177 protein-coding genes, 1 tRNA gene and 15 pseudogenes are annotated in these 217,380 nt (G+C 43.8%); 108 read left to right on the top strand and 85 right to left on the bottom strand.

Annotated features, from left to right (window positions below):
- Positions 1-380: 380 nt before the first annotated feature.
- A complete protein-coding gene (locus tag BWX39_RS12700) occupies positions 381-617 on the bottom strand; it encodes a hypothetical protein (RefSeq protein ID WP_244271522.1) in 237 nt (78 codons plus the stop codon).
- A gap of 16 nt (positions 618-633) precedes the next feature.
- Positions 634-783 carry a hypothetical protein gene (locus tag BWX39_RS12695; RefSeq protein ID WP_244271521.1) on the bottom strand — a complete coding sequence of 50 codons (150 nt, stop codon included), beginning with the start codon at positions 781-783 and terminating at the stop codon, positions 634-636.
- Here BWX39_RS12695 and BWX39_RS12880 point away from each other — a divergent pair.
- Entirely contained in the window at positions 739-1,005 is a 267-nt protein-coding gene (locus tag BWX39_RS12880; protein ID WP_458692837.1) for a hypothetical protein, read from the top strand. The two genes, BWX39_RS12695 and BWX39_RS12880, sit on opposite strands and share 45 nt — an antisense overlap.
- Here the strand turns inward: BWX39_RS12880 and BWX39_RS12875 are convergent.
- The 5 genes and pseudogenes from BWX39_RS12875 to dnaN form a co-directional block, all read right to left on the bottom strand.
- Complete coding sequence (locus BWX39_RS12875) at positions 964-1,074, bottom strand: hypothetical protein (protein ID WP_458692838.1); 111 nt, start codon at positions 1,072-1,074, stop codon at positions 964-966. The genes BWX39_RS12880 and BWX39_RS12875 overlap by 42 nt on opposite strands.
- Positions 1,075-1,135: 61 nt before the next feature.
- Positions 1,136-2,048 (bottom strand): annotated as a pseudogene (porD, locus tag BWX39_RS12870) (type IX secretion system protein PorD).
- Positions 1,984-3,179, bottom strand: a pseudogene (coaBC, locus tag BWX39_RS11745) (bifunctional phosphopantothenoylcysteine decarboxylase/phosphopantothenate--cysteine ligase CoaBC). The pseudogenes porD and coaBC overlap by 65 nt, the downstream one beginning before the upstream one ends.
- Before the next feature lie 2 nt (positions 3,180-3,181).
- Positions 3,182-4,032, bottom strand: a pseudogene (locus tag BWX39_RS11740) (3'-5' exonuclease).
- Between the two features lie 71 nt (positions 4,033-4,103).
- A pseudogene (gene dnaN, locus BWX39_RS11735) lies at positions 4,104-5,225 on the bottom strand (DNA polymerase III subunit beta).
- Between the two features lie 284 nt (positions 5,226-5,509).
- On the opposite strand from dnaN, the gene BWX39_RS11730 reads away from it, so the two are divergent.
- Together BWX39_RS11730 and BWX39_RS11725 are read left to right on the top strand one after the other, a co-directional pair.
- Entirely contained in the window at positions 5,510-5,899 is a 390-nt protein-coding gene (locus BWX39_RS11730; protein ID WP_014708650.1) for a DUF3127 domain-containing protein, read from the top strand.
- A 200-nt stretch (positions 5,900-6,099) separates the two neighbouring features.
- The gene (locus tag BWX39_RS11725; protein WP_028906000.1) at positions 6,100-6,828 is read left to right on the top strand and encodes an SDR family NAD(P)-dependent oxidoreductase; all 729 of its coding nucleotides are present in this window, start codon (positions 6,100-6,102) and stop codon (positions 6,826-6,828) included.
- 453 nt (positions 6,829-7,281) lie between these two features.
- On the opposite strand, the gene BWX39_RS11720 is transcribed toward BWX39_RS11725, so the two are convergent.
- Positions 7,282-8,349: a DNA/RNA non-specific endonuclease gene (locus BWX39_RS11720; protein WP_028905999.1), complete on the bottom strand. Its 1,068-nt coding sequence runs from the start codon at positions 8,347-8,349 to the stop codon at positions 7,282-7,284.
- 746 nt (positions 8,350-9,095) lie between these two features.
- Between BWX39_RS11720 and BWX39_RS11715 the strand changes: the two genes are divergently transcribed.
- Genes BWX39_RS11715 through BWX39_RS11705 form a run of 3 tightly spaced genes read left to right on the top strand, consistent with a single transcriptional unit; the run spans position 9,096 to position 12,027 of the window.
- Entirely contained in the window at positions 9,096-10,325 is a 1,230-nt protein-coding gene (locus BWX39_RS11715) for a site-specific integrase (protein WP_028905998.1), read from the top strand.
- A gap of 56 nt (positions 10,326-10,381) precedes the next feature.
- Positions 10,382-11,626 carry a site-specific integrase gene (locus BWX39_RS11710; protein WP_028905997.1) on the top strand — a complete coding sequence of 415 codons (1,245 nt, stop codon included), beginning with the start codon at positions 10,382-10,384 and terminating at the stop codon, positions 11,624-11,626.
- Positions 11,623-12,027 (top strand): hypothetical protein, encoded by a 405-nt coding sequence (locus BWX39_RS11705; RefSeq protein ID WP_028905996.1) that lies wholly within the window; start codon positions 11,623-11,625, stop codon positions 12,025-12,027. Before BWX39_RS11710 ends, BWX39_RS11705 begins: the two co-directional genes overlap by 4 nt.
- A 196-nt stretch (positions 12,028-12,223) precedes the next feature.
- Here BWX39_RS11705 and BWX39_RS11700 read toward each other — a convergent pair whose 3' ends face one another.
- From BWX39_RS11700 to BWX39_RS11645, 10 genes are all read right to left on the bottom strand, one after another.
- Entirely contained in the window at positions 12,224-13,531 is a 1,308-nt protein-coding gene (locus BWX39_RS11700) for a DUF1302 family protein (protein WP_028905995.1), read from the bottom strand.
- Between the two features lies 1 nt (position 13,532).
- On the bottom strand, positions 13,533-14,312 hold the full coding sequence (locus tag BWX39_RS11695) for an outer membrane lipoprotein-sorting protein (RefSeq protein ID WP_004367589.1): 780 nt from the start codon (positions 14,310-14,312) through the stop codon (positions 13,533-13,535).
- Positions 14,313-14,323: 11 nt separating this feature from the next.
- On the bottom strand, positions 14,324-16,741 hold the full coding sequence (locus tag BWX39_RS11690; protein ID WP_028905994.1) for an efflux RND transporter permease subunit: 2,418 nt from the start codon (positions 16,739-16,741) through the stop codon (positions 14,324-14,326).
- Positions 16,742-16,997: 256 nt separating this feature from the next.
- A complete protein-coding gene (locus BWX39_RS11685) occupies positions 16,998-18,725 on the bottom strand; it encodes an ABC transporter ATP-binding protein (RefSeq protein ID WP_028905993.1) in 1,728 nt (575 codons plus the stop codon).
- Positions 18,726-18,750: 25 nt separating this feature from the next.
- On the bottom strand, positions 18,751-20,505 hold the full coding sequence (locus tag BWX39_RS11680) for an ABC transporter ATP-binding protein (protein ID WP_028905992.1): 1,755 nt from the start codon (positions 20,503-20,505) through the stop codon (positions 18,751-18,753).
- Positions 20,506-20,537: 32 nt separating this feature from the next.
- A complete protein-coding gene (locus BWX39_RS11675) occupies positions 20,538-21,152 on the bottom strand; it encodes a TetR/AcrR family transcriptional regulator (protein ID WP_028910947.1) in 615 nt (204 codons plus the stop codon).
- Positions 21,153-21,909: 757 nt separating this feature from the next.
- Positions 21,910-22,740, bottom strand: coding sequence for a peptidase (locus BWX39_RS11665; protein ID WP_028905878.1), 831 nt, complete (start codon positions 22,738-22,740; stop codon positions 21,910-21,912).
- 969 nt (positions 22,741-23,709) lie between these two features.
- Positions 23,710-26,529, bottom strand: coding sequence for a M16 family metallopeptidase (locus BWX39_RS11655; protein ID WP_028905877.1), 2,820 nt, complete (start codon positions 26,527-26,529; stop codon positions 23,710-23,712).
- A gap of 239 nt (positions 26,530-26,768) precedes the next feature.
- Complete coding sequence (locus BWX39_RS11650) at positions 26,769-26,981, bottom strand: helix-turn-helix domain-containing protein (RefSeq protein ID WP_028905876.1); 213 nt, start codon at positions 26,979-26,981, stop codon at positions 26,769-26,771.
- A 14-nt stretch (positions 26,982-26,995) separates the two neighbouring features.
- Positions 26,996-27,709 carry a DUF2975 domain-containing protein gene (locus BWX39_RS11645; RefSeq protein WP_028905875.1) on the bottom strand — a complete coding sequence of 238 codons (714 nt, stop codon included), beginning with the start codon at positions 27,707-27,709 and terminating at the stop codon, positions 26,996-26,998.
- A 319-nt stretch (positions 27,710-28,028) separates the two neighbouring features.
- Between BWX39_RS11645 and BWX39_RS11640 the strand changes: the two genes are divergently transcribed.
- The 8 genes from BWX39_RS11640 to BWX39_RS12220 all read left to right on the top strand — a co-directional run bounded on the left by BWX39_RS11640 (position 28,029) and on the right by BWX39_RS12220 (position 32,925).
- Positions 28,029-28,436, top strand: a complete 408-nt coding sequence (locus tag BWX39_RS11640) for an OsmC family protein (protein ID WP_028905874.1) — start codon at positions 28,029-28,031, stop codon at positions 28,434-28,436.
- 595 nt (positions 28,437-29,031) lie between these two features.
- Positions 29,032-29,256 carry a helix-turn-helix transcriptional regulator gene (locus BWX39_RS11630; RefSeq protein WP_028905873.1) on the top strand — a complete coding sequence of 75 codons (225 nt, stop codon included), beginning with the start codon at positions 29,032-29,034 and terminating at the stop codon, positions 29,254-29,256.
- 5 nt (positions 29,257-29,261) lie between these two features.
- Positions 29,262-29,597: a HipA N-terminal domain-containing protein gene (locus BWX39_RS11625; protein ID WP_028905872.1), complete on the top strand. Its 336-nt coding sequence runs from the start codon at positions 29,262-29,264 to the stop codon at positions 29,595-29,597.
- Positions 29,594-30,541: a HipA domain-containing protein gene (locus tag BWX39_RS11620; RefSeq protein ID WP_028905871.1), complete on the top strand. Its 948-nt coding sequence runs from the start codon at positions 29,594-29,596 to the stop codon at positions 30,539-30,541. Before BWX39_RS11625 ends, BWX39_RS11620 begins: the two co-directional genes overlap by 4 nt.
- A gap of 266 nt (positions 30,542-30,807) precedes the next feature.
- Positions 30,808-31,293 (top strand): thioredoxin, encoded by a 486-nt coding sequence (trxA, locus tag BWX39_RS11615; RefSeq protein WP_028905870.1) that lies wholly within the window; start codon positions 30,808-30,810, stop codon positions 31,291-31,293.
- A gap of 19 nt (positions 31,294-31,312) precedes the next feature.
- Positions 31,313-31,672, top strand: a complete 360-nt coding sequence (locus BWX39_RS11610) for a MarR family winged helix-turn-helix transcriptional regulator (RefSeq protein WP_014708726.1) — start codon at positions 31,313-31,315, stop codon at positions 31,670-31,672.
- 290 nt (positions 31,673-31,962) lie between these two features.
- A complete protein-coding gene (locus BWX39_RS11605) occupies positions 31,963-32,394 on the top strand; it encodes a Fur family transcriptional regulator (protein ID WP_036860690.1) in 432 nt (143 codons plus the stop codon).
- 192 nt (positions 32,395-32,586) lie between these two features.
- On the top strand, positions 32,587-32,925 hold the full coding sequence (locus BWX39_RS12220; protein WP_028905868.1) for a hypothetical protein: 339 nt from the start codon (positions 32,587-32,589) through the stop codon (positions 32,923-32,925).
- A gap of 98 nt (positions 32,926-33,023) precedes the next feature.
- Here BWX39_RS12220 and BWX39_RS12215 read toward each other — a convergent pair whose 3' ends face one another.
- The 3 genes from BWX39_RS12215 to BWX39_RS11590 all read right to left on the bottom strand — a co-directional run bounded on the left by BWX39_RS12215 (position 33,024) and on the right by BWX39_RS11590 (position 34,303).
- Positions 33,024-33,116 (bottom strand): smalltalk protein, encoded by a 93-nt coding sequence (locus tag BWX39_RS12215; RefSeq protein ID WP_154650391.1) that lies wholly within the window; start codon positions 33,114-33,116, stop codon positions 33,024-33,026.
- Positions 33,117-33,220: 104 nt separating this feature from the next.
- A complete protein-coding gene (locus BWX39_RS11595) occupies positions 33,221-33,691 on the bottom strand; it encodes an HU family DNA-binding protein (RefSeq protein ID WP_028905867.1) in 471 nt (156 codons plus the stop codon).
- A gap of 177 nt (positions 33,692-33,868) precedes the next feature.
- Positions 33,869-34,303, bottom strand: coding sequence for a D-Ala-D-Ala carboxypeptidase family metallohydrolase (locus BWX39_RS11590; RefSeq protein WP_028905866.1), 435 nt, complete (start codon positions 34,301-34,303; stop codon positions 33,869-33,871).
- Between the two features lie 861 nt (positions 34,304-35,164).
- Here BWX39_RS11590 and BWX39_RS11580 point away from each other — a divergent pair.
- Positions 35,165-35,752, top strand: a complete 588-nt coding sequence (locus BWX39_RS11580; RefSeq protein WP_028905865.1) for a hypothetical protein — start codon at positions 35,165-35,167, stop codon at positions 35,750-35,752.
- Position 35,753: 1 nt separating this feature from the next.
- The gene (locus BWX39_RS11575) at positions 35,754-36,089 is read left to right on the top strand and encodes a hypothetical protein (RefSeq protein WP_028905864.1); all 336 of its coding nucleotides are present in this window, start codon (positions 35,754-35,756) and stop codon (positions 36,087-36,089) included.
- Between the two features lie 2,126 nt (positions 36,090-38,215).
- Here the strand turns inward: BWX39_RS11575 and BWX39_RS11555 are convergent.
- From BWX39_RS11555 to BWX39_RS11530, 5 genes are all read right to left on the bottom strand, one after another.
- Complete coding sequence (locus BWX39_RS11555) at positions 38,216-39,394, bottom strand: helix-turn-helix domain-containing protein (RefSeq protein WP_028905862.1); 1,179 nt, start codon at positions 39,392-39,394, stop codon at positions 38,216-38,218.
- Positions 39,395-39,466: 72 nt separating this feature from the next.
- Positions 39,467-40,405: a HipA domain-containing protein gene (locus BWX39_RS11550; RefSeq protein ID WP_028905861.1), complete on the bottom strand. Its 939-nt coding sequence runs from the start codon at positions 40,403-40,405 to the stop codon at positions 39,467-39,469.
- A complete protein-coding gene (locus BWX39_RS11545; protein WP_028905860.1) occupies positions 40,398-40,739 on the bottom strand; it encodes a HipA N-terminal domain-containing protein in 342 nt (113 codons plus the stop codon). Before BWX39_RS11545 ends, BWX39_RS11550 begins: the two co-directional genes overlap by 8 nt.
- Positions 40,736-40,939: a helix-turn-helix transcriptional regulator gene (locus BWX39_RS11540; protein ID WP_014708734.1), complete on the bottom strand. Its 204-nt coding sequence runs from the start codon at positions 40,937-40,939 to the stop codon at positions 40,736-40,738. Before BWX39_RS11540 ends, BWX39_RS11545 begins: the two co-directional genes overlap by 4 nt.
- Positions 40,940-41,440: 501 nt before the next feature.
- Complete coding sequence (locus BWX39_RS11530; RefSeq protein WP_028905859.1) at positions 41,441-41,887, bottom strand: hypothetical protein; 447 nt, start codon at positions 41,885-41,887, stop codon at positions 41,441-41,443.
- Positions 41,888-42,284: 397 nt separating this feature from the next.
- Between BWX39_RS11530 and BWX39_RS11525 the strand changes: the two genes are divergently transcribed.
- Together BWX39_RS11525 and BWX39_RS11520 are read left to right on the top strand one after the other, a co-directional pair.
- Positions 42,285-42,659, top strand: a complete 375-nt coding sequence (locus tag BWX39_RS11525; protein ID WP_028905858.1) for a RidA family protein — start codon at positions 42,285-42,287, stop codon at positions 42,657-42,659.
- Between the two features lie 121 nt (positions 42,660-42,780).
- A complete protein-coding gene (locus BWX39_RS11520) occupies positions 42,781-43,197 on the top strand; it encodes a hypothetical protein (RefSeq protein WP_028905857.1) in 417 nt (138 codons plus the stop codon).
- Positions 43,198-45,038: 1,841 nt separating this feature from the next.
- Here the strand turns inward: BWX39_RS11520 and BWX39_RS12210 are convergent.
- From BWX39_RS12210 to BWX39_RS12205, 3 genes are all read right to left on the bottom strand, one after another.
- On the bottom strand, positions 45,039-45,200 hold the full coding sequence (locus BWX39_RS12210) for a hypothetical protein (RefSeq protein ID WP_154650390.1): 162 nt from the start codon (positions 45,198-45,200) through the stop codon (positions 45,039-45,041).
- 226 nt (positions 45,201-45,426) lie between these two features.
- The gene (locus BWX39_RS11505) at positions 45,427-45,612 is read right to left on the bottom strand and encodes a hypothetical protein (protein ID WP_144011004.1); all 186 of its coding nucleotides are present in this window, start codon (positions 45,610-45,612) and stop codon (positions 45,427-45,429) included.
- Positions 45,613-45,993: 381 nt separating this feature from the next.
- Positions 45,994-46,137 (bottom strand): hypothetical protein, encoded by a 144-nt coding sequence (locus BWX39_RS12205; RefSeq protein ID WP_154650389.1) that lies wholly within the window; start codon positions 46,135-46,137, stop codon positions 45,994-45,996.
- A 1,670-nt stretch (positions 46,138-47,807) separates the two neighbouring features.
- On the opposite strand from BWX39_RS12205, the gene BWX39_RS11500 reads away from it, so the two are divergent.
- The 4 genes from BWX39_RS11500 (at position 47,808) to BWX39_RS11485 (ending at position 51,107) form a co-directional block, all read left to right on the top strand.
- Complete coding sequence (locus BWX39_RS11500) at positions 47,808-48,518, top strand: hypothetical protein (protein ID WP_028905853.1); 711 nt, start codon at positions 47,808-47,810, stop codon at positions 48,516-48,518.
- Between the two features lie 445 nt (positions 48,519-48,963).
- Positions 48,964-49,623 carry a hypothetical protein gene (locus BWX39_RS11495; protein WP_028905852.1) on the top strand — a complete coding sequence of 220 codons (660 nt, stop codon included), beginning with the start codon at positions 48,964-48,966 and terminating at the stop codon, positions 49,621-49,623.
- A gap of 146 nt (positions 49,624-49,769) precedes the next feature.
- On the top strand, positions 49,770-50,429 hold the full coding sequence (locus BWX39_RS11490; RefSeq protein ID WP_014708743.1) for a ParA family protein: 660 nt from the start codon (positions 49,770-49,772) through the stop codon (positions 50,427-50,429).
- A 153-nt stretch (positions 50,430-50,582) separates the two neighbouring features.
- A complete protein-coding gene (locus BWX39_RS11485; RefSeq protein WP_028905851.1) occupies positions 50,583-51,107 on the top strand; it encodes a hypothetical protein in 525 nt (174 codons plus the stop codon).
- A gap of 133 nt (positions 51,108-51,240) precedes the next feature.
- On the opposite strand, the gene BWX39_RS12745 is transcribed toward BWX39_RS11485, so the two are convergent.
- Positions 51,241-51,366: a hypothetical protein gene (locus BWX39_RS12745; protein WP_256595195.1), complete on the bottom strand. Its 126-nt coding sequence runs from the start codon at positions 51,364-51,366 to the stop codon at positions 51,241-51,243.
- A gap of 67 nt (positions 51,367-51,433) precedes the next feature.
- Here BWX39_RS12745 and BWX39_RS11480 point away from each other — a divergent pair, with 67 nt between their 5' ends.
- The gene (locus tag BWX39_RS11480; protein WP_028905850.1) at positions 51,434-51,646 is read left to right on the top strand and encodes a BTB/POZ domain-containing protein; all 213 of its coding nucleotides are present in this window, start codon (positions 51,434-51,436) and stop codon (positions 51,644-51,646) included.
- An 11-nt stretch (positions 51,647-51,657) separates the two neighbouring features.
- Positions 51,658-51,930 carry a type II toxin-antitoxin system RelE/ParE family toxin gene (locus tag BWX39_RS11475; protein ID WP_028905849.1) on the top strand — a complete coding sequence of 91 codons (273 nt, stop codon included), beginning with the start codon at positions 51,658-51,660 and terminating at the stop codon, positions 51,928-51,930.
- 582 nt (positions 51,931-52,512) lie between these two features.
- Here the strand turns inward: BWX39_RS11475 and BWX39_RS11470 are convergent.
- Positions 52,513-53,334, bottom strand: coding sequence for a hypothetical protein (locus BWX39_RS11470; protein ID WP_028905848.1), 822 nt, complete (start codon positions 53,332-53,334; stop codon positions 52,513-52,515).
- Positions 53,335-54,290: 956 nt separating this feature from the next.
- On the opposite strand from BWX39_RS11470, the gene BWX39_RS11460 reads away from it, so the two are divergent.
- The 8 genes from BWX39_RS11460 to BWX39_RS11420 all read left to right on the top strand — a co-directional run bounded on the left by BWX39_RS11460 (position 54,291) and on the right by BWX39_RS11420 (position 68,607).
- On the top strand, positions 54,291-56,297 hold the full coding sequence (locus BWX39_RS11460; RefSeq protein ID WP_174893721.1) for a hypothetical protein: 2,007 nt from the start codon (positions 54,291-54,293) through the stop codon (positions 56,295-56,297).
- A gap of 734 nt (positions 56,298-57,031) precedes the next feature.
- Positions 57,032-58,882, top strand: a complete 1,851-nt coding sequence (locus BWX39_RS11450) for a DUF2436 domain-containing protein (RefSeq protein WP_036860682.1) — start codon at positions 57,032-57,034, stop codon at positions 58,880-58,882.
- A gap of 477 nt (positions 58,883-59,359) precedes the next feature.
- Positions 59,360-60,037 (top strand): HmuY family protein, encoded by a 678-nt coding sequence (locus tag BWX39_RS11445; protein ID WP_028905844.1) that lies wholly within the window; start codon positions 59,360-59,362, stop codon positions 60,035-60,037.
- Between the two features lie 219 nt (positions 60,038-60,256).
- Positions 60,257-62,479: a TonB-dependent receptor gene (locus tag BWX39_RS11440; protein ID WP_028905843.1), complete on the top strand. Its 2,223-nt coding sequence runs from the start codon at positions 60,257-60,259 to the stop codon at positions 62,477-62,479.
- 138 nt (positions 62,480-62,617) lie between these two features.
- The gene (locus BWX39_RS11435) at positions 62,618-66,916 is read left to right on the top strand and encodes a cobaltochelatase subunit CobN (protein ID WP_028905842.1); all 4,299 of its coding nucleotides are present in this window, start codon (positions 62,618-62,620) and stop codon (positions 66,914-66,916) included.
- 7 nt (positions 66,917-66,923) lie between these two features.
- Positions 66,924-67,622, top strand: a complete 699-nt coding sequence (locus BWX39_RS11430) for a hypothetical protein (protein WP_028905841.1) — start codon at positions 66,924-66,926, stop codon at positions 67,620-67,622.
- Between the two features lie 49 nt (positions 67,623-67,671).
- Positions 67,672-68,268 carry a MotA/TolQ/ExbB proton channel family protein gene (locus BWX39_RS11425; RefSeq protein ID WP_028905840.1) on the top strand — a complete coding sequence of 199 codons (597 nt, stop codon included), beginning with the start codon at positions 67,672-67,674 and terminating at the stop codon, positions 68,266-68,268.
- 3 nt (positions 68,269-68,271) lie between these two features.
- Positions 68,272-68,607, top strand: coding sequence for a DUF2149 domain-containing protein (locus BWX39_RS11420; protein ID WP_014708297.1), 336 nt, complete (start codon positions 68,272-68,274; stop codon positions 68,605-68,607).
- On the opposite strand, the gene BWX39_RS11415 is transcribed toward BWX39_RS11420, so the two are convergent.
- A complete protein-coding gene (locus BWX39_RS11415) occupies positions 68,589-68,978 on the bottom strand; it encodes a hypothetical protein (RefSeq protein WP_154650388.1) in 390 nt (129 codons plus the stop codon). The genes BWX39_RS11420 and BWX39_RS11415 overlap by 19 nt on opposite strands.
- A gap of 171 nt (positions 68,979-69,149) precedes the next feature.
- Positions 69,150-70,400 carry a hypothetical protein gene (locus BWX39_RS11410; protein ID WP_028905839.1) on the bottom strand — a complete coding sequence of 417 codons (1,251 nt, stop codon included), beginning with the start codon at positions 70,398-70,400 and terminating at the stop codon, positions 69,150-69,152.
- 244 nt (positions 70,401-70,644) lie between these two features.
- Between BWX39_RS11410 and BWX39_RS12200 the strand changes: the two genes are divergently transcribed.
- From BWX39_RS12200 to BWX39_RS11350, 12 genes and pseudogenes are all read left to right on the top strand, one after another.
- Positions 70,645-70,893: a hypothetical protein gene (locus tag BWX39_RS12200; protein WP_028905838.1), complete on the top strand. Its 249-nt coding sequence runs from the start codon at positions 70,645-70,647 to the stop codon at positions 70,891-70,893.
- A gap of 442 nt (positions 70,894-71,335) precedes the next feature.
- The gene (locus tag BWX39_RS11405; protein WP_028905837.1) at positions 71,336-72,991 is read left to right on the top strand and encodes a S8 family peptidase; all 1,656 of its coding nucleotides are present in this window, start codon (positions 71,336-71,338) and stop codon (positions 72,989-72,991) included.
- A 93-nt stretch (positions 72,992-73,084) separates the two neighbouring features.
- Positions 73,085-73,321: a protease inhibitor I9 family protein gene (locus tag BWX39_RS11400; protein ID WP_028905836.1), complete on the top strand. Its 237-nt coding sequence runs from the start codon at positions 73,085-73,087 to the stop codon at positions 73,319-73,321.
- Between the two features lie 335 nt (positions 73,322-73,656).
- Complete coding sequence (locus tag BWX39_RS11395; RefSeq protein ID WP_244271516.1) at positions 73,657-75,210, top strand: S8 family peptidase; 1,554 nt, start codon at positions 73,657-73,659, stop codon at positions 75,208-75,210.
- Positions 75,211-75,763: 553 nt separating this feature from the next.
- The gene (trmB, locus tag BWX39_RS11385; protein WP_028905834.1) at positions 75,764-76,555 is read left to right on the top strand and encodes a tRNA (guanosine(46)-N7)-methyltransferase TrmB; all 792 of its coding nucleotides are present in this window, start codon (positions 75,764-75,766) and stop codon (positions 76,553-76,555) included.
- 405 nt (positions 76,556-76,960) lie between these two features.
- Positions 76,961-77,045: transfer RNA gene (locus BWX39_RS11380), tRNA-Ser, on the top strand.
- A gap of 312 nt (positions 77,046-77,357) precedes the next feature.
- Complete coding sequence (locus BWX39_RS11375; protein ID WP_028905833.1) at positions 77,358-78,584, top strand: site-specific integrase; 1,227 nt, start codon at positions 77,358-77,360, stop codon at positions 78,582-78,584.
- Positions 78,585-78,617: 33 nt separating this feature from the next.
- Positions 78,618-79,082, top strand: a complete 465-nt coding sequence (locus tag BWX39_RS11370; RefSeq protein ID WP_028905832.1) for a DUF1896 domain-containing protein — start codon at positions 78,618-78,620, stop codon at positions 79,080-79,082.
- A gap of 167 nt (positions 79,083-79,249) precedes the next feature.
- A complete protein-coding gene (locus BWX39_RS11365) occupies positions 79,250-79,597 on the top strand; it encodes a hypothetical protein (RefSeq protein ID WP_007367138.1) in 348 nt (115 codons plus the stop codon).
- A gap of 361 nt (positions 79,598-79,958) precedes the next feature.
- Entirely contained in the window at positions 79,959-80,390 is a 432-nt protein-coding gene (locus BWX39_RS11360) for a hypothetical protein (protein WP_027952916.1), read from the top strand.
- A gap of 22 nt (positions 80,391-80,412) precedes the next feature.
- A pseudogene (locus tag BWX39_RS11355) lies at positions 80,413-80,622 on the top strand (PcfK-like family protein); the annotation flags it as partial.
- Between the two features lie 288 nt (positions 80,623-80,910).
- The gene (locus BWX39_RS11350; protein WP_244271515.1) at positions 80,911-81,303 is read left to right on the top strand and encodes a tyrosine-type recombinase/integrase; all 393 of its coding nucleotides are present in this window, start codon (positions 80,911-80,913) and stop codon (positions 81,301-81,303) included.
- Positions 81,304-81,565: 262 nt separating this feature from the next.
- Here the strand turns inward: BWX39_RS11350 and BWX39_RS11345 are convergent, their stop codons facing one another.
- Complete coding sequence (locus tag BWX39_RS11345; RefSeq protein ID WP_028905831.1) at positions 81,566-84,673, bottom strand: DEAD/DEAH box helicase; 3,108 nt, start codon at positions 84,671-84,673, stop codon at positions 81,566-81,568.
- Positions 84,670-85,494, bottom strand: coding sequence for a DUF1837 domain-containing protein (locus BWX39_RS11340; protein ID WP_028905830.1), 825 nt, complete (start codon positions 85,492-85,494; stop codon positions 84,670-84,672). Before BWX39_RS11340 ends, BWX39_RS11345 begins: the two co-directional genes overlap by 4 nt.
- Positions 85,495-86,112: 618 nt before the next feature.
- On the opposite strand from BWX39_RS11340, the gene BWX39_RS12660 reads away from it, so the two are divergent.
- From BWX39_RS12660 to BWX39_RS11315, 3 genes are read left to right on the top strand one after another with little or no spacing between them, the layout of a single operon-like run.
- Positions 86,113-87,345 (top strand): site-specific integrase, encoded by a 1,233-nt coding sequence (locus BWX39_RS12660; RefSeq protein WP_244271514.1) that lies wholly within the window; start codon positions 86,113-86,115, stop codon positions 87,343-87,345.
- Entirely contained in the window at positions 87,338-88,321 is a 984-nt protein-coding gene (locus BWX39_RS11320; protein ID WP_244271513.1) for a tyrosine-type recombinase/integrase, read from the top strand. The genes BWX39_RS12660 and BWX39_RS11320 overlap by 8 nt, the downstream gene beginning before the upstream one ends.
- Before the next feature lie 8 nt (positions 88,322-88,329).
- Positions 88,330-89,367 carry a tyrosine-type recombinase/integrase gene (locus tag BWX39_RS11315; RefSeq protein WP_036860672.1) on the top strand — a complete coding sequence of 346 codons (1,038 nt, stop codon included), beginning with the start codon at positions 88,330-88,332 and terminating at the stop codon, positions 89,365-89,367.
- 88 nt (positions 89,368-89,455) lie between these two features.
- On the opposite strand, the pseudogene BWX39_RS11310 reads toward BWX39_RS11315, so the two are convergent.
- The 5 genes and pseudogenes from BWX39_RS11310 to BWX39_RS11290 form a co-directional block, all read right to left on the bottom strand.
- Positions 89,456-89,659: pseudogene (locus tag BWX39_RS11310) on the bottom strand (PcfK-like family protein); the annotation flags it as partial.
- Between the two features lie 5 nt (positions 89,660-89,664).
- Positions 89,665-90,096: a hypothetical protein gene (locus tag BWX39_RS11305; protein WP_006256422.1), complete on the bottom strand. Its 432-nt coding sequence runs from the start codon at positions 90,094-90,096 to the stop codon at positions 89,665-89,667.
- Positions 90,097-90,448: 352 nt separating this feature from the next.
- Positions 90,449-90,796, bottom strand: coding sequence for a hypothetical protein (locus BWX39_RS11300; protein WP_028905825.1), 348 nt, complete (start codon positions 90,794-90,796; stop codon positions 90,449-90,451).
- A 139-nt stretch (positions 90,797-90,935) separates the two neighbouring features.
- Positions 90,936-91,403 carry a DUF1896 domain-containing protein gene (locus BWX39_RS11295; RefSeq protein WP_028905824.1) on the bottom strand — a complete coding sequence of 156 codons (468 nt, stop codon included), beginning with the start codon at positions 91,401-91,403 and terminating at the stop codon, positions 90,936-90,938.
- 25 nt (positions 91,404-91,428) lie between these two features.
- Positions 91,429-92,661 (bottom strand): site-specific integrase, encoded by a 1,233-nt coding sequence (locus tag BWX39_RS11290; protein WP_028905823.1) that lies wholly within the window; start codon positions 92,659-92,661, stop codon positions 91,429-91,431.
- A 483-nt stretch (positions 92,662-93,144) separates the two neighbouring features.
- Here BWX39_RS11290 and BWX39_RS11285 point away from each other — a divergent pair, with 483 nt between their 5' ends.
- From BWX39_RS11285 to BWX39_RS11265, 5 genes are read left to right on the top strand one after another with little or no spacing between them, the layout of a single operon-like run.
- Complete coding sequence (locus BWX39_RS11285) at positions 93,145-94,437, top strand: site-specific integrase (RefSeq protein WP_028905822.1); 1,293 nt, start codon at positions 93,145-93,147, stop codon at positions 94,435-94,437.
- A 12-nt stretch (positions 94,438-94,449) separates the two neighbouring features.
- On the top strand, positions 94,450-95,733 hold the full coding sequence (locus BWX39_RS11280) for a PDDEXK nuclease domain-containing protein (protein ID WP_028905821.1): 1,284 nt from the start codon (positions 94,450-94,452) through the stop codon (positions 95,731-95,733).
- A gap of 12 nt (positions 95,734-95,745) precedes the next feature.
- Entirely contained in the window at positions 95,746-96,870 is a 1,125-nt protein-coding gene (locus BWX39_RS11275; protein WP_028905820.1) for a PDDEXK-like family protein, read from the top strand.
- A gap of 18 nt (positions 96,871-96,888) precedes the next feature.
- Positions 96,889-97,617, top strand: a complete 729-nt coding sequence (locus tag BWX39_RS11270) for a hypothetical protein (protein WP_028905819.1) — start codon at positions 96,889-96,891, stop codon at positions 97,615-97,617.
- Between the two features lie 9 nt (positions 97,618-97,626).
- Positions 97,627-98,193: a metallophosphatase domain-containing protein gene (locus tag BWX39_RS11265; protein ID WP_028905818.1), complete on the top strand. Its 567-nt coding sequence runs from the start codon at positions 97,627-97,629 to the stop codon at positions 98,191-98,193.
- A 52-nt stretch (positions 98,194-98,245) separates the two neighbouring features.
- On the opposite strand, the gene BWX39_RS11260 is transcribed toward BWX39_RS11265, so the two are convergent.
- From BWX39_RS11260 to BWX39_RS11235, 6 genes are all read right to left on the bottom strand, one after another.
- Positions 98,246-98,905: a hypothetical protein gene (locus tag BWX39_RS11260; protein ID WP_028905817.1), complete on the bottom strand. Its 660-nt coding sequence runs from the start codon at positions 98,903-98,905 to the stop codon at positions 98,246-98,248.
- Between the two features lie 21 nt (positions 98,906-98,926).
- Positions 98,927-99,853 carry a relaxase/mobilization nuclease domain-containing protein gene (locus BWX39_RS11255; RefSeq protein ID WP_028905816.1) on the bottom strand — a complete coding sequence of 309 codons (927 nt, stop codon included), beginning with the start codon at positions 99,851-99,853 and terminating at the stop codon, positions 98,927-98,929.
- Positions 99,850-100,197 carry a plasmid mobilization protein gene (locus BWX39_RS11250; RefSeq protein ID WP_028905815.1) on the bottom strand — a complete coding sequence of 116 codons (348 nt, stop codon included), beginning with the start codon at positions 100,195-100,197 and terminating at the stop codon, positions 99,850-99,852. The genes BWX39_RS11255 and BWX39_RS11250 overlap by 4 nt, the downstream gene beginning before the upstream one ends.
- A gap of 101 nt (positions 100,198-100,298) precedes the next feature.
- On the bottom strand, positions 100,299-101,189 hold the full coding sequence (locus BWX39_RS11245) for a CHC2 zinc finger domain-containing protein (RefSeq protein ID WP_028905814.1): 891 nt from the start codon (positions 101,187-101,189) through the stop codon (positions 100,299-100,301).
- A gap of 182 nt (positions 101,190-101,371) precedes the next feature.
- Complete coding sequence (locus BWX39_RS11240) at positions 101,372-102,424, bottom strand: AAA family ATPase (protein WP_028905813.1); 1,053 nt, start codon at positions 102,422-102,424, stop codon at positions 101,372-101,374.
- Entirely contained in the window at positions 102,421-102,729 is a 309-nt protein-coding gene (locus BWX39_RS11235) for a DUF3853 family protein (protein WP_004352487.1), read from the bottom strand. Before BWX39_RS11235 ends, BWX39_RS11240 begins: the two co-directional genes overlap by 4 nt.
- A gap of 789 nt (positions 102,730-103,518) precedes the next feature.
- Here BWX39_RS11235 and BWX39_RS11230 point away from each other — a divergent pair.
- The 14 genes from BWX39_RS11230 to BWX39_RS11160 all read left to right on the top strand — a co-directional run bounded on the left by BWX39_RS11230 (position 103,519) and on the right by BWX39_RS11160 (position 126,938).
- On the top strand, positions 103,519-103,749 hold the full coding sequence (locus BWX39_RS11230) for a helix-turn-helix transcriptional regulator (protein ID WP_019968994.1): 231 nt from the start codon (positions 103,519-103,521) through the stop codon (positions 103,747-103,749).
- A gap of 14 nt (positions 103,750-103,763) precedes the next feature.
- The gene (mads2, locus tag BWX39_RS11225) at positions 103,764-105,791 is read left to right on the top strand and encodes a methylation-associated defense system DNA methyltransferase MAD2 (RefSeq protein WP_028905812.1); all 2,028 of its coding nucleotides are present in this window, start codon (positions 103,764-103,766) and stop codon (positions 105,789-105,791) included.
- Entirely contained in the window at positions 105,788-107,191 is a 1,404-nt protein-coding gene (gene mads5 / locus BWX39_RS11220; RefSeq protein ID WP_028905811.1) for a methylation-associated defense system restriction endonuclease subunit S MAD5, read from the top strand. The genes mads2 and mads5 overlap by 4 nt, the downstream gene beginning before the upstream one ends.
- Before the next feature lie 14 nt (positions 107,192-107,205).
- Positions 107,206-107,868, top strand: a complete 663-nt coding sequence (locus BWX39_RS11215; RefSeq protein WP_028905810.1) for a CpXC domain-containing protein — start codon at positions 107,206-107,208, stop codon at positions 107,866-107,868.
- A 2-nt stretch (positions 107,869-107,870) separates the two neighbouring features.
- Positions 107,871-110,030 (top strand): hypothetical protein, encoded by a 2,160-nt coding sequence (locus BWX39_RS11210; RefSeq protein WP_036860667.1) that lies wholly within the window; start codon positions 107,871-107,873, stop codon positions 110,028-110,030.
- A 13-nt stretch (positions 110,031-110,043) separates the two neighbouring features.
- A complete protein-coding gene (gene mads6 / locus BWX39_RS11205; RefSeq protein ID WP_028905808.1) occupies positions 110,044-114,168 on the top strand; it encodes a methylation-associated defense system protein kinase MAD6 in 4,125 nt (1,374 codons plus the stop codon).
- A gap of 11 nt (positions 114,169-114,179) precedes the next feature.
- Positions 114,180-115,736 carry a methylation-associated defense system protein MAD7 gene (gene mads7, locus BWX39_RS11200; RefSeq protein WP_028905807.1) on the top strand — a complete coding sequence of 519 codons (1,557 nt, stop codon included), beginning with the start codon at positions 114,180-114,182 and terminating at the stop codon, positions 115,734-115,736.
- Positions 115,736-121,243: a methylation-associated defense system ATP-binding protein MAD8 gene (gene mads8, locus BWX39_RS11195; protein ID WP_028905806.1), complete on the top strand. Its 5,508-nt coding sequence runs from the start codon at positions 115,736-115,738 to the stop codon at positions 121,241-121,243. Before mads7 ends, mads8 begins: the two co-directional genes overlap by 1 nt.
- Positions 121,244-121,930, top strand: coding sequence for a PP2C family protein-serine/threonine phosphatase (locus BWX39_RS11190; protein WP_019968986.1), 687 nt, complete (start codon positions 121,244-121,246; stop codon positions 121,928-121,930).
- Between the two features lie 606 nt (positions 121,931-122,536).
- Complete coding sequence (locus tag BWX39_RS11180) at positions 122,537-122,884, top strand: helix-turn-helix domain-containing protein (RefSeq protein ID WP_036860692.1); 348 nt, start codon at positions 122,537-122,539, stop codon at positions 122,882-122,884.
- Positions 122,875-123,249, top strand: coding sequence for a hypothetical protein (locus tag BWX39_RS11175; RefSeq protein ID WP_028905804.1), 375 nt, complete (start codon positions 122,875-122,877; stop codon positions 123,247-123,249). The genes BWX39_RS11180 and BWX39_RS11175 overlap by 10 nt, the downstream gene beginning before the upstream one ends.
- 3 nt (positions 123,250-123,252) lie before the next feature.
- Positions 123,253-125,313, top strand: coding sequence for a bifunctional DNA primase/helicase (locus BWX39_RS11170; protein ID WP_028905803.1), 2,061 nt, complete (start codon positions 123,253-123,255; stop codon positions 125,311-125,313).
- Positions 125,301-125,609: a helix-turn-helix domain-containing protein gene (locus tag BWX39_RS11165; protein ID WP_028905802.1), complete on the top strand. Its 309-nt coding sequence runs from the start codon at positions 125,301-125,303 to the stop codon at positions 125,607-125,609. The genes BWX39_RS11170 and BWX39_RS11165 overlap by 13 nt, the downstream gene beginning before the upstream one ends.
- 375 nt (positions 125,610-125,984) lie before the next feature.
- Complete coding sequence (locus tag BWX39_RS11160; protein WP_028905801.1) at positions 125,985-126,938, top strand: Abi family protein; 954 nt, start codon at positions 125,985-125,987, stop codon at positions 126,936-126,938.
- A 41-nt stretch (positions 126,939-126,979) separates the two neighbouring features.
- Here the strand turns inward: BWX39_RS11160 and BWX39_RS11155 are convergent.
- Positions 126,980-128,524: pseudogene (locus BWX39_RS11155) on the bottom strand (helicase C-terminal domain-containing protein); the annotation flags it as partial.
- A 287-nt stretch (positions 128,525-128,811) separates the two neighbouring features.
- On the opposite strand from BWX39_RS11155, the pseudogene BWX39_RS11150 reads away from it, so the two are divergent.
- The 8 genes and pseudogenes from BWX39_RS11150 (at position 128,812) to BWX39_RS11110 (ending at position 135,482) form a co-directional block, all read left to right on the top strand.
- Positions 128,812-130,032, top strand: a pseudogene (locus BWX39_RS11150) (tyrosine-type recombinase/integrase).
- A 4-nt stretch (positions 130,033-130,036) separates the two neighbouring features.
- Positions 130,037-131,305 carry a site-specific integrase gene (locus BWX39_RS11145; protein WP_023925217.1) on the top strand — a complete coding sequence of 423 codons (1,269 nt, stop codon included), beginning with the start codon at positions 130,037-130,039 and terminating at the stop codon, positions 131,303-131,305.
- Between the two features lie 52 nt (positions 131,306-131,357).
- Positions 131,358-131,843: a DUF1896 domain-containing protein gene (locus BWX39_RS11140; RefSeq protein ID WP_028905472.1), complete on the top strand. Its 486-nt coding sequence runs from the start codon at positions 131,358-131,360 to the stop codon at positions 131,841-131,843.
- Between the two features lie 881 nt (positions 131,844-132,724).
- Positions 132,725-132,967, top strand: a complete 243-nt coding sequence (locus BWX39_RS11135; protein WP_076123440.1) for a helix-turn-helix domain-containing protein — start codon at positions 132,725-132,727, stop codon at positions 132,965-132,967.
- Between the two features lie 88 nt (positions 132,968-133,055).
- Positions 133,056-133,955: an IS982 family transposase gene (locus tag BWX39_RS11130; protein ID WP_076123438.1), complete on the top strand. Its 900-nt coding sequence runs from the start codon at positions 133,056-133,058 to the stop codon at positions 133,953-133,955.
- 91 nt (positions 133,956-134,046) lie between these two features.
- Positions 134,047-134,352 carry a helix-turn-helix domain-containing protein gene (locus BWX39_RS11125; RefSeq protein WP_028905799.1) on the top strand — a complete coding sequence of 102 codons (306 nt, stop codon included), beginning with the start codon at positions 134,047-134,049 and terminating at the stop codon, positions 134,350-134,352.
- Positions 134,349-134,855 carry a DUF3408 domain-containing protein gene (locus BWX39_RS11120; protein ID WP_028905798.1) on the top strand — a complete coding sequence of 169 codons (507 nt, stop codon included), beginning with the start codon at positions 134,349-134,351 and terminating at the stop codon, positions 134,853-134,855. Before BWX39_RS11125 ends, BWX39_RS11120 begins: the two co-directional genes overlap by 4 nt.
- A 207-nt stretch (positions 134,856-135,062) precedes the next feature.
- Complete coding sequence (locus tag BWX39_RS11110; RefSeq protein WP_028905797.1) at positions 135,063-135,482, top strand: plasmid mobilization protein; 420 nt, start codon at positions 135,063-135,065, stop codon at positions 135,480-135,482.
- A 16-nt stretch (positions 135,483-135,498) separates the two neighbouring features.
- Here BWX39_RS11110 and BWX39_RS11105 read toward each other — a convergent pair whose 3' ends face one another.
- From BWX39_RS11105 to BWX39_RS11075, 7 genes and pseudogenes are all read right to left on the bottom strand, one after another.
- Entirely contained in the window at positions 135,499-135,981 is a 483-nt protein-coding gene (locus BWX39_RS11105) for a hypothetical protein (protein WP_028905796.1), read from the bottom strand.
- A gap of 1 nt (position 135,982) precedes the next feature.
- Positions 135,983-138,180 (bottom strand): annotated as a pseudogene (locus BWX39_RS11100) (peptidase domain-containing ABC transporter).
- A gap of 2 nt (positions 138,181-138,182) precedes the next feature.
- Entirely contained in the window at positions 138,183-140,777 is a 2,595-nt protein-coding gene (locus BWX39_RS11095; protein WP_028905794.1) for a carboxypeptidase-like regulatory domain-containing protein, read from the bottom strand.
- Positions 140,777-141,595, bottom strand: a complete 819-nt coding sequence (locus tag BWX39_RS11090; RefSeq protein WP_076123486.1) for a GLPGLI family protein — start codon at positions 141,593-141,595, stop codon at positions 140,777-140,779. The genes BWX39_RS11095 and BWX39_RS11090 overlap by 1 nt, the downstream gene beginning before the upstream one ends.
- Positions 141,596-141,597: 2 nt before the next feature.
- A complete protein-coding gene (locus BWX39_RS11085) occupies positions 141,598-143,091 on the bottom strand; it encodes a cysteine peptidase family C39 domain-containing protein (protein ID WP_028905792.1) in 1,494 nt (497 codons plus the stop codon).
- A complete protein-coding gene (locus BWX39_RS11080; protein ID WP_028905791.1) occupies positions 143,088-143,879 on the bottom strand; it encodes a leucine-rich repeat domain-containing protein in 792 nt (263 codons plus the stop codon). The genes BWX39_RS11085 and BWX39_RS11080 overlap by 4 nt, the downstream gene beginning before the upstream one ends.
- Positions 143,880-143,951: 72 nt before the next feature.
- On the bottom strand, positions 143,952-144,161 hold the full coding sequence (locus BWX39_RS11075; protein WP_036860635.1) for a hypothetical protein: 210 nt from the start codon (positions 144,159-144,161) through the stop codon (positions 143,952-143,954).
- Between the two features lie 266 nt (positions 144,162-144,427).
- Here BWX39_RS11075 and BWX39_RS11070 point away from each other — a divergent pair, with 266 nt between their 5' ends.
- Both BWX39_RS11070 and BWX39_RS11065 read left to right on the top strand, forming a co-directional pair.
- Positions 144,428-145,660, top strand: a complete 1,233-nt coding sequence (locus BWX39_RS11070; RefSeq protein WP_028905789.1) for an aminotransferase class I/II-fold pyridoxal phosphate-dependent enzyme — start codon at positions 144,428-144,430, stop codon at positions 145,658-145,660.
- Complete coding sequence (locus tag BWX39_RS11065; protein ID WP_028905788.1) at positions 145,661-146,365, top strand: TetR/AcrR family transcriptional regulator; 705 nt, start codon at positions 145,661-145,663, stop codon at positions 146,363-146,365.
- Positions 146,366-146,898: 533 nt separating this feature from the next.
- On the opposite strand, the gene BWX39_RS11060 is transcribed toward BWX39_RS11065, so the two are convergent.
- The 4 genes from BWX39_RS11060 to BWX39_RS11045 all read right to left on the bottom strand — a co-directional run bounded on the left by BWX39_RS11060 (position 146,899) and on the right by BWX39_RS11045 (position 156,475).
- The gene (locus tag BWX39_RS11060) at positions 146,899-151,677 is read right to left on the bottom strand and encodes a DUF2958 domain-containing protein (RefSeq protein WP_028905787.1); all 4,779 of its coding nucleotides are present in this window, start codon (positions 151,675-151,677) and stop codon (positions 146,899-146,901) included.
- A 93-nt stretch (positions 151,678-151,770) separates the two neighbouring features.
- The gene (locus BWX39_RS11055; RefSeq protein WP_028905786.1) at positions 151,771-153,837 is read right to left on the bottom strand and encodes a type IA DNA topoisomerase; all 2,067 of its coding nucleotides are present in this window, start codon (positions 153,835-153,837) and stop codon (positions 151,771-151,773) included.
- Positions 153,838-153,858: 21 nt separating this feature from the next.
- Complete coding sequence (locus BWX39_RS11050; protein ID WP_028905785.1) at positions 153,859-155,262, bottom strand: DUF4099 domain-containing protein; 1,404 nt, start codon at positions 155,260-155,262, stop codon at positions 153,859-153,861.
- Between the two features lie 184 nt (positions 155,263-155,446).
- The gene (locus tag BWX39_RS11045; protein ID WP_028905784.1) at positions 155,447-156,475 is read right to left on the bottom strand and encodes a helix-turn-helix transcriptional regulator; all 1,029 of its coding nucleotides are present in this window, start codon (positions 156,473-156,475) and stop codon (positions 155,447-155,449) included.
- Positions 156,476-156,805: 330 nt separating this feature from the next.
- Between BWX39_RS11045 and BWX39_RS11040 the strand changes: the two genes are divergently transcribed.
- The 3 genes and pseudogenes from BWX39_RS11040 to BWX39_RS11030 all read left to right on the top strand — a co-directional run bounded on the left by BWX39_RS11040 (position 156,806) and on the right by BWX39_RS11030 (position 161,147).
- Positions 156,806-157,084, top strand: a complete 279-nt coding sequence (locus BWX39_RS11040; RefSeq protein ID WP_244271512.1) for a hypothetical protein — start codon at positions 156,806-156,808, stop codon at positions 157,082-157,084.
- 60 nt (positions 157,085-157,144) lie between these two features.
- A pseudogene (locus BWX39_RS11035) lies at positions 157,145-160,812 on the top strand (peptidase M26).
- Between the two features lie 128 nt (positions 160,813-160,940).
- Positions 160,941-161,147 carry a hypothetical protein gene (locus BWX39_RS11030; RefSeq protein ID WP_013671958.1) on the top strand — a complete coding sequence of 69 codons (207 nt, stop codon included), beginning with the start codon at positions 160,941-160,943 and terminating at the stop codon, positions 161,145-161,147.
- 108 nt (positions 161,148-161,255) lie between these two features.
- On the opposite strand, the gene mobC is transcribed toward BWX39_RS11030, so the two are convergent.
- From mobC to BWX39_RS11015, 3 genes are all read right to left on the bottom strand, one after another.
- Positions 161,256-163,259, bottom strand: coding sequence for a conjugal transfer protein MobC (gene mobC, locus BWX39_RS11025; protein WP_028905782.1), 2,004 nt, complete (start codon positions 163,257-163,259; stop codon positions 161,256-161,258).
- A 69-nt stretch (positions 163,260-163,328) separates the two neighbouring features.
- Positions 163,329-164,609, bottom strand: coding sequence for a conjugal transfer protein MobB (mobB, locus tag BWX39_RS11020; protein ID WP_028905781.1), 1,281 nt, complete (start codon positions 164,607-164,609; stop codon positions 163,329-163,331).
- Complete coding sequence (locus BWX39_RS11015) at positions 164,606-165,019, bottom strand: plasmid mobilization protein (protein WP_028905780.1); 414 nt, start codon at positions 165,017-165,019, stop codon at positions 164,606-164,608. Before BWX39_RS11015 ends, mobB begins: the two co-directional genes overlap by 4 nt.
- A gap of 580 nt (positions 165,020-165,599) precedes the next feature.
- Here BWX39_RS11015 and BWX39_RS11010 point away from each other — a divergent pair.
- The 18 genes and pseudogenes from BWX39_RS11010 to BWX39_RS10925 all read left to right on the top strand — a co-directional run bounded on the left by BWX39_RS11010 (position 165,600) and on the right by BWX39_RS10925 (position 180,708).
- Positions 165,600-166,403: a nucleotide-binding protein gene (locus BWX39_RS11010; protein ID WP_028905779.1), complete on the top strand. Its 804-nt coding sequence runs from the start codon at positions 165,600-165,602 to the stop codon at positions 166,401-166,403.
- The gene (locus tag BWX39_RS11005; RefSeq protein WP_028905778.1) at positions 166,390-166,863 is read left to right on the top strand and encodes a DUF3408 domain-containing protein; all 474 of its coding nucleotides are present in this window, start codon (positions 166,390-166,392) and stop codon (positions 166,861-166,863) included. The genes BWX39_RS11010 and BWX39_RS11005 overlap by 14 nt, the downstream gene beginning before the upstream one ends.
- Before the next feature lie 6 nt (positions 166,864-166,869).
- On the top strand, positions 166,870-167,346 hold the full coding sequence (locus BWX39_RS11000) for a DUF3408 domain-containing protein (RefSeq protein ID WP_028905777.1): 477 nt from the start codon (positions 166,870-166,872) through the stop codon (positions 167,344-167,346).
- Positions 167,347-167,348: 2 nt separating this feature from the next.
- Entirely contained in the window at positions 167,349-168,167 is an 819-nt protein-coding gene (locus tag BWX39_RS10995) for a hypothetical protein (protein ID WP_028905776.1), read from the top strand.
- Positions 168,168-168,320: 153 nt separating this feature from the next.
- Positions 168,321-168,623 (top strand): DUF4134 domain-containing protein, encoded by a 303-nt coding sequence (locus BWX39_RS10990; protein WP_028905775.1) that lies wholly within the window; start codon positions 168,321-168,323, stop codon positions 168,621-168,623.
- 4 nt (positions 168,624-168,627) lie between these two features.
- Positions 168,628-168,963: a DUF4133 domain-containing protein gene (locus BWX39_RS10985; RefSeq protein WP_008566149.1), complete on the top strand. Its 336-nt coding sequence runs from the start codon at positions 168,628-168,630 to the stop codon at positions 168,961-168,963.
- Positions 168,960-171,033, top strand: a pseudogene (locus BWX39_RS10980) (TraG family conjugative transposon ATPase); the annotation flags it as partial. The gene BWX39_RS10985 and the pseudogene BWX39_RS10980, both read left to right, overlap by 4 nt.
- 558 nt (positions 171,034-171,591) lie before the next feature.
- On the top strand, positions 171,592-173,403 hold the full coding sequence (locus BWX39_RS10975; RefSeq protein ID WP_028905774.1) for a reverse transcriptase/maturase family protein: 1,812 nt from the start codon (positions 171,592-171,594) through the stop codon (positions 173,401-173,403).
- Between the two features lie 101 nt (positions 173,404-173,504).
- Positions 173,505-173,945 (top strand): annotated as a pseudogene (locus BWX39_RS10970) (TraG/VirB4 family ATPase); the annotation flags it as partial.
- Between the two features lie 222 nt (positions 173,946-174,167).
- Positions 174,168-174,800 (top strand): DUF4141 domain-containing protein, encoded by a 633-nt coding sequence (locus BWX39_RS10965; RefSeq protein ID WP_028905772.1) that lies wholly within the window; start codon positions 174,168-174,170, stop codon positions 174,798-174,800.
- 47 nt (positions 174,801-174,847) lie between these two features.
- Complete coding sequence (gene traJ / locus BWX39_RS10960) at positions 174,848-175,885, top strand: conjugative transposon protein TraJ (protein ID WP_028905771.1); 1,038 nt, start codon at positions 174,848-174,850, stop codon at positions 175,883-175,885.
- Positions 175,886-175,935: 50 nt separating this feature from the next.
- Positions 175,936-176,559: a conjugative transposon protein TraK gene (traK, locus tag BWX39_RS10955; RefSeq protein WP_028905770.1), complete on the top strand. Its 624-nt coding sequence runs from the start codon at positions 175,936-175,938 to the stop codon at positions 176,557-176,559.
- Positions 176,560-176,563: 4 nt separating this feature from the next.
- Entirely contained in the window at positions 176,564-176,866 is a 303-nt protein-coding gene (locus BWX39_RS10950) for a hypothetical protein (protein WP_028905769.1), read from the top strand.
- Positions 176,859-178,130 (top strand): conjugative transposon protein TraM, encoded by a 1,272-nt coding sequence (traM, locus tag BWX39_RS10945; protein WP_028905768.1) that lies wholly within the window; start codon positions 176,859-176,861, stop codon positions 178,128-178,130. The genes BWX39_RS10950 and traM overlap by 8 nt, the downstream gene beginning before the upstream one ends.
- A gap of 49 nt (positions 178,131-178,179) precedes the next feature.
- A complete protein-coding gene (gene traN, locus BWX39_RS10940) occupies positions 178,180-179,130 on the top strand; it encodes a conjugative transposon protein TraN (protein ID WP_028905767.1) in 951 nt (316 codons plus the stop codon).
- On the top strand, positions 179,124-179,717 hold the full coding sequence (locus BWX39_RS10935; RefSeq protein WP_028905766.1) for a conjugal transfer protein TraO: 594 nt from the start codon (positions 179,124-179,126) through the stop codon (positions 179,715-179,717). The genes traN and BWX39_RS10935 overlap by 7 nt, the downstream gene beginning before the upstream one ends.
- A gap of 12 nt (positions 179,718-179,729) precedes the next feature.
- A complete protein-coding gene (locus BWX39_RS10930) occupies positions 179,730-180,212 on the top strand; it encodes a DUF3872 domain-containing protein (RefSeq protein WP_028905765.1) in 483 nt (160 codons plus the stop codon).
- Positions 180,199-180,708 (top strand): glycoside hydrolase family protein, encoded by a 510-nt coding sequence (locus tag BWX39_RS10925; RefSeq protein ID WP_028905764.1) that lies wholly within the window; start codon positions 180,199-180,201, stop codon positions 180,706-180,708. The genes BWX39_RS10930 and BWX39_RS10925 overlap by 14 nt, the downstream gene beginning before the upstream one ends.
- Positions 180,709-180,969: 261 nt before the next feature.
- On the opposite strand, the gene BWX39_RS10920 is transcribed toward BWX39_RS10925, so the two are convergent.
- Positions 180,970-181,683 carry a class I SAM-dependent methyltransferase gene (locus BWX39_RS10920; RefSeq protein WP_080651558.1) on the bottom strand — a complete coding sequence of 238 codons (714 nt, stop codon included), beginning with the start codon at positions 181,681-181,683 and terminating at the stop codon, positions 180,970-180,972.
- Positions 181,684-181,848: 165 nt separating this feature from the next.
- Between BWX39_RS10920 and BWX39_RS12655 the strand changes: the two are divergent.
- Positions 181,849-182,051 (top strand): annotated as a pseudogene (locus BWX39_RS12655) (glycoside hydrolase family protein); the annotation flags it as partial.
- Positions 182,052-182,186: 135 nt separating this feature from the next.
- On the opposite strand, the gene BWX39_RS10910 reads toward BWX39_RS12655, so the two are convergent.
- From BWX39_RS10910 to BWX39_RS10850, 13 genes and pseudogenes are all read right to left on the bottom strand, one after another.
- Positions 182,187-182,405 (bottom strand): hypothetical protein, encoded by a 219-nt coding sequence (locus BWX39_RS10910; RefSeq protein WP_036860629.1) that lies wholly within the window; start codon positions 182,403-182,405, stop codon positions 182,187-182,189.
- An 8-nt stretch (positions 182,406-182,413) separates the two neighbouring features.
- Entirely contained in the window at positions 182,414-182,668 is a 255-nt protein-coding gene (locus BWX39_RS10905; protein ID WP_021672826.1) for a hypothetical protein, read from the bottom strand.
- Positions 182,669-182,695: 27 nt separating this feature from the next.
- Positions 182,696-182,917, bottom strand: a pseudogene (locus BWX39_RS10900) (PcfJ domain-containing protein); the annotation flags it as partial.
- 121 nt (positions 182,918-183,038) lie between these two features.
- Positions 183,039-184,073: a tyrosine-type recombinase/integrase gene (locus tag BWX39_RS10895; RefSeq protein ID WP_244271511.1), complete on the bottom strand. Its 1,035-nt coding sequence runs from the start codon at positions 184,071-184,073 to the stop codon at positions 183,039-183,041.
- Positions 184,051-185,016, bottom strand: coding sequence for a tyrosine-type recombinase/integrase (locus BWX39_RS10890; RefSeq protein ID WP_244271510.1), 966 nt, complete (start codon positions 185,014-185,016; stop codon positions 184,051-184,053). The genes BWX39_RS10895 and BWX39_RS10890 overlap by 23 nt, the downstream gene beginning before the upstream one ends.
- Positions 185,017-185,050: 34 nt before the next feature.
- Complete coding sequence (locus BWX39_RS10885) at positions 185,051-186,292, bottom strand: site-specific integrase (RefSeq protein ID WP_036860625.1); 1,242 nt, start codon at positions 186,290-186,292, stop codon at positions 185,051-185,053.
- Positions 186,293-186,425: 133 nt separating this feature from the next.
- Positions 186,426-187,532: pseudogene (locus BWX39_RS10880) on the bottom strand (PcfJ domain-containing protein); the annotation flags it as partial.
- A 16-nt stretch (positions 187,533-187,548) separates the two neighbouring features.
- A complete protein-coding gene (locus BWX39_RS10875; protein WP_028905759.1) occupies positions 187,549-188,079 on the bottom strand; it encodes an antirestriction protein ArdA in 531 nt (176 codons plus the stop codon).
- 21 nt (positions 188,080-188,100) lie between these two features.
- Entirely contained in the window at positions 188,101-188,517 is a 417-nt protein-coding gene (locus BWX39_RS10870; RefSeq protein ID WP_004365304.1) for a PcfK-like family protein, read from the bottom strand.
- A gap of 17 nt (positions 188,518-188,534) precedes the next feature.
- On the bottom strand, positions 188,535-189,125 hold the full coding sequence (locus tag BWX39_RS10865) for a hypothetical protein (RefSeq protein ID WP_028905758.1): 591 nt from the start codon (positions 189,123-189,125) through the stop codon (positions 188,535-188,537).
- Positions 189,126-189,137: 12 nt separating this feature from the next.
- Positions 189,138-189,419 carry a hypothetical protein gene (locus BWX39_RS10860; protein WP_028905757.1) on the bottom strand — a complete coding sequence of 94 codons (282 nt, stop codon included), beginning with the start codon at positions 189,417-189,419 and terminating at the stop codon, positions 189,138-189,140.
- Positions 189,420-189,430: 11 nt separating this feature from the next.
- On the bottom strand, positions 189,431-189,649 hold the full coding sequence (locus BWX39_RS10855; RefSeq protein ID WP_028905756.1) for a hypothetical protein: 219 nt from the start codon (positions 189,647-189,649) through the stop codon (positions 189,431-189,433).
- A 12-nt stretch (positions 189,650-189,661) separates the two neighbouring features.
- Entirely contained in the window at positions 189,662-189,871 is a 210-nt protein-coding gene (locus BWX39_RS10850; RefSeq protein WP_025879496.1) for a hypothetical protein, read from the bottom strand.
- A 904-nt stretch (positions 189,872-190,775) separates the two neighbouring features.
- Here BWX39_RS10850 and BWX39_RS10840 point away from each other — a divergent pair.
- The 3 genes from BWX39_RS10840 (at position 190,776) to BWX39_RS10830 (ending at position 196,831) form a co-directional block, all read left to right on the top strand.
- Positions 190,776-192,710, top strand: coding sequence for a peptidase U32 family protein (locus BWX39_RS10840; RefSeq protein WP_028905755.1), 1,935 nt, complete (start codon positions 190,776-190,778; stop codon positions 192,708-192,710).
- A 7-nt stretch (positions 192,711-192,717) separates the two neighbouring features.
- A complete protein-coding gene (locus BWX39_RS10835) occupies positions 192,718-193,854 on the top strand; it encodes a hypothetical protein (RefSeq protein WP_028905754.1) in 1,137 nt (378 codons plus the stop codon).
- Positions 193,855-194,341: 487 nt separating this feature from the next.
- Positions 194,342-196,831, top strand: coding sequence for a TonB-dependent receptor (locus tag BWX39_RS10830; RefSeq protein WP_099046255.1), 2,490 nt, complete (start codon positions 194,342-194,344; stop codon positions 196,829-196,831).
- Positions 196,832-197,180: 349 nt separating this feature from the next.
- Here the strand turns inward: BWX39_RS10830 and BWX39_RS10825 are convergent, their stop codons facing one another.
- Positions 197,181-198,752, bottom strand: a complete 1,572-nt coding sequence (locus tag BWX39_RS10825; protein WP_028905752.1) for an Rne/Rng family ribonuclease — start codon at positions 198,750-198,752, stop codon at positions 197,181-197,183.
- Positions 198,753-199,023: 271 nt separating this feature from the next.
- Positions 199,024-199,302 carry an HU family DNA-binding protein gene (locus BWX39_RS10820; protein ID WP_024998011.1) on the bottom strand — a complete coding sequence of 93 codons (279 nt, stop codon included), beginning with the start codon at positions 199,300-199,302 and terminating at the stop codon, positions 199,024-199,026.
- 181 nt (positions 199,303-199,483) lie between these two features.
- On the opposite strand from BWX39_RS10820, the gene coaW reads away from it, so the two are divergent.
- Both coaW and BWX39_RS10810 read left to right on the top strand, forming a co-directional pair.
- A complete protein-coding gene (coaW, locus tag BWX39_RS10815; RefSeq protein ID WP_028905751.1) occupies positions 199,484-200,317 on the top strand; it encodes a type II pantothenate kinase in 834 nt (277 codons plus the stop codon).
- Between the two features lie 214 nt (positions 200,318-200,531).
- Complete coding sequence (locus BWX39_RS10810; RefSeq protein ID WP_028905750.1) at positions 200,532-201,950, top strand: sodium:solute symporter; 1,419 nt, start codon at positions 200,532-200,534, stop codon at positions 201,948-201,950.
- Positions 201,951-202,372: 422 nt separating this feature from the next.
- On the opposite strand, the gene BWX39_RS10795 is transcribed toward BWX39_RS10810, so the two are convergent.
- Both BWX39_RS10795 and BWX39_RS10790 read right to left on the bottom strand, forming a co-directional pair.
- Complete coding sequence (locus tag BWX39_RS10795) at positions 202,373-202,927, bottom strand: glutathione peroxidase (RefSeq protein ID WP_028905749.1); 555 nt, start codon at positions 202,925-202,927, stop codon at positions 202,373-202,375.
- Positions 202,928-203,175: 248 nt separating this feature from the next.
- Positions 203,176-205,140: a hemin-binding protein gene (locus BWX39_RS10790; protein ID WP_028905748.1), complete on the bottom strand. Its 1,965-nt coding sequence runs from the start codon at positions 205,138-205,140 to the stop codon at positions 203,176-203,178.
- A gap of 344 nt (positions 205,141-205,484) precedes the next feature.
- On the opposite strand from BWX39_RS10790, the gene BWX39_RS10785 reads away from it, so the two are divergent.
- Complete coding sequence (locus BWX39_RS10785) at positions 205,485-206,306, top strand: hypothetical protein (protein ID WP_028905747.1); 822 nt, start codon at positions 205,485-205,487, stop codon at positions 206,304-206,306.
- Between the two features lie 359 nt (positions 206,307-206,665).
- On the opposite strand, the gene BWX39_RS10780 is transcribed toward BWX39_RS10785, so the two are convergent.
- The 5 genes from BWX39_RS10780 to BWX39_RS10760 form a co-directional block, all read right to left on the bottom strand.
- The gene (locus BWX39_RS10780; protein WP_028905746.1) at positions 206,666-207,604 is read right to left on the bottom strand and encodes a DNA/RNA non-specific endonuclease; all 939 of its coding nucleotides are present in this window, start codon (positions 207,602-207,604) and stop codon (positions 206,666-206,668) included.
- A gap of 124 nt (positions 207,605-207,728) precedes the next feature.
- Positions 207,729-207,980, bottom strand: coding sequence for a type B 50S ribosomal protein L31 (locus BWX39_RS10775; RefSeq protein WP_004364223.1), 252 nt, complete (start codon positions 207,978-207,980; stop codon positions 207,729-207,731).
- Positions 207,981-208,119: 139 nt separating this feature from the next.
- Positions 208,120-209,100, bottom strand: coding sequence for a choice-of-anchor J domain-containing protein (locus BWX39_RS10770; protein ID WP_028905745.1), 981 nt, complete (start codon positions 209,098-209,100; stop codon positions 208,120-208,122).
- Between the two features lie 37 nt (positions 209,101-209,137).
- The gene (locus BWX39_RS10765; protein WP_028905744.1) at positions 209,138-210,466 is read right to left on the bottom strand and encodes a DUF5689 domain-containing protein; all 1,329 of its coding nucleotides are present in this window, start codon (positions 210,464-210,466) and stop codon (positions 209,138-209,140) included.
- A 12-nt stretch (positions 210,467-210,478) separates the two neighbouring features.
- A complete protein-coding gene (locus BWX39_RS10760) occupies positions 210,479-213,061 on the bottom strand; it encodes a TonB-dependent receptor (protein WP_028905743.1) in 2,583 nt (860 codons plus the stop codon).
- 207 nt (positions 213,062-213,268) lie between these two features.
- On the opposite strand from BWX39_RS10760, the gene BWX39_RS10755 reads away from it, so the two are divergent.
- From BWX39_RS10755 to udk, 3 genes are read left to right on the top strand one after another with little or no spacing between them, the layout of a single operon-like run.
- Complete coding sequence (locus BWX39_RS10755; protein ID WP_028905742.1) at positions 213,269-214,315, top strand: endonuclease/exonuclease/phosphatase family protein; 1,047 nt, start codon at positions 213,269-213,271, stop codon at positions 214,313-214,315.
- Positions 214,316-214,897, top strand: coding sequence for a uracil-DNA glycosylase family protein (locus tag BWX39_RS10750; protein WP_028905741.1), 582 nt, complete (start codon positions 214,316-214,318; stop codon positions 214,895-214,897).
- Between the two features lie 2 nt (positions 214,898-214,899).
- A complete protein-coding gene (gene udk, locus BWX39_RS10745; protein WP_028905740.1) occupies positions 214,900-215,532 on the top strand; it encodes a uridine kinase in 633 nt (210 codons plus the stop codon).
- Positions 215,533-215,712: 180 nt separating this feature from the next.
- Here the strand turns inward: udk and BWX39_RS10740 are convergent, their stop codons facing one another.
- Positions 215,713-216,369, bottom strand: a complete 657-nt coding sequence (locus tag BWX39_RS10740; protein WP_028905739.1) for an HdeD family acid-resistance protein — start codon at positions 216,367-216,369, stop codon at positions 215,713-215,715.
- Between the two features lie 137 nt (positions 216,370-216,506).
- On the opposite strand from BWX39_RS10740, the gene BWX39_RS10735 reads away from it, so the two are divergent.
- On the top strand, positions 216,507-217,028 hold the full coding sequence (locus BWX39_RS10735) for a histidine phosphatase family protein (RefSeq protein WP_028905738.1): 522 nt from the start codon (positions 216,507-216,509) through the stop codon (positions 217,026-217,028).
- Positions 217,029-217,380 lie beyond the last annotated feature (352 nt).

The raw sequence follows: 217,380 nt of genomic DNA, 5'->3' as shown, positions 1-217,380 counted from the left end.
GCACGAGTTTTTCTTTCATCTCCTTCTGAATAGCCTTTGCAGCTTCTCTCTGCCTTGGTCAGTAGGCAAGCCTCGTGTGCAGTCGGCTGTTCGCAGCAAGTTCCTGCTCCGGCTTCTCAGAATTCGTCGCTGTTGTCTATTCCGTCTAACTTTTGCTTCAGTTCGGCTTGTATGGCGAGCAGCTCTGCGATGGTTTCTACGTGGAATTTCTTTCAAATGATAGATTTATCAACTGCTCGTTGATGTAATCTAATTGTTGGGTCGAAATCAATGTCGCCTGTCGCCCTGCTCACCTCCTCGGCAATATCCTTCACTCTATATAAGCGGTGTCGAGGCGGTTGCAAAGTTCTTCGGCTTTAGGAAAAACGTTGGCTATGCCGCTATGGTTCGGCGGCAGACTTTAGTTGTTTCACCGCTCCAGTCTCGTCTTCGTTCAGTGCATTGTCGGCATTGTAGAGCGATGCCTTGATGTCTTCTGCGTGCGAGAGAGTCTTGCTTTCGGTCTCGAGTTCCTCTTGCTCCTTCTTGCAGGTTCGCACTTGATAGTTCTTCGTGCTGAAAAGCATAAACTCTTCGTTTTCAGCGTTCTCTTTCAGTTGCTTTCTTATCTGTTCCAACCTTTTTTCAGCATCTTTATACGCCTTGAAGTGGCTTTGTAGGCTGCCATATCCTTGTCGTTGGCAGCAATATGTCGATAACGTTGAGCTGGAAGTCTTCTTTCTGCAAAAGCAAATTCTGGTGTTGCGAATGTATATCCACCAATTGGTCGCCCACTTCGCGCATCAGGTCAGTGCAACAGGCGTGTCGTTGATGAATGCACGTGATTTTCCGTTGCTGCCAACTTCGCGTCGGAGAATGGTTTCATCGGCATCGAAGTCGATGTTGTTATCGGTAAAGAACGTGTCGAATGCACCTTTTGGCAGACTGAACGTAGCTTCGATGACGCATTTTTCTCGCCTTGCTTTATCTGTTTGCTATCGGCTTGTTGCTAAGAGCAGCCGATAGCCCAAGAATAATGCTCTTTCCTGCACCCGTTTCGCCACTGATAACGGAGAAACCGTTGCGAAAGTCGATGTCTAATTGGTCGATGAGCGTGAAGTTCTTATATAAAGATGCTTGAGCATAGCTGTTTGTCTTATTGTTTAATCTTGTCCCACGATGCGTTTGGCTTGCATTGATGCCGAAAGAATTTCGTAGACAGCCTCTTTTTCCTTTTGCGTGCCCTTTTGTAGTATATATTGGCAAGTCGTCCTTCTTATAGTCTGTCCAAATCTTGGCAACATACTCATAGGCTTGTCTTCGTGTGCCTTTTTCAAGTCGTTTTGCAACGCCGTTGTTATGTTTGTTCTGCCTCGTTCGGGACTGTTTGCCATTTCGTCCAAGCCCGTTCGTGTAGTCGTATTGCAATTGGCGGAAGGGTTTCATACCTCCGTCGAGTATCGTTGATGATGCGAAGCGGTTTTTCGAGTTTCAAATGCTTCCAACCTGTAAAGCTAAGGTTCTGTGCGTTGTTGGTAAGGTTCATGCAGCGTTGCAGAATGTCTTCGCCGCCCATAGCGCAAACGAATCGAGGTTTAAGCCGATGATGAGGTAAGCGTAGTAGCCGAAGAGGGCAGTGAGTTGGTTGTCGATGTTCTCTTCGTTGAATTCTATTTGGTCGAACTGTGCAAACTCGAAGTTGAAGTCGCCGTCCTTAATGTTGAACAATGTAGAGGTGTATGCCGAGTTGTAAATAGGTCGGTTCGCCTGTATGAGTGCCGTACAGGTGAAGGCGTTGCTGCTTTGGTCGTATTTTGTAACGGTGATGTTGAAGTTGCAAACAATGCGTTCGTTCTTTTGGAACTTGAGGTTAGTCCACTGTCGTTCGTTCACAAACTGTTCGAGGGTTTGCTGCAAGTTCTCGAACACCGATTGTCGGTACCCTGTATCTGGTTGTGGTTGATGGTTATCTTTGCTTGCAACTCCTGCGCTGTGGCGTGGTTGTTAAAGAATAGAAACCAGCTCGTCAATAATGTCGCGAGCCACCAAGTGTTTACGCTTCTTTTCATATTCTTTCTTCCTCCTTTTGAAATAATAGTATTTGGTTGTCGTCCGTCTGGAAGGTCGTGCCGGCATTGCGTGTGGATTCAGCACGATAAAATCGGCATTCTTTTTCACCAACTTTGCCGAAGCATTTGTTTCCTCGTTGTTTGTTTCCAATGCGAAAGCGACGATGCGTTGTTGGCTTGTCTTCTGTTGTCCCAAAGCGGCTGCAATGTCGTGAGTGGGCTGCAGGTCGATGTGCAGGTTGTCCTTTTCTCGCTTAATCTTCGTATCGGAGAAGCTCAGAGGCTTGAAATCAGCCACGGCAGCGCACAATATGGCGACGGTGGCAGCAGGAAAGGCTTGCTGACAGGCTTCGTACATCTGCTCGCAGCTTTCTACATCGATGCGGTTGATGCCTTCCGAGCACGCTATGTGTACAGGTCCAGCACGAGTGTAACGTTGGCACCACGCTTGAAACACTCTTCGGCAAGGGCAAAGCCCATCTTTCCCGACGAGTAGTTACCTATAAAACGTACAGGTCTATCTTTTCGTATGTAGGCCCTGCTGTTATCAGCACGTTTTTTCCCTCCAAATCTTGTGGCAACGGTGTTGTTGTCGAAGTATTGGTCTAAAAAAGCCACAATGGCTTCGGGTTCTTCCATGCGTCCCTTGCCTTCCAAGCCGCTTGCCAAGAAACCACTACCTGCTTCTATAATGTGGTTTCCTCTGCGTTTCAGCGTGTCGATGTTCTCTTGCGTAGAGGTATGTTTGTACATATCGAGGTCCATTGCGGGGGCGATGAACACAGGAGCCTTCATGGAAAGGTAGGTCGTAACGAGCATATTGTCGGCTATTCCGTGGCACATCTTGCCCAATGTTGCGGCTGTGCAGGGCGCAATGAGCATAGCATCAGCCCATAAGCCGAGGTCTACGTGCGAGTGCCACGTGCCGTCGCGTTGAGAAAAGAAATCGCTGATGACTGGTTTCTGTGTCAGTGCCGACAGTGTGATAGGGGTGATGAACTCTTTTCCACTGGGCGTTATGACCACTTGAACTTCTGCACCCTGCCTTACGAGTTGACGAATGATAAGACAACTTTTATATGCGGCAATAGAACCTGTGATGCCGAGAACGATTTTCTTTCCTTTGAGCATAGCTATCGATTGTTAAATTCGCGAAGGCGAATGCGTGTAAGCACTTGTTTGGTGTTGTAGGTGAAGTCGTTTGCCAATATCCAACTGTAGAAACCAGGGTCTCTGCGCAGCACTTCTGCCACGTCCCAACCACGGTATTTGCCGAAGTTGAACACTTCGTGGCGACGTGGCTGTCCGTGTTCGTCGAGCAAGGTGTTGCCGTCTTGTCGGTAACATCTTTCCAAACGATACGCCCTGCAAAGTCTACATTGTCGTTCATACGCGAGAACTCTGCCAGTTCGCCCATGTCGTGTTCAGTATGCGTTCTGGTTCGTCTTGGTTTTCAGCAGAATACATCTTAATCTGTCCTTGCAGTACACGCCACGTTGCTTCGGTGTCTTCGTCGGCTTTGTGGGCTGTGAAGTCGTCTTCCATCTTTCTGCCACAGTAAATTCGTAGGCAGCGGCAAGGTTGCGGCGTTCCATTTTGTGGTAAATGTTTTGTGCATCGATGAGTCGGCACTTCGAGAAATCGAAGTCTACGCCTGCCCGCAGAAATTCTTCTGCCAACAACGGAATGTCGAAACGGTTGGAATTGAAACCTGCAAAGTCGCAGCCCGTGAACTTGTTTGCCAGTTCGGCTGCCTTTTCTTTGAACGTTGGTGCGGCAGCCACGTCGTCGTTGGTGATGCTGTAAGTTCTTCTACTTCTTGCGGAATTTCTTTCTCAGGGTTGATGAAAAGGTTTTCTCTTTCTTCTTTCCCATCGGGGAATACCTTTATATACGATAATTGTATGATGCGGTCTTTTACAAGGTCGAGCCCTGTCGTTTCCAAATCGAAAACTATCAAGGGTTTTGTTAAGTTCAGTAACATTCTGCTATTATTTATAATGTGTGTGGGCAGACTTCTGTTGAAAATCTGCCCACACATTTAATTATATCTTATTAATCGTTGAGCAATACAGGCATAACGAGCATAAGCACGTTTTCGCCTTCTGGCTGCTCTGCAGGAACAACGAGCCCTGCACGTGATGGGTCTGCCAGCTGTATATTTACTTCGTCGCTTTGCAGGTTGCCCAGTATTTCCAAGATGCTGCTGCCCTTGAAGCCAATGTTCATTGGGTTGCCTTCGTACGTGCAAGTCATACTTTCCTTTGCGCTTGTTGCGAAGTCGATGTCTTCTGCGCTGAGGTCTAACTGTCCGTTTGCAATGTGGAAGCGAATGAGCTGTGAAGAATCGCTTGCGAATGGCAGCACACGGCGAATAGCACCAATGAGCGACTTGCGGTCGATGGTGATTTGGTAAGGGTTGTTTTCTGGAATCACGCTGTTGTAGTTCGGATACTTTCCATCAATGAGTCGGCAAATCAAAATGCCCTCTCCGAACGAAATTCAGCCGAACGAGCGTCGAAGCGAACCACCACGTCGCCACCGTCTTTTGCTATGAAGCCTTCAGCAATGCTGCAGGTTTCTTTGGCAAGATGAAAGCTGCGGGAACATCGCTCTTCACAGAGAACACACGGTTGCGCACCAACTTGTGTCCGTCGGTAGCCACAACAGCCAGACTGTCAGCCGTGAGGTCGAAGTAACGCCGTTCATCACAGGGTGAAGCTCGTCTTGCGCAGTAGCGAAAAGCGAGCGTGTAATGTTTTCTACCAACACTTCTGCACTCAGCGTAATGTTTGTTGCGTCAGCAGAAATGGGTTGTGGAATAGGAAACTCGTCTGCCTCCAAGATAGGGAAATTGTATGAACCATTCTGATAGCTGATGTAAATGGTGTGTTCGTCCATATTCACATCTACTGTGAGTGGCTGCTCGGGAAGTTCCTTTACGGCATCGAGAATATTGTGGTTGTTTACTGCAAATTTGCCCTCGCCCTCGAGTGCGTCAAGATTCATCGACATACGTACAACGTTCTCGCTATCCGAAGCAGTGATTGCGAGCTGACCATTTTGCGCGTCAAATATGAAACAATTTAGTATTGGCAAAGAATTTTTGCTGTTGATAACACGTGAAAGCGACAGCAATCTACTGCTCAAGGCAGTGCTTGAAATAGTAAATCTCATTAGTTCCTATATATTTTTAGTTATAACTCATTTTATGCAAGATGTTCCGATAAGCCCATAGGCTCAAAACCGAAATATTCTTCTTCATCGTACAAAAATACGAAAAAGTCGTGTGAAAAACAAAATTTACAGGTAAAAGTTTTTGTTTTTAGAACTATTTTAGTAATTTCGCCAAAGTAATGCCAGCGAGTGGTACGAGTGCCTGCGCTCAAACACCCAGCCACAGCTTGCTAATGCAAGGTATTTAAAGAAACAAATTTATTAATAACACCGCAAAATATAACATGGAATTACAAGGAAGAGTCATTGCAGTATTAGAGCCACGCGAAGGAACATCGGCACGTGGTCCGTGGAAATCACAAGAGTATGTAATCGAAACACACGACCAATATCCAAGAAAAATGGTCTTCAACATCTTTGGTGCCGACCGTATCGACCAGTTTGCCATCAAGGCTGGCGAAGAAATCATCGTAAGTTTCGACATCGATGCCCACGAATACAACGGCAGATGGTTCAACAACATACGTGCGTGGAACATTCAGAGAGTTGATGCCGCAGCTGCACAGGCTGCCAGTGTGCCACCCGCTGCTGCGCCACAAGCACCAGCAGGCGGAAGTCAGGAACCATTCCCACCCGCTGCATCAGACAGCGCAGCCGACGACCTACCGTTCTAAAACTCGGTAAAGGCAGCGTCAGTTACGCCTTTCAATAAACAAACAAAGGGGCTGAAACCACATTTTGCTGGTTTCAGCCCCTTTTTGATGAACGAAAGATGGGCGATTTTTTGGCTGTTTGATACTTTTTTCTTATCTTTGTAAAACAACAACTTACAGACTGAAAGCTAACAAACAGGTAACAAATCAATTTTTGAACTATGAAAAGAGCTATTGTAATAGGTGCCAGCAGCGGCATCGGGCATGAGGTGGCAAGGCTCCTCATCATGCAAGGGTGGACAGTTGGCGTGGCAGCACGCCGCACGGAGAAGTTGGAAGACTTGAAGAACTGTGCGCCAGAACGCGTATTCACAGCGCAGATTGATGTAACCAACGAGAAGGCAGACGGGGCTCTTTACCAGCTCATAGAGCAGATGGGAGGGCTGAACCTCTATTTCCATTCAGCAGGAATCGGGTGGAAAAATCCGACTTTAGAACCCGAAAAAGAAATGAAGACAATGCAAACCAATGGTCTTGGTTTTGTACGTATGGTGGGCGAAGCCTATCGCTATTTTGCCACACACGGTGGCGGACACATTGTCTGCATCACTTCCGTGGCAGGCACAAAAGGCTTGGGAGCCATTCCTGCCTACAGTGCCACGAAAGCTATGCAGAACACTTATCTGCAAGCCTTGGAGCAGTTGGCTAATAATCATCGTTATAACATACGCTTCACGGACATTCGCCCTGGTTTCGTAGATACTCCGTTACTGTCCGAATCCTCTCACTTCCCTATGCTGATGAAGACCGAGGATGTGGCAAAAAGCATTATGAAAGCCATAGAAAAGAAGCGGCACGTCAGTGTAATCGATGGTCGCTGGCGAATCTTCACAGCTGTGTGGCGACGTATTCCGAACTGGATTTGGAGGCGAATGAAGCTGAACAACTAACTGCATACCTCGCATATAGGTTCATAGAAAGCCGATGCAAATATGAGGAACAGAATAAATTCTGCCCTGTAATTTGTTCGCATTGTTGGTATTGTACATAGGAGTGGTTTAACAAAAAACCGCCCTCATTTTGTAAAGATTATTTCGCCGAAAAACGATAATTTCGATTTGGCATTGCGAAAGCGGCTGTTTTGCATCGCAAAACAGCCGCTTTTACCGTGCAAAACCTACGCTTTTGCATTGCAAAACAATAGGTTTTGCAATGCGCTGATAGTTAGGTGGTTATGTGATAGTTTATCTTGTGAAAAATGTTTACACCCTTATTGCCCTTTTTTCGTTCAAAAGACAAGTGGTTGTTTTTGGTTTTCTATTGTTTCAATGCTTTGGTTGTAAAGCAAAAAGCAGTACCAACACGGTGGTTTGGTACTGCTTTCTGTTAAGCTAAAGCGGGCATTATTTTTTTGATTTCTTTGTGGGTGAGACCTCCCAATAATCGCTGTCAAGCGTACTTTCCACTTGGGTCTCAATATCATCTGGAAGGTTACAGAAAAAATCTATGCCGGTACGCTTTTCCAATTCATCGATAGTGATGTATTCGGTAACCGACTTTGTTGCTACGTGTGGCGACCAAATGCCCATAGCTCTATACTTGTTGGTTGCACAGTCGTACGAAAGCAAAGCCATATAGAAATACTTTGGAATTATCAGATGGTTTACATTCGGCACATTTTGTTTTGTATATCCAATGATATCTGCCTTCTTATCTATAGTCGCAGCTTTTACAATGTAAAGCGTATCGCATTTCTTCTCGCTTGTTCCTTTCTTATAGAACCACCCGTCTTTAATGCGTTGCTCCAGTCCTGCCCACACTCCTCCATTATGACCTTGTAGCTGTGGCTGCATATTAGTAAGGTAGAAAGTCTGCTCATTGGCAACAGCAGAACATAGGCGGTCATAGGAAGGGCATAGGTGTCCACGCGAATGGCCCGAACTGGCATAATCTTTCAGCTCAGAGCGGTATTTTGCAGGTATGTCAGTATCTGGCTTAAATGCATCTTTGCGTTTCCCTTTCTTTTCGGCTACGCTTTCATACATCTGATAGCAAGTCCAACGGTTGGCCCTCTTGGTACCGTCCCACTCAATGGAAAAGTTAACTGGGTTTCCTTTCATGTCGGTTATATAATATGACTTTTCAAAGGTTACATTACTTCCTTGGTAGAAGCGTGGAAACTCCAATCTCCATCCTTCTTTGTTCTTAGCAAGGTCTTCCTTGGTATTCTTATTGGCATTGTTTTTAACAGGGAGGGGAGCAATCTTTGATATAGGGTAGTCGACCGACACCGTAGAATTCTTTGGATAGACCTTGACAACAACGCCTTCTATGACACGTATGCTGTCTGCATCTCTATTAATGGTATAGGTGTAGGTTCCTTCTTTTTTCGTTTCGATAGTAAGTACAGTCTGTGCCTGCGCGATAATAGTTATCAGCAATGCAGGGATTGTCAACAAAATTTTCTTCATAATTTATATTTTTTGGTTATTAAAATTGAATCTCCATCGTCTTTTATTGTCTTTTCGTGTATATAGTGGCATTGTTCCGTTGTATTATATCGGAGTAAACTCGTGCTTTCGATGCAGAGCCAGCATACCTTTCCACAGAAAGCGTCCCACGCTTCCTCCGAGTTGGCTGCGAACTATTATGCTGTAAAGTTACAAAAAAAATTGCAAAGGAAGAAATAAAACAAGGAAAAAAGACAATCGCCTATCCGTTTTTCGGTTTTCTACGTGTATTTACAAATAATGTAACTGTTATAACAGCGAATGGTTGAAACATATTAAAGATACGAGCAGGGTGTCCACGAAAAACAAAAGCGACTGTTTTGCAGCGTAAAACAGCACTTTTACCATGCAAAACCTACGCTTTTGGAACGTAAAACAATAGGTTTTGCAATGCATTGATAGCGAGGTGGTTATGTAACTAATCAATGAAAATGAAAAAATGTCGAAGTTGACATAAACTAACTGATAATGAGATGGAAACGAAATGATTTGCATAAGACTGCTCTATTTGTAAAGGGCAGGAATATGCAGATTTAGGCAGAAGTTCAGTTACCAGAGTGTTACCTTGTTTTGATGTTGGTAACGATGGAGAAGAAATAGGTAACCAAATTATTTTCGCTCGTGTGGCTGTTGCTTTGGTCAGCAGTTTTCTGCGTAAGTGAGGAACACTTTAATTCGGGTAATTTTGCCCACAAATATTAAAGCGTATGAAAACAGAAAAGATGAAGGTGTTGCTCTACCTTAAAAAGAGCGGTTTGGACAAGTCGGGCAAGGCTCCGATTATGGGACGTATTACCATTGAGCGTTCCATTGTTCAGTTTAGTTGTAAACTCTCCTGCAATCCCGATTTATGGAATCCACGTGAGAGCAGGATGGATGGTAAGAGCCATGAGGCGGTGGAGATTAATGGGAGATTGGAGAACCTGTTGCTTTCCATTCAATCTGCCTATCAGTCGTCGGTTGCCAAAGGACAGCCATTTGACGCAATCAATGTAAAGGAACTGTTTCAAGGCAGCGTTCAAACTCGCTGTATGCTCATCGAAAGACTGGATATGCTCATCAAGGAGAAAGAAAGCCATATCGGTATAGACATCAAGGAAGAGTCTGTGTCTGCCTATCATTCCACTCGGAAACGGTTGCAAGAGTTCATTCAGAAGAAATACCATGTTTCGGATTTAGCATTCTCGCATCTCACAGAAAGCTTTATCTATGAATTGCAGACATTCTGTCTTGGCGAACTCGGTCATCAGCAAAGCACATTTTTCAGAGTTGCAGCAGATTTGAAGACCATCTGTAGGCTGGCTTATCGTGAGGGGCTGGCTGATACGCTTCTGTTTGACAAAGTCCATATAGAACGCGGAAACAAGAAAGCACTCAAGGCACTTGACAAGGAAGCATTGAACAAACTGAAAGCAATCTGCTTTGGTGAATTGGAAAAAGAAATGGAAACCGCTCGTGATGTATTTCTCTTCGCTTGCTATACCGGTGCAGCCTATTATGATTTGATGGAACTAAGCAAGAAGCATCTTGTTCGTGATGATGCAGGTAGTTTGTGGTTGAAGTTCAACCGACAGAAGACGGGTGTGCTTTGTCGTATCAAGTTGTTGCCGGAAGCAGTTCGCTTAATTGAGAAAATGCACAGCGATGAAAGGGAAACGCTGCTGCCTTTCATCAAATATCCCACTTATCAGTCCTGTCTTAAAGCCTTGCGACTACGGGCAGGTATTTCTTTTCCCTTTACCTCGCACATGGCAAGACATACCTTTGCCACACTTATCACCTTAGAGCAGGGCGTTCCAATCGAAACGGTGAGTAAGATGCTCGGACATACGAACGTAAGTATGACCGAACGTTATGCAAAGGTTACACCACAGAAACTCTTTGAGGAGTTTAACCGTTTCATTTCTTTCACCGAAGATATGCAGTTGGCTATCTAATCTTTATACTTTGTATATTCTTATGCATTCATTCCAGAAATTAAAACAACAAGACAATGAGAAGTACATTCAAGACACTATTCTATATCAACAGACAGAAGACAAAGGCAGACGGCAAGACCACCATTCTCTGCCGTATCACCATAGACGGAAAGAGTACCGCCATTACCACAGGCGAGGAATGCAAATCCTCCGAGTGGAACAGCAGGAAAGGACTGACAACCGACAAGAAAACCAATCAAAGAATCGACGAGTTCAAAGAACTTGTAGAAAAGACCTATCAGGAGATATTGATAAAGGACGGAGTGGTAAGCGTGGAACTGCTCAAGAACCGTTTGCAGGGGATAGCCACCATGCCGACAACACTTCTTGCCATGAGCAAGGCAGAACTGCAATCCGTTAAAGAGTGCGTGGGCAAATCAAGAGCTGAGGGAACCTATCAGAATCTTCTCTATTCAGATAAGTTACTTACGGAGTTTGTAAAGGATAAGGGAATGACGGATATAGTCATAGCCACTATACCGGAAGACTTGTTTGAAGAATACCGTTTCTATCTGAAAAAACGAGGCTTGGCAACAGCAACCATGAATCGCTATCTTTGTTGGCTGAGTAGGCTGATGTATCGTGCGGTCAGTCAAAGGCTCATTCGCTGTAATCCTTTTGAGAATGCCAAGTATGAGAAAGTGAAACAGAAGATACGCTTTCTGCAAAAGAGCGATGTTGCCAAACTCATGGCATTGAGAGTAATTGATAAGGAAGCAGAACAAGCAAGACGGATGTTTATCTTTGCCTGCTTTACGGGCTTGGCTATTGCTGATATGGAACATTTGCAATTTGGACACATTCAAACGGCAGCCGACGGACAGAAATATATCCGTAAAGAAAGGCAGAAGACAAAGGTGGAGTTTATTGTGCCCCTGCACCCGATAGCGGAGGCCATCATCAATCAATGCAAGAAAGAACAACTGAGCATGAAAGAAATGCAGACAGTGAAAGGAAAAGGCGACGACTTTATTTTTCACTGTGCTTGTAGCCGTAGCGTGATGAGTGCAAAGCTGAGCATCGTGGGTAAGGCGTGTGGCATCAGAGAACGGTTGTCCTACCACATGGCGAGGCACACATTCGGCACGATGAGTTTAAGTGCAGGGATACCTATCGAAAGCATTGCCAAGATGATGGGGCACGCCTCTATATCCAGTACTCAAATCTACGCACAGGTTACCGATAATAAGATTTCGGAGGATATGGACAGATTGATTAGGAAACATCAAAAAGAAGAAATAAGGGAGGAAGCCGTATGAATGTCAATCACCATCAAACAAAAAGAGAGCGCAGCTATTTCGAGTGGGGCGACAAGATGCAAATCATTCGTAAAGGCAAAGGTGATATAGCCATGACCGAGAGTGAGCTCGTTGACTTCTTCGGTGTAACATGGAAGAAACTCAACTATCGTCTGCAGCAACTACTAAAAGTATCTTCCCTACGTCCCGATGAAAGGGATACAGGGGAGTTGGAAGTATTCGTAAATAGGCTGTTAAAAGGTTATGCCCCACTTTATCCGCTTTCAATCATCATCGCTTTATCTTATCAATTGGACAGCACGGAAGTACACTTGTTCAGGAAATACATCTGTCGAGAACTGCAACGCCCTGTACCTGTGAGGGAGCAGATATACCTACACTGCAATGGCAGTATCAATTGATACACTTTTCTTTTTCATCGATATCAATCTACGACATAACTACAAAAGATATAAAATTGTGATAGAAAGAAAATTAGAATGTAGTTAGAGAAAGACAAGCATTACTACCCTATGACTACATTCTATTTTTCTTCTTTACGCACTTTCACAAGTTATTTTTATTTTGAGTATAATCATTTCATGTATTAAAATGGAATCAGAAACTATACTTCATCTTCACCCACGCTTCGGAGTTCTTACCATACATGGCAAACTTGCCTTTGTTGGCATGGAAATAGTCGTAGCCGGCGGTGAGTTCTATATCGTCGTTGAGAGAATAGGAGGCGGAAAGGCGGTTGAAGATGCCGCCGCTTGCCACGTCGATGTAGGCAAAGGTGGAGAGTTTCAGCGTGTTGTGCAGCAGTTCCTTCGAGAGTCTTGCTGTGGCAAGTCCGGCATTGCGATAGACGGAGAGCGCTGCGAGATTGCCCGATGTGTATTTATGGCAATACTGCACACTGATGTTCCAGTCGTTACCCGGATACCAGTCTACCCCTGCAAGGGCGTTGAGGGTGTTGCGCCGCATGGCATTCTGCCCCAAGCCGCTTCCTTGTGCCTCGCCTATGTACTCGGCGACTTCGGCGCGGAGGACAAACTGACCGACGGGCAATGAGCAGTCGGCACCCAACATCGTCATACGGCGGTACTGTCCGTTGATGTGGAGCGTCCTTCCATCGCCCGACAGGGCAGGGCAAAGGGCGGGCAACTTGTTCCACGTCCGCAAGGCACTCACGGAGAAGTCTATTCCGCTGAGATTGACGCTTGCCCGTCCGCCAAACTCCATATTCTTGATTTTCTTCTCCGGCTTGCCGCTTTCCAAGTCGGTGGTGTAAGGCTGTGGTGCAGACGGCAGGCGTATCGCCCACGGATTGCGCTCGTCTGTCGGCAACACGAAGAAGTCTGCCACAGGATTGCACACGGCTTCAAGGGTGACCGAACCTCTTGTGTATTTTGCACGCAGCCCGTTGACGGGCATGCGAATGTCGTCGTAGTCTTGTGCGAGAAACTCTGTATAGTCAAACGGCGACACGCAATCGGTAACGCGCAGTGCATCCGCCACGCCCCATACGACAATCTGCCGCCCCACGCGCAGGTCGAAGTTGCCCTTTGCATAAGAGAGATAAGCCTCGCGCAATTCCAGTCCTGTGCGTTCTTTCAATATTCCGTTGTAGGTGGCGTTCAGAGATAGGAAGAGCGAAGCCGCCCCTTTCTCGAGTTTGAGTTCTCCCCGCGCCCGAGTTCGCGAAGCCATCCAGTCGGCACGTCCCTCCGTCCTGACGGCATGGTAGGTGTCAAGAAAACCTTTCACCTGCACCTGCAAGGCATTATCGTCCGATGCTTCGACCGTTTCCTGTGGAGTGCATTCCGAACCGATGGTGTCGCTATCGGCCGGCAATGTATTATCGATTTGGGCCGCTGCCTGCACCGAGAGTATCGGCACAAGCAAGAGCATAAATAGTTTCATATCAGAGTCCTTTCTCCAGTTGGGAAACAGTGAAAAGGTTAGGCGATAGCTTTATGTTGAACTTCTGATTGTCCATACGGATAATGGTTTTGTGTCCCGTCTGTACATTCTCCATCTGCATAAGGTGCATCGTCCAGAAGCCCTGCACTTTATTTATGTTGGAAATCGTGAGCCTACGGTGCAGCTTGTTCAGCTTATCGTAGTATTCCGCCTTTACCGCCATCAGGCAGTCCTGCCGAACCCAGGTGACGCGGCGTGTGTAAATCTCATCCTTGTCGTTGGGTACCGACTCTACCACCCAACATTTTTGACCGCCCAACATTTCTTCGCGCAGAAGCGTATGCTTCTCTTCGTCCACGCTGCGGGCGCTCATATCGTTGTAGGTAAAGTCGCTGCCCATGAAGTAATCGGTTTTCGACGATTTCCCGCTGATGCGCCTCGTCTTTTTCATTGCCGGAAGATAGAGCCACTTATCGTCCGTCTTGGCGGTATTGTCGTAGTCCCAAGTGAGGAATCCCGTACCCTTCACGTCGCCGGGATAGGTGAAGAACATGATTTTCTTCGTATCATTGCCTATGTCCATTGCCCACGATTCGAGTTTCCTCACACGCTTATGCCCGCTCTTCTGAATGAGCGTCATTTCGATGGTGGCATAACGTGTGTCGCCGTCTGCGCGGTTTCTTACTTTCTGCATGATGTCTCTGCCCGACAGCCCTGCTGCCTGCGCGCCGCACACCGCCAGTATGGAGATGAGCAGCAATGTGAAATGTTTTGTTTTCATATCGTTATATTTTATGGTGTTTTGTTATTACTAAGGAAGTTCGTTTGTCGTTCCTTGGGAAGTTCATTTACCGCTTCCGAGGAAGTCCGCTTATCATTCCCGAATACACGGAGATACTTGAAAAGAATTGGCGCGAGAAAGAGGTCTGCCAGCAGTGCCGACATCATACCGGCCACAGCCAGAATGCCCCAATTGCGCATCTGTGTGCCGTCGGAGAAGACGAAGCCCGTAAACGTGGCCGAGATGACGACTGTGGACATGACGATGGCGAGTCCTTCGGTGCGGAAAGTTCGGTTGATGGCTTCTGCATAATTGCCGCACCTATCATATGCCACATGGCTGTGGTTGATGAAATGAATGGTGTCGTCGACGGCAATACCCAAGACCATCGGAATGAGCGAGGCTGTCATCATATCGAGCGGATAGCCCAACCAACCCATCATACCGCCCACGATGATGGCGGGGGCAATATTCGGTATCATCCCAACGAGCCCCACTTTCCAGTTGCCGAAGACAAGCACGAGGATAACGCCTATGACCAATACCGACAACAGCATCGACCACATCTGCCCGCGCTCCACATACTGCTGCATCACGGTGAACTGCGGTATGCTGCCTACCACCGAGACGTGTGCGCCGGGAAAGAGCTTGCGCGCCTCCGCCTGCAAGTCGTTCATTTCCTTTTCCGCCTCGTTGGAGTTGTAGTCTTTCATCTCCAACTGCAACCGCAGCCGCTTGTAGTCGTAATCCATCCAGTATTCCGATTCCGTACCGCCCGCATTCTCATAGAGCAACAGCAACTGCGCCACCATATCGGCATTGTCGGGAATACGGTAGAACTGCTGCTTGTTGCCGTTGAGCGTACAGTTCATATCTTTCACGATGTCGGTGATGGAATTGTGGCGTTTCGTCAGCTTGTAGCCACCCGCAATCTCTGCCAGTCGGTCGAGTTTCTGCAAATTCTCCGGCTTCTTGGCGTCGTTGTCGTGCGGCAAGGTAATCATAAGATCGTAGGAATAAATCGAACCGAGGTCGGTTTCGCAGAGGTCGAGGAATTTCTTTACGTAGGGAATCTTCCGCCCCATCGTCTTTTCGATGTCGAACGCCGGCTCGATGGAGAAGAGTCCGATACCGCAGAAGATAGTCAGCACAACCGACGAAACGACAATGGAACGATGGTTGCGTATCACGAAACTGCCGAACTGTTCGAATCGTTTGCCGATATATCCTTCAAAACTCTTCGACATATCGGCGGCAGGCTCGCGGTCCTTGCCGAACGACAATAGGATGGGTGTGAGCAGCAGGCAGGTGAGCAGCACGGCAAGCAGACAGAGCGAGGTGTTGATGCCGATGGCTCGCATCGGTACTATCTTCATTGACAGGAACGTCATCATGGCAGCCACGGTGGTAAGTCCCGACAGCAACACGCCCCAACCGGTTTCGCCTACGGCTTCCTTGATTGATTCCCTGCGCTTGCCTGTTTCAACAAACTGCGTCTTGAAGAAATTGTACAGGTGAATGTTATAGGCGATGGAGCAGGCAAAAGTCAGTATCACGGCTATCATTGTCGTGGTCATGTCAATGTAAATGCCCGTCCAGCCGATGATGCCGAAACTGATGAGCAGTCCGAACACGGACGTGAGCAGTGGTGCAACAACGCCGCGCAGCGAACGGGTTACGATGAACATCACAACGATGGAGATGATGAAGGCAAAGAGGAACAGCCGCCCCAGTTCGCTTTTGAGATAAACGAATTTCTCGTAGCCCAGATAGGGCATTCCCGCGGCGTTGGGCGACAGTTCGGCGTATTTCGCCTTGCCGATGATGTGTCCCGCTTCTTTGCCCGTAATCATATCGGGCGCAATGTCGCTCGTCTTCTTCCACACGCTGTCTTCGGGGAACGGCCGCAGTTTCACCATAATCCACGTCATCGTGCCGTCGTTTGACACCATCTTCTTTGCCAAATACGGTTTGCTGTACGCTTTCTGCCGGATTACATTCAGCGAAGCGGCATCAGACGGAATCTCGTCGGGGACAATCTGTTCGATGGTCATACCCTCCTCCGTACCTACGGCAAACTCAATATCGGTGAGCGACGTTACCTTGTCGGCATACGACAGGCTGTCTTTCAGTTCGTTGCTCAGTTCGCGAATGAGCGTCAGGCTGCGTTGGGAGAAGATGTCCTTGTTTTTCACCAGCACCGCCACATAGTAGTCGTTGCCGAAGATAGACTTGAACTCGTTGGTCTTGAGCAGCATCGGGTCGTCGCTCACGAAATAGTCGTCGAACGAAGTTTTCATCACGATGCGCTTCGCTCCCACAAACGAGAAGGCGACGATGACTGCGAACAACGCACCGACCACAAGACGGTGGCAGAGTATCCAGTCTGCCAACTGCTTGAATTTACTGTTGATTTTTACGATTTTCATTGTTGTTTTATCTTTGTTGTTATTACTATTTCTGACCGGTTGTTATTACTACCTCAGAACGGTCGCCAGAAACCTTTAATACTTATGTCATTGGATCAATTTGTCCAACTAATTAGACTAATTTGTCCAGCTCATTGGACTTGTCTGTCCAACTTATTGGATAAACGCGTCCAATTTGCACGGTCGCCATACGCGTCGTAAGCCATAGGCTGTTGCTGTTTGCCATAATCCTTTGCGAGCGATTGGTGTAGAGGTATTATTGCCGTTTTTCCTGTTGCAGACGAACCATGTGTGCGAACTCGCCGTTGCGAGCCAACAGCTCGTCGGGCGTGCCCTGTTCGCTCACCGTACCGCCGCTAAGCACCACGATGTGGTCGGCATTGCGGACGGTGCGCATACGGTGGGCGATGATGATGACGGTTTTGTTGCGCACCAGTTCGGAGATGCCCGCTTGTATTTTCGTCTCGTTCTCGGCGTCAAGGCTTGCGGTGGCTTCGTCGAGAAGTATGATTGGGGCATTCTTCAGCAGGGCGCGGGCAATGGAAATGCGCTGCCGCTCGCCACCCGAAAGGGTTTCGCCGTTTTCGCCGATAACGGTATCGTAACCTTGCGGCATTCGACTGATGAAGTCGTCGCACTGCGCCAGTCGGGCAACGTGGCGCACTTCCTCGTCGGTAGCGTTGCGCTTGCCGATTCGGATATTGTCGGCAATAGAGGCATTGAACAGCAATACGTCTTGAAAAACAATGGAATAATGTTTCAGCAGAGTTTCGGGGTCAATCTTCGAGATGTTGTTTCCACCCACAAGAATTTGTCCTTCGGCAATGTCCCAAAAGCGTGCGGCGAGCTTGGCAGTAGTACTTTTGCCCCCACCCGACGGTCCCACGAGGGCGGTAACGGTGCCTTGGCGTGCCGTGAACGAGACATTGTGCAGCACTTGCTTCTCGGTTTCGTAGGCAAAACTTACGTTGCGGAACTCGATGTCGTAGTTTTCGAGTTGTACGGCTGCACTTCCCTCCTGCGTGGGCATACCTTCTATTTCCTTCATACGGTTGATGCGCACATCGAGAAAGGAGAGAAGGGCAAGGTAGTTGCACACTTCGATAATGGGATTGTAGACCATTGCCGATGCCAAGAGGTAAGCCAAGTAGGTGAATACCGACACTTCGCCCTGCTGCAACAGCCACGCTCCCACCAATATAACGGTGGGCATGCCGAGTTTGAGCAGCATTCCGGCGAGGTTGAGGAAGACTCCTGCCACGAGTTCGCCACGCACCAGCTCGTGTTCGTAGCCCTTCAGCCGCTTGTCGAAGCTGCGGCAGTATGCCTGTTCGCCACTGTACGACCTTATTTCCTGCATACATTCCAGCCCTTCCTGTATCTGTTCGGTTACGCCACGCTTCACTTTATAGTGCTGAACGAAGGCTTTGTGGAGCTGACGGCGCGACAGCAACAGTACGGTTACGGCGAGCGGAACAACCCAAAAGAGGGCTAAAGCCAGGTGCCAGTTGTAGGAGAACATGCCCACGCCGATGATGACGACGCTCAGAGCCGACGCAAACAGCTGGGGAACAGCGTGCGAGAAGGTTTGCTCGAGCATCGTGCAGTCTTCCATCACGGTAGAGGTGAGGTCGGAAAGGTTGCGTTCGCCGAAGAAAGCGAGGGGCAGTCGGCGCAGTTTTTCCGCCACTCCGATGCGGCGTTGCGCACTCTCGTTGTAGACGGTGGTGTAGGTGCTGTCGTACTGTCGGAGGGCTATGAAGAACATAAACACTGCCAAGAGCACTGCCACAAGCACATAGAACCACAGCGTGTGCGGCTCGGTGGAGGTCTTGGCGTCGATGTGTTCCATGAGGAAGAAGAACAAATAGGTGGGCGGCAGCATCAATGCGAGGTTCATCAATGTAGAGAAGGCGATGCCTTTCCGCAAGTCTTTCGCTCCTTTTTCGGTGAGGGCGAACCGTTGTTGAAGATATTTTATCATTGTCTTGTGTCCTTTCTGTTTAGGTTTATAGTTTCCATGCCACCGACTTTTGGTATTCGTTCCACATCTTATAATATAATGTGGCTTGCTCCATGAGCTGTTGGTGCGTGCCCTGTTCGGCTATTCTGCCCTTGTCCACCACGACAATGTTGTCGGCATCTTGCACGGTGGTCAGTCGGTGGGCTATCATGAGCACGGTTTTTCCGCAAGTCAGGTGGGCAAATGCCTGCCTGATAAGGTGCTCGTTTTCGGGGTCGGCAAAGGCAGTAGCCTCGTCGAGCACCACGATGGGCGCATCTTTCAGAATGGCACGGGCAAGCACTATGCGCTGTTGTTCGCCGCCAGAGAGGTATGTTCCCTCCGCTCCTATCACGGTGTTCAGTCCCTGTGGCAGCCGCTTGATGATTTCCCGACTCTGCGAGAGGTCTACGGCACGGTTCACCTGCTCGATGGTTGCATCGGGATTGCCGTAGCGTATGTTCTCCAAAATGGAGGTCTTGAACAGTCGGGTATTCTGAAACACGAACGACACGTTGCGCATCAGCATTGCCTTATCCATGTGCCGAACGTCCACACCGCCTATTCTCAAACTGCCTTCGCGCACGTCCCAGAAGCGTGGAATGAGCCTTGCGATGGTTGTCTTGCCGCTTCCAGACGCTCCAACCAACGCAACGGTCTTGCCTTGCGGTATGTCGAGGTCGATGTGGCTTACGGCATCGCGCTCCGCCGCTTCGTATCGGAACGACACATTGCGCAGACTGACGTTGAAGACTGTCGCTTTCTCGGGCTTGGAACTCTCTGGAAGCGGTGGCGTGGCGGTGAGTTTCTCCAATCGGTCTACTGCTTCGTTTGCCAGAAAGAGGTTCTGACTGAGGTGCATGGCTTTCATTACGTTGGCTGCAATGATGGGTGCGATGAGCACATACAGCACCATATCGGAAACGATGATGGCAGTTTCGCCGCCGTGCCCTATCAGTATGATGCCCGTAGGCACAAGCAGAAAGGCGAAAGCATTGATGGCTATGGTGTAGGCAGACATGGGCGTGCGCCACAGAAGGGTGTACCTGATGACGAGGTCGCGGTAGTTGATGATGCTGTCGTGAAAGCGTTTGAACGAGAACACCGTCTGTTGGAAGACCTTCACGACGGGTATTCCGCGCACGTATTCCACGGCTTCGGCACTCATTTTCTCCTGTGCGTCGAGGTACATACGCTGGAAATCGTTGTTCTTAGGGTTCATCATGTAGCCCATGATGCCGAAGGCGCACACTATCGGTACCATTGCGGCAATGCCCAACTGCCAGTCTACGGCAAGCAGAAGCACTATAATGCCTATCGGAGCCACCACGCTGCCTGCCACATCGGGCAGTATGTGTGCCACGAAAGTGTGGGTCTGGCTCGAATCTTCGTCTATTATCTTGCGCATGCGCCCCGTGTTCTGCGTGTCGAAAAAGCCCAACGGAACCCGCATCAGCCGTTCCATGGCAGTGCGCCGCATATTGGTTTCGATGCGGAAAGCGGAAAGATGCGAGAGCATGAGGGCGGCGAAATAGAGCAAAACATTCGCCACCGACACCACGAACGCCGCAATGGCATAGTCCCATACGGGCGTATCGGCAAGGTTTCCGTCGGCAGTGAGCAGCGTGCGCACCACCAACCACAGGAAAATAAAGGGTACGAGCGACAGCAGTCCGTTCACTGCCGACAGCACAACCGAGCAGGGCAGCAACGGCTTGCGCCCTCCCATGTAACGTCCTAAGCGTTTCAGTATTCTTATCATCTTCTTCTATATATGTTAAAAGGTTGTTATTTCTACGGTTTCATCAGCTCTCTCCACCCTGCCATACTGTAAGCGGCATACTGCTCGAGCGCACGGTTCACCTCGCTTTCGTCGTACTCCTCGTGCTCCACAAGCTCGCAGAAGATGTTCACCCACATAGAACTCGCAATGTGCAGGAAGAAGGGCGATATGTCGATGTTGATGTGCGGATAGCGCGCTTTCATCAGTCGCAGGTATTCAGTGCCTGCTTTCAGTTGGTGTTCAGCTATTCTCTCCTTGTACCCCGCAAGCGATGTGCCTTCGGCATTGAACAGCAACAGGCGCAGCTCGGGGCGGTAAAGCCTCACCATTCGCTTCATTGCGCCGATGTATTCGTTCTGGAAATCGAGTGCGTCGAACACCTCGATGCAGAGGTGCCGCTCCTCGTTGTGCGACAGAATGTAGCGGTTCAGCTCGTTGAGCAGTGGCCGCAGCACCTCACAGAACAGCTCGTCCTTGCTGCGGAAGTAGTTGTACACGTTGCCAGCAGCAATGCCTGCACGCCGCGCCACCGTGCGGATAGACGTGCTGCGTGCGCCGTGAGCGATGAATTCCTCGCGCGCCACGGCAACGATACGCTGCCGAATGTCGTCTTTCAGTTTCTGCATACGCCCATGAAAACTTTAAATAATGAACCAAGTTCTGTTTTGTTCATAAAAAAATCGCACCGTTTCGTAATCGAACGGTGCGATTGATTGAACGAGCCTATTTGCGCTCTTACTATATAAATATTGTGTATTCGCATAGCTGCAATGTTTATTTTGCAAAAGTAGCAAAGATATAAAAACGCCGCAATACCCAAAAATAAGTATTTTATAAAAACGTTATCGTTTTGTTGGGGGCGTGGTTTGCAACACTTCTTGGTATTGCAAAATATCTTTACAAACATTATTTTGCTTTACCTTTTATAACTCATTGATTATCAACAACTACGCTTTGGCATTCCAAAACCTATTGTTTGGCATTGCAAAAGCGTAGGTTTTGCAAGGTAAAAGCGGCTGTTTCGCATCGCAAAACCTACGCTTTTGGAAAACGGAAGAAAAACACCCGATTTTCTGTAAATATATTTCGTAGTCGTGGCAAGATAAAATGAGGTGTGTAAATAGTTATTTTGAGGTTCCAGACAAAGTAATGTAAGGGGAACATAGGGCGTGATTCAGCACGTTTCCACACCGAAGCTACCACCTTTTTCAGTGGATACCAGCTTGCAACATTGAGCATTAGCTCGTAAGAATCAGACCTTTATGCTCTCTTGCGGAGCTGTTGGGAGTGTGAGAACTCACGCCACTACTATCGTGTTAAATATTTAATGTGCAATACAAAGGGTAGCAGGCATACGATGTTTCGTACACCTGCGAACCTATTTTATTGCTTTACAACCTTCTTTCCGTTCACGATATAGATGCCCTTTGACAGGTTTTGCAGTTCGTCAGACAGGCGGACACCGCTGATTGTATAGTTGCCTTGTGCAGCGGTTGCCGTGGTTTGGGCAGTCGGTGTGGCAATGGCGGTTGCGTCTTTCGTAATCTCCACCTCGGTCTTTACAATCTCTCCGTTCAGGACAACGCCGTGCAATGAAGTGTCGAACGCTGCTCCTGCAGGCTTGGTGATGTTGCAACCTATCAGCGTGAGTGTTGCCAGGTCGCGGATAGAGCCTCCTTCTTTTCCCTCTGCTTCAACCTCAGCATTCTTGACGGTGAGGTTTTCCGTCGTGCCGTCGACTCCTGCAATGCCATAGGCTTCGCTATCAGCCTCCACGGTACAGTTTTCGATGGTGAGGTCGGTTGAAAAAACAAAGATGGCACAGTCTTTTTCGCTTTCTACTTTGAGCGTTCCTCCGCCATTAATGGTCATCGGATTTCTAAGCGTAATGGCTGCTTTATGTGCTTTCAGCTTGTTGATGCCGATGACTTTCAGCGTCATACCGTCTATTTTCGAATAGATTGCGTTGATGTTTCCTTCTGTAATTATCTCGGCATTCTGCAATGTAAGAACGTTGGCAGTGGGGTCGTAGCTCACTGTTCCACGTACACCTTCGATTACGGAGAGGTCGTTGCAGTTGGCAGAGGTTACCTTCCTGCCTGCAATTGCAAGGTCGTAAGCTACTTGTGCCTTCGTCGTTGTGGGCAGTGCAAACATTGCGACGAACAGTGCAACTGTGGCTGCATACACGTTCTTAAGTAAGTTTGGTTTCATTGTCAGTAGTGCCTCCCTGTTGAAACTCCTTTCGGAAGCAACGCCGTTTCGGAGACGTGGGCGTTTGATAAGTTAATGATAATGTGATTTAATATTGTTAGTTAATGTCTGATATTTTCGCAAAAATAACGCTTTTATTTCTTAATTCCAAGTATTTCGTAATATTTTTTTATTCTTTTGTTGCGCATCTGGGGTGTTTTGGGGCGTGGGTTGCAGTGTTTTTTAATTCTACAAATATCTTTGCAAATATTGTTTTGACTCGCCGTTTGTAACCCATTGATAATCAAGAAGTACGTTTTGGCGTACCAAAATCTATTGTTTTGCAAGGTAAAAGCGTAGGCTTTGCAAGGTAAAAGCAGCTCTGTTACACTGCAAAAGAGCCGCTTTCGCAACGCCAAAGTGCAGCTGCCGCTTTTTAAAGATTTTATTTTTACAAAGTTGGAGGGGGTTTGGGGTGTTTGCTTAAGGGGGTTCTAGATTTTCTAGGAGAACTAGAATCTCTAGAGAAAAACTAGATTTTCTAGATAAAAACAAGCACAAAAAAAGAGAATGCTCCGCTTTGCGGTGCATTCTCTATTTTTTCCGGGGGGCTGATACCGTCCAACGAGAGAACTTACAAAGTAAATGTGGACGGAAAACCGACCCAGAGACCACTTCAGGCTTCACAGTTTTCGGTGGCTCGTGCGCCCGTTGCTTCACAGTAAGGAGTACACTACTATCTAATCAAAACTATTAAAATACGTAATTCAAACTTATTAAAGCCCTCGAAAACAGCTTTGCTGTAACGAGGAAATATCTGTTAGACATATTCCTGCAAAAACTATGCCACGGCAGATTTGTGTAAATCTGTCATACATCTTGTGGCTTCTTGCTGTCGGAATCTGTCTTGATCGTTCTTTTTATGAAGCGAGGCGACTCCTCGAAGACAGCTTTGCTGTGGCGAGGAGTTGCCTTTTTGTTGTTGGTTTCTTACTTCTCGAGCTTCTCTGCGTTCATTATTACCTGAACGTGGTTGCCTGATTTCAGTACGGTCTTGGCGATGTTGCCGAGTGTCTTAGGCGACATTGCCTTCATTACAGCGTCGAAGCCGTTTGCCTTGTCGATGCCGTAGGTAGCGTAATCTGAAAGTACGTCGAGCCAGTAGCTGTTCAGTTTCACAGCGTCAGTGTGGTTCTTGTAGATTGCTTCCTTCGCACGTGCAACGTCGTCGTCGGTTACCTTTGTCTGTGCATCGAAGATAATCTCCTTTGCAAGCTTCTCGGCAATGGCTGTCTTCTCTGGGTTGGTAGCCAGTTCGCAACCGATTGTGATGTAGCTGCCAGTCAGGTCGTTCTCAAGACTTACTCTTGGCATTGGTGTGTAAACAGCACTTTCCTTCTCGCGGATAATCTCGAACATCTTGTTCCACAAGTACTGGCTCAATGCTTTTGAGTTGAGCAGGTTGTCGAGCGTGTATGGCACCTTCTCTGAACGGTAGGTGTCGATAATCTTACTCTGTGGGTTCGACATCTTGAAGCTGAAGCTCTTCTGTACCTTACCCTTTGTATAGTTGCGCATATCGACAAGTTCTGCCTTCTTCTTGCTTGATGGAAGCGAAGCGATATACTTCTCGATGAGTGGGCGAATGGTTGCTTCGTCGAAGCTACCAACGAAGGTGAAGGTAAATTCGCCTGCGTTGTTGAAGAGTTGGCGATAGAGTTCGAGTGCGCGGTCGTAGTCGAGGTTGTCAAAATCCTTAACGTCTGGAGAGAGCGCATCGAGCTGCTTGTTGTGGTTGTAGTAAGCCACAGAGTCCTGCATCACCACTTCTGGCTTGGTTGCCTTGCTCTCAAACTGACCCTTCATGTACTGCATGATGAGCTTGTAGTAAGCCTCGTCCTTCTTCACATCGGTGAAGCTGAGGTTTATCATCTGCATCAATGTTTCAATATTCTCGTTCACGGTAGAACCGCTGAGGTAGTGAAGGTCGTTGCTGATGCCTGCTTCTACAGCGGTCATCTTTGTCTGTGCCATATTGGCAAGGTCGTTAATGCCCTTTGTTCCGAGTCCGTGTATGCCTGCAGCATCGTCCCAGAGTCTGCGCATAGCGAGGTTTTCTTTCTTGCCGATGCTCTTTCCGCCCGCTGCGGTAGCCATCATGAGTATTTCGTTTGCCTTGAGGTCGGTCTTCTTCAAGATAACCTTTGCACCGTTAGAGAGTGTCAGCTCTTTCGCGCCGAACTGCTTCAATGGCTTTTCGCTTACTATCTTGCCTGCCTTAGGCTCCTTCAGCATCATTGGTTCTTCCTTCGTATTGTCTACGTAAGCTTCTACCTTCTCGGCACGTGCAGCATTAACAATAGCTGGGAGTTCAGCCTTTGTGAAGCCTGTCTTGCCGTCTTTCTCCTGAAGAATTACGCTGATGGCGAAGTTCTTCTCGTCTGTGTTGATGATGCTCTTAGCCAATTCGTTGATGTTTGCGAGTGGCAACATTGGTAGAATCTGGCTATACATCTCGTATGTCTGCTCGATGGTGCTGTAAGGTTCGCCTTCGAGGAAGTTCTTGATGAGCTTCTGTGCGTATGCATCGTTGGTTATGGTAGCACGGTTGTTGTAGACGTTGTCGAGCGAAGCCTTGTAAGCCTCTTTTGCGTGCTTGAATTCAGACTCGGTGAAGCCGAACTGTCCGATGCGGTTCATTTCGCGGATAATCTGCGCCATTGCTTCCTTTTCCTTGCCAGGCTTTGGCACTGCTATGACGGTTTCAGCATCGCGGGTGAGCGTATGGCCTGCATAGCCTTCCATAGAAGCCTGTGCGAACGTGATGTTTGATTCGGGAGCCTGTGCTATTTTCTGCATGCGGTTGTTGAACATGAGGTTCACGAGGCTGTACATTGGCGAGAGATAAAGGTATGGGAGAGCCACTTTCTCTTCTGGAGCGATGTAGTCTGTCTTGCGATAGAGCTGGAAAAGCTCCTGCGAAACTTCCTGATGACTGCCGAAAGCATAGAGCGTCTTCTCGTTGTCGTCCACCATTACAGGTGTAGCCTTGGTAGCTTCCTTCGCTGGTTTCAGTCCGCTGAACAAACGCTTGATGCTTGCTTCTATCTTTGCAGGGTCGATGTCGCCCACCACAACAATTGCCTGGTTGCCTGGGAAGTACCACTTGCGGTAGTAAGCACGCAGTGTTTCGGGGTTGCACTTGTCGATAACGTCCATGCTGCCGATAACTGTGCGGCGGCCGTAGATGCTGTTAGGGAACAGGTCGGCATTGGCAGCGCGGAGCAAGCGTTGTATGGCGTTGTGGCCACGATACTCGTTGTGCACTACGTCGCGCTCAGTTTCAATCTGGTCGGCTGTGAGTGTAAGACCCTGAGACCAGTCGCTCAGCACGAGCAAACAAGAGTCTACCTGTGCCGTACGGTTGGCAGCGATGCCTGTAAGGAAGTAAACAGTGTGGTCGGCTGTGGTGTAAGCATTCCAGCCACCGCCTGTCTTGTCCATGAACTTAACGACAGAGTCGTCTGGGAAGTTCTTTGAACCGTTGAAAGCCATGTGCTCCAACAAGTGTGCGAGTCCGTCTTGGTCGTCGCGTTCCTGAACTGCACCAACCTTGTGGGCAATGTAGAAGTTCACCTTGCCTTCAGGATAGTTGTTCTTACGAATGTAGTAGGTCAGTCCGTTGTCGAGATGTCCTACCTTGACAGCTTCGTCCACAGGAGCCTTAGGCATATCTGCCATTTCGTTCTGTGCTGTTGCGCTGGTGGCAAATAGCACGAGCGCAGCCATAAAGATGTTTCTGATTCTCATTTGATTTTAGTTTATTGTTAAATTGTTTGTTGTCTTTTCTTTCTCGTCTGCTATGTTTTGTTTGCTTCGTAGCGTTTGTCGAATGTCGTCCGTAGCGTGCAGTCGTGCAAAAGGAATAAGCCTTGACGAGAGCGGAAGTGTTCCGCTCTCGCTGCGGCAACCTCAGATTTGCTTAACTACATAATTTAATCTACAAACTATTATTTACTTTTTTACATTTATCTTTCTTGTTTCCTGCGCTATTCCTGCTCGCCTTCGCTGTATTCGAGAATGTCGCCTGGCTGGCAGTTCAATGCCTCGCAGATGGCGTTGAGCGTGGTGAAGCGTATGGCTTTGGCTTTCCCCGTCTTCAGAACAGAGAGGTTGGCAAGGGTGATATTCACCTTTTCGGAAAGTTCGTTGAGCGACATTTTCCGCTTCGCCATCATGACGTCAAGGTTTACTACTATCATCTTTGTTCCTTTCCTTACACTGTTAATTGGTTTTCTTCTCGCATTCTTACACCGATGGCGAATATTTCATAGATTATGAAAATGAAGGGGATTTCAAACAATCCGTTAGGGAAGTCGAGCGAACCGGCAATGTCTATGGTCTGCCCGGCAAGGCTGAACGATTGCTGTATGAAGTACACTTCAACCAAGGTGATGCCCCACCATATTATATAATAGGCGAGTATGGAGAACGCCATTATGCGTATCAGCTTTAAATTGCGCATCAGGAAGATGTTCTCTGAATTGCGGAAGCGGGCTATCAGCTTGAACGACAGAACCAATACCGTTATCAAGAGTACCACCATAACGAAGTAGCACAAGGACTTTACCGCAATGAAATAGCGTGGCGACTGGTAGTTCACGTCTGCTGTGCGTATCCATACCTTCGCTGGCTTGCCTGTTTTCTGATTGACAAAGGTAGCAGGTTCGGCGTTTAAATCCGCCTTGAACGAGATAGTAGCGGCTCTTGCCCATGCCTCGCTCTCGTCCCTTTCCTGCATCAATTTCTTGTATTCCTCCGAATTTGCATAGTTCTTATCGTTCCGTATCTTCGCTTCTATGTCCGCACTTCGCACACCAGCAGTGAAACCGCTGACCATATCCTTGCTCACAGCATAGAACGAATAGAGTATAACGGCAGACATAATACACAGCAAGATGGTGCAATAGAGATTCAGTCGCTTGTTCATAGCTCTCTTTTTTATTTTCTATATATAATAGGTGTAACTGCAATGTGGCAACAACACCTTCCTTTCACGTTGCAAATATAGATAGAATATTTTTAAGTTCCAAATAAAAAACGACAATTATTTATTGTTTAACAATAATTTTATATTAAGTAAGGGAAAAGGTTATCTATATTTCAACATCATCGAGCATCGGCATTGAGCATTCTTCTGCTCCACGAAAAACTTAAAAAGCGTTTAATTGTAATAATTACAGTATATTTGTTTGCAGTATGAAATAAAAGTATTATCTTTGCCAATGGAAAATAAAAAAAGATTAAACATGGAAAAATCAATTGTAAAATACTTAGGTAACTTCAGAGTAGAAGCTACTTACGAGACATCAGGACAGACCCTTACAACCGACGCAGGCAAAGTATCAGGCGGTTTGGGTGAGTACGCAACACCAGCAGACATCTTGGCGCAGTCGCTCGCAGCGTGTGCCTTGACCACCATCGCTATGCGTGCATTCCGCGAACACATCGACCTCACAGGCACATACGCCGTAGTGGGCGAGATTGCGGAGAACCCTGAAACGATGAAAATAGAAAGAATCGACATCGAATTCCACGTAAAGGGCAACCTCGACGAGAAGATGCGCAAGAAGGTTGAGCAATTTGCACACAAAGGTTGCTACGTAGGCAACTCGCTCACGACAGAGAAAAACTTCACTTTCGTGTACGAAGACTAAATCGAAAAAGACTGAAACAAAAAAGGTTGCAAATACTAAGACTAAAAATAAATTGAACTAAGATAAACAAAACATAATAAAGAGGAATTAAAAAAGAAGGGAGTTAAGGCAACTTAGCTCCCTTCTCCGTTTCCACCCTATCGTGCTGAAAACAACCCGTAGAAGTGTAATTATTTTTTACAAGCGTAACTGTCGCATAATCACCTCGCTATCAACGCATTGCAAAACCTATTGTTTTGCATTCCCAAAGCGACTCTTTTGCACGGTAAAAGCGTAGGTTTTGCATCGCAAAACAGCCGCTTTCGCAATGCCAAACCGAAATTCTCGTTTTTCTTACGAACTATCTTTACAAAATCAAGATTATGTTTAAGTTCTGCGTTAGAATTTATGGGAACCTTTTAAGGAATTAGATTCCTAAATTAAATCCGCTTCCCCTCGTGCGTTAGAAATACAATAAGCCACGCCTTTACGCATAGAATTGACCCCTTTAGGGTATAATTTAGTTAAACAATTATAAAATTATACCCGATGAGGACTTTTTATTTTGACACACTCAGATATTTCGTATATTTGTACCCGAAAGGGTGTAATAAGTATGGAACAGAATAAACTATCGCTCACCATCAAGCAACTGAGAAAGGAATATCGGCTGACACAGGAAGATTTGGCTTTCAAATCGGGAGTTGGTCTTCGATTTGTTCGCGAGATGGAACAAGGCAAACCCACATTGCGAATGGATAAGGTGAACCAAGTTCTCGAATTGTTTAATATGGAATTAGGTGCAATTCCCATTTCCAAAGAACAACCAATGAAGAAATAATAACGATGAGACAAGGACAAGTATATGTCAATGACAAGCTGGCAGGCATCATCACGGAAGATGAAACTGGCTATAGCTTCATTTATACGCAGGAGTATTTGGCAAGCAACCGCCCAACTCCTGTCAGCCTTACATTGCCTTTGCGCACCGAAGAGTATCGCAGCAATGTGCTGTTTTCCTTCTTCGACGGGCTCATTCCCGAGGGGTGGATGCTCAACATAGCAGAGCGCAATTGGAAAATCAACAGAAGAGACCGTATGGGACTGCTTCTCTCTTGCTGTCGGGACTGTATCGGCGACGTGAGTATCGTACCCATAGAACGGAAGGAGGAAGCAAGATGAGGAAATGTTTGTGCTGCTACAAGCCATTACACGCAGGAGAAGTGGACTACCATGCTCGCTGCGCTAAAAAGATGTTCGGCAGTTCTGTTGCTCCTGTGTTGCCATATACCCGTAAAGATATTAATGGTTTGGCGCAGATAGCGGTGAATCAGCGAACCACGATAACAGGTGTTCAGGCTAAACTGTCCATGGATATTGAACACGATGGAGCGGGCAACCCACAGCGTCTGACAATTGTCGGCGTTATGGGAAGATATATACTGAAACCTCAAACCAAAAGATTCGAGCGGTTACCCGAGATAGAAGACCTTTCCATGCACTTGGCCGAAATAGCCAAAATACCGACCGTTCCACACGTACTCATTCGCTTTGCAGACGGGGAACTGAACTACATCACCCGTAGAATAGACAGAACCGCCGATGGAAGAAAACTTCCTATGGAGGATATGTGCCAACTTGCCGGTAAACTCACGGAACAGAAATATCAAGGAAGCTACGAAATGATAACACGCATCATTGACCAATATTCTAATGCATCGCAATTAGATAAGGTGAATTACTGGCAACAGGTTGTGTTCTCGTGGATTATCGGCAATGCCGACATGCACCTTAAAAACTTCTCTTTATATAGCCCTGACGAAGGAAAATACGTTCTATCGCCAACCTACGACCAAGTGTCTACAAAGATAATAATGCCAGAAAACACGGACGAAATGGCATTGGTGCTCAATGGATTTCAAAAGAAACTCCTCGTTTACGACTTCCGTGAAGCTATGTTGGCTACGGGTATATCTGAAGTTGTTACCAACAGAATCCTGTCAGGCTTTGCCAAACACAGAAACAAATGGACAGAATGTATAGACGCTTCATTTATCAGCGATGCACAGAAACAACAATATAAGGAACTAATAGACTGCCGATTGGAAACCTTAAGTAAAGAATAAGACTCCAAAACCTTCTCCCTGCTGGTATTTAAACGAATTTCTGTCATCATAAGTTAAATATAGTTACAGAATAATACTATTTCCATTGGAAATTTGTTTATACGAAACAGACGCCTTATCTTTGCATTAGTTTCCAACGGAAATATAAAAATGAGAGTTAGAAAACATACTGATGACAATTAATAATAGTAACAAAGACAAAAGGAAAGAAAGGAAGACAAAACAGGAAAGAGAAACAAAAGTGAAACCAAAACATTGATAGATAAATGAAAACAAGAATATTCATAGCCGTGGCAGCCGTGGCATTCACACTCAGCAGCTGCAACACATCGGCAAAAAACAAAACAGAAAACAACAAGCAGGAAGCTGCACAAACTAAAAAAGGAAACAAGATGAAGACAATAGAAATGAACGAAACAATGTTCAAGGAAAAGGTTATGGACTACGCAACCGCAGGCGACGCATGGAACTTCAAGGGCGACAAGCCTGCCATCATCGACTTCTATGCTACGTGGTGCGGCCCATGCAAAGCCACAGCCCCTATTCTCGAAGAGATTGCACAGGAGTACGACGGCAAGATTGACGTGTACAAGGTAGACGTAGACAAGAATCAGGAACTATCGGCACTGTTCAACATACGTTCCATACCATCGCTGCTGTTCGTACCAAAGGAAGGCAAGCCAACCATGTCGGTAGGTGCGCACCCAAAAGCCGAACTCGAACGAATGATAAAAGAAACTCTTTTGAAGTAAGGCAACACACGAAAAACGTATGGACAACAACTGCATACATAAGATGCACAACATCTTTCGCGCAGTAGTGGAATTTGAAAGAGCATTGGAAACCACATTCGGCATGAACATCAACGAACTCATGCTGCTGTGTATGCTCGCAAACAAGGAAAGCCTCCTCGCTGGCGAAATAGCCAACGAGATGGGGCTTACTCGTTCGAATGCCTCGAAAGTAATCGCTTCGCTCGAACGGAAAGGATACTTGGAACGCCGAACCTGCAAGCACGACAGCCGCTGCCAACGATGCAGCATCACGGCGCAAGGAAGGGAACAGATGGAGCACGTGAACTGCGAATCGTTTCCCGCACCGCCCAACCTCGCTGCCTTCATCAACCCATAAGTACAGGAACGCCGTGGCAAGGCTGCTCCAAAGGCTGAAGAAAGGGACATTCTCCCCCACTCTCGGCTATGCGGAAACATAGCAATACTGCCTCTCCAAAATTCCGAAACAAGAGGTTTCGCCCCCTGCCTGTAACAAGAATAAACGGTGTAAACCTTTCAAAAAACTCCTCTACAACCCTTATAGCCTACCTATTTTTAGGTAAGCAAGATACGTTTTTTCCCATTTTTATTTGGCGTTTTCGGCTTTTCTATGTATTTTTGCAGGCAAATTATTAAATACAAACCAGTATGTATATAGACCCAGCCTACCAAAAACTACTCGATTGTGGCATACGCCCATCATTGCAACGCATAGAAATTATGCGCTATTTGCAGACACACAAAACGCACCCCACTATCGACGACATATATGTAGAACTGAAAAAGCGTATCCCATCGGTAAGCCGCACCACCATATATAATACCCTCAGAATGTTCTCTGAAAAGGGTGGAGCACTTATGATTACCATCGACGAGCATCGTGTTTGCTACGATGGCTGCACCACACCGCACGCACACTTCTGCTGTAAAGAGTGCGGACACGTGTTCGACTTGCCCGATATGCAGCCCCCCGCACCGCAAAGCCCATCTATCGACGGCTTCCGCATAGACGATGCGCAGCTCTACTACAAAGGCATCTGCCCAGAATGTCTGGGTAAGAAAGCCGAAAACCTTTCCTAAAAGACGGAAAGACAGACAAAAAGATTTAACTATATAAATATATAAACTGCGACAAAAAAGTGAAAATATTTGTTAATTAGAGGCTTACGCCCACGTTTACGCCTCGATTAACAAGTAAAGTTACTTTTTTGTCGCAGTTGTTTTATAGTCTGTTTCCAAACAACTTCCCTATTTGTTGCCGCAATATGAAAAGTGCTTCAAACACAGCTTGTTACGCCTTACTTAAAAGAAAACGATACAATACAAAAGCAAGCCGCACAGCTATGTTTGAAGCTGAACCTGCCAGAACGCAGGCACCACAAAACCACTGAAAGGCAGAGAAAACGCCACCGCCACGCAGCCATCTTCCCTTTCCGTCGCCACCGACCTCCCAATGTGTCGCAACTCGCTGATATTCATTCCCTTTCTGTCGCACCAAACCTACTCGCTTGTCGGCTGCTTCTTCCACAAATGTCGGCTGCAACCTACTATCTTGTCGGCAGTTGTGCGCAGAACGCAGTCAATATCAAGCTGTTGCACACGCTTAAATAATCGGTACAATAGATTTAAAAATGATTCTCTAAAGCCTCCGACGGTAGTTTCGTCGTGCTTTTAAGCATTTTCTTCTTCGCCACGTTCGCCTCGCCTTCCTACATACACGAGCCCATTCCCAGCGTAGTGGCAATAGCCGAAAGCACCGAAAGGAAAAGCTGAACGATGAATTTCCATTTTTCTTTCTTCATAATTCCGTCATTCTAAAAGATTAATAAACTAATTCTCAACACATAAACGCTCGGCGGATAGAAGGAACGGATTCCGTTCCGCCCCCTCCGTTCGCCGCCGCTGCTTATGGGTGTGCCTGCTCGCCGCCAGTAGAGTCCTCGCCCTTCTTAGGCTTTGGCGCACCTGCATACTTGTCGAGCTCTTCCACCTTCAAACCCGTAACAAACTTCTTCACGCGCACCTTGTCGGCACCCACACGTGTTTCGGGCTGGAAAATAACGTGCGGACGCTTGATGTTCTTCGCCACCGAGAAGTCTTTCACCTCCTTCGCACCCGTAGAGCGAATGGCAATCTTGAATGCGCCGAACCCTTCGAGCTTCACACGCATACCATTCTTCAGGTTGTACGACATCTCGTTCACCAGCGCACTAATCACAGCCAAGATGTCTGCCTCGGTTACGGTACAGCGGTCGCTGATGCGTGCTGCAAGTTGCTTGGTTTCAATGGTGCCCGTATGTGCCGCACGTGCATACCAATAGCCGTTACGAGAGCTTGAACTGTTTTTCAACTGATACATTTTGTACTTGATAGACATAATACTTAAAAATTAAAAGGTTAATAAAAAAATGAATTTATAATGTAATTAAGGTTCTCTTCTTGTTTCCCGAACGATGCGTTTCCGTGCTACGACAATGCCCAAACAGCTATGCCACAGGTTGTTAAGCTTAACGAAAACGCCAAAAACAATCTTCCTAATATGTCGCCCGTAACACTACTTCTTCCGCCTGAAGGTTACGTGCAACCACCGTTTGCGCTTCGTTCCAAGCGGTTCCAGCAACACCTGCTGCACAGCAGAATGTTCCTCGAGAATGCGTCCGTAGCGCATCGCCATCGCCGTGTCCGACACATATATGTCGGCAGCCTCGCCCCGCAGGTGTTGCGAGTTCCACACTCCGCCCACCGCCTTGTTCAGCTTCTGGCAGCGGTAGCCACTCGTTATAATCACCCGCCCCACCCTTCGGCGCAGCGGTTCCAGCACCTCCGTGCACAGTGCCCGCAGATTTTCCACCACCTCCTCGTTCGTCAGTCCGTCTTCGGGGTGTGCGTCAGGCTCGTTCTCTATGCCCAATCGGATAGCCGTGCCCGACCGAAAGAACTCGCCCACCGTGAAATGTGGCGATAGATGTTCGTCAAAAGTTAATTTCATATTTTTGTCGTATTATATGTTTTTATAATTTTGTTTTTACATTCTCAAAGGTTTACGTATCTATATATATAAATAAGGTATGGCAGCCTCGCCGCCCTCAACGCTTCCCGCACCCCTTGTTCGTTTACGTTTGCAAAGGTACAACATCGAGAAACCCATATCAAGTATTCTGTGGGTAGTAAGCTGGGGAGTATTGGCATAGCGGTTTCGCACCCTCGCCGATGCGTCAAACCGCCCCCACCCTCTTGCCCCTACACCTTATTATATATAAGCAGAACACGCCACGAAGCTGTAAACATTTTTCGCACCCGCAACAATCGCATAACCACCTATGTACCAACACTTTACAAAACCTATTGTTTCGCATTGCAAAAGCGTAGGTTTTGCACGGTAAAAGCGGCTGTTTTGCAGCGCAAAACCTACGCTTTCGCATTGCCAAAATAAAGTTGTTATTTTCTTAATAAACTACCTTTACAAAATAAAAAGTGTTTCTTAACGTTAAATATACATATAAATAGATGATTTGCTAAAAGAAAACATGTCTTTTATAAATTAAAATATTATCTTTGTGTTCAGTTTCTAAATTACTATAATAATAACAACGCAAATTTAACGAAAAAGTTAGGGAAGTAAAACAACAAGTTTGGTTACCAAACAAGCGGTTAAATTAATAACTATAACTAGTTAATCCGTTGTACCAAACAGGACAAACATACACTATATATAAAAGAGTATCATACCATAATAGTACTGGATTTACGGTTATAGAAATATATTTAATTTCAACGAGGACATTTTATGACTTCATTGGAATTTAAAAGTCGTAATTGATTGGCACGCTTGTTGTAAAACTATTATTTTATGGAAAATAGTTGCAAGAATAACGAGTTAGAGAAGTACAGAGAAGCCATTGAACAGTATGCAAAGGAGAGAAAAAACAGTCTGATTCTCAATGGGGGAAACGAGCATGCACTGATTATCCTTGAAAATATATTCAAGAATGCAAAAAAAAAGATACGCATAGCTGCTGAGCAACTCTACAATGATGAAGTGGTGAATACACCTTGCTACATAGATAGTATGCGAAAGTTCCTAAATCGTGATAATACCGAGCTCTGCATTATTATTGCCCAAAAGCCACCACGATATGTTTGTAAAGAAGAAAATAGTTTTTATAATATGTTGTACAAACATTCTGCATACAAAGAGAATCGTATCAAGATAAAGGCAGAAATAAGATTTAAAGATAAGAAATCGCAAAACTTTGTCAATTTTTGTACAGGAGATGATAGTATGTACCGCTTTGAATACTCTGTGGAGAAGCGTAAAGCTTTAGCAAATTTCAATGATAAAACGAGGACAGAGCAGTTGAATAATTTATTCGACAAAAACTTTAATGAATTTCTTAATGACGACAAAGTATTAGACTTGGATCGGTTCTGCGAATAAGATGGATTGGATTGATAATTTCACTGCAATTATTCAATTGATGTGTGCTGTTAACTTCGGATTTATCGCAACATCTTATAATGAAAAGGTCTACAATATGTTCTTTAGACATCCACAATTAGTGGATCGCCCCTATAGAAAAATAGTGGATATAAATAGACTGGTCGTAAACTCTGAGACCTCTAAAGAAATGGTTCCAAAAGATTCGTCGTATGGGATTACTAATGAAGAGATTGAAGAAGTCAAGAAAGCATTAGAAGAGCTAAATGAAGCAAGAGAGAAATGGAACAAGGAAAGTTGCAATCTAAAAGATAAAATTAATAAGGAAAAAATATAAACAATGAATGGAATTTTTTCTTATTCATTAGCATATATGGAGTGATAGAAATGATTTTAATAGCACTAATACAAAGTTCTAAATATTCTTTCTTTCTTATATTCCTAGCAATTCTAAATACGGCAGTTTTTATCTATTCATTGGGTATAGCTTGGTTAATACGGAGTCACAAAATGGACGAGAGAAGTACTTACAGTTGCTTTATTGGAATGATATCCGTTTATGTGTGTTTTATTATGGCTACTATTATCTTCACATTGATTTATTTAATTTTTTTTGAACATACTAGCTATTTCTCATTACCGCCTATGTTTATTAACATCTGTCTATCAGAAGGTGTTATACTGCCATTTTTTCCTCTCTTCTTTCTCACCCTACACTTTTGGCTTTTCAGCCAGAAGATAAGTAAAAAAGTATCTGAGATTATTTCAGAAGTAAAATTAAACGAAAAAGAAGAGAAACTAGATGAGATAAAAAAGGGACTTGAGAAGAAGTTAACCTTTACTAACGTGAGTTCGATATAAGAATTTCCTCCAATATATTATCTATAAGGCACTTAGAGATTTAATAAACTCCAAAATAAAGAAATAATCTTGTAATTCGAGTATTTATTACCACTTAAAAGGGTTATAGTGAGCTATTTTATCTAATCAAGTCCGTTTTAAGAAGAATTAACAACAGCCTAATATGCTTATAATCAATAAGAAACGGAATATTTTTATTTGATTCTTATATCGAACTCACGTTTTACTAATGAACTTGAAATAGAAAATAATTGAATATAAGAAACTATGCTAATATATTATTTATACCCACATAGATATTTCCAAGTCAAAAGATTAAAAATACTATCTTGTCTTTCAAGTTTTCAATACCCTCTAGAAGGTCTATAGCAAACCATTTTTTATTAAGTTCGTATTAAGAAAAACTATTTATGACTTAATATGTTTATAACTAATAAAAAGTTAAATATATCCGTCTAATTCTTACACTAAACTCACATATAAATAAGCTTCTGCAACCTCTCCGATACGCCCCAACCAACCGCTTCCCTGCCGTCAGTGCACCAATCATCGCTTTCCTTTCACCCACAAGTACAAAACAGACTATGCGGAACGCGCCAAACCGCCCCTACCCTCTCGCCCCTATACCTTATTATATATAGGCAGAACACGCCACGAAGCTGTAAACATTTTCCGCAACCGCAACAATCGCATAACCACCTATGTACCAACACTTTACAAAACCTATTGTTTTGCATTCCAAAAGCGTAGGTTTTGCACGGTAAAAGCGGCTCTTTTGCATCGCAAAACAGCCGCTTTCGCACTGCCAAACCGAAATTACCGTTTTTCGTTGGAAGTATCTTTACAAAAATGGGGGACTTATTTGAAACCGCAAGAAAGAAACATTGGGAACTGCAATGGAGAATTTTGGAACTGCGATACAAGAATTTTAAAACTGCGATGCAAGAGATTTGAAACTGCGATGCAAGAATTTTAAAACTGCAATGCAAGGATTTTTGAGGTTGCCATAAAAAAATAAGGCTCGTATGCTTCACAGCTTACGAGTCTCATAGAACCAAAATATAATCTGAATTTATACCTATGAAAACCTTATTTACTAAGTATTTTACTTTATCCTTAAACTATTCTTTCTTATTCTCCTTACACTAATATAACCTGTTAATAATTACCTTGAAAAGCAATCTTTTACCTTTAAACTTCTACCTATATTTCTTGTATCTGATGCAAAGGTACACACTATTGCAGAATGTGCCTATAATTTTTCTGTTTTTCCGTACACTTTTTAGCGCAAACGTTTGCATTATACGGAAGAAAAGACCACTTTTTGACGTTTCGCAGGGCGATTACAACGCCTGAATTAGACGGCTATCTGTTTGATATTCTTTGCGTTAGAAAGGTACACGCCACGCTTTCAGCTCCTTTTCTTCGTTGTATTGTATTTTTACTCTCGATATTAGGAAATTTATAACCGCCACTTCCGCACACCCACTGAAAAACTCTCGCCCTCTCGTGAATACGCCTTGCAAACGTCAAATAACAAGGCGAGGCACGGAAAACCAACGAAAAAGCGCAGAAAACCGTGTGGTGTTCTGCGCTTTTGCATTATTCTTCGGCTGCTGCCAGCCACGCTTCTTTCCTCCATTTGCTCGGCGATTCGCCTTCCGACTTGGTGAACGACGCCGTGAAATGCGACAACGACTGATAGCCTGCACGCCTTGCCACCTTGCCCACCGACAGGTGCGGCTCGGTAAGCAGCAGGTTCTTGGCATACTCAAGGCGCAGACTCGACACCCATTCGCGGAACGAGAGGTGGAAGTGTCCGTTGATGTAGGTAGACAGATAGGTGCGGTTGGTGCACAGTTCGCGCGACAAATCCATGAGCGTCAGTCCGCTCTGCGTGAACCCATTGCGCTGAATCCACTGTTCAACGCCTTCGGCAATGCGCTCGGTGTTGTACGCCAGCGTCAGCGATTCGCCCCTTCCGTCCTGTCTTTCGTCGGGGTTGGCATCGTCGTCAGCGGCAAAATCGGCTTCGTCGGCATCAAATTCGTCTTGCTCCTCATCGTTTTCTATCGCCACATTTACCTTTGCATAGAACAGCAGATAGTTCTTGTAGGAAACGTAAATATATATATAAAAAGGTATGGCGGAGAGCATCCACAACACCACATAGCGGGCAGGAATGAACGTGAGCAGCCCCTGCGTAACGCCGAAGCCCACCGCCCAGTAGGTGAGCACCGACATCCAGCGGATATAAACGGCTATCTCGTCGGAGTAATACTCGTCCAACGTGCGCACGGCACGGCGATAAGCGCGCAGCAGCACCCACCCCAAGCGGGCGCAATAGAGCGTGAACGCCACTGCCATACCGATGAGCAGCCAATTGCGCGGCTGCCCTTCAGGCAAGACGAAATAGAGCGTGGTGGAGCAACCCACGTATGCCAGCCAACCGACAATGTGCCAAAGGAACCGCCGATGGGTAACATACTTCTTGACGAGCAGCAGCATCAGTGCCGAGCCGAAGAGCCACGCCGTGAACCAATAGGTGCACAGATTGATGAAGATGGCGCACGTAGGGTGTGTGAAACGTGGAGCGAAAAGAAGGTGAACCGTGTAGTTTGCCGACAGCAACAGCAGGGCACAGCCCATAATGGTGCGCGAACGGCGGTACTTTTTATAGATGTCGAGGTCGGGCAACCGTCCGACAATGAACCTGACGCCGAAGAACAGCATCAGCGAGAGCGACATACACAAAGGGTAACTGTATTCGATAGGCAGCATAACAGAGTTTTTCGTAATCGACTGTAAAATTAGGAAATAAGTGGCGAAGTACCAAGAAATGGGACGAAAACGTTATCGCTTCTGCAAGCGTTCCAACCTTTTTACGATGGTGTCTTCGTACGCCTTCTTCATGTCCTCGCTAAGAAAAGAACTGTGTATCAGCGTTTTCCATTTCGGAAGTGCCTTGTTCATACTTGCAATAAGGCGCAATACAATCTTTTCTTCCAAGCCCATTGTTGTGGCAGCCTGCAGAAAATCAGCTAACTTCAGCTTGTTTTTCCGACCCGAAAGCGTAAGTGCCAGTTCCTCTTTATCGTTCGGATTGGCGATTGAAACGTTCACAAGGTCGTAGGCTGGAGCCAGCTGATAGCTGTCGGCAGGACGATACAGCGAGAAGTTTTTAAGGTGCATGTCGTTGTTTCCCGTTACAAAACAGAAGAGTAACAGCTGCATATAGTTTACCAGAGCGAGCTTTGGCGTGTCGCAATGCTGCACGATGGCCTTTGCAATCTTTTCGTACGAGCTTTTGTATTTGTACTCGGTAGGGCGCAGTGTCAGCTGGCACATATCCTCCATATCTATCTTTTGTCCGTCGGTTGTGCGGTCGATGCGCTTGGTTATGTAGCCGAGCCTGCCGTCAGCCAGTCGGATAAGACTGTGGGGCACGACGTTTATCTTCGCAGCTTCGGCAAGATGCATCGTCAAATCCTCGTTTTCGGGCAACTGCGGATAGTTGTCTGTCTGTGGTTTGAATATGTAGTCGCCCCACAAACCAACTATCGTCAGACGGCTGGAATCTTCGTGCTTGTCGAGATTCAAGGACAGTTTGGGCTGCACACCCGTCAGTGCCGTCTGCGCACGAATCACCTGCTCCGCCAGTTCGTCGAGGTCTTCGTGTCGGTATTCGAACGTTGGCATTTCCTGTACGCCAAAGAATTTCTTGGCACACTGTGGGTGAAAGTCTTCCAGCCCCTTTTCCAACGGTTTATAACAATACAAACATTTACACATCGTCGGTGTCCTCCTCTGAATTTATGGCTACTACACTAACCGCCCCTATGCAGTCTTTGCAGCAAAGCAACAAGAGCGACATACGGTCTAAAACGCTGACATCGGCATTGCGAAGCGCAACATTGAGCAGCCAGCCTTCGGGTATCAGACCGTCGAAGAACGGAAACAGAACGGGACTGACGAAGGGTTCGGCTTGCAAGGGCAACGTCAGACTTATGGGCAGGGCGTCTTCCTGCGCAAGGTACGTGCCGTCGTAGCAGAAGCGATATTCGCCATCGTCTTCCGTCAGTATGCCTGCGAGCACGTCTTTTCGGTATATCTGTGCCTCTCTCATAACTTCTTGGTCGCCGTTAATTCGTAATTAAACAAATCGAGAAGCTGGTTCACCTTATCCATTCTAAGCGATGCCTTGCCTTGTTCCAAGCTGCGCACGAAGCACAAGCCCACGCCCGACTTCATGGCAAGGTCTTCTTGCGTAAGTCCGTATTCCTTTCGCAAAGCCTTTACTGTTATCGACAACTTCGTCTTCTCCATATCAACATTATATTATATCGAATACAAAGTTATAAATAAAAACCGATTTTATATTACTTTGAATATAAATTATACAGATATTTAACTATTTATATCCGTTCTAATGTAGTTCCGTTGGTTGTTCGGAAGCCTTTGTTGGAAATTTCGTGGTTGCATCTGTCGGTTTCTGGCAATTGCCTTTGCAGGGTTGGCTCTCCGTTTTAGGAAAGTGATGAATTGCGCCCCAACACCTTTTGCCGCATCGGTTTCAGTGCCGAATCTGTTGTAAGAAATGTTTACAGAAACCGTTTTAGTTTACCGCTCGCAACTATCTGATTATCAATAACTACGCTTTAACTCGCCAAAACCTATTGTTTCGCATTGCAAAAGCGTAGGTTTTGCAAGGTAAAAGCGGCTGTTTTGCATCGCAAAACAGCCGCTTTTGGAAAACAGAAGAAAAACCCTTGATTTTCTGTAAAGATAATTCGTAGTCGTGGATAGGCGTCAGAAACAGGGGGAAATTCACGCTCCAACGTTCTCGCTCAGCGGATTTCGGCGCACACGGGCACGCTTTATGTCCAACCGCATAGGGTGCAGAATGTGCTGCTGATGGTGCAACAGCAGGTACCGCTCGGCTACGGGGCGCACCCGAATGTTCTTTCGGGCACGTATCTTCTCCAACGTTCCCGACGGATTGTGTGGCGGAACAACATTCAGCACCGCACAAACCCGATTCACAATGCTGCGGAAACTGAGCGGCATGCCACGCTCGTCGAGCAGCAAACCCGATTCCCACACAAGGTGCGAAAGCTCTACGAGGTCGGTTTTCGTGCTCGCCCACTGCAGTCCCTCGGCGGGTTGGCGGTTCAACAGCTCGGAAAAATCGGCTACAATCATTGCCTTAATCCTGTCTACATCTTCGCGCGACCAACGGCGGTCGCCAACTTGCGTCTTTTTAAATAGCGTCATAATGTTTAATAAATAGTTTAGTGGAAGCGGAGCAAACGCACCAAGCGTTCCTCCGCTCGCCTGAAAAATAATTAAGGTTAATAAGCAAATCGCACACGAAACATTCGTCAAGTAAACCGAAACGCAACGGCACGACCGCAACAAAAAACTGAAAAAACAAGTCTGACGACATACGTTCTGCTTGTTTCGAGGGCAAAGATACTACCCCAATGTGCAGTATATGTGCAATCACAGAAAAATATTCGTTAAAGATAACTAACACCGTTGCATCGCCACCGCAGAAAATCGACTCCACAGACGACGAAAAAACGAAAAGCGAACGGCACATTTCCTGTTTTCAAAAAAAGTTCGTACATTTGCAGATATATAAGTCTAACAATTTAATCAAACTAAAATTATGAAAGTAATAAACACAAGCAAGGCTCCAAAAGCCATTGGCCCATACAGCCAAGCCATCGAAGCAAACGGACTCGTGATAACATCTGGACAGCTGCCCATAGACCCTGCAACAGGCGAATTTGCACCTGGCGGCATCAAGGAACAGACACGCCAGTCGCTAACCAACGCGAAAGCAATTCTCGAAGAAGCAGGCATCAGTCTTGCCAACGTAATGAAAACCACCGTTTTCCTTTCGGATATGAACGACTTCGCAGCCATGAACGAGGTGTACGCAGAGTTCTTCAACGAACCATTCCCAGCACGCTCGGCTATCGCAGTGAAGACTTTGCCAAAGAATGCGCTCGTAGAAGTGGAGTGCGTCGCAGCAAAATAAGCTGACGGACAGCAAACTGTACAAGATAAAACCCCTGAAGGCAGGTTCTAAAAACTTCACGTCGGAGCAGACTTATCTGCAAAAACGGTTTTTAGAATCTGCCATTTAATCATGACAAAGAATGAAAGATAACCTCTCTCGCAACTCGAATACTCGGCTTTCAGCTGCCGATGAACTTCAACAAAAAGCAAAAGACAAAAGTTTTTGGATAAACGCAGGCTGCCTGTTCTTCCTTTTATTATACGCCCTCAAGCCCATCATCGGTTCGTCCGATACGTACTGGTGGGTCGTGTCGGCTTTAGAAGTAATGGGCTTTGCAGTATTGCTGGTTTCCATAATAGCAGGATTTAAACGTAAACTACGAGTACATAGCAATTCTAAAAGCTTTGGAAAAACGATATATGCCTACCTTTTTATCTGTCTTTTAGGCATAACCGTGAACTACATATACCTATCAACGGTATCTCTGTTTTGGATTTCTATGACGCTTTTAGCTTTCGCCTTGATGTTTCTTGAAAAGCCCAGAAAACGCAGATAGAACATTTCAATAAAAGAATAAACCCCGAAGGCTGGTTCTAAAAATTCCACGTCAGAGCAGCCTTATCTGCAAAAACGGTTTTTAGAATCTGCCTTCTAACTACTATTAAGAATGAAAAACACTTCTCGCAAGCAATGCGCAAATTAATTTTATCCAACCCTCTCACTACAATTAAGAGTGAAAAATAAACTCTTTTGGATAAACGTAGGATATATACTGTTCCTTTTGTTATTCGCCTTTGAACCCATCATACCTTCTTCCGATGTATATTTCTGGATTATGCTGGCTTTAGCAACAATGGCTTTCATAGCATTGGTAGGATTTATAATAGGTGTATTTAAAAAGAAAATATCAATACAGAATGGTCTTATAAAGGAAGGAAACATTTTATTTGTCCACCTCTTTGTTTCCATTTTAGGTATAATTATAAGCTACATATACCAACCATTGCTATTGAATTTCTGGATATTTATACTCGTTTTAAGCTTGCTTCGCATATTTCTTAAAAAGCCCCTAAAACGCAGATAGCCACCACAGCCCTCCTTCCACCCCAACCCTAAACCACCTAGAAAATCTAGAACACCTATCTATCCCGCCACCAAAATCCCTTCCAATCCCAACTCTAGAATCCCTAGAAAATCTATGGCACCTATCTACCCCGCCACCAAAATCCCTTCCACCACCAACCCTAGAGTACCTAGAGCCTCTAGGGCACCTATCTCCACCGCCACCAACCCTCCTTCCCCCACCAATTCTCGAGTACCTAGAAACTCTAGAACACCTACCCACCACCCTCTCACCCCCTCCCCAAACCCCAACTGCGACAAAAAGGGAGGGTCGCAACGACCTTTTGTTAAAATCATCATTGCCCCCAAAGAAAATATCCCTTACACTGAAAGCGCAAAACTATCGGTTCAATTAGAATATCATTTTCTTAATCATTATAATAGATTATATAGGAACCGCTAACTATCTGACACTCAAAACACCCCGCCATCGACCGCCGACAAATAAGTAAGTTACCGCCGACAAATAAGGAAACGACTGCCGACAAATAAGTAATCTTGCTGCGACAAATATGTAACTCTGCGCCACCGTCGCACGACAGAAAGGGAGAATAGCTGCGACAGAAAGGGAATTTTTCACTTTTTTGACGCCGAAAGTCGCCCCTTTTGCCACCGAGAACTGCCCTTTTCGTTTCTAAACTACCACTCCCCCACCCTTTATATATGTAGCCTTGCTCAATAAAACCGCCCCGAATGCTTTACATTTACAACCTTGCAACACGCTGAAAACGTGGTATATACACATTCATAAACACAAGTAGCGACAAAAGGGGAGCAACATTTAGAACCATAAAAAACAACCTTTGCCGACAAAAAGGGAAGAAAGTGCGCCCACGTTCCGAATCTCCTGCCAGCATTAAGCCACACTTCCTCGCATTCCCCGTACTTCCTTCGCTGCGCACAGTCAGGCACGTAAAGTCGCAACCCTTTCCCTTCCTCACACCCCATACAGCCTATATCTGTGCGCTTTCTTCAATGTTTATAACATACCCCCTTCCATTCCTCGCACCCCACGATACATATATGCATAGCTATTCTTCAGTATTTATAACGTGCTTCCTTCTGTTCCTCACACCCCACGATACATATATGCATGGCTATTCTTTAGTGTTTATAGCGTAAATCCTTCCATTCCCCATACTTACACCGCATATATCTGTGGGCATTCTTCATAATCTGTGGCGTTATTTCCGCCCATACCCCATTCTATTTGCGTAGTTCTACTTTCGCATTGCAAGCGCGTTAAATACCCTCTTGCGCTGCGCCCCTCTCGTATTAGAAGCGCAATGCTCCCACCCCTACGCTGCTGTTGCCTTGCTCGAGGCTCGTGTACAGCGTGTATTCAGGGTAGATAAAGGCGTTCTGCCTTCTGTTTCTCCCACTCACGCTGCCCACTTCTGCATGTTCATCAATGTGCTTCTGCGTGTTCATCAGCATACTGCTGCGTATTCGTCAACGTGCGGAATACATTGATTTACACCTCAATACCGCCTGCACACCTCTAAAACTGTTCTGTTAAAACCATCGCTTTTCACTCTCAAATTTCTTCCATTTCGCCTTCAGATTCTTTCCACTTCACGCTCAAGTTCTATTCATTATGCCCTCAACTTCTCTCCATTTCATTCCCCAACTTCCGTTCTTTTATCCTCACACCCCCTTCCTTTTATTTTCTTGCTTCTTCCCTTTTCGCCTCTCTGCAACCGTCCAACTCACCCGCCCTGCAACCCTCTATATGCGTTTCGGTTTTCTCTCCCAATTTGTCGCACATATATCGAAAAAGCATTCTTCCCTTTTTGTCGCACCATACCAACGTCCCCATTTCCTGCAATCTTACTAATTTGTCGCCCATAAAAGCTTGCCACCCCACCTAAACCGCTCTTCAACCCTGCAAAAACACCTTTCCGCCACCCCAAAACCCTACTTTTTGCTGCGACATATTAGTAACAAATATAAGCGAAAAATGCACTAATGAGCAATATTCAACGCATTATAAAACAGACAAATAAGTGAAAATGCTACATTAAAACTTAAAGAATTTACAAAACTTTTCACTTTTTTGTCGCCGTTCGCCTTTAACACACCCCTTATCTACTATGTATATCAGTTACTTACGTTGTCTTTTACACATCTAAAAGATATATTCCCATTTTGTCGAACCTATACTTTCGCCCATATTTCTTCCCCTTTTGTCGCACGGAAGCTGCACTATTGCCGTGCAACGACAAATTTCCTACATTTCTTTTTCGCCATTCTTACCATTTTTTACATTCTCTCCCACCCTGCTCTGGCAATCGCTTAAAATGTTTTTCCATTTTTTGTTGCTCACCGAAACCACTTCCATCACACCAAAATATCTTCCGTATTTGTCGCTCATAATTTTGAGTTTTCTATTTTGCTCCTATTCTTCAAGCGACGAAAATCAGAATTTTCCTCTCAGAAATCTTTAATACTTCCTGCCCGCCCCCTTCTATTTTATATTTTGAAATTTTACATTTAGCAGTATGGAGTTTTCTATTTTTCTCTCCGATTTTTCTATTTTACAAACCGAAACTTCAAACTATGCTTACTGCCACCAACACCGTGCAACGACCAAAGCAATATTTCCGAGTTTCTATTATCGGCCATTGAGAATTTGAAACTGTAGAAAGAAACTTGCTTTATCACATTCCAAGTACCCCGAACTTGTTTTTTAAGCTGCTGCCTCTTTCCATTATAGATATAAGGAACGCAAAAAATCAATTTCCTCGCATCGTATTGTGGGCAATCTACATTGTGCTTCGTACTATCTATATAATGTAAGGGCGTGATTCATCACATTTCTAAAACAGAATAAAAATGCAATTTTACGGAACTGGCGACAATATTCTGAAAAGCTAATAAATATGTGTTTTATACATTTTCTGCACTGTTTGCTTATCCGTTGGGTTTTCCTTGCAAAAATAATGATGGCGTATTGCAGTAATATTAATAATGTGTCGTGAAAACAACAGCAATGTTTGGTAAAAATCGTAGCTATGGTTGGCGAAACCAATATCAGTAGTTACTAAAAATAATAGTAACATTTGGCGAAAGTGGCAATGATGCGTTACAGAAATAATAATGGTGTATGCAAAAGTTTGTAGCGTGCGGAAAACAGCCCCTTTCATACCCTTTCTATTTTCTCGATTGGTTTTTCTTTTCCCTTAAAACTGCCTACCGTTTTCGCTTGAGCAAATCTTTAGTGAAACAATTTCTGTTTTGTAATGAAAATGTTGTGGCTTTATACCGTGCGTATAGAACCGTTATACTGCGCGTGCAGTTCTTTTCAGTCCCAGCAGTGTTGGTTGAAACACCTCGCATTCTTTTATTTTCTTCCTTATAAAAGTAAAGATAAAGTAATATAAATATATAAAAACAAAGAAACAAAAAGATAGAAATAGAGATTTTAATAAAAATATATCGCCGAGTAATAATTAATAACTTGTAAATATAAATATATAAAAACAAAGAAATAAAATAATAAAGAAACAAAAGAAAGTTATTATTTTAATATTCCTGTTTATAAAGACTTAAAAATATTTTGCCATTTAAATGTTTTGTCATACATTTGTATTTGTAGACGAATGTTGAAGATTATGTTTTTATATAAATATATCTTTAGTTGTCTATAAAGTTGCGTTTGCAGCGAAGCGATGATTGAGATGCAAAGGGTAAAGCGTTGTAAAGTGTTGCTATGTAGAATATAATGTAAATATATAAAAATATAAACGCTTTTTACTTGTCGTTCCTTCCAGCCTTTCTGCATTACGTTGAGTGTTCTTTGAATAACTGTTTTAAAATATTCTTGCTTACTTCTGTAAATATATAAAAATAGATTTAAGTTTTTATTTCAATAGGCGAAATGGATTTATAAAGACTTCTTTAAATATGTTTCTATGAAATAATATAGATAAAAATATATTGTAAAACATAAACACGGAAAAGGTTATATATTTATAAAAGTAAAGAAAGAGTAATATTTAAAAGCAGTAATATAAAGAAGTAAAACTATAAATATATAAAAATATGAAGATAAAAATATTTGAAATAACGGGGCGTCGGGTTGCAATACTGGGTTGGTCGGTGGGCTTAGGCATCGCTTTGATGTTGCTGAAGTTTTTCGAGAACTTCGGCGAAAAGGTTGATGTGTCTGCCGTAGATGTGTTTAAAGTGGTAGACAGTGCAACAAATGTGTCGCCGATAGTAGGTGCGATAGGATTGGGAATAGCACTTTGCCAGGTGGCGGCGTGGGAACAGCTTCGCTATGCTTTGTTGAAAGCCGATAAGTTTTGGTTGCAATTGGCGCAAATAGTGGCGATGGTGCTGACGCTTTTGGGCGCGGTGGTGGCTGTAATGCCTTCCGGAACCACGCTGACGGCTTCGGGTGCGATGATGCAGACGAGTTTTGGTGCGTTTCAAGCTGCACTGCCATTTTATAATAATTTGGCGATTGGCATTGCGAATTTGCTCTTGGGTGCAGGTTTGGCAATGAAATTTGCGGGCAAAGTGCGCCTTTACGGTGTGGCACTCTTGGTTTTGCCTGTACTTTCGTTGTTGGCAGGCGAATTTTACACCTATTTATATACGAGCGTTGGGGGACTTACGCTGCAGACGTTGGAAACCTATCGCACAATGATGCTTATATTCCAGTTTGCCGTTCAGGCAGGATTAATGGTGTTGTTGCGCCGCACGATGAGTGGAGTAGGGGAGAGTAATGCCGAAATAAACGAAGCGTAAAGGGTGTAGCTGAACCGATTTTGTGAAGTTAAACTCGAGCGAAATAAGGCTGAAACGCATTCGAAACGCATTAAAGAGTTAAATAAAGGTGCTGCAAGATGCGTTTGAAAGTTTCAAAAGAGTTAAGAAACGATGTTTCTATACACATTCAAAGCTCATTAAAGAGTTAAACAAAGGTGGTGCAAGGTGCATTTGAAAGCAATATAGAAAGCTAAGTAAAATGGTGATAATACACATTTATAAGTGCGTAAAAAGCAAAATAAAAATGTGGTCATACGCACCTGATTGCAAGCAAAAAGGTAAATACAATATTACCAATATACGTTTAAAGGTAAATAAAAAGATAGAAAAATAAATTTAAACATAAATATATAGAATATTGATAATTATGATTTTACAGCGCATTTATTTATAAATAGATTTTAAAAGATAAATATATAAAAATATGATTAAGTCGTTAATTGCCCATTTTGACGTTCGCCCTGCAGAGCAAAAGTTGCTTACGGTGCTGGAGCTTATTTTTGGTTTCAGCCTTGTGGGCTTGTTCCTTGCCGTGTTGAATCAGAGTGGCGATATGCTCACAGAGGGCAGCGTGCAGGTTTCCGACAATGTTTCCATTGTGTGCGAGTCGCTCATTTACCTATCTATCATAGGACTGTTGGCAATTTGGAACCGTTGTTTGCGCAGGTTAAAGTACGAAGACAGCAGCTTGAATATTTTGCGTTTGTCAAAGTTAGCCATAGTTGCAGGCATTGTTTACGTGGTTTTGGGCAAATTTTCGCTGTTTTATTACGGCACCGAAGAGTTTCCGGTTGTTCTCGATTGGATAGTTACGATAGCTAAAACGATGTTTCTCTTGTACACTGTTTATCTTTTTTCGTGGGTTCATTCCCACGCCGGGCGACAACTGAAACGCTATACCAACCGTGCAACCGTGGCGATTCTGGCAGCGATATTCTTTGCTTTCGTTGCAGTTCTCTTTGCATTTATCGAACTGCCTGCTGGCGTTATGGGTGCATCTTGGGCTCTTTCGCTCATTGCCCTCTGCTGTTGCTTCGTGATGTTGAGCCGTATGCTGAAGTACAAAGGTAGCGAACAATCATAGCAAACAGTCGAAAACGCATAACATACAGATTGATAATGAATTACGCTTGTTGCACTGTCGGTTGCGCCGTAAGGCAGAAACGTACGACGAAGGATGCGCAAGCTGTTTTTAAGAATGAAAATATAATAATATAAATATAAAAAGGTATGAAAAATATTAAGGTAGTATTTGCCAATCAGAAAGGTGGAGTAGGGAAGAGCACGCTGTGCATGCTGTTTGCCAACTATTTAAGTTGGAAGGGCAAGCCCGTGTGCATTATCGACACCGACTTGCAGAAAACCATTCTGATGCAGCGACAAAAAGATGTACAGATTTACGACGAGGAAGAACCATACGTTATCCAGAGCTTCGACGTAAGCGAGCCCGAACTGATGCAACAGCTCATGGATTCGGCATCGCAAGTAGAAGGTTACGTGCTGTTCGACTCGCCGGGTAACGTCAGCGAAGACGGTCTTGTGCCCCTTTTCACCAATGCCGACTACATCGTTTGCCCATACGAGTACGAGGATAAGACGCTCGATTCCACCGGAGTCTTCGTCCAAGTGGTGAATGCGCTGAAGGAAGTGAACCCCGATATGCACGCACAGATTTTCTTCGTGCCCAACCGCATCGACCCCCGCATCGGTACTTCCGACGAGCAGCGTATGTGGAGCGACACCAACGATATATTCTCGCAGATTGGCAAGGTTACGCCGATGGTGAACAGCCGTGCCACGCTGAAGCGCATAAACACCTTCGAACTGCTTGCCACACAGCGCGAGGCGGTGAAAGGCGCATTCGAATATATGATACGCCGAATGAAATAAAGGCTCCGCCCCGCCTGCTTCGCCCGTCAGTCGTTGCGCTTCTCGTAGATAAAATGTTACACATCAGCGCATTACGTAGCAACTAAAGGCGAATAGGGTAGGGCACAGTTGCCGACTAAAACGAACGAAACAAAAATAAAAACGACATATATTATGGCAAAGAAAAAAACGAGAGTAATTATGCCGGGAGGCATCTCTGGGTTAGTAAACAAGGTGCAGGGAATAGAGAAACCAATCCTTGCAAGTCCTGCAGAAACAGAAACGGTGGAGCCGACAGCACCTGCGCCCCCCCCCGAACCCGAGCCAGTGCACCCCGAATCCACTGCGAAAACCAACCCAACGGCGAATACCGACGAGAAAGACCGCTCGGCACCCGCAGCCAAGAAGTTGCCAAAAGCCGAAGGAAAAGAGCTCGCCCGCGAATACACGCTTGCGCAAGGCGACACCGAAGACAGCTGGCAAATGTTCCTCGACCTCGCCAAAGAGTACAAGTTGCGCGACTCCAAGCTCGCCACCGTGTATATCGACTCCGACCTGAAGAGCGTTCTCGACCGCCTGAAGTCGGCCAACAGCATTAAAATGCCATCAACGGCACTGCTTAGTTCCATCGTTGCCCGCTTCGTGTTCGACCACGAGAAGAACATCAAGGAAGCCATCTTCGGCGAGAGTCTGCTGTAAACGCAACGCCATTTGCCGCCAAACGGCACCCTTCCTTCAGTTGAAAGGCAAGGACAGAGAGCGGTAAACACGGGCAGTTAGCCTGCCGAACGATATTCCGAGCGGCATTTTTCCGCATTGTATGGGGCGTGATTCACCACGTTCCTAACACCCATTTTGCACCCTTTTCGGTCGCTGTCAGCTTGCAATATTCGGTGTTAGGAACGTGGTGGATTACGCCCCAATGTATCAACTGCTTAATAAAAAATAGAAAAACCATTGCGGGAAATTTGACGTTATCGAATAAAAATACTATCTTTGTAAATGTATAGTAAGGAGACACGACAATGAAGACAACAGCAGTTCATAAAGAAATAGTGAGAATGGGTATCTCAAATGTTGCCGACCTCAACTTCCTCAAAGAGCTGGCAAAACGTATGGGCTGGAGCTTTGAGCATGAACGTCGGACTGAACTCGACCAAGCCATAGACGATTTAAAAGCAGGACGCGTGCACAAGGCAAAAAATGTGGACGACTTAATGGAACAACTAATGAAATAAGTATTGGGTGTATGTATGCAATTGAATACACTACACGCTTTCGTCGCTCATTCAAAAAGTGCATCAAGCGTGGACTTGCTGCAGCTGTATTTGAACAAGTTATCAGACTATTGCAGGAATCGGGTAAACTGCCGCCCGAGTATCGCCCGCACAAACTATCGGGCAGATACTCTGGTTATTGGGAATGCCATCTGCAACCCGATTGGTTGTTGGTATGGTTGCAAGACGACCACCGACTCATACTGCAACTTGTAGACACAGGCAGTCACGCCGACCTGTTCTAATCGGGTTTGTTTATACCTTTTTCCGTCCCGCATTCCTTTCGCAAGGAGTGCGGGACGGTTGCGTTTCGTCATACGAAAAACCATTACAAAAGACAGCTTTCGCTTGCTGAGTGTAATTCGCTGATAATCAACAACTACGCTTTGATGAGCCAAAGCTTAATGTTTGGCATTGTAAAAGCGGCTCTTTTACATGATAAAAGCGTAGGTTTTACAACGCAAAACAGCCCCTTTTGGAAAAGTAGCGGAAAACCATAGATTTTCTGTAAATATATTTCTCGATTATTGGAGCAGCAAATCGGAGATTGCCAAGAGTTGGGCAGGTAAGCATATGAGGTTATGTGATGTACATAGGGGCGTGATTCATCACGTTCCTAACGCCCAATGTTGCAAGCTTACAGCCACCGAGAAAAGGGTGTAAAACGAGTGTCAGGAACGTGGTGAATTGCGCCCCAACATTGCCGAGCCGCATTTATGGCGTTGCTGAACCGACCGCACAAAAAAGTGGGAGCGCAATAAGCTACGCTCCCACAATATATATAAAGGTGGCAGGAATGCGCTGCCTTGCGCACCTGCAAACTTGTTTTACTGTTTTACAATCTTCTTTCCGTTCACGATGTAGATGCCTTTTGGAAGCTCTTTCAACTCGCCCGACAGGCGCACGCCGCTAAGGGTGTAGATGCCTTGTGCGGTTTTGGTGTCGGTAATCGGTGTGTCGATACCAGTTGAAACCTTCGTAATCATCACCTTGCTCTTTACTTTCTCTCCGTTCAGAGCCACACTGTGTATTGATGGGTCGAACTTTGCGTCGGTTGGTTGAGCGATTTTGCAATCTATCAGCGTCAGTGTGGCAAAGTCTACGATAGACCCCTTTTCTGTTCCTTTGGCTGTTACCGTAGCGTTTTTTATGGTGAGTTTCTCGTTCATACCGTCGTTTCCTGCGATGCCATATACAGCACTCTTGCCGTTCACGGTGCAGTTGTCGATGGTTAGGTTGGCTCCTTTCACGAAGATAGCGCAGTTTTTCTGGCTCTCCGCATTAAGTGTGCCTCCGCCCGTAATGGTCAGCGACTTTATAACCCTGATGGGCGATACCTTCGCAGTAAGGTTGTTGGTGCCGATAACCTTCATCGTCAAGCCGTCCACTTTTGTCAAGATGGCATTGTTATCCTCTGAATTTATCGTTGCATTCTGCAACATAAGGGTTTTAGTGGTTGGGTCGTACTTCACCGTTCCGCTTACACCGTTTATCACAGAGAGGTCGTTGCAGTTGGCAGAGGTTACCTTTTTGCCTGCAATTTCGAGTTCGTAGTCGTTCTGTGCCTGCATTGTGGTGGGCATTGCAAACATCGCGATAAACAAGGCAGCTACGGCTGCGTACACATTCTTGAATAAAATTGTTTTCATTAATTAGTGGTGTCCCCCTGTTGAAACTCTTTCCGAGCAACGCCGTTTCGGAGACTTGGGCGTTTGATAAATTAAATAAAACTCAGTTCTTCTTTTTATAGTGGTTTTTGTAATAATTGCAAAGTTAGTAATTTTTATTCGATTTGGCAAATTTTTTATGATGTTTTTCTGTTTTTTGTCGTTTAGTCTGGCAATGTAGGGAGTGATTCATCGCGTTCCTGACGGCAAATGTAGTAAACCGATAGCCACTGAATAGGTTGGTATTTTCGGTTTAGAAACGTGATGAATCACGCCCTTATGTGCCTTTGCGTTGCTTCGGTTACAAGTAAGAATCTGCGATTGGCGCATACGGTTTCGCCCTTACGACGACCACGAAATATCTTTACAGAAAATCAATGCTTTTTCTTCCGTTTTCCAAAAGCGTAGGTTTTGCGCTGCAAAACAGCCGCTTTTACCGTGCAAAACCTACGCTTTTGGAACGCAAAACAATAGGTTTTGGAATGCCAAAGCGTAGTTCTTGATAATCAACGAGTTACATACGGAGAGTTGAAACAATATTTGTAAAGATATTTTATAGTGTCAGAAGCCATTGCAAACCACCCTTCAGAAAGGGTAGGGGCGCAGTTCATCACGTTCCTAACACCAAACAAGAAAGTGTAAAGGTCTGATTTCTTAGGTTCCTAACGCCCAATGCAGCGAGCTTACAGCCACCAGTCAAGGCAACATCTTCGGCACAGGAACACAATAAATCATACTATAATAGAGTATAATTGCGAAAAAATAAAAAAAACATTGCGAAATATTTGTCATTTTAAAATAAAAGCATTAACTTTGCGAAAATATCATAACAAAACTATTAAATTATAAAACATAGTCTGATTAACTTACAAAACGCCCGCATCTCCGACACGGCGTTGCTCCACAAATAGGAGTTTCAACAGGGAGATATTACTACAATGAAACCAAATCTACTTAAGAACATGTATGCAACCATCGCTGCATTGTTCGTCGTAATGTTTGCACTGCCTACCACAATGCACGCGCAAACCGAGTACGACCTTACTATCTGTGGCACAAAGGTAACCTCTGCCAACTGCAACGACCTTTCCAAGATTGACGGTGTAAGCGGAACAGCGAAGTACGACCCAAGCAGCAAAGTTCTCACACTGCAGAATGCTACAATCAGTTCTAATACCGCCATTGCCATTCTTTCGTACATCGATGGCTTGAAGATAAATGTTATAGGTACAAACAACCTTTCAACTGCAGGCAATGCAACTCTCAGCTTCAGAAAGCCACTGACTATCATGGGTGGTGGAGTGCTTAATGCGAAGACCCAAAGCGACTGTGCTATCTATGCAAACGGAACCAACCTCACCATCGATAACTGTACCGTGAACGCTGAGAGTGGCGCATATGGCATAGCAGGAAATAATGGCGAAAACGAGAAACTCACCATCAGAAAGGCTAAGGTAACAGCCATAGGAAAAGAATACGGCTCTATCTGCGACTTCGCCGAGCTCAATATGGAGGGCTGTGGCATTACCCAGCCTGTGGGAGCAACGTTCAGCTCATCAAAGCGCGGTGTAGTTCTCAACGGCGAAATAGTAAAAAGCAAAGTCGTGATACAAGAGATTACGAAATACGACCTTACAATCTGTGGCGTGGCGGTAACCTCTGCCAACTGTAACGACCTTTCCAAGATTGACGGTGTAAGCGGAACTGTGAACTACGACCCAAGCAACAAGCTTCTCACACTGCAGGGTGCTACAATCAGTTCTAATACCACCAATGCCATTCTTTCGTACATCGACGGCTTGAAGATAAATGTTATAGGTACAAACAACCTTTCAACTGCAGGCAATGCAACTCTCAGCTTTAGAAATCCACTGTTTATTTTGGGTGGTGGAGTGCTTAACGTGAAGAGCAAAACCGACTGTGCTATCTATGCAAACGGAACCAACCTCACCATCGATAACTGTACCGTGAACGCTGAGAGTGGCGCATACGGCATAGCAGGAAATAATGGCGAAAACGAGAAACTCACCATCAGAAAGGCTAAGGTAACAGCCATAGGCACAGGAAACGGCTCTATCTGCGACTTCGCCGAGCTCAATATGGAGGGCTGTGGCATTACCCAGCCTGTGGGAGCAACGTTCAGCTCATCAAAACATGGTGTAGTTCTCAATGGCGAAATAGTAAAAAGCAAAGTCGTGATACAAGAGCTTACGAAATACGACCTTACAATCTGTGGCGTGGCGGTAACCTCTGCCAACTGCAACGACCTTTCTGTGATTGACGGTGTAAGCGGAACTGTGAAGTACAACCCCGTAAGCAAGACCCTTACACTCGACAATGCCAGGATCAGTTGTGATGAAAGGGTACCCTTTTTCTCGGACATCGACGGCTTGACGATAAAGGTCGTTGGTACAAACAACCTTACAACTACAACCCTCACAACTATCAGCCTCTTTCAGCCAGTGACTATCACGGGGGGGGGAGTGCTTAACGCCAAGAGTGGAAGCAACTGTGCTATCTATGCATACAGAACCCACCTCACCATCGACAACTGTACCGTGAACGCTGAGGGTGGAGACTATGGCATAGCGGGAAATGACGGTAGTAGCGAGAAACTTACCATTAAAAATGCTACGGTAACAGCCGTAGGAACAAAAAAAGGTTCTATCTGCGACTTAGCCGAGTTCGAAACGATAGGCTGCGAAATCACTCAACCTACGGGAGCAACGTTCGACTCATCAAAGCGCGGTGTGGTACTGAACGGAGAATTAGTAAAGAGTAAGGTGGTGATTAAGAAAGACCCAACCGCCATTGAGACTCCAACTGCCGACAACACAGCCGTACAAGGCATCTACACCCTCAGCGGTGTGCGTATGTCGGGCGAGCTGAAAGACCTTCCAAAGGGCGTTTATGTAGTGAACGGCAAGAAGGTTGTGAAGCAATAAATAGGTTCGCAGGTGTGCGAGACATCGCCTTCCTGCACCCTATGGATTAAATATTAAGTGTTAGGAACTATGGTAGGAGCGTGAGCAATTCGCGCTCCTACTTTTTTGTGCGTTTGTTTCGCCCCCTTGTGTTGCCGTGTCTGCAACCCCAAAGTAACTATTCACGCACTCCATTTCGCCTTTTCGCAACCACGAAATATCTTTACAGAAAATCAATGCTTTTTCTTCTGTTTTCCAAAAGCGTAGGTTTTGCGCTGCAAAACAGCCGCTTTTACCTTGCAAAACCTACGCTTTTGCAATGCAAAACAATAGGTTTTGGAACGCCAAAGCGTAGTTGTTGATAACCAACGAGTTACGCAAGGCAAACTAAAACAATATTTGTAAAGATATTTTATAGTATCAAAAGCCGATGCAAGCCATACTTCAGCAAGTGCAGGGGTATGATTCATCACGTTCCTAACGCCCAATGCAGCAAGCCGACAGCCACCTAAAAAAACATTCCTTCTATGTAGGAACGTAATGAATCACACCCTTATATTCTCCAACTGCGCCATAAAAGAAATAAAAAAACATTACGAAACGCTTGGAATTTAAAAATAAAAACGTTATATTTGCGAAAATATAATACAATAACTAACAATATCAAATCACATTATCATTAACTTATCAAACGCTCACGTCTCCGAAACGGCGTTGCTCCCCAGAGGAGTTTTAACAGGGAGACACTACTGACAATGAAACCAAACTTACTTAAGAACGTGTATGCAACCATAGCTACACTGTTCGTCGCAATGTTTGCGCTGCCCACTACCGTGCAGGCGCAGGCACCGGGTATGGCAAGAATCGTTCTCGAAGCACACAACGTATGGAAAGATGGCAGCGGTTATCAGATGCTGCTCGATGCCAACCACAACCTATACGGCGACAAAATTCCAACTTCAGGACCGATATGGGACGACGCCAACCCACCAGCCGACCTCTACAACGACTTCGAATACAAGATTCCAGCCAATGCCGACCCTTCCACAACACCTCAGTATATGGTTATGGACGGCGAGGACTACGTAGACATTCCTGCAGGAATCTACGACTTCTGTATCGCCGCACCAGAGGCTAACAAGAAAATATGGATTGCAGGCGATGCCGACGGACCCACAAGGGGCGACGATTACAACTTCGAGGCAGGCAAAACCTACCGCTTCACGATGCATATAGTGGAAAGTGCCAACAACGACGGCGCAAGGCTCACGATAACCGAAGGTGGGACAGCTGCAAAGTACGAGCTTTGGATTGGCGGCACGCAGGTAACCTCTGAAAACTGCAACAAGCTTCCTGTCGCAAGCGGAATGGCGAGCTACGACCCATTTACCAAGACCCTCGCCCTCGACGAAGCCGTTATCAACGCATCGGGAGAAGAAGATGCTATCAAGTCGAAGATAGACGGATTGACCATTCGTGTTACTGGAACCAATATGATTGCTGCCAGCGGTTTCTCTGCTCTCAAGACCGAAAAAACGCGCACCACCATCACCGGTGAAGGCAAACTTGTCCTTTCGGGGAACGATTTCGGACTGTATGCAATGTCGGGAGGGTTTGTTACCATCGAGAATTGCGAAATAGATTGCGATGGTTCTTTCGGCACCAACAACGGTAACGCCGAGGTAACCATCAACAACGCCACCATAACGGCAAAGGGCAAGACATTCGAAACAATGCGTGGCATTCAGAAACTCACCCTCAATGGTTGCGCTATCACCGAGCCAGAAGGTGCTGTCTACGACCCTAAACTTGGCGGTATCGCACTGAACGGACAGCTGGTAAAGGACAAGGTGGTCATCAAAGCCGACCCTATAACCGAGTACGACCTTGCAGTATCGGGCGTAAAGCTGACTTCTGCCAACTACAACGATATTTCCAAATTCATTGGCGTAAGCGGAACCGTAACCTTCGACCCAGAAAACAAGGTGCTTACGTTGCAGAATGCTACAATAAACGCAGAGGGCTACAATGCCATTATGTCGAACATCGAAGGACTGACAGTAAAGATTGTCGGCAACAACGACCTGAATTCAAAGTATGCAACCGTCAGCTTTGTAGCTCCGATGACCATTACAGGCGGTGGCACAATCAATGTGAAGAGCGAGGGCGACTGCGCTATCTATGCGAATGGAACCGACTGTACCATCGAAAACTGTACCGTTAATGTCAAGAGCGGAGCATACGCCATTGCAGGAAACAGCGGCACGAGCGAGAAATTCACCGTAAAGAATGCCACCGTAACGGCAGAGGGAATAGGGAACGGCTCTATCTGCGACTTCGCTGAACTCATAATGTCAGGTTGTAAAATCACTCAGCCTGCTGGCGCAGCGTTCGACCCTTCAATGCACTGCGTTGCCCTGAACGGAGAAGTGGTGAAGACCAAGGTGGTGATTACCGACCCAACCGCAATCGAAACACCTACTGCCGACACCACAGCAACCACACGTGGCACTTACACGATTAGCGGTGTCCGCTTGTCTAACGAACAGAAAAACCTTCCAAAGGGCGTTTACATCGTGAACGGCAAGAAGGTTGTAAAGCAGTAAGATAGGCTCGCAGGCGTGCACAGTGCATCTCGAAGAAATGCAAGGCACTGCCTTCCTGCACCCCTATGAATTAAACATTAAGTAATAGAAACGATAGTAGGAGCGTGAGCAATTCGCACTCCTACTTTTTTGTGCGTCTGTTAAACCCTCCCATTTCGCATTCTTGCCATTGATGAGGCTTTGGGTTTGCTGCCGAAAATACAATGGATTACGTCCCCACGGCGCAAAAAATGGGTATAAGAAACACTGTATGGCATCACAACTTTTGGGTATTTATTTTACATTTTTGGCATAAAGCCTGCAATGGAGTACTTGAAAGTAGGTAAAAACACTCGTTTCCTGCAAAAATAAAATCACGAAAATTAAGTATTGTGTAAGGCTTTCTTTCTTTCTAACTTTGCAACCACTGAAGTGAAATAAATAAAAACGCTAAGAGTAAATTTAACACAAACATAAACACAATAACATCTATAAAAAATGAAAACAAAAATTTTTGCAGTAGCATGTCTTGCTACACTTCTATTCACATCGTGCAGCAAGGACAACAACGACGACCCAAAACCAAAACCTGAGACCACGCAAGTAAAGCATTTCGAAACCCTTATGCCGGGTTACGATTCGTGGATTTACATCGATCTCGAAACAGGTAAGTTTGAACAACAGGCAGAACTTGGCGAACGTGAGTACCGCAAGTATAAGTCAATGATGGGTACCGAGTACGAAGTAATAAAGAAAGAACCTGCCAAGGGTACAGATGCCGACCTTCCAAAGAAGTGGGACGTCGCTTTCCACATTACTGATGCACGCATCAACAACGGTGAAGTGCTGATGACAGAAGAAACCGATTTGAACAAAATCAACGCACTTCCAGCAGGCAACTACGTAGCCGACGCACCAGCCGAAATCATCGTAGATATGAGCCATATGCAGAACGAAGCCACCTTGGCAATGGTTAAGACAATGCTGAACAGCGAATTGGGCAAGTGGGTTAAGAGCACAGGCATGGGCAAACCAAAGATTGTGAGCGACAAGGTGTTTGCCGTGAAGTTCAAGAATGGCAATGCTGCCCTCATCAAGTTCAAGGACTACTTGGACAACACAGGCAAGAAGAAAGCTGTCAGCTTCGACTATAAGTTTATGAAGAAAGCGAAGTAAACCAACAATATGGGCATAATGCAGTAATAAAAGCAATAGATGCAGAGGCATAAACCGTCTCTGCATTTATTGCTATCCATTTGCCTGAATACACATTATATATAATACCAAAGCAGGCGAGTGCAGCTCTTGATGGTTTCCAGTGGGAAAAACGCAGTTTGCTCACGGGAACTTCGTTTGCACACAGCCTTCATTCAGATTTATCAATACTTCATCGGTATGAAGAAACTACTTCTTACATTCGTATTACTGACGGCGGTTTTTGCCACCGTTTTTGGAGATAACGTTCCCTCAGAAAAGAGCTATCCTGTAACAGGCAAGGTGGTAGACGCCGACACCGAAGAGCCGTTGGCAGGTGCAATGCTCAAGGTAGAAGGCACGAACATCGTGGTGGGCACCAACAGCAAGGGCGAATTTACCATTCACTTCGGTGCCAACAAGGTTTATATCGTCCACGTCTCGTGCATGGGTTACACCACCCGAACGTTGCGTGTGCCGTCGGTAGGACACCCACCCCTCACGGTCAGAATGGCATCAACCAACACCAGCTTGGAAGAAGTAGTGGTAACAGGCTCAAGATGCGAGAAGCCTTTGAAAGACGTACCCGTGATTACACGCGTCATCTCGCAGGAAGAAATAAAGACCGTGAACCCAGTAGACCTGAACACACTCTTGGAATACACCCTCCCAGGCATACAGTTCTACTACAACAGTATGAGTCAGACCACCACGCTGAACTATCAGGGAATGGACAGTAAGTCAGTCCTCTTCCTGCTCGATGGCGAGCGAATGAGTGGCGAAGGTGCCGACCACAACATTGACTTCAGCCGAATCAACGTAGACAACATCGAGCGCATCGAGGTGGTACGTGGTGCAGCGTCTACCCTTTACGACAGTCGTGCCATCGGTGGCGTCATCAATCTCATCACAAAGAAAAACGCACGCCCTCTCAACGTGCAGCTTAACTCGCGCTACGCAGGCTCGAACGGCGAGAACTACTCTATGCAAGTAGGCGTAAACCGCAGCCGCTTCAGTTCGCAGACATCGTTCGGCTATCGCCATCGCGACACTTACTGGGTGAAAGACAAAGAAGGAAAGACCATAGAACGCATAGCCCCCGATGGTAAAGGGCTTCAGGAAAAAGGCGAACCGCAGGATATTCCAATCTACGGATACAAGATTTTCGACCTCGGACAACGCTTCCACTATCGTTTCAGCGACCATCTGAATACCGAACTCTTCGGTTCTTTCTATTCAAACATACGTCCTACCTACTTTGGACGCCGCTACCACCAACGCTACGAAGACCTTGTTGTGGGCGGAAAAGCAAAGTGGCAGATAAACGAGAACAACGGTTTCGCCCTCTCGTACACCTTCGACAACTATGCGAAGAAAGACGACTACGACCTTGTGAAGCTCGTCGAGAAAGTCTATAACAACATCAACCACAGCGCACGCCTCTACTATACGGGCACGTTCGGACGCCATACGTTCAACGCAGGCATCGAAGGCGTGCACGAAAGTCTGCGCCACTATATGATGAAAGATACAGGAATGGTCAGCACGACGCAGTTCTCGCTCTGCGCACAGGAAGATTGGCGCATCACCGACAACTTCAACGTCGTGGTAGGTATGCGTGGCGACAAGGGGAAAGGCTACAATTTCCACCTCACACCGAAGATTTCAGCCCTCTATCGTCCTTTCGAGCACATCACGTTCCGTGCAGGCTACTCGCAGGGATACCGCATTCCCACGCTCAAGGAACTTTACCAAGAGTTCAATATGGCAGGCATCATTATGATATATGGCAACAAAGACCTCAAGCCCGAATACGGAAGCCAGCTCTCGGCATCGGTCGAATACGACCACGGAGGCTTCAACCTCTCGCTGTCGGCATACCACAACCGCTTCCGCAACAAGATTACGTACGAATATATATCGCCGGGACAAAGCTACAATATGCGCTATGTAAATGCCGACAACGTGAAAACGACAGGTATGGAAGCCACTCTGAACTACCGTATGCAGTGCGGTTTGCGCTTCACGGCAGCCTATACATACATCAACGACTACAACGTGCGCAACGGTTACAACCAGTCGTGGATACGTCCGCATACAGCCAAGTTCAACGCAACCTATAAGCGAAAGATTGGAAAGACCACCGAGTCTATCGCATTCAACAGTCAGTGGATGTCGAGCATCACACGCTACTCGTACGATGCAAAGGCAAATACCTACACACGCTACGTGTTCGACCCTCGCACCATCTGTTCCATCAACCTGCGTTCCGAACTTCCGCGAGGCATCAACCTTGGTTTCATGATAGACAACCTCTTCAACTATCACGACAAGGCTGCCGACTCCGACGTGCAACTGCCGCTCAACGGCATCAGCTACGTGCTCACCGTGGGCATCAACCTGTCCGACTTGTTCGGCAAGTAGGTACTTCCCGCATAGCAGTAGGGACAGTACAGCCAGCATACAACGTGGCTGTACTGTTGGTACAACGCCGTTGCAATTCGACTACACACCGTGTTGTGCTTTCCCTAACCACTCATTAAAGACTAAAAACCTAACAGTATGAAGAAACGAAGAATACTTATCGTCGCTGCCGTGGCAGCATTGCTGCTCATCGGTTTCGGTGTATGGAGCAAATGGCTGTCTACCACTCGGATAGCTTTTGTGAACTATCAAACCATCACGCTCGGACAAATAGCCCGCGCCAACGACAATCCGCTTGTCAAAATCGAAAATCTTACAGCCGAAGACTTGGCGAAAGCCGACGGCTACGATATGGTTTTCGTGCAGGCAATGGGCTTGCGCTTGACCGAAGAACAGCGCACCGAACTCGAAAAAGCTATGAAAGGCGGAACGCCCGTAGTGAGTACGATGATTACAAACCCCGACAACGATTTCTGTTCGGTAGACACTGCCGACGCCAATAGGCTGAAAGCATACATCGACAACGGCGGTCGAGAGAACTATCGCAACCTGCTCAGCTATGTGCGCAAGCATATCGACAAGAAGATAATCTATGCTCCCGAAGCAGGAAAGGTGGTGGAACGCATCTACGGACTGATTTACCACGCCGACCCAGACCGCCCCGACGACGAGGATAAGCAGTTCAATTCCGTGGCGGAATACAACAAGTTCCTCAAGGAAAAGGGACTTTGGAAAGACAATGCCCCTGCCGTCATCATCACAGGCTCTATGGGCGAGCCGAAAGAACTGATTGCCGAATTGGAGAAAACGGGCAACGTGGTCTATCCTGTCAATTCCGTTCAGAAGTTTGTAGAGAACCAACACGCCGACAGCGTGAATGTTTCGGCTATCATCAATATGGCGCACGGCCGCTTGGGCGACGCTTTTGTAGACTATTTGAAGCGTGTCAATGTGCCTTTCTTCGCTCCGCTGAACGTGAACAGGCTGGAAAAGAAGTGGGAGAGCGACAATATGGGTATGAACGGAGGCTTCCTTTCGCAGAGCGTAGTTACGCCCGAAATCGACGGAGCTTTGCGTCCGTTCGCTCTTTTCGCCCATTATGTAGGCAAAGACGACTTGGAATACGTTGCTGCCATGCCCGAAAGGCTCGGCACATTCGTACAGACCGTGAACAACTACATAGGCTTGAAGCACAAGCCGAACAGTCAGAAGCGTGTCGCTATCTACTATTATAAAGGACCAGGGCAGAACGCAATGACTGCAGGCGGTATGGAAGTAGGACCTTCGCTCTACAATCTGCTGCTGCGTCTGAAGCAGGAAGGCTACAACGTAGCGGGCTTGCCCGACTCGGCTGAAGGACTTATGCAAGCCATTCAGCGTCAGGGTGCAGTGTTCAACCTTTACGCCAAGGGTGCTTTCGATGACTTTATGAAGAACGGAAAGCCTGCCCTTGTCAGCAAGAACGACTACGACAGTTGGGTGAAAAAGACCCTCCGACCAGAGAAATACCAAGAAGTGGTGAAGGCAAACGGCGAGTTCCCAGGCGAGTTTATGGCAACTCCCGACGGCAAACTTGCTGTGGCGCGTGTGCAGTTCGGCAATGTCGTGCTGCTTCCGCAGAACGCTGCGGGCAAAGGGGATAATGCTTTTCAAATCGTGCACGGCACCGACGCTGCGCCACCGCACACCTACATCGCTTCCTACCTGTGGACACAATACGGTTTCAAAGCCGATGTGCTGATACACTTCGGTACACACGGCAGTCTTGAATTTACACCGAAGAAGCAAGTAGCACTCAGTAATCTCGACTGGCCCGACCGCTTGGTGGGCGCACTGCCGCACTTCTACCTCTACACAATCGGCAACGTTGGCGAAGGACTCATCGCTAAACGCCGCTCGTATGCAGGCTTGCAGTCGTACCTTACACCGCCGTTTATGGAGAGCGGAATGCGTGGCACGTATGGCGAACTGTCTTCAAAGCTGAAGCTCTACACACAGAACATCGGCAAGGACAAGGCTTTGCTGCAGCAGACGTCGCTCGCCATCAAGGCACTTGTGGTTCGCTTGGGCTTCCATCGCGACTTGGGCTTGGACAGCGTGCTTAGCCGTCCTTACACCGAAGAAGACATTTTGCGCATCGACAACTTTGCCGAAGAACTCTCGAACGAAAAGATAACAGGACAACTCTACACGTTGGGCGTGCCCTACGAGGCTGCACGCATCAACAGCAGCTTGCTCGAAATGTGCACAGACCCTGTGGCTTACTCGCTCTTTACGCTCGATAAGGTGCGCGGAAAGGCTACCGAAGCCTTGCTGAAACGCCGTTCCGAGTTCAACAGTCGCTACCTTTATCCTGCAAAAGCGTTGGTTCAGTCGCTCATCGGCACCTCGTCGGAAGTTACAGACGCCTACGTTTGCAAGGTAGGAAACCTCTCGCCAGCCGACCTTCAGCGTGCTCATAAGATATACGAAGACCTCACAGCACCATCGGATATGATGAAAATGATGGCAGGAATGGGTGCAATGGGCAAGAAAGGCAAAGGCGGAAGCGGTATGCCAGCAGGTATGGGAATGCCTAAAGGTATGGGCAAGAAGCCTGCAAACATGGGCGAGAAACCCTCTGGAATGGGCAAAGGTATGCCAGCAGCAGCCAAATCGGCACATGGAAAAGCCATGTCGGGTATGCCTCCGAAGGGTATGTCGGGCATGGGAACTATGATGAAAGACAAGAAAAAGTCGTACAGCAAGGAAGATAAAGCCTTCGCCTTTGCCGTCAGAGAACTTGAACGAACCCTCAAGAGCATCGGCAAATACAAGCAATATCTCTTGGCGAGTCCGCAAATGGAACTCGAAAGTATGATAAACGCAATGAACGGAGGCTACACAGCTCCTTCTCCAGGCGGCGACCCGATAGTCAATCCGAATACGTTGCCTACGGGTAGAAACCTCTTCGGCATCAATGCTGAGGCTACACCGAGCGAAGCTGCGTGGGAGAAAGGCAAGCAGTTGGCCGAGAATACGATAGAAATTTACAAGCGACGCCACAACGGCGAGCTGCCCCACAAGGTGAGTTTCACGCTTTGGAGCGGCGAGTTCATAGAGACGGAAGGTGCTACCATTGCGCAAGTGCTTTATATGCTGGGTGTTGAACCTATACGCGACTCGTTCGGACGTGTAAGCGACCTGCGTCTAATCCCCTCGAAGGAATTGGGAAGAAAGCGCATCGACGTTGTCGTACAGACTTCCGGACAGCTCCGCGACCTTGCCGCATCGCGCCTTTTCCTCATCAACAAGGCGGTGGAAATGGCTGCCAATGCCAAGGACGATGCGTTCGAAAACGAGGTTTCAATCGGTATGAAGGCGGCAGAACGCCACCTCACCGAGAAGGGAGTGTCGCCCAAGGAAGCCCGCAAACTGGCTTCGCAACGCATTTTCGGCGGTATGAACGGCAATTACGGCACGGGCATACAGGGAATGGTGATGAGTGGCGACCGCTGGGAAAAGCGTGAGGAGATTGCAAACACCTACATCAACAATATGGGAACCTTCTATGGCAGCGAGAAAGACTGGGAACAGTACAACCAGTATGCCTTTGAAGCAGCCCTGACACGCACCGACGTAGTGGTGCAGCCACGCCAGAGCAACACTTGGGGTGCGCTGAGCCTTGACCACGTCTACGAGTTCATGGGCGGACTGAACCTCGCCGTGCGCCACGTAACGGGCAAAGACCCCGACGCATACTTAAGCGACTACCGCAACAAGCACAACGTGCGTATGCAAGAAGTGAAGGAAGCCATAGGCGTGGAAAGCCGTACAACCATTCTGAACCCCGTATATATAAAGGAGAAAATGAAGGGTGGAGCAAGTTCGGCAGGCGGTTTTGCCGAGGTAGTGGAGAACACTTACGGCTGGAACGTGATGAAACCGAAAGCCATAGACAAGGAACTGTGGGACGAAATCTATCAGGTGTACGTGAAAGACAAGTACAATCTTGGCACGCAGGCTTTCTTCGAGCAGAAAAATCCTGCAGCCTTGCAGCAGATAACCGCCGTTATGCTCGAGACGGTGCGCAAGGGAATGTGGAAGGCAACGCCGCAACAGGTGGCTGACATTGCCAAGCTGCACGTCGAATTGGTGAAGAAATACAAGCCGTCAGGCTCTGCTTTCGTTACCGACAATGCGAAACTGCGCAACTTCATCGCTTCCAAGGTAGAGGCAAAGCAAGGCAAGGAATACGAACAACAGATTGACAAGATGCGCAATGCAGCTGCCAATGCCGACAAGGGCACGGTGATGAAGCGCGAGGATATGTCGCAGCAAGTCGAGAAGCGTGCGCCGTTGCTCAGCAAGGGTCTGCTCGTTGGCGGTGCAGTAGTGCTCCTCGTGGCACTGTTGGTATTTGTCGTGCGTAAGCGTCGCAACACCAAAGCCGAATAAGAACACGATGGAAACCGTAGCTGTTATTCTCTTTATACTCGTCTGTTTCAGCTTTGTGCTGAAGCAGACGTTCGTGCACGCCCTGCAAATAGGCATTACGGCAGTGGCGGCAATGGTATTCATGGGGTTGGCGTGGCGCGGTGCCATCTTGCAGTCGTCTACCGAAATAGCGGGCTGGCTTGCCGATACCGATTTGGTGCGCGACATTTCCGTCCTGCTCAACATAGACGTGCTTATGGCAACGGCATTCTGCCTGCTCTCTGCCGACGTGGAGGTGGCAGGGCGCATTGGGCGCAAAGCCCGACTGCTGTTTGCCTTCCTGCGTTTCTTTCCGGGCATTATGATAATTCCAATGATGTTCGGCATACTCGTGGAAACCATCTTTGCCTTTCCCGGCGAAGACTTCTCGCTCATCGCTTGGACGCTCGGTGCAGTCTTCTGCATTGCCATTCCGCTGCTCACATACGTTGTGAAACGCCTGTTGCCCGAAACTTTCCTACGCTTGGAACTGCTGTTTCTCTGCAACCTGTTGATTGCGCTGATGGGCATAGTGGCTACCGTGAACGGCAAGACGACGGTGGTGGGAACCGACAATACCAACCTTGAAGCCCTTGCAGGCACGGTGGTGCTCGTTGCCGTCTTGGGCATAGCAGGTATGGCGTGGCAGCGTTGGCACACGAAAAGGCAAATCAGGCGAATGGACTGATGGCTCGGCATCGAATAAAATAAACTTCAGTATAAACTAAAAACATTTTATGAATTACATAACAGATATACTTTATTGGATTTCATCGGGACTTCTCGTGCCCGTAATCCTCATTCTCATCTTCTTCTTTCTGCGCTCGCTGCTGCTCTTGGGCGGCTTTTTCAGTCAGTATCTCACCATGCGACAGAGCGGCACAATGCTGCACCGAGAGGTGAAACAGCTCACAGCCGACAACCTTTCGTCGCTTGCCGACCGCCTGCCGAAAGGCAAACTGCCCGTGGCTGCCTGCATTGCGAAGATGTTGGAACACAGCGACAGTTCTGCAAAGGTGAACTATCTGCTCGACGAATACGAGTGTATGGTGGAGCGCGAACTCGAAACGCCGAAGATGTTTACCAAGATGGGACCAATGCTGGGCTTGATGGGTACCCTCATTCCGATGGGTCCGGCACTCGTTGGCTTGTCGTCGGGCGATATAGCGTCGATGGCTTACAACATGCAAGTGGCGTTTGCCACCACCGTTATCGGCTTGTTCGCAGGTGGCATCGGCTTCGTTGTCAAGTCGGTTCGGCAGCGTTGGTACCGCAGAGATATGGGTGCGCTCAGCTACATTGCCGATATGTTGGACGAAAACCGCAGCAAATAAGTTATGAGAAGACGACAGATTAGGCTCAGCCACGACGAGGACGACGACCCGATGAGCGTTGTCAGCAACCTCTTCGATGCCGCAATGGTGTTTGCCGTCGCACTGATGGTGGCACTCGTTACCCACTACAAGATGACCGAAATGTTCAGCACGGAGGACTTTACCGTGGTGAAGAACCCTGGCAAGCAGAATATGGAAATCATCTCGAAGAAGGGCAAGCAGATAGACCGCTATACTCCGTCGAAGAACCAAGACGCCAAGTCGGGCAACAAGGGCAAGCGTGTGGGCACCGCCTACCAACTTGAGAACGGCGAAATCATCTATATTCCAGACGAATAGAAACGAATCTGCAATAGGGTAGTGTTGCCGACGCTCCTCCATATAGCTTCGGCAGCGAAAGGGCATATCGCCCACAGCCTTGCTTTTCTCACACGCTCTATTTCTATTCCATCGGCTTTTCGCCGCCCATAATTTCGTAAATATTTTTCACGAGCGAGCCTCTTACACAACTCGCTCGCTATCAATGCTTTATAAAACCTATTGTTTTGCGTTCCAAAAGCGTAGGTTTTGCGCGGTAAAAGCGGCTGTTTTGCATCGCAAAACAGCCGCTTTCGCAATGCCAAACCGCAATTGCCGTTTTTCTTCAGAACTTTCTTTACAAAAGCGAAGCTGTTTTCACGTGCTGGTTCAAGGTTTCTACTAGAATCCATAGGAGAACTAGAACCCCTACACACCCCTGCTTCCCTTTCACCATACCACCTTTCATACACCAACAAAAAAATGCTAAAGCACTGCGCTTTAGCATTTTTTTGTTTTCGTTCTCCTCTTCCAATCCTCTGTGCGTAAGCACTTGGGAGGGTGGGGAGTAGGCGGGAAGCGGTTTATCGCTTCATCATAAATATCTGGTTGCCTGCGTTTTTAATGTCGTTTATGTTCAGACGCTGGTTCAGTGTGGCACCGTTTATGCTGCGAGCGGCATTGCTGTTTTCTGCCTTGGCGTTGCCTTGCTCTTCCGACTGGTCGATTATGCCATTTGCATCTGTTGTATAGTTCATTGTTACGGTCTTGCCTTCAGGTGTTTTCCAGTCGCCTTTGAAGGTTATCATACCGTTGTCGAGGGTAACTGTTATCGAACCGCCACTGAAGAATCCGAATGTTTCTCCACCTTGACCGTCGAACGCCTTGTAGTACGAACCTGCAGGGAACTTGGCACTGCCTCGCTTGAACATCATTCCACCTATGAACTTTCCGGGTTCGTAAACGGCTCCGGGCACAGGCATAACCACGTCGTATGTTCCTACAATGGTGTTGATGTCCATTGGCACCTTGAATGTTGTGAGGAGCACGAGGTTAAGATATTCGCCCGCACCTACGATGAATCCTTCTTCGTCTACGTCGCAATTGAGGAATGTAAGGGTGTAGTCGCAGTACTTATCAGTAGCTTTGACATATCTTCCGCTAAGACTTCTTGGGGTGAAGTTCACATCTTCTTTGATATAACTGTAAGTAGAGTTGGGGTCTTTGTTCACGAAAGTGAGCTTTCCGTCGTATGTGAAGCGTATTTTCCCGTGGCTTCTAAGCTCTCCTTCAACCAACAGATGGTAGGTGCCATCGCCTTTTTGCTCTACATTCAGGGTGCACATTTTCAGCGAATCGAGGAATCCGTCCACCTTTCCACTGTTGTCCACCTTGTTGGTTTCTATGTAAACGCTCTGCTTTCCGTATATTCCGCTTTCGCCAATGTTGTCTATCAGCGAGTAGGTACCTGCTGGAAGTACGGCTTTGTCTGCATTTGCCGATGCTGCTGCCATCACCGTCAGTCTTATGTCGTGCTTGTTAATCTCTTTTGGCAGACCGCCCTGTGTGAGCTCGCCGTCGCACAAGTGAAGCGTGTATGCGGCTATGTTGTCCTTTACGGCTCCGTAGTAGATATTGTACGTGTGCGTAGCTTTCACGTCGGCATAATAGGAAGTGTTGCCTAATTTATCGAAAGTAACTTCCTTGACGTCGTCGCACGAGAATTCTTTCACCTCACCCGACTTCATGTGTAGTTTCATCAGCCAATTCTCTTGAGCGAATGATGTCGTTGCGATACAGCATGCGGCAATTGCCACAAAAAGAGCTTTTTTCATACTTAATTATTTATTTTAAAAATTTATAGTTTAGCTATGTTATGATGAAAACAATGATAATCTTGTATCTTGTAGCCTCTAACAGTTTTATACCTTAATTATTTTTCGGCGCAAAGAAACTAATTAAAAGCGGTATAGCAAAATATGGGTAGTTAAAAAACACTAATACCCGAACTGCCACCGCCCTCGGTTTCGGGTAGGAAAAATTGGGAATGGCAATGCAGGAAGTCCGCCGAAGAAAGCGATGATATGGGTAGGAGCGTGGCTCATCGCACTTTTGGCACCGAAAGAAAAGAAGGTTTATATAGTGTTTCTAGCTTTTCTAGAGTTCCTAGGCTTTCTAAAGCAACACCTAGAAATACCTTGCTTTTGTAAAGAAACTTCCACAGAAAAACGGCACTTTCGTTTTGGCATTACGAAAGCGGCTGTTTTGCACGGTAAAACCTACGCTTTTACCGTGCAAAACAGCCGCTTTGGGAATGTAAAACAATAGGTTTTGCAATACATTGGTTATTAATAGGTTAGACAATACTTGGGGTTGTGAAAAATATTTACACTTTTACCACTTTCTTTTTGTTCGTTTACATTTTTCAAATTCTATATTGATACTTTTGCATAAGTATAGTATGGAACGCTTTCCTTTTCTGGGGAAAATGAATTATTTTTGTTTTTTTCAAGCAGAAAATTTGCTTCGTAAAGAATAAATGTTTATATTTGTAGCATAATTAAGACTATAGTATCTAAGTCAAAACTAATAATAGAAATTTTTAGTTCATCACTTTTAGAAAAAAGTAGTATAATAATCAAAACATTAAGAGAAGTCTAAAGAAGGGGCTGACTACCCAGTTTGACAAAAGAAATGGAGCCAGAAACCATTAAAAAAACGGGGCGGATACGAAAAGCCACACGAGTAGTAAACTTAACAAATAATAACTATGTCTAATAAAACCAACAACAAAAGATTTTTAGTAACCTATGCAGACCAAGAAATTAGTAAAGCTGCTGCAGTAAAACTGTTAAAAGTAGACCAATCAAATGTAAAAGAAGGAGTTTCTTTTATGTCTGCTGACAGAGAGGCCTTGAAAGATAATGTCTTGCACTTTGATAATCTTGGTATTTCGCTGCTTGAGCTTACATCGGAAAATGCAAAGAAGCTTGCAACCCAGAAAGGTATCTTGGCAGTAGAAGAAGATACGAAAGTGTATGCATTGGACATTGAGATTGAAGGGGTCGATCCTGATTATCAGCCAGAAGTTTATATCAATCAGGAAGAAATGGCTAAATTTAAAGCAACAAACAATAGCAAAGGAGGGGCAAAAGTTAAAAGCGACCTTCACCCAAAAGAAGACTTTGATAAAACTATTGAAACATCTAAATTTCAAAAAGAAGATATGGTTGTGGGAGATAAGGTTGCTCCCGAAGAAGAAACTATGCCTTTCAACTCTAAAAAAAATGTAGGTAAAAACAATTTAGTTGTCGACAGACCATGGGCTGCCGAAAAGCAAATTCAATCGCAAGAAGGCGGTTTTGCTGGTGGATATAAGAAAGCAATGGTAGATATCTTCTCGTCAGTGTTAGATGCAAACCTCAAAAAAGACGTTTCAGAATCTTGCGATGTTGCCCCCGATTCAGCAGGAGCTCTTAATACCGTTGCGAATGTAAATCCTTCATATGTTCCTTGGAATATCAGAATGGTTAAAGCACCTGGAGCATGGGCAAGAGGCTACGATGGAACGGAAGTAAAAGTTGCCGTATTGGATACGGGCATTGATTATAACCACCCTGATTTATACGTTTATGGTGGTGCCGACTTCACAGGTTCAGGAAGTTACATGGATTACAATGGACACGGTTCGCATTGTGCTGGTATCATTGCTGCAAGAGAGTATCGAGGTCAAACTGTAGGTGTTGCTCCTCGCGCCAAACTCTATGCCGTAAAGGTTTTGGATAATGATGGAAGTGGATATACAAGTAATATAATTGCAGGAATGGAGTGGTGTGCAAACAATGACATTCGAGTGGCAAGTATGAGTTTAGGTGGTTGCTATGCTCCAACTATTGCTTATGGAAAAGCTGTTTCGAGATGTCAGAGAAATGGGGTTCTTGTTGTTGCATCGGCAGGAAACAGTGGAAACTATAAATATTTCCCATGGGTATGTGCTCCTGCAAATTCAGTCTCAACCCAAGAGGATGATTGGAGTGGAAGTCCGATAGCAGTTGGTGCTGTTGATAGTAATAATAATCTTGCTTATTTCTCATCAAGAGGACAAGAAACTTATCCATGGAATCGGGTTGGTTGTGTTGCTCCTGGAGTAAGTGTCAGATCAACCTATTTAAATAACGGTTATGCGTATATGGACGGTACAAGTATGGCTTGCCCACATGTTGCAGGACTTGCAGCTTTGCTATGTCAACAATGGCCATGGGCAAGTGTATATTGTATTAAGAAACAACTATTATATGCTACCTATTGGAGTCATGGAGATAACAGCTGCGAGGAAAGAGGATTTGGTCTTATCAATTGTGAGAGGGTGGTTTCGAACATTGAGGTAATGCGTGGCACTTGGTATTCATACTATCTGTTAGTTTAAATGCAACACGAAACAACACACAAAGATAACAGCTTAGTGTGAAGATATCGTTGTAGCTTTGACATTGATGTGTAAATATTAAAATTGAATATTATGGACAAAATAAGTTTTGAACTTCAAAGAGAGATGAACTCAAGACCGTTCGGAGAATTTGATGTTATTATCACATTGATGGAAGGCGTGAATGCAGAATCTCTCAACTTGAAAAGCTATCGGGTGCTGATGAGCAACATCTTGGCTGCCAGACTGACTGCAAAAGAAGTGCAGGCATTGGCACAGAACGAAGGTGTTGAAGCCATAGAGCCTGATGCTAAGGTAGGGATACTGTAATTTGATAACATTAATACAAACCTGCTCAGATTGGTTTGCCTTTCAAGGAATATAAGTTATTCAATGAAACAGCAAACAAATTGAGCAGGTTTGTTATTTAGATTGCTTGGAGAGTATATATTTTTGGTTTAGTGAATCTCTTTTCCAAAGCAATAAAGACAGTGGAGCCAGAAACCATAAAAAACGGGGCGTATACGAAAAGCCATACGAGTAGTAAACCTAAATAAGTAAAAACTATGTCTGATAAAAATAACAAAAGATTTTTAGTAACCTATGCAAATCAGGAAGTTAGTAAAGCTTCTGCAGTAAAACTATTAAAAGTAAACCAAGCAAGAATGAAAGAAGGAGTTTCTTTCATGGCTGCCGACAGAGCTGCTTTGAAAGATAATGTCTTGCACTTTGAGAACCTTGGAGTTTCAGTACTTGAGCTTACATCGGAAGAAGCAAAGAACCTTGCAAATCAGGAAGGAGTCTTGGCAGTAGAAGAAGATGCGAAGATGTATGCATTTGACATAGAACCTGAAGGATTCGATGCAAATTACAAGCCAGAGGTTTACATCAATCAGAAGGAAATGGAAAAGTTGGAAGGAACACAGGAGAATATTGAAGGGGTAAGAGTAAAAAGCAACCTTCGCCACAAAGGTGCTTCTCTTGAACCAATCAACTTGCTCGAAGTTCAAGAAGAAGATACGGTCGTGGGAGAAAAGACAGTTCCAGAAGCAGAATCTTTGCCTTTCAACTTTGAAATGCTTTCGGATAAAAACAAACTATTTGCCGTTGAATCGTTAGCAGACGAAAAGCAAACCCAATCGCAAGCAGGTGGCTTTACCGATGGGTATAAGAAGGCAATGATGGATATGTTCTCATCAATGTTAGATGCAAACCTCAAGCAAGACGCTTCGGAATATTGCGATGAGGAAGCCGCTTCAGTCGAAGGCATTGAGTCGGTTGAAGCTTTAGCCACTTCGTATATTCCTTGGAATATCAAATTAGTGAAGGCACACAAAGCATGGGCAAAGGGATATGACGGAACAGGCGTGAAAGTTGCCGTGTTGGACACAGGTATTGATTATAACCATGACGATTTATGCGTTTATGGCGGTGTCGATTTCTCTAACTCGGGAGATTACATGGATTATAACGGACACGGTACGCATTGTGCTGGTATCATTGCTGCAAGAGAGTATCGGAAAAAGATTGTCGGTGTTGCTCCTCGTGCCAAACTCTATGCCGTAAAGGTTTTGGATAATGATGGAGGTGGATATACAAGCGATATCATTGCAGGAATGGAGTGGTGCATAGAAAATGGCATTCAGGTGGCAAGTATGAGTTTAGGCGGTCCTCAAGGTCCGTCTGTTGCTTATAATAACGCAATTTCGAAATGTCAGCTACATGGAGTTGTTGTAGTAGTAGCGGCAGGAAATAGCGGACACACTAACTACTTCCCATGGGTATGCTCTCCTGCAAACTCAGTCCAAGCGAAAACGTGGAGCGCAAGTCCGATAGCAGTTGGTGCAGTAGATAAAAGAAACCAAATAGCTGATTTCTCATCAAGAGGGCATCAGTATTTGCCATGGAACCCTGTAGGTTGTGTTGCTCCTGGAGTAAAGGTCAATTCAACCATTCCCGGTAACAAATATGTGGAAATGAGTGGTACAAGTATGGCTTGCCCACATGTTGCAGGACTTGCGGCTTTGCTATGCCAGAGATGGAATAGCAGCGATGTGTATAAGATTAAGAAGCAACTGCTGTTAGGCACTTATTACAGCCACAAGTATCCACTTATGATGGATAAGGGATTTGGACTTATCAATTGCGACAGAGTAGTTTCAACCTATTATGTAAATATGTTCTTCGACCGTTTGAAAGAGTGGGGCTTGTTATCATAAGAACCATATGAAGCGACACGCCAAAGGCATCAGTTCAGTATGAGGATTTCTCACAGATATTTTTATCAAGCCTTCTCGGTTTAATCTTGTAAAGATAATTCCGTTAAAAAGTAACAACTATGCTTTGGCATTGCGAAAGCGGCTGTTTTGCATTGCAAAACAGCCGCTTTTACCTTGCAAAACCTACGCTTTTGGAACGCAAAACAATAGGTTCTGTAATGTATTGATGTATAATGAGTTATGCAATAGCTGCGCCTGCGAAAAATATTTACACCCTTATGGTCTTTTTTTCGTTCATAAAGAAACGTGAGTTCGGTGTAATAATTAAACGAAGATGCTTCATCTCTTCCTGATTATAAGCATATTGAATTAATAACCAGTTATTTCTTTAAACATCTTATAAAAATAAGATGCTGCCGTAATTCTTATATCTAACATACATTTGCACAGTTATATAGATATATAAACATTGATTGAAATAATGTAAAAATAGCGTGCAAACAAATACAAGAATGCTTTTTTACTAACGTTTTTTCGTAACTTTGCAACCATTATGAGTAAAGGTAAGTTACAGAAATTCGCAGAGATGGAAACATTTAAGAATGTATTCCAATATCCATACGGTGTGATAAGCGAAGTGCCATTCGATATGAAAGGGCATTGGCGCGAACAGTATTTTCACAACGACAACCCCATCATCTTGGAATTGGGTTGTGGAAAAGGCGAATACACCGTGGGGTTGGCACGCCTCTATCCGAACATCAACTTCATCGGGGTAGACATAAAAGGAGCGCGAATATACACGGGTGCAAAGCAAGCATTGAACGAAAACCTGCCCAATGTGGCTTTTCTGCGTACCAGCATCGAAATCATCGACCGCTTTTTTGCCGCCAACGAGGTGCAGGAAATATGGCTCACATTCTCCGACCCGCAAATGAAGAATCCACGCAAACGCCTGTCGTCCACATTCTTCCTGAACCGTTATCGCAACTTTTTGGAGGATAGGGGAGTGGTACACCTGAAAACCGACTCGAACTTTCTTTTCACCTATACCACCTATCTTGTAGAGAAAAACAAGCTGCCCCTGCTTTTCCGTACCGAAGACCTGTATGCCAACGAAACCAACGGCGTGCAGTCAACGGAATTAGACCCACGCACAAAAGAAATACTCGGCATACACACCTATTACGAAAACCAATGGATAGAACGTGGACTGAACATTAAATACATGAAGTTCCAATTGCCGCACGAAGGCGAACTCGCCGAACCCGACATCGAAATCGAACTCGACGACTATCGCTCTTTCAAGCGCACAAAGCGCAGTGGCAAGGACACCGCAAAGTGAACTTGTATCTTAAATAAATAAGGTGAAGTAGGGGAGAAGCCAAAAAGAGTTTGTACTTTTTAGCCCACAGGGTACAACAGCAAAGCAACCGCCGATAAATTTGCGCTTTAATATATTAAGGTGCAGCTGCAAGGAAATAGCATATACCTTGTATTTCAATGAATACCTTGTATCTCAACGAATAAGATGCAGCAACAAGGCAATGGTAGATAATTTAGTATTCCTGATAAATAAGGTAGTAGTGATAAAGAAACCGCCGATAAGCAGCTTCCTGTTTGTTAAAAAAAGTTTACCCTTGAAAATATCTTGCATCTTTTGCTTGTATTTCAGAAAAACTCCTTAACTTTGCACTCGCTTTAAAGGAACAACCATTTGTTCACGAAAAGCAAAATGGTAATCACCATTGGAGAGATGGTAGAGTGGTCGATTACAGCGGTCTTGAAAACCGCCGTGCTGAGAGGCACCGGGGGTTCGAATCCCTCTCTCTCCGCTAATAGGCTTCAAAAGGACTTCACAAAGGTTGTCAATTTAGCCTTCAAAAATTAGCTAATCGTTGTAAAATCAAGGTTTTACAACGATTTTTCTTTGTATATACCTCTATCGCCTGACGGCATAACCCTATGTTTTGACAGTCATTATTCGGTCAAATTCTGCTACATAAACTGCTACACAAAAATTGTAGCAATAAAAAATGTAGCAGTGACGGGATTCTGAATACCATATTGACGGCATCAATTCTTTCTGTTTCAGTATGTTATATATTAACTTTGCAGCCGAGTGCTACACAAAAGAATGATGCATTATGAGAACAAATTTCAAGGTATCCTTCTACCTACGCTCAAACTATGAGAACAAAGAAGGAAAGTCGCCTGTAATGCTCCGTGTATTCCTTAACGGAGAAATGGCAAATTTTGGCTCTACGAAAATTTTCGTGGATAAGACAATGTGGAATAATGCCACAAGCCGGCTTAAAGGTCGGACGGCAGAAAGCTTGTCCGTCAATGCCGCATTGGACTCTATTTCCACTACATTGAATGGAATTTACCGCAAGTTTGAGGATGACGAGTCCCTGTCATTGGAGAAAATCCGTTCTTTCTTTATAGGAAAAGACAGGGAGTACACAACTTTCCTCCCGGTATTCGACAAGTTCAACGAAGACATCAAGCAGCGTGTCGGACACACCATCAGCAAAGACAGTCTGCAAAAGTACAGTGTTTTGAGAAGACATTTCTCAGAGTTCCTTATCCATAAATATGGAAGAAAGGATATAGGACTGACAGAATTCACACCATCCGTGGTACAAGACTTTGAGTTATATCTGAGTACTGTGACAGGCTGCGCTTACAATACGTCGGTCAAGAAAATGAAGGCTCTCAAAACCGTAACCATATATGCACAAAAGCGTGGCTATCTCCTTCACGACCCCTTTCTCAATCATCGTTTCCACTTGGAGCCGGTAAACCGTGGTTTCCTCACGGACGAAGAAATCATGAAGATAGCCAACAAGGATTTCGGCATCCAGCGTTTGGAACTGGTAAGGGACGTTTTCATCTTCTCTTGCTTTACAGGGCTGGCATACATTGACGTGTCCAATCTCACACCGGACAACATCGTCACGCTCGATGACAAGCAGTGGATTATGACCAAAAGGCAGAAAACAAGCGTGGAAACAAATGTCCTACTTCTCGATATTCCGAAGCGCATCATTGCAAAGTATAGTGGAAAGACCTATCGGGACGGCAAACTATTCCCCATACTGACGAATCAGAAGACTAATGCGTATTTGAAAGAAATAGCCGACCTTTGCGGTGTCAAGAAGAACCTGACCTTTCACCTTGCCCGGCATACATTTGCCACCATGTCTTTGAGTAAGGGCGTTCCGATGGAAAGTGTGTCGAAGATGCTGGGACATACCAACATAAAGACCACACAGATTTATGCTCGCATCACCAACAAGAAGATTGAGTATGACATGGAACAGCTTGCCGACAAACTCGGTAAGTTCAACAAGGCAATGGGAATCCGATAATATAATAATGTATAACCCTAAACCAAGAAGATTATGACAACTAAGAAAGAACTATCCTACTTCCGTCTGAAGTTAGAGAACTACCTCAATGAGCATTTCCCCGAAATGCTGAGTGACAAACCATTCATAACGGCAAGAGCCGACGAAGCTCTTACCACCTACTGCGATGCAGTGGCACAAGGCTTCTCGCATCCCGAAGCTGAGAGTATGGCAAGCGAAGTGTTGTATAGAGGACTGCATTTCTCCAAGTACGACACGCTTGTATCTGTCTTGGAGAATGAGTTTGAGAAAGAACTGCCCTCCCCACTCCCCGAAAGACTATCCCCGATACTCCTGAAGAACAAGGCTGTGCAAAGCGTTTTCGACAAGTATGAACTCACGGACGATTTTGGCGCAAGTCCTGAGTATGAGAAACTCTACACCGAACTGACAGGAACAATCGTTCTGCTCATTGAGGTCAATGGTCTGCCAACGATAGGCGGTGAGAACATGACTTGATGCAGCACCATCGGGAGCTTTTGTAGTGTCAAGAGCCAAGATAAACGCTCCGCTCCACACGCCAAGAGTTTGTACCAACACTTGTCTTTTTTCGAGCATAGCTCTCAACAACTCGTGTGTAGCCTGCGCATCTTGTTATTGCTCTTGAACTATTCAAAGCTCCGATTATGAATACAATCATCATGAATCAAGATGTCCACACACCTGCCTTCATCAAGGCAGACGCATCGAACAAAAGCAATAACATCAAGCAGCAGCCGATTTCTTTCAAGCAAGTCCGCCGTTTCAGTTGGACACGCTTCATCGAACTGGTCATCCTGCTCTCCATCGTTATCGGTGTCGTTTGGCTTATCTCAAAGATAGTAACGCCACAGGTCGTTACCGCCGTGTCAGTCATTGCAGGCTTTCTGATACTGCGCTTTATTGTCAGAGTCATTCTCCAAGTTACCTTTACGCTGCTGAGCTTTCTCTTCTGGCTGGCGATACTCTGTGCCATCCTGCTTTGCGTGCTTTGAGAAGCACGACGATGTAATCTGTAAACACTTTCATTTATCGTTCATCAGGTGGTTATCTCGCATTTTGAGATAGCCACCTTTTCTGTTTTCCACTATGGGCGTTGCACTTTCGCTTCCTTTCCAATGCTCCACAATATGCGAAATGAAGAAGACGGATGCTGTTCCCTTTTTATCCGCAAAGGTAGTACGGGGCTTGTGGCTTTCAAAAGGTCAGTGCCGCTGGGTTTGTCTGGAAAATCTCCACACCTATGGGTAGTATTTTCCGCCAAAACCTTGTGCAAGCCTCGCCCCGCTACCTCTATTTTGCTACAAAAAGGAATCAGCATACTCCGATCTTTGGACGCATAAAAAAAATGTCGCTATGGATAAGCAAAAAGTAAATACAACATCTTCGATGAAAAGAAAAGGATATAGCTCCTCCTCTCATTACCGCATTAACTCTGTGGTTGGAAAAAGTGAGCAAGTGTTGGCAATTAAGTTTGTACAATGGGACGTACCCTCTTTGGAGAGCCTTTGTAATAGCAAAGTATATCTCCTACGTGTGAAACTCTATTGTGGCGAGCGTATGAGCCGTGAGGAAAAGAATTGGCTATGTGAAGCGGTGAACTCTAATACCTACTTCCGTACTGCCGTTCCCCTACAAGGCTATCGCTTTGACTTCTTTGACGTGCTGAAGAAATACCTTGTCAATCAGTACGGACAATGGACAGAGTATTACGCACCCGATAGAACAAGCCTAAGAGCCTACCTGTATGGACGTATCAATCAAATAGTTGAAATTCCCAAGTATTAACAACATCAAAACATATACGACAATGAAAGGAACAGAACATTTCACACGGACAATAGCCGAGTATCTCAATCAGCGTGCTATGACAGACCCATTATTTGCCCCTAACTTGTTGAAGCCAAACAAGAATATCGAGGAGTGCATCACCTACATTCTTAATGAAGTGCAGAAAAGCGGTTGCAATGGCTTTGATGATGATGAAATTTTCTCTATGGCTGTTCACTATTATTCAAAGTAGTATCATATCATAACGTGTCAGAGCACGTCTCTTACAAACCCCTGATTTATACGTTATATTTATTGCCCTTTTGATAACGAACTTTTGATATTGACATATATTTGTTCTTCGCTCAATTAAATTTAAACGTAATGGAAATAAAATCATTAGCAATTCTCATCAATGAGTGCGTAATGCTCATGAGGGGGTGTAGGTTACTCTGAAAAATCAATTTTGAGATTCAAGCAAATCTGGGAATCTAAGTTGAATCACTTTATGTCTGTAAAAGGGTTGTGCAAATTCCCAATGAGAGAGAAACTCCCCTCTGTGTATTCCACAGAGGAGATAACCATCATAGGCAGTACAATCAATCGTAAAGGACTGAGTGGAAAGCGCCTTTATACTGCATTTCTGTTGGGAGCAATATTAGGACTCAGGCGGTCGGATATTATCAATCTTACATTCAGCAACATTGTTTGGGAGCATAATACTATTTCTCTTTCTCAAGAAAAGACAAAGAAACGGTTTGAACTTCCTCTTACTAAGGAAGTTGGAAGTGCGCTCATAGATTATCTTAAGAACGAACGGAAGAACGACTGTGCTGACAAACATGTATTCTTGACTTTGAAACCACCCTTATCAAAAGATGTCGGTGGATACACATTATGCCGGGATTCAAACTGCAATATGGGCTTCTGAGGGAATATTGAACGTCAGCATCATGGTATACATGCCATGTGTCATCCTATTGCGAAATGCTTTCTGAGAAATGAACAAATGCTGCCAATGATAGCAAACGTGCTCGCTCACTCCTCTTCCAATTCAACCAAATCATACTCATAGAAAATACATTTCTATTTGATCAGATCAAGAAGTGGGTTCTTGAATCCTATAACATTGTGCTTAATAACCTACTCAAATGATCGAGACAAAGTATCTTTATTGATATTCCATCAAAGCATTATTTTAGAAGAATATCAACAATTCTCTTCCATTCTTTTCCTGAAAGTCTAGATGAACTTGGAACCATAGAATCCCATGTTTGGTTAGACATAGATTTAATATTATTACGGAGTTGTGAGAAAGAATAATTTGACATATCTCCTTCAATAATCTGCGAAAGACAGCCTGACAATGCTCTTGGAATACCTAACATTCTCATAGCTAAGGCTTTTTTGTTGTCAACACCATAGTATACGAATGATGGTACATAAGAATCCTTCATTTCATCTTCGTTTCCACGTACAATGCCTTCCAAAGCACTAAGTCCCCAAGATGCTTTGAATCGCATACTATTCATATATGAAACAAACTCTGAAACACGTATCGTTATATCTTCTAATTTTCTATAGTTTGGGTGAATTGCTGATATTGTATTTAATTTTTCACCTTTGACCCAATTAATAACTAATTTTGCTGCAATCTCAGGATTAAAAGGTGCTTGTATTGAATCTGTTCCTAATTGTGTTTCCTTCAATGCTGCAATTACCTTGATTTTTTGTGCAAGGTTATTTGGATCATTTCTATCAAATAATGCATCTGGCTCCCATGAATCGAGATCAGATATTTCCCGGTTCGTTGATTTTTCATGCATGATATTCAGCACAGAAGGAACAGAGAAGCCTGTTTTGTCAGCAAACTTTAATGCTCCTCCTTTTGAAATGTATTTTGCCTGAATTGACAAGTAAATCTGTTTGCAAAGAGTAATGAAGGTTTCCTTGTCAGAATCGTTCAACAGCGTATATGCAAGTGTGTCCTTAAATAAATCTTCAACATCAGCAACATATTCAGAATCAGTAATATTAAGCAAATGTACAAAGTATTGGAATAATGGACCAAATGAATCAGGATAAGTGTAAATTAATTGATTGATACCATTATCTTCATATAGTTTTTGGGTCACATCTTGTCTTTGCACAAAAAGCTGTGCAAGCACACTTGTGAGTTCCTCTGCACTTTTAGAAATAATTCCTTTTGCTGTTGTAATATTGTTGGTATCATTGAATGGAAGGATAATCTTACCTATGTCATCAACCATTGTACGTCCAGCACGTCCAGCAATATTCCAAAAATCATTTGCTGACAAAGTATTTTTTCTACCTTTTGTGTAAGTATCAAAATACACTGAGGAAACAGGGAAATTAACGCCTTCAGCAATTGTAGTCGTAGCACAAACATATTGGATTTTTCCTTTTCGAATAAGATATTCTATAAGGATTTTTGATTCTTCAGAGAGTCCTGCATGGTGTACAGCAATACCTTTACCAAGCAACTCTGTATAGGTTGTTGGACATCCGATTTCCTCTTCCATAAATTTTTGGACGAGTGTTACATCACTATCAATATTCACTTCTGCTTCAACCCATTCTGCAATAGTTCTAGCTTGAGAGTTAGCTGTTTTCTTTCCTTTACAAAGAATTAGCAGAGTTTTTCCTTTTTCTCCAAATCGTTTCGTTGCGTATTCCAAGATACCTTTTTTGCTACTTGGGGTTGCTAAGTTGATTGAATTCTTTGTCTCGAATTTCTTTTCCTCTTTAATTTGTGGTGTAAATGGTGTTGGAAGGATTGTGTATTTAATCTTTCTTTTTGTCACATGTACACCAAATACCAATTTTTCAGATGGCTTCCAGTCAACCTGAATAGCATTACCACCTCCAAGCCAGTCTTTAATCTTGTCTCCTCTTTCAGGAAGGAAAGGAGATAATAGCATATATTTTGCATCTGGCCTTTCTCTTCGAAGCATTGTGAGTAGAAGCTCCAGTCTTGCACCACGCTCACCATTTTCAATAGTATGTGCTTCATCAACAATGAATAAGGAAACGTCTTCTACAGAACTATGCTGACGTCGTATTAATAAATCCAACTTTTCAGGTGTGGTCACCATGATATCTATATCATCAGATATCAAAAATTCATCTTCAGTTGGATCTACTTCAACAGCTGCCGATGTTCGCTCAACATTAATGCCTAGTCCTTGAAGATCTTCTTTTAGATCAAAATAGACCTGATTCATTAATGCTCTTGATGGAACAATATATACGATCTTTGAATCAGAACGAAGAGAACGAGTAATAAGAATGTTGAACTCTGCCATCAAAGTTTTACCAGCACTTGTTGGCATCTGGAGTACAATAGCATTTGCTGCAACATTGAGCATATTGTCAGCTAAAGCCTTCTGTTGAGAAGGTAATAATTCAAGAAGCCCATTCTGAGCCTTTTGGCTACATAACTGCTTGATCTTATCATGGAAGCCTGTGTTGCTCCAGATAGAATTTTTGATTAGCAACTGTAGATCGTTCCATATAATCTTGAAGAAATCAACAAGACGTGAATCCTTGTTCTGAAGGTCAATTGCAACATCAATATGCTGTCGTATAGTAGATGTAATCCTTCTTTGCTGAGTTGAATATCCATTAATTAGGTATTCTGCAGTATCAGTAACAGCTTTAGATACATGATATATCCCAACAAGAGACAATGCTGCTGTCTGTTGCAGAGCTATATCCATATTAGAAATGTAATTCTGTTCGAATTCACACTGTTCATTACGTAAAGCCTCAATGAGGGTAATTGCTTCGCGTATATCTGAGAAGCCGTTATGCTTTCTGATTAACAGAAGCAAACTTTTCAATACTGAATATAGAGTTCTTTTCCCCCAGTCTGTTTCTTCCTCTTGAAAATGCTCATCAAAACCTTTTAAGTTTAGTCTTGCAGATATTGTCTTGTCCATTTTCAAGGCGAGACTTGCCAACAAGAAATAATATATTATCTGCTTGTCCTTGAAATCATAACCAATGGTATTCTCAAAGACATTTTCAGCATATTCAAGTTTAATAGGAAAAGATTTAAGCAGTTTGTATGCATTTTCAGTATAATCAAGATCACTAATATCTGAAACAAGTGAAGCATTTGACAACATAAAACCAATACGGCACAAGAAGTCCATCTCATCCTGACAATATTCCTGGTTTGGATCAAGAGGATTCTCCCAATACAAATCTTCACTTTTGTGAAGCAAAGATTTAATAGAGTCATCTTCTAAAAGCGTATCTAGTAATGCTGATTTCATTTCGCTAATTCAGTTACTTTCTTATAAAATAATTCAACTGTTTCTGCTATCGTTTTCTCTGTGAAAGAAAAGATTTCAAAATTTACTTGACCTGGTCTAAACTCATCAACACTTGATTTAAATTTTCCAAAGTCCTTATCCTTGTCCAAACATGTGTAATCTCTGACAAGCCCACATCCGTATGTGATATGATATTTGTCTTTTTGTTTAGCGTGCATCCAAACGACCAAACATCCTAAGGCGGTAGCATCCTCCGTGACAGAAATATGTCTTAGATATTCTGTAAGTCTTTGAAGCACCATAGGCTCGTCGTCATGATGAATCTTCTGACTTTTATACAAAGAATCCTTGTTAGCATCAACTACACCTGGTGGATTAGATTTCTGCTCTGAGACTTTTGCTTCAGCTAAAAGCAATGTTATAGAACCATCAGATTCTTTCCTATATCCAAGAGCATCAAGTCCTCTACCTGGCATATCGTATCGTTCACGAGTGGAAATGTTCTTAAGTGGGATAATATATCGTTCTCTATCTGGAAGCTTTTCTTCAAAATAATATGTTGTAAGAAGTTCTCCGAGATCGCTTCTGTAAATATCATTAAGAGGATTAGGAACTTCTCCTTTTTCCCTCGCCGGATCAATGAAAACAGACTGAGATTTAATTATGCTGATTAAAGCATCTGTATTAAGATCACAATTTAAAGCTGCAGCTTCTTCCAAAACAGCAGTATCTACATAAGAGCGTTGCTGAACATAGCGTTCAGCAAACTTGTCTATAAATTTATCAAAGACCTTAATTTCGAAGCAATTAAAACGAGCCATCTATTTTTCCAAATGTATCTTGAAAATGGATTTTAATAATTGGTACAAAATTATGAAAATAATTTCTTAATAGCGAACTTTATCATATATTCTGAGTCTAAAATTTCAAAAGTTTAACTGCATAAGTGGAAAGATGGACTGCAATACAACTATATGCTAAGTCAAGAAGACGGATGCTATGTCCTTTTTATCAATAAAGATAGTAGGGGCTTGTAGCTTTTTCGTGCAAAGCTCTCAACAACTAGTGTGAAGCCCCGTAAACCCAAACAACTTATTTCCGCACTGCCGTTCCTGCAAGGCTGGTGTTTTTGACTTTTTGATGTACTGAAGAAATACCTTGTGGAGCAATATGGGTATTGGGCAGAGTATTACACTCCCGACCCTACCAAGCAAAGAACTTACCTAAATGGGTGCATCAATCAGATTGTAGAATTGTAAATCGGCTGACGAAGTGAAAGCCAGATCCCCAGACATTAATAATATCAATACATATATGGCTATGACAGGAATAGAGCATTTCAGAGCATGTCTTTTACAAAACCCTGATTTATACGTTATATTTATTGTTCTTTTGATATTGACATATATTTGTTCTTCGTTCAATTAAATTCAAACACAATGGAAACAAAATCATTAACAATTCTCATCAATGAGTGCGTAATGCTCATGAGGGGTGTAGGTTACTCTGAAAAATCAATTTTGAGATTCAAGCAAATCTGGGAATCTAAGTTGAATCACTTTATGTCTGTAAAAGGGTTTGAACATTACAGTACTTCAATCGGAGAGGCATTTCTTGCTACCTTGCCGGAGGAAAAGGTGTTGATGTCATCTCATCTGCGGCGCAGCATCACCATTCTAGACTGCGTCCTTCTGTCTGGCAGTATTAGTCGGTATATTCCTCAAAAACAAAAATTTGATTTCAGTGGTGAAATTGGTTCTGTTTTCTTGCAATTAATAGACTACAAGAGAGCCATGCGAGTTTCCCAAAGTACCCTTTACGTTTACACCAGGGTGCTTGGTCGCCTTTTGACATTCTTGCATCTTAAATCCATTGACACGTTAGAGGATGTGAGCGATAAACTCTTGTTGGAGTTCGTTGATTCCAGTCAAATCAATCCAGGTCATCGCTTTCAAGTGGTAAAAGAGTTGTGCAAATTCCTTGTTGGACAAGGGCATAAGCCACCATACTTTGGGATGCTGGTCAAAGGTTTCAAATTCCCAATGAGAGAGAAACTTCCCTCTGTGTATTCCACAGAGGAGATAACCGCCATAGGCAGTGCTATCAATCGTAAAGAACAGGGTGGGAAGCGCCTTTATGCTGCATTTCTGTTGGGAGCAATATTAGGACTCAGGCGGTCGGATATCATCAATCTTACATTCAGCAATATTGATTGGGAGCATAATACTATTTCTCTTTTTCAAGAAAAGACAAAGAAACGGGTTGAACTTCCTCTTACTAAGGAAGTTGGAAATGCGCTCATAGATTATCTTAAGAACGAACGGAAGAACGACTGTGCTGACAAACATGTATTTTTGACTTTGAAACCACCTTTTCAAAAGATGTCGGTGAATACACTTTATGTCGGGATTCAAACTGCGATATGGGCTTCTGGGGTTAATGTTGAACGTCGGCATCATGGCATGCATGCCATGCGACATTCTCTTGCAACACGCCTTCTGAAAGATGGACAACCACTGCCAATGATAGCAAACGTGCTCGGTCACTCCTCTTCCAATTCAACCAAGTCATACTTGAGAGTGGACATGGACGGACTTAAAAAATGCTTGCTTCCCATACCTCCCGTCCCTTTGACGTTTTATGAACAGAAAGGAGGAATATTCTATGAATAATGAATCTACTGGCTTTACAAGTCCTCTCGGTCCATTGATGAATGAATATCTTAGTGTAAAAAGACATCAGAATGTTAGTATCAGAAGTATCCTGACTGTATTTTACGAACTGGACAAAATGCCATCGGTACGGCGTATGCAGAATGTAGCAATCACTCAAGGCATCTATCTAAAATGGCTTAAAAACGTTGGTATATGCAGTGAGCGCACAAGATATGCCAAAATACTTGTTCTCAGACAATTTTTGCAGTTTATGTGCCATATGGGATATGCCTCGTACATACCATCATTGCCCAAACGACCAAAAACATCCTATATTCCTCACGTCTACTCAGAGCAAGAGGTGAAAAGTCTGTTCAATGCCATTGATAACACTCTTTTGCAATGCCACCACAATACCACGTGTCTGATAGGCTTGCCTGTCATTTTCAGATTCCTGTATTATTGTGGCGCACGTGTAGGAGAAGTTTTGGCAATTAAAAATTCCGATGTTAACATGTCGGAAGGATTTATTACTCTGACGGAAACCAAGAATCGCAAGCACCGTCTGATCCCACTCAATGAGCAAATGAAAGAGGTTCTATGTACATATATGCATTACAGGGATAAAATGCCGTTGGCTTCCACTGCAGAACCTGATTCTTACTTGTTTGTCAATCATCGGGGGGAGAAAATATCACATACAGCAGTCTATACGCGCTTCAGGAAAATGTTGAAAGCCTGTGGCATCACGCATATCGGGCATGGGGAGGGGGCACGTATACATGACTTGCGGCACACATTTGCAGTCCACTCAGTATATCACATGGTAAAATCCGGTATGGACATCTATACAGCCTGGCCTATCATATCCACCCTCCTCGGTCACCATGACATCTATTCAACAGAACATTATGTCCGTCTGGCATTGGAGATTTATCCAGATCTCTATCAAGCTGATGGAGCCAAGTTAGCTACAATATTTCCAGATATATAAAATTGATTATGAAACAGAAAGATAACATCACAGATATGGCTATGCTACTCAAGGATTTCTTTGAAACATATTTACTTAAAGAGAGAGGAGTAAGCAACCACACGATACGCAGTTACAGCGCAACCTTTCAAAGCCTTTACGCTTTCTTTAAAGACAATAAAGGCATCCGAGCCAATAAGCTATTCGTCAAGGATTTGTCTCGGAGGAGTATCAATGACTATCTTAATTGGTTAGAGATGGAAAAAGGTAATAAGGTTTCGACCCGTAACTCACGACTTGCATCCGTTAAGGCATTTTGCCATTACGCACAGTACAAGGATTTTAAAAATCTCGCAAGATGGCAGGATATTTTGTCAATCAAATCAAAGAAAGCTGATATGCCTTATATGTCTTTCCTTACTCAGGAAGGAATGAAGACGCTACTGTCAGAGGTGCCAACCGATACAATACAAGGTAGACGGCATCTTGCCATTTTGGCCTTCTTGTATGATACCGGCGCTCGGGCCAATGAACTTATCTCGTTCTCTGCACACAATCTTAATCTGACGAAACCCTATCATGTCATTTTGCCGGGCAAAGGACGTAAAAAACGGATTGTTCCCATACACGAGAAACTTGTATTGATTCTCAAGGCTTATATGAAAGATGCCAATATTGAACTAAATAATATTAGTAAGCAACCTCTGTTCGTCAATGCCTATGGTAGAAAGTTGACATCTGCCGGCTTAACTCACATCATCATGATGTATGCCGATAAAGTCAGAGAGAATTTTCCTGCACTAATGCCGAAGAGATTGTCACCTCATTCATTTCGGCACTCAAAAGCAACCCATTTACTACAGGCTGGAATGAATATTATATACGTCAGAGATTTTCTCGGCCATTCTTCTGTCAAGACAACCGAAACCTATGTCAGAATGGACAGTGAACAGAAACGTAAAGCACTTGAAGCTGCGGCTGCCGACATTGTACCTCAATCACAAACTATCGAGGTGTGGAATGACGATGAGAAACTTTTGAATTGGCTCAAAGGGTTGGGTAAATAAATCAAAAGCAGAAAACTAAAAGTAGCGTTGTAACTATCTGTCTTGCAACGTTACTTCTAATTATTATTTTGATATTGTGCTACTTTGGATAATAGTGAACAGCCATAGAGAAAATTTCATCATCATCAAAGCCATTGCAACCGCTTTTCTGCACTTCATTAAGAATGTAGGTGATGCACTCCTCGATATTCTTGTTAGGTTTCATCAAGTTAGGGGCAAACAATGGGTCTGCCATAGCACGCTGATTGAGATACTCGGCTATTGTCCGTGTAAAATGTTCTGTACCTTTCATATTGCTTAGTATTTTGGGATTTCTACTATCTGATTGATGCGCCCATATAGGTAGGCTCTTAGGCTTGTTCTGTCGGGTGCGTAATACTCTGTCCATTGTCCGTACTGATTGACAAGGTATTTCTTCAGCACATCGAAGAAGTCAAAGCGATAGCCTTGTAGGGGAACGGCAGTACGGAAGTAGGTATTAGAGTTCACCGCTTCACATAGCCAATTCTTTTCCTCACGGCTCATCATTTCGCCACGATAGAGTTTCATACGCAGGAGATATACTTTGCTATTACAAAGGCTCTCCAACGGGGGAACGTCCCATTGTACAAACTTAATTGCCAACACTTGCTCACTTTTTTCAGCCGTAGGGTTAATGCGGTAATGAGAGGAGGAGCTATATCCTTTTCTGTTCATCGAAGATGTTGTATTTACTTTTTGCTTATCCATAGCGACATTTTTTTTATGCGTCCAAAGATCGGAGTATGCTGATTCCTTTTTGTAGCAAAATAGAGGTAGCGGGGCAGGCTTACACAAGGTTTTGTCGGAAAATACTACCCGTAGGTGTGGAGATTTTCCAGACAAACCAAGCGGCACAGACCTTTTGAAAGCCACATGCCCCGTACTACCTTTGCGGATAAAAAGGGAACAGCATCCGTCTTCTTGTCATCGCATATCGTGGAGCATTGGAAAAGAAGCAAAAGTGCAACGCTCGTAGTGGGAAATAGAAAAGGTGGCTATCTCAAAATGCGAGATAACCACCTGATGAAATAACATGAAAGGTTTTACAGAGCTGTGCTTCTCAAAGCACGCATAGCAGGATGGCACAGAGAATAGCCAACCAAAATAGAATGCTCAGCAGCGCAAATGTTACTTTTAGAATTACCCTGACTATAAAGCGTAGTATCAGAAAGCCTGCAATGACTGACACGACAGTTACGACTTGTGGCGTTACTATCTTCGAGATAAGCCAAATGATACCGATAACGACGGAAAGCAGGATAGCGAGTTCGATGAAGCGTGTCCAAGAGAAGCGGCGGACTTGCTTGGGAGAAGTCGGCTGCTGCTTGATATTATCGGTTTTATTCGATGCGTCTGCCTTGATGAAGGCTGGTGTGTGGACATCTTGATTCATGATGATTGTATTCATATCGGAGCTTTTAATAGTTCAAGAGCAATAACAAGATGCTCTGGCTACACAAAGACAAGTGTTTGTACAAACTCTTGGCGTGTGGAGTGGAGCGCTTATCTTGGCTCTTGACACTACAAAAGCTCCCGATGGTGTTACATCAAGTCATGTTCTCACTATCGACAGTTGGCAGACCATTAACCTCGATGATCAGAACGATTGTTCCTGTCAGTTCGGTGTAGAGTTTATCGTACTCAGGACTCGCCCCAAAGTCGTCTGTCAGTTCATACTTGTTGAAAACGCTTTGCACAGCCTTATTCTTCAGAAGCATTGGTGCTAGTCTTTCAGGAAGAGGAGAAGGAAGTTCTTTCTCGAACTCACCCTCTAAGACAGACACAAGCGTGTCGTACTTGGAGAAATGCAGTCCTTGATACAGAACTTCGCTTGCCATTACCTCCGCCTCCGGGTGAGAAAAACCTTGTGCTACAGCATCGCAGTAAGCTGTCAATGCTTCGTCTGCGCGAGCAGTTACAAACGTATTTTCATTCACTCTCTCTGGATAATGCTCTCCGAGATACGCTTCCAACTTCAAACGGAAGTAAGAAAGCTCTTTCTTTGTTGTTGTCATAATCTTCTTGGTTTAGGGTTGTACATTATTTTGAGTTGATGCCCATAGCAACATTGAACTTATCTAACTTGCCCGCCAACTGTTCCATATCGTGTTCTATCTTCTTATTGGTTATACGGGCATAAATTTGTGTCGTTTTAATGTTGGTATGTCCCAACATCTTCGACACACTTTCCATAGGAACGCCCTTGCTGAGCGACATGGTCGCAAATGTATGCCGGGCAAGATGGAAGGTCAGATTCTTCTTGACACCGCAAAGGTCGGCAATTTCTTTTAAATATGCGTTGGTTTTCTGATTCGTTAGGATGGGAAATAGTTTGCCGTTCCGATAGGTCTTATGACTGTACTTGGCGATGATACTCTTGGGAATGTCAAGCAATAAAACATTTGTCTCCACACTTGTTTTCTGTCTCTTGGTCATAATCCACTGCTTATCATCAAGTGTTACGATATTGTCCGGTGTGAGATTGGACACGTCAATGTATGCCAGACCTGTAAAGCAAGAGAAGATGAAAACGTCCCTTACCAGTTCCAAACGCTGGATGCCGAAATCCTTGTTGGCTATCTTCATGATTTCTTCGTCCGTGAGGAAACCACGGTTTACCGGCTCCAAGTGGAAACGATGATTGAGGAATGGGTCGTGAAGAAGATAGCCACGCTTTTGCGCATAGATGGTCACGGTTTTCAGTGCCTTCAATTTCTTGACTGATGTGTTATAGGCACACCCAGCCGCCGTACTCAGATATAACTCAAAATCCTGTACTACGGATGGCGTGAACTCTGCCAGTCCAATATCTTTCTTCCCATACTTATAGATAAGGAATTCTGCGAAATGCCTTCTTAAAACGCTGTACTTTTGCAGGCTATCCTTGCTGATGGTATGTCCGACACGCTGTCTGACATCTTCGTTGAACTTGTCGAATATAGGGAGAAAGGTCGTGTACTCCCTGTCTTTCCCGACAAAGAATGAGCGGATTTTATCCAATGACAAGGATTCATCATCCTCGAATTTGTGGTAAATGTTATTCAGCATTGTGGAAATGGAGTCCAATGCGGCATTAGCGGATAAGGCTTCTGCCGTCCGACCTTTGAGCCTGCTGGTAGTGTTATTCCACAGCGACTTGTCCACGAATATTTTCGTAGATCCGAAATTAGCCATCTCTCCGTTAAGGAATACTCGGAGCATTACAGGCGACTTTCCTTCTTTGTTCTCATAGTTTGAGCGTAGGTAGAAGGACACCTTGAAATTTGTTCTCATAATGCATCATTCTTTTGTGTAGCACTCGGCTGCAAAGTTAATACTTAATACCTTGAAAAAGAAAGAGTTGATGCCGTCAATATGGTATTCAAAATCCCGTCACTGCTACATTTTTTATTGCTACAATTTTTGTGTAGCAGTTTATGTAGCAGAATTTGACCGAATAATGACTGTCAAAACATAGGGTTATGCCGTCAGGCGATAGAGGTATATACAAAGAAAAATCGTTGTAAAACCTTGATTTTACAACGATTAGCTAATTTTTGAAGGCTAAATTGACAACCTTTGTGAAGTCCTTTTGAAGCCTATTAGCGGAGAGAGAGGCTCTTTCTCTCGAACTATCACAAACTATCAAATCGTATCAATCTATTGTAATATAGTAGTTTACGCAAAATGTTAATAAAATGAGATTTCACGGAAAATCTTTGGTAATATCATTTTTAGGGTGTAACTTTGGGTGCATAAAACAATACACCTGAAGGTATGAATATCAAACGGAACATCATCTTCACGTTGGAGAGCAGGAAGAAGAACGGAGTTCTTATCACAGAGAACGTACCTATTCGTATGCGCGTTAATTTTGCGTCCAAGCGGATTGAGTTCACCACTGGCTATCGCATTGATTCAGCCAAGTGGGATACAGATAAGCAGCGTGTGAAGAATGGTTGTAGCAACAAACTGAAACAATCGGCTTCTGAAATCAATGCTTCGCTCTTGGAGTATTACACGGAAATACAGTCAATCTTTAAGAGGTTTGAGGTAGAGGACGTAATGCCAACGCCCGAACAGATAAAGGAGGCTTTCAATGCTTTGCACAAACCTGTGAGCGAAGAACCTAAGCCAAAGAAAGAAGCGTTACCTTGTGATTTCTTTCAGGTGTTTGATGATTTTGTCGAGGATTGTGGACGTCAGAACAATTGGACGGACTCCACGTTTGAGAAATTTGCAGCCGTGAAAAATCATTTGACCAACTTTCATGAAGGACTTACCTTTGAGTTCTTTGATGAGCGAGGCTTGAATGACTATGTGGGTTATCTGCGTGATGTAAAGGAGATGCGCAATACAACCATTGGCAAGCAACTGAGTTTCTTGAAATGGTTTTTGCGCTGGGCTTTCAAGAAAGGTTTGCATCAGAACAACGCCTACGACAGCTACAAGCCAAAACTCAAGAGTACCCAAAAGAAAATCATCTTTCTCACTTGGGATGAACTCAACCGTCTCCGAGAGTTCGAAATACCTGCCAACAAGCAGGCTCTCGAACGTGTACGTGATGTTTTCCTCTTCCAATGCTTCACAGGTTTGCGCTATTCGGATGTATTCAATCTCCGCAGAAGTGATATTAAAGGCGACCATATTAAGGTTACAACGGTCAAGACTTCCGATAGTTTGATTATCGAATTGAACAATCACAGCAAAGCAATCCTTGATAAATACAAAGATGTGGCATTTGAAGATGACAAGGTGCTGCCTGTTATTACCAATCAGAAAATGAATGACTACCTCAAAGAATTGGCAGAAATCGCTGGAATTGATGAGCCTATTCGCCAAACGTATTACAAAGGTAATGAGCGTATTGACGAAGTTACACCTAAATATGCTTTGCTTGGCACGCACGCTGGTCGCAGAACGTTCATCTGTAACGCTCTCGCTTTGGGCATTCCTCCGCAGGTAGTTATGAAATGGACTGGGCATAGCGATTACAAGGCTATGAAACCTTACATTGATATTGCAGACGATATCAAGGCGAATGCTATGAGTAAATTCAATCAATTATAACTCCAAGACAATATGAGCAAAGATAAAATACAGAAAGCCGATAAGCAAGATTTATCTCTCGTTGTACGAGCTATTGGTACTGACCTCGAGCATACACAAGTGCGCATGATTACTTCGGCTAATGCCGATATGCTCTTCCATTATTGGAAGGTGGGGCATTTTATTCTCTACCTCCAAAAGAAAAAAGGTTGGGGAAGCAAAGTCATAGATAATCTTTCCAAGGCGATACATTCTAAATACCCTGATAAGAAAGGTTATTCTCGTAGAAATATCTTCTATATGTGCCAGTTTGCCAGTGCTTATCCGTTGGAAGTGCTGAAAGAAATGGATAGGATAGATAGCTTGCTCACGACTCCTACAATAGAAAATATTTTGAGCTTGACTAATGAACTCAATCAAATAGTGCAACAACCTGTTGCACTAATTCAATCCACAGGTAATCAATCGAACACAATTACGCAACAGCCTGTTGCACAATTAGAAGAAATTACTGAAACATTGTCAACAATCTATCACTGCGACATCAGTCAGATAGAGGAAATATTCAAGCATTCCGCCATTGTTCGCACTAACTGGGCGAGCCATGTTATTCTGCTTAATAGTAAACTCCCTTTGGGCGAGTGCTATTGGTACATTATGCAAGCAGTTGCTAATGGGTGGAGTCGCAATGTTCTGCAAATGCAGATAGAAACCAATCTTTTTGCTCGGCAGATTACGACAACGAAAGTGAGCAACTTCTCTGTGCGATTACCCAAACCGCAAAGCGACCTTGCCAATTATCTGATGAAAGACCCATATATCTTTGATATTATGGGACAGACAGATAAAATGGCAGAACGAGACATTGAACGGCAATTGGTTTCGCATATCACCAAATATCTTCTGGAAATGGGTAGTGGTTTTGCTTTTGTCGCACAGCAGAAGCATTTTGAAGTGGGTGATTCTGATTTTTATGCCGACCTTATTCTCTATAACATCCAGCTGCATGCATACGTTGTTATCGAACTCAAAGCCACACCTTTCAAGCCTGAATATATGGGACAACTTAACTTCTACATCAATGTAGTGGACGATACTCTCCGTGGCGAGCATGACAATAAGACCATCGGCTTGCTTCTCTGCAATGGTGGCGATAAGGTGGTAGCGCAATATGCCCTCTCAGGTTACGACCAACCAATTGGTGTGAGTGATTACCAACTATCAAAGGCTATCCCTGATAATCTAAAATCTGCTTTGCCTACGGTGGAGGAGGTTGAGGAAGAGTTAAGTAAGATTGTGGAGCAAGAATACAACTAAAACATTTATATTATGTCCAATAACATCAAGGAATTACTATCTCAGTTATTACCATTACATCATGCTGAACAAGAGAGGCTAAAGAAAGAAAAGAAGGAAGGAAAAAGCTTTAATGTGTTTTCTGCGTTGGATATATGCTCTGACGAAGTACGCTTGCATTCACGTTTACTTGCAACATTACTCAATCCAAAGGCAAACCATGGCTTGGAAAATGAATTTCTCAAATCGTTCCTTATAGCTTTGGGATTGCCAGAGGATTATATTACATATTGTAAAGAGCAGATAGTTGAACGCCCCATAGGAGAAGTAACAGAAGCTACTGGCGGCCGTATAGATATTATTCTTGAAGATAGGGGACATGCCGTTATCATTGAAAATAAGATTTATGCAAGTGACCAGCCTAATCAACTGCTTCGATATTATAACTATGGGTTAAAAACGTTTGGAGAAAATAATTTCAAATTAGTTTATCTTACTTTATATGGTAATGAACCTTCTCCAGACTCATTAGGAGGAGAAGATTTTGAATTTATCAAACTTTCCTATGCACAGGATGTTCTAAAGCTGTTAAAAAAGTTAATGAAGAGTAAACCCCAAAAGCCTGTTCACCGCACCATCAAAGATTATATCACGATTATCAAACAACTTACTCACCAAGATATGGATACAAAATATCAACAAAGTATTATTAAGAAAGTCATTCAATCTAACAATATTGATGTTACTTCCGAATTGCTACTGTTAAGGGAACAAATTGGAGACAAATTAAGGAAAGACTGTATAATTAAGCCCCTAAAAGACCTTGGCTTTAACGAACGTCAAGATGACAATGGAGCTTTATGGAAAAGTTTGAATAGCAAAAGAAATCATTTTATCGTTATTAAAACAGACGAAGCCTGTTGGAAAGAAGCGTGGATTGCGGTTGCTTCGGAGGATAAGACAATCGTGCAGCAATCTAAATTAGATTGCTTTACACATGAACCAACCCAAAATTATCCTTATGGTTGGAGTTGGATTTCTGATAACGAAGGTAACAACTGGCATGATATAGCTCAATATCCCGCAATTGGAAAAGAAGAAGTGCTAAAGTGGATAAAGAATAAGATTAGTGAAATAGAAACTTGTTTCAAAATCTAAGATTTAGAAAAGAAATAAATGGAAGACTTAAAGCAACTCTTAGATTTTGGGGAATCATATCAGCAATTTGTTGCTTATCATTGTTTTGGTGATAAAGCCAAAGAAATACTAAGCAGTCTGCAACTGCCCTATAAAGATATATGTAATTGTAATGACGACTTACACTCCAAACAATGCTTAGCTATTTTTGTCTTCACTGACAATGCTGAAGTATATGTATCTGAAATAGACTCTTTTATTAAACAGTATAAAGGTATAGCTGGTAGCATTTTTATTCTAGACCTGCACTCTAGCATGCAGTATGATTTGTTCAAGGAAAGATGGGAATTCTATAATATTCTTACCTCACAAGATAGTACAGTACAAGATGACATTCTGCACTATCTGCTGTTTTTCCATCATTTCATAGAAACTGTTGGACTCATAGGTATGGATTTTAATGATTTTAGGAGGTTTGCTCGTACAGCAACATATATTACTTCGGGAACAGCCCTCTCGTTAGACCAGCCCATTTATCCTATATCCTATAGCAATAATAATATTCGAACTGTTATGCTCGGGCTGGAGTTGCAAAGCCTTGAAGCAGACAGGACAAAGGAGAATATGGATGTGTTAGCCTCTTTCTTTGAACAACTTCCAGATAATGTAGAAATCATTTGGCAAATTAGTCCTAAGTATGGTCATCCTCACACTGAATATATTGTAGGCTTCGATAAAGCTCCTGTATGGCATACCGATAACCCATAGCGCCCTAATATGACAATACTTCAAATCTCAGATACCCACAATCGACATCGGCTGCTGACCTATTTACCAACAGCTGATGTTTTGGTGCATTGTGGCGACTTTACTGATATGGGTACAGAAGGGGAGGCACTCAACTTCCTGAACTGGTTAATCGAACAACCCTACCGTCATAAGATTTTTGTCACAGGCAATCACGATCTATGTTTATGGGAAGCTGAAAACATAGAAGACTTGCCCAATAATATTCATTTCTTGCAAGACAGAGGCTGTGAAATCGAGGGTGTAAGATTCTTTGGTTTGGCATACAATCATCAAGAGAGCATCATACCGCATGGTGTAGACGTACTTATTACACACGAACCACCTGCGATGATACTGGACAAATCCAACGGAATACATTGGGGAAATCTATCTTTGAGAAATAAGGTGTTGGAAGTAAAACCCAAATTATATCTTTTTGGCCACGCCCATGACGCATACGGCACAAAGCAACAAGGAATGACTACCTTTTCAAATGGTGCCGTCCTTAACGACCATTATCAGTTGTGTAACGCTCCTTTGTTGCATAAGGTTTAACTGATAGTTAATGCGTATTCTAACAGTACTAAATATTTTTTTAAAACGTTTGCTATTTCTTCAAATGCATCTTTAGTTCTCTTTGTTTTTGCTTTATCTTATCCTGTTGTAGCGACAGCTCAGATTGTCGTTGCAGGGCTTGCTCATAATCGACTACCTTCTGTTGCATCTGCTGAATGGCTTTGGAATTGCGGTGCGTGATAAAGATGCTGTCAAGATGTGTAAAGTCTGAAGCGGTGGCTTTGCCTTGCATGCGCAGATAGCGATAGCGGAGGTCGTAATCGGAGGCTGTTTGTAGCTTGTTGGCTCCCATACCGAAGAACCAGCAACTCACCATGACCAACCCGCAAACCAATAAAAGTAGCATACGCTCGGCTAATTGCACGCTTGCAAAGAGCGAGTAGCTCTTATATTCTACAGGTTTTTGTTGCTCACGGATGAGCTGTTGCAAGGTTTCAAACTTCGGGGCAAGTTTCTTGTTTGATTGCGAGAGTGCCTCCAAAACAAAAAGTTGATGTTCTTTGATTTTGGTTCGAGTTTCTTTCGAGAGATGGATTTGCACAGCTTCATGCGTTTTAGCGCTATCTCCCTTTGGATTAGATAGTTGTTCTGCAATAGTAGTGCGCAGTTCTACTTGTGCCTTACTGATGACTTTGCATTCTTGTTTAAGTTCTTCGAGCATATCAAGAACAGGTGCTATTTCGTTATTCATACTGATATAAATTTGATGTGATTAAATTCTACGTTTGCGATTAGCTCTATTGCGAAGTTTCTTTTGAAATCGAAGTTCATCAACATCTACGCCATTACTTGGTGTTGGCATAGAAAACACTTCACTAATTGCTTCAGATAGGTCGGTAATAAAATTGCTTTCATCTACAGGATGTGCCATAGGCTCATTTTGTAGATTAATTTGCTCTTGTTTGTGAGAATTTCGTTCTATCTCTGCATTGAGGCGCAAGAAAGAGCAGGAACGGTCTATCTCTGAACCACAGAAGCAACAACCGTCTTTCTGAAAGATGACACCCTGAACAACATTGGTATTACCTTTTGTTTTAAAACGAGTGGTAATACCTTGTTGCTCTAATTCTGCAACAAAATCTTTCCAAGTCTGAGATTGAGGTAATACAGCCTTGATAGTATCGAATATCTCATACTGCAATTTATCTTCACCTCTCAATCGTGATCGGTTTACCTCTTGCTTTCCTTCGCCAATGGTTAGACCATAACGCTCAGTCAGTTCTCTACAAATCTTCGTTGAACGATACTTTTCGTTGTGGTCGCTGATGGTCTTACCATTGTTACCGATGCGATTGATGCAAATGTGCAAGTGCGGATGCTGGCGGTCACTGTGCCTTACAATAAGGTTCTGTGTGTCGCCATAGCCCATTTCATGAAGATATTCGTTGGCAATCTTCACCATTGTTGCATCTGTCAGTCGTTCTGAATCATGTGCCGAGAATGAGAGTATGGTATGACAAACAGGTTTATGTACATTCGGACGCATAGAGGCTTGCAAGTTGAAGTCGTGTGCAATGTCATTTGGTAAAGAACTGCGCACGCCATTAGCTTGTAAAACCTTGACTTGACCTTCACGCTTGCTAAGCATATAACTGACAACTCCGCTGAAGTTTGTTCCTTTAATAATCTTGGCTATCATGGCTTCAATCGTCTCATAAGTTCATGAATAAGTTGTTTCAGTGCATTCAATTCTTCATTGAGTGCAGAGATGCCGAAAGCATTGAGTCGATGGGCAATTTGGTTAAGATTGTTAGCCATGCCAGAAACTGTACGGATGAGTTGCATTTCCTCTGCCTTGATTCGGCTCTTTACTTCTGCATTTGTAATGAGCAGCCGTAAAAACTCTGTTCGAGGAATTGAGGCTTCACGTGCTTTTCCCAATAAGGTGTAGTACTCCATTGTATTAAGCCGAAGAAGCACTTGATATTTCCGTTTCTCTGATAATGTCTTGGTGGGTCGCCCACCTTTATTCTTCTGTTCCATTTTTTATTTTTTGATGAGACCAACGGGATTTTTACCTCCCAAAGGTGGGAGCAAGTAGGTTTTGAGATACTCAAAACACAAACTTGCTTCCCGGATAAACACTATCTTCTGATGCCACGCTTCGTAGTCGGTAACGAAGGTTGACTTTCTTGCACTTTGGACTGAAAAACAAGCCATTCGTTGAGGTCTTTGTGAGTTTGATAGCGAACAGATCCATCTATGACAGATGGGTAAAACTGCTTTAAAAATTCAAACGATTTTCGTCCTGCTTCATCATTGTCCAGAAAACTTTCAACTTGTTTGTAGCCTTTTATCTTCTCTTGAATGCGTGGCAAAAGAGCCAGAGAATTAAGAACTATGGTGTCGCAAGTTGAAGGAGGATTTAGCGTTTGCCACGAAAGAAAATCCATAAACCCTTCAAAGATTTGTAAAACGTCTGTGCCTTTACTAATAGTTGTAATCGCTTTTGGAGCAATGCAGCCTTTGAAATAAGGACTACGAATTTCCCATCCTCCAGCATCGTTTGCAAACCCAATGGCATAGTATGTCCGATTAGTATTATTGTAATGAACTTCAGAGCAGAATCTATTAGCGATACTGATAGGTATTCCTCGCTCTGCGATGTAACGTAACAAATGAGGATTGGTAAGTGATTGCACAGATATGATTTCTAATTTGTGCTTGGAGATTTTTCTTCCACCGCCAAAAGAAAAATCTTGTTGCACTATTTGTTTTGAACCGGTTAGAAATTCAATGGCTTCGTTCATGGTACAATGCTGTAAAGCACGCACAAGGTCAATAATATCTCCATGTTCGCCAGTTCCAAAGTCATACCATTGGTTGCGCTCTGTGTTAACCTTGAATGATGGTGTACTTTCTTTGCGCAGCGGAGAGCAGTACCAAAAGTGAATACCTTGTACTCGTGCAGGTGAATAACCCTGTTGCTGCAAATAATCTGTGATAGAGATTTGCTTGATATTTTGTATTTCCATTGTGATTTTGTTTTGAAGTTTGAAAAGAATAACTCTCAGCCTTTTTCTTTTGGAGACTGAAGGGTTTAGGATTGGTCGGACAGTCGTGCACTATAGGCACACCTTCACGTCCGACCAAGTTTGTTTCTCTTTGGTCGGATTAGTTCAGGTATATATAGCCTGTGTCCGACCGACCAATGGTTTTAGGGCAGATAATCTTTGTTGAGCCGATATTTTCCTCGTTCTTCCTTGACCACCATGCCTTTGTTGAGCAGAAATTGCAAGAGTTCTTTGAGTTTGGTTTGCCCATAGGATTGTCCAACTACCTTAGCATAAGCCTTTTGAAGTGCTGCGATGAGTTCGCCATATGGCAAGACTTCGCGCGAAGAGAAGGCTTGTGCCAATGCATTTCGATGCTCCGTGTCGCTTAGTTCGTGGTAGGAATATGGGTGGGACTTGCGCTCGTTGTCCGTGTAGGTAGAATCGATTTCGGGAACACACACCTCATCTTCCATTTCCTTGAGCCGAAAAGCGAATTTGTCAAAGGGTTTGGAACGAATGATGGAAGGTGCAACAATACTGCGTTCAGGCATAGTGTTGTCCTTTGTGATTTGAAGAACTGTTTCAGCCTTGTTGTTGAGTTCCGTACCAATATGTCCTCGTGCGTTGTCGTCGCCCTTGTTGAGGTGAAACACGGTCTGAATATGGATATTCTGTTCACTTGTCCACTGCATTAGATCACCTACCAACTTGGTTGCTTCCGTAGAGTTATTGATGTCGAGCATCAAATCACGAATACCATCAATGACTACCAAACCCACGTTGGGCGTATTGTAGATGGCATAGCGAATGATTTCTCTGCGTTCGTTAGGGTCAGCAATGGCCCTAAGATGACTGAACTTTAAATTCTGCGGTTCCTTGTCTATCGGTAGTTTTGCCAATTTCAAAATACGTTGCATCACAAGTTGACAATGATAAGGACTTTGTTCCGTGTCAAAGTAAAGTATAGTGCGTTTACTTTCAGGAAATGATGCCTGATATTCCAGCACCTGCCCATTGACAAGGGCTGCTGCAACGATGGCACTCACATTGAAAGTCTTCTTAGCTTTCGCCTTACCTGTCGATACACTGAAATTGCCCAACGTGCCGATGATGGCTTCGCCTGCTTGCAGCACAACGGGCGGAAGCGAGAACTCGTCCGTTACATGAATGAGCGACTTTCGCCAAATGTTTTCATAATCAGTTGTATTCATCATCGTCCTCCTGTCTTTCGTCCTGCCAGTTCGAGTGCAAGGTCTGCATCAACAATAATCTTACGACCGATTTGTGTAATGGCACGATTGATTTTACCACTCTGCTTTATGCGGTTAGCTGTAGGCAAACTACACCCGAAGAGGCGTGCAATGCCAGCCAACCCGTAAACATATCGCTTTTCTTCTTTGGAGGAAGAAGCCTTTGTTGATTCCCTGCTCGTGGATATATTACCGTGTTGTGCAAGGAAAAGTAATTCTTCACCAGTCATCTGCCAAACAGGCTTGTCCAGTAATTCGTTTATCGTCATAATCCAATTGTTTTGAAATGAATAACTCGCCCTTGCGCATAGGGCATTCAGTCAGGTCTGACGATGCAAAAGTAGAGGGCTTTTAATACTCTTCCAAGAGGCAGAGAGATAGCGGGAAGTATAAGGAAATGCGAGGATATCAGCGACTATCAAAAACGCTAAATATATATTCAAAAAGTGGAATGTGTTCGGATAAACGCACGTTGTTTTCAATCATCATTGATTGTTTAAGAGATTCCTTATGGCTTCCTCTCACTAAAAAATTATTTCCTGTAGCGTGAAAGTTCCGTTTTTCTTCGTTTTATTCATTATAAGTTCATATCTTTGTAACTAATATTGAGATATACAATTATCTAATGGGACAGAAGAAAGAGCATAGCAATAATATGAACTATATTTGGAAAGTTGCAATTTTGCAATTTTGCAGTGTAACTCAATGTTTATATAAAAGCTTTTGACAGCCGTTGAACTCACATCAACCAGTGGCTCTCCACCATAGCTCTACTATCGTTGTTTGCGGAATATTTTCTTTTATTTGCTATACATAAATAGGTGTTGCAAATGCTATGCTAAAAATACCAGAATTCATTTTTCAATGAGCAATACTGCTATTTTATCAACATAAACGCCATAAAAGACTATAAAAAAAGCGAACAAAGCAATTTGTTATTGCTGACAAAATCACTAAATTTGCACAAAACGCAATTAAAATTGCAAGTATAGGGCAATATAATACGCCTATCTGCATTATATAATTATATAGAATATAAGCATCAAATATAAGTAATCATGGATAAGAATTTCAACCGACTGAAAGTTGTTCTGGCAGAGAAAAAGAAAACCAACAAGTGGTTGGCAGAGCAATTAGGAAAAGACCCTGCAACAGTGAGCAAGTGGTGTACGAACATCGCACAGCCTGGGATTGAGACACTATATCAAATTGCGGAGTGCTTAGAAATTGACATAAGGGAGTTGCTTACTCCCACACGGGAAGAGAATATAGTAATCTACCGAAAGTAAATTTAACAACGTTTATGGTACAGGAATCCAATGCAGCAGCTTCTCAGAACGAGAGAGTACTGGCGGAGAAGGAGATGGTTTGTTCTTTGACAAATCGTGTGGTGAAGGCCACAGTGAAAGAAATGACCCTACAGTCTATGATTGCAATGATGACCGAAGAGTATGGCTTCGCTCTAGAGGATATGGAACGAGACTTCAAGGTTAAGTATGAAGACGCAAATGAAGATAAGTCAAAGACTCAGAAAGTTGATTTGGCAATCTTTAATGCTGGTCATGCTCATGACTCAGATGAACTTATCCGTTTCATTATTGTAGCTAAAGATGCCAAGGTGAAGCCTACCGACAAGAGAGCTGGCGTTGAAGCAACAACCGAAGGTATTCTCGGCTCTACCGATTGTGATTTTGCTTGCTGGACAAATGGCGAAGACCTCCAGTATGTGTATTCATACGAGGATGACTTTGGTCAGGTAACTTGCGAGGCTATTTCTGATTTCCCTGCAGAAGGACAGACTATTGAAGATCTCGAAGCTCAAGGTGAACGTGCCATGCCTCGTAAACCTGCCAACGAGTCTTTGGTAAAGACATTTAAGCGTTGCCATGATTACATTTATGGAAATGAGGGCATGAAGAAGACCGCTTTCTGGGAACTCCTCAACCTTATTTTCTGCAAGCTCTATGATGAAAAGCGTCGTTTCTCTGATGCCAAGCAAGGTATCAGTTATCGTCGCCGATTCTGGGTGGGTGTAAAAGAGCAAAACACAGAAAAAGGACAAGCTGCTGTTGCAGAACGCATCAAGGGACTTTTTGAAGACTTGAAGGAAAGCAATATATTCAAGGATGTGTTTGATGGCAATGAACAGATTATGCTATCTAACCGTGGACTTGCCTTTGTTGCAGCAGAACTTGCAAAATACTCTTTTCTTGATGCAACTGTCGATGTTAAGGGTACTGCATACGAGACAATTGTTAGTAACACCCTAAAGCAAGAGGCAGGTCAGTTCTTTACTCCACGTAATATTATCAAGTGCATGGTTGAGATGCTTGACCCAGACCAGAATTGTCGTGTGCTCGACCCTGCATGTGGTTCTGGAGGATTCCTCGTGATGGTGCTCGACCATGTACGCCGAAAAATAGCAAAGAACCTTTATCCTGACCTTGATGATGTGCGTCTTGAAGCAAGATACAACTCTCCAGAAGTTAATGATGCTGTTCGTGAGTATGCTGAAAAGATGATATTCGGTTTTGACTTCGACCCAGACTTGAAGAAAGCAGCACGAATGAATATGGTTATGGCAGGTGACGGTCATTCAAACATATATAATATCAATTCTTTGGACTACCCTTTTGGCAGCAAACCAGATGTTCCTCTTATTGCTAAAGCTGTAAATGAAAGTATAAAACATAGTGCAGACAAAGACTTTCATTTTGAAACAGCAGAGAATAACGCACAGGGTAAGTTCGATATGATTTTTACCAACCCACCATTTGGAGCAAAGGTAGAAGTTGACCAGGAGATAGCCGAAAGATATGAACTAAACAGCAAGGCTCCTGAAGTTTTATTTATTGAAGCTTGTTACTATTTCCTGAAGCCTGGTGGCAAGATGGCAATTGTACTTCCTGATGGTATTCTTGGCAACCCAAACACAGAAAGTGTACGTCTGTGGATCCTCCAGCGATTCAAACTGCTTGCAAGTGTTGATTTGCCTGTAGAAACATTCTTGCCACAAGTTGGAGTACAAGCTTCATTGCTATTCTTGCAAAAGAAGACCGACACAGAAAGGCTTATGTCTGTCGAGAATGAAGATTACGATGTATTCATGGCCATTGCAGAGCAAGTAGGAAAAGATCGTCGTGGCGTTCCTGTTTATGAAAAAGACAACTATGGTGCCGAGATTCTTTTTGAACATACTAAAAAGTGGCTCAGCATTGCAGAAAATGGACGAGAGATTGTAAAACAACGAAGAGAACGCATCAAGCATCTTGCAGACGACCTTCCAAAAATAGTTGAAGCGTATGCTAAATTTAAGAAGGATAATAGATGAAAAGCAGAATTGCAAATAGTAAGTACATCTTACAAGAGAAACGATTTGATGGCAGTTATCACAATGCCGATGTAAATGTGTATGATGCTGTGCTGAAAACACATTCAAGCCATTCATTGTCGTTTTATTGCTCAGAAATCTTTACTTCTGGCAGGAACAAACGTGAATATACAACAAAAGAATATGGATTCCCGTTTCTCAGTAATTCAGACGCATCGACATCAAACCCTTTTTTAACATGTAAGTACAATTCAAAGAAATATGGTTTCGACGAAAAAAGCCAGTTAAAAGGTGGAATGATTCTAACTGGGCGTGTAGGAGCTATAGGTCAAACATCGTTCGTGCCCAGTTATTGGGAAAAATATAAAACGATGGGGTCTGATAACATTATAAGAATTGTAGTTAAACCAGAATATAAAAATGGTTTCCTTTATGCATATTTGGCTTCAAGAATTGGGAACTTATCTTTTTTAAAACTGCTTACTGGCGGTGTCCAACCATTCATAACAGATAATATGGTTGGCGGGCTTCTAATTCCCGATTTTCCAGATTCGTTTCAAAAAGAAGTAGATGACTTGATACAAGAATCTGCAAAACTAAGAGAAGAAGCATCGGATATGCTTACTGGGGCAGAAAAACTATTGAAAAAAGCCGCAAATCTACGAGATTTGACTACGGAAGATTACGACTATTTCGGTCCAAGAGGCGCAGAACGCGAAGTATCTTGTTTTGTAAGAAACCGTAAGGATATTACAACAACCACTATAAACGCCTTTAATCTTTCAGAAAGAATAAGAAAAACTAAGGCTTCAATGCCTTGTGCGACAAAACCGCTCAAAGAAGTATTATTGGGTGGTGACACTTTCTCTACTGGTTCATTCCCACGTGTAGAAGTAAAGGAAGGTTATGGAATCATGCTCATCAACCAGAAAGATATCTTTGATACTATTATCAAAGGCAAATATATATCCAAACGAGGCGTGAAGACTGACAATATGGTTGAATATGGAGAAGTTCTTGTGGCAGGTGTAGGTACTTTAGGAGAGAATGAAACCTTTTGCAGAACCATCTTTGCGAATGAAGATTTGGTTGGCCAGCTTGTTTCTGGAGAGTTTATAAGGATGAAGGCAAGCAATGAAGTTCCATCAGGTTATCTATATACATGGCTTGAATCTGACTATGGTTTTAGGTTTCTTAGGAACATTCAAGCAGGAACAAAACTTTGTCGTCCTATTCCTCGATTGGTGTTGGAGATACCTGTGCCTATTATTGATTCAGACAAGATGAACGATATTGATAAATTGGTTAAGGAAGCACACACAAAACGCTACGAAGCCAATAACTATGAACGCAAAGCCATCCGTATGGTAGAGCAAGAAATCGAAAAGTGGAATAAATAATTAATATCACTTTTATGTCACAGTTAAGGAAAGAAAACATAGAATGTCCACACTGCCACCAAGAAGGCGAGTTTGATCTTTGGACATCGGTCAATGTGGACTTAGACCCAGAGCTCAGAGAAAAGATATTCTCTGACGAGTTGTTTATGTACCGCTGCCCTCACTGTGGTAAGGTGACAGGCATACCAGCTGGAACTCTTTATCATGATATGACACATGGGTTCATGATATTCTTCGACTTCTTTAAGCCTGAGGATTATGATTATGCACCAATGGAGATTCCAGAAGGTATTGGCTTGCAGAAAGAATACTTGTTCCGAGCTGTCTTCGGTTTACAACGATTCAAGGAGAAGATAGTTATACTGGAACACAGTCTGAACGATGTTGCCATTGAGCACCAGAAGTATATGATCAGTCATGTTATAATGCCTGAGATTGCAGAGAAAGGCTATGAGCTATTCTTTGCAAAGACTGAAGAGCCTAACGAAGAGTTTCCGTATGGCACAATCTATTTCTTTTATGATGACAAAGAGAAAGAGCAAACCATGCAGATTCGTTTCGCTATGGATAATTACTTTGAACACAAACTTGCCTGTGAACTTGATCCACGCATGAAAGCAGAAGGCTGCATGTGTGTGGATGCAGAGTGGATGGCAAAACAAATGAAGGAGGAATAGCTATGGCAAGAACAGAATACGATTACGACAGCAATGGACTTGCCAGAGTCTATGAAAACACCCAGTGGTTCCTGTTATACAAAAGTGGCAATCAAGTTGGTGAAAGATACTCTTACATTGAAGAATGGGGAGAAGGATTCTATAAGGCAGAACAAGGGATAAAGAAGAATATTCTTCGTCCTGATGGCAGCATTGTCCTAAAGGAATGGCACAATGATGTGTTTAAGGTTCAGAAAGGATTCTTCCTATTCAGCAACACCATTCGCAAGTCAAAGACAAACCCCAAGACAAGATACACTTATGGTGTAGCTCATGTCAATGGTGATGTCATATTTCCTATGATATTTGACAGAGCGAATTGGCTGGAGAAAGGAGATGGAATCTATGCAGAGATAGGAACTCAACCTTATATCATTACTCTCGACGGCAGCATCTATGATCCTGCTCGTGATCATCTGCCAAAGAAGGTAAACATAGACTATAAGGACATTTTTGAGGAATTTGCTCATTGGGTACTCCCTGGATTACAGTTTTTCTATAGAGACACGGATGCACCAGTGATAGTGGACACAACCTATCATGTAGGTGATGTGCTTCGTGCTGGATTCTTCGTCGATGTAACCACGAAATTACAGAAGCCAGCTCATAAAACACGTTTCCTTATTGCAAGCGCACATACTGCTATGATGTGTGAGATACCAGAATTGTGTCAACAAAACCCTAAAGTAAAGGAATGGAACCTCTGTACGCTCCATTTCAATAGTTATTTCAAGGTAATGGATGTCTATGAGAAAGAAGGCGTAACACAGGTATTTCTTCTACATATTCCCGGAGCAGCAGCATTCTTCCTTGGACATGACGAGACAGCCATTAACTTTATGAATGAAGCAACTGGTCAGGAAACTACTCTCATTGAGATGGCACGTAAGAGTCTTGATGAGATGATGAAGATGGAGGTTCATCCTCGTTCTCTTGATAAGGACTTCGTGGAGAGGATGCACCACCCTATTGGCTTGGACGAGGAGTATTATCCTGTTGATCCAAACATACAAGAGGAGCCAACTGAAGGGTCTGTTGCCGAACTTAGCAAAATGATTTATAAGTTGGCAAATGATGCAGACCTGAAAGACTTCATCAATGTAGAAGACAATTACCCATATAGAGGTGTTGAAGGTACCGTCTGCGAGGGATGTATCTATGATAATGGTATACAAGGCAAAGGAGAAGGATGTGGAAGACTCTTTATCAAGAGCTTCCGTGAGCGTTATCTGAAAGGTAGATGTGAATACAGAAAGACAGACATCGCTAAACCATCCTTCTTCGAAGAAATGGATCAGTACCACAAGAAGATGGAGAAAGAAAAAGTCGAAAAGGCTTGTGATACCTACGCTCTCAATAAGCTTAAAAAGTTTGTTGCAGAGAGACTTGATGGTGATATAAAGAAACTAAAAGACTTTGACTTTTACACTTTGAGGGAAGATACGGAGTTTGGTGACGAGCGTGTAAGCGTTGTCGGACTTGAAAGCATCCTTGTGAAATCAATTCTCACACTTGCTTTTGCTGATACTTATCCTGACTTCACCTATGAAAGCATGGATAAGCACAAATATAAGCCTGACACCATCAACATTACAAGCACCATCTTTGGTATTAACTTTGAGGATTACTACAAAGCTCTTGAAACATACGATGCTCCAGTGGAGTTGCGTGAAAGAGTTGTACGATTCGGCAAAAAGGTTCACACTATAGGTAACATTATGGTTCTTCCATCAGGTTTGAACCTAATGCGTAATACCAAGCCTCTTGGACGAGGTTATTGCGATGTGTTCCTTGTAGAGTTCTATAAGATGATGATTGGTGCAAAGAAGTGCAATATGAAGATGTTGGACGCACTCAATCTGAAGAAGAAAGAAGTAGCTGCATTCCGCACGGAAGAAAACTTCAATCATATTGTTCACGAATTGATGCTTGAAGACTTCCTCGATGAAGAAGGAAAACCAAAGCAGGTGTTCCAAGGTCTCTTTAGCTGGGAACCAGGAATATCCCGTGACACATTTATCAAAGCAGCCAACGAGTTCCTTGATTTTTGCGAGCCGTTTGTTGACAAGCGAGCAGACAGAATTATAGAAAAGTTGGAGAAAGTATTATCGAATAATCTTTAAACATGTATAATATATGGCACAAATAAGAAAACCCATACACGACGATGGTCCTGTAAATGCTGGAGAACAGCGTTTGTTGGACTACCTCGACTTAAAGTTGCCAAGTAACTACATTATTATTCCCAACCTTAATATTGCCATTACTGGCCAGAACCGAGTAATGAAATATTGGGAATATGACTGCATTGTTGTGGCACCTCATGCTGTTTATCACATTGAGAATAAGGATTGGGCTGGTAATCTCGAAGGAGATGACTGGGCTTGGTTCCGTAGTGGTCAAGAGGTTGCAAATCCTCATAAGACAGCAGGACTAAAGAGCCGTATTCTCGCCAGCAAGATAAAGAACCAACATCCAGATTGGCGTTTTGGCCAGATACTAACAGCTATTACTCTGAGCCATCCTCAGCAGTCAAAATTCGGATTAGACCCTACCTGTGATTGTTACAAGCAAACATTCACATTGGGAGAAGACTTGATTGATTTCCTTACTAAGCCAGAACTTGTTGGGCGTACTCCAGGAATGATTATGGATATTCAGTCACAACTTGTCGATTTGCTTTCTGGTCAGTCTGTTGAACGTAGAAGAGCTGAACGCAAGGAAATCTTCAATTATCTCATAGAAGAGGTTCTTCAAGAGACTGAGGAGTTCACGGAATACCTGTGTGTTCCTAAACTCATTGCAACAGCACGTTATAAAGTACGTGAATATCCTCTTGATGTAGCAGGTAAGAGTCCCGAAGAGCTGAAGAAACTGAGTTTGATGGTTCAGAATGCAAGCTTTGCCCAAGACAAGATAGGTGCATCTCCATTCATTGTCAAGACTGATTGCAGAATGAATGAAGAGCAGACTTACTATTATGAGATAAGCCGCTATCAGGACGAAAGTTCACTCAGAAGCAAACTCCGTCAGAAAACTTTCAAACAGACAGATAAAATCAGCATTATACTTGATGTTGCTAATGCGCTAAAAGCTGCGCATAAGGAACAGGTATATCATCGCGACGTGTGTCCTGAGAATATCTTTGTATATGAAGGAGGTAAAGCGGCATTGGCAAACTTTGGTATGGCATGGTTTGTCGAGCATTCTGACCTGAGCTTTACTGTAAAGAAAGATACTAATATCAACTCACCATATACAGCACCTGAATTCTTAGAAGGTGACGTATGTTCAGGAAGCGATATATTCGCACTTGGAGTAATCTTTTATGAATTGATGACTGGCAAACTACCTTTTGATAGTTGCCTCACATTTACTTCTGCATTAGGTGGATTGCTTACAGAAGACCTCATGCCAAGTAAGGTATCAAAAGATCTTCCAGAATGGATGGATGAAGTAGTCAAGCATACAATCGTAGCTGACCCATTCAAACGTTGGCAAGAGGCAGATGAATTTATAGAGTTCATCAATAATTCAATGGAAGAAGAGCAAAAGAAAACCATTGAAGCTCAAAATGCCAAAGCAGGAAACAACACCACAAGTCAGCCCAAGGATGCATATTTGAAAGACATGAAGCCTGGAGTTAAAGTAACTCCGTCTATGACCCTTCATGAAATTCTCGGACGAGGTGGATTTGGACGTGTGTTCAAGGTATGGCATGATATGCAGAAACAATTTCTTGCCATTAAAATCTTTGAACGCGACGCATCTGTTGACAATGCCATCAACGAGTTTGAGGCATTAAAATCGCTCCACCACCCCAACATTGTTGAGTTTAAATTTAACGACCGTACTCAACAAGGACTGTTCTACACATTGATGGAGCTGCTTGAAGGTGAAAACCTGCAAGATTATACAAGAGGTGACCTGCGTCTTCCTGTTGACGAGGTGTATAAGATGTCTACCCAAATTCTGAAAGCTTTACGCTATATGCAGGAAGAACAAAATCCTCCTGTATATCACAGAGATATTAAGCCAAGTAATATCATGTGGCATAAGCGTCAGATTTATAAGCTTATTGATTTCAACATTTCTACGACGACCGATGATAAGTCGTTTGGAGGAACATTCCCATATATGGCTCCAGACCTTGTTTTATCGGGAAATAAGATTGATTGGGATAAGTCTGCCGACACATTTGCAGTGGGTATCACAATCTATGAGCTGCTTGCTCATGCCTATCCATGGCCAGGAAGCAATATGCGTCCCAATATACATATGCAGCCTACAGACATTCGTAGCTACAACGACAAACTGACAAATGAGATTGCAGAGTTTATAATGAAGGCTATCATTACAGATAGACATAAGCGATTTACATCTGCCAAAGAAATGCTTGAAGCACTGGAGAAGATTGGTGTCAATGGTATATTGAAGGATACTTCAACTATCATAAATACTTCTACAGTCAATGCGAATCCAGTCGATTACATAAATTCTCTCTATAGTCAAAGTCGCCATGGTAATAGCGGCACACGAGCAGGAGCAAAGACTCATGCCTTTGATGATTTGACTTATACCAAGACAAAACTTGATAAGCAACTCATTCAAGACATCAAAAATTTGAAGTATAAACTGATTATCATTACAGGAAATGCTGGTGATGGTAAGACTGCATTTATCCATAGAATTGAAGATCAAGGTACAAATAAAGAATCATTTTCCACAAACAATGGTTCACAATTCTATATCAACGGAATACGTTTCGAATCTAATTATGATGGCTCACAGGATGAGGATGAAAAAGCTAATGATAAAGTGTTGGCTCAGTTCCTCTCTCCTTTCAACAATCTTAGTGACTACACTCAGGCACAGGAAGGTCGAGTTATTGCTATCAACGAAGGTCGTTTGGTTGATTTTCTCTCCACTCATGATGAGTTGAAAAAGCTCCGAGATAACATTGAAGACTATTTCTATCAGGAAGGTCATGCAGAACTCCTCCCAGGTCTGATGGTCATCAATCTTAACCTTCGTTCTGTTACTGCAAGAGACGGCAATTCTCCAAGTCTTCTTGCTCAGCAGGTGAAGAAATTGACTCGTCCAGAGTTATGGTCAAAGTGTGAGGGATGTCCTATTGCCGACCGTTGTTATATAAAATATAATGTAGATACCTTCCAAGACAGCAGTGCAGGAGATGAAGTTATCAATCGTCTCGAATGGCTTGTAAGAACTATTTTCTATAAACGTGAGCTCCATATCACCATGAGAGACTTGCGTTCTATGATTGCTTGGATGCTAACACGAGACTACTCTTGTGATGAGGTCAAGCAATTAGTGGAGTATGTTCAGACAGAACAGTTGCCTGAATACTATTGGCAGTACTACTACTTCAATTTAACTGCTCCAGTTGTATGGCCAGCAAAAGACTTCATGCTCCCATCACTTGATTCTAACGACCGCTTGGTTAAATTGCTAAGGGAAACAGACGTTGCTGGTGTTGCTTTACCAGCTTATGATCGTGACCTCTATTATACATCTAAGCGTCCAAATGACTATCTGATTTTTAGTGACCGCAAGCGCAGCCTATTGAATGACTTTAACGAAAACAATGTCATTATTCCTGCGTATGAGGTTAAATCTGATGTTATAAGAATGCAGGCAACAGGTCGCCATAAGAGTTATGTGCGTCATCAGTATTTTGAAGGAAAATTTAATTTCCGCAGACGTCTGCCATACCGCTATGCAAGTATGTTCGAGGAGCAACTTCGAGTTGAAGACGAAAGGGCTCTCAAAGAAACTATGCAAGATTTGGCTTGCGCCATCTCTGCAAGTGAAGGTTGCGACAATGCACGTTTGACAGAAGGTTATCTACTTTTGGCAAGTTCAAATGTAGGTGATCCTATTTCAAAGAGCTATCGTCGTTTCCCATTGGATGAATTTGAGCTATTCGTAAATAAGACAGAGCATCTGACTAAATATATCGAATACGAAAGCGATAGTCTTACTTTCCGTCATAAAACCGATAAGTTTATTCAGTTGACTGTCAGCCTTGACCTCTACGAAATGCTTCAATACATTCGTGCTGGTTTCAGTCCTTCTGTGAATGACCTACGAGGTCGATTCATTGAACTTCAGATTTTCAAGAACCTCTTAGAGGCCAAAACTTATACAGAGATTCTTGTTACGAAGAACAACAGGAAGTTCACTGTAATTCGTCTCGACGGCAAGAAACATATTGTAATTGAACCTCTTAACGCATAAGGAATACGATTATGATACTGAAATTAAAAAAAGGTACAGTTGCATTCTTGAATAAAGAATTGCTTTACGTTGACTTCAAGTCAGTAAGACTGGATCGTGTTCTTACTAACTTGTTTATTAAGATGTATGCTGATGGACAACCTGTCCAGCTGGCATTCAGAAAAGAATATACTATTGATACATTGAAGTCCAATCTCAATGCTCTTGAAGAACAAGGTGTAATCAATGGTGTTAAGGATAATCCTGACGGTGTAGAAGACTGGCTACGTAGTTCACTACTCGAATTGGTTAACCGTGGTAATGTTATTAAGGAACATGTATCAACCTTAAAGCCACTCCATCTATTGAGCTTCCGAGTACAGAACAGCAAGTACTGTCGTGACTATCGTGCTTCAGACCAATTATATCTCATGTTAAAGAGCAATCCTGAAGTTATGAAAGGATTGGTGAAGTATCTTAGCAAAGGTTGGGACAAAGCATCTGGCGAAATCAACACACTAGAGGAACTTGACGTAGATACCACAGGCATTCTACACATAACAAAGCCTCTCCGTGAACGCAAGAGTATGAATAAGGATGTCGATATTATCCCCAAGCCTCTTTTGGAGAAGCAAGCTGCATTGTTTACAGATGATATTCGTCGATTACTCATTTACAAAGAAAAACTCCCAAGGGCAGTTTTCATCGACTATCTGAGAATACTCTGTGGTCTTCATCTTGCACTCTATACAATGAAAGTTGTATATCTGTTGCCCAAGATGATTCATGCCGGTACTCGAAATGTTGTTGATGACTGGTCACTTGTAGTTGATTTGACAGATAATCTTGATAGTATTGTATCACAATTTGCTTGTAAAGACATCGAGCGAATGGAGAATAGCTATGGCAAATACATTCGTGCTACATACATGGTTGATATTATCCAGAAAAGAAAACGTTGCGATGTTGATGAAGCTTTCCGCATACTCAAAGAAGACAATAACAAGCAAGGAGAGTACTATGAGAAAGAGCTCAATGACATAGAAGATAGCCTTCCCAATAGCGATGAGAAGGAGTTTGATAAAAACGACTTCCATGAAATGTTAGAGTTCTTCCCAGAGAAAGACTATTTTGATATGTTTGTCCATGTGCTTGAAAAATCCAATTTGGGTGCAAGTCAGTACAAGTACATACATGACTTTGTCGATGCTGTCTGCATGAAGAACAGCTCTTCTATGTTACTGGCAGATAGCCGTTCTAAGCATCATCCTCGAAGAGGTGCATTAGGAAGCAAACTGCTTGAAACAATGGTACAGTTGCTAGTTCTCAAAGAGAAGAACAATGGCGGTTATGAAACTCGTTCTCTCTCTATAGATGAATTAGCTAAGGCTATTCGTGAGCGTTACGGCCTAATCATCAATGGTATTGGAGAAGATCGTTTTGCAGATGCTGATGTAGAAATGAATGCTGCATTCAGAGTTAACATGGATGCGTTCAAGAATAAACTTCGTCAGATTGGTTTTTATACAGATATGAGCGATGCTTGCATCCTCCAAAAGATTCGTCCACGTTATAAATTGGAAGACTAATGGAAAATATTAAAACTCTATATTACGAGCGTTTCATACAACATGTTGTAGAAGCGTATTCACCTAAGTTGAAGTCAGCAAAGCCAGGACATTGTATGAAGATCACTGGTCTGGCTATGAAGGAACTTCGTGTCTTACTTCCATTGCTTCGTCCTTTGAACAGTGGAATGGAAGTTTATATCCTGTCTGAAACAGAGAAAGGAGAAGAATTTATTCATGCTACTAAGCTTATTGAACTACGTAACAATCCAGATAAATCGGTACTTATCCTTGTTCCGTCAAACAGTCGCACATCAGCAGAAGACTCTTATGGTGATGCGACCTTCCAAAATCTGTCTGTAGCAGAACTCCAAGATTCCTTCGTGTGGAAACTCATTCATGAATTACCAGAAGAAAAGGAATATCTTTGGAAACAGATGACAGATCTTTTTGAGGAGATAAAGCCATCAAGAACTACGGTTATCAACTATCTTCTATATTTGGAGACTAAACAATATGCCGATGAAGCATGGGGTAATGGATTGTACCTTTTTGGTATGCTTCCTGATAAAGACCTCATTAAAAATGAAGGTTCAATCAGAAGACGTTTTATGCTCAATTTAGAGAAGGTTTCTTCTGTGATGGCAGACTTTTCTTTAACGGCTGCTGACAGAATCGTTAGTCTGCCTTTAGTTAGAAATACCGTCCAGAAAGACTTGATGGTATTCTTTACTACAACTGACAATATCGAAGATGCTGTATCTCTCTTTGAGAATATTCACGATAATCATCCTGAATTTAATTATGCTGTTCTGCCTTGGATAGACAAAGACAACGAAAGTAAACCTGTAAAGGTTATGGTTGACATCGTTCCTGGAAAAGATCCCAAAAAGGAACTTGTCCGTGATGCCGATACAGGTTCCTTGCTATTGGCTATTCCACAAGACAAAAAGGGAAAGGTTTCATTTACGATAACGACGGATCCATCTCCAAAAGATAATCCAGATATTTTCTCATTCGAAATAGCCCTTGTCAACATCGATGACTTCTCTGAAGTAGGTGTTGTAAAAAAAGCTAAGGTTGGAACTAACAAGCGTGCCTCTCGTAAACTTTCATTGAATATTGCATCTGGCATGTTTGAAGAAGGTGAATATATGCTTCGTGTCCGTGCTCTTGACGAGAACGGTATTGTTCTTGACACATTAAAAGAATTCAAGGAAGAACGAGTACAGGCTTCATGGCTTGATGCGAAGGAGCAGAATCCTAACCTTCAAATGGAACAGTACCGATTGGAGCAACACGTGGCATACTGCAATGAATCAGAAAGCTTTACGATTACCACTGAAGAGTATTCTGGAGAAGGCGAAGTTGACAAACGAGGTAAAGTTAACAGTCTAACTCAGGCAATTATTCATTATCGCAGTACACATCTGTCTAAAGAAGAAGATTTAGAACTTCCTGACGTTGGTACTGATAGAAGCATGTGGATTGAGGGCACATTGAACAATACATATCAATTTGACTTTGGTGCTGCATACGCTTATCAGATTCAGCTTCCTAAAAAATTGATACAATTAGAAACCACGTTTCTTAAGAATGATGATGAATTAGGTCATGTGGAGGCATTGCTAAGTGGTAATCTAACAGACGCAAAATTGCTTGATCCTACAGACACAGCAAAACAGTACCCGTTGTTTGTTGCTGCTAAGGGACTTAATATTCCTGATGAGTTGACTGCATTGCGCCAAGACTTATTTTCAATTATACGTGAGTCTGCTGAAAATGAAAGCGGTCTAATATGTACCACAGACTTTACTACAAATATTGGTCTAATCAAAGGCTATCTCGCAGAATATGACTCTTGGTTGAGAAATCTCCAAGAGACAGAATTAAGCGAAGAGCAGATTGTTTGCTTACAGAATCTTGATACTGTACTTTTGACTGTCGAAATGCCTGATGGTAGCAATGTCAAAGTAAAGCTCATTACCCCACTTCACCCACTTCGTCTGGCTTGGATGGTCAACTTATATGAGTTGTACCAAGATTGGGAAGAAAAGACTTTAGAATATCCTAAGTACCATAAGGCTTGGTATCGAAAGTTAGATAAACTTTTCATGGGATTATTGCCAATGGAGATTGCCCCTCTCGTACTTAGCGAAAGCTCTTTGCAAGAGGCATATCAGTATATTGGTGAAATCACATTCGGTTGGGGTGCATATGCACAACCATCTTACGGAAGAGAAGATGCTTTTGCTTCTGGCTACCGTCAGTTGAAGTCATATACTGCGATGTTACTTAATGTGGCTCGTGAAAAGCAGATTGATAGTGATGTGAGCAAAGATTTAGTTGTTCGTCATCTGTTCAATTACGGTTTGTCCCATCCATACACGGATAAACTTGTCATCAACCTCTTCAACGCCGGAGATGCAGCTGTTTTTGCTCAGGCTCTTATAGAGTTAGAGAAAATTGGGCTTGGTCTTGACCTAACATATGAAATCCGTTTGTTCTCGGATGACAATATGCTACAATCAGGCGAAGCATTCAAAGAGTTGCTTGATCCAGAAGGCTATGGTAGAACCGCTGCTGAAGCCGAAGTATTTTCACAAGCTTCCGCAAACAGATTGTTCCCCAAGTTACGCTTCTCTCTGAACAAAGTCAGTGACTTTATTGATGACCACGATAAGTACCAGGCACACCTTTCGTTCTTGGTTAATCCATTCGCTGTACATACAGAGTTGGTTCGCCCTGACGAATTAAGCCGTTCTTTCTACCTGAATGGAACAATATGCCGAGACGTGGTTAATGCGGCGAAGGAAGGAAAGTCATTCGTGTGGAACAGGTATTACTCGAATAAGATTCTGCCAAATCCTGTGTCAGAGTCAGCAAACATGGAAGTTAGCTTGTTTGCACGTTTGCAAGAGGCTACAGGAAAACTACTCTCTTCTACTCTTGAAGAGTCAGTTCCAGCTACAACACTTCGCCTGAAAGAAAATGATATGATGCTGTTGTTATTCGTTCATGATAGCAGTGACTGGGTTATCACTTTTGATAAAAATATGGGGCCTGAATTCTATGACCTACCATGTCTGGGTGAAAACGATATTCCTTACCTACTTGATTATGTTCCTGGTGAAGATGCAACAGGTGTTTCGTCGTATCTTACTACCAAACCAACAAGCGAGATTGGAGCATTGATGATTCCACTCTTTCATGAATATGGTATTAACCTTGAAAGATATGAGAATTTCAAGCAGATATTGGAAGATGTCCGTTCTGTAAGTAGTTCATTGATTATGCAGGTTAATGCAACCTCTCGTAAGGGATTTGAGGTCATTGGCACCACACTTTGTAAGCGATTCTTAGAGAAGAAAGGGATAACAAAAGAGTCATTCCTTATTCCTATTGACCTTCATAAAGAATTGTTTGCAGACCTAGAAAACGAAAACAAGGAACGTGCAGACAATCTCGTTGTTAAAATCGACTCTGCAAAGAAAGAAATTCTGTTTACAGTAGTTGAAATTAAATGCCGCAATGCACATTACAATGCAGAAGAGCTTCATGCTAAGATGGTTAATCAAATTGAAAATACAATCTTTGCACTACGCTCGCACTTTGAAATTGCAGTAGATGGCTATTATAGACTTGACAGAGAGCTCAAAGTATTGGAATTGAAATCATTCTTGGAGTTCTATATTCGTCGTGCTATGCGCTATGGACAACTTGACCCAGAGTTTGCGCATGAGTATTTAGTGTTCATGAGTAAGTTGGCAGATGGATATACCATCAGATTTAAGCAATTAGGGATTGTATTTGACTTTACTCAAATGGGACGTCAGAAGAAGCACTTCTATGGAGATGCACTCATTTACTCTATGGGAGAACCAGTTATTGGCGAAATCCTTAATACAGAAGGAACTCTAAACAGCCAGGTACTTGAAGCAATGGACAAGGAAATCGTGAATTTCTTTGAGCCAACCCTCACTCCAAGGAAAGACCCTGACGGGGAAATAGTTGCACCTGTACAACCTTTAGTTCCTTCAGATGAGCCAGAACAGGATTCTGATTACGAAGTAATAATTCCAAAGAAGTCAACAATTAAGACGAGAGCAGAGAATCCTATCTCAGACGTTCAAGACGAACCTATAACCCCATCCGTGGATCAACCTTCTGTATCATTTGAACCGCAGGAAGAGCCTGAGCATGTCGATGAAACTACTCATACCACTGAGTCTGTAACAAATCCATCGCAAGAGGTGCAAACACCTTCTGAGTCGGAACCAGTTTCAGAACCAGAACCTATTGATCTCAATTACGAGAAACCGTCTTGTGACGTTATTATAGGTAAAAATGGCGATAGTCCCCAGTTCGGTATCATCGGTAAGATGAATAGCAATGGGCGTGTAATTGGTCTTGACTTAAATGAATGCAATACAATCAGCTTGTTTGGCGTTCAAGGTGCTGGAAAAAGTTATACGATTGGTTCAATTACAGAAATGGTACTCCGCCAATTCTCTAAAGTGAACTTGTTACCTGCGCCAATGGCCAGTGTTATTTTCCATTATAGTGACAGCATGGATTATGCTCCAGAATTCACATCTATGGTATATCCTAATGATGAAGCTGGTCAATTAGCGAAGCTTAAAGCCGAATATGGAGCAGAACCAGGCAGTATCAAAGATGTTATTCTTCTTGCACCTGAAAGTCAGGTGGAAGCCAGAAAAGAAGAATATCCTGATATTGAAGTCCATCCAATAGGATTCGATTCATCAGAATTGGCCGTTCGTGATTGGATGTTCTTGCTTGGGGCAATGGGAAATGATTCCACCTACATTAAGGAACTAAAGCAGATTATGAAATCATGCCGAAACAATATGTCATTGCAAAACATCCGTGACGGTGTGGTAGACAATGGTCACATGAGTTCTTCTCAACGTTCAATGGCTGAACAGAAATTGGATTTTGCTGAGGAGTACATTACAGATGGCAACAAGCTTCAGCAGTACTTGAAACCCGGACGTTTGATAATTGTTGACCTTCGCGATGAGTTTATTGAAAAGGACGAAGCTCTTGGATTGTTTGTGGTAATGCTCAACATCTTTTCGAGTGTGATGAAAGTTGATGGCAGGGCATTTAATAAGTTCATTGTATTTGACGAGGCACATAAGTATATGAATAACAAGGAACTTGTTGGGTCTATCACTACTGCTATACGTGAAATGCGTCATAAAGGTGTTTCTATTATGATAGCGAGCCAAGACCCAATGAGCTTGCCAACGGAAATCATTGAGTTGAGCTCAATTGTCGTGATGCATCGCTTCAGTTCGCCAGCATGGGTAAAGCATGTGCAGAAAGCCATAACACCTTTGCAGACGTTGACTGCGACAGAAATGGCAGTTTTGGGCTCTGGGGAAGCATACTTGTGGGCAAACAAGTCTTCTGACAAGACAATTACTCAGCGTCCAATAAAAATAAGTATTCGCCCTCGTGTGACAAAGCATGGTGGTGACACTATTCAAGCAATTAAGTAAATGAAGGTTTTTGAATATACTAACAAAGGAACTCGGGATGAAAATCAAGACTATGTAGTTCACGGTTCTCTTCCCGATGGTTCGGGAATCTTTGTGGTTACAGATGGAATGGGTGGCTACTCAGAGGGGGCGACTGCTGCAAGGGTTGTCGGGGATGCTCTGTTGGACTTCATTGAATTAAATTTCAACCAATACTCGCCGACAGAACTCTTAAAAGAGGCCATTCCGTTTGCCAATGATGCCCTGATGCTGAAACGCATGGCTATGGCGGCGAAACAAATGGGATGCGTCGTTACTGTGCTGATTGTGTCAGGTGGCAATGCTTACCTTACGTGGTTGGGCGACAGCAGAATCTATATGTTTAGAGGGGGGCAGGAAGTATATCGGACAGAAGACCATTCTATTGTGAATGAATTGGCAAAGATTAAGACACTGAGTGCTACCAGTTATGAGAAATATGCTTGCATCGTTACTAAATCTATTATGGGTGACACCCTTGTAGATGCTGCCCCCATTAGAAAAATAGAGGTAGAAGATGGGGATGTCTTTATTCTTTGTACTGATGGATTCCACAAGGAAATAGAAATGGATAAAGCATTGAACTACGATGATAGTAAGAAAACTGAACTAGACACACTCGCAAATGGTATAAGTGATAACTATTCATTTGTCAAGGTAACTATTTGAAACTATGATAATAGTGACTTATATCCTACTAAAAAGAAACACCCATCTCACATTTTTTGGGTGTAATAAAGGGTGTAAATCACGTAACTCGTTGATTTACACCCTTATTTGCGGAGAGAGAGGTTTGTGAACCAAACTCTGCTAACTCGTTGTAATTAAATGTCCTATCAATTTTGACAAATCGGTAGTGTAGCATTTTTGTAGCAGTATTTTGACTGCTTAGTGACTACTATTCTGACTACCTTTTGAAAGCACAACAGCTCTCTTTTCTTGGGTACAAAGGTATATAAAATTGTACTGACCTCCAAATCTTTGTACCATAAATATTTAGAGATTTTACTGCTACACTTTCCAGTGCAAGGTGCAAGCCCCTATATATAAGGGGACTTGCACCTTGCACTGGAGGGATTTTGGCTGTAACAGAGAAATGGAATTTCAACACTTCCCAATATAATTCACAATATATAGTCAATTTATATATATAGATGCCCTTTGCATCCGCCACCAAACGAAAAATTGCATCTGGTGCATGACGACTTGCAGAGGGTACATAAACTTGCGTGTGACGGGTTGCTCGTGCCAAGATGTTTCTATAACTTTATGTTTATGAAAGAGTTACTGGAATTTCTTCGAAATGAGAGATTGAACAAACATCTAAAACAGGCGTATCTAGCTGAGAAATTGGGAGTTGATGAAAGCACAATATCCCGATGGGAGTCTGGTCAGATTACAATGGACTTTCTCCAAATAGTAAACTATGCGACTGTTTTGGAGATAGATGTTTATGAGATGTTTGCATATCTCGCAAGCAATGGACAAGATCTTCCAAGACCTATTGCAGAAGTACACGTTGAGGTGTATACAAAAGAAGCCTACAACTCTCTTATGCAATACCTTGCGAATTCTGGGATGGATATAACAATTAAAAGCACCAAGTTGAAAAGATGGAAATAATTGCAGTAGAAAGCCAAGCCTATCAGGAACTGATAGACAGGCTCAACCGAATAGAGCAGTATGTTGAACGCACCTCCCGTCTTATCCAGGATATAGATGACGAGCTGGAAATGACCACCAAAGACCTTATTGGGACTCTGAATGTTTCAGAGTCCACCCTTTACCGCTGGCGCAAGAAACAGTTGGTGCGTTACCGCTACACGGAGGGCGGCGATGTGCGTTATTTTTTCAAATCAATAATTATTGCCGTGAAATGTAACCGGCTCCGTGTCTCAGGGATGAGGAATGACGAGGTTCTCGGACGACTCAACCGCTTCAAGGATAATCTTATCATGAGTTCTTGCCTTAATCCTAAAAATAGATAAAGTATGATAGATAAAGAACAAATACTTTTGCTTACACAAGGAGGGTTGAACGTCTTCTCCCATTTCCTTGGTTTTGAGGTGAACCTTCATCGCAACTTCCGCAGTCCTTTCTATGATGACAAGCGGGCTTCATGCCACATCTTTTATGACAGGAAGAGTTCATCCTATAAGTTCTATGATCATGGTGATACCACCTATTCAGGGGACTGTTTCTGGTTTGTGGCAACCATGCGTGGATTAAACCTAAAAACTGATTTTCCCGAAGTTTTGAAAGTCATCATCCAAGAACTTGGATTATATTCTTTGTATGGCGGTGAGGAGTATTACAGACATGCCGCACCAACTTATAAAAGTCCGGTTATCTCTGGCCCTAAGACTGACATTACCAAGAATACCGAAGAACGTTCATACAGTTTTGAGATACAGCCTTTTGACGATGGATTGCTGAACTATTGGGCGCATTATGGCATCCAGGAGGATACCCTCCGCCTTTTTCGGGTACGAAGTCTTAAACGGTATGAAAGCGTATCTGCTGAAGGCAAGAAGTTTGAACTTTATGGATCACCTACGGAACCTATGTTTGCCTATATCGGAAATAGCTATGTCAAGATATACCGCCCTCACAGTCCGAAAATCCGCTTTCTCTATGGCGGACGGATGCCTGCCACTTATTGCTTCGGTATGGAGCAGATTCCCACAAAAGGCGACATGCTCTTCATTACAGGCGGGGAAAAGGATGTGCTCTCATTGTATGCACACGGCTTTAATGCCATCTGCTTCAACAGTGAAACGGCACAGATACCGACAAGCATCATTGAGAGCCTTCAGCTTCGCTTCCGGCACATCATACTTCTGTATGATGCCGACGAGACAGGTGTACGTGAGAGTCACAGGCAAGCAGAACTTCTGGCGGAATACAAGGTATTGAACCTTTCACTTCCACTAAGTGGCACGAAGTCTGAAAAAGACATTTCTGATTTCTTTGCCTTGGGTAATGGAGCGAAAGAACTGAAAGAACTGCTTGCCAAGATGTTTACAGACCTATACAGCCAAACTATGATGATGCTTCGCTCCTGTGAGATAGATTACGAGAATCCACCTGACATTTCCAAGTCGGTGGTGGCAGTAAACGGTGTGCCACTCGGCACGCAGGATAATCTGTTCTGCATCACCGGAGGCGAAGGTACGGGCAAGAGTAACTATGTAGGTGCGATTCTTGCCGGAGCATTGGGAGAAGAACGCCTGCCAATAGAGAAAACATTGGGATTGGAGATTACCGCCAACCCCAAAGGCTTGGCAGTCCTGCACTATGACACGGAACAGTCCGAGGCACAGCTGCACAAGAACTTGGGTAAGACATTGCGTAGGGCTTCTTTGACGGCAGTACCGGAGTTTTGCCATTCCCTGTATCTTGCCTCTCTGTCCCGCAAGGACAGGCTGAAGCTTATCCGCGAGAGTATGGACTTGTTCCATCACAGGCATGGAGGCATCCATCTTGTGGTGATTGACGGAATAGCCGACTTGATACGTTCCGCCAACGATGAAACGGAAAGTATTGCCATTGTGGACGAGCTTTATCGCTTGGCGGGGATTTATAATACCTGTATCATCTGCGTGCTACACTTCGTACCGAATGGTATCAAACTTCGTGGTCATATAGGCTCGGAACTGCAACGCAAGGCGGCCGGTATTCTCTCCATTGAGAAAGACGATAATCCCGAATACTCGGTGGTGAAGGCATTGAAAGTCCGTGACGGAAGTCCGCTGGACGTACCGATGATGCTTTTCGGCTGGGACAAGGGTGAGGATATGCACGTCTATCGTGGTGAGAAGTCCAAGGAGGACAAGGAAAAGCGCAAGACTGATGAACTCATTGCCGTTGTCAAAGAATCCTTCCGAAATTCTTTCAAGCTCACTTACCAAGAACTTTGTGAGGTTCTGATGCGCGAAATGGAAATCAAGGACAGAACTGCAAAGAAATATATTGCCTATATGAAAGAGCAGCGTATTTTGATACAAGATACAAGTGGGAATTATCAAAAAGGAGAATTATGTCGTACTTAGATTACAATACAGAAGATACATGGCAAAAACGCCTGTTTGACAAGTTGATGAATGTCGAGGATAAACTTGACCAATTACTTGTCCTGCAAGAGCAATCTGTCGATACGACTGTCCGTCCACCTCTAAAACCGGAATATCTGGACATCATAGATGTATCCAAGATACTCAAAGTAGAACAAAAGACTATCTATAACTGGGTGTGGGCTGGAAAAATTCCTTATCTTAAAGCCAATGGTAGGTTACTTTTCCTTCGGGAAGAGATAGATGAAATGGTACGGAAGCGAGATGGTTGGTAATTGATTTCCTGATTAGATTATTTTTGTTGTGTAAATGCAAGTGTTTACACAACAAAATAATTACCTTTACAAGTAAAAAGTTGGTTGCGGATTTACCGCACACAAAGATAACAGTACTCGCTTATTTCTTTGATAAGGAATTTACCATATATTGTTTGAAACTATTGAACCGATAAAGATAGCGTTGCGGACAAAAATTATTTGTAATTTCTACATTTGATGCTACTTTTAATGGAAAATTCATCGCTTACAATGATTTTTTCGGCATTTTCCTTGCACATTCAAAAAAAAGCAGTAATTTTGCAGTCAATATGACCTCCCACGCTTCTCATCAGAACAGCGCACCCGGGGAGGTCTTCGAGTTTATATACGGTTATGAGGTACGAAAAGAAGCCCATAGACACATCTGAGCAGGTTAAAAAGCTATGCGATCGAGGACTTAATATTGGAGACGAAAAACTTGCGTCCCAATATCTTTATAACATAAGTTATTATAGATTACGAGCATACACATACCCTTTTCAAAATAACGGGGAAGGTGCTAATCACGAATTTCTGAGAAAGGACATTTCTTTTCAAGATGTGATAGACCTTTATTGTTTTGATAGGCGTTTACGCTCTTTAATCTTCAATGCCATTGAAAAAATCGAGGTGGCATTAAGAACAAGAATCGCCTTAACTTATTCCGTTGATGAAAATGACGCCTTTTGGTTTCTCAATCATAAGTTATACTTTCAGCACGATAAGTTTATCGCATTGACACGCAACGAGATTATAGATGATAAACCTGTTGTAGGGGATTTAATGAAAGAGGTCAAGCGAAGTAATGAGGAATTTATAGCTCATTATTATCAAAAGTATAGCGAACCTGCTTTTCCGCCAGCGTGGATGACCTTAGAGGTTGTTTCTATGGGAACATTGAGTAAGTTGTTTTTTGCTTTGGACAAGAATAATCCTTCTAGTAAAACAATTTGCAGAGATTTGGGACTATACAATGTCGATATTCTGAAGAATTGGATGCACGGTTTATCGTCTTTACGCAATACTTGTGCCCATCATAGTCGTGTATGGAATCGCCGCTTTACAATAGGCTTGAAGTTTCCTTATAGAACGAATTATCCTTTCTTGTCAAAGCAAGAAGCTGCAACGATAAGGGACAATAAGTTGTTTGCCTACTTATCTGTAATTTTGTATTTGCAGCAAATAATCAGTCCTGATAGCTCATTTAGAAAGAGTTTGCTCACCCTATTGGACAAATCTCCCAAATTGGTAGTTTTGAAAGACATGGGCTTTCCTGAAAAATGGAGAGAATACTCTTTGTGGAAATAATATAATACGATGGTGTATCAATTATGACACACCATCGCTATTTATCTCAGTCTGGATTTTACAATATATCCCTTACTTTCTTCTTGTTTGTTTCTATTATTCATAGAACTTGAATAAATTACCCCCTCCTCTTCCTTTTTAGTATTTGGGCTATTACTACTATTTTGTCTTAAATACTCGGGCTGGTCATTTTCGTTTGATTTTTCATTTTCTTCATTTGGTTCGTTCAATGTAAGTGCAATCTTTCTGTCCAGCTCCGCAGCTTCACTTTTAAGTGAGCGAAGCTCGTCTTCTTTCTTCCAAGAACTGTTTGCAATGTTGGTGTAAACGTCTTTGTTGGCCACAACCTTTGCCATTTCCTTCTCGTGCGATTCTATCACCTTTGGAATACGTTCCAAGGCATTGACGAAGTTCTGACAGGCAAGTTTAGGGTCAGTTGCCAACTTACCATTATTATAGGTATAGTAGATACTCTCCTGTCCTTTCACAAAGAAACGGTTCACCGAACAGTCGAACAAATCCTTGGAAGTGCTCTCTGTCTTGACCATGATGGAAAAGCCGTATATCTCACCGATTTTGTTGTACTCGCCCTTGGTTCGTGCCTTCTCGTCTATTTCTTGTAAACGTGCAGCGATGACTTTGATGTCGGTGTTGTCTTCCACACCCTTGATTGTCACTTTATTGATGGGCTGTCCATCGGCATCACGCTCTACACGCTGCTCAAATAGAGTGAGGTCAGCCTGTGCCTCCTTGATTTTGTCTGTATGGAAGGACACGGAACTCTCAATCTCTACCAGCTTGCCCGTTGCGGCATCACGCTCACGGAGGAAGTTCTTGCGCTCTGATTCCAAGGTGGTAATCTTCTTGTCAAGTCTTGCTTTTTCCAAAAGGTCGGTATTACCCGAAAGTACGGCCACGTACTCCGAGAAGTTCATGCCGCTGTCCTCGTCCATTGAACCCTCGTCAATGGTACGACTGCCAAGCTGGTTACTTTTTAGCTGATTGATGAAGAGTTGCTTGTTATGCAAAAGGTTGAACTTATAACTGTCCAAGGAACGTTCCACGGCATAGATAATCACATCGACCTTGTTGTCGGCAAACTCCTTGGCAACAAGGTTTCCTTTACGGATGGCACGCCCGTTACGCTGTTCCAGATCCGACGGTCGCCACGGCGTGTCAAGTTGATGGACCGCTACTGCCCGCTGCTGTGCGTTCACACCTGTGCCCAACATGGATGTAGAACCGAAGATAATGCGAATATCACCACGGTTCATCGCATCCACCATCGCTTTCTTGGCTTTCTCATTCTTGCATTCCTGAATGAAACGTATTTCATAGGATGGAATATGATAATCCTCTACCAACTTTCTCTTGATTTCCGAATAGATGTTGAACTCTCCGCCAGGCTTGTAAGTACCTAAATCAGAGAACACGAACTGTGTTCCTTTCTGTGCGTCGAACTTCTTGTAATAGTCATTGAGTAGTTTCGCACAGTGGCTTGCCTTGTTGTCGATATGGTCTGAGTAACTATTTTCATCTATCATGCGTAAATCAAGGCTCATCTTGCGGGCATAATCGGTAGCTAAGAATTAAGGGAAACAAAGGGAAATACAGGGAATGTAACTATTTGAAATAGTATTATTTAGCTTTTTCTTGCTATTTTGAGGGTAAGCGAAAACGAGCATTAAACGGCAGGAGTTCCGTTACCAAATCGTAACCCATCAGGGAAAAAGCAAAAAGGGGTTACGAATTGAAGCTAAACAACTGTTTCATAGGTTTTTATTCATCATCTTTCATTTTTCTGCATCGCTCAGGAATACTTGTTCATCTGTACCTTTGCAAACAAAGGAAATTTAGAAAAAACGACAGAAAAATGAAAGAAAACAAACTCAAAGTATCGTTCTTCGTTCAGGCGAAACGAACCGACAAGAGAGGACTTGTGCCTGTCATCGGGCGAATCTCCGTTGGCAGAACCCATTCGGGCTTCTCCACCAAGTGTAAGACTCCGATTGCTCTTTGGGACAGCCGCAAGCAACGGCTCATCGGTAAGAGCAGCATGGCTGTGTCCGTCAATCAGAAACTCGGTGAATGCACCGCACTCATCCACGCACGCTTTCATGAACTCTGTGAAAGAGAAGATTCTTTTACCGCCACAGACGTGAGGGATGCCTATCAGGGGCAAATCCACCGTCAGGCCTTGCTCTTGGAGAGTTTTGGGGAGTATCTCACACAGACAAAGGAACGTGTCGGTATCGACCGAGCCTTAAAGACGTTCAAACTCCGTACCTACCAACTCTCCCTGCTTCGTGAGTATGTGCAGAAGAAGCACAGGGTAAGCGACGTTCCCCTTTCACAGTTGGACAAAGCCTTTATCGAGGGCTTCGAGTATTATCTCACTATTGACCGCAAACTGAAACGCAGCAGCATATCGAGTACCTTGTCTACTTTGCAGACCATCGTCCGCATGGCGGTGAAGAAAGGTGTGCTGGACTTCTATCCGTTCTTGGGCTACAGTTACGAGCGACCAAAAGGCGAACCAAGAAGCATTACGTAGGAAGAACTTGAGCGCATCATCGAGTTGAAGATTGAATGGGAGAACTATCGTATTGTCCGTGATTTGTTCGTCTTCTCCTGCTTTTCAGGGCTTGCCATCTCCGATGTCCGCAATCTGAGAGAGGAAAACATTGTCTTGGAAGAAGGCGAACTCTGCATCAAGGGCAGACGAATGAAGACCAAGACCCCGTATCGTGTACAAGTACTTCCCCCTGCTTGGGCGATAATGGAGCGGTACAGGGGAAAGCGTGCAGGCTTTGTCTTTGACGTGCCGACCACCGACATTATCCTCAATGGCATGCACCACATACAGCGAAATATCGGTATGGAAACTCCGCTGACCTTTCACATGGCAAGACACACCTTTGCATCGCTTATCACGCTTTCGGCAGGTGTACCTATTGAAACGGTGAGCCGTATGCTCGGACACACCAACCTGAGAACAACACAGGTATATGCAGCTGTTTCCTCCGAAAGAATACATAGGGATATGCAGATAGTGCAGCAGCGAATACAAGATACATTCACCCTAAAACTTTGACATCATGGCACGAAGTACATTCAAGACACTCTTTTATATTAATCGCTCCAAAGAGAAAAAGAACGGCAAATGCCCGATTATGGGGCGCATCACCATAGACGGAGAACAGGTACAATACAGCACGGGAAAGGAAATCGCTCCCGAACTTTGGGACAGTCGTAAGGGACGGTGCAAAGGTATAGGCGAAGAAACAAAGGAAATCAACCGCTACTTGCAAACCAAAGAGGAACAAGCCAAAGGCAAATACCAAGAATTGGTTTGGCAACGTGGCTATATCACCGCCGAGTTACTGAAGCGTGAACTCATGGAAGAAGACAAGCCCAAAGGTTTTCTTTTGGAGGAAGCCCAACTATTTATTGAGGAAAAGCGTCCTTGTGTGGGAATAACGGTAGCCAAACCGACCTTTGCCAACTACATCTATGCCACACAACTCATTGAGGCTTATTTGCGTGAACGCTTGGGGCTGGAGGATATTCGCTACTCATCGCTTGACTATGGTTTTATCGAAGGGATGGACTTCTACCTTAAATCAGAGCGCAACCTTTCTCTTGCCACTATTCAGGTAGCGGTCATCTTCCTTAGAAAACTCATCGGCATAGGTCAGCAGAAGAAGTATATCCGCATCGATCCGTTTGCAGACTACAAAGCAGAACTTCCACACCGCACAAGGCGTTATCTCACTACAGAGGAGCTGCAACGAGTATTACAAACGCCCATCATTGACAGGCAATTTGAGCGAGCAAGGCAACTATTCCTTTTCTGTGCCTTCACCGGTTTGGCTCGTGTGGACATGCAACGGCTCAAACCGAAGCATATCATCTATAATGCTGACGGCACAGAGGAAATCCGCATCAAAAGGCAGAAAACAGACGTGGAAGCCATCATTCCACTCCTGCCCATTGCCAAGCAAATCCTTTCGCTTTATATCAAGGATAAGAAAGCGGACGACTTGATATTCCCCAATCTCACAATAAGGAAAGCATCCTTTGCATGTGTGAACATCGGGCAGATATGCCAGATAGATAAGGGCTTGACCTTTCACATGGCTCGCCACACATTCTCAACCACGATATGCCTATCCAACGGCATATCAATGGAAACGCTCAGCAAAATGCTCGGACACAGCAATATCGGCACGACACAAATCTACGGAAAGATAACCGACCACAAGATACAGGAGGATATGACTGCACTCACTGACAGGGAGCATTCTGTATTTGAGGGTTATTGTGAGTCGATAGCACGGCAGAACGTTCCATTGCAACAAGCATAAAAAGGAAGTAATTACCAAACATTTATTATTCACGATTGAAAACCAAACGATTATGAAAGAGAACAACAAACAGGAACTTTCCTACTTTCGGTTGAAATTAAGAAGTTATATGAGTGAGCATCACCCCGAAAGATTGCACGACACGGAGTTTATCACCGCTCGGGCTGATATGGCTCTTACCACCTACTGCGATGCTGTAGTGCAGGGATTCACGCACCCCGAAGCGGAGAGCATAGCAAGTGAGGTATTGTGTCAAGGTTTGCACTTTTCCAAGTACGACACGCTTGTTTCTGTCTTGGAGAACGAGTTTGAGAGGGAACTGCCTGCACCACTCCCTGAGAAGCTTGCACCCATATTGTTGTCGAACAAGGCTGTTCAAGCCACATTCGACAAGTTCGGTTTGACGGACACATTTGCCGCAAGCGGACAATACGACCGTCTTTACACCGAACTCACAGGCACGATAGTGCTGCTCATTGAGAGCAATAATCTGCCAACGGTCAGACTGACGGAGGAAGCAAGTCCGAAGGCGTTGTAAGCAAAGGCACACTCAAAGCCCCTGAAGCCGTTTCTTATCGTGCAAAGGTACAACGGTAGCCTATCTGCCCTGACAAGGTCGAGTCCTGCGGATGGAGAGAAGAATCTCCACCGCAGGATTTTTCTTTTCAAGTTGGTATTGCCATTTTCAATAGCCGTGCGGTCGTATTCATCTCTCCCAACCTTGCAGGGCAGGACTGCCGTAGAGAGTATAGGCACGACAAGAATACGGCATACTCAGGCTCTTTAGACGCAAGGCGTAACAACCAACAACAGATAGGACTGACGATAATACGGACAATCTGTTGTTTGTACAATTTGTTGTCATGACTATCTGTTGTCAAAACTATATATCGTCAAAATAATCTATCGATAAAACTATCTATCGACACTTCGACATCTCGATTTGTCGAACTATCGAATTATCGATAAAATAACAAAATAATAAAAGGAAAGAACCGGCACCTCTTCTCATTACCGCAATCATACCATCTTATACAGAACATAAGAGCTTTTCAGCGACAGCTCCAAATCTGATAAGGAAAGCTACCAGTCTTTGCGCTTAAAGTTTATGAGCTTTCTATGAAAAGCTTATAAGCAATCTACAAAAAGCTTATAAGTAATCTGACAAAAGCTTATAAGTAATTCACAAAAAGCTTATAAGCTTTTTGCTAAAAGCTTAAGAGCTTTTGGGTGAAAGCTTAAGAGCTTTTCAAATTGACAGACTAACTTCTTTTCTCTTCCTTCTATTTCCCTGCTTTTCCTCATTTCTTGCAGCGGTGCTTCCGAGGGTTTACTTTTGCACTCAATAAGTACGGCAATGGACTGCATATTAGTTCGTTTGCCGAGTAACAATAAAGTAATCAAAACAAAATCAAGGAAATGAAACTCATTATCATCGACCGCAAAGCGTGGGAGCGGCACAGCTCCGACTTTGCAGACTTTATTCATCGTATCGAACAACTCATCGGCAATCCGCCCAAGACCGAGCAATGGCTCGACAACGAAGCCGTATGCCGCAGGCTCGGCATCAGCAAACGCACCCTGCAATCCTATCGCGACACGGGTAAAATACCCTTCTCCATCATTGGGCATAAATGCTATTATAACGTGAGTTCGATATAAGAAAGTTGTTTTAAAAGTTGTAGGAGTGGAGTATTTTTTGTACCTTTATACTTGTAAATAAAAGAGTTACAAACAAATACCCACTCCTATGACTGATACAAATTTAATAGAAATATTCTGTATATTCGACGATTTTTGCAAGTATTTTACTCCTGAGTTGAAAAAACATACGCTTCAGGTACCCGGCAAGCGGCACCGTAACCGTGCTTCCCGTATGTCGGACAGTGAAATCATGACCATTCTGGTTCTGTTCCACACCCACCGTTTCCGAGACCTAAAGTCCTTCTATCTGGGCTATATCTGCCAGCATATGCGTGGAGACTTCCCACATCGGATTTCCTACAACCGCTTCGTCGAGCGGCAGGCACAGGTCGCACTGCACCTGTTGCTGTTTCTCCAGACATGTGCACTGGGCAAGTGTTCAGGCATATCCATCATTGATTTCACACCACTGGCTTCCTGCCACATCAAGCGTGAGCGGCAGCACAGGACCATGAGGGGCTGGGCGGCAAAGGGAAAGTGCACCATGGGCTGGTTCTATGGCTTCAAGCTACATCTTGTCATCAATGACAAGGGAGAGATTATCCAGTGGAAGCTCACGCCAGGCAACGTAGATGACAGGGAGCCATTGAAGGATAAACGCTTCACCGAGAGGTTGTTTGGAAAACTCTTTGCAGACAGGGGATATATCAGTCAGAACCTCTTTGAGATGCTCTTTGTGGACAATATACATTTGGTGACCAAGATAAAGAAGAACATGAAGAACTCACTGATGAGCCTGTATGATAAGTTGTTGCTCAGAAAACGTTCTGTCATTGAGACAGTGAACGATGAACTGAAGAATGTGTGTCAGATAGAACACACCAGACATCGCTCTTTTGATAACTTTGCAACAAATCTGATAGCAGGACTCATTGCATACAATCTGTTGCCAAAGAAGCCAGAAATGAACATAGAGATAATTGATAAAAGCAGGATAATTGCATAGAGCTTATATCGAACTCACGTTATTATAAGGAGAGCGATATCGCAGAGTTACTGAATGCAAACAATGAATGAAATCAAACACAGAATGAACTATGACAGAGAACGAAATCATTACGCAGGAAGACCCTCAGATGCAGTCGTTTTCACAACTGATGGAAGGAATATTGAAGAAATTGGAGCGGTATTGCGCTACCGCCCGTCCGATGCTGGGCGGAGAGGTTTACCTCACTGGCGAGGAGGTTTGCAGCCAATTACGGCTCAGCACACGTACGCTCCAAGAGTACAGAAATGCAGGAATACTTCCTTTCTACAAAATCGGAGGGAAGATACTTTACAAACAGAGCGACATACAAGCCATGCTTGAAAGACACTATTACCCAATACCCAAGAAAACATGACAAATATGGATGAAAAGAGAAGAGCCATTTTAGAACAAGCCATCAGGGATATGGGAAATTATGGCGTTAAACTCCGCAAGCCCGAAGAATTGCCTGATTTTGACCAGCCTGTAGATTATGAGGAGGAAAAGAAAAGGTTTGAGCCTGTTCAAGTGGAAGAGCTGGAAACAAGGGAGAGCCACGAGGAAATTTCCCAAACAGCATGCCAAGAGGCAGATTTGTCCTCAACGGAAAGGATACCTTCTGCCGAAGGAACTCACCAACGATTGGGAAAATCCAAATGCAGAGAGCGTTTAGCGGAGTTTCAAGGGAAATACCTCCAACCACTTCATATCAGCCACCGCAAAGCCGTGTATGTATCTGAGGAAACCCAAAAGAGGCTGGACTATGTGGTGCGAAAAATCGGTGAGCATGGAGCAAGCATTTCGGGGTATGTGGAGCAGGTGCTTCGAGAACACCTTGACCACTACAAAGATGATGTGGAAACATGGCGGAAGCTCTGAAGTACTGCATTCCTCGAATGCAAGCCTACGCTGAGTTACTGTATTCAGTGAATGCAGTAACACGGCATGGGCTTATAATCCCATTTTCTACATCAGCAAGGTGTGTCTTTGTGACACAAACTGCCGTTTGTACCACAAAGACCCTTGCCCCAAAAGGGGGATTAAATCACTCCAAAGTCGTGATTAGAAGAGCAAAAATAAGAGAATATGGCAAGCGATAAATCAAGGAAAAGAGTAGCGAAAAAGTATGGTGATATGCCCGATAAGTGGGACGATTGGCACGTCCGTTTACCAGACCCGAAAGACCAAATACGAGTGATAGACCTCTATCAGAAGTCAGGCTCAATGTCCAAGTCCGAGTTTGTGCGTGCAAGGTTATTGGGCGAGCAGTTCAAGGTGATAACGGTGGACAAGTCCGCCGTGGAGTACCACCGCAAGCTCTCTGAACTTACAGCCCAAGTACATAAAATTGGGGTGAACTACAATCAGGTGGTACGACTAATGCGCCTTTATACGGCAGAGAAAAGCATACAGGCATTGTTGTGGGAGCTTATCGGTTTGACACAAGAACTCACTGCCTTGCAAGAAAAAGCAGTGAGTTTAACCATTGACTATCGAGAGAAATAAGGAATGTGCGATGGAATTATATGTCCCCAAGCATTTTTTGCAGCAGATTGCCCGATGTTCGTGTTATTTGGAAGTCTATGGTTTGGTTTTCTACTGTTTTTATGTCGGCTGGCTTGAAACGGCAAAGGGCTTCCTGACGCTCCAATGTGTCACGGACGGAAGAAAGGTCCTGTATCTGCCCGGCAAACGTTCTATAGGGAGATTGCAGATAAATCATTTGTCCGTTTACATTGTCGGGGCGTTTATTCTCGAACTTTAATAAGATGGTTATATCTGTGCTGTCCGCTGGTGTTGCGGTTGTTGCTCCGTGTACGGTAGCCGTTCCCGAATATACTTGTTTATAGGGTAGGAAATAGGCTACAGCAAAAAGACAAAGCAACACCATTCCGATGGCGGTAATGCCATAACGGATAAGCGAGGAGGGTATCTGTCCCACGATACTGCGAACTTTTTCGCTACGCAGTTCAAAGCTCCGTTCTGGTTTCTTTTCTTCTTTCATATTAGTTGCCAAGTTCTAATTGATTCTTTACTAAGGCAAAATATTTACCACGTTTAGCAGTCAGTTCCTCGTGTGTACCTACCTCTACAATTTTACCTTCATCCAATACTACAATTTGGTCAGCATCGCGAACAGTGGAAAGACGATGTGCCACTACTACAACTGTTTTTCCCTTGTAGAACTCCGAGAGGTTTTCTGTAATGGCTCGTTCATTGTTGGCATCGAGGGCATTGGTCGCTTCATCCAAGAAGACGAACATTGGATTCTTATAGACTACCCTTGCTATCAAAATGCGTTGCCGTTGTCCCTGACTAATGCCCTGTCCGTCCTGTCCTATCATCGTGTTGTAAGCCAAAGGAAGGGCTTCGATGTAGTCTGCGATGTTTGCTACACGGGCAGCATGACGAATACGTTCGATGTCGGGTTCATCGTCAGATATTGCGATGTTTCTCGCAATGGTATCGGAGAAGAGATATCCCTCCTGCATCACCGCACCGCATTGGCTTCGCCACCAGCCGAGGTTGTATTCACTCAAATTGGCATTGCCTATCTCGATGTTTCCATTCAGTGGCTCATAGAATCCCAAAAGGAGTTTTACGAGCGTTGTCTTTCCGCTTCCACTCGCTCCCACGATTGCCGTTACCTTGCCGTTGGGAATAGAGAGATTGATGTCGGAGAGAATATCTTTCGGACTGTAGATTTCATATTTGAAGGATAGGTCTTTTATCGTGAGGGAATGTCCTTCGGTGGTCTTGTCCGTATAGGCGGTACGTGTCCGTTCGACATTTTCCTCGTTGGTCTCGGTGTGGATTTCGTTCATGCGGTCAAGGCTGATGCTTACGTCTTGCCAGGAGTAGATAAACTGAATAAGTTGTTCCACAGGGCTGTTGAGCTGTCCGATGATGTACTGTACCGCCATCATCATACCGAGTGTCATATTTCCGTGTATTACGGCTGTGGCTGCAAGTACGGTAATGAGGATGTTCTTCACCTCGTTGATGGTGATGCTGCCCGCCTGCTGTACCTGTTGCAGATTGAGGGATTGCAGGTTCACCTTGAACAGGTCGGCTTGCACGTCCTCCCATTCCCAACGTTTGCGCTGTTCGCACCCCTGCAGTTTGATTTCCTGCATACCGCCTATGAGTTGGTAGGTGACGTTGCGGTTGCGCCCTGCCTGCTCGAAGTATTTGTAATCGAGCTGTCTGCGCTTTTTGAGAAAAAGGATAACCCAACCTGCATATAGGATTGTGCCGATGAGGAAGACGGCAAAGATTCCGAGGTTATAAACAGCCAAAATTCCCCCAAACACTAAGAAGGTAAAGAATGAAAAAAGTAGGCTCAGGCTACTTGATGTAAGAAATTGTTCTACTCTCCTATGGTCTTCGATACGTTGCAAGATATCACCCATTTGCTTAGTATCAAAGAACTTCATTGGTAATTTCATCAATTTTATAAAAAAATCAGAAACTAATGAAATGTTGATACGGGTTGAAATATGCAGAAGTATCTTGGAACGAATAAATTCATTAGTTGTTCGACTGAACAATAGCATAAGTTCTGCTAATAGAACAAGCCAGATAAAATTTATATCTTTCCCTCCAATTCCCATATCTACAATAGTTTGAGTAAGAAACGGAAAGATTAACTGTAAAAGCGAACCTATTAAAAGACTAATGATTAGCTGAAGAAAATAATATTTATATTTTCCAATATACTTATATAAGAATTTCAGATTCTTTGAATCCCCTTCTTGTACCATGTTATTATTATAAAAGGTGGGAGTAGGTTCAACAGATAGTATAACTCCACAAGGAATACCATTGTTTTCTGTACTTGCCCAATGTCGCTTAAAACTATCTATATCGTATTCGAGCATTCCTTTCCCTGGATCTGCAACAACAACCCCTCTTTTTTTATATTTACATAAGATGACAAAATGATTCTGATCCCAGTGTAGGATACAGGGATTTTTATAAGTCTTTAGTATATCAAGAGATACTATTTTCCCATTACATTTTAATCCTATTTTTTTTGCTAGTTCACTAATATCATACATAGAAACTCCACCTTTTGAACTTTCTAAGCTCTTTGATATTTGTTGTAGAGAATATTTTTGCCATAGAAATGGCATAACATTACTAAGCATGCTGCTCCACATTGCATAGCGTCATGTTGCTTTATAAAAACAAAACCTGCCATTCTTATTTTGTTAATGAAATAGTAAAAAGCAACTCTCTTCCTCTCATGTGATAACTGTAAGCGTAGGTATTCATCATGTTAAAAATGGTGTAACTATAATACTGTTGATTGAAAATATTTCTCATATCAATACTGAAACGAAATGCTTTGTGTCTGTAACTGACCCCTGCATCGAAGATAGCCATAGTCTTGGTAAGATCTTGATACATTTCCTTTGTTGAAATATCTGCCATTGCCTTGAATTGCAGATTTGTTACAGGCTGTAATACCAAGTTGATATCATGTGTTTGCGACAAGAAAGATTTTGACACGTTTTGTACCTTTGTAAAGTTCTTTGAAAAGCTATAAGTATAATATAACTCCATAAAAGAAACAGGTTTGAATGAAACAGATGGAGCAACATTTAGACTGTTCCACGAATAGCTGTAAATCATACTGTTTTGCATCATCAAGCTCTTGCTGTGCATATAAATTCCGTACAGCGAAAACTTGGTGTTGATAGCTTTTACCTGTTTTGTAATATTGAAATAGGTATTAATATTGTCAGTGCCGTTAGGACTTAGTACCGGACATTCCTTAATCAATGTTTGCGACACATTCTGCGCCGACAATAAATTGTTATGCTGATGTGTGTAGCCTATACCAAAATTAAAAAAAAACATTTCTATTGGATATTTTAAATCGTAAATAGCATTGAGCATAACACTCCTATTTTCACTCAAGATCCCTAAACTGTACCTTTGATAGTTCAGACTGGTTTGTATCGGTGCTGTTATAAAATCAGCCAAATCACCTATCTTGTTTGCAAAAGCCCCTTGAAGCCTTATCGTAGCTCTTGGTGTAACATTGTATAGAAAATAAAATGAAGGATTAATTACAAAGCTCCATTTCTGCTTCTTTAATGGAGTTGTTCCCTCGTTTTCAAAATCGATTCTTGTTGTAGCCAATGATACGCTTGCTTTGAAATTATATTTCCGTTGTGGGTGGGTATATTCATATTGTGGAGAGAATGAAAAATCTAATTCATTTCCCTTCACGAGGTTAAAGCCTGAATAGTCATCTGTTATCAAAGCTGAATTAACCCTATCGCTACGATATTGGAATGAAAGAGGAAAATAAAATCGTGAGGCTCTTCTTTCATAAGTGGCAGAAATAGTTTCCTGATTCGTAAACTGTTTGCTGTCTGCACTTTGCAGAAAAGAGGCTACTCCTACGTCTGAAACACGAATAGTGCCATTAGGCATAGTAGTATAATTGAGAAGAGAAGAAAGACTCCAGCGAAACTTATTTGTTTTCCAACGTATGGAAAGATTGTTGGAAAACCCTAGATCGTGATATTTCTCATTTTGAAAGACCGAATTGCTATTGTTTTCAACTGTTGGCAATTCCGATTTTACGAACAAAGCCACTGATGAAAACCGATTGGTGATATATCGTTTATCGCTATTGTCCTTGTATTCGATAGTCAGGGTCGGCTTGTGAAGTGTGAAGGCAGGTTGGTATTGATAATCTTGCACTAATTCGTCCAAACCATTACCAAAAAACATCTTATGATTGTAAGCATAGTTGCATTGGGAATAAGCATAGCCTACATTTGTTCTTAACGACTTGTTTTCCGACAGTTTGTTGAGTAGATTGAAACTAACGGAATAATCTTTGGGATAGATATACCTTTCTCTTTTGAGTGGTGCACTAGAAGAAGATAAGTTGCCCAATAGTTTTACACCGAAAGATTCTAACTGGTCGTTTAGAAAATGATTGATATTTTCATCGGTAGCAAACTCCCTTATGTTCCCTATCTTAAATGTTCCCAAAAGTTGCATACGCGATTTGAAGAGCATACCAGCTCCATTAGTTTGGTAAAGTCCTTCATTACTGCCTAAACCTCCAATGGCTTCATATGTCCCGACTGGTTTAAACTTGGCGTGCTTTGAAAGTTTTATATTTATTGCCACATCATCAGATAGCACGTCTTTGTCCATTTTGGCATCTTTATGATTATTCAACACCTGCACAGATGTAACGTAGTCTGCTGGGATATTGTTTGTGGCTACATTATATTGTCCACCAAGAAGATCCATTCCCTCAATGTAAAAATTGGAAATATCCTTTCCTAGATATTTTATACTTCCCGAACTAGTTACTTCTATACCGGGCAATCGCTTCATTGCATCTCTAAGCGTGTAATCGCCCTTCCCTGCGAAAGAACTCAACCGATAGGAAAGTGTATCGCCGCGCTGAATTATTTGTGGAGCCTTTACAACAACTTCCCTTAACTGCGTCTTTTTTTCAAGTAAAGTAATGTTCTTTTTTGTTTCTTTACTATCTATTACTAGCTTGGTTTTCTCAAACGAGATATGTCCGATAGAAAGTAGCACCTGCGTTTTAGAACTATTGTAGCTTAAAGCATAGCTTCCCTTCTCATTGGTAAAGCTATAGGCAATGGGCTTGTTATTTTCTAAAATCTGCACATTGGCATTGCTTATTGGCATACCATTAGAGTCCGACACAATTCCAGTCAACGTATAGTTTTTTTGAGCTTGTGCTTGCATCCAAACGAAAAGACAGAGAATATAAAGGAGTAATCTTTTCATCATTATTTAATCTCTAAAGGCACATAGCCATTTGTCCGTAGGCGTACTTGTACCCCATTGATAAAAACAGAGTTGCTTCCACCGTCGCCTTTTTCCACTCTCATGTCCGTAATGCTCTCAGTAGGGATGTTGGCTATCGGGTTTTCTTCAAAGTGATTTTTTGCCTTGATAAATTTTTCACGGCTGGTAGTAATGCTATTAGATATTTTAGGCGCAGTGATTGGCGTAGTACCTTGTCTAAACGTAATAGCTTTAAAGCGGTGGATTTTCTCGGTATCACAAGCATACATTATCAGTCCAGGCAATCCACCAAACTTCCAAGGTCCGAATTGGGATGGAATTTCTGATGAGAACCAGACATTCCAAGTACGTCCGCCATACTCTCCTACCGCTTTATTACATAGATAGCCGCATATAGTATCGATCTCTTCGGTAACTTGCCATGAAATACCGTTCACCCCCTCTTGATAATAATAAAGACTTGGAGGGATAACACTATACACGGAGATTGATTTGTCTGCTACATTTACAAAGGTAGTTTGGTCAAAGTAGTAGGCTGTTTTCACCACGCGCTCTTCTGCTTTCTTTACCTGCTCTTCGGTTGCTTGTCCTGTCTGCATCAAAGAGTCTAACTGAAAAGTAGCATAGTCGACAAACTTAGCGTGAATAGCATCAAACTGCAATATCGTTGTAAAAGTTTCTGTTTCGGCATTCGCTGTTTTTACAGTGTATTCGTAAATACATTCATAATTATTATTTGTTTTCTGAGCGAAAACTTGTAAAGGAATGAGTAAAAAGAGGACTAAATAATTCTGTTTCATAACTAACATGCATTAATAATATCTGATATCGTTATTCCTGATGGAAGTTTTTCTCCATTTAGGATATATGTAGGAGTTTCTCCTATATGATTATTTTTAAACCATTTATAATGTGATAATATTATATAATTTTTTGTGCTATCTTTGCTCTTATTTTTTTTGCAATAATGTTTTATAAACTTTTCTCTTCCAAAATAAAACCAATCAAAAATAAGTTTATCAATAGGAAGAGTAGGAGTATGAAGTGATAATAAAATACTAAAATCATATTTTTGCTCTTTTGACCAGCAAGCTACCACAAATTTCGTTTTAACAGTTCGGCTAAGTTTTAATAAATTATAAGATTTAATGAATTCAACTCCACAAGAGTGACAATGTAGATTGATAACTATGGTTAAGTTGTTACTGGCACATTCCATTCCAAGTTCAATATCATGAGGAGCTTCGTCATAGATAGGTCCTTGTCGCTTATCATTTAACTTTTGCTTTATTAATTTTGTTTTACAGACATTTAAATTATATGTGTTCTCAAAGAGGGCAACAATATTTTCATAATATGGTCTATATAATGTTTCTATTAGAAGCAATAAGAACATAAAAATAACCGCTATCGCTATAACATCTATGAATCTTATACATCCTCCAAAAGTAAACTCTAAATTATAAAGAGCAAGAAATAAGACTAATATTTGAATAATTGTACAATAAGGGCATATTTTTTTTATCCATATCCACTGATAAAAAATGCTCCATAAACTAAATGGTATTGCTAAAATATAATATACAGAAAGTTCTGGATATAAAGTAGGAAAGAGCAGTGATACGACTATAGCTGTTCCAAAATATGAGATTCCTATATCTGATAAGTCTATCTTAAATATATTCTTTTTCGGTAAGTTACATTGAAATATATTTAAGATAGAACAGATATTAGGTTTCTCAAATGGAATAAAAGACTTATTGAAGAGTGTAATAGACGCATGGCATGCTATGATATTTACTCCAATATTTATTAACGTTTTTATTGAAAAGATAACTGAATGTTGCGCTGCTACTAAAATTAAAGTTAAAATAAAGAAAACAAAAAAAAGTACGACTTTCTCAAATGCACGTTTCCTGTTTTTTTGATAAAAAGGCTCAATTGCTGTTTCTGTTTTTTTTAGTTGTAATACAACTCCGTTCCATTGATTTATAAACTTTGTTCGCGATAGCCTCTTTTTACGAAAACCATCATGAATTAATACATCTGAGTATGTAAAATTTTCAATTAAAACGAACTTATAGTCAGTTAAATATGAAAGGTATGGAAGTTCTTGTTTGTCTATAGAATCTAAACTATCGATTTTTTTTGCATTTATTTTAATCCCATAATAAGATAATATCCTTGCATACCCTAATAGATTATCCCTATCAGGGTGAGTCCAAAAAATTCCTCTCAAATTCTTATTTGTAAAGGGTACTTTCAGTAGTCTAAGAATATAAGCTATTAATGTCACTTTTGAATTTCTTTTATTACAACATTCTTGCACAAGTCAAAGGCATTATTTTCTACTTCCACCTTTGGGGGTAGGATAACTAATCTTAATGAAATGCAACCAATAAAAGCTTGTATCCCTATCTTTTGAATAGATGCAGGTAAGGAAATTTCATCCAAACTTAAACAACGTGCAAAAGCATATTTCTCTATAGTTTGCAGAGAATTGGGAAGTTTTATTTTTTTTAATCCTTTACAACCTGCAAAAGTGCGTTCTTTTATTTCTATGATAGAATCGGGCAATACCAATTCCTGTATGCTTTCACACAATGTGAATGCCTTACCCCCTATATAAGTAACAGTATTTGGTATTTTTGAAATTGTAATCCTGCAACAATCCCAAAATGCCCCATATTCTATCCTTTTAAGATTTGGGGGCAGTGAGTCTAAACGTAAATTTTCGCACATATTAAAAGAATTTTGTCCAATAATTCTCAGAGAATTTGGCAGATATATATGATGTAGATTTTTACAAGTATCAAAAGCTCTTCCTTTGATTATTTCCACCCCTTCGGGAAGTATGACCGTTTTAATGTAATCGTTAAAAACAAAACAGCAATTTCCTATAGCCTTAACCTGTTTTAAATTATCTTCTTTAGTTAAATCCACTATACTATCTTTTCTTTCCCATTTTACAAGTTCAAGAACCCCTGCAGAGTCCGAGACCTCATATCCAAGTTTAGAGGTCTGACCTTTGACAAATTCAAGTGAGAAAAAAAATAACAAAAGGACTATAAATATTTTTTTCATAAAATGTATAAATTGAAAAAAACACGAAAACTGGTCAAAATTTAGTACTGACCAGTTTTCGTTACCTTGTCATTAACCCATTCCTGCAAACTCTAAGCATTCTTTAACGGAAGAAACTTGTTTTGTGCGTGTTGAACCATCTGTCTCTCTTACTGTGCATGGAAAACTTGCTTCACTTGCAAGGTTATTACTTGTTAAATTTTCTGCACTTCCACCACGAATTGCACGCAAATCTTCGGGTTGCAAACATAAGTTTTCGGATTGTTTTTTGAATACTTTCATACTATTAATTTTTAGATAGACTCGAATATTATACATTCTCATTGATTCGCCGAGTCTGTTAACCGAAACAACAAGCTTTTATTTTTTCTATAAAATAGAACCATTTAATCAATTCTTTTTTTATTCTAATTATATTTTGCATATATATATATATATATTGTTTATAACAAGAAAAATCAGTATTATTTTTAAAAAAAATGTATTTTATGAGTATTTGCGGTATATTTGTAGTATCGTTTACTATTTACACATTATTTATAGTCTATATGGATACAAAATTAATTTCATTAAAAGATTTTGAAATTTCTCCTAACGAGAATGTCATTGAACGTAGCCAAAACTTCCAAAGTTATATAGACCAGATGGATCAGTTCGGCTGCAAGAGCTATTGGGTCATGGGAAGAACGGGAGTAAGTGCCACGATGCAAATCGAAGGGTTTGACGGTGAGGTATCTGCATATATTTCCAACGATTATTTGGGAATGTCTCAAAATCCAGATACGAAAAAGGCAGGCATCAACGCTGTATTGAAGTACGGTACGGGAGCAAGTGCCGCCCAAGCTATCGGCGGGTATCTTGACATCCATCAGGAGTTGGAATGCGGGATTGCGGAATTTGTCGGACAGGAAGATGCCATTCTTTTCTCATCCGGCTTTGGAGCCAATGCGGGACTGCTTCGTGCAATTTTAGGAAAGAATGACATTGCATATATTGATTCCTATATCCATACCAGTGCTGCTAGCAGACTGATTGGGACAAACGTAAAGCATATCGGACACAACGATACCGATTACCTTGACATGATCCTTAAACGTGAAAGAGGGAAATACCAGACCCGATTGGTCATCATTGATGGGGTCTATTCCCAGAATGGAGATTTATCAAAACTCCCGGAGTACATTGCGGTCTGCAAGAAACACGACTGTCTTCTTATGATGGATGACGCTCACGGCATCGGGGTTATGGGGGAAAACGGCAGGGGAACGGCAGAATATTATAATTGCTTGGGACAGGTCGATATTATCACAGGAACTTTCAGTAAATCCTTCGGGTGCGTCGGTGGTTTCGTTGCCGCGTCAGAAAAACTGATTCAGTATCTGAGATATTATGCTGACAGTAATGTCTTTTCCGCAGCAATGACTCCACAGGTTGCAGCATCTTCATTAAAGGCTTTGGAACTTATACAGACATGTCCTGAAATTCGCAAGAAGTTGTGGGCTAATGTCAATTATCTGCGCGAACGACTGACAGAGGAAGGCTTTGATATAGGCTGCTCGGTATCAGCCATATTTCCTATTATGGTAAGAGACAATAGAAAAGTATATGAAATAGCACGTGAATTACAAAAAAGATGTATCTTTGTAAGCGGTATCACATATCCTGCGGTAAGAACCAAAGAAGCACGGCTTAGAGTTAGTGTATTGGCTTCTCACGAGATAGAACAGTTAGAGCAATTAGTGACTGCTCTTTTGGAAATCAGAAAATCAATTCCTTTTTAGATGGCAGAAGAAGAAAATAAACCCAAAAGATACAGAAGGACAAACGTCGATATACAGGCAGACATTATCAAGGCAGCAGAAAGTCTGATTAAGAAAAAAGGCTTTGCATCAATGCTGGTGACAGAGCTTATCAAGAAAGCCAGAATAGAGCCGCTTGTGTTCTATAACAGATATGACAATCTTAGCAAATTTTATGATGAATTCGTTAAGAGGTATGACTATTGGTTTAAGGATGTGCTCACTGGTGTTCAATTTCCTACAGATTCAGAATTGGGCTATATCAGTATTTTCAAGGATGTACAGAAAGCACTTCAAGATAAATCAGTGATGTTGGAACTGTTACGCTGGGAGATTGCTGAAGGAAATGAGACCACAGTCCGTACGGCCATGCTCAGAGAAATGCACACTTTACCTCTTGTCAATATCTATGAGGAGAAATTCAAGGACACTGGTATTGATATATCCGCCATATCATCCCTGATAATCGGTGGCATTTATTACCTCAACCTTCACAGAGAGCGTTCCAAATTCTCAGACATTGACTTGAATACGGAGCAAGGGCAGCAACGCATCGAAAAAGCCTTGGATACATTTGGTAAAATGATTTTCCATTTTCACGAACAGGTCAATTATAAGAGAGAAATCGCCAAACGTCTTAAGGAAAAAGGAATAAGTGATGAGATTATAAAAGAGTGCCTGATTTAATGAATACTTTTCATAATATCGCAGATGTGTCAAAACTAAGATATTACTGTCACAGTCTTACAATCTAAAACTAAACCTCTCTTAAAGACAATGAAAAGAGGAAAGAGTCATATCAGCACTTGAATGCAGCGTTTGATATGGCTCTTTTATATTTAACAGTTACAATTAGTATTACCGGGCAGCCCCTATTTTAGTTTTGACGCATTCTCTTTTTGCATCTTTACCTTTTGTACCATCACCGACAGAACTCTTTTCTCATTTTACACATCAAAATGATTAATTATGAGCCTTTTTGATAGCATAATAACAACACTAAAACTTGAATAAATAAGTGCCAATAGAATTAGATGTGAATATTTTAAGGTGTATCTACAATTTATTTCCTAAAAACACACTGTTTTCATCAGAAAATATTATCTTTGCATTATCAATTTAAGTGCTCTTTGAAATAATGCAGAATAAAGAAAGGGAAAGTAACTCACTCGTTTCCATCTCGTAACCCATTTGTCCTTTATTTATTCTTATTTTGTTGACTATCTGAAAGATACAAATATCTTGAATCTTTTGCGGGCGTAGTCTGTTGCAATCAGCATCTTTGCTCTTTCCTCGCTCTCACTCAGTGGTGCTCGTCCCAAAAGCGTGGCATCGCCACTCTTGGCAAACTCCATCAGTTTGCCGATAAAGACTTCCTGCTCGGGTGTCGGTGGTATGTTATGCAGAATCTCATTCTTTTCAGGGCGGTCGATACCGATGTCCTTGGCTGTGCGAAAGTCGCAAATCTCCGCATAGAACGCCGCCAGCTCTGGCACCTTGATGAAGGTACAATAACGTTCCTTCTGGATAATCTCATTGGTGATGGAGAACTCATAGTCGGTCGATTTCTTGGCAAAGACCGCTGCCCATGCGTCAAAGCTGTTGATACCCTGCTTCTCCAAAGCCTGCGGGCGCAGGTATTTGAAAAGCAGATACAGCTCCGTAAGTGAGTTGCTGATGGTCGTTCCTGAAAGGAAAGTGGCTCCCAAATCCTTGCCGGATCTCTCCTGTATGGTGCGAATGGCAAAGAGCATGTTTAAGGCACGCTGTGAGCCATCAGGATTACCCAAGCCCGACACACGGTCGTGGCGGGTATTGAACATGAGGTTTTTGAACTGGTGCGACTCATCTACGAATAGGTGGTCAATACCCATCATCTTGAAATCCACGGCATCGTCTTTTCTTTCGGCGATGCTGTCCTGTATGTTCTGCAGCTTTGCTTCAAGTGTCTGCTTGCGTTTCTCCAAACCTTTGAGCATTCCACGGGAAATCTCCGCCCCCTGCATACGCAGGACTTCGAGGTTTTCCTCCACGGAGTCCATCTCCTTCTGAAGGATAGCTTCCTGTATCTCCAATGCCTGCGGTATCATGCCGAACTGCTCGTGCGTGAGGATGATGCAGTCCCAGTCGTTGTTCTTGATGTCGTTAAAAATACGCTGGCGGTTCTGCTTGCTGAAATCGTTTTTGCCCGGATAAAGTACCTTGGCATTGGGATAAGCCTTGCAGAACGTGTCGGCAATGTCGAAGACATTTGCTTTCAGACCGATAATCATCGGTTTGTTTGCCAGTCCCAAGCGTTTCATCTCGTAGGCAGCCGTACACATGATGAGTGTCTTTCCCGCTCCCACCTCGTGGTCGCAGATGCCGCCACCATTGGTTTTGAGCATCCACACGGCATCCTTCTGGCTCTTGTAAAGGTCGGCAATACCCAACCTTCTGAGGTCAAGGTCGGGAAACGTCTGGTGCGTACCGTCAAAGTTGGGTCGCACAAAACAGTTGAAAAGACGATTATAACGGTCAGAGAGTTGTTGCTTGAACGTGTCTGGTGTGCGTCCGAGCCAATCGACAAAGCCCTGTCTGATTTCTTCAATCTTGGCATTTGCCATCTGTATGGCATGTCCGTCCCTTACTTTGATGGTCTTGGTCTCTCCCGTAACCTTATCCGTCACTTCCTTGCTCTTGTTGATGTCGGGAATGGTATTGTGCAGGGCATGCTTCAGGAGATTGATACCGTCATAGCGGCGGAACTCTCCCTGTACGGCATACTTGTGCCAGATATTGGCATTCTTATGGTCGCAGATAATGCTGTACTCGTCCATGTTGGAATGGTAGGATACACCAATATCCGTCCCGAAAAACTCCGAAGCAAACCTGCCATAGACTTTAGCAGGTATCCAGCGTTCACCGAGATTGAAGTCAAGGTCTGCAAAAGGAATGGGTGTTGGCGTGGCTGCACGCAGGGCAGCAAGGCTCTGCTTTGCCTCTTCGTGGTCGGGGTGGTCCAAGAGCCACGACTCGATACGCTCCGCCTTTTCTATTACATTGCCCGAAATGAACTTGTCCGCCACTTCATAGGCATTCTCTTCGGGATTGTAATAGATGCGACCTTCCAAGGAAGAAATGATGTCGCTTTCCTCCATATCAGGTAAAAGCGAACTCATGTAGTCAAGTTCCACCGTACCGTACTTGTTGAGCGATGCACCCAATGCCTCCATCGGGTCTGCGGCAACGGTCAGTTCCGTGGTGGAAAATGCCGTTGGATGGTCAAAGATGTCCGCCTTGATGTACCTGCCGTTCTCGGAGCGTTCCAAGAAGAGCATTTCCACGCCTGTAGCATCCATCTTGATAATGTCAGTGTTCGCCTTCTGGTTAAAGTAGCCCCAGCGTGCAACATAGTCATCATACAGGTGATTGAGCCTGCTGCGGTCTTCCCTGTCTTCTGCATGGTTCTCTGCCTCGTAGTCATAGAGACGATGATAGCACTCCCGTATCTCGATATAGCTTTTTAGACGGGAAAGCTGCGCATACGGCAAGTCCATCGGGTTAAAGGTGGGATGTCGCTTCAGATCAGAAAGAAACCCCACCTGCCCTTTCTGCACGACAATGGAGCCGTCTCTTAGATGTGAGTCCGGCGAAGAGAGAAAAGGGCGTGGGGAAGCGTCAAACTCCTTTCTGACTTCCGCTATCGGTTTTGGCTTGCGCTCCTCGTCTTCGTTCATGAAGTCGAAAAGGGATGGCTCACGTGAAGAGGAAGAAGCTGCTTTCCTGCTACTACGGGTACGCCGTTGAGGAGAGGTTACTGACTTTTGTATCTTGGACTCCGATGGTTTCTGGGGAGCAGTTTGTGTTATAGGACGGTGCGCCTGTGAAGTTCCTGAATTATCCTTGATTTCATTGTTCACACGGCTGACCTCTCTTGTCCAAAGGCTGTATTCTTCCGGGGCAAACAGTGACAGCTGCTCCGGTTGTCCGATGTCTTCCATGTTGTTGTCCACCACTGGATGATGATCGTCGTCAAAGAACACCGTCTGTCCGTTCATCTCTCTTGGGGCTTCAATATCCGTACGGATTTCCGACCTTTCCTGTTCGTATTGTCGGTGAAGTGTCAAGGCGGGTACGCCTTCGGGAGCAGGTTCTATAGTCATGGAAGGCTGTTCTGATACGAATTGTTGTGGGGCAGACTCTGATGATGACGGCTGTAATGGAATTGTCTCGCCGCTATGAACGGTATTTTCCATTATCTGCGTATCGTTCTCAGAAGCAATGGTTACAGTCTCCTTAACCTTATTCTCTGTTTCTGCCTTTGTTATCACTTCTTCCTTGATTTTCTCTGCCACCACTTCTTCTTTGGTATATTGTCCCCTGACGATTTCTTCCAGTTCGGCTATCTCGTGTAATTTCTTAGGAGAGAAATACAGGTCGCGCTCTATGCCCAGTCCTCTTACTTTCACGCCTTCCATCTCATCAAGGGACATATTGCCAAGCTCCCAGCCGTAACCCATCGTGACAGCACCGAAACCAATGCGGCTCTTAGGATCATATTCCAGAAGGTAGGCTGTGTATGCTCCCATAGGGAAGAAATAGCGTGCATAGGCAACCTTATCGCCTATGAGTTCCTTTTCCGTGCTGTAAAGTTTTGGTAGTTGCTTCCTGATACTGTCGGGCATGAGGTTATAGGCATCGTTTATACCCTTGTCTTCAGTCTTTGTCTTCTCTGTTTCTTCTTCCCGAATTATGGTAATACCCAACTTGCGAAGCTGTTTCTCCGCCTCTGCCTCTCGCTCTACCTCTGTCATCGGTATACCTGTTTCATATAGTTTACGGTCGATACGTTGTTCCATTTCAAGGGAGAGCCGTGTTCGGAGACTTTCTGCCATTTCCTCAATCCCTCCCGTGAACCGATACTCCCATGTAGGTCTTCCATAAGGGTCTGTACCCATTATGCGCTCTGTGGCAATGGTGCGATGAGATATGTCTTTCCAATCTCCTACAAAAAGAGAGTTATGCTTGAAGACGACCGAAGAACCTTCTTCCTTGGGAACGGAAACGGTTTCTACGAACTGCTGCTCAATGCCCTTGCTGATTTCTTTACCAGTCTGCTTCTGTAGGACGATGAGGTCACTGCCTACGTCCGTTCCTGCATTGTCTGAAAACATACCCGATGGCAGTCGGAGAGCGGAGATAAGGCGGCTGTTCTGCATGAGGTAACGGCGTATGGCTTCATTGCGGGGACTGTCTAATACGCCCTGTGAGGTGATGAATGCCAAAATTCCACCTTCCTTGATGCAGTCCAGACCTTTCACGAAGAAGTAATTGTGAATGGCACGTGTGGACTCACGTTTAAGAGTGTCCTTACCTTTACTGTATTCTCGGTCATAGACCATAAAATCACCGAAAGGAATATTACTTGTAATAAGGTCGTATTTGTCTTTGTCTTCCAGCTCTCCAATGGCTTCAAAAGGCTCGTTGTGAACGAAAATGTTACCTTTGCCATAAGGGTGCAGGGCTTGGCTGATGCGGGCAGTGAGCAGGTCCTTTTCCATTGCATCTACAACTCCCGCTTGCCTTGCAAAGGTCTCAGCAAATGCTCCCATGCCAGCCGAAGGATCCAAACATCGACGTATGGGTACATTTACAGAAGTGAGAGCATCGGCAATGGCGGTGACAATACGAGTATCAGTATAGAAGGAGGTCAGTACGCTTGCCTTGATGCTCTCCCAATACCGCTTGGCGGTGTTGGCATCTACGGCTTCTCGATAAATCATCTGTTTGAGCTGTTGGGTAGGTTCAAAGAGATTCTGCTCTGACTTGCTCCAATAGCGTATATCATCGGGATTGTCTGTGCGGTTGAGTACACATTTCAAGCCACCGAAACCCTGATAGTTCCGCAAGATACTTTTCTCAGCTTCGGTGGCTTCGCGGCGTTCTTTCTCCAGGCGCAAGACCACACGGATAGCTTCCGTGTTGGCTTGCAGGACTTCTTTCTTATTGTATGCCATAGTGTTTTCTTTTAATAAAGTGGAGGTAAAAAGGTCGGCAGGTAGTACTTGTATCTCCCGATCTATATCTGTTCCTCTCTGTTTCTGTCGGGATTATCTCCCTCGTTGTTTTCCTTTCTTATTTTCAAATACAAAGGATGTGGTATATTCTTCATTCAGCACCAGACGGGCGTTGAACTTCTTACCGGTCTTGCTGGTCAAGCCATTGAGGACGGGTGTTCGTCCTGTGGTTATCAAGTCCCGGATATTGTCCTCTGTAAGCAGCGTGTCACAGATCTCACGGAAGACGTGGAAGTCGCAACTCTCGTTCCCACATTTTGCTACCTTAGCATAAATACCCACACTCTGCTGTCCGCACTTGGGACAGCGGTAGGTGGGATAGGACTTTTGTACCTGTGGGGAAAGGGCAAGGAGCTCTTCGCAGATGGTGCCAACGTATGAGTTAATGCCTTTCGCAAACTTCTCTGCCGGCATCTGACCTGCCTCGATAGCGGCAAGAGCCAGTTCCCAGCTACCTGTCATCTCCGCATTGGCAATCTTCTTGTCCTTGACAATCTCATAGACCGCCAAGCCTTTCTCTGTCGGGATGATGGATTTCCTGTCCCTGCGGATATAATCACGGAGGATGAGCGTTTCGATGATATTGGCTCTTGTAGCAGGTGTGCCAATACCGCATTCCGCCATTGCCTTCTTGCTTTCTGCATCTTCGACCTCTTTTCCGGCGTTCTCCATAGCAGAAAGCAGTGTCGCTTCTGTGTAGAGAGGTTTAGGTTTGGTCTTGTGTTCGGTAATCTCGGCATTGAGAAGTGGTAGGAGTTCACCCTCTGTTAAATTGGGCAATGTGGCAAGTAACTCTTCCTCGTCATCTGATTTGACTTCTTTCTGCACGGCTTTCCAGCCCAAGGAGATTTGTCGGCATGCTTTCCAAGTAAAGGTGTTGGTGCCGTCCGTGAACAGCACCTGCATACGTTCTTCCTCGGAGTCAGGCGAAAAGGCTTCGATAAAACGGGTTACCACCATATTATATAGGATTGCTTCATCCGTCAATAAGCCGGAAGGTGTTTCTCCCGTGGGGATAATAGCGTGGTGGTCGGTTATCTTAGCGTTGTCCACCGAGTGGCGGTTAAGCGGATTGGATAGGGGCTTACCTATCTTGTGGAGCAGGGCGGGTACTTCTTCAAAGACGTCCTCGCTGATGTATCGGCTGCCTGTGCGGGGATAGGTCGTGATTTTCTTCTCATAGAGGCTCTGAGCAATTGAGAGGGTCTTGTCTGCTGAAAAGCCGTGGCGTCTGTTGGCTTCCTTCTGCAAGGCAGTAAGGTCGTACAAGAGTGGTGGCGATGTATGCGTTACCTTTCTTGCGACCGATTCAACTTTAAGCCGGCTCTGACTGCGAAGCGTAGCGAGGGCAGTCTGTGCCGATGCTTCACTCTCATAGTCGGTAATGCCAATGGCTTTCAGCGACACGCCCTCTTTCTCCATCAGGGCGGAGAGTTTCCAATAAGGCACGGAAGAAAAATCACGGTTCTCTATGTATCGACGGCAGACCATAGCGAGGGTTGGAGTCTGTACCCGTCCCAACGAATAGCCTCCCCTGCGGGCAATGGAAAGGGCACGGCTCGCATTGATTCCCACGAGCCAGTCGGCTTCGCTTCTTGCCTTGGCGGAATAATAGAGACTGTCGTAATGGTTCCCTGACTTGAGATTTGCCATGCCCTCACGGATAGCTTTGTCCGTGAGAGAACTTATCCAAAGGCGGTCAAAAGGCTGTCGGCATCCCAAATGTTGATAGATATAACGGAAAATAAGTTCACCCTCCCGTCCTGCATCAGTAGCGACGATGATACGGTCCGCCTTGTCAAAGCAGGAACGTATTACCTTGAGCTGTTTTAGTGCTACTGGGTCTGATACATTCTCCTTATCCTTACGTACTTGTCGTACCACTAACTGAAATGGATTGGGACGGATGGGCAAGTCCTCGGCTTTGTAGGCAGAAAAACCGTAGGTTTCGGGCATGGCAAGGGCGATGAGGTGTCCCATTGCCCAAGTAACGAGATACCCGTTACCCTCCATATATCCGTCCTGTCTGCTGTTTGCTCCGACAATGCGGGCAATGTCTCTGGCTACCGAGGGTTTCTCGGCAATAATACAAGTTGTCATAGTCGATAATAGAATTAAGGGTTACATCTTACGTCCACGGGACTTCTTTTGTTTGTTTTCGTCCTGCTTTTGCTTCTGCTCGGCAGTAGGCTGTGTCTGTCCCGTCTTCAAGGGCTCTTTCACATTCTTGGTAGCTTCATTCGTCTTGCCGTGGTTGTTCACGGCTACCTGCGTTTTGTGTTCTTCGGCTACGGCAACCACCTTTTCCTTGCCGGTTTCCTGCTTCTTGTCAGGATTCCACTTGTAAAAACGTGGGCGGTTCTGCTCCTTGTCCATGCGGACATAGGCGTTGAATGATTGTCCCTGTTTGTCCACCATATTCTTTAGATATAGTGTACGACCGCTATCCAATGCTTCACGCTGTTTTTCTGATAGTTCCAGTCCGCAGAGCTTATGCGGTACGCCTTGCTGCTGTGTTTGCTGCTGCCGTTCCTTAAATCCACGGTTATTGTCGAAGATGAACTCAATGCCCTTTCGCTCGGCATTAACTTGAAGCGTGGCATCAAAGGACTTACCACTCTTGGCAGTCATGCCTTCCACCTTCACGGCTTTGCCTTCCACAAGTTCTTTGTACTGGGCATCAGAGAGCGTTACGCCCTTGATCTCCTTAGGGATGTTCACACGGTCGGCACGCAGGGCGATGATTTCATTCGTTTGCGGGTCAATAGAAACGTATGCAGAGAAAGGTTCGGCGTTCTTGGGTGTTACCTCGATGGTCTTGCCCAGATTACCCGTAGTGAGGAGTTGCTCCTTTTCTTCGGGAGAGAACTTGTAACCCATATAGGGAAAGTCAAGCTGTGGCTCTTTTCTCAGAGGATGAATTGCCAAACCGATATTGCCGTTATCGTCCGTACGGAACGCAAGGCGTGCTTCAGTGTAGATGGTGGTGTCGCCGATAGGAACAGCAATTGTGATGAGATTGCTCTTCTGCCAATTGAGCATCTTTTCCAATTCTCCACTCTGCTCCAATCGCTCACGGGAAAGACTGAGATTGTCGAGCATCTTCCAATCCACCTTTTCGGGGTTGATGGTGGTGGCATTCTTCTGCTGGGGCATATAGTCCCCAAAGGGAACGCCCATCTCTTCCAGTTGTTGTTTGCTTTCGGGCTTTTCACGGCTTTGCAGCAGGGTGTGCAGGTTGTCCACGCCTTGCTCCACATTGTCTGCCACGACCTTGTACAACCCGAAATGAGTCGGGTTGTTGAACTGTTTGAGGAAGTTGGTCATGAAGTTCTTCAGAAGTCCGTCCTTGTTGTTGAACTTCAAGAACGCTGCTTGATTGGCAGTGATTGCCTCGGTGGTTTTAAGGTTTCCCTTGTCGTCAACACCGGATACGACGGACAATTTACCCACTTCCTGCTCATTCTTCACTTCCGTGCGGTCTTCCAAGACCAGCACATAGTTGTCATTGTTGTTTGATTCCATTGCTTGATAATTTTAATGATGAATACTGTTATCAAGCAGCTAAATTATAGGTATATGAAGAGATTGGAAAACTTTTGGGAAAAGCGGGAAATACAGGGAAAAAACAAGAAGCCATTATCCGAATCTGTATGGAAAACGGATAATGGCATGTTATTAAAAATATGAACGTTTCCGGTAGAGGAACTTATTTATTTATTTCCTCCTTTTTCGAATATTCTTTTTCTATCAATAAATTGATGAGAAATTTCTGCAAGTCTTGGTCAGTAGGTACATTGAGTTTCTTGCGGATGTGGTTACGCGTCACGTCGACGTTGTTTTCGGTTTTGTCGAGTAGTAGGCCGATTTCGCTCCGCTTCTTTCCCGCGAGAATGAGGCGGCACACATCCGTTTCTGATTTAGTCAGACAGGGAAAGTGGTGCCCCAGATCGCAGTCATCCATCAAGTGTTTTTTCAGATGCAGGCGCACGGCGTTGATAAGGTTGCGTTGCGATTTCGGCTTGAGCATGGAAAACAGGCAGTCGGTGTCCTCGGGCGATGGGTGGTCGTTGCTGCTCATGCGCAGGTAGGCCTCTATTTCCCGTTTATTCAGTCTGACGGCGAGCATCAGTGTCGTCTCACGGTGATGCAAATCGGTATTTTCCTTCGTTACACTCATCACATTATATCGCAGCAGTTCGCCCAGCGTGCAGAGGAAAAACTGCACGAAGAGGAAGAAACCGAACAGGCGCCAAAGCGAAGGCTCTTGAAGATAGGCTGCCACACAACCGTAGCTAACCACACTGATAGCAGAGACGATAAAGGGGGTGAGCCGGACAAAGCTCAACACAAGGAAGAAGATCGCCAGCAGGGATGTTATCTGATTGATAAGGATGAGCTGCAGAAAATGGTCGGGGCGCACCGTAGCGAAATAAAAGAAGCGCACGGCGATGGTACACTGTGCCACGAGCGCCACGAGTGAAAAAGCCTTGGAAAGCGACATCCGCCGCGTGAGGTAGAGCGACAGCGAAAGGAGGCACATCGCCAGATGGATGCCGCTCATCGTCTGGGGCAACGCTTCCTGCGAACCTCCAAGCCCCATGAACTGCAAGGAGATGACGGTAACAACGAGTACAGAGTGGAGCAAATACACGATGACGCGGTGCCGCTCAATGGTGTTTGTAGTGCGCGACCGTAGGAATGCCGATACCTTTTCTGTGAGAAAATGAATGATCATTGTTGCCGTTTTTACTTTTTATAACGACTGCAAAGATACGTTTTTATTTTCTCTTTACCAAGCTTTTTATTAAGTGTTTTTAAGGGGATATTAAGGTTTTTAGGGGGCGGAAATACCTTTAAAATGCTCTTTTCTGTCATAATCCTTAAAATAACAATTCTCTTTATGTTATTTTTGCATCATCTTTTGCTGCTCTCGCAAAGATTTTTCTTGTGGAATTGCTCAGAAGAGCACCATTAGGCATGCGAAATTCAGCAGAAAGGAATGCGAAATGAGAAAGTAGAAATATATTTAATTCATAATTAGCAAAAAGAGTTATTCATAAAGAAAATGAGATTATGGCAAATGAAAAACAACTGTTGGGTATATATTTTAAGAAATGAAAGCGGAGAATTCATCATCGGCTTTTCAGTCGATATGGATGAAAAGTTCACCGAAATCGCCACGCGAAAGGAAAAGCTGTATTATCTCCGTCCGTTTGAAGAGCCGTTCGACGGCTTGGCGCACAAGCATCTTTTGGATTCCCTTTCCCAAGAAACAATCAGCCTTCTCGTACAACGTAATCGGGAGCGGACAGAAATATACAAGGAAGTCTTCCGGAAAACGTAGTAACTACGCCACGCCCCCCGATAACCAAAAGAATATTTAATTTTTCAAATTCAATTTAATATGAAAACAAAAAACATTATTTATCGGCTCAGCCTTTTGTTCGTCGTCTTTGCGATGACGACATCGGCGTGGGCAAAGAGCGACGCCAAAGACGCGAAAGCGCCGCCCTTCTTTAGAACAATCAAAATCTATTCTGAGTCAGACTGGAAACATTTATGCAAGCGCGTGGAAGACGGAGAGAGTGACCTTAAGGTCTTTCTAATGAGAGACATCAGCCTCAGCGACCCACCGTTGGTAGGTGAACATCGTCCCTTCATCGGTAATTTCCACGGCAACGGACATACGATTAGGTTTAACCATGGTATTCCAATAGGTTGGCGTATTGCCCTCTTCAAAAGTGTGCAGAACGCCACGATTGAGAACCTGAACGTCAAAGCGAGCATCTGGGCGAGTTCTTACAAATTGTCGGGCTTGGTTTGCGATGCCGCCGGCAGGACTACCATTTCAAACTGCGTCATCGATGCTGACATCAAGTGTGCTTATGAAGGTGGGGCAAGCGAGATAGCAGGAATGGTGACGTATGTATTGCCAAACGCCAATGTGACGATAAACGACTGCATCGTCAAGGGAAAGTTTAATGCCACGACAAGTGCGGGGCAGAGCGGGATGAGCGGATTTGTTCACACCATGAAAGGCAGCTGCACGCTGAACAACTGCCTTTACTTCGGCGAGAACAACGCCACCGCCGGAAATACCTTTGCGCCCAGTGGCACAACCCTCAACAACTGCTACTTTACAAGAACTTGCGGCACGACGCAGGGCATGATGACTGTCGACTTGCAACTCGAGAGCGGCTACTTGACGTATCTCTTGCAAAAGGGAAGAAGCAACATGGTGTGGGGACAGAAGCTCGGCACCGACAGCGAACCGATGCTCACCACCGACGAGTCGAAGCGCATCTGCAAGGTGGCGTTCACCTACAACGGCAGCGAGTCGGCCACGCGGTATGCGAATAAAGGCGGCACCGTGGCCAGCCTGCCCATCTTTATTGTAAAAAACCTCGTGGGCCTGGGCTACAACGAGCACCATTATTACGCCATCGCCTTTGCCGACAATTTCTCAACCGCTACCATCGTGACAGCCGACATGCAGGTGGCTTTCAGCTTCACCGAAAAAGACTACTACGAAATCACATCGGCAGCCGACTGGAAAACGTTTTGCGACGCCGTAAACGACGGACAGAACAAGATCGACGCCAAGCTCATGCGCAACGTCGACCTCGGCTCGGAAATCAACATGGTGGGAAATGATTCGAAAGAGTACGGCGGCACGTTCGACGGGCAGAACCACACGCTCACGCTCAACTGGAATGCCACCACCAACGACATCGCCCCCTCAGGTTTCTGAGGGGCGCAACGATCAAGAATCTGCGCACCGAGGGGACAATCAAATCGAGCAGTTACTTCCTGGGAGGACTGATTAGCGAGGCGTATGGCAAAAACAGCGTCTCGAACTGCATCAGCAATGTGAACATCACGAGCACCTATACTGACAACAGATGCGGGGCAGGAGGATTGATTTCCTATATAGGCAGCAAGAGCAGCGTCAACATCACCGACTGCCTCGTCAAGGGCACAATCAACGGCACCGGTGCAGGCCGGAAAGGAATGAGCGGCTTCGTGTTTGTGCAGAACGGCACCTGCACGCTGAACAACTGCCTCTACCTCGGCGAGAACAATGCAGACAACAGCGACAACAGGTCTTACACCTTCGCCCCGACCAATACCTCCGGCGCCACCACCCTCAACAACTGTTACTATCTGAACGCCTGCGGCGCGACGCAAGGCACGCAGATTACCAAGGATCAGCTCAGGAACGGTGCGGTGGCATGGATGCTGCAAAAGGGAAGAAGCGACATGGCGTGGGGACAGAAGATAGGCCGGGACGACGCGCCGCAGCTCACCCGCGACAACGACAAGCGCATCTGCAAGGTGACCTTCGCCTACAACGGACGCGAGGAGGCCACGCGCTATGCGAATAAAGGCGGCACCGTGGCCAGCATGCCCACCTTTACCGCAAAGGACCTCCTTGGCAGCGACTACAACGAGCACCATTATTACTCCGAAATCGCCTTTGAGGACGGCTTCAACGGCTCAACCACCGTCAACACCGACCGGACCGTGGCAGTAACCTTCAACAAAAAAGACTACTACGAAATCGCCACGAAGGAAGACTGGAAAGCGTTCTGCGACATCGTGAAAAGTGGACAGAACGCCGTAGACGCCAAGCTCACGCGCAACATCGATCTCGGCTCGGAAATCAACATGGTGGGAAATGATAACAACAAATACTCCGGCACCTTCGACGGGCAGAACCACACGCTAAAGCTCGACTGGAGCAACACGAACGGCGTATTAGCCCCCTTCTACAAGGTGGAGAACACCACCATACGCAACCTGCGCACCGAAGGGAATATCAAGTCGAGCTATAGTCTTTTGTCAGGATTGATACTTACTGTCTATGGCAAGACCACCATCACAAACTGTGTCAGCGCAGTGAACATCACGAGCACCTATAACGGTAGCGGATGCGTCATAGCGGGCATGATTTTAGAGATACCATACGGTGCCGTTGTTACCTTCACCGACTGCATCGTCAAGGGAAAGTACAACACCACGCTCAAAGAAGGTTCTATATCCGTGAGCGGGTTCATATCTGGTCATAACGGCACCAGCACCTTTAACAACTGCATCTACCTCGGAGATAACGTCCCCGGCGGCGGCTATACCTTTGCGGCGTACACTTACTTAGGCCCCACCCTCAACAACTGCTACTACCTCAACGCCTGCGGCATAGCGCAGGGCACGAAGATAACCGCCGAGCAGCTCAAGAACGGCGAGGTGACAAAGAAGCTACAGAACAACCGCACCGACAAATGCTACTGGGCACAGCAGTTGGGTGAAATGCCCGACTTCTACAACGCAGCCGACAAGAGCAAGGCGAACTACGTGTATTACGACGCGGCAAAGAAAGGCTGGACGTGTGACGACTTCCGCCTCACCGACGGCACGGCAATGCCCATCGGGCTCGACTTCACTGCCGCCACCGTTACCTACGAGCGCAACTTCAATGGCGCGCAGAAAGCCACGCTGTGTTTGCCTTACGACTTGTATGCTCAGGGCTTCAAGGTCTACACCCTCTCGGGCGGCAACAAAAACGAAGTCCATTTCAAGGAAGTGGACGACAAGCTCACGGCATACACGCCGTATTACATCACGGCCAACGGTATGCCACAGCTCGGCGGCAGAAACATCGAGGTGAAAGCCTACAAGGCCGACAAGATGACGACCCTCGCCGCAGGTTACAAATTCACGGGTACGGTAGCCGGCGTGAGCAACGCCACCGCTGCCGCCAACAACGCCTACATTCTGCAGGACGACGGCAAGTTCCACAAGGTAACGACGACCAATTCCGCCGCCACCATTCCTGCCTACCGTTCCTACATCATCTGTCCACCGCAGGCGTCAGGTGCCAAGCAGCTCTCTGTCGTCCTCGACGGCGAGACCACCGGCATCGGCGACGTGACGAACGAGGCGACCGACGGAAAGAACGGTCCGGTGTATGACCTGCAAGGCCGCCGCGTGGCCGACCGCCTCGACGACGCCGCACGCCACCGGTTGCCCACAGGCGTTTACATCGTAGGCGGACGCAAGGTGGTAGTGAAATAAAAAAAGATGTCTCTCTTCATCGGGGGTGCGGCACGCCGCAGGAGCGTGATTCATCGCGTTCCGAATCCCACGGAAACGGGCGGTGCGCTCCCCCCGATGATTTAAAACAAACAGTTGATTAAAAAAAAATGAACAATTACATCAAACCGGAAATCAATGTAGTTCCCATGGAGTTAGAAAACTCTATCCTCGCTGGTTCCACCAGCGTGGGCATCGGCGAAGGTCCTGCCACGGGACCAGCACTCTCGAAAGGCAACAACTTCTTTGACGATGAGGACTACGAAAAGGAGTATGGCGCTCCGAGACGTACCTCGACATCGCAGTGGGATGATTAATCCTATCTTCGGGGGCGGTGCGCAACAGGTGCCGCACTCCCGATGAGTAACTTTTCTCGGAAACCTTTGCAAGGAACAGATGCTTTGAGACATCGGTTGGTAAATGATCTACTCCTTGTTCAAGTGGGCAAGAGCCGGGTCGGCCTTGATGCGTTCCTTCTCCGATTCCACAAGTAAGAGAATCTCTTGTTTGACACGTTTATAGTTGGCTTCTATGGTCTCTTTGAGATTGTCGGAGCCATCTTCGTTTGTAAAGTCTGCAATTGTAGGAATAGGTTCGTAGGTCTTTGTTTCTGCAGATACCTTGGCACTATCAACTACTATCTCTGCATGGAAAATCTTCTGGTCGATGCGCTCATCGAAGTTGTCGGATACGGCACCGACAAACATGCCCTGCGTGAGGTTGCTGATTTTGGAAGCCGGGATAAGGCTGTCCATCTGTGTGGAGATAGAGGTCGATTTGTCATTACGATTAATGGTCATGGATTGTCGTTGTTGTAACACCTTGCCGAAACGCTCTGAAAGCGTCTTGGCCGTTTCTCCTACCACCTGCCCACTGAACACATTACCTACTGTGTTCTGTATCACTTTGCTCTCCTTATCACCATAATCACGGGTAAGCTGCGAGAAATCCTGAAAACCAAGGCACACCGCCACCTTATTGCTTCGGGCTGTGGCAATAAGATTATCCAAACCACGAAAGTAAATGGTAGGCAACTCGTCTATAATCACCGAGGATTTGAGTTGTTTTTTCTTGTTGATGAGTTTCACGATACGACTGTTATACAGACCGAGTGCCGCTGAATAGATGTTCTGGCGGTCGGGATTATTACCAACAACAAGGACTTTCGGCTCATTAGGGTTATTGATGTCGAGTGAGAAATCATCACCCGTCATTACCCAATAGAGAGCAGGAGAAATCATACGTGAAAGCGGTATCTTGGCACTGGCAATCTGTCCCTGCAACTGGTCTTGCGCTCCGCTTTCCCAAGCATCCATGAAAGGAGAAAGATAATTGGCAAGTTCATCGTAGGAAGTGAGTATCGGGAAAATCTGTGCATAGGGGCGGTTCAGGAACTCTATGGCGTGCGGAAAAGTGCAATACTTTCCGTTTTCATAGATTTTCAGAAACCAGATGATGGCTGCCAGCAAGATAATCGGTGACTCCACAAAGAAGTCTCCCTGCTTTTGTATCCACGAACGGTTGAGGTTGAGCATGATGGTGTAGGCACTCTCATAGGCATCCGATATATCCGTCATAAATGCTGGATTAATGGGGTTGCAACGATGCGACTTTCTCGGATCATCGAAGTTGATGACATAAAACTGCGGTTTCACCTTATAAGCATCCAAATGCCGAAGCAGATGATTGTAAGCAATCTCGGAAAGGTCGGGAAACTTGTAGTCGTAGATATACATGGCAAAGCCTTTTTCAATCTGCTGCTTGATATAGTTGTTCACAATGGCGTAAGACTTGCCAGAACCCGGAGTTCCGAGCACCATCGAGGCACGAAATGGATTGACCACGTTAATCCAACCTTTGTTCCACTTCTTCTTATAGTAAAAACGTGTAGGCAGATTGACAGAATACTCATTCTCCATCAGTCGGGTTTCCTGCATGAAGCTCTCGTTTTCCGTGTTGAACACATCATCCATCAGATTATTTTTAAGTAATCTGCTCATCCATACACCACCCATCAGCAGGCAGATATAGCCAACGGAGAGCGTGAAGATATAGAGCGAAGCCACCCCAATTTTTCCTATCGGTAAAGCCAACAGCCACCAGTTGAGAAAGAAGAATACAAAGCCAGAGAAAAGCACCGTCCAAATCTTTGGCCACGTGATTTTCTCTTCCTTCACGCCTTTTGTTCCCAAACAGGACAGTGCAAGGAATACCACACAAAAGAGTTTCGTCCAAAGTATGGACGAGAACAAGCCCGCCGTGCGTTGGAAATTCATCAGAATCTTGTCCACTATAGCTATTGTAAAGTGCCATGTATGGAAAGCCTCATAGCAGAACCAATAACAGTTAATCAAGAGGAATATCACCGATATACCCCGCATAAAGTCCATAACTTTACCCAATGCCCTTAAATCATCTTCTTGTGCCATTGCAGTTTTATTTAGAATATCGTTTGAATACTATTTGAAAAGTTTTTGAATATAATTTGAACAGTGTACTTAGCGCTTTCTGCGTTTAAGATTTACCTTATTTTGTCTGCGGAGTTTACGTTGCCAAGCCGCTTCTTTCCAATCATCGTTGCCCGTAGATGTGAAAGAGTCACCCACCATGTCCTCGATAAGTTCATCGATAAGGTTATCCCCTTCTTCTGCATTGGATTGTAAAGGCTGGACAGTTGCCGATTGTTCCAAACGGGCAGAAGGTCTGCCATACAGCGTTTCGTCCAAGAATGGGTTATGGGCAGGATTGGAGAAATAACCATTGAATATATTGGCGGCATATCCCTTGCCCAATCTGGAACCATTGAGTGCAACACCCTGCTCGTCATCAATAAAGGTAATGCCGTAAATTCTTCCATTATCATTCTTTCGGATTACCACACGCAAGCCTTGTTCCTCCAATCTTTGCCGAAGCTCTTTCTCCGTATTGGGAGAGGTACGCATAGTTTGTAACACTTTGTTCCTGATGGTTGGTATCAGTGGTTTGACGTTTTGTTTCGACTTCTGTATTCTGTTCTGTACGGCAGTATAGCCCACACCACGACCGATGTCCGATGCGTTGATGGGTGTACTTATTTTGCCTCCCTTATCATCAGTCGGAACATAGACCAGTCCATCGTATTTCTTTCCCCGAAACTCCGTCTTTACTTCTTCTACGGCAAGGTTATATTTGCTCAGAATGGCGTTCAGTTCTCCTAATGAACAAAACTTATAATGTTTCAGCACCATGCGGACAACGCTTGCCACCTGCTCCTTGATATTCCCTTTTATGGTATCCACCTTGGGCGTTTCTGCTACTGCTTTCTCAGTAACCTTTGAACTCGGAATAAGGTTATACTTTCTCTCCAAGGCATCGGTAATCTGCTTGCTCCTTCGCTTTTCAAATCTGTCATTGATTTTCTTTCCTTCACTATCCACCCGAAGCGACACGATGTGTATATGCTCACGGGCGATGTCGTTATGCTTGAAGACGATATAGGGTTGGTTGCCATAGCCAAGTGCCTCCATATACTCTCTTGCAATCTGCATGAGTGTTTCATCGGAGAGCTTCTCGTCCGGGTGCGGATTGAGGGAACAATGGAACACCGTTTTCTTTGTCCGGCATTTCTTTGGTATCAGAGCCTCCATGTCGACAAGCACGTCTTCCATCGTATAACGTCCCTCCTTGTTCTGATACAACTCTGCTGCATGGAGAATGCTCGCTTCCCCTTTTTCTACCTTTTTGAAGTTATAACCGAGTGCCCCTCCAAGGTTCTCCGTACTTGAAATCTTCGCTATCATTTCTTGCGGTAATCTATGGTAAGACTGATAGCCTGCTCCTGCAAGGCAATGATTTGAGCCGACAGTTTCTCCAACTTTTCAAGCAGAATCTGTGCGGTCTTCACGCTGTGATAGCTGTTGATGGCACGTACGGTCTGGTTATAGAGCACGCCAATCTTATGGATTTGTGCCGTCAATTCAGAGAGCTTTCGGTAATATTCCACGGCGGATTTGTCCACCGTAATCACCTTGAAACTCTCTCCAAGAATGCGAGCGCGTACGAAATCCGACTTGGTTTCTGCGCCTGAACGCTGAAAGAGATCAATCGCTCGTTGCTGGTCTTTCGGGTTGGGCAACCGTACATGCCAGTTGTCCCAATGGGGCTTTTCTGCTTGTTTTCGTTCTGAACCATGTTTCGTTTCCTTTTTCATATCTGTTCTGTTTTCTTAATTACGACTTTGGAGTAATTCATCCCCCTTCGGGGCAAGGGTCTTTGTGGTACAAACGGCGGTTTGTGTTACAAAGACACACCTTGCTGTATCAAGAGTTGATGCGATTGGATCATCCACCTTTCAGGGTGTCCGCTTCGGGGAGGTCAGCTCCATGTTCTCTATCCGCCTGCAAAGTTACGGCGGATTTCCAAATATCTCATTATCAATGATATTCACTCTTTTTCCTTTCATTTCCCTATACTTCACAGGCATAGAAAAATCTATCGAAAAAGCTTTTATTTTGCAGACAGAACGAGCGGACAATCACTCGAACAAACGTTAAAAAGGACGATAAAAAGTTCGGAAAATAGATTGTTCGATTTCTCGATAGTTCGAGATGTAAATTTCTCGAACTCTCGACAAACCGAATGGTTGATAGAACAAATGATTGATAAATCAAATGACCGACAGATCGGCAAGACAAACTATAAAACAAACTGTCAATGGTTCTATCGAACAATCAAACGTTCAAACGGCATATCGCCCAAAAGACAGTTCAACAAATAAAATATCTATCGCAATGGAACAGACAAAAACATCGCCCATCTTTCTGGGCTTTTCCTCCCAGAAGGGAGGTGTCGGAAAAAGCACGCTGGCAGAAATCGTCAGCAGCATCCTCTATTATGAGAAAGGCATCGAACTCTTCATCGTGGACTGCGACCTGTCGCAGGATTCCTTTTACAAGCTCCGCCAAAGGGAAAAGGCCTTTGTTGAGGGTGATCCCTTGGTCTCCCAGCAGATGAACAACTATTTTTCAACATTGGGACGTGTTTCCTACCGTGTTCTTAAGGCCGACCCGAAGAGTGCCATAGCCAAGGCTGAAGAACATATCCGCAAAAATTCCAAGAAACGCTTCGAACTGGTGGTCTTCGACTTTCCCGGGCATGCGGGGACGAGTGATCTGCTGGAACTCTCACTGGAAATGGACTATATCCTTTCACCCATCGAGGCTGACGTACAGTCGATGGTCTCCTGCCTTGCCTATGCCAAGACCATGCAGGACTTGGGAGTGTCGATGGGCGGGGCACGCATCAAGGACGTCATGCTCCTTTGGAACAAGGTGGACAGACGGGTAAAGAGCACGCTGATTGAGAAATACAGCGAATACATCAGGAATGAGGGGTACACGCTGTTTGACGAGCATGTCTATGCCGCACACCGTTTCAGCCACGAGTTGGAACAATACGGCTTTCGTGGGGCATTCCGTTCCACTTATCTGGCTCCAGGCAAAGCCCTGCGTGCAGGCACGGGGCTGGATGAGATGATTGACAGCCTGCTCACGCATATCAGACTAAAGAAGGAGGCGGGCAATGGCACGGATTGACGAACGGAGGAAAATCTTGGAAGCCAAGCTCAAGGAGATGTCGGAGGACGGCGTGATGAAAGGAAAGCCCAAGGATACGCTTGCCTTCGACCCGCCCGATGAGGATGAAGAAAACGAGCAACAAGAGGCGAAGGAGGTTAGGCCGGTTCAAGAAAAAACTTCGTTTCTCCAAGAAACGAATGCGGAAAGGACAAGGGAAGTGCCGCATGAGACTCCCGCGCTCTCATTGGACGATTACCGGACACGCTATTTTCACGCTGTCCGTATCCGCGAAAAAACAGCCTTCACGATGAACGTGGAGACCTTGCAGGTACTAAGGAACGTGCTGCAAGACTTGGGTGAGCGGGTATCGATGGCTTCTTACATAGACAACATTCTCCGTGAGCACCTCAGAGAGCATAAGGAATTGCTCAACAATGCCACGGCAAGACAACGGCGTAAAACAACCATAACAATATAACATATTATGACAACAAACGATTTTCTGATTTTATTCTTGGTATTCAGCAATATTCTTCTGATTGCATATTGCAGTGTCATTTTCTTTCAGGTTTACATAAGAGACAGAAACACCAAGGAAGACAACACGGACAATCCCACTCAGGTAAAGAAAACAGCGTCCGGAACTCAGCATCTTATGGAAGACCGCAAGGATTTGGCAGAGGCTGATTACCTTGCTGATTTTATGCTGCAGAGCACAGAGGAGCAATGGGAGGATTACAAAGCCAAGTTCTTTATTCCAAGGCGGTCCAGAAACAAATCGGGGTTCACGATCAACACAGAGACCTTAACCATACTCCGCAATGTTCTCCGCGATACAAAGGCGGAAACGACGTTGACGGCTTACATAGAGAATATCCTTACCAATCACCTCAAAGCTCATCAGGAGCTTATCAATGAGATTGCAGACAAGCAGAAATTAAAAAACACTTTATACCTGTGAATATGGAAACTGTTCTTTTAGATATTCTCCTTTTCTTGGGTGTAGTATGGATGCTTCTCTGTACCGCATACCTTTGGAGGCTTTTTCAAGACTCAGCAGCCCTATCAGGTAAGAACACCCCGAAACAGAAAGCTGGCAAGCCCTGCGAAAGTCCCAAGCCTTCTGTTTCCCAAGAGCAAATAGACAGTGCCCGCCATATCTTGGTAGGCAGGAGTAAACCTTTCATTTCCCCGTCTGTCCCTGAAGTTCCCGCCATTTCCTCGTCTGAAAATTCGGCCAAAAATCCTGATACTTTTGCAGGGCAAAACTCCTTGGCAGGGCAAGATGCTGCCGAAAAAGCAGGAAGTACCGCTGAGGAGGGCGACAATGAGATGAATGTCGACTACACGATGGACGAACCTGACGAGGACACCATAGCCCGTGAGGAACTGGAATTGGAAATCGGTGGACGAAGTGAAAGCCTGATAGCAGACGATTCTCTGCCCGAAGTATCACCGTCCAGTATCCTCGCAAGGGATATTATCCGTGTCAATGGTTGGCACAGGAATGACGATGCACTCGATGAGGAAAACGAAACGGAGGTCCACGAAACGCTGCAAGCGATACAGGGTACACAGCTTATGGATTATATCAAGGAGGCAACGCTTAAGCAGGAGAAAGACCATCAAAGGCTCCTTGCTGCCATTCGCAAAGCGGAGGAAGCGGAATTAGAGGAAAGTAATATAAGCTCTTCTCCTGATTCTGAAACAGACTCAAACGTAGAGAGCTACAACAGCGAGGATTCAGAAGATGACGAGCGTCCACTTTCATACTATCTGTAAAACTAGTGTTTTTTTCATATTGTACAGTGTTCGAGGGGTGGCTCAAAAGTAAAACAATCAAACTATATCTGTCATACGATAAAACCGAGCCACCCCTTACCACCTCTATCTAAAAGAAAACAATTCATTTAACAACATAAAATAAAAAGAACAATGAACAACAAAAAGAAAATCACAATGCTACTCCTGATGGCTACCACTGCCGTAGGAGCATACGCACAAGGCAACGGCATGGCGGGTATCAATGAAGCCACAAAGATGGTAACAAGCTATTTTGATCCCGGCACAAAGCTTATCTATGCTATCGGAGCCGTAGTAGGTCTGATAGGAGGAATAAAAGTCTATAACAAGTTCTCAAGTGGCGACCCCGATACGAGCAAGACCGCAGCCTCTTGGTTCGGTGCGTGTATCTTCTTGATTGTGGCTGCCACTATCCTGAGAAGCTTCTTCCTGTAAGGCGATGGCAGCATTTGAAATCAACAAGGGTGTAGGCCGGACGGTGGAGTTCAAAGGCTTGAAGGCGCAGTATCTCTTCCTCTTTGCAGGAGGGTTGCTGGCTGTCTTCATTCTCGTGGTCATTCTCTATCTCTGCGGCATCAGTCAGATAGCCTGTCTTGTCATAGGTGTAGTGGGTGCCACCATAGTGGTGTGGCAAACGTTCACCATGAACAGAAAGTACGGGCAATACGGGCTGATGAAAAAGGGAGCAGTGCGTATGCACCCACGCTACCTTGTGAACCGCCGAACGGTCTGCCACCTTATCCGTAACCTTCAACCAAAGAAAGCGAAGAAATGAGAAATAAAAGCAAGACAACGACTTTGGAATCGAAGTTCCCGCTGCTCTCCGTAGAGCAGGAGTGTATGGTGAGCAAGGATGCAGATATTACGGTCGCATTCCGTGTGGAACTGCCCGAACTCTTTACCGTCACCTCTACAGAATACGAGGCAATGCACTCGGCTTGGCACAAGGCAATCAAGGTACTGCCCGATTACAGCATCGTACACAAGCAGGACTGGTTCATTAAGGAGGACTACCAAGGAAAGCTCTCCGATGGCGGACTAAGCTTCCTTGCCCGTTCCTCTGAACGGCATTTCAACGAGCGTCCGTATCTACACCATTCAGTCTATCTCTTCCTTACCAAGACCAACAAGCAGCGCATGGCACAGCAGAGCAACTTCTCTTCGCTTTGTCGTGGACACCTGCTGCCCAAGGAAATCACCAACAAGGAGGAGGTGATGAAGTTTATGGAAGCCGTAGACCAGTTCGAGCGTATCATCAACGATACCGAGCAGATAAGGATTGTCCGCATGACTGAAGACGAGTTAGTTGGCACAAATGAAAAGGGCGGTCTGCTTGACCGTTACTTCTCCCTTTCTGAAGAGGGACATGCTTCATTGGAGGACATCCGTCTGGGCGCAGACCTTGTACGTGTAGGCGACAATCAGCTGTGCCTGCATACGCTTTCCGATACGGATGACCTACCGACAACGGTCAGCACGGACAGCCGATATGAGCGACTATCCACCGACCGCTCGGATTGTAGGTTGTCCTTTGCCTCGCCAGTAGGGTTGATGCTACCCTGCAACCATATCTATAACCAGTACTTCTTTATCGAGGATAGCGATGCCAACTTGGAACGCTTCGAGAAGCAGGCAAGGAATATGCACTCACTGGCACGCTACAGCCGTAGCAATCAAATCAACGAGGAGTGGATACAGGAGTATCTCAATATTGCCCTCTATCCGTGCCCACTTCAACGTATTGGCATGGAGCAGCGATAAGGAAGAACTTCGCCAGATCAAGAATGACGTGGGCTCTGCACTTGCTCTTATGGAATGCCATCCTCGCCACAACACCATTGATGCGGCAACGCTCTACTGGGCAGGCATTCCCGGTAATGCGGCAGACTTTCCCGCAGAAGAGTCATTCTACACTTTCATCGAGCCTGCCCTCTGCTTCTTTACGGCAGAGACGAACTATAAGGATTCGCTCTCGCCCTTCGGCATCAAGATGGCAGACCGCCTGTCGGGAAAACCTGTTCATCTGGATATATCGGATTTGCCGATGAAAAAGGGAGTCATCACCAACCGTAACAAGTTTATCTTGGGACCTTCGGGCAGTGGTAAGTCTTTTTTCACCAACCACATGGTACGTCAGTATTACGAGCAAGGGGCGCACGTCCTCTTGGTCGATACAGGAAACTCGTATCAGGGATTGTGCGAACTCATCCACCGCAAGACCAAAGGCGAAGATGGGGTTTATTTCACCTACACAAATGAAAGCCCGATTTCCTTTAATCCCTTCTACACCGACGACTATTTCTTCGATGTGGAAAAGAGGGAGAGTATATGCACGCTGTTGCTTACGCTCTGGAAAAGTGCCGATGAGCATATCACCAAGACCGAGGCGGGCGAACTTGGCTCTGCCGTGAACTCGTACATCGAGCTGATATGTGCAGACCATAGTGTTACGCCCTGTTTTAATACTTTCTATGAATACCTGCGAGACGTCTATCGCAAGGATATGGAGAAACGGGACATCAAGGTAACACTCTCGGACTTCAATATCAACAATCTCCTGACAACCCTCAAGCAATACTATCGAGGGGGACGTTACGATTTCCTATTGAACTCGGACAAGAACATCGACTTGCTCAGTAAACGCTTCATCGTCTTCGAGATTGATCAAGTGAAGGACAACAAAGACCTCTTCCCCGTGGTGACGATTATCATCATGGAAGCCTTCATCAACAAGATGCGAAGACTCAAAGGCATCAGGAAAATGATACTCATCGAGGAAGCGTGGAAAGCCATAGCTTCGGCAAACATGGCGGACTACATCAAGTATTTGTGTGCGCCCGTAAAGGTTGCATCGTAAACATCTCTTTGGCAAGAGATTAGGAAAGTGTTCTTTGAAAATAACCTATCATCAGCCGACTTATCTGTTTCGGGAAAGCTTAACCGAGCAGGGAGTGTAGCATGTCGGAAAAGTCATAAGTCAGTTAGTTACCAAACTGCGACTGAATGGCGAGATGAAAAGATAGATATGAGGATAAAGTCCGAATTGATTGAACGATAGTCCGAGTGGTCCCCCTTGAGGCTATGGCGTAAGGTAACTATCAATCGCCATATCGTGATACTACTTCAGTGTAAAGGTATGAACGTAGCAAGAACTTATCACGACACAACCGCAGTAAGCGAGTAAAGGACGGAAGTCGTATCCGACAATCTATCATGCCAACAGTTACGATGCAATAAACGGGGATTACCTATCCCGAAGTGCCGAAAAGCTATTAGGTTTGACCTATGAAAATTCGGAGTGGTAACGGAGCTTCCATGGTAGTCCGAGCAAGGTAACGCCTTGTACATGGCGAAGGGAAGCAGCTAATTATTAATACAATTAACGGAAAATGTGAGAGACATTATGAGAAGTCCAGAAAGAGTATTAAACAGTCTATCAGAACACAGTAAGGATGCAAGCTATAAGTTCGAACGTCTTTACAGAATTTTGTTCAATGAGGAAATGTTTTATGTTGCCTATCAGCGCATATATGCCAAAGAGGGTAACATGACTAAAGGTTCGGACGGTCAGACTATTGACAACATGAGCCTGAAACGAATTGAAAAGTTGATTGATACGTTAAAAGATGAGACGTACCAGCCCCAACCGTCAAAGAGGGTGTACATACCGAAGAAAAACGGTAAGAAAAGACCTCTTGGCGTACCGACTTTCAATGACAAGCTGATACAAGAAGTGGTAAGAATGGTATTGGAAGCCATATATGAGGGAAATTTTGAATACACCTCGCATGGTTTCCGTCCCAATCGAAGCTGCCATACTGCATTAACTCATATCCAAAAGGAGTTTAGCGGTGCAAAGTGGTTTGTAGAGGGAGACATAAAAGGCTTCTTCGATAATATAAACCATGATGTGTTGATAAATATTCTCATGGAGCGCATTGCGGATGAACGATTCATCCGATTGATACGCAAGTTTTTGAAAGCTGGATATATTGAAGAATGGCAATTCCGCAATACTTACAGTGGCACACCGCAAGGAGGTATCATCAGCCCGATATTGGCTAATATATACCTTGACAAACTGGATAAGTATATAAAGGAATACATAGCCAAATTCGACAAAGGGAAGAAACGAAAATTCAGTAGAGAAAGTATGGACTTTGGCAATGCAAGAAAACGTATTGTGCGAAGATTGAAATCCGTAAAAGACGAAAGGCAAAGGGCAAAGCTAATCCTTGAACTGAAAGCAATAGAACAAGGACGGGCTAAATATCCCAACGGTGAAGAAATGGATGCTGATTACAGGAGAATGAAATATGCAAGATATGCAGATGATTTTCTCGTGGGAATTATCGGAAGCAAGCAGGATGCGCAACTGATAAAGGAAGATATTAAAAACTTCCTTGCTGCCAGACTGGCATTGGAACTGTCTGATGAAAAGACACTTGTCACCCACACGGAAAGAGCTGCCAAGTTTCTCGGATATGAAATTACTGTAAGAAAATCCAACGACCAAAGACGGGATAAAAGAGGAGCATTAAGAAGAACCTATGGTAAGAGGGTCTGCTTGAATATTAGTACGGAAACTGTCCGTAAGAAACTTTTCGATTGGGGAGTCTTGGAACTGACAAACCGTAACGGAAAGGAAATATGGAAACCGAAATGTAAATCGGGACTGATATTCAATGACGACCTTGAAATCCTTGATAGTTATAATCGGGAAATCGTGGGGTTCTATAATTATTACTCCATAGCCAACAACTGCGCCCATGCCTTGAATAATTTCAAGTACATCATGGAATACAGCATGTACAAAACGTTTGCAGGCAAATACAAGTGCCGCACACGTGAGGTAAACAAAAAATATCGTAAGAATGGTAGGTTTATCATAAAACACATGACTAAAACAGGTGTAAAGGAAAGATACTTTTACGACGGTGGCTTCAAACGAAAGAAGCCCACCTATAAATCGGAATGTGACATTATGCCACGAACAATTTATACTGCGGGGCGGACAAGCCTTGTTGAAAGACTGAAAGCCCGTGAGTGTGAATTATGTGGAGCGACAGACGACCTTGTTATGCACCATGTAAGAAAACTAAAAAACTTGCAGGGTAAGGAAAGCTGGGAACGACACATGATTGCCCGCAAACGCAAGACGATTGCCGTGTGCAGGAGTTGTCACAAGAAGATACATGACGGAAAGATAGACTGAAATTAGTGGAGAGCCGGATACGCTGAGAGGTGTAAGTCCGGTTCGGGGGCGAGCATTTGGAAACCTACCACAGAAATATGATAAGGCGCTGGGTGCTTAGCCTACATAAGACCGTCAGAAAGTATTTCGGGGTAGCCATTGTCGTAACGCAGGAGGTGGACGATATCATTCAGTCGCCCATTGTCAAGGAGAGTATCATCAACAACTCCGACTGCAAGATACTGCTTGACCAGCGCAAGTACATGACCAAGTTCGACGGCATACAGGCTATGCTCGGCTTGTCCGAAAAGGAGAAGAGCCAAATCCTCTCCATCAACCAGAACAACGACCCGAACCGACTCTACAAGGAGGTGTGGATAGGGTTGGGCGGTATGCAGTCTGCAGTCTATGCCACAGAAGTGAGCATGGAGGAATACCTCACCTACACCACCGAGGAAACCGAGAAGGTGGAGGTGATGAACAGGGCTGCACAGCTTGGTGGCGACATTGAGACGGCTATTCGACAGCTTGCACAAGAGAAACGGGTTGCACGAAATCGTTGACCGGACAAGCCATGTAAAGAATGTATTGTTTTAGCCAAACGTAGACAAATAATTCTCCAAACGTGGATAAGCAATTGGACAAACGTGTCCAATCAATTAGACTGTCGTGTCCAAATACTTGGACTAACTTGTCCAACTTATCCCTATAACAGCAAGCTGAATAGACATCCCTTAGTGGACATTCAGACAAACATAGTATTCACATCATAAACAAAAAGAACAATGAGAACAAGAATTTTAATGCTGCTGATGGGCACCGTCCTTTTATTCAGCGGAAAGGCCCACGCACAGTGGGTGGTAACCGATCCCGGTAACTTCGCCGGCAACATCGTCAATTCGGTCAAGGAGATAGCCACCGCCTCCAAGACGGTGAAGAACACCTTGGACGGATTCAAGGAGGTGGAAAAACTCTACAACGACACCAAGAAGTATTACGATGCCCTGAAGAAGGTAAGCAATCTTATCGGCGACGCCTACAAGGTCAAAGAGTGTATTCTCATGGTGGGCGACATCTCGGAGATTTACGTCACCTCGTATAAAAAAATGCTCTCGGACAAGAACTTCCGCCCTTCAGAACTTGCTGCAATGGCTTCGGGCTATGCCAAGCTTCTGGAGCAGAGCGGTGAGAGTCTCAAGGAACTCAAGTCCATCGTCAAGTCGGGTGTTCTCTCGATGAACGACCACGAGCGTATGCAGGCCATCGACCGTATTTATACCACGCTTAGGGAAAACCGTTCGCTCGTGTCGTATTACACAAGGAAGAACATCTCCGTAAGTTACGTCCGTGCCCGTGAGAAGAACAACCTTGCCTCTGTCAAGGCGCTCTACGGCAATACGGCAAGCAGGTATTGGTAATTAAGTTATTGGTTATTGGTCATTCATACATCTAAACACACTTGCTTATGGATTTTGCCAGTTTACACGAGCTGCTCCACTCAACCTATGAAGAGATGATGCCGCTCTGCGCCCAGATGACGGGCATTGCCAAGGGTATTGCAGGCTTGGGTGCACTCTTTTATATTGCCTTTCGGGTATGGGCTTCCATAGCCCGTGCCGAGGCGATAGACGTCTTTCCCCTTCTCCGTCCCTTTGTCTTGGGTTTCTGCATCATGTTCTTCCCGACAGTCGTACTGGGTACGATGAATGCCGTGCTCTCGCCCGTGGTGCAGGGAACGGAGATGATGGTACACCAGCAGGAGGGGAACCTTGCCGAGCTTACCGCCAAGCGTAACCGTTTGCAGGAGGAAGCCTACCTGCGCAACCCCGAAACGGCCTACTTGGTGTCCAACGAGAAGTTCGACCAGAAAATTGAGGAGATGGGTATCATCGGACCTGAAGATGCCGTGACGATAGCGGGTATGTATGCCGAGCGTGCTGCCTATCAGACCAAGCAGTGGGTGATGAAAATGGTGCACGACCTCATGGAGCTGCTGTTCCATGCCGCAGGGCTTATCATCGACACGCTGCGCACGTTCATGCTCATCGTCCTTTCCATCCTCGGTCCGATAGTCTTCGACATTGCCGTATGGGACGGGTTGTCGGGTTCGCTCACGGCATGGTTCTCACGCTATATCTCTGTCTACCTGTGGCTGCCTGTCAGTTCTATCCTTACGGCACTGCTTACGAAGATACAGGTGTTGATGGTACAGAAAGACATCGAGGCGCTCAGCGACCCCAACTACCTGCCCGATGCGGGGACGTGGTACTACATCGTCTTCTTCCTCATCGGCATCGTGGGCTACTTCTGCGTTCCCACCGTTGCAGGTTGGATTATCGAAGCAGGTGGTGGTATCGGCTCTTACGGTCGCAATGTCAATCAAGCTGCACAGCGCGGTGCACAAAGTGCCTACACGGGCGGACGATATGCCGCAGCAGGTGCCGGGTCGGTCATCGGCAATGTCGGTGGGCGTATCAAGGGTGCACTGCTCAAAGGAAAATAGAAATGGAGCAATAATGCTTAATAAATCAACAGCTATAAAAGGAAAAAGAAATGGAATTCAAATCACTTGGTAATATCGAGACTTCATTCAGACAGATAAGACTCTACGCCTTTGTCTTTGCTATCGTCTGCGTGGCGATAAGCGGTTATGCCCTCTATGCCTCGTACAGCTTCGCCAAGGAGCAGCGGGAGAAAATCTATGTGCTTGACCAGGGAAAGTCGCTCATGCTTGCCCTCAGTCAGGATGCAAGTCGTAACCGCCCTGTAGAGGCAAGGGAGCATGTACGTCGCTTCCATGAGCTGTTCTTCACCATTGCGCCTGACAAGGATGCCATTGAGAAGAATATGGAACGTGCCTTCGTACTGTGTGACAAGTCGGCTTTCAACTATTACAAGGACTTGGCAGAGAAGGGCTATTATAACCGTGCCATATCGGGCAATGTCAATCAGCGCATAGAGGTGGACTCTATCCACTGCAATTTTAATACTTACCCTTATACGGTAACGACTTATGCACGGCAGTTCATCGTCAGACAGAGCAACGTCACGGAGCGCAGTCTCATTACAACCTGCACGTTGCAGAACTCTGTCCGTTCGGACAACAACCCGCAAGGTTTTCTTATGGAGAACTTCCTTGTGAAGGAAAACAGGGATATACAGACTTATAAACGATAAGGCTATGGCAAGGAAAAGAAACTTTTTACTCTCACGTCACTATCTGCGCTTTCACCTGTGGCTCCGCCATCGGTGTGAAAGGCTTACGATAAGGCAGAGAAAGGAAATCGTCTATGGGCTAAGCTTCATCTATCTGTTCTGCTCGCTCTGGATGATAGCGCAGTTTTTCCTTCCTCCAAAGAAGGAGAAACTACCCATCCCCACGGGAAAGCTGACGGACAGTCCGATACGGACAGACAGTACTTTGCAAGAGTTACACGGCAATTTTTATCTACAACATCATCAAACAATCAAAGAAAATGGATAATAAACAGAAAGAACAAATGAAGAAAGGCTTGGTCTTCGGAGGTCTGGGACTGCTGTTTGCCCTTTCAATGTGGTTTATCTTCGCACCTTCGGGCAAGGATAAGACTGCAGCGGAGCAGGGACTCAATGACAGCATCCCGCAGGCAACGACGGAAAAGCTCACCGAGAACAAGCTCAAAGCCTACGAATTAGGCGACAAAGCACACGAGGAAGAACAGACCCGCGAGGAGATGGGCAGACTATCGGACTATTTTGCACAGAACACTGCTCCATCAGAGGAGCAGCGTGCAGAGACAGCTGCTTCTACGGCAAAGATAGAAAACTCTATGCATCGTTATGAGGAGAATAATCGCCTCTTGAACTCCTTTTACGCTCCCGATCCACACGAGCAGGAGCGTGAAGCCCTGCGCTCGGAGATTGATAATCTAAAGAAAGAACTATCTCAAAAGGATAGTAAGGAGGACAATGAAGAGAAACGGCAGCTTGCACTGATGGAAAAGAGCTATCAGATGGCAGCGAAGTATCTCCCCAAGGCTTCTGCCGTTCCACCATCTTTGGGTAATGACTTTACCGGGGGTAAAGGGCAAACGGCAACGAACAAAGGTCAGGGTATGGGCAGTAATATAAGCGGAGATTCGGCCGACTTGCCTGCAATGGAAATCTTGGTGGAACGCAAACAGGTAGTGTCCTCACTGGGGCAGCCGATGAGCGACGCTGACTTCATCAAGGAGTATGGCACGAAAGCACGCAACTTGGGCTTCCATTCGCTCGCAAGCACGGTTGCACCTACGATGCGCAACACACTCAAAGTAGTAGTGGACAGGACAACGACGCTCAAAGAGGGCGATAATGTCGTGCTCCGTCTGCTTGAAAGTGCCAAGGTGCAGGGCTTGCGTATTCCACGACAGAGCCGACTGATAGCCGTTGCCAAGATAGAGGGTAACCGTATGCACCTGCTTATCAAAAGCATTGAGGTGAACGGCCATATCATAGCCGTCAAGCTCTCGGCATACGACATGGACGGACAGGAGGGCGTGTATATACCAGGTTCGGAGGACATCAATGCGCTTAAGGAAGTTGGGGCGAACATCGGTGGTTCAATGGGAACCTCCTTTACCTTCGCTTCCTCTGCCAAGGACCAGATTATCTCTGAGGCTGCCCGTGGGGTGATGCAGGGTGCAAGTCAGCTGCTTCAGAAGAAGCTGCGCACCGTCAAGGTAACGCTCAAGGGTGGCTACCGCCTTTTCTTGGTTCAGTCCAAATAAAACAATCGAAAATGATAAGTAAAAAATAACATCAAATAAAAAAGGAACAATGAAGAAAATTATTTTATCAATGGCCATGCTTGCCATGGTGGGAGCAACAGCCAGAGCACAGGAAAACAATGATGGTCTGACACCAAGCCGTCCGCTTACTTCGGGAGAGCTCTTTCAAGGTATGAGCCGTGCCATACCAACGGGGCGTGTCGTACTGCCGTATGGTCTGGACGTTACCTTTGACAAGACCGTGCATCTTATCTTCCCTTCTGCCATTCGTTATGTAGACTTAGGTTCACAGAACATCATCGCAGGAAAAGCGGAGGATGCAGAGAACGTACTACGTGTAAAGGCTTCGGTGAAGGACTTTGAAACGGAGACCAATATGAGTGTCATCTGTGAGGACGGCTCTTTCTATGCTTTCAACGTAAAGTATGCTGATGAGCCGGAGAAGCTCAGCATAGAGATGAAAGACTTTCTCTCTACGACGGAAGGTAGACTGCCTAGCAATCGCTCTGACATTTACTTTAAGGAACTTGGTAACGAGTCGCCCGTATTAGTAAAGCTGATGATGCAGACTATCTATCAGAACGACAAGCGTACCATTAAGCATATCGGTGCACAGCAGTTTGGTATGAAGTTCCTGCTTCGTGGCTTATATGCCCATAACGGCTTGCTGTATTTCCACACTCGTATGGAAAACGGCACGAATATGCCGTACTCTGTGGATTTTATCATATTCAAGGTGGTGGATAAGAAGATGGCAAAGCGCACCGCCATACAAGAGCAGGTACTTCAGCCACTTCGTGCCTATCATCAGGTGATGCAGGTGCGTGGCATGGGCAGTGAACACGCTGTGTTTGCGCTCGAACAGTTTTCTCTTGCAGAAGACAAGCAGCTTGAAGTGACGCTCTATGAGAGAAATGGCGGTCGTACGCTGACCTTCCATATAATGGCAGAAGACCTGCAGTTGGCAAAGAAGATTGATAACCTCAAACTGAAATGGTAGACATTATGAAGAAGATAATCATTTTATCGGTTTGTGCAGCGGTGGCAATGGCTTTTAGCTTGCCAACGCAGGCACAACGACTGATACCCAAGCAAAGGGGAATAGAGGTCGTGGGGAGTGTTCCACTTATCAAGGGTGATAAGTTCCTTGCAGCTGACAATTTCGGTATGGGAGCAGCACTCACCCGATATCTGGGGCGTGAGAATTATACCTTTGTTATGGCAGAGTATGAACAGCAGAATATGCCGTACAGAAGTTATAACGTAAAGCTCAAAGATGCTCTCTTACAGGTGGGCTATATGCACCCTGTTCTTTCCGACAGAGGAAAGAACGTGTTTCTTTATGGCGGCATATCCGCTTTGGGTGGCTACGAGCAACTGAATGAGGACAAAAGGCTGCTGCCCGATGGGGCGACACTGCTCGACCGTTCCCGCTTTGTCTATGGCGGTGCCGTGCATGGCTCGGTGGAAGTGTTCCTGACGGACAGGGTTCTCTTTCTTGTAAAGGCGCAGGGATGTTTGCTCTTTGGAACGGACGTGCATCGTTTTCGTCCTGCTGTTTCTGCAGGACTAAGGTTTAACTTTTAAGTAGAAGAAAAGATGAAGAAGATATTGAATATGATTTGGGTAATGGGGGTGCTGACCCTTGCCGTGTTTTGCCTATCTGCTTGTGATAGGGATTTGGATGTTCAGCAGTCTTATCCGTTTACGGTGGAGACAATGCCAGTTCAGAAGGACATCATAAGGGGACAGACGGCTGAGATACGCTGCACGCTAAAACGAGGCGGTGAGTTTGCTGACACTCGCTATACGATACGTTATTTCCAGTCTGATGGCAAGGGCTTGCTAAGAAATGATAACGGTACTGTCTTCAAGCCGAACGACCGCTATCCGCTGACAAAAGATGTGTTCCGCTTGTACTACACTTCGCTCTCAGCCGACCGCCAGACCATTGACGTGTATGTGGAAGATAACTTCGGCAGGGTGCAGCAGCTGACCTTTAGTTTCAACAACGAAAAGACGGAAAATAAGGAAAAGTCCTCCGCAACAGTTACCAAAGTATTGAAAGATGAGGACAGCTAAACACTTTGCTTTATTCTTTATTTTATGTTTATTCTGCCAGCCCATCCTTGCCCAGCACAGGGTGCGGTTGGCAGACTTGCCACCTTTTGAGCGTGTCGTCCTCATTGTTAAATACTTTGAGGGACTTCATAATAAGCCGAAGGATTTTCCTTATGTAGGATATGGTCATCAGTTGCAACCAGGAGAGCACTTCACAGCGAATATGACGGAACGGCAAGCGGACTCATTGCTCCGTGCCGACCTATGGAAATGCTTTGAACACTTCAAAGGCTATGGTAAGGATGCGCTGCTATTGACCTTGCTTGCCTATAATGTGGGCGTGGGGCGATTGCTCGGATATGGCAAGCATCCCAAGAGCCGATTGCTGCGAAAAATTGAGGCTGGAAACAGGAACTTTTATCAAGAGTATGTTTCATTCTGCCGATACAAGGGAAAAGTTTTGAAAGGATTGGTGAAACGGAGGCAAGTGGAGTTTGCCATGTTTTATCTACCTTGATACATCTATCCATCCACGCAACAGACTTGGTAAGAGTTTAGCTCTAATTTGAAGGCTCTTTTGTAGGATACAACTATACTTTCAAAGAGAGATTCCTTATCAAGAGTTGATGGATAGGTTATCCTCTTGCTTAGCCTTTTCTGTCATTCTTTTCTTTCATCCACCCTTCCTGATGTAGCAGAATGCCGTTGACTCCTTGTACGATGGTGATGTTTTCTTCGTCGATGATTTTTGTTACGCTCATAGTCTTATGTTTTGGGGTTATTGTTCGTTTTCAGTGCTTTCTCTTTGTGGTTTCACGCAGCGGAACAAGCAGACGGAAGCCATTTTTTCTGTCAGCACGTCATCGCCATACATACTCCGAAGTCGGCTTTCGGCTTCAGCGAAGGTGTCGTATGGAGGGTGGAAAAATCCTTTTCTTTCCATGACTTTCTTAACAAATAAATCAGCCAATCGGCGTTCGCCCTTGACATAAAAGCAGCCGCAGAAGCAACCGCCGGGTTTCAGCACGCGGAAAATCTCGGCAAAGGCTTTTTCTTTCTCAGGGAAAGCCTGAAAGCCGTTCATCGACAGTACGCATTCGAAGATCTCGTTGGCATAGGGAAGTTCTCCGACATCTCCTTGCTCCAAAGACAGGTTGGCTATCTCCTCTGTCTCTTTCCGCAAAGCCGCAATGGCTATCATTTCTTCCGAATAGTCCAAACCAACGATCTCGGCATCTTTCATCCGGCGATACTTCTCGGCGGTGAAAATGGCAGTGCCGACAGGCACGTCAAGCAGTCGTCCCCGAAAATCGTCCGGTATGAGATCAAGCACTTTCCGAGCCAAGAGATTAGTGTCTTCGTTCCAAATAAATCGCATATATATCCTTGACCACCACTTCCGTCCGGTCAATAGATCGTCGTAATGTTCCATCATCCTTTGGTAGGAATTGCTCTGTCTGTTTGCCATCATCTTCTTATCAAGAATGTTCATTTCTTATTTTGCAAAAGTACGATATCTGCTTCGTCTCTGCAATCGCCAATAATAATGATTTTTATTTCGAACATCCTCCATGTATGTGGATTGGGAATCACAGAACATCATTGTGGATAAGGTAGAAGATATTGAGAATACGCTGCCTATAAAAACAGCAATGATAACGGCAAGGATGCTTTACTGCTTACCTTGCTTTCCTACAGTGTGGGCGTGAAGCGACTACTTGGTTACGGTAAGCAACCCAAGAGAAAGATAGAGGCTGGTTACGAAAAATTTGTCGTGAGTATGTATCCTTTTGCCGATGCAGGGGCAAAAGATTGGTGAAGCAGAGACGTGTGGAGTTAGCCTTGTTCTTTCTTCCTTAGCAAATATGAAATGTAATTTCCCTGCGACTTTCTTTTGCTTCTTTGCTTTGGTCGCCTGCTCGCTCAAAGACAAAGAAAAGAAGCCACGCAAATTTTCGGTTTGCGTGGCTCTTGGTCTTATTCAAGGTGCTGTTTCTACACTTTCGTTATTTTGTCTATTCGTCTGTTAGGGTGTATATCGAAAGCCCAATTTATCTCATCATCGGGCAAAGTGCTGTGAATGCTTCCACCCATAGCCAACCCACAATTTTGTAGGACTTTCTGCCGTGCTTCCTCCTTGCTCTCGGCAACCACATCGAATACGCCGTCAAAAACATATTCCGTATAGACTAAAAATCTCTGTTTCTTCATCATTCCTAATCTTAAAATTCAACCTTTAATAATCTGTACTGCTTTGGCTCTCCATTGGATAACTTGCGGTGTGTGAGCCAAAAGTGATGTGCGCCATAACCATAGGCGAAAAACTTGTCAAGTTCCGTTTCTTCGGCTATTTTGCCTATTGCCGTCCTTAACTCTTCCTCATTGTCGGATAGGGTTATCGCATTGATAACCCTGATGAGAATATGCGGTATCTCGTCCGTGTAGTTATAGATGATGTTTTCTATCTCTGTTTTCATATCTCTGATATTTTAATGGTTCATACTTCATGCAGTTGCTTTCATTCTTCGGCTTATTAGTTCTCGATTAGCATTAACAAGGTTCACTATCTGTTCGTGATACTCCGTATTCTTGTTGCACACTCCACGACTTTGCACCACTTTGAGCGTGTCCAGATTGACCTCAATCGTTTCTATCCGTCTGCCCTCAATGGTTGCCGAAAGGATAAGCGAGTTTTCTTTGAGATAGTAAGCATTGTCGAACACGCATTATGCAAACCAAATAAATATGTAAAGTTCACCCACGCTTAAATAAATTAACTTTCAAATATTCACTACCATAAGAAGCAATTATCGGTGTTTTAAGAGCGAATAAACTTTACATAATTTTTCAGAAATCAAGTTGCAATGACTTCAAATACGATAACAATTGTGGATCTTTTTGCCATGATGATTTTCCTTCGATGATTATCCCAGGATTGAGTTTTGCAAGAGCTTCCTTTTTCATTTTATCGCTGGCTCTGGCATAAACCTCAGTTGTGGTTACAGATGAATGTCCGAGAAAGTCTCTTATCCAAACCAAATTCACATTAGCTTCTAATAAATGTATTGCCTTTGAATGTCGTAATGCATGGCATCCAATATCATCGGGCACAATAATCGAAGTGTTTTGCTTCAAAATTTGAAAATATTTTTTGACGATTTTAAGAACCGCCATGCGAGATAATTTTCCGTCCCTGCCATTTGAAAATAGGGGATTATTGAGTTTATTCTTATCTAACATATTATTTTCAAGCATATATTGTTTCAGATTATTTGCTTGCACATCAGTTAGAGGTATAGTTCTTACTTTATTTCCTTTACCGATGACACGTATTGTGACTATCTCTCCAAATCGAATGTCGGATGGAGTAGAATCAATAAGTTCTTGAACTCTCATTGCACTATCATATAGTAATCCAATCAAGACAAAGTCTCTGCGCCCTTTTTTAGTCTTTTGATTTGGTAAATCCAATAATGCCTTAATTGCTTCCACTGAAAGAAACGGCATTTGTTTGACTCCTGTTTTCTTAAACTTTATTGATAATACATCCTGCCACATTGCAATACCGGTGACATCACGGTATTGAAGATATTTAAAGAATGCATGAATTGCACCTAATCTCGCATTCCTTGTATTTGTACTACACTTACGTGTAGTTTCCAACCAATTGAGAAATGATATTATTCGCTCCTTTGTAATATGCTTCAACGTTAATTTTTGAGCTCTTATTAGTTCTACTTCTTTGAAGTATTCCAGAAGAAGGGTAAAGCAATAACTATAAGTTTTGATAGTATTATTGGTTACACCGCATTCATCAGGTAAATAACTCCCGAAAAAATCCGAGATGTGTTTTGAAAAGTCAGTCTGATTCATTGGTTTCATTGTTTAGTTCGATTTCGGGGAAAAGATGTTTATATGCTTTGTTGACGTTCTTGAGAATACCCGGATACATTTCTTCCGTTAGTCTTACATAACGATTAGTCGCTGAGAGAGATTTATGACCAATATAAGTCATCAAAATCGGCATTGAATAGTATAAATCCAATCCTTGCTCACACAGTCGATGTAAAGTGTGCACGCAGAACGTATGTCTGAGGTCGTGAAGCCGAACTCCAACCCGATTGTGATTGTGATGTATCCCGGCACGCTGCAGAATGATTTTGAATGAATCTGCAATAGAGCCTCTCAAACATTGATTACCGCATGGTGATGTGAAGAAAAAAGAGTCATCTTCTGTTTTTATGTTCATACGTTCCTTATACGACACATAATCTTTACATATTTCTCTCATAGAAAGAGATAGCGGTACCAACCTATCTTCACTGTTTTTACATTTATACAGTGTTAGTATCCCGTTACAAAGATTGACATTCGAGTGTTTGAGCGAAAGAGCTTCTCCAATTCTTATACCCGTACTATACAGTAACCGGATAAGAGTTGGCATGACGAACTTACTCGAGTTTAGATATTTACGGTGAACATGTAGCTTATCAGATTCTCTAAAAATATCAGTAATCTCCTTTGTAGTAAATATATATGGCATAAATGCGTTTTTGTCATATTTGGGTAACTTGGGCAGATATGAATCTATACCGTGTAATTGAAGAAAAGAAGAGAATCTACGTAGAAGAGATATTCGTTGATAGCGATTATTTGGAGTCTCATTTGACCGGATCTTACCCCATTCGTCCGCTAACTCCTTTGTAATGCCAACTCCTTCTGTCGCTCGTTCATAGGCAAGTTTATCAAATTGAGCTAAACGAATTTCTGCGGTTCTACTTTCCAAGCTCATAGAACGCATATAGTCAATGTATTTAACTATCATTATAGAGAATACACTTTTGAATTTATTCGAATTGTTATTTACCATAGAGATTGTCATAAAATAAAGATGAAACAAATGGCACATCAAGAGCGCACTGACGAAGTCGGTCTAAGTCCACCTTTAAGTAGATCTTTGTACTTTCCGTGGATTTGTGTCCAAGTATTTCCGAAATGACAGGTAATTGCTCATTGGCTTTTAGTAAATTAGAGGCGAGGCTGTGCCGTAGAATATGACTGCCCGTCCTTTTTCCAGTAGAATCAATACCGGCACGCCTCATGTATGTGCTTACATTGAGTGCCATTACTCCACTGGACAATGCTCCATATGGAGCCGAATGCTTTATGAATAAATAAGGTGTATTGGCAGATGGCCGCCCATTTTTTATATAATCTATCAATGCACACCCAACCTCCTCAGACAAGGGTAATGTTATTTCTTTATCTGTTTTCTGTTGCCTTACTCGTATTTCATTTGTATCCCAATCAATATTACAAAATCTCATACCTACGACATCAATAGCCCTCAATCCATATCTTGCACACAACAAAATCATCGCATAATTACGTTTCCCTATAGTACTAATGCGATCAATAGAGGCTATAATTCGTTCCACCTCCTCTTGGGTATAGACAGATGGAATCTTTTTAGAAACCGGGCGTTTAAGCCTGAGTAAATTAATCCATCGTTCGTAACTACAATCTTGAAGTTCTTTACGCTCACATAGAAACTTCATAAATGCACGAATAGAGATCATATGATTATCTCTTTCTGCAATGGTTTTTATATTATCCAAGTGAGCTAAGAATCCAATCATAATTTCTGTCGTTATATCCATACAAACCATATTTCGCTCATACAGGTACAAGTACAAGTGACTTAGGCGCGTGCGATGATGCTTTAGTGTCGCAGGATGTTTGGTATGGGACTCCCGAAGAAGAAAATCCTCGAATGATTGCCCCAATTTTCCTTCAAAGGGAATCTTTCGTCTTCGTTTTTTACTCTTGCGGAGTTCCTTAGATTCAAGCCACGTGGTTAAGTACTCTACACATCTTACGCTTCCTTTTTGAGATTTTGTCAATGCATCCCAATCTAAAGTTCCATTTTTTTCCAACAAGAATTGCGAAGCCAATTCATGAGTTAACTCAAAATTTTGACCCTTTTCAAGGTAATGTTGAAGATGATTAAACACACATTTAGTAGATTTCAAGGTTCCTTTAGAATACCCTGAAGTTTTCAATGCATCCTCTACTTGATGCCTTAATTCTAAAAATGTCATGCAGTTATTACTGTTTTAATTATGGCAATATCACCATTATGCAAATATACTTATGTAAACTTGTTATGTAAACATCATATCTATAACTAATTCGCATTTTGTGCGTTTCTGCATTATCATTTTTGATTTTTTACATATTTGTTTGGTTTGCATAGTGCGTATTATGCAAACCTTTACATAACACGCAATGGTGCATTGCCACCCCCTCCTCCAAATGTTCCTGCACACTCTCCAAAACGTGGACTTGGATTGTGCCATCCGTGAATGAGATACCGAAGAACTTTGATTTGAGTTCGTGGAAACGCTTTTCATCCTCCATTGCCTTTTTGCGTTTCTTCTCCTTTTCTTCCTTTTCCCTTTGTCTGCGGAGTTCGTTTTGTCTTAGGTCGTGTTCCCTATGCAGGTCGATGGGGCAAACATACTTGGGGCTGTGTATGTCCTTGCCCAATCTGCGGAGCATATCCACATAGTCGCACCAAATTGAAATGTCCTTTATGTCATAGCCGTTGCGAGTGGCGACTTTATAGGATTGCCAACAAGCGTCAAATGCCCTCGAATTGTCAAGAAAGTATTTCAGATGCTCGGTTCTGCCTGCTTTAATCAATGTTTCCGCACGGCTGTCGGACAATAGGGATGGAATGAGAACAGTTGGTGCGATGTCGTGAAAATCATTCTTAAATCCATTCCTGCGGAATGCTTCCGTTGCCTTGAACTTCGGATATATCGGAGAGTACGATATATGGCGGTAGGCTTCGTTATCGTTTCTCACTGCCATAGGCGAGCAATAGGAAAAGGTGTCGATGTATCTGCCCAATACTCTCTGAACGGCTATCACGGCTTTCCGTCCTTGTGCGTTCCACCAATACTGACCAATTTCAATAACGTAGGACGTTGGTTTGCATCCTTTCTCCATTTCTGCGGAGAGGAGGAACATTCTTAATACTTGGTTCTCTCCACAAGTAGTAAGTATCGTAAAGTATTGCCTCTGTCTTATCTTACGTTCAAAAGTTGTTCGGACTTGCAACTTTGCTCTACAATGAGGGCAAGTGCCATGTTCAGTTGTTTTCTCCATTGTCCAACTATGCCCACAATCCATACACGTGGTACGACCTTTGGGTAATCGATAGGCGAAATGCTCTATACATTCACGAAAAGCCCACTTACATTGTGTCTTGGTTATCGGTCGTAAGTTCCTGCTCTCAGAAAGTACTGCTTTCTCAAACTTGTTTCTCGGTTTCATAATCTGTCCTCCTCAATTAGTTGTTCCGAAATACATAGCCATCCTTGTACCAAAAGTCCATATCGAAAAGGTCATCGGCATATTTGGAGAAGTCAAAATATATCAGCGCAAAATCGGGTAAGTAGTTCTCCATTTTCGCAAGCTCCTCCGCAAAATCTTCCCTGCTTGCATAACTTCCTATGTAGTCCGATTGGAAAGACTTCACAAGGCTGTAAGCGTCTTGTGTGAGTTGGGCGTTGTTGCCGTCTGCCCACACCCAAAAGGCTTCTTTCTCCGTGTCGTTCAGTCTGTCCAACTCGTCCCGAAGTTCAAAGAAGGTTTCCTCCAAATGGCTCTCGGCTATCAGACCATCGGGGATTTCCTCCCACGCTTGGAACATATATTCGGGTTCTTCCTCGTCCTCGTGTATCTCGGCACAACGCTCCATAAAGCCGTCCAAATCGTAGAAGTCCGAAAGTTCCACCCATTCGCCCTGCAATGAGCCGTTGTTGTACTTGGCATAAGTGCCTACATAGATGCGTGCTTCGTTCAAATCCTTTGCTTCCATTTTCCTTTTGTTGTTCAAGGGTTAAAACTCGAATAGTGAGGGTTGTGCTATCTGCTGTTCCACCTGCTTCTCCGCTTTTGGTTTCTTGGCGGTCAGTTTGCGGTATTCCTCTGCTTGGTATCGCTCGATAGCCTTTTTCCGTGCTTCTGCTTTTTCCTCCTCTGTAAGTTCGATAGTATGGTTTACCACGACTTGGCAGTTGATGGACTTGCCCACCTCGATGTTATCCTCATCATAGTAGTGAACGGCAAGGGAATATACCTCCTCATCGGACAGACCTGCACACCCCATTCTTTGGACTTCCGTCAAGATGTAGGTAATGCACTCGTCTATGTTTTTATTCTCCTTGCGGAAACTCTCCGCAAAGAGTTCATCGTATGATGCTCTGGTTTCCAAATAGTTTTGGATAACGTCCTTGAAATGTTCTGTACCTTTCATTGTGGTTGATGTTTTAATCAGTTGAATAATGTTCCGTCGGATAGAAATTCGTAGTTGTTGGCTTCGCAACTCTCGGCAACGGCTTCTTCGCTGAGTTGATATTCCATATCGTCCCTGCAAGCCTTGAAAAAGCCGTTTAAGCACTTGTTCATAAGTTCGTAAAGGGTGGTGTTGTCGGGGGCTTTCAGAAAGTCGTATATAGGCTGTAATATCTCATAGTCCATATAATAGCCCGTCAAAACACAATCATTGGTGACGAATACACGGCTCTTGCGCTTTGTCTTGTAATTGTGTCCCCAAATGGTTTTGGGTATATACAAGTCGTTCCAATAGTTATTGACAAGGTATTTCAGAAGTCTAACCCCTTTCAAATTATCTTCTTCCTCTCTGTAATGAGAAGTGAAACGATACCAATAGGAATAATCATCGTATGACCATCTGTCCACCTTGATATTGAATGTCTGTTCAAAGGCTTGCAATGTCTTTCGGTTTTCTTCGTCCCAACCATAGTTGAAATGTTCCGCCCAATGGCTGTGTGCCTTTGCTTGTGCCTCTTTGGTCAGTTCGTGAAGGTTATATACCTCGTATGTTCTTGTTTCCGTTCTCATATTCGTTTGGTGTTATCGGGCTGTATTATTGATGATGTCTTCTCCATTGTCCGCAAAGACCTCGATAGTAGGTTTCCCTCCGTTTTCCTCTACGGATAAGCTTTCGGAGGTGTCATATAATGTTTCTCCGTCCGTAATGATGACTTTCTCGTTGTCCTCAAAACAGAGAACGTCCTCACCTTGCCACGACTTGACAAGAGCAACGGCTTCCTCGTAATTCTCGGCTGTTACTTCAAAGTGGGTGCGTTCCCAACAAGTAACCTTTCGGTCTTGGTAAAATCTGAATGCTTCCATTGTTCCTATGTTTAGATTGTTGCTAAAATGATTTCTTGGATATGGGTAGGGGCAACCTCTGAAAAGAGATAGGTGATAAACTCCTTTCTGTCTTTCCGATTGAGTTCCTTGTATAGTTCCCCAAAGGCGGATATATTTCCATTGAGGTAAACCGATACCATATACTCGAAGATGTTATCTACCCCGTAGTATCTGCATTGCTGTGCGATTGTCTTGCTTCTTCTTTTCATACATCTGTCTGTTTAAGAAATGAGTAACCAAAGTATTGCCCCGATGATGAGGGCATAAGCCAAGATGTACACTGCGATTGCCAAAGTGATGGTAAGGAGTAGCCGAATGAGGAATTTCCCTGCACATATCCCTACCAGCCAAAGCCAGACGCTTCCGCCCCAAAGGAGAGAACCTGCGAGTGCAAGAGCCACCCAAATTGATATTTTGTATCTCAGTTTCATCTTGTCTGATTTTTTTTGATTTTATGCGGATTCCCGAGGTGAGGAAGTTGAGTTTCCATTTTAATGTTCTCTGTCCTCGTGTTTCCGACATTTTTTTTATGCGTCTTTCCGTCGGGTCGGTCGTTTTCGTTTCAGGGGCGTAAAAAGGTAGGGCTTAGGACAAACAAGGTTTTACGGCGAGAATACTACCTGCAATGAAATGGAGGTGTGGAGATTGTCGTCTAAACGGCTTGCCGCCCCGACCTTTTTTGTCCGTGAAAGCCCGGAACTACCTTTGCCGCTGACAACGAACAACCGATCCCGATGCGAATACATAGAGTAGAATGTGGAGAGGAACACCTGAGAGGACAGAGCGAAAAAATGAAAGGCAGCCTTCACAAGAAAGACTGCCATAATCGTGAGGAATAAGACGAAAAGAATGAAAACTATTGTCTGAACAGACAACTATTAGAAAAGAAAAACGGAGAAAGTTTCGTCTTTCTCCGTAGATAGTATTACCTTTGCAATAGGTTATTCGAGTTATGCAAAGCGTTGTGTGTCGTTGCAGAAGATAGGTCGCTAAATCATTACCTACTGCATTTCATAACTCACAAGGCTGTTCATAGCCAATTACTTAGACCTAAATGATAGATTTTTCGTGAAAAACATATTTATAAAATTGTTTTGGTTTAGCTATTTAAAATATTTAGTACTGCAAAAGTAAGAAAGAAATTGCATATTTAAAAACTTTTACCCCTTAAATATTAATTTATTACTATGTAGTTGTGCTGTTTCAAACTTGATGTTGCTTAAAAGTAATGACGGAGTTAAGGTCGAGTAAGGAGGAGAACTGCCTGTTGGATTAGATTTTTTAATATACTCTTCTGCCTTTTCTCTTTTTTATTGATTATCTTTGCGCATTGGAATGCAGAGCAAGGATAATAAGACACGAACAATAGAACTGTTGGCTCCAGCCAAGAACTTGGCTTGTGGAATAGCTGCAATAGACCACGGTGCAGATGCCGTGTATATCGGTGCAGCTAAGTTTGGTGCAAGGCAATCGGCTGGCAATAGTGTGGAAGACATAGCAGCATTGTGCGATTATGCCCATCAGTTTGGTGCAAAGGTACACGTAACGGTGAATACAATCATCTACGATGACGAGATGGACGATATGTTGCAACTTGTTCGAGAATTGGAAAAAGCTAAGGTCGATGCCTTGTTGATTCAGGATATGGGACTGTTGAAGGCTTGCAAGGAACAGCTAAAGACCAACATATCGCTGCATGCCAGTACACAATGCGATAGCAGAACTGCCGAAAAGGTGCGTTGGCTCGCTTCCTTGGCCTTTGAACGAGTGGTATTGGCACGAGAGTTGTCGGTGCAAGAGATAGCCGATATACATACGGCTGTGCCCGAAGTAGAGTTGGAAGCCTTTGTGCACGGGGCACTTTGTGTGAGTTACAGCGGCATTTGCTATGCTTCCCAATATTGTTTCGACCGTTCAGCCAATCGTGGGGCGTGTGCCCAATTCTGCAGAATGGCATTCGATTTGAAAGATTCCGACGGCAAGACGATAGAGCATCAGCGTTATCTTCTTTCGTTGAAAGATATGAGCCAGATAGACAATCTTGAGGCATTGATGCGTTCGGGAGCATGTGCTTTCAAGATAGAAGGGCGACTGAAGGATATTAATTATGTGAAGAATGTTGTATCGGCATACAACCAACGTTTGAACGCCATCATGGCAAAGCACCCCGACGAGTTCCGACGTGCATCGTTTGGAAGAGTGGAATGCAACTTCACACCCGACCTTAATAAGACTTTCAATCGTGGATATACCCATTATTTTGCCGATGGACGTCAGCAAGGCATCTTCTCGCCCAACACGCCGAAGGCATTGGGAGAGTATGTTGGCAAGGTAAAGGAAATACGTTGCGACTCGTTTAACGTTTCTACGACGGCAAGTTTCGCCAATGGCGACGGTCTGTGCTTCATCAATCGACAGACCAACCGCGAAGGACGAACGGTGGAAGCATTGGAAGGATTCCGTGTGAACAAGGCTGTGGGCAACCGATTGTACCCTTACAAGATGCCGCAAGGCTTGAAAGCGGGTATGGGTTTGTATAGAAACCAAGACCAAGCCTTCGAGAAAGAACTTGCAGGACAGTCGGCAGTACGCCTTCTACCCATTGATATGGAGTTTGGATTAACCCCCGATGGCTATTCGCTGACGGTTCGTTTAAGTGGCGTCGATGTTCCAAAGGTAGAAGCAAAGGTTGCCGTTCAGTTTGCGCATCAGGAGGCTAAGAAGCCACAGCGCGACAACATCGTCCGACAACTCACCAAGCTGGGCAATACCATTTATGCTTGCGAGAGAGTGGAAATAAACGATAATGCCGACCGATATTTTGTTCCGAGCAGCGTGCTTGCGGAGTTAAGACGCAGTGCCATCGAAAGTTTTGCACGCCAGTCGTTGCTTGTCGAAGAAGCAGACACACTGAAAAAGCAGGCTTTGGACAGCACCAATGTGGCAGCTTTTCAATACATAAATCCATCGCAATACAAGCGTTTTCCCTACCTGTATAACGTTTCCAACCGTGCGGCAAGGGCATTTTACGAGCAACAGGGAGCGAATGTAAAATCTGCTTTCGAGTGTATGGACACGAAACCCATGCACGATGAGGCTCTCATTATGCAGTGCCGCCATTGTGTTCGCTATTCGTTGGGCTATTGCGTGGTGCACGGTGGCAAGAAACCAACGTGGAAAGAGCCACTGTTCTTGGAACTTGGCGACAAGCGACGCTTCCGTTTGGAGTTCGATTGCAAGGACTGTCAGATGAATATATACGCTGAATAACGACCGAATGAAACAACAATTTGAACATAGCAAGCCATTAAAGAACCTCCGAGAGATGTATGTTTCTTTCGGAGTAGTGGTTCTGTTGCTTCTTCTTTCGCTTGTTTCTACAAGTTGCTACCATAAGAAAACGCCTTCAAACTTCCGTCTTTCCGACAGCATTCAGGAAGCACAGATTTCCCGGCGCATACTTCCGAACCACGATTCGCTCGATTTGATGAAACAAGCCGATAACAGTATAGAGTGGTCTGGCACTACGACAAAGTTGGATTCGTTTGCTTTCCGTGTGAAGCATCATTATTCTGAAGGGTTCAATTTCGTAGTAAGCAAAGACTCCTTGATGCTTTTAAGGCAACAGCCAGAGGAAGTAGTGAACAATCTTGAAACCGATTCGTTTGCTGTAGCGAAGGGGAAATCGTTGGTGGTAGCCGGTATTCGCATTCTTCCGAACGACAGTATCGACTCGGTTTGGGTGCGCGTTGCCACGGAAGACTATGCCTTTGGCTGGGCGAGAGAGCGGCAACTGCTGAAGAAGGTAGACCCCGACACACCCATATCGCAGTTCATTTCTCTGTTTTCAAACATCCACTTGCTTATTTTCTTGGTCGTTATTTCATTGATTGGCGTTAGTTATCTGATGCGTAAGATTATGAAACGCAATGCCAACATAGTGCATTTCAACGATATAAACTCTTTCTATCCAACGTTGTTGGCCATCATTGTAGCGACGTCGGCAACTTTCTATGCGAGCATTCAGCTTTTTGCGCCTGAAACGTGGCGGGAGTTTTACTTCCACCCGTCGCTCAATCCGTTCTCGCAACCCATACTTTTAAACATTTTCCTGTTGCTTGTCTGGGCAATGTTGCTGATAGGTATTGCTGCCTTCGACGATGTCCGCCGATTGCTTCGTTCGGGCGATGCTTTTATGTATCTGTGTGGTTTGGCAGCTATCTGTGCGGTAAACTATATTGTTTTTTCGGTTCTCACCTTATATTATATAGGATACTTGCTGCTTTTGGTCTACATTTATTATGGTATTCGGGTTTGGTTCAAGAAGAGCAGCGACGCCTACGAGTGCGGCAACTGCGGCTCTCGTCTTCACAGGAAAGGGCGTTGCCCCCATTGTGGTGTAGTAAACGAATAGTTTTTCGGCTTACTTTTCTTTCTTCTTGCAGAGAAACCGCTGCAAAACCATTGTCTTGTTAAATCGTTAATCAATAAGTCGTATTCTTGTTTTCAATGTTAATATGTGGGGCTTGCAAAGGTTCTGACATTGTTTTTGTTAGGTTTCGCTTTCACGAGAAACCGTATATAATATAATTTTCGATGTATATTTTTAATTTATCTAAGCTTTGAGAAGTATTTATCTAAGCTTAGATAAATTATTATCAGAGTTCTGATAAATATTTCTCAAAGCTTTGATAATTCAGTTTTAATAGGCATAAATATCTTCGGAACCGTGCTTTTTCTCCTTCTTAACGCTTCGAAAGAACATCGGAACGTTGCCTTTGTAGCGGTCTCATTACAGTGTTGTTTGTATTTCCTAATAAATAAGGATTGTGTAGTTATTAGGTTTTCACTACCTTTGCATCCACTAAACGATATTAGATTAATGCAATAAAGAAATGGTAATGAACAAGATTTTACTTACATTTTTATGTGCTTCATTCCTACCAACTTCATTGTTGGCAGATAACAATGAAGAGATTAACGACACTGTACGCATTTACGACATTGAAGAAGTATATGTCTACGATAACCCGAAAGAGGCTTATCGCCTGCGTCAGCAACCGTTGAACAGCACTTCGTTCAGTCATTTGCAGTTGAAGAGCCTTAACACACAAGACCTTCGGCAGCTTTCGGCTTTCGTTCCTTCGTTTGTAATGCCCGAATATGGCTCGCGTTACACATCGTCGATGTATATGCGTGGCATAGGTTCGCGTATAAATTCGCCTGCGGTGGGAATGTATGTAGACAATATGCCCATTCAGAGCAAGAGTGCGTTTAACTTCCATACTTACGATATAGACCGTGTTGATGTGCTCCACGGCCCTCAAGGGACGCTCTATGGAATGAATACCGAAGGCGGATTGATACGTCTTTATAGTAAGAATCCGTTTGTTTATCAAGGCACAGACCTTAAACTCTCGCTCGGAAACAAATTCTGGCGCAAGGCAGAGATAGGACATTACACAAAGTTGAGCGACGAAACGGCTTTCGCTTTTTCGGCTTTCTACGGCGGACAGAACGGTTTCTTCACCAATAAGTTCAATGGTGAGCGTGCCGATAAGTTCAACGAGTTTGGTGGAAAAGCCCGTTTGCTGTGGAATCCAACCCATCGGTTGAATCTCAGTTTCGTAGCCGATTATCAGTATGTGAACCAAAATGGTTTCCCATACGGTCAGATAGTAACGAAAGAGCAGATAGCTACTGCCGATATAACCTCGCCTTACTATGCCTTGAAAGCTGGAACACAAAGTCCGAGCCAGAACCGTCAGAGTGTTTACAGGCGCAATATGCTGAACACGGGAGTAGGTGTAAAGTACAACGGCAATGGCTTTGTGCTTAACTCTATGACCTCTTGGCAGTTTCTTCGCGACTATATGATGATGGACAACGATTATCTTCCGCAGGATTTCCTGCATTTGGAGCAACGCCAATTGCAAAACTCACTCACCGAGGAGTTGTCTGTAAAGAGCAAAAACCATAGTCGTTGGCAGTGGGCATTCGGTGCATTCGGTGCTTATCAATGGCTGAAGACCGATGCACCCGTTTATATTGATGGCGATATGAACAAATATCTTTCGCGCCGTATCACAGCCATTGCCTATAATGGCGTGCTTGCGGCAATGACAAAGCGAATAGCCGCTGAGATGATAAAGAAAGGTATACCTGAAGATAAAGCCATGCAGGCAGCAGCAATAGCAGCCAAGGCAGCAATAGCAAAGGCTGGCGGTATAAAGATAAATATGCAGATGCAACCTATTTTAGGACTTTTCCGCACGCCAACTTTCAATATGGGTTTCTACCACGAAAGCAATATTGACATTACCAGCCGCTTGCGAGCAACGCTTGGCTTGCGCTACGACTACTCGCACGTGGCAATCGACTACAAGACATCTGCCCGCTTACTTATGGACGAAAATGTAATGGGCGTGAAGATTAAGCCTACAATTACATCGTCGCTTGCCCATCACGAGAGCAACCATTTCAAGGAATTGTTGCCCAAGATAGGTTTTACTTATCGCCTCGACAATGGTAGCAACGTTTATGCAACTTGGTCGAAAGGCTATCGTGCAGGTGGTTATAACATTCAAATGTTCTCGGATATATTGCAAACGGAGATTGCTGCAGCAGCTCAAAAGGCGCGTGGTGATATTGACATTGAGCACGATGAGGCGTACTATAATAAGATTGCAAAAACCATAGAGTATAAGCCCGAAACAAGTTTCAACTATGAAGCAGGTGCTCATTTGAACTTAATGGGCGGACAGATGAAGCTCGACTTGGCTGCTTTCTATATGCAAATCCGTAATCAGCAACTATCAGTATTGGCAAACAACTACGGATTTGGCCGTATGATGACCAATGCGGGTAAGAGCCATTCGTGTGGTTTGGAAGCAACGTTGCGTGGCGGTGCGCTCAACGACAAGCTGTCTTATGCTTTGAGTTATGGTTTTACAAGTGCAACATTCGACGAATATAGCGAAACTACCGCTGCTGGAGTAGCAGTGGATTATAAAGGTAAGCGAGTTCCATTTGTTCCACAGCATACGCTCGCAGCCAATACCGATTATCGTATTGATGTAGACCCTGCAGCTTTACTCGACCCATCGAACAAGTTCCATCTGCGTTCTGTTACAGTGGGATTGAACTTGTCGGCACAAGGCAATACCTATTGGGACGAATTGAATACCATATCGCAGAACTTCTATGCAACATTGGGCGCACACGCAGACGCCGACTTCGGACCGATACATATTAACCTTTGGGTGCGGAACCTCACCGATACAAAGTACAACACCTTTGCTGTGCAGAGTGCTGCAACGGGCACAAAGCACACCTTCGGACAACTTGGAAACCCTTTCCAAATAGGTGTTGATTTGTCTTTCCATTTCTAAGGAAAAACAAAAAATTGTTTGTTTGTAGCGAAAATCAAAGGGCTACAATGCTTTAAATATACTGTTGGAAATCTAAAAACCGCCAAGCTTTCTACGAGTTTGGCGGTTTTTATTTTGCTTGTCGGTATCTTTTTGTGGATTGCTCAGTATCTTTTTGCAGATTGCTCGATATCTTTTTGCGGATTACTCGGTATCTTTTTATAGATTGCTCGGTATCTTTTGAAGAGGTGTTTGTATAAGTTCATTTAAAACAAAAAGTCTATAAAAAAAGATGTTATATCCGAATGATATAACATCTTTTAAATAGAACCGCAAAGTTCTTACATTATCTTAAACAAATAAGTGTTGTTTACAACTTGTCGTTGGTATCTTTCATATCAATGAACTGACGTTTGTTGTCGTAGAACTCGTATTGCATAAAAGCAAGTTTCTGCGATGGTACAATCTTAACGCCGAGACCATATTTCATTTGCCACTTCATTTTCAGGGAAACAACGCCTTTGTTGATGTAAGCAGCAACGTATGGGTGCACGTGCAAGTAGAACTTCTTAATGCCAACCTTATTCACAAGTTGGGCTATCTTACGTTCAAGCAGGTCGGTAAATAGCAAACTTGAACGGATTTTGCCTGTACCAAAACAAGTTGGACAATCTTCTGCCACATCAACGTCCATAACAGGACGGACTCTCTGGCGTGTTATCTGCATTAGTCCGAACTTGCTCAATGGCAAGATGTTGTGGCGGGCACGGTCTTTCTGCATCGCTTTGCACATACGCTCGTAGAGCATTTGCCGGTCTTCCGCCAAGTTCATATCAATGAAGTCTACTACAATAATACCTCCCATATCTCTCAAGCGGAGTTGTCGAGCTATCTCGTCGGCTGCGCCAAGATTGGTATCGAGAGCATTTTGTTCCTGTCCTTTCTCCTTTGTTCTGTTTCCGCTATTCACATCGACAACGTGCATAGCTTCGGTATGTTCAACGATGATGTAGCAACCGTGTCCGTAATTTATCGTTTTTCCAAAGCTCGACTTAATCTGCTTCGTTACGTCAAAGTTGTCGAAGATGGGCAACTTGCCTGTATATTTCTTTACTATGTTTGCCTTTTCAGGGGCAATAAGAGTAACATAGTTCTTTACGGCATTGCAAATCTCCTCGTCGTTTACATAAATATTCTCGTAGGTGGGGTTGAAGAGGTCGCGAAGCATACCTACCGCACGTCCTTTCTCTTCAAAAATGAGTTGTGGTCGCTCTTGAGTTTTCTGTACTTTCGTTATGGCATCGTGCCATCTTCCGTATAGTACTTTCATCTCAGCGTCGAGTTCCGCCACCCTTTTGCCTTGTGCCACCGTACGGACAATCACCCCGAAGTTCTTTGGGCGAATGCTCTGTATGAGCTGCTTCAGGCGGGCGCGCTCTTCTCCACTTTTAATTTTGGTAGAAACGTTTACTTTATCCCCAAATGGAATGAGTACAATATAGCGTCCTGCAAAAGAAATTTCGCCTGTCAGGCGTGGACCCTTTGTTGAAATGGGCTCTTTTACTACTTGTACCATTACCTCCTGACCCACTTGCAGCGTGTTTTGAATGCTGCTATCCTTTTGCAAGTCGGGCAGTCTGTTGGCTTTTTCAATGGGGAAAAGTCGTTTTCTGTCGCTTTGTACCTGTTTGAGATATTTAGCAAAGGAGTTGAACTGACTTCCTAAATCAAGATAATGAAGAAATGCGTCGCGTTCATAACCAACATCTACGAAGCAGGCATTAAGCCCTGGCATTAATTTCTTGACCTTCGCAATGTAGATGTTTCCAACTGAGAAATTGGCTTCTCTTGGTTCGCGTTGGTATTCCACCAATCGCTTGTCCTCAAGCAATGCAATCGAAATCTCTTTCGGTTGGGCATCAATAATTATTTCGCTTGTCATTTTCTTCTGTTCTTATAAGCATCTTTGCGACGCTTATCCAATAAAAAGCGAGACGTGCCGTCGCACTCCATAATAGGAGTTTAATGCGATGACATGCCCCGTCATGTTGAAAGACTTAATATGAGTCTTCAGCCCGATGGGGCTTACTTGCTCTTATGTCTGTTCTTTCTTAATCTCTTCTTACGCTTGTGCGTAGCCATCTTGTGTCCCTTTTTCTTCTTTCCGTTTGGCATAGCTTTAAATGTTTAAATTGTTTATATTGTTTTGTTTATTATTTCTTCATATCCTCGATGAATGTCTTCGCTGGCTTGAAGCTGGGGAAGTCATGTGCAGGGATAGTAATTGTTGTGTTTTTTGAAATGTTGCGTGCAGTCTTCTCGGCGCGGTGTTTAACGATGAAGCTACCAAAGCCACGAAGGTAAACGTTCTCCTTGTTCTCTAACAAGCTGTTTTTTATTGCGTCCATGAAAGATTCCACAACTGCTGACACATCTTTCTTAGATATACCTGTCGAAGATGCAATCTCATTGATAATATCTGCCTTTGTCATTTTGTTTTATTTATCTATTAATTATACTTAATCTTGTTATCTCATTATAACGGACTGCAAAGATACTCATTTTCAGATAAATAGAGAAATGTTTTTCGCTTTTTTTGCAAAAACTCTTTCATAAGCTGTCTGACAATCTACTTTTTTTGTATCTTTGCCCCATAATTATATATAAGGTGTTATGAAAATAGCTATTGGAATTGATGTAGGAATATCGACGACGAAGATAGTTGGAATAAGAAACGGAGAGGTGGTGCGCCCCTTGCGCATCAAGGCTACCGACCCTGTAACTTCTCTTTATGGTGCATTTGGAAAGTATCTGTACGACAACAAGATAGAGTTGAGCGACGTTGGTAAGGTAATGCTTACGGGCGTGGGTTCTGCCTATATAGACAAGCCTGTTTACGGACTGCCTACAGAAAAGGCTGACGAGTTTTTAGCCGACGGATTGGGTGCTCGATTCGAGGCAAATCTTAATCGTATGATAGTAGTTTCGATGGGTACTGGTACTTCGCTCGTTTTGTGCGACGGCGACGATATTCGCCATATTGGCGGCATTGGAATAGGAGGTGGCACGCTGAATGGGCTTTCCCGATTGTTGCTGAACACCGATGATATTCATCAAATATCCGACTTGGCAAAGAAAGGAGATATAGGAAATATAAACCTGCAGATAAGTGATATATCGGCAAAGCCCTTGCCTGGCTTGCCAATGAATGCCACTGCGTCGCTTTTTGCCAATGCACGTGGCAATGCACGGAGCGAAGATGTGGCGTTGGGACTTATCTGTTTAGTGTTGCAGTCCATAGGTTCTTCAGCGATTTTAAGTGCATTGAACAGCGGAATAAAGGACTTTGTAATGATTGGAAACCTTTCGCGCCTTCCTCAATGTAAGATTCTTTTCCCAATGATGGAACGCCTTTACGATGTTCATTTCATTATTCCTAAATACTCGGAATACTGCACTGCTATTGGTTGTGCATTGCAAGCCAGCAATGAGTTAAAGCTCGGTTAAGAATAAAAAATCAGCTCGTGAAAGTAGATAAATACTTTTAACGAGCTGAAAAAGTGTGTGTCATAGCATTGTTTTATGCTCTTATCGTTTTATTAACGTATTATTGCATTCCATAATGTGCCACCATCGTGGCTTGATTTATGTTAGCAAAGTTACAAAAAAGGTTTTATATACCAACTAAAATACCAACTTATTTTCTTCTTTTTATTGTGCAATGATTATTATTGGAACCATACTCGTTTATTTCCTTCTGCTTTTGTTCATCAGCAAACTGACAGTTAAGAAAAGCAGCAACGATTCGTTCTTCCGTGCAACCCGCCAGTCGCCTTGGTATTTGGTGGCGTTTGGTATGATAGGTGCAAGCATTTCGGGCGTAACATTCGTCAGTGTGCCCGGTATGGTGATAGGGCAGAATATGGCTTACGCACAAACTTGTATGGGCTTTATCTTCGGTTATGTGTTGGTGGCTTTTGTGTTATTGCCTATTTACTATCGCTTGAACCTGATAACGATATATTCCTTCTTGAAAGAAAGGTTAGGCGTGCGGAGTTACAAAATGGGAGCTTCGTTTTTCATCTTGTCCAAGATGTCGGGGGCTGCCGTAAAGTTTTATGTTGTCTGTATGATATTGCAACGCTTCGTTCTCGACGCTTTCAACGTTCCTTTTCCGCTTACTGTTGTCGTGTTGGTATTGCTAATATGGCTTTATACGCGCAAGGGCGGCATCAGAACGTTGGTGTTTACCGATTCTTTTCAGACGCTGTGTATGTTTCTAACCTTACTCCTTATTATATATAAGGTGATGGGCGCATTGGACTTGAACCTGTCGGAAGCCTTTACTGCCGTAGTAAACGATAGCCATTCGCAGATATTTGTCTGGGACGATTGGGTTTCTAAGCAGAACTTTTGGAAACAATTCCTCAGCGGTGTGTTCATCGTTGTGGTGATGACGGGGCTTGACCAAGATATGATGCAAAAGAACTTGACGTGCAAAACCTTGCGCGATGCACAGAAGGATATGTGCACTTATGGCGTGGCCTTTTTGCCTGCCAACTTGTTGTTTATGGCTTTGGGCGTGCTGCTTATGATGTTTTTACAGCAAGGAGGAAACCCTTTGCCTGCTTCGCCCGACGAACTGATGTTGTTGCCCGTAGCTGGTGGAATGTTGGGCAGTGGGGTAGAGGTGCTGTTTGCCATAGGTGTGGTGGCTGCTTGCTTTTCGAGTGCCGACTCTGCACTTACCTCTCTCACTACCAGTTACTGTGTAGATATTTGCGAACAACCAATGAACGAAAGCCTGCGTAAGCGAGTGCATATAGGTATGGCGGTGGTTTTTGTGCTCTTTATCTTGGTGTTCAGGGTAGTAAACTCTACAAGTCTGATAGATGCAGTTTATATATTGTGCTCTTATACCTATGGCCCGCTTCTCGGCTTGTTTGCCTATGGTTTGCTGACACGTAAGACAGTGAACGACCGCTTGGTGCCTTACGTAGTTGTGGCGAGTCCGTTGCTTTGCTTCTTGTTAGACAATATGGCTTTACAGTTATGGAACTATAAGTTCGGTTACGAGCTGTTGATGCTCAATGGTCTATTAACGTTTATGGGATTGTTGGCTACAAGAAAACTGAGATAAGAAGGAAAAGTTGATGTTTTCGGTGGGTTGATTTTCTTTATTCTGCTTTAGGATTTTGTCGAAAAATAGCTTTGTTTTTGTAAAGATAATTTCATTGAAAAGTGGTAATTGCGCTTTGGCATTGCGAAAGCGGCTGTTTTGCGATGCAAAAGAGCCGCTTTTACCGTGTAAAACCTACGCTTTTGGAATGCAAAACAATAGGTTTTGTAATGTGTTGATACACAGATTGTTATTTAATAGTGGTGCTTGTGAAAAATATTTACAGCTTTATAGTCTTCTTTTCGTTCATAAAGTAGGTTGTTTCCATTGAGTTTTACTGGTCTGTAAGAAGCTGAAATGAGAAAGCTGAAAATAAAAAAGAGTAGAAAGACTGTCCGTTTTACGGTTTTCTTTCTACTCTCTTTATTTATTGTGCGAATGCTTTATTCTGCGAGCAACTTCTCTATTTCCTTCTCAATGTTCTCTATCTTTTCAGTTGGTTCGAAGCGTGCAATAACTTGACCTTTCTTGTTGATAAGGAATTTTGTGAAGTTCCACTTAATGTCCGACTTCTCTTTGTAGTCTGGGTCAGCCTCTGACAACATCTTGTCGAGTATAGGTGTGAGCTTGTGGCTTTCGTCCCAACCTGCAAAACCCTTTTGTTCTTTCAAGAATTTGTAAAGCGGGTCAGCATCTTCGCCGTTTACTTTAATCTTCTTGAAGCGTGGAAATTCAGTGCCGTATGTAAGTTTACAGAACTGGTGAATGCTCTCGTCGGTTCCCGGAGCCTGCTGTCCAAATTGGTTGCAAGGGAAATCGAGCACTTCAAAGCCCTGTGAATGATACTTTTTGTAAGTAGCTTCGAGTTCATCGTAAGTTGGTGTGAACCCACATTTTGTAGCTGTGTTTACAATTAACAGCACTTCGTTGGCAAACGCTTTTAAAGAAATATCACCGCCTTTTCTGTCTTTGACAGTGAAATCATAAACTGTTTTCATTTCTTGTTTTCTATTTTAAATGAATACCTTGTAGTATCTGCAAATATACAAAATTATTCCGAATAATCAATTTTGTAAGCATTAAAAAATCTTATATGTGTTGTTTAAAGATAGGCTTCTGTAATTTGCTTTCATTCAACGATTAACTTCTTTACGGCATTAACTTTAAAAAGCCCTGACCAAACTTGTATTTGGTTAGGGCTTTTTCTTTGTTAATGGCATTTCAAAGATGCCTTATGCGTTTCTTTTTACTTTACCAATACCTTGACGGTAGAGCCATCAGACATCTTGACGATGTTAAGACCACGCTGTGGAGTGCTGATTCTGCGACCGTCAATGGTGTAGCGTGCTACTTCTTTGAGTTCGCTCTTGTTTTCAGATATACCTTCAACGCCAGCTGGGTCGTCAGACAAGCAGAACTTAGCGGCATTCTCAATCTTACCGTCATTGCGAATAATCATTGCGATGACTGTGAGCTTTGTGTAGCCTGCTTTCTCGATAGCTTCTTTCAGAACAGTCTTGGTTGGCAACGTAAGTGTGTAAGTGTTGGTTACAACTTTACCTTCCTGTAGTGGGTCGATCTTTGCCTTGTTGGTACCTGAAACATAAGAACTTGAGAGCAATACATCGTCGTAAGCCAATGTAACCTTGGTACTGCCATACTTACCGCCCTTGCAGAACGGAGTGAGGTATGGGTCATCAGTGCCCCATTGAGCAGGAGTGCGTGTGGCATAATTGTTGCTCTGCTTCCATACACTGCCTGTTCCTGTAAGTTCGTCGCCAATAAGAGCATAGGCAATTTCATATGTTCCACTCAACAAAGGATCGATAGTAGCTGTTGCTGTTACTTCGGTGCGATTAGCATTTAGTTTACCTGTAACCGATACACCTACCCCTGCAACGCGTGCGAGTGCTTCCTTGAAGTCGTCGCAGATGTCGTTGCCTGTACCATAGAAAGGATCCATGGTTTCATTGCGGTCTATCTTACAAGAAGGTGCTCCGCCAAAGTTAATCTTTGCATAGTTAGTGCAGAACATAGGGTCGCTTTGGTTGAATTGATGAATTCCAACACCTATGAAGTTTTCACCGAAAGTGTCGCGCAGCTTCTTCATACCTGCCAAGCCACGTGGACACCAAGGACAGCCTGTGCCTGTGAACTCTTCAACAACTACACCTCTCTTCACTTGCTTTCCGACAGTAGTCAGTTTACAAGTTACAGTTTTGTTACTAGCTTCGTTGGTCTTGCCGTTCACTTTGGTAATAGTGATGGTTTTCGTAGTTGTACCTGTATTGGCATCGGCTGCGAGAGGCAGGTCGATAGTGAATTGACCGCCATATGTCTTGAACGGTGGGTTAATGTCAAGATGCTGTTCTGCGCCTACTGCGCCATCGGTAGCGATAGTATAATCAATGCTGCTGATACCAGCACTACCACCATTGGTTACAATGAGCTTGCTCTTGCCTGTAGTGTTCTTTACTACGACAAGGTCTTGCATAGAACTAGGAGTTACCGAATTCTGGACAAAATCACCCTCTACGAGTATCTGCAATGACAATCTGCCATAATCTTCATTTGAAAAGTTAGCCCATTTATTTATAGATTTCGAGGTGCGGAGGTAGAAGCTATTAGCTGTCTTCTTGCCCTCCCATGTAAGGATAGGGTACTGTGTTTTTTCGTCTGAAGCACTGGTAAGAGTGAAAGAATAGCCAATATAAACACCTTCAGAGCCAATAGTGTATGCTTTGTTCAGTGCAATGTCATTGGCAAGTCCTTGTTTTTTACCGCTCTCGTCGCCAGCCTTCAGAGCCGATTGGTCAACGTCTTGAACATAGTCTGCACTGCTGATGTCATCAGGTAAACTCTTTGATATCCACACCTTAACGTTATTCGTGTTTGCCTTGTCGCGGAGATAGAAGCGAATTGCCTTGATGGTCTTTCCCACAATAGCACTGTTGTCAGGGGCAACGAAGATAGCAACGTCGTGGGTTTCTGCTGCTCTCACACCGAGCCCACCACGGTTTTCAGTTTCGGTTCCATATCCCCACCAAATCTGATTGGCAGCAGGGTCAATCTTCTTGACCTGTGTCTTATGCGAGGTGAACAACTGTGCGCTTCCTGCTGTACTTAGGTCCCGCTGTAATACTCTCGTTTGTGCATGGGCTGATGAGATGCCCAGTACAACTGCAAAGGTTAAAAATAAAAGTTTTTTCATATTTGTGAAAATTTAAGTTAATATTCCGTATTTGGTTATTACGGCATTATTTAACACGTTTTTTTATCTTTATTTTGAGGTAACAATATATTTCTTAGTATATTGTTGTAAATTCTTTGCTCCTCTCTTTAGATAGTACTATGTATTAAATACAAAATTACAGAATTATTTTGAAAACACTACTTCATGGTTGTAAAAATTCATTAAAAAGTTTAAAGAACCATTTTCAATATATCTTCGTAGGGATTTCCCTATTGCAAAATAGAGAAAAAGAATTTCAATAGTTTGTTATATTCTCTAATTTTGCGGTATTGAAAAGATTATAAACATAAAAAGTTACGATTATGAAACAGATTACTAAGTTTTTAATGGCACTTACGTTGGTGGCTGTCCCCGCAGGTTTTACAAGTTGTGATAACGAGGAAGAGTATCATTACTATTACAATGACCTTGTAACAGAGGCTGTTCGGAGTTATTGGTATACGTATCCCAGTGGAGCTGATTACTATACAACCCGAGACTGGTTCTTGTACCACTATCCGTCGGCTACGGCAGTAGAGCTTGCAAAGTTTATGGAAGCAGTAAATTACGGCTATATAGACAACTACAACCCAAAAGAAAACGACCCATTAATGGCAGAAGTTCAGATGCTTACGGGAGAGTGGGCTGGCGATATGACCATCTATTTTGATGAAAAAGGGAAGCGCATGTCGCAAACTTTCCATGCCAATATGAAGTTCTTCCAGTACGAATCGTCAAAGAATTCGTTGAGTGGACACGGTACAGAGGTTGATACGGCAGACAACGGTGCAACACAAACGTTAGACTTCTCGTGGTTTGTAGATAAGAATGGCGATATTTATATTAAGTATACCAAGTCGGGAACTATCTTTAGAATGGACGCAAAATCTTCTAAAAAAGGCTTCCACCTTGGTTATGAAAAAGCAAAAGGCTACGATACCTTCTACGGTTACGGGGTCAGCACGAATACTACCGACGAATTTGTTATAGATTTAGCACGCCAAGCAACCAGCAATGGTAAGGGCAGAATGGTGAAGTCGCGCACCGCAACAGGAAAGATTGCAGGCGAAGTGTTTGGTAAAGCAACGCTGAATGATGCAGCCGAGCACAAGGCAAAAGCTGTTAGTGGCTTGAGAGAAAGATAAAACTTCTGATTCTAAAATTATTAAGAAGCCTCGTTTGGAGAAGTCTGAACGAGGCTTTTTATGTGTGGGCACAGTGGAGTTTCAGTAGTGTGGTTTTCTTTTTATTGCTTATTTCAAATGCTAAAGAAATTCTTTGGTTTTGTAAGGATAATTCGTAAGGAAAATGATAATTTCGATTTGGCATTGCGAAAGCGGCTGTTTTGCGATGCAAAAGAGCCGCTTTTACCGTGTAAAACCTACGCTTTTACAATGCAAAACAATAGGTTTTGCATTGCGTTGATAATGAGAGTGTTATGCAATAGATATTCTTATGAAAAATATTTACAGCTTTATGGGTTGTTTTTTCGCTTGTCGTTTCGTTATTTAATGTTCCACAAGTTTATGATAATGTCCTTGTTCAGTCCCTCAACTTTCTTCTCTATGTCGTCTGGGAGATTGCAGAAGAAGTCTATATGGGTGAGTTCTTCAAGCTCTTTTATGTTTACAACATAAGGTTTAAGCGATGAATCTTGGTTGTTTTCGTGTTTAAACCAAAATCCGATGGCTTTGTATTCCCACTTCTTGTGCGCATAGTTATAGTATTTCATCAGTGCTGCCGAGAAGAAATAGCCTGGCACGATGAAGCCATTGCGTAGGTAGGCTTTCACTTTAGATGACTCGTCGATGGTGCCGCCACGGCATATAAACATTGTGTCTTTTGAGTTTATATTGAACGCAGCACGTATTTTGTTTTCCATTGTCAGCCAAATACCGCCACCTTTCGCACTGCCGTTGAATGCGCTAAGCTGTGGTTGCATATTGCTGATGTAGAAGGTTTGCTTTTGTGCTTCTTCTGTATTTCTGCGGTCTGCTGAAGGACAAAGGTGCCCATGGTCGTAGCCAGTGTTCCAATAGGGGTCGTAGCTGAATGCCATAGAAGCAGGAATCAAAGGGTCGGAAGGATATTGTGGGTTGCCATACCATCTGCCTACGTTCCATTTGCTGTTGCTTTGGTATAGCTGATAGCAAGTCCAGCGGTTCGATTTCTTTTCACCGTCCCATTCAATGCTATAGTTTACTTCGTCTGTGCTTTGGTCTATATGTGTAACAACGATGTTTTTGCTACCTTTAACTTTCGGGAACTCCAAGCGATGTGTATATTGGTTGCCCTCTTTTAGATTGGAATTCTTGTTGTTGGCAATGGCTTTGCCGTTGTCATCGTCGGGCGAATTACTGTTGTCGCTGCCACAAGCCGAGAGGAAAATAGCTGCAACGAAAAGAAGAGAGAAGATACCTGATAAAGGTTTTGTAGGATTCATTTGTCCTGATGGTTTGGTTATTGTCTGTTGATTCTAATTTTATATTGCTGGAAAAGAAAAAGTGCGGGCAAACGCATATGCAACTACGTTTGACCGCACCTTATACTGTTGTGGGTATATCGTTTTACTTCTTCAACTTACCGTAACGGTTCATGAAGCGGTCTACGCGACCTGCAGTGTCCACAAGTTTGCTCTTACCTGTATAGAATGGGTGAGAGGTGCTTGAGATTTCGACTTTAACCAATGGGTAAGTTTCGCCTTCAAACTCTACAGTATCGTTAGATTTGCATGTAGATCTTGAAAGGAACATATCGCCGTTGGACATATCTTTGAATACGACGGGGCGATAGTTGTCTGGGTGAATACCTTTTTTCATTTTACTTTTATATGTTTTATTATTAATAAAAATTTCGCTGTTTGCAGCGTGTCGTATAAGTAGCATTTCGCCACCATATACTCACAAGGTGCAAAATTACGAATAATTCTGCACCCTGCCAAATATTCAGGATAGTTTTTTACTTTACCGTAACTTTCTTAATTTCCCATGTTGTGGCGATTTCTTTGGTACTGTTGTATTCAAACGCAACGAATACTTTTTCCTGACCAGCATACTCTTTCAAGTCGCAAGTAGAATCTACGAAGTTCCAATTCTTGCCTGAAGGAGGATTGTTGATAGCCAATGGCTTCCAGTTGTTGCCATCGGTAGAAACAAGTACCTTGACAGCATCGTTGAGAGCCGCCGACTTCAAATAGTTCAAGGCATTGTTGAAAGTCAGGGTAGCTGTGTTCATGCCCTTTAAGCTGAATGCAGGAGAGACGAGGCGGCTTTGCGTTTCATAGTTGGTGTTGTTGGCACGGCCTGTTGCCTTCATTTGTTTGAAGTTGGCATCGTGGAACCATACCTTTGTCAAACCTTCGGGGAGTGCCTTTACATCTACGATAGTGAAGTTGGCAATGTTGTTGTCGAACGTTACATCTAAGCCTGTATTGGTAGGTGGAGTGGTTTCTTGCACCTGTCCATTAAGCGAATAGATGTAGTTGCCTTGACCAAGCTGCTTGACGCCATTGGTATGTGTCATCAGCTTACCGCAAATAATAACCTTGTCGCCCTTCTTGATTTTATTGCTGTCTGTGAACTTCACATTGCCCAAAGCTTTTCCACGGAAAACGTAGAACTGGTTGGTAGTGGTGCCATCGTCAGAGATGTAGTAGGTGGCATTGCCGTATTGGGTGTTGATTTCCTGAACACTTACGACGATACCCTTTACATAGACTTCCTTGTCGAGCCCTTCTCCTTTGGTAATATAGTTCTGTGCAGCTACAATATTGAAAGGGTCGTCCTTCGTACCAGTGCCTTTAGCCTCCATATCAGAAGGGTCTGGTGTCTTGTTGTCTTTCTCGAACGTAATGTCGTATGGCATTGGTACATCTTCGCAACTTGTCAGTGTGAAAGCAGCGATAGCCAATGCGAACATTGAATTAATTAATTTCTTCATATCTGTTTTACTGTTTTGTTTGTCTATGCTTAATGTCTTATTTTACTATGAGGTTCTTGAATTCCCACGTAGCAGCTGTTGTTTCCGTACTGTTGTAGAAGAAACTAATGTAAATCTTCTTACCACAGTAAGCTGTCAGGTCGGCTTTTGCAGTTACAAAGTCCCAATTCTCGCCTGTTGGCTTTTTGTCGATGACGAGGTCTTTCCAGTTTTTGCCGTCGGTAGAGGCTTGTACTTTCAGTTCTTTGTCGAAGTCGCCGAAGTAGCGAGCTGCGTGGTCGAAAATAAGTGTAGCCTTTTTCACCTGTGTAAGGTCGATAAGTGGCGATGTAGCACGAGCGTGGGTTTCGTATCGTTTGCCATTAACGTAAGCCGTAGCCTTCATTCCGTAGGTTGGAGAAACCCATTTCCAAACGAACGTTATGCCAGATGGAAGTGTGCCTTGGTCGAGTATCCAGTCGGTTGGTGCTTCTGCGAACGAGTTGCTGTAAATCGCTTTCTCTGCTGGTGCAACAGGCTTGATATCATCAAGAGAGCGGATAATAATCTCCCATTGATTGTTGAAACGCTTGAAAATACCTGTAATATCAACCTTGCCAGTAGGGATTTTGGCATTTGCAAACTTAGCGAAGTTACTGTTGTAGACAATTACTTTTTTGCCGTCTTGCTCGTTCAGAGTCCACGAAACGCTGCCTGGACCACCTGTTGTGTTAGCGAAGGTACCGTTAACGGAAGGTGTGCTCGACTTGAAGCTGACGTTGCGAATGATGCCGAGCTTACCAGCATCTTTCTCAAGCGTCCAATTGGTGCTGGCAGAACCATTTGCAAACTCTTCAGCCTCTACGAGATTACCCAAAGAAAGAATCTTATAGTGCTTGTCCCAGACGATGCGGCTAATGCGCCCGATAGAGGTTGTGCCCTTCGCATTCATTGTTGGAACTCCAATTTGTGCTTGCTTACCGTAGTTTCCTATATAAAGGTCTTTCAAGTCGATAAGCACTTCCGTTCCAATAGGAAGGATACCGTAAAGCCCACTTTGTCCAACAGAAACGATGATAGCACCTGTTTTGTCTTGCAGTGCTATTTCGTTATAGAAGTTACCTGCTATGTCCGAGCTTGTAACAATACCTTTTATTTGCAGGTTTTCGGTAACTTGCTCATAGCTTACTCCCTCGCGATAATCGGTGTTGATAGGTTTTGCGAACTTCGTTTTGAGATCGGCAATGGAAATTACATTTGTTTCTGTCAGTTCGTTGTTGCCGTATGGCGCTGGCATAGCCTCATCGGTTTCTGCATATCTGTCGCCCATGCACGAAGCAAAGAGGGTGCAGACTGCTGCCATCATTATATATTTTATATTCTTCATATCCTGTTTCTTTTAGAATTTATAGGCTATATTCAACATTCCGTTGATACCATTTACATAGTATTTCTTAGGATTCTTGTTGAAATCGTATGCACGTGCGGTAGCCTCGCCTGTGGTTTGATTGATTGTATAGCTGCTTCTGCTCTGTTCGTAACCACCTGAAACAATCTTCTGATTATTTAGAATGTTGGTTATCATCAAGTTGATAGAAAGGCTTCCGCGCTTTAAATAGATGTTCTTACCAACGGAAGCATCGAGCATAAAGCCGCCTTTTCCTTCGCTCTGAGCGTATGGAGTGTAGTTGCCTTCAGCATCAATACCGCCAAATTTTGTACCCATTGTGCGCAAAGTGCTGCCATAACGGAGGCTTGGAGCATAAGAAAGATAGATTCTATCATAGTAGTTACCCTTCAAATCAATGAACCAACCGCTTTGATGGAAACTCAAAATACCGCTGTATGCAGATAGAGGGGTACCGCTTTCGCGCATTCCTTCGTTGTAGACAATGTCTTTATAGAAGGTGCTCTTTGTAGAGTTCATATAAATAACGTCAGCATTGTTGATGTTCTTTGCTTCGCTCCAAGTTCCCAAAGCTTTGAAGTTTAAGAAGCTTGTGAGTTTGAAGTCAAGTCCCAATTCTATACCGTAGTAATTCTTTTTGATGCCAGTCATGCTGACATAGGTAAACGAATTGGCATCGTCGAAGTAGAAGTTCTGCCACTCTGTTACGTGTGTAAGGTGGTTGTAGTATGCACTAAAGTTGGCGCGGAGCCAGCTGCCGACATATTGATAGTTTATTTCGCTTGAGAAAATGCGTTCGTTGCGCAAGTTCTGGACGAAGTCATTGTTCATTTCAGGCGATACAAAAGCATTGTTTGCTTGTGGTGCGCGATGTTCGTAGCCTAAGCCGAGAGAGACAGCATTGCCACCGCCAATTGTCCATGTACCACTGAACTTACCGCCACCTGTAAGGAAGTCGGCGTGTTTGCTCTTTCCATAAGAGTTGTTAGCAAACATTCCGTTGCGCATGTGGCCGTCTCTGTACATATTGTCGTAGCCCATTTTGGCACCAACCATATAGTGAAGGTTGCCAAAAGTATGCGAGAAGTTTGTCCAAAGTGTACCACGGCGCACATTCAGATTGTAGTCGTAGCCGAACTTATCGCCTTCATAAACCAATGCGCCGAGCCCTTGTGTGCCCATTGTATTTAAGTCATACTGAATGCGTGGGTCGTTTGCAGCGTAAGTTCCGATAGCGTATGTGTTCACGTTGTGGAAACTCTTGGCACCCAAAAGGTCTTCCATCGTTTGGTAATGACGGCCGAAGTTCTGTCTAACCATAAAGCCAACGTTGAACACTTTGTCTTTACCGATGTGTGTATTGAGCGATGAAGACAATGTTATGGTAGCGTTGTCGTTATGCTTTGCTTGAACGTAGTAGAGTGCATCTTGTCCGTTTGCAGCAGCTTGACGGTTAGCATAGTAAAGTCTATCCCATTGTATTTGGCGGTTCTCCTTGTTTTTCCACCAATTAACAGCTGTATTCCAATCGGCAAATGCCTGCGCTGTGCGGTAGCGAGTGTTTTGCTCGTTCCATACGTCGTAATAGCTACTTGGCAAGTTTTTCCAATAATCGGGCTGTGGATTGTCGGCATTGTTGTAGTTCAGCTTGGTGCTTTTATACATCGAATACTTTCCAAACAGACTTGTCGTGAGCTTTGTTTTGTCGTTAATCTTCCAATCCCAAGTGAAAATAGCTGCTGGAGCGAAGTCGTTTACTACACGGCTGTTGCGACGATGGCCGTTCTGGTAACCCCAATAAGGGTTGTATTGGTAATCGTTAACCAACCAATAAACCTCGTCGGTGCTTGCTCCTTGCGATGCACGCTCGGTGGGATTACCCCATGTAGAGAAGCTGAGCGAGTGTCCGTTGTTCCACTTTTTCTGAACACCGAAGAAGTAAGAGAGTGCATTGTAGAAAGTTCCTTCTACATAACCGCGGTTTGCCCAACGATAAGTAATGTTGGTTGCAAACGCCCAGCCTTTGCTGTTGAAACCACTACCGTAAGTGTACATTCCTCTTAATGTGTAATTTCGGTTTGCACCTGATAAGGTTATGCGGTTTCCGCCAGCCATCGAACCTGCTCTGAAATCGTAGTTATTGCTTCCTGCCATATCAGTCAATGAGAAGTTGTTATTCTCAAATGGGAGCGCAAAGTCTACATTTCGGGTTTGTTGGTTGAGTCCGCCTACCAACGAATAACGGAATTGTCCGCTCTCCATATCGTTCATTGGTGCGCCATTGATGTAAACATCATTGTACTTTGGACTTAACGCACGGTATCTGAAGCGTAATGGAGAATATAAAAATCCGACTTCAGAGGCGTACACATTACTATTTGAATTTAAGATAGTAACATTCGAACTTCTGTCGTTATCCTCTCCTAACTGTGCTTCTGTGAACGTAAATGCTGATTCGTCCATCACATTCTGTGTCTGCTCGTGCCGTATCGTGTCGGTGCTATTGTTGTTCTGTGCAACAACCATTGACGAACTGCAGAGCGCAATCACAGCGAGTTTCAACTTTTTCTGCATATCTTTTATTAAATATAATTATATTATTTTAGGTTGCAAAGTAACGAAATATTTTTGGAAAAGGAAAGGATTTTTTGAATAAAATTTTAATAAACGTGCTTTATTATCAGATAAATTCACGATATTTGCAGATTGAATACCCGATTGTGGTTTAATTTTTGCTTTGGCAAAATATTTTATTTGATTAAAAATCATACAATTATAACAATGAAGAAATATCTATTTTTCCTGATGTTTATGGTGCTTTTAGGCACTAAAGTTAATGCACAAAAGAAGTTTTCAGTTTACGGAGTTGGTTTCTACAATCAAGAAAACCTTTTCGATTATACGCACGATGAAGGCAAGAGGGATATGGAATTTACCCCAAACGGCTCGTATAAATGGAATAAAATGAAGTATGAGAGCAAGTTGCGTAATATGTCTAAAGTGCTTGCAGAGATGGGAACAGATGTTCTTCCTAACGTTGGCTGCGCCTTTATAGGCTTGGCTGAGGTTGAAAATGCGCATGTTTTAGACGACTTGACTGCGCAGCCAGCACTCGCAGCTCGTGGTTATAAGTACGTCCATATTGAAGGACCAGACAAGCGTGGCATTGATTGTGCCTTGCTTTACAACCCTAAGCTCTTTACTGTGCGTGATACAAAGCTTGTTCCTTATATTTATGAACGTGCAGAAGATACCAAACACGCTACACGTGGATTTCTTACTGTAAGCGGAACAATGGCAGATGAGCATGTAACCGTTGTTGTATGCCACTGGCCAAGTCGTGGTGCAGGCTCTTATTATCGTGAATTGGGCGGCAAGCAAGTCAAGGCTTTGAAGGATTCGCTTTTGCAAGACGACCCCAATGTAAAGGTTCTTGTAATGGGAGATATGAACGACGACCCGACAAACAAGAGTATGTACGAATGCCTATCGGCTAAAGCAAACATCGAAGAAGTGGGCGCGGGCGATATGTATAACCCTTGGTACAATGTCTTGGTAAAGGAAAACACAGGTACTTTGCAGTATCAAGGCAAGTGGAACTTGTTCGACCAGATTGTGATGACGCCAAACTTCCTGAACAAGAACAATGAAAAAGACTTCTCAAATTTGAAGTATTGGAAGCATCAGATATTCCGTCGTGATTATCTTTTCCAAGAAACGGGTCCCTATAAAGGCAACACCAAGCGTACAACTGCAGGCGGTGTATGGCTTGATGGCTATTCAGACCACCTTCCAGTAGTAGTTTATTTGATGAAGGAACAAAAGTAAATGGAGATAGAAACTCACCCATTTGAGCCGTGGCTGCCTACCAATGCCAAGTTGCTGATGCTCGGAACATTCCCACCTGCGCCCAAACGATGGGCAATGGAATGGTATTATCCGAACTTCACGAACGATATGTGGCGCATATTTGGGCTGATATTCTTTGGCGACAAGCTGCATTTCGTAGATGAAGCGAACAAGACTTACAGGCTGAACGAACTGAAACAGTTTCTAAAAGAAAAAGGTGTGGCACTCTTCGATACCGCTTTGCGCATACGAAGAACCACGGGGACGGCTTCCGATAAGGATTTGGAAATAGTGGAGCCTGCCGACCTTGACGGAATGTTGCGTTCGCTACCAGAATGTAAAGCCGTACTGGCAGCAGGGCAACTTGCCACCAAAGTCTTTACCGAACACTACAATATAGATGCTCGTAATTTAAAAATGGGAGAGTACAGAACGTTTGACTTTGAAGGCAGAACGTTGAAACTATACCGACAACCAAGCAGTAGCCGTGCCTATCCGATGAAGGTTGAGAAGAAGGCGGTGTACTACGAACAGATGTTTAAGGAAATACAGATAATTTAAGTATGCACGAGAATATAACGATAATAGGGATTGCAGGTGGCACAGGCTCAGGAAAGACCACCGTCGTAAAGAAGGTTGTAGAGGCATTGCCTCCTCACCACGTGGCAGTGGTGCCGTTGGATTCGTATTACAACGATACCACCGAACTGACTGAAGAGGAACGCAGAGCCATTAACTTCGACCACCCAGACGCTTTCGATTGGAAGTTGCTGACCAAGCAAGTAAACGATTTGCGTAATGGAATAGCCATAGAGCAACCTACTTACAGCTATTTGGCTTGTAACCGTCTGCCCGAAACCATTCACGTAGAGCCAAAGCCCGTGATTATCATCGAGGGAATTATGACGCTTTTGAATAAGAAACTCCGCGATGTAATGGATTTGAAGGTGTTTGTAGATTGCGATTCCGACGAACGTTTGATACGCAATGTCGAGCGTGATATAATAGAACGCGGACGCGACGTTGCAACGGTTGTAGACCGATACCGCAAGGTTCTGAAACCAATGCACGAACAGTTTATTGAGCCAACCAAACGTTATGCAGATATAATTATTCCGCAAGGTGGCGACAATGCAAAGGGCATAGGCATTCTGTGCAGCTATATCAAAGGCTTGGTTCCGCAAATCAAGGAGTAAAGAACTTTAGTAAGAAACAGTCTGTTTAAAGCAAAGGCAAGCAGAAAATAAATAAAGTCCTGACAAGTTTGTATGCAACGAACACTTGTCAGGACTTTTCTTGTTTCTTAATCGAAGTGGTAAACCTGCTTTCTCATTGCAACATGGCAATGTGGAAACAAGCAACTTGCAGCATCAATTCTATTCTTCTACGATTTCGGCATCTTCGATTTTGTCGTCAGAAGGCATTTTCACGCCGTTTACAATTTTAGCGTTCTCAATCTTTTCGTATGCCCGTTTCATTTGGTTTATCTTGATAGCGTTCACCAATTCCACTACACCGTAGAACATTAAGCACCAGCCTATAACCTTCAATGGTAAGGCGGCAGCGTCCATTGGTTGAGCAATGATATAAATACCAATACCTAAAGTTACTGATGGAAAAAGCCAGAACAGAAGCGGAACGCGAGCAAACTGGCGCGAGCTTGCAAGGTTCATAAACTGATTGACAGCTCCTAATATAAGAATTGCGGCAAAAATATAAACCACCCAAGTTATAAATTCGTTCGGCATCAATGTCAAGATAATGCCCAACACGGCGCAACCGATACCCACGATGGGGAAAATAGGAGGATTTGCCTTTACAATATCGCCTTTTTCATCGGTTATTGGTGGGACTTTTGTTGCTTTTTCTTTCTCAAAATAATAGGCGGTGCACGAAATTGCACCCGAAATAAAGAACAATATTCCAGCTGCAATGGTTATCCAAGTCATAGTTTCCACTCTGTATTTTACCAATAATGCACCAATAACAATCGCAACAATTGCACGAATGATAGAACTTTGAATTAATCTCATACTTTTCTTTACCTTGTTTAAACAAAGACCGTTGTGGTCTTTTCTTTACGTTTCTATTGCAAATATACGAAATAATTTGCACTCTATTGTCTAACTATCAAGTTTTTATTACTTTTGCCAGAAAATAAATATAATATATGACAACAGTCTATTTGGTACGCCACGGCGAAACCATTGATAATGCAAGGCGCATTATGCAAGGGCAAACGCAGGGGCAACTGAACGAAAACGGCATACAGCAGGCTAAGGAATTGGGGCAAAGACTTGCCGATGTGTATTTCGATGCATACGTTTCAAGCGACCTTCAGCGGAGCATTGAAACCTGTCGTTTGGTGATTGGGAGCGAAAAGCAGGTACCCATCGTTACGACAAAACTATTGCGCGAACGCGATTGGGGGAGTTTCACAGGAATGTTTATACCAGAGCTTGCCAACCTAAACGACCCCTCAAAGTGGCCCGACGACATAGAAACGCTGGAAGAACTGAAGCAACGGGCAGCACAATTCTTAGAATGGATAAAGCGTGAATATCCCGACAAGGTGGTTTTAGCAGTAGGACACGGCATCATTAACAAGGCTGTTCAAAGTGTATTCTATGGCAAACCGATGAACGAAATTGCGGTAATGAAAAATGCCGATGTGCGGATTTTGAAGATATAGTAGAGGAGGCGGTCGGTATTTTGTAGGAATTATGCCTACACATAGAGCAGATTGGGGCGTGATTTTTCACGTTCCTACACCAAAGTAAAACCGCCACGGCTATGGGGAATGTGATGAGTCGTAACCCTACATTAACGCAATGGTTTTGTAAAGATAATTCGTTGGTAAAATGATAATTTCGATTTGGCATTGCGAAAGCGTAGGTTTTGCGATGCAAAACAGCCGCTTTTACCGTGCAAAACCTACGCTTTTGGAATGCAAAACAATAGGTTTTGCAAAGCCTTGATAGCGAGGTGGTTATGCAATAGTTGGGCTTGTGAAAAATATTTACACTTTTGTTATTCTCTTTTTG

The sequence above is a fragment of the Prevotella intermedia ATCC 25611 = DSM 20706 genome, from assembly GCF_001953955.1.
GTDB lineage: Bacteria > Bacteroidota > Bacteroidia > Bacteroidales > Bacteroidaceae > Prevotella > Prevotella intermedia.
Note: the sequence above shows the minus strand (reverse complement) of the source record. Positions and strands in the feature narration are given on the sequence as shown.

Excerpts from the sequence above, each read along its gene's own strand:
- BWX39_RS11250 (WP_028905815.1), bottom strand. The coding sequence starts at position 100,197 with ATGGAACAGAAGAATAAAGGTGGGCGACCCACCAAGACATTATCAGAG.
- BWX39_RS11410 (WP_028905839.1), bottom strand. The coding sequence starts at position 70,400 with ATGAAAAAAGCTCTTTTTGTGGCAATTGCCGCATGCTGTATCGCAACG.
- BWX39_RS11300 (WP_028905825.1), bottom strand. The coding sequence starts at position 90,796 with ATGAATACAATCATCATGAATCAAGATGTCCACACACCAGCCTTCATC.
- BWX39_RS10925 (WP_028905764.1), top strand. The coding sequence starts at position 180,199 with ATGAGGACAGCTAAACACTTTGCTTTATTCTTTATTTTATGTTTATTC.
- BWX39_RS10810 (WP_028905750.1), top strand. The coding sequence starts at position 200,532 with ATGATTATTATTGGAACCATACTCGTTTATTTCCTTCTGCTTTTGTTC.
- BWX39_RS10975 (WP_028905774.1), top strand. The coding sequence starts at position 171,592 with ATGAGAAGTCCAGAAAGAGTATTAAACAGTCTATCAGAACACAGTAAG.
- BWX39_RS12205 (WP_154650389.1), bottom strand. The coding sequence starts at position 46,137 with ATGAGCGACAAATACGGAAGATATTTTGGTGTGATGGAAGTGGTTTCG.
- BWX39_RS11435 (WP_028905842.1), top strand. The coding sequence starts at position 62,618 with ATGAAGAAACGAAGAATACTTATCGTCGCTGCCGTGGCAGCATTGCTG.
- BWX39_RS11580 (WP_028905865.1), top strand. The coding sequence starts at position 35,165 with ATGGAAAATAGTTGCAAGAATAACGAGTTAGAGAAGTACAGAGAAGCC.
- BWX39_RS11605 (WP_036860690.1), top strand. The coding sequence starts at position 31,963 with ATGTATATAGACCCAGCCTACCAAAAACTACTCGATTGTGGCATACGC.
- traN (WP_028905767.1), top strand. The coding sequence starts at position 178,180 with ATGAAGAAAATTATTTTATCAATGGCCATGCTTGCCATGGTGGGAGCA.
- BWX39_RS11375 (WP_028905833.1), top strand. The coding sequence starts at position 77,358 with ATGAGAACAAATTTCAAGGTATCCTTCTACCTACGCTCAAACTATGAG.
- BWX39_RS11305 (WP_006256422.1), bottom strand. The coding sequence starts at position 90,096 with ATGGATAAGCAAAAAGTAAATACAACATCTTCGATGAACAGAAAAGGA.
- BWX39_RS11125 (WP_028905799.1), top strand. The coding sequence starts at position 134,047 with ATGACAGAGAACGAAATCATTACGCAGGAAGACCCTCAGATGCAGTCG.
- BWX39_RS10860 (WP_028905757.1), bottom strand. The coding sequence starts at position 189,419 with ATGGAAGCATTCAGATTTTACCAAGACCGAAAGGTTACTTGTTGGGAA.
- BWX39_RS10750 (WP_028905741.1), top strand. The coding sequence starts at position 214,316 with ATGGAGATAGAAACTCACCCATTTGAGCCGTGGCTGCCTACCAATGCC.
- BWX39_RS11675 (WP_028910947.1), bottom strand. The coding sequence starts at position 21,152 with ATGCAGAAACTGAAAGACGACATTCGGCAGCGTATCGTTGCCGTGGCG.
- BWX39_RS11555 (WP_028905862.1), bottom strand. The coding sequence starts at position 39,394 with ATGCTGCCTATCGAATACAGTTACCCTTTGTGTATGTCGCTCTCGCTG.
- BWX39_RS11245 (WP_028905814.1), bottom strand. The coding sequence starts at position 101,189 with ATGGAAATACAAAATATCAAGCAAATCTCTATCACAGATTATTTGCAG.
- BWX39_RS11575 (WP_028905864.1), top strand. The coding sequence starts at position 35,754 with ATGGATTGGATTGATAATTTCACTGCAATTATTCAATTGATGTGTGCT.
- BWX39_RS11175 (WP_028905804.1), top strand. The coding sequence starts at position 122,875 with ATGGAAATAATTGCAGTAGAAAGCCAAGCCTATCAGGAACTGATAGAC.
- BWX39_RS11480 (WP_028905850.1), top strand. The coding sequence starts at position 51,434 with ATGAAGACAACAGCAGTTCATAAAGAAATAGTGAGAATGGGTATCTCA.
- BWX39_RS11230 (WP_019968994.1), top strand. The coding sequence starts at position 103,519 with ATGGATAAGAATTTCAACCGACTGAAAGTTGTTCTGGCAGAGAAAAAG.
- BWX39_RS10765 (WP_028905744.1), bottom strand. The coding sequence starts at position 210,466 with ATGAAGAATATAAAATATATAATGATGGCAGCAGTCTGCACCCTCTTT.
- BWX39_RS12210 (WP_154650390.1), bottom strand. The coding sequence starts at position 45,200 with ATGCTGATGAACACGCAGAAGCACATTGATGAACATGCAGAAGTGGGC.
- BWX39_RS11715 (WP_028905998.1), top strand. The coding sequence starts at position 9,096 with ATGAAAACAGAAAAGATGAAGGTGTTGCTCTACCTTAAAAAGAGCGGT.
- BWX39_RS11275 (WP_028905820.1), top strand. The coding sequence starts at position 95,746 with ATGTCCAATAACATCAAGGAATTACTATCTCAGTTATTACCATTACAT.
- BWX39_RS11255 (WP_028905816.1), bottom strand. The coding sequence starts at position 99,853 with ATGATAGCCAAGATTATTAAAGGAACAAACTTCAGCGGAGTTGTCAGT.
- BWX39_RS11685 (WP_028905993.1), bottom strand. The coding sequence starts at position 18,725 with ATGATAAAATATCTTCAACAACGGTTCGCCCTCACCGAAAAAGGAGCG.
- BWX39_RS11010 (WP_028905779.1), top strand. The coding sequence starts at position 165,600 with ATGGAACAGACAAAAACATCGCCCATCTTTCTGGGCTTTTCCTCCCAG.
- BWX39_RS12660 (WP_244271514.1), top strand. The coding sequence starts at position 86,113 with ATGGAAACAAAATCATTAACAATTCTCATCAATGAGTGCGTAATGCTC.
- BWX39_RS11000 (WP_028905777.1), top strand. The coding sequence starts at position 166,870 with ATGACAACAAACGATTTTCTGATTTTATTCTTGGTATTCAGCAATATT.
- BWX39_RS11440 (WP_028905843.1), top strand. The coding sequence starts at position 60,257 with ATGAAGAAACTACTTCTTACATTCGTATTACTGACGGCGGTTTTTGCC.
- BWX39_RS11235 (WP_004352487.1), bottom strand. The coding sequence starts at position 102,729 with ATGACGATAAACGAATTACTGGACAAGCCTGTTTGGCAGATGACTGGT.
- traK (WP_028905770.1), top strand. The coding sequence starts at position 175,936 with ATGGAATTCAAATCACTTGGTAATATCGAGACTTCATTCAGACAGATA.
- BWX39_RS11350 (WP_244271515.1), top strand. The coding sequence starts at position 80,911 with ATGAGAGAGAAACTCCCCTCTGTGTATTCCACAGAGGAGATAACCATC.
- BWX39_RS11525 (WP_028905858.1), top strand. The coding sequence starts at position 42,285 with ATGAAAGTAATAAACACAAGCAAGGCTCCAAAAGCCATTGGCCCATAC.
- BWX39_RS11445 (WP_028905844.1), top strand. The coding sequence starts at position 59,360 with ATGAAAACAAAAATTTTTGCAGTAGCATGTCTTGCTACACTTCTATTC.
- BWX39_RS10905 (WP_021672826.1), bottom strand. The coding sequence starts at position 182,668 with ATGAAAACAGAGATAGAAAACATCATCTATAACTACACGGACGAGATA.
- BWX39_RS11405 (WP_028905837.1), top strand. The coding sequence starts at position 71,336 with ATGTCTAATAAAACCAACAACAAAAGATTTTTAGTAACCTATGCAGAC.
- BWX39_RS11215 (WP_028905810.1), top strand. The coding sequence starts at position 107,206 with ATGTCACAGTTAAGGAAAGAAAACATAGAATGTCCACACTGCCACCAA.
- BWX39_RS11365 (WP_007367138.1), top strand. The coding sequence starts at position 79,250 with ATGAATACAATCATCATGAATCAAGATGTCCACACACCTGCCTTCATC.
- BWX39_RS12745 (WP_256595195.1), bottom strand. The coding sequence starts at position 51,366 with ATGGTTTTTCTATTTTTTATTAAGCAGTTGATACATTGGGGCGTAATC.
- udk (WP_028905740.1), top strand. The coding sequence starts at position 214,900 with ATGCACGAGAATATAACGATAATAGGGATTGCAGGTGGCACAGGCTCA.
- traJ (WP_028905771.1), top strand. The coding sequence starts at position 174,848 with ATGGATTTTGCCAGTTTACACGAGCTGCTCCACTCAACCTATGAAGAG.
- mads7 (WP_028905807.1), top strand. The coding sequence starts at position 114,180 with ATGATACTGAAATTAAAAAAAGGTACAGTTGCATTCTTGAATAAAGAA.
- BWX39_RS11645 (WP_028905875.1), bottom strand. The coding sequence starts at position 27,709 with ATGAACAAGCGACTGAATCTCTATTGCACCATCTTGCTGTGTATTATG.
- BWX39_RS11415 (WP_154650388.1), bottom strand. The coding sequence starts at position 68,978 with ATGGATTCTAGTAGAAACCTTGAACCAGCACGTGAAAACAGCTTCGCT.
- BWX39_RS10755 (WP_028905742.1), top strand. The coding sequence starts at position 213,269 with ATGAAGAAATATCTATTTTTCCTGATGTTTATGGTGCTTTTAGGCACT.
- BWX39_RS11340 (WP_028905830.1), bottom strand. The coding sequence starts at position 85,494 with ATGGCTCGTTTTAATTGCTTCGAAATTAAGGTCTTTGATAAATTTATA.
- BWX39_RS10890 (WP_244271510.1), bottom strand. The coding sequence starts at position 185,016 with ATGATAGTTAAATACATTGACTATATGCGTTCTATGAGCTTGGAAAGT.
- BWX39_RS11590 (WP_028905866.1), bottom strand. The coding sequence starts at position 34,303 with ATGAAATTAACTTTTGACGAACATCTATCGCCACATTTCACGGTGGGC.
- BWX39_RS11710 (WP_028905997.1), top strand. The coding sequence starts at position 10,382 with ATGAGAAGTACATTCAAGACACTATTCTATATCAACAGACAGAAGACA.
- BWX39_RS10775 (WP_004364223.1), bottom strand. The coding sequence starts at position 207,980 with ATGAAAAAAGGTATTCACCCAGACAACTATCGCCCCGTCGTATTCAAA.
- BWX39_RS11655 (WP_028905877.1), bottom strand. The coding sequence starts at position 26,529 with ATGAGAATCAGAAACATCTTTATGGCTGCGCTCGTGCTATTTGCCACC.
- BWX39_RS10930 (WP_028905765.1), top strand. The coding sequence starts at position 179,730 with ATGAAGAAGATATTGAATATGATTTGGGTAATGGGGGTGCTGACCCTT.
- BWX39_RS11015 (WP_028905780.1), bottom strand. The coding sequence starts at position 165,019 with ATGAAAAAGGAAACGAAACATGGTTCAGAACGAAAACAAGCAGAAAAG.
- BWX39_RS10830 (WP_099046255.1), top strand. The coding sequence starts at position 194,342 with ATGAACAAGATTTTACTTACATTTTTATGTGCTTCATTCCTACCAACT.
- BWX39_RS11690 (WP_028905994.1), bottom strand. The coding sequence starts at position 16,741 with ATGAAAATCGTAAAAATCAACAGTAAATTCAAGCAGTTGGCAGACTGG.
- BWX39_RS11705 (WP_028905996.1), top strand. The coding sequence starts at position 11,623 with ATGAATGTCAATCACCATCAAACAAAAAGAGAGCGCAGCTATTTCGAG.
- BWX39_RS10865 (WP_028905758.1), bottom strand. The coding sequence starts at position 189,125 with ATGAGAACGGAAACAAGAACATACGAGGTATATAACCTTCACGAACTG.
- BWX39_RS12200 (WP_028905838.1), top strand. The coding sequence starts at position 70,645 with ATGATATGGGTAGGAGCGTGGCTCATCGCACTTTTGGCACCGAAAGAA.
- BWX39_RS11060 (WP_028905787.1), bottom strand. The coding sequence starts at position 151,677 with ATGGCATACAATAAGAAAGAAGTCCTGCAAGCCAACACGGAAGCTATC.
- BWX39_RS10935 (WP_028905766.1), top strand. The coding sequence starts at position 179,124 with ATGGTAGACATTATGAAGAAGATAATCATTTTATCGGTTTGTGCAGCG.
- BWX39_RS11280 (WP_028905821.1), top strand. The coding sequence starts at position 94,450 with ATGAGCAAAGATAAAATACAGAAAGCCGATAAGCAAGATTTATCTCTC.
- BWX39_RS10850 (WP_025879496.1), bottom strand. The coding sequence starts at position 189,871 with ATGAAACTGAGATACAAAATATCAATTTGGGTGGCTCTTGCACTCGCA.
- BWX39_RS11540 (WP_014708734.1), bottom strand. The coding sequence starts at position 40,939 with ATGGAGAAGACGAAGTTGTCGATAACAGTAAAGGCTTTGCGAAAGGAA.
- BWX39_RS10990 (WP_028905775.1), top strand. The coding sequence starts at position 168,321 with ATGAACAACAAAAAGAAAATCACAATGCTACTCCTGATGGCTACCACT.
- BWX39_RS11070 (WP_028905789.1), top strand. The coding sequence starts at position 144,428 with ATGGATACAAAATTAATTTCATTAAAAGATTTTGAAATTTCTCCTAAC.
- BWX39_RS11190 (WP_019968986.1), top strand. The coding sequence starts at position 121,244 with ATGAAGGTTTTTGAATATACTAACAAAGGAACTCGGGATGAAAATCAA.
- mads2 (WP_028905812.1), top strand. The coding sequence starts at position 103,764 with ATGGTACAGGAATCCAATGCAGCAGCTTCTCAGAACGAGAGAGTACTG.
- BWX39_RS11630 (WP_028905873.1), top strand. The coding sequence starts at position 29,032 with ATGGAACAGAATAAACTATCGCTCACCATCAAGCAACTGAGAAAGGAA.
- BWX39_RS10840 (WP_028905755.1), top strand. The coding sequence starts at position 190,776 with ATGCAGAGCAAGGATAATAAGACACGAACAATAGAACTGTTGGCTCCA.
- mads5 (WP_028905811.1), top strand. The coding sequence starts at position 105,788 with ATGAAAAGCAGAATTGCAAATAGTAAGTACATCTTACAAGAGAAACGA.
- BWX39_RS11135 (WP_076123440.1), top strand. The coding sequence starts at position 132,725 with ATGAAACTCATTATCATCGACCGCAAAGCGTGGGAGCGGCACAGCTCC.
- BWX39_RS10885 (WP_036860625.1), bottom strand. The coding sequence starts at position 186,292 with ATGACATTTTTAGAATTAAGGCATCAAGTAGAGGATGCATTGAAAACT.
- BWX39_RS11650 (WP_028905876.1), bottom strand. The coding sequence starts at position 26,981 with ATGATAGTAGTAAACCTTGACGTCATGATGGCGAAGCGGAAAATGTCG.
- BWX39_RS11130 (WP_076123438.1), top strand. The coding sequence starts at position 133,056 with ATGACTGATACAAATTTAATAGAAATATTCTGTATATTCGACGATTTT.
- BWX39_RS10735 (WP_028905738.1), top strand. The coding sequence starts at position 216,507 with ATGACAACAGTCTATTTGGTACGCCACGGCGAAACCATTGATAATGCA.
- BWX39_RS11080 (WP_028905791.1), bottom strand. The coding sequence starts at position 143,879 with ATGAAAAAAATATTTATAGTCCTTTTGTTATTTTTTTTCTCACTTGAA.
- mobC (WP_028905782.1), bottom strand. The coding sequence starts at position 163,259 with ATGGCACAAGAAGATGATTTAAGGGCATTGGGTAAAGTTATGGACTTT.
- BWX39_RS11055 (WP_028905786.1), bottom strand. The coding sequence starts at position 153,837 with ATGACAACTTGTATTATTGCCGAGAAACCCTCGGTAGCCAGAGACATT.
- BWX39_RS11450 (WP_036860682.1), top strand. The coding sequence starts at position 57,032 with ATGAAACCAAACTTACTTAAGAACGTGTATGCAACCATAGCTACACTG.
- BWX39_RS11530 (WP_028905859.1), bottom strand. The coding sequence starts at position 41,887 with ATGACGCTATTTAAAAAGACGCAAGTTGGCGACCGCCGTTGGTCGCGC.
- BWX39_RS10950 (WP_028905769.1), top strand. The coding sequence starts at position 176,564 with ATGGCAAGGAAAAGAAACTTTTTACTCTCACGTCACTATCTGCGCTTT.
- BWX39_RS12695 (WP_244271521.1), bottom strand. The coding sequence starts at position 783 with ATGCGCGAAGTGGGCGACCAATTGGTGGATATACATTCGCAACACCAG.
- BWX39_RS10875 (WP_028905759.1), bottom strand. The coding sequence starts at position 188,079 with ATGGAAGCAAAGGATTTGAACGAAGCACGCATCTATGTAGGCACTTAT.
- BWX39_RS11145 (WP_023925217.1), top strand. The coding sequence starts at position 130,037 with ATGGCACGAAGTACATTCAAGACACTCTTTTATATTAATCGCTCCAAA.
- BWX39_RS11090 (WP_076123486.1), bottom strand. The coding sequence starts at position 141,595 with ATGAAACAGAATTATTTAGTCCTCTTTTTACTCATTCCTTTACAAGTT.
- BWX39_RS11425 (WP_028905840.1), top strand. The coding sequence starts at position 67,672 with ATGAATTACATAACAGATATACTTTATTGGATTTCATCGGGACTTCTC.
- BWX39_RS11495 (WP_028905852.1), top strand. The coding sequence starts at position 48,964 with ATGATTAAGTCGTTAATTGCCCATTTTGACGTTCGCCCTGCAGAGCAA.
- BWX39_RS11315 (WP_036860672.1), top strand. The coding sequence starts at position 88,330 with ATGAAACAGAAAGATAACATCACAGATATGGCTATGCTACTCAAGGAT.
- coaW (WP_028905751.1), top strand. The coding sequence starts at position 199,484 with ATGAAAATAGCTATTGGAATTGATGTAGGAATATCGACGACGAAGATA.
- BWX39_RS11490 (WP_014708743.1), top strand. The coding sequence starts at position 49,770 with ATGAAAAATATTAAGGTAGTATTTGCCAATCAGAAAGGTGGAGTAGGG.
- BWX39_RS10965 (WP_028905772.1), top strand. The coding sequence starts at position 174,168 with ATGAGAACAAGAATTTTAATGCTGCTGATGGGCACCGTCCTTTTATTC.
- BWX39_RS10920 (WP_080651558.1), bottom strand. The coding sequence starts at position 181,683 with ATGAACATTCTTGATAAGAAGATGATGGCAAACAGACAGAGCAATTCC.
- BWX39_RS11420 (WP_014708297.1), top strand. The coding sequence starts at position 68,272 with ATGAGAAGACGACAGATTAGGCTCAGCCACGACGAGGACGACGACCCG.
- BWX39_RS11260 (WP_028905817.1), bottom strand. The coding sequence starts at position 98,905 with ATGAATAACGAAATAGCACCTGTTCTTGATATGCTCGAAGAACTTAAA.
- mads8 (WP_028905806.1), top strand. The coding sequence starts at position 115,736 with ATGGAAAATATTAAAACTCTATATTACGAGCGTTTCATACAACATGTT.
- BWX39_RS11075 (WP_036860635.1), bottom strand. The coding sequence starts at position 144,161 with ATGAAAGTATTCAAAAAACAATCCGAAAACTTATGTTTGCAACCCGAA.
- BWX39_RS11045 (WP_028905784.1), bottom strand. The coding sequence starts at position 156,475 with ATGATCATTCATTTTCTCACAGAAAAGGTATCGGCATTCCTACGGTCG.
- BWX39_RS10770 (WP_028905745.1), bottom strand. The coding sequence starts at position 209,100 with ATGAAGAAATTAATTAATTCAATGTTCGCATTGGCTATCGCTGCTTTC.
- BWX39_RS11095 (WP_028905794.1), bottom strand. The coding sequence starts at position 140,777 with ATGATGAAAAGATTACTCCTTTATATTCTCTGTCTTTTCGTTTGGATG.
- BWX39_RS11030 (WP_013671958.1), top strand. The coding sequence starts at position 160,941 with ATGAACAATTACATCAAACCGGAAATCAATGTAGTTCCCATGGAGTTA.
- BWX39_RS11165 (WP_028905802.1), top strand. The coding sequence starts at position 125,301 with ATGTCGTACTTAGATTACAATACAGAAGATACATGGCAAAAACGCCTG.
- BWX39_RS11460 (WP_174893721.1), top strand. The coding sequence starts at position 54,291 with ATGAAACCAAATCTACTTAAGAACATGTATGCAACCATCGCTGCATTG.
- BWX39_RS10825 (WP_028905752.1), bottom strand. The coding sequence starts at position 198,752 with ATGACAAGCGAAATAATTATTGATGCCCAACCGAAAGAGATTTCGATT.
- BWX39_RS11500 (WP_028905853.1), top strand. The coding sequence starts at position 47,808 with ATGAAGATAAAAATATTTGAAATAACGGGGCGTCGGGTTGCAATACTG.
- BWX39_RS11345 (WP_028905831.1), bottom strand. The coding sequence starts at position 84,673 with ATGAAATCAGCATTACTAGATACGCTTTTAGAAGATGACTCTATTAAA.
- BWX39_RS10760 (WP_028905743.1), bottom strand. The coding sequence starts at position 213,061 with ATGCAGAAAAAGTTGAAACTCGCTGTGATTGCGCTCTGCAGTTCGTCA.
- BWX39_RS11665 (WP_028905878.1), bottom strand. The coding sequence starts at position 22,740 with ATGAAACCAAACTTACTTAAGAACGTGTATGCAGCCACAGTTGCACTG.
- mobB (WP_028905781.1), bottom strand. The coding sequence starts at position 164,609 with ATGATAGCGAAGATTTCAAGTACGGAGAACCTTGGAGGGGCACTCGGT.
- BWX39_RS11320 (WP_244271513.1), top strand. The coding sequence starts at position 87,338 with ATGAATAATGAATCTACTGGCTTTACAAGTCCTCTCGGTCCATTGATG.
- BWX39_RS11005 (WP_028905778.1), top strand. The coding sequence starts at position 166,390 with ATGGCACGGATTGACGAACGGAGGAAAATCTTGGAAGCCAAGCTCAAG.
- BWX39_RS11620 (WP_028905871.1), top strand. The coding sequence starts at position 29,594 with ATGAGGAAATGTTTGTGCTGCTACAAGCCATTACACGCAGGAGAAGTG.
- BWX39_RS11065 (WP_028905788.1), top strand. The coding sequence starts at position 145,661 with ATGGCAGAAGAAGAAAATAAACCCAAAAGATACAGAAGGACAAACGTC.
- BWX39_RS11270 (WP_028905819.1), top strand. The coding sequence starts at position 96,889 with ATGGAAGACTTAAAGCAACTCTTAGATTTTGGGGAATCATATCAGCAA.
- BWX39_RS11050 (WP_028905785.1), bottom strand. The coding sequence starts at position 155,262 with ATGGAATCAAACAACAATGACAACTATGTGCTGGTCTTGGAAGACCGC.
- BWX39_RS11400 (WP_028905836.1), top strand. The coding sequence starts at position 73,085 with ATGGACAAAATAAGTTTTGAACTTCAAAGAGAGATGAACTCAAGACCG.
- BWX39_RS11470 (WP_028905848.1), bottom strand. The coding sequence starts at position 53,334 with ATGAAAACAATTTTATTCAAGAATGTGTACGCAGCCGTAGCTGCCTTG.
- BWX39_RS11285 (WP_028905822.1), top strand. The coding sequence starts at position 93,145 with ATGAATATCAAACGGAACATCATCTTCACGTTGGAGAGCAGGAAGAAG.
- BWX39_RS11730 (WP_014708650.1), top strand. The coding sequence starts at position 5,510 with ATGGAATTACAAGGAAGAGTCATTGCAGTATTAGAGCCACGCGAAGGA.
- BWX39_RS11430 (WP_028905841.1), top strand. The coding sequence starts at position 66,924 with ATGGAAACCGTAGCTGTTATTCTCTTTATACTCGTCTGTTTCAGCTTT.
- BWX39_RS11265 (WP_028905818.1), top strand. The coding sequence starts at position 97,627 with ATGACAATACTTCAAATCTCAGATACCCACAATCGACATCGGCTGCTG.
- BWX39_RS11695 (WP_004367589.1), bottom strand. The coding sequence starts at position 14,312 with ATGAAAACAAAACATTTCACATTGCTGCTCATCTCCATACTGGCGGTG.
- BWX39_RS10785 (WP_028905747.1), top strand. The coding sequence starts at position 205,485 with ATGAAACAGATTACTAAGTTTTTAATGGCACTTACGTTGGTGGCTGTC.
- BWX39_RS11550 (WP_028905861.1), bottom strand. The coding sequence starts at position 40,405 with ATGTGTAAATGTTTGTATTGTTATAAACCGTTGGAAAAGGGGCTGGAA.
- BWX39_RS10740 (WP_028905739.1), bottom strand. The coding sequence starts at position 216,369 with ATGAGATTAATTCAAAGTTCTATCATTCGTGCAATTGTTGCGATTGTT.
- BWX39_RS11485 (WP_028905851.1), top strand. The coding sequence starts at position 50,583 with ATGGCAAAGAAAAAAACGAGAGTAATTATGCCGGGAGGCATCTCTGGG.
- BWX39_RS11610 (WP_014708726.1), top strand. The coding sequence starts at position 31,313 with ATGGACAACAACTGCATACATAAGATGCACAACATCTTTCGCGCAGTA.
- BWX39_RS10820 (WP_024998011.1), bottom strand. The coding sequence starts at position 199,302 with ATGACAAAGGCAGATATTATCAATGAGATTGCATCTTCGACAGGTATA.
- trmB (WP_028905834.1), top strand. The coding sequence starts at position 75,764 with ATGAGTAAAGGTAAGTTACAGAAATTCGCAGAGATGGAAACATTTAAG.
- BWX39_RS11170 (WP_028905803.1), top strand. The coding sequence starts at position 123,253 with ATGATAGATAAAGAACAAATACTTTTGCTTACACAAGGAGGGTTGAAC.
- BWX39_RS11110 (WP_028905797.1), top strand. The coding sequence starts at position 135,063 with ATGGCAAGCGATAAATCAAGGAAAAGAGTAGCGAAAAAGTATGGTGAT.
- BWX39_RS11160 (WP_028905801.1), top strand. The coding sequence starts at position 125,985 with ATGAGGTACGAAAAGAAGCCCATAGACACATCTGAGCAGGTTAAAAAG.
- BWX39_RS11595 (WP_028905867.1), bottom strand. The coding sequence starts at position 33,691 with ATGTCTATCAAGTACAAAATGTATCAGTTGAAAAACAGTTCAAGCTCT.
- BWX39_RS11180 (WP_036860692.1), top strand. The coding sequence starts at position 122,537 with ATGAAAGAGTTACTGGAATTTCTTCGAAATGAGAGATTGAACAAACAT.
- BWX39_RS11040 (WP_244271512.1), top strand. The coding sequence starts at position 156,806 with ATGAGATTATGGCAAATGAAAAACAACTGTTGGGTATATATTTTAAGA.
- BWX39_RS11290 (WP_028905823.1), bottom strand. The coding sequence starts at position 92,661 with ATGAGAACAAATTTCAAGGTGTCCTTCTACCTACGCTCAAACTATGAG.
- BWX39_RS11395 (WP_244271516.1), top strand. The coding sequence starts at position 73,657 with ATGAAAGAAGGAGTTTCTTTCATGGCTGCCGACAGAGCTGCTTTGAAA.
- BWX39_RS10895 (WP_244271511.1), bottom strand. The coding sequence starts at position 184,073 with ATGAAACCAATGAATCAGACTGACTTTTCAAAACACATCTCGGATTTT.
- BWX39_RS11725 (WP_028906000.1), top strand. The coding sequence starts at position 6,100 with ATGAAAAGAGCTATTGTAATAGGTGCCAGCAGCGGCATCGGGCATGAG.
- BWX39_RS11120 (WP_028905798.1), top strand. The coding sequence starts at position 134,349 with ATGACAAATATGGATGAAAAGAGAAGAGCCATTTTAGAACAAGCCATC.
- BWX39_RS10910 (WP_036860629.1), bottom strand. The coding sequence starts at position 182,405 with ATGATGAAGAAACAGAGATTTTTAGTCTATACGGAATATGTTTTTGAC.
- BWX39_RS11210 (WP_036860667.1), top strand. The coding sequence starts at position 107,871 with ATGGCAAGAACAGAATACGATTACGACAGCAATGGACTTGCCAGAGTC.
- trxA (WP_028905870.1), top strand. The coding sequence starts at position 30,808 with ATGAAAACAAGAATATTCATAGCCGTGGCAGCCGTGGCATTCACACTC.
- BWX39_RS11240 (WP_028905813.1), bottom strand. The coding sequence starts at position 102,424 with ATGATGAATACAACTGATTATGAAAACATTTGGCGAAAGTCGCTCATT.
- BWX39_RS10855 (WP_028905756.1), bottom strand. The coding sequence starts at position 189,649 with ATGAAAAGAAGAAGCAAGACAATCGCACAGCAATGCAGATACTACGGG.
- BWX39_RS11105 (WP_028905796.1), bottom strand. The coding sequence starts at position 135,981 with ATGAAAGAAGAAAAGAAACCAGAACGGAGCTTTGAACTGCGTAGCGAA.
- BWX39_RS10870 (WP_004365304.1), bottom strand. The coding sequence starts at position 188,517 with ATGAAAGGTACAGAACATTTCAAGGACGTTATCCAAAACTATTTGGAA.
- BWX39_RS11505 (WP_144011004.1), bottom strand. The coding sequence starts at position 45,612 with ATGGGCGACAAATTAGTAAGATTGCAGGAAATGGGGACGTTGGTATGG.
- BWX39_RS11545 (WP_028905860.1), bottom strand. The coding sequence starts at position 40,739 with ATGAGAGAGGCACAGATATACCGAAAAGACGTGCTCGCAGGCATACTG.
- traM (WP_028905768.1), top strand. The coding sequence starts at position 176,859 with ATGGATAATAAACAGAAAGAACAAATGAAGAAAGGCTTGGTCTTCGGA.
- BWX39_RS10790 (WP_028905748.1), bottom strand. The coding sequence starts at position 205,140 with ATGAAAAAACTTTTATTTTTAACCTTTGCAGTTGTACTGGGCATCTCA.
- BWX39_RS11520 (WP_028905857.1), top strand. The coding sequence starts at position 42,781 with ATGAAAGATAACCTCTCTCGCAACTCGAATACTCGGCTTTCAGCTGCC.
- BWX39_RS11360 (WP_027952916.1), top strand. The coding sequence starts at position 79,959 with ATGGATAAGCAAAAAGTAAATACAACATCTTCGATGAAAAGAAAAGGA.
- BWX39_RS11640 (WP_028905874.1), top strand. The coding sequence starts at position 28,029 with ATGGAAAAATCAATTGTAAAATACTTAGGTAACTTCAGAGTAGAAGCT.
- mads6 (WP_028905808.1), top strand. The coding sequence starts at position 110,044 with ATGGCACAAATAAGAAAACCCATACACGACGATGGTCCTGTAAATGCT.
- BWX39_RS10835 (WP_028905754.1), top strand. The coding sequence starts at position 192,718 with ATGAAACAACAATTTGAACATAGCAAGCCATTAAAGAACCTCCGAGAG.
- BWX39_RS11720 (WP_028905999.1), bottom strand. The coding sequence starts at position 8,349 with ATGAAGAAAATTTTGTTGACAATCCCTGCATTGCTGATAACTATTATC.
- BWX39_RS10795 (WP_028905749.1), bottom strand. The coding sequence starts at position 202,927 with ATGAAAACAGTTTATGATTTCACTGTCAAAGACAGAAAAGGCGGTGAT.
- BWX39_RS12215 (WP_154650391.1), bottom strand. The coding sequence starts at position 33,116 with ATGAAGAAAGAAAAATGGAAATTCATCGTTCAGCTTTTCCTTTCGGTG.
- BWX39_RS11680 (WP_028905992.1), bottom strand. The coding sequence starts at position 20,505 with ATGATAAGAATACTGAAACGCTTAGGACGTTACATGGGAGGGCGCAAG.
- BWX39_RS11700 (WP_028905995.1), bottom strand. The coding sequence starts at position 13,531 with ATGAAACTATTTATGCTCTTGCTTGTGCCGATACTCTCGGTGCAGGCA.
- BWX39_RS11475 (WP_028905849.1), top strand. The coding sequence starts at position 51,658 with ATGTATGCAATTGAATACACTACACGCTTTCGTCGCTCATTCAAAAAG.
- BWX39_RS10780 (WP_028905746.1), bottom strand. The coding sequence starts at position 207,604 with ATGAATCCTACAAAACCTTTATCAGGTATCTTCTCTCTTCTTTTCGTT.
- BWX39_RS11625 (WP_028905872.1), top strand. The coding sequence starts at position 29,262 with ATGAGACAAGGACAAGTATATGTCAATGACAAGCTGGCAGGCATCATC.
- BWX39_RS11295 (WP_028905824.1), bottom strand. The coding sequence starts at position 91,403 with ATGACAACAACAAAGAAAGAGCTTTCTTACTTCCGTTTGAAGTTGGAA.
- BWX39_RS10995 (WP_028905776.1), top strand. The coding sequence starts at position 167,349 with ATGGAAACTGTTCTTTTAGATATTCTCCTTTTCTTGGGTGTAGTATGG.
- BWX39_RS11140 (WP_028905472.1), top strand. The coding sequence starts at position 131,358 with ATGAAAGAGAACAACAAACAGGAACTTTCCTACTTTCGGTTGAAATTA.
- BWX39_RS10985 (WP_008566149.1), top strand. The coding sequence starts at position 168,628 with ATGGCAGCATTTGAAATCAACAAGGGTGTAGGCCGGACGGTGGAGTTC.
- BWX39_RS11370 (WP_028905832.1), top strand. The coding sequence starts at position 78,618 with ATGACAACTAAGAAAGAACTATCCTACTTCCGTCTGAAGTTAGAGAAC.